The 211801-nt window shown below is 51.7% G+C and carries 164 protein-coding genes, 1 rRNA gene, 4 pseudogenes and 3 riboswitches; of the genes and pseudogenes, 129 read left to right on the plus strand and 40 right to left on the minus strand.

Annotated elements, in window-relative coordinates:
* The first annotated feature begins 130 nt into the window (after positions 1-130).
* The 11 genes from BLQ82_RS15165 to BLQ82_RS15215 all read left to right on the plus strand — a co-directional run bounded on the left by BLQ82_RS15165 (position 131) and on the right by BLQ82_RS15215 (position 15434).
* Positions 131-493 (plus strand): arsenate reductase family protein, encoded by a 363-nt coding sequence (locus BLQ82_RS15165; RefSeq protein WP_062524784.1) that lies wholly within the window; start codon positions 131-133, stop codon positions 491-493.
* Positions 494-808: 315 nt separating this feature from the next.
* A complete protein-coding gene (locus BLQ82_RS15170) occupies positions 809-6613 on the plus strand; it encodes a glycerophosphodiester phosphodiesterase family protein (protein WP_062524782.1) in 5805 nt (1934 codons plus the stop codon).
* Positions 6614-6708: 95 nt separating this feature from the next.
* A complete protein-coding gene (locus tag BLQ82_RS15175) occupies positions 6709-7287 on the plus strand; it encodes a glycerol-3-phosphate responsive antiterminator (protein ID WP_025707427.1) in 579 nt (192 codons plus the stop codon).
* Between the two features lie 212 nt (positions 7288-7499).
* Positions 7500-8300, plus strand: coding sequence for an HAD-IIA family hydrolase (locus tag BLQ82_RS15180; RefSeq protein WP_244280824.1), 801 nt, complete (start codon positions 7500-7502; stop codon positions 8298-8300).
* Positions 8301-8429: 129 nt separating this feature from the next.
* On the plus strand, positions 8430-9785 hold the full coding sequence (locus BLQ82_RS15185) for an ABC transporter substrate-binding protein (RefSeq protein WP_062524778.1): 1356 nt from the start codon (positions 8430-8432) through the stop codon (positions 9783-9785).
* A complete protein-coding gene (locus tag BLQ82_RS15190) occupies positions 9786-10664 on the plus strand; it encodes a carbohydrate ABC transporter permease (RefSeq protein WP_062524776.1) in 879 nt (292 codons plus the stop codon).
* 32 nt (positions 10665-10696) lie between these two features.
* A complete protein-coding gene (locus BLQ82_RS15195) occupies positions 10697-11512 on the plus strand; it encodes a carbohydrate ABC transporter permease (protein WP_062524774.1) in 816 nt (271 codons plus the stop codon).
* 22 nt (positions 11513-11534) lie between these two features.
* The gene (locus tag BLQ82_RS15200; RefSeq protein ID WP_062524772.1) at positions 11535-12473 is read left to right on the plus strand and encodes a sugar phosphate isomerase/epimerase family protein; all 939 of its coding nucleotides are present in this window, start codon (positions 11535-11537) and stop codon (positions 12471-12473) included.
* Positions 12474-12525: 52 nt separating this feature from the next.
* Positions 12526-13452 carry a 5'-3' exonuclease gene (locus tag BLQ82_RS15205; RefSeq protein ID WP_062524770.1) on the plus strand — a complete coding sequence of 309 codons (927 nt, stop codon included), beginning with the start codon at positions 12526-12528 and terminating at the stop codon, positions 13450-13452.
* 193 nt (positions 13453-13645) lie between these two features.
* Positions 13646-15142 carry an alpha-N-arabinofuranosidase gene (locus tag BLQ82_RS15210; protein ID WP_062524768.1) on the plus strand — a complete coding sequence of 499 codons (1497 nt, stop codon included), beginning with the start codon at positions 13646-13648 and terminating at the stop codon, positions 15140-15142.
* 16 nt (positions 15143-15158) lie between these two features.
* Positions 15159-15434, plus strand: coding sequence for a DUF6171 family protein (locus BLQ82_RS15215; protein WP_062524766.1), 276 nt, complete (start codon positions 15159-15161; stop codon positions 15432-15434).
* 425 nt (positions 15435-15859) lie between these two features.
* Here the strand turns inward: BLQ82_RS15215 and BLQ82_RS15225 are convergent, their stop codons facing one another.
* Complete coding sequence (locus BLQ82_RS15225) at positions 15860-16807, minus strand: ArsR/SmtB family transcription factor (protein WP_062524762.1); 948 nt, start codon at positions 16805-16807, stop codon at positions 15860-15862.
* Positions 16808-16946: 139 nt separating this feature from the next.
* Positions 16947-17133: riboswitch (cobalamin riboswitch) on the plus strand.
* A gap of 175 nt (positions 17134-17308) precedes the next feature.
* Here BLQ82_RS15225 and BLQ82_RS15230 point away from each other — a divergent pair.
* The 17 genes and pseudogenes from BLQ82_RS15230 to BLQ82_RS15305 all read left to right on the plus strand — a co-directional run bounded on the left by BLQ82_RS15230 (position 17309) and on the right by BLQ82_RS15305 (position 35983).
* A complete protein-coding gene (locus BLQ82_RS15230; RefSeq protein ID WP_062524760.1) occupies positions 17309-18076 on the plus strand; it encodes an energy-coupling factor ABC transporter permease in 768 nt (255 codons plus the stop codon).
* A gap of 2 nt (positions 18077-18078) precedes the next feature.
* Complete coding sequence (locus BLQ82_RS15235) at positions 18079-18375, plus strand: energy-coupling factor ABC transporter substrate-binding protein (RefSeq protein ID WP_062524877.1); 297 nt, start codon at positions 18079-18081, stop codon at positions 18373-18375.
* Positions 18359-19147 (plus strand): cobalt ECF transporter T component CbiQ, encoded by a 789-nt coding sequence (cbiQ, locus tag BLQ82_RS15240; protein WP_062524758.1) that lies wholly within the window; start codon positions 18359-18361, stop codon positions 19145-19147. The genes BLQ82_RS15235 and cbiQ overlap by 17 nt, the downstream gene beginning before the upstream one ends.
* Positions 19144-20097, plus strand: coding sequence for an energy-coupling factor ABC transporter ATP-binding protein (locus tag BLQ82_RS15245; RefSeq protein WP_244280808.1), 954 nt, complete (start codon positions 19144-19146; stop codon positions 20095-20097). Before cbiQ ends, BLQ82_RS15245 begins: the two co-directional genes overlap by 4 nt.
* Before the next feature lie 285 nt (positions 20098-20382).
* Positions 20383-21597, plus strand: a pseudogene (cobJ, locus tag BLQ82_RS31050) (precorrin-3B C(17)-methyltransferase); the annotation flags it as partial.
* 126 nt (positions 21598-21723) lie between these two features.
* A pseudogene (locus BLQ82_RS32660) lies at positions 21724-23112 on the plus strand (sirohydrochlorin chelatase); the annotation flags it as partial.
* A 5-nt stretch (positions 23113-23117) separates the two neighbouring features.
* Positions 23118-23897, plus strand: a complete 780-nt coding sequence (gene cobK, locus BLQ82_RS15255) for a precorrin-6A reductase (RefSeq protein ID WP_062524753.1) — start codon at positions 23118-23120, stop codon at positions 23895-23897.
* A gap of 9 nt (positions 23898-23906) precedes the next feature.
* Positions 23907-24581, plus strand: coding sequence for a precorrin-8X methylmutase (locus BLQ82_RS15260; protein WP_062524751.1), 675 nt, complete (start codon positions 23907-23909; stop codon positions 24579-24581).
* A gap of 52 nt (positions 24582-24633) precedes the next feature.
* Positions 24634-25917, plus strand: coding sequence for a cobalt-precorrin-5B (C(1))-methyltransferase (locus BLQ82_RS15265; RefSeq protein WP_425281064.1), 1284 nt, complete (start codon positions 24634-24636; stop codon positions 25915-25917).
* Positions 25910-27139, plus strand: coding sequence for a bifunctional cobalt-precorrin-7 (C(5))-methyltransferase/cobalt-precorrin-6B (C(15))-methyltransferase (locus tag BLQ82_RS15270; protein ID WP_062524749.1), 1230 nt, complete (start codon positions 25910-25912; stop codon positions 27137-27139). Before BLQ82_RS15265 ends, BLQ82_RS15270 begins: the two co-directional genes overlap by 8 nt.
* Before the next feature lie 278 nt (positions 27140-27417).
* The gene (gene cobI / locus BLQ82_RS15275) at positions 27418-28287 is read left to right on the plus strand and encodes a precorrin-2 C(20)-methyltransferase (protein WP_244280809.1); all 870 of its coding nucleotides are present in this window, start codon (positions 27418-27420) and stop codon (positions 28285-28287) included.
* Positions 28284-29087 (plus strand): precorrin-4 C(11)-methyltransferase, encoded by an 804-nt coding sequence (gene cobM, locus BLQ82_RS15280; RefSeq protein WP_062524747.1) that lies wholly within the window; start codon positions 28284-28286, stop codon positions 29085-29087. The genes cobI and cobM overlap by 4 nt, the downstream gene beginning before the upstream one ends.
* Complete coding sequence (locus tag BLQ82_RS15285) at positions 29080-30195, plus strand: cobalt-precorrin 5A hydrolase (protein WP_062524745.1); 1116 nt, start codon at positions 29080-29082, stop codon at positions 30193-30195. The genes cobM and BLQ82_RS15285 overlap by 8 nt, the downstream gene beginning before the upstream one ends.
* Complete coding sequence (locus BLQ82_RS15290) at positions 30188-31915, plus strand: cobyrinic acid a,c-diamide synthase CobB (protein ID WP_062524743.1); 1728 nt, start codon at positions 30188-30190, stop codon at positions 31913-31915. The genes BLQ82_RS15285 and BLQ82_RS15290 overlap by 8 nt, the downstream gene beginning before the upstream one ends.
* Before the next feature lie 536 nt (positions 31916-32451).
* Positions 32452-33333 carry an ROK family protein gene (locus BLQ82_RS15295; protein WP_062524742.1) on the plus strand — a complete coding sequence of 294 codons (882 nt, stop codon included), beginning with the start codon at positions 32452-32454 and terminating at the stop codon, positions 33331-33333.
* A 356-nt stretch (positions 33334-33689) separates the two neighbouring features.
* Complete coding sequence (locus tag BLQ82_RS15300) at positions 33690-34709, plus strand: HRDC domain-containing protein (RefSeq protein ID WP_062524740.1); 1020 nt, start codon at positions 33690-33692, stop codon at positions 34707-34709.
* Positions 34710-35038: 329 nt separating this feature from the next.
* On the plus strand, positions 35039-35983 hold the full coding sequence (locus BLQ82_RS15305) for a 1-phosphofructokinase family hexose kinase (RefSeq protein WP_062524738.1): 945 nt from the start codon (positions 35039-35041) through the stop codon (positions 35981-35983).
* Positions 35984-36053: 70 nt separating this feature from the next.
* Here BLQ82_RS15305 and corA read toward each other — a convergent pair whose 3' ends face one another.
* On the minus strand, positions 36054-36989 hold the full coding sequence (gene corA / locus BLQ82_RS15310; RefSeq protein WP_062524736.1) for a magnesium/cobalt transporter CorA: 936 nt from the start codon (positions 36987-36989) through the stop codon (positions 36054-36056).
* Between the two features lie 428 nt (positions 36990-37417).
* Positions 37418-37517: riboswitch (SAM riboswitch) on the plus strand.
* Between the two features lie 126 nt (positions 37518-37643).
* On the opposite strand from corA, the gene metA reads away from it, so the two are divergent.
* The 4 genes from metA (at position 37644) to BLQ82_RS15330 (ending at position 45803) form a co-directional block, all read left to right on the plus strand.
* Positions 37644-38573: a homoserine O-acetyltransferase MetA gene (metA, locus tag BLQ82_RS15315; RefSeq protein ID WP_062524735.1), complete on the plus strand. Its 930-nt coding sequence runs from the start codon at positions 37644-37646 to the stop codon at positions 38571-38573.
* Positions 38574-38612: 39 nt separating this feature from the next.
* A complete protein-coding gene (locus tag BLQ82_RS15320; RefSeq protein ID WP_062524733.1) occupies positions 38613-39812 on the plus strand; it encodes an aminotransferase class I/II-fold pyridoxal phosphate-dependent enzyme in 1200 nt (399 codons plus the stop codon).
* A gap of 188 nt (positions 39813-40000) precedes the next feature.
* A complete protein-coding gene (gene mqnC / locus BLQ82_RS15325) occupies positions 40001-41137 on the plus strand; it encodes a cyclic dehypoxanthinyl futalosine synthase (RefSeq protein ID WP_062524731.1) in 1137 nt (378 codons plus the stop codon).
* A 283-nt stretch (positions 41138-41420) separates the two neighbouring features.
* The gene (locus BLQ82_RS15330; protein WP_062524728.1) at positions 41421-45803 is read left to right on the plus strand and encodes a bifunctional 2',3'-cyclic-nucleotide 2'-phosphodiesterase/3'-nucleotidase; all 4383 of its coding nucleotides are present in this window, start codon (positions 41421-41423) and stop codon (positions 45801-45803) included.
* A gap of 101 nt (positions 45804-45904) precedes the next feature.
* Here the strand turns inward: BLQ82_RS15330 and BLQ82_RS15335 are convergent, their stop codons facing one another.
* Positions 45905-46087: a hypothetical protein gene (locus BLQ82_RS15335; protein ID WP_062524726.1), complete on the minus strand. Its 183-nt coding sequence runs from the start codon at positions 46085-46087 to the stop codon at positions 45905-45907.
* Between the two features lie 162 nt (positions 46088-46249).
* Between BLQ82_RS15335 and BLQ82_RS15340 the strand changes: the two genes are divergently transcribed.
* From BLQ82_RS15340 to BLQ82_RS32025, 20 genes are all read left to right on the plus strand, one after another.
* Positions 46250-47092, plus strand: a complete 843-nt coding sequence (locus BLQ82_RS15340) for an SPFH domain-containing protein (RefSeq protein WP_062524724.1) — start codon at positions 46250-46252, stop codon at positions 47090-47092.
* A 12-nt stretch (positions 47093-47104) separates the two neighbouring features.
* Positions 47105-47275, plus strand: coding sequence for a type II toxin-antitoxin system antitoxin (locus tag BLQ82_RS15345; RefSeq protein ID WP_074648276.1), 171 nt, complete (start codon positions 47105-47107; stop codon positions 47273-47275).
* A gap of 441 nt (positions 47276-47716) precedes the next feature.
* A complete protein-coding gene (gene thrS / locus BLQ82_RS15350) occupies positions 47717-49654 on the plus strand; it encodes a threonine--tRNA ligase (protein WP_062524722.1) in 1938 nt (645 codons plus the stop codon).
* Positions 49655-50019: 365 nt separating this feature from the next.
* Positions 50020-50649, plus strand: a complete 630-nt coding sequence (locus BLQ82_RS31060) for a 3D domain-containing protein (protein WP_425281132.1) — start codon at positions 50020-50022, stop codon at positions 50647-50649.
* Positions 50650-50817: 168 nt separating this feature from the next.
* Positions 50818-50955 (plus strand): hypothetical protein, encoded by a 138-nt coding sequence (locus BLQ82_RS32020; RefSeq protein ID WP_155990387.1) that lies wholly within the window; start codon positions 50818-50820, stop codon positions 50953-50955.
* A 257-nt stretch (positions 50956-51212) separates the two neighbouring features.
* Positions 51213-52289 (plus strand): cell wall-active antibiotics response protein LiaF, encoded by a 1077-nt coding sequence (liaF, locus tag BLQ82_RS15360; RefSeq protein ID WP_062524720.1) that lies wholly within the window; start codon positions 51213-51215, stop codon positions 52287-52289.
* A 2-nt stretch (positions 52290-52291) separates the two neighbouring features.
* Positions 52292-53347, plus strand: coding sequence for a HAMP domain-containing sensor histidine kinase (locus BLQ82_RS15365; protein WP_062524718.1), 1056 nt, complete (start codon positions 52292-52294; stop codon positions 53345-53347).
* Positions 53348-53461: 114 nt separating this feature from the next.
* The gene (locus BLQ82_RS15370; RefSeq protein ID WP_074648278.1) at positions 53462-54115 is read left to right on the plus strand and encodes a response regulator; all 654 of its coding nucleotides are present in this window, start codon (positions 53462-53464) and stop codon (positions 54113-54115) included.
* 260 nt (positions 54116-54375) lie between these two features.
* Positions 54376-56043 carry a S1C family serine protease gene (locus BLQ82_RS15375; protein WP_062524714.1) on the plus strand — a complete coding sequence of 556 codons (1668 nt, stop codon included), beginning with the start codon at positions 54376-54378 and terminating at the stop codon, positions 56041-56043.
* A 124-nt stretch (positions 56044-56167) separates the two neighbouring features.
* Positions 56168-56857, plus strand: a complete 690-nt coding sequence (locus BLQ82_RS15380) for a response regulator transcription factor (RefSeq protein WP_025706461.1) — start codon at positions 56168-56170, stop codon at positions 56855-56857.
* Between the two features lies 1 nt (position 56858).
* Complete coding sequence (locus BLQ82_RS15385) at positions 56859-58310, plus strand: sensor histidine kinase (protein ID WP_062524712.1); 1452 nt, start codon at positions 56859-56861, stop codon at positions 58308-58310.
* Between the two features lie 58 nt (positions 58311-58368).
* Positions 58369-59325, plus strand: a complete 957-nt coding sequence (locus BLQ82_RS15390) for a 4-hydroxy-3-methylbut-2-enyl diphosphate reductase (RefSeq protein ID WP_062524710.1) — start codon at positions 58369-58371, stop codon at positions 59323-59325.
* Positions 59326-59737: 412 nt separating this feature from the next.
* On the plus strand, positions 59738-60784 hold the full coding sequence (gene aroF / locus BLQ82_RS15395) for a 3-deoxy-7-phosphoheptulonate synthase (protein ID WP_062524708.1): 1047 nt from the start codon (positions 59738-59740) through the stop codon (positions 60782-60784).
* A 283-nt stretch (positions 60785-61067) separates the two neighbouring features.
* On the plus strand, positions 61068-62492 hold the full coding sequence (glnA, locus tag BLQ82_RS15400; RefSeq protein WP_062524706.1) for a type I glutamate--ammonia ligase: 1425 nt from the start codon (positions 61068-61070) through the stop codon (positions 62490-62492).
* 1154 nt (positions 62493-63646) lie between these two features.
* Positions 63647-66271, plus strand: coding sequence for a GH36-type glycosyl hydrolase domain-containing protein (locus BLQ82_RS15405; protein WP_244280813.1), 2625 nt, complete (start codon positions 63647-63649; stop codon positions 66269-66271).
* Between the two features lie 393 nt (positions 66272-66664).
* Entirely contained in the window at positions 66665-67549 is an 885-nt protein-coding gene (locus tag BLQ82_RS15415) for a hypothetical protein (RefSeq protein ID WP_062524702.1), read from the plus strand.
* Between the two features lie 106 nt (positions 67550-67655).
* Positions 67656-68747, plus strand: coding sequence for a 3-phosphoserine/phosphohydroxythreonine transaminase (gene serC / locus BLQ82_RS15420; protein ID WP_074648292.1), 1092 nt, complete (start codon positions 67656-67658; stop codon positions 68745-68747).
* 178 nt (positions 68748-68925) lie between these two features.
* On the plus strand, positions 68926-69390 hold the full coding sequence (gene trmL / locus BLQ82_RS15425; protein WP_062524699.1) for a tRNA (uridine(34)/cytosine(34)/5-carboxymethylaminomethyluridine(34)-2'-O)-methyltransferase TrmL: 465 nt from the start codon (positions 68926-68928) through the stop codon (positions 69388-69390).
* Between the two features lie 123 nt (positions 69391-69513).
* A complete protein-coding gene (locus tag BLQ82_RS15430; RefSeq protein WP_025706451.1) occupies positions 69514-69768 on the plus strand; it encodes an AbrB/MazE/SpoVT family DNA-binding domain-containing protein in 255 nt (84 codons plus the stop codon).
* Between the two features lie 37 nt (positions 69769-69805).
* Positions 69806-69952 (plus strand): hypothetical protein, encoded by a 147-nt coding sequence (locus tag BLQ82_RS32025; protein ID WP_157243826.1) that lies wholly within the window; start codon positions 69806-69808, stop codon positions 69950-69952.
* Positions 69953-70274: 322 nt separating this feature from the next.
* On the opposite strand, the gene BLQ82_RS15435 is transcribed toward BLQ82_RS32025, so the two are convergent.
* On the minus strand, positions 70275-71342 hold the full coding sequence (locus BLQ82_RS15435; protein ID WP_062524697.1) for a phosphodiester glycosidase family protein: 1068 nt from the start codon (positions 71340-71342) through the stop codon (positions 70275-70277).
* Positions 71339-71746, minus strand: coding sequence for a hypothetical protein (locus BLQ82_RS15440; protein ID WP_062524695.1), 408 nt, complete (start codon positions 71744-71746; stop codon positions 71339-71341). Before BLQ82_RS15440 ends, BLQ82_RS15435 begins: the two co-directional genes overlap by 4 nt.
* Positions 71747-72024: 278 nt before the next feature.
* On the opposite strand from BLQ82_RS15440, the gene BLQ82_RS15445 reads away from it, so the two are divergent.
* From BLQ82_RS15445 to BLQ82_RS15460, 4 genes are all read left to right on the plus strand, one after another.
* Positions 72025-72681, plus strand: a complete 657-nt coding sequence (locus BLQ82_RS15445) for a response regulator transcription factor (RefSeq protein WP_062524693.1) — start codon at positions 72025-72027, stop codon at positions 72679-72681.
* 66 nt (positions 72682-72747) lie between these two features.
* Positions 72748-73965, plus strand: a complete 1218-nt coding sequence (locus BLQ82_RS15450; RefSeq protein WP_062524691.1) for an aminotransferase-like domain-containing protein — start codon at positions 72748-72750, stop codon at positions 73963-73965.
* A gap of 874 nt (positions 73966-74839) precedes the next feature.
* Positions 74840-75535, plus strand: a complete 696-nt coding sequence (locus tag BLQ82_RS15455) for an ABC transporter ATP-binding protein (protein WP_062524689.1) — start codon at positions 74840-74842, stop codon at positions 75533-75535.
* 25 nt (positions 75536-75560) lie between these two features.
* Positions 75561-76334 carry a hypothetical protein gene (locus tag BLQ82_RS15460; RefSeq protein ID WP_062524687.1) on the plus strand — a complete coding sequence of 258 codons (774 nt, stop codon included), beginning with the start codon at positions 75561-75563 and terminating at the stop codon, positions 76332-76334.
* Between the two features lie 72 nt (positions 76335-76406).
* Here BLQ82_RS15460 and BLQ82_RS15465 read toward each other — a convergent pair whose 3' ends face one another.
* The gene (locus tag BLQ82_RS15465; protein WP_062524684.1) at positions 76407-77231 is read right to left on the minus strand and encodes a DUF2161 family putative PD-(D/E)XK-type phosphodiesterase; all 825 of its coding nucleotides are present in this window, start codon (positions 77229-77231) and stop codon (positions 76407-76409) included.
* Positions 77232-77406: 175 nt separating this feature from the next.
* Between BLQ82_RS15465 and BLQ82_RS15470 the strand changes: the two genes are divergently transcribed.
* Positions 77407-79302, plus strand: coding sequence for a PrkA family serine protein kinase (locus BLQ82_RS15470; RefSeq protein WP_062524681.1), 1896 nt, complete (start codon positions 77407-77409; stop codon positions 79300-79302).
* Positions 79303-79472: 170 nt separating this feature from the next.
* On the opposite strand, the gene BLQ82_RS15475 is transcribed toward BLQ82_RS15470, so the two are convergent.
* Together BLQ82_RS15475 and BLQ82_RS15480 are read right to left on the minus strand one after the other, a co-directional pair.
* Positions 79473-80183: a hypothetical protein gene (locus tag BLQ82_RS15475; protein WP_062524680.1), complete on the minus strand. Its 711-nt coding sequence runs from the start codon at positions 80181-80183 to the stop codon at positions 79473-79475.
* 97 nt (positions 80184-80280) lie between these two features.
* Positions 80281-80769, minus strand: coding sequence for a DinB family protein (locus BLQ82_RS15480; protein ID WP_062524678.1), 489 nt, complete (start codon positions 80767-80769; stop codon positions 80281-80283).
* Positions 80770-80965: 196 nt separating this feature from the next.
* Between BLQ82_RS15480 and BLQ82_RS15485 the strand changes: the two genes are divergently transcribed.
* Entirely contained in the window at positions 80966-81367 is a 402-nt protein-coding gene (locus BLQ82_RS15485; RefSeq protein ID WP_062524674.1) for a GyrI-like domain-containing protein, read from the plus strand.
* Positions 81368-81470: 103 nt separating this feature from the next.
* Here BLQ82_RS15485 and BLQ82_RS15490 read toward each other — a convergent pair whose 3' ends face one another.
* The 4 genes from BLQ82_RS15490 to BLQ82_RS15505 form a co-directional block, all read right to left on the minus strand.
* Positions 81471-83855 (minus strand): transglutaminase domain-containing protein, encoded by a 2385-nt coding sequence (locus BLQ82_RS15490; protein ID WP_244280828.1) that lies wholly within the window; start codon positions 83853-83855, stop codon positions 81471-81473.
* A gap of 248 nt (positions 83856-84103) precedes the next feature.
* Positions 84104-85498, minus strand: coding sequence for a SpoVR family protein (locus BLQ82_RS15495; protein ID WP_062524670.1), 1395 nt, complete (start codon positions 85496-85498; stop codon positions 84104-84106).
* A 467-nt stretch (positions 85499-85965) separates the two neighbouring features.
* The gene (locus BLQ82_RS15500; protein WP_062524669.1) at positions 85966-86979 is read right to left on the minus strand and encodes a bifunctional glycosyltransferase family 2/GtrA family protein; all 1014 of its coding nucleotides are present in this window, start codon (positions 86977-86979) and stop codon (positions 85966-85968) included.
* The gene (locus BLQ82_RS15505) at positions 86976-87953 is read right to left on the minus strand and encodes a phosphodiester glycosidase family protein (RefSeq protein ID WP_062524667.1); all 978 of its coding nucleotides are present in this window, start codon (positions 87951-87953) and stop codon (positions 86976-86978) included. Before BLQ82_RS15505 ends, BLQ82_RS15500 begins: the two co-directional genes overlap by 4 nt.
* 141 nt (positions 87954-88094) lie before the next feature.
* On the opposite strand from BLQ82_RS15505, the gene BLQ82_RS15510 reads away from it, so the two are divergent.
* The 5 genes from BLQ82_RS15510 (at position 88095) to BLQ82_RS15530 (ending at position 93449) form a co-directional block, all read left to right on the plus strand.
* Entirely contained in the window at positions 88095-88823 is a 729-nt protein-coding gene (locus tag BLQ82_RS15510) for a response regulator transcription factor (RefSeq protein ID WP_062524665.1), read from the plus strand.
* The gene (locus tag BLQ82_RS15515; protein WP_062524663.1) at positions 88820-89755 is read left to right on the plus strand and encodes a sensor histidine kinase; all 936 of its coding nucleotides are present in this window, start codon (positions 88820-88822) and stop codon (positions 89753-89755) included. The genes BLQ82_RS15510 and BLQ82_RS15515 overlap by 4 nt, the downstream gene beginning before the upstream one ends.
* A gap of 142 nt (positions 89756-89897) precedes the next feature.
* Positions 89898-90815 carry an ABC transporter ATP-binding protein gene (locus tag BLQ82_RS15520; protein ID WP_062524661.1) on the plus strand — a complete coding sequence of 306 codons (918 nt, stop codon included), beginning with the start codon at positions 89898-89900 and terminating at the stop codon, positions 90813-90815.
* Positions 90799-91506: an ABC transporter permease gene (locus tag BLQ82_RS15525; RefSeq protein ID WP_244280815.1), complete on the plus strand. Its 708-nt coding sequence runs from the start codon at positions 90799-90801 to the stop codon at positions 91504-91506. Before BLQ82_RS15520 ends, BLQ82_RS15525 begins: the two co-directional genes overlap by 17 nt.
* 281 nt (positions 91507-91787) lie before the next feature.
* Positions 91788-93449: an ATP-binding protein gene (locus tag BLQ82_RS15530; protein WP_062524657.1), complete on the plus strand. Its 1662-nt coding sequence runs from the start codon at positions 91788-91790 to the stop codon at positions 93447-93449.
* 713 nt (positions 93450-94162) lie between these two features.
* On the opposite strand, the gene BLQ82_RS15535 is transcribed toward BLQ82_RS15530, so the two are convergent.
* The 6 genes from BLQ82_RS15535 to BLQ82_RS15560 form a co-directional block, all read right to left on the minus strand.
* A complete protein-coding gene (locus tag BLQ82_RS15535; RefSeq protein ID WP_062524655.1) occupies positions 94163-95008 on the minus strand; it encodes a DegV family protein in 846 nt (281 codons plus the stop codon).
* A gap of 175 nt (positions 95009-95183) precedes the next feature.
* On the minus strand, positions 95184-96044 hold the full coding sequence (locus BLQ82_RS15540; protein ID WP_208810846.1) for an AraC family transcriptional regulator: 861 nt from the start codon (positions 96042-96044) through the stop codon (positions 95184-95186).
* A 148-nt stretch (positions 96045-96192) separates the two neighbouring features.
* Entirely contained in the window at positions 96193-97881 is a 1689-nt protein-coding gene (locus tag BLQ82_RS15545) for a glycoside hydrolase family 13 protein (RefSeq protein WP_062524651.1), read from the minus strand.
* 75 nt (positions 97882-97956) lie between these two features.
* Positions 97957-100275: a glycoside hydrolase family 65 protein gene (locus tag BLQ82_RS15550; RefSeq protein WP_062524649.1), complete on the minus strand. Its 2319-nt coding sequence runs from the start codon at positions 100273-100275 to the stop codon at positions 97957-97959.
* Between the two features lie 162 nt (positions 100276-100437).
* Positions 100438-101100, minus strand: coding sequence for a beta-phosphoglucomutase (gene pgmB, locus BLQ82_RS15555; RefSeq protein WP_062524647.1), 663 nt, complete (start codon positions 101098-101100; stop codon positions 100438-100440).
* 465 nt (positions 101101-101565) lie between these two features.
* Positions 101566-102603, minus strand: coding sequence for a LacI family DNA-binding transcriptional regulator (locus tag BLQ82_RS15560; protein ID WP_062524646.1), 1038 nt, complete (start codon positions 102601-102603; stop codon positions 101566-101568).
* A gap of 656 nt (positions 102604-103259) precedes the next feature.
* Between BLQ82_RS15560 and BLQ82_RS15570 the strand changes: the two genes are divergently transcribed.
* Positions 103260-110987: a pullulanase gene (locus BLQ82_RS15570; protein WP_062524641.1), complete on the plus strand. Its 7728-nt coding sequence runs from the start codon at positions 103260-103262 to the stop codon at positions 110985-110987.
* Between the two features lie 667 nt (positions 110988-111654).
* Here BLQ82_RS15570 and BLQ82_RS15575 read toward each other — a convergent pair.
* Complete coding sequence (locus BLQ82_RS15575) at positions 111655-113400, minus strand: alpha-glycosidase (protein WP_062524640.1); 1746 nt, start codon at positions 113398-113400, stop codon at positions 111655-111657.
* A gap of 814 nt (positions 113401-114214) precedes the next feature.
* Between BLQ82_RS15575 and BLQ82_RS15580 the strand changes: the two genes are divergently transcribed.
* The 8 genes from BLQ82_RS15580 (at position 114215) to BLQ82_RS15615 (ending at position 124632) form a co-directional block, all read left to right on the plus strand.
* The gene (locus BLQ82_RS15580) at positions 114215-115549 is read left to right on the plus strand and encodes a sugar ABC transporter substrate-binding protein (protein ID WP_062524638.1); all 1335 of its coding nucleotides are present in this window, start codon (positions 114215-114217) and stop codon (positions 115547-115549) included.
* 113 nt (positions 115550-115662) lie between these two features.
* Complete coding sequence (locus tag BLQ82_RS15585) at positions 115663-116976, plus strand: sugar ABC transporter permease (protein ID WP_062524636.1); 1314 nt, start codon at positions 115663-115665, stop codon at positions 116974-116976.
* Positions 116973-117821, plus strand: coding sequence for a sugar ABC transporter permease (locus BLQ82_RS15590; protein WP_062524635.1), 849 nt, complete (start codon positions 116973-116975; stop codon positions 117819-117821). The genes BLQ82_RS15585 and BLQ82_RS15590 overlap by 4 nt, the downstream gene beginning before the upstream one ends.
* A gap of 100 nt (positions 117822-117921) precedes the next feature.
* On the plus strand, positions 117922-119976 hold the full coding sequence (locus BLQ82_RS15595) for a methyl-accepting chemotaxis protein (protein WP_062524633.1): 2055 nt from the start codon (positions 117922-117924) through the stop codon (positions 119974-119976).
* Between the two features lie 134 nt (positions 119977-120110).
* A complete protein-coding gene (locus BLQ82_RS15600; protein WP_062524631.1) occupies positions 120111-120641 on the plus strand; it encodes a GNAT family N-acetyltransferase in 531 nt (176 codons plus the stop codon).
* Between the two features lie 119 nt (positions 120642-120760).
* Positions 120761-121702, plus strand: a complete 942-nt coding sequence (locus tag BLQ82_RS15605) for an AraC family transcriptional regulator (protein WP_062524867.1) — start codon at positions 120761-120763, stop codon at positions 121700-121702.
* 108 nt (positions 121703-121810) lie between these two features.
* Complete coding sequence (gene melA, locus BLQ82_RS15610) at positions 121811-123325, plus strand: alpha-glucosidase/alpha-galactosidase (protein WP_062524629.1); 1515 nt, start codon at positions 121811-121813, stop codon at positions 123323-123325.
* Positions 123326-123489: 164 nt separating this feature from the next.
* Positions 123490-124632 (plus strand): stalk domain-containing protein, encoded by a 1143-nt coding sequence (locus BLQ82_RS15615; RefSeq protein WP_062524627.1) that lies wholly within the window; start codon positions 123490-123492, stop codon positions 124630-124632.
* A 65-nt stretch (positions 124633-124697) separates the two neighbouring features.
* On the opposite strand, the gene yhbH is transcribed toward BLQ82_RS15615, so the two are convergent.
* Both yhbH and BLQ82_RS15625 read right to left on the minus strand, forming a co-directional pair.
* Complete coding sequence (yhbH, locus tag BLQ82_RS15620) at positions 124698-125858, minus strand: sporulation protein YhbH (RefSeq protein WP_062524865.1); 1161 nt, start codon at positions 125856-125858, stop codon at positions 124698-124700.
* A 123-nt stretch (positions 125859-125981) separates the two neighbouring features.
* Positions 125982-126377: a class I SAM-dependent methyltransferase gene (locus tag BLQ82_RS15625; protein WP_143013450.1), complete on the minus strand. Its 396-nt coding sequence runs from the start codon at positions 126375-126377 to the stop codon at positions 125982-125984.
* Between the two features lie 204 nt (positions 126378-126581).
* On the opposite strand from BLQ82_RS15625, the gene BLQ82_RS15630 reads away from it, so the two are divergent.
* Complete coding sequence (locus BLQ82_RS15630; protein WP_062524623.1) at positions 126582-127496, plus strand: hypothetical protein; 915 nt, start codon at positions 126582-126584, stop codon at positions 127494-127496.
* A 287-nt stretch (positions 127497-127783) separates the two neighbouring features.
* Here the strand turns inward: BLQ82_RS15630 and BLQ82_RS15635 are convergent, their stop codons facing one another.
* Complete coding sequence (locus BLQ82_RS15635) at positions 127784-128242, minus strand: hypothetical protein (RefSeq protein WP_062524620.1); 459 nt, start codon at positions 128240-128242, stop codon at positions 127784-127786.
* Between the two features lie 174 nt (positions 128243-128416).
* Between BLQ82_RS15635 and BLQ82_RS15640 the strand changes: the two genes are divergently transcribed.
* Complete coding sequence (locus BLQ82_RS15640; RefSeq protein WP_062524618.1) at positions 128417-128794, plus strand: DUF423 domain-containing protein; 378 nt, start codon at positions 128417-128419, stop codon at positions 128792-128794.
* A gap of 95 nt (positions 128795-128889) precedes the next feature.
* Here the strand turns inward: BLQ82_RS15640 and BLQ82_RS15645 are convergent, their stop codons facing one another.
* Positions 128890-129414 (minus strand): hypothetical protein, encoded by a 525-nt coding sequence (locus tag BLQ82_RS15645; RefSeq protein ID WP_062524616.1) that lies wholly within the window; start codon positions 129412-129414, stop codon positions 128890-128892.
* Positions 129415-129635: 221 nt separating this feature from the next.
* Here BLQ82_RS15645 and BLQ82_RS15650 point away from each other — a divergent pair, with 221 nt between their 5' ends.
* From BLQ82_RS15650 to BLQ82_RS15700, 11 genes are all read left to right on the plus strand, one after another.
* Positions 129636-129938: a YunC family protein gene (locus BLQ82_RS15650; RefSeq protein ID WP_062524614.1), complete on the plus strand. Its 303-nt coding sequence runs from the start codon at positions 129636-129638 to the stop codon at positions 129936-129938.
* Between the two features lie 299 nt (positions 129939-130237).
* Positions 130238-130699, plus strand: coding sequence for a Dps family protein (locus BLQ82_RS15655; RefSeq protein WP_062524612.1), 462 nt, complete (start codon positions 130238-130240; stop codon positions 130697-130699).
* Positions 130700-130979: 280 nt separating this feature from the next.
* The gene (sufC, locus tag BLQ82_RS15660) at positions 130980-131762 is read left to right on the plus strand and encodes a Fe-S cluster assembly ATPase SufC (RefSeq protein ID WP_020426762.1); all 783 of its coding nucleotides are present in this window, start codon (positions 130980-130982) and stop codon (positions 131760-131762) included.
* 27 nt (positions 131763-131789) lie between these two features.
* Entirely contained in the window at positions 131790-133091 is a 1302-nt protein-coding gene (sufD, locus tag BLQ82_RS15665) for a Fe-S cluster assembly protein SufD (protein ID WP_062524610.1), read from the plus strand.
* Complete coding sequence (locus BLQ82_RS15670; RefSeq protein ID WP_062524608.1) at positions 133088-134314, plus strand: cysteine desulfurase; 1227 nt, start codon at positions 133088-133090, stop codon at positions 134312-134314. Before sufD ends, BLQ82_RS15670 begins: the two co-directional genes overlap by 4 nt.
* Entirely contained in the window at positions 134301-134741 is a 441-nt protein-coding gene (gene sufU / locus BLQ82_RS15675) for a Fe-S cluster assembly sulfur transfer protein SufU (protein ID WP_062524607.1), read from the plus strand. Before BLQ82_RS15670 ends, sufU begins: the two co-directional genes overlap by 14 nt.
* A gap of 19 nt (positions 134742-134760) precedes the next feature.
* Positions 134761-136158, plus strand: coding sequence for a Fe-S cluster assembly protein SufB (sufB, locus tag BLQ82_RS15680; protein ID WP_020426758.1), 1398 nt, complete (start codon positions 134761-134763; stop codon positions 136156-136158).
* Between the two features lie 233 nt (positions 136159-136391).
* A complete protein-coding gene (locus BLQ82_RS15685; protein WP_062524605.1) occupies positions 136392-137084 on the plus strand; it encodes a hypothetical protein in 693 nt (230 codons plus the stop codon).
* Between the two features lie 28 nt (positions 137085-137112).
* Positions 137113-137634, plus strand: a complete 522-nt coding sequence (locus BLQ82_RS15690) for a GNAT family N-acetyltransferase (RefSeq protein ID WP_208810635.1) — start codon at positions 137113-137115, stop codon at positions 137632-137634.
* 358 nt (positions 137635-137992) lie between these two features.
* Complete coding sequence (locus BLQ82_RS15695) at positions 137993-139762, plus strand: ABC transporter ATP-binding protein (protein WP_062524603.1); 1770 nt, start codon at positions 137993-137995, stop codon at positions 139760-139762.
* Positions 139759-141618, plus strand: a complete 1860-nt coding sequence (locus BLQ82_RS15700) for an ABC transporter ATP-binding protein (RefSeq protein WP_062524601.1) — start codon at positions 139759-139761, stop codon at positions 141616-141618. Before BLQ82_RS15695 ends, BLQ82_RS15700 begins: the two co-directional genes overlap by 4 nt.
* Before the next feature lie 480 nt (positions 141619-142098).
* Here the strand turns inward: BLQ82_RS15700 and BLQ82_RS15705 are convergent, their stop codons facing one another.
* On the minus strand, positions 142099-142347 hold the full coding sequence (locus tag BLQ82_RS15705; RefSeq protein ID WP_062524599.1) for a DUF7667 family protein: 249 nt from the start codon (positions 142345-142347) through the stop codon (positions 142099-142101).
* A gap of 411 nt (positions 142348-142758) precedes the next feature.
* Here BLQ82_RS15705 and BLQ82_RS15710 point away from each other — a divergent pair, with 411 nt between their 5' ends.
* Together BLQ82_RS15710 and BLQ82_RS15715 are read left to right on the plus strand one after the other, a co-directional pair.
* The gene (locus tag BLQ82_RS15710) at positions 142759-142884 is read left to right on the plus strand and encodes a PTS glucose transporter subunit IIA (RefSeq protein WP_244280817.1); all 126 of its coding nucleotides are present in this window, start codon (positions 142759-142761) and stop codon (positions 142882-142884) included.
* Between the two features lie 101 nt (positions 142885-142985).
* Positions 142986-144443, plus strand: coding sequence for a glycoside hydrolase family 1 protein (locus tag BLQ82_RS15715; protein WP_062524597.1), 1458 nt, complete (start codon positions 142986-142988; stop codon positions 144441-144443).
* Positions 144444-145156: 713 nt separating this feature from the next.
* Here the strand turns inward: BLQ82_RS15715 and BLQ82_RS15720 are convergent.
* The gene (locus tag BLQ82_RS15720) at positions 145157-146197 is read right to left on the minus strand and encodes an HD-GYP domain-containing protein (RefSeq protein ID WP_062524590.1); all 1041 of its coding nucleotides are present in this window, start codon (positions 146195-146197) and stop codon (positions 145157-145159) included.
* An 88-nt stretch (positions 146198-146285) separates the two neighbouring features.
* Positions 146286-146999: a molybdenum cofactor biosynthesis protein gene (locus BLQ82_RS15725; protein WP_062524588.1), complete on the minus strand. Its 714-nt coding sequence runs from the start codon at positions 146997-146999 to the stop codon at positions 146286-146288.
* 154 nt (positions 147000-147153) lie between these two features.
* Here BLQ82_RS15725 and BLQ82_RS15730 point away from each other — a divergent pair, with 154 nt between their 5' ends.
* From BLQ82_RS15730 to BLQ82_RS15785, 12 genes are all read left to right on the plus strand, one after another.
* Positions 147154-148593 carry a bifunctional metallophosphatase/5'-nucleotidase gene (locus BLQ82_RS15730; RefSeq protein ID WP_074648282.1) on the plus strand — a complete coding sequence of 480 codons (1440 nt, stop codon included), beginning with the start codon at positions 147154-147156 and terminating at the stop codon, positions 148591-148593.
* Positions 148594-148644: 51 nt separating this feature from the next.
* The gene (locus tag BLQ82_RS15735; protein ID WP_062524584.1) at positions 148645-149472 is read left to right on the plus strand and encodes an undecaprenyl-diphosphate phosphatase; all 828 of its coding nucleotides are present in this window, start codon (positions 148645-148647) and stop codon (positions 149470-149472) included.
* Between the two features lie 109 nt (positions 149473-149581).
* Positions 149582-150685 carry an HD-GYP domain-containing protein gene (locus tag BLQ82_RS15740; protein WP_062524582.1) on the plus strand — a complete coding sequence of 368 codons (1104 nt, stop codon included), beginning with the start codon at positions 149582-149584 and terminating at the stop codon, positions 150683-150685.
* A 239-nt stretch (positions 150686-150924) separates the two neighbouring features.
* Positions 150925-152061, plus strand: coding sequence for a radical SAM/CxCxxxxC motif protein YfkAB (gene yfkAB, locus BLQ82_RS15745; protein WP_062524580.1), 1137 nt, complete (start codon positions 150925-150927; stop codon positions 152059-152061).
* 18 nt (positions 152062-152079) lie between these two features.
* Positions 152080-153441: a hemolysin family protein gene (locus BLQ82_RS15750; protein ID WP_062524578.1), complete on the plus strand. Its 1362-nt coding sequence runs from the start codon at positions 152080-152082 to the stop codon at positions 153439-153441.
* A 1097-nt stretch (positions 153442-154538) separates the two neighbouring features.
* Entirely contained in the window at positions 154539-155204 is a 666-nt protein-coding gene (locus BLQ82_RS15755) for a response regulator transcription factor (protein ID WP_062524576.1), read from the plus strand.
* A gap of 81 nt (positions 155205-155285) precedes the next feature.
* The gene (locus BLQ82_RS15760) at positions 155286-156200 is read left to right on the plus strand and encodes an ABC transporter ATP-binding protein (RefSeq protein ID WP_062524572.1); all 915 of its coding nucleotides are present in this window, start codon (positions 155286-155288) and stop codon (positions 156198-156200) included.
* A gap of 115 nt (positions 156201-156315) precedes the next feature.
* Complete coding sequence (locus tag BLQ82_RS15765) at positions 156316-157023, plus strand: ABC-2 transporter permease (protein ID WP_208861951.1); 708 nt, start codon at positions 156316-156318, stop codon at positions 157021-157023.
* A gap of 15 nt (positions 157024-157038) precedes the next feature.
* On the plus strand, positions 157039-157932 hold the full coding sequence (locus BLQ82_RS15770; RefSeq protein WP_062524567.1) for a sensor histidine kinase: 894 nt from the start codon (positions 157039-157041) through the stop codon (positions 157930-157932).
* A 210-nt stretch (positions 157933-158142) separates the two neighbouring features.
* Entirely contained in the window at positions 158143-158358 is a 216-nt protein-coding gene (locus BLQ82_RS15775) for a spore coat associated protein CotJA (RefSeq protein ID WP_062524565.1), read from the plus strand.
* Positions 158359-158361: 3 nt separating this feature from the next.
* Complete coding sequence (locus BLQ82_RS15780; RefSeq protein ID WP_062524563.1) at positions 158362-158628, plus strand: spore coat protein CotJB; 267 nt, start codon at positions 158362-158364, stop codon at positions 158626-158628.
* Positions 158629-158686: 58 nt separating this feature from the next.
* Positions 158687-159256: a manganese catalase family protein gene (locus BLQ82_RS15785; protein WP_062524561.1), complete on the plus strand. Its 570-nt coding sequence runs from the start codon at positions 158687-158689 to the stop codon at positions 159254-159256.
* A gap of 573 nt (positions 159257-159829) precedes the next feature.
* Here the strand turns inward: BLQ82_RS15785 and BLQ82_RS15790 are convergent.
* Together BLQ82_RS15790 and BLQ82_RS15795 are read right to left on the minus strand one after the other, a co-directional pair.
* Positions 159830-160009, minus strand: coding sequence for a hypothetical protein (locus BLQ82_RS15790; protein ID WP_062524559.1), 180 nt, complete (start codon positions 160007-160009; stop codon positions 159830-159832).
* 349 nt (positions 160010-160358) lie between these two features.
* On the minus strand, positions 160359-161144 hold the full coding sequence (locus BLQ82_RS15795; RefSeq protein ID WP_062524557.1) for a helix-turn-helix domain-containing protein: 786 nt from the start codon (positions 161142-161144) through the stop codon (positions 160359-160361).
* Positions 161145-161415: 271 nt separating this feature from the next.
* On the opposite strand from BLQ82_RS15795, the gene BLQ82_RS32030 reads away from it, so the two are divergent.
* Together BLQ82_RS32030 and BLQ82_RS15800 are read left to right on the plus strand one after the other, a co-directional pair.
* Positions 161416-161592: a hypothetical protein gene (locus BLQ82_RS32030; RefSeq protein ID WP_157243825.1), complete on the plus strand. Its 177-nt coding sequence runs from the start codon at positions 161416-161418 to the stop codon at positions 161590-161592.
* A 26-nt stretch (positions 161593-161618) separates the two neighbouring features.
* Positions 161619-162002, plus strand: a pseudogene (locus BLQ82_RS15800) (manganese catalase family protein); the annotation flags it as partial.
* Between the two features lie 309 nt (positions 162003-162311).
* Here BLQ82_RS15800 and BLQ82_RS15805 read toward each other — a convergent pair.
* From BLQ82_RS15805 to BLQ82_RS15820, 4 genes are all read right to left on the minus strand, one after another.
* A complete protein-coding gene (locus tag BLQ82_RS15805) occupies positions 162312-162743 on the minus strand; it encodes a protein-tyrosine phosphatase family protein (protein ID WP_062524555.1) in 432 nt (143 codons plus the stop codon).
* A 27-nt stretch (positions 162744-162770) separates the two neighbouring features.
* Positions 162771-163190 carry an arsenate reductase (thioredoxin) gene (gene arsC / locus BLQ82_RS15810; RefSeq protein WP_062524553.1) on the minus strand — a complete coding sequence of 140 codons (420 nt, stop codon included), beginning with the start codon at positions 163188-163190 and terminating at the stop codon, positions 162771-162773.
* 21 nt (positions 163191-163211) lie between these two features.
* Entirely contained in the window at positions 163212-164501 is a 1290-nt protein-coding gene (locus BLQ82_RS15815; RefSeq protein ID WP_062524550.1) for an arsenical efflux pump membrane protein ArsB, read from the minus strand.
* Between the two features lie 117 nt (positions 164502-164618).
* Positions 164619-164945 (minus strand): ArsR/SmtB family transcription factor, encoded by a 327-nt coding sequence (locus BLQ82_RS15820; protein ID WP_062524548.1) that lies wholly within the window; start codon positions 164943-164945, stop codon positions 164619-164621.
* A gap of 136 nt (positions 164946-165081) precedes the next feature.
* Here BLQ82_RS15820 and BLQ82_RS15825 point away from each other — a divergent pair, with 136 nt between their 5' ends.
* The 5 genes and pseudogenes from BLQ82_RS15825 (at position 165082) to BLQ82_RS15845 (ending at position 168969) form a co-directional block, all read left to right on the plus strand.
* Entirely contained in the window at positions 165082-165531 is a 450-nt protein-coding gene (locus BLQ82_RS15825) for a MarR family winged helix-turn-helix transcriptional regulator (RefSeq protein ID WP_062524546.1), read from the plus strand.
* A gap of 298 nt (positions 165532-165829) precedes the next feature.
* Positions 165830-166633: an arsenite methyltransferase gene (locus tag BLQ82_RS15830; RefSeq protein WP_062524544.1), complete on the plus strand. Its 804-nt coding sequence runs from the start codon at positions 165830-165832 to the stop codon at positions 166631-166633.
* A gap of 18 nt (positions 166634-166651) precedes the next feature.
* Entirely contained in the window at positions 166652-167149 is a 498-nt protein-coding gene (locus tag BLQ82_RS15835) for an arsinothricin resistance N-acetyltransferase ArsN1 family A (RefSeq protein WP_062524542.1), read from the plus strand.
* A gap of 125 nt (positions 167150-167274) precedes the next feature.
* A pseudogene (locus BLQ82_RS15840) lies at positions 167275-167659 on the plus strand (manganese catalase family protein); the annotation flags it as partial.
* Positions 167660-168552: 893 nt separating this feature from the next.
* A complete protein-coding gene (locus BLQ82_RS15845; RefSeq protein ID WP_062524540.1) occupies positions 168553-168969 on the plus strand; it encodes a VOC family protein in 417 nt (138 codons plus the stop codon).
* Positions 168970-169359: 390 nt separating this feature from the next.
* On the opposite strand, the gene BLQ82_RS15850 is transcribed toward BLQ82_RS15845, so the two are convergent.
* The 3 genes from BLQ82_RS15850 to BLQ82_RS15860 are packed head-to-tail and all read right to left on the minus strand — an operon-like array spanning position 169360 to position 173112.
* Positions 169360-170478, minus strand: coding sequence for a GerAB/ArcD/ProY family transporter (locus BLQ82_RS15850; protein ID WP_062524538.1), 1119 nt, complete (start codon positions 170476-170478; stop codon positions 169360-169362).
* Positions 170478-171629 (minus strand): Ger(x)C family spore germination protein, encoded by a 1152-nt coding sequence (locus BLQ82_RS15855; protein WP_062524536.1) that lies wholly within the window; start codon positions 171627-171629, stop codon positions 170478-170480. The genes BLQ82_RS15850 and BLQ82_RS15855 overlap by 1 nt, the downstream gene beginning before the upstream one ends.
* A 4-nt stretch (positions 171630-171633) precedes the next feature.
* The gene (locus BLQ82_RS15860) at positions 171634-173112 is read right to left on the minus strand and encodes a spore germination protein (RefSeq protein WP_062524534.1); all 1479 of its coding nucleotides are present in this window, start codon (positions 173110-173112) and stop codon (positions 171634-171636) included.
* A gap of 213 nt (positions 173113-173325) precedes the next feature.
* On the opposite strand from BLQ82_RS15860, the gene BLQ82_RS15865 reads away from it, so the two are divergent.
* Positions 173326-174141, plus strand: a complete 816-nt coding sequence (locus BLQ82_RS15865; protein WP_062524532.1) for a serine/threonine protein kinase — start codon at positions 173326-173328, stop codon at positions 174139-174141.
* 425 nt (positions 174142-174566) lie between these two features.
* Here BLQ82_RS15865 and BLQ82_RS15875 read toward each other — a convergent pair whose 3' ends face one another.
* Together BLQ82_RS15875 and BLQ82_RS15880 are read right to left on the minus strand one after the other, a co-directional pair.
* Entirely contained in the window at positions 174567-176303 is a 1737-nt protein-coding gene (locus BLQ82_RS15875; protein WP_244280818.1) for an SGNH/GDSL hydrolase family protein, read from the minus strand.
* Positions 176304-176426: 123 nt separating this feature from the next.
* Positions 176427-177536, minus strand: coding sequence for a GerAB/ArcD/ProY family transporter (locus BLQ82_RS15880; RefSeq protein WP_062524528.1), 1110 nt, complete (start codon positions 177534-177536; stop codon positions 176427-176429).
* Positions 177537-177718: 182 nt separating this feature from the next.
* Between BLQ82_RS15880 and BLQ82_RS15885 the strand changes: the two genes are divergently transcribed.
* From BLQ82_RS15885 to BLQ82_RS15895, 3 genes are read left to right on the plus strand one after another with little or no spacing between them, the layout of a single operon-like run.
* Positions 177719-179206, plus strand: coding sequence for a spore germination protein (locus BLQ82_RS15885; RefSeq protein WP_074648297.1), 1488 nt, complete (start codon positions 177719-177721; stop codon positions 179204-179206).
* A gap of 9 nt (positions 179207-179215) precedes the next feature.
* Positions 179216-180439 (plus strand): Ger(x)C family spore germination protein, encoded by a 1224-nt coding sequence (locus BLQ82_RS15890; RefSeq protein WP_062524526.1) that lies wholly within the window; start codon positions 179216-179218, stop codon positions 180437-180439.
* Positions 180440-180447: 8 nt separating this feature from the next.
* The gene (locus BLQ82_RS15895) at positions 180448-180672 is read left to right on the plus strand and encodes a hypothetical protein (RefSeq protein ID WP_062524525.1); all 225 of its coding nucleotides are present in this window, start codon (positions 180448-180450) and stop codon (positions 180670-180672) included.
* Positions 180673-180803: 131 nt separating this feature from the next.
* On the opposite strand, the gene BLQ82_RS15900 is transcribed toward BLQ82_RS15895, so the two are convergent.
* Positions 180804-182558, minus strand: coding sequence for a FapA family protein (locus BLQ82_RS15900; protein WP_062524523.1), 1755 nt, complete (start codon positions 182556-182558; stop codon positions 180804-180806).
* 103 nt (positions 182559-182661) lie between these two features.
* Positions 182662-182754: riboswitch (cyclic di-GMP riboswitch) on the minus strand.
* A gap of 284 nt (positions 182755-183038) precedes the next feature.
* Between BLQ82_RS15900 and BLQ82_RS15905 the strand changes: the two genes are divergently transcribed.
* The 11 genes from BLQ82_RS15905 (at position 183039) to BLQ82_RS15955 (ending at position 198613) form a co-directional block, all read left to right on the plus strand.
* Positions 183039-183620: a TetR/AcrR family transcriptional regulator gene (locus BLQ82_RS15905; protein ID WP_062524521.1), complete on the plus strand. Its 582-nt coding sequence runs from the start codon at positions 183039-183041 to the stop codon at positions 183618-183620.
* A gap of 19 nt (positions 183621-183639) precedes the next feature.
* Positions 183640-184062 (plus strand): GNAT family N-acetyltransferase, encoded by a 423-nt coding sequence (locus tag BLQ82_RS15910; protein ID WP_062524519.1) that lies wholly within the window; start codon positions 183640-183642, stop codon positions 184060-184062.
* 85 nt (positions 184063-184147) lie between these two features.
* Entirely contained in the window at positions 184148-184807 is a 660-nt protein-coding gene (locus BLQ82_RS15915) for a class I SAM-dependent methyltransferase (protein ID WP_062524517.1), read from the plus strand.
* 99 nt (positions 184808-184906) lie between these two features.
* Positions 184907-185935, plus strand: coding sequence for a CapA family protein (locus tag BLQ82_RS15920; RefSeq protein WP_062524515.1), 1029 nt, complete (start codon positions 184907-184909; stop codon positions 185933-185935).
* 227 nt (positions 185936-186162) lie between these two features.
* Positions 186163-188538: a beta-galactosidase GalA gene (gene galA, locus BLQ82_RS15925; protein WP_062524513.1), complete on the plus strand. Its 2376-nt coding sequence runs from the start codon at positions 186163-186165 to the stop codon at positions 188536-188538.
* A gap of 121 nt (positions 188539-188659) precedes the next feature.
* Positions 188660-190396, plus strand: a complete 1737-nt coding sequence (locus BLQ82_RS15930; RefSeq protein ID WP_062524509.1) for a sensor histidine kinase — start codon at positions 188660-188662, stop codon at positions 190394-190396.
* Positions 190397-190434: 38 nt separating this feature from the next.
* Positions 190435-192006, plus strand: coding sequence for a response regulator (locus tag BLQ82_RS15935; protein ID WP_074648288.1), 1572 nt, complete (start codon positions 190435-190437; stop codon positions 192004-192006).
* A 185-nt stretch (positions 192007-192191) separates the two neighbouring features.
* Complete coding sequence (locus tag BLQ82_RS15940; protein WP_062524505.1) at positions 192192-193118, plus strand: ABC transporter permease; 927 nt, start codon at positions 192192-192194, stop codon at positions 193116-193118.
* A gap of 17 nt (positions 193119-193135) precedes the next feature.
* Positions 193136-194062 carry a carbohydrate ABC transporter permease gene (locus BLQ82_RS15945; RefSeq protein ID WP_062524503.1) on the plus strand — a complete coding sequence of 309 codons (927 nt, stop codon included), beginning with the start codon at positions 193136-193138 and terminating at the stop codon, positions 194060-194062.
* Between the two features lie 66 nt (positions 194063-194128).
* Positions 194129-195709, plus strand: coding sequence for a DUF3502 domain-containing protein (locus BLQ82_RS15950; RefSeq protein ID WP_062524502.1), 1581 nt, complete (start codon positions 194129-194131; stop codon positions 195707-195709).
* Between the two features lie 534 nt (positions 195710-196243).
* The gene (locus BLQ82_RS15955; RefSeq protein WP_062524500.1) at positions 196244-198613 is read left to right on the plus strand and encodes a beta-galactosidase; all 2370 of its coding nucleotides are present in this window, start codon (positions 196244-196246) and stop codon (positions 198611-198613) included.
* Between the two features lie 241 nt (positions 198614-198854).
* Here BLQ82_RS15955 and BLQ82_RS15960 read toward each other — a convergent pair whose 3' ends face one another.
* Both BLQ82_RS15960 and BLQ82_RS15965 read right to left on the minus strand, forming a co-directional pair.
* Positions 198855-199691, minus strand: a complete 837-nt coding sequence (locus tag BLQ82_RS15960) for a carbohydrate ABC transporter permease (protein WP_062524498.1) — start codon at positions 199689-199691, stop codon at positions 198855-198857.
* Complete coding sequence (locus tag BLQ82_RS15965) at positions 199691-200581, minus strand: carbohydrate ABC transporter permease (RefSeq protein ID WP_062524495.1); 891 nt, start codon at positions 200579-200581, stop codon at positions 199691-199693. Before BLQ82_RS15965 ends, BLQ82_RS15960 begins: the two co-directional genes overlap by 1 nt.
* Before the next feature lie 168 nt (positions 200582-200749).
* Here BLQ82_RS15965 and BLQ82_RS15970 point away from each other — a divergent pair, with 168 nt between their 5' ends.
* From BLQ82_RS15970 to BLQ82_RS16010, 8 genes are all read left to right on the plus strand, one after another.
* On the plus strand, positions 200750-202633 hold the full coding sequence (locus tag BLQ82_RS15970) for a cache domain-containing sensor histidine kinase (RefSeq protein WP_062524493.1): 1884 nt from the start codon (positions 200750-200752) through the stop codon (positions 202631-202633).
* Complete coding sequence (locus BLQ82_RS15975; protein ID WP_062524491.1) at positions 202626-204272, plus strand: helix-turn-helix domain-containing protein; 1647 nt, start codon at positions 202626-202628, stop codon at positions 204270-204272. Before BLQ82_RS15970 ends, BLQ82_RS15975 begins: the two co-directional genes overlap by 8 nt.
* A 122-nt stretch (positions 204273-204394) precedes the next feature.
* Entirely contained in the window at positions 204395-205735 is a 1341-nt protein-coding gene (locus BLQ82_RS15980) for an ABC transporter substrate-binding protein (RefSeq protein ID WP_062524489.1), read from the plus strand.
* A 348-nt stretch (positions 205736-206083) separates the two neighbouring features.
* Positions 206084-208180, plus strand: coding sequence for a glycoside hydrolase family 36 protein (locus BLQ82_RS15990; RefSeq protein ID WP_062524488.1), 2097 nt, complete (start codon positions 206084-206086; stop codon positions 208178-208180).
* Between the two features lie 510 nt (positions 208181-208690).
* On the plus strand, positions 208691-208948 hold the full coding sequence (locus BLQ82_RS15995) for an AbrB/MazE/SpoVT family DNA-binding domain-containing protein (protein ID WP_039788503.1): 258 nt from the start codon (positions 208691-208693) through the stop codon (positions 208946-208948).
* Between the two features lie 192 nt (positions 208949-209140).
* A complete protein-coding gene (locus BLQ82_RS16000; protein WP_062524486.1) occupies positions 209141-209857 on the plus strand; it encodes an HAD family hydrolase in 717 nt (238 codons plus the stop codon).
* 261 nt (positions 209858-210118) lie between these two features.
* Positions 210119-211243 (plus strand): trans-sulfuration enzyme family protein, encoded by a 1125-nt coding sequence (locus tag BLQ82_RS16005; RefSeq protein WP_062524860.1) that lies wholly within the window; start codon positions 210119-210121, stop codon positions 211241-211243.
* 386 nt (positions 211244-211629) lie between these two features.
* Positions 211630-211801, plus strand: a 16S ribosomal RNA gene (locus tag BLQ82_RS16010); the annotation flags it as partial.

Raw genomic sequence — 211801 nt, forward strand, 5'->3', positions numbered from 1 at the left:
GAGGAAATGAGAGGTAAAAGTACCTTTGAATTCGCGCAAGCGCGCTGTACGCAGAAGGAGATTTTTAACCTAACTATTTACTTTAACTTACGCAGCCTATCATTCTCAATATACACCGAAGGAGCAGCCGATGAGTCATCTAAAAGTCTATCAATATCCCAAATGCAGCACATGCCGCAGTGCGGTGAAGTGGTTAAAGGAAGCAGGCCATGAGCTGGAGCTGCAGCATATCGCCGAGCAGCCGCCTACCGTCCAAGAATTGCGGGTGCTGGTGGCGAACAGCGGGCTGGAACTGAAGAAGTTTTTTAATACAAGCGGTGAGGTTTATAAGAACCTTGGGCTGAAGGACAAGCTGCCGGGCCTCAGTGAAGAAGAGCAGCTGGACCTGCTGTCCAAGAACGGCATGCTGATCAAACGTCCGGTTGTCACTGACGGGAAGAAGGTTACTGTGGGCTTTAAGGATGAGCAATTCAGCCAATCCTGGTCTGTATAGCCATCCGGGTTTCCTTGTTGCGAAGGACCGCCCAAGCTATACCGTTAATCCAGTCCGCCGAATCGTAATGTACCTCCGGGACAGCGTTCTGAATTGACAATAGTTTAACCCGGCGTTGATACTGTGATGATTCTTCCGCTTTAAAGTTAAGCATGAGAGCGCCAACTTAAAGCCGCAGGGTAGGAGACGAGGAGAAAACCCTCTATGCGTCAAAGTGAAGGCAGGCCCATTCCGGGTCTGATTGCACCTTGACGGATTGTAGGGTTTTTTGTGCTGCTCAGATTTCACTACGACATTTGGGAGGGTACAATCACCATGCAAAAAGTGCAAAAAGTCCGAAAAGCAAAAAAGCTTGTGAACCTGGTGGCCATTGCCGCTATATTGACCGGCCTATTGGATACGTCATTATTGTCCGGAACCGTTTCGGCTGCCGTGTCCTCAACAGCGGTGTCTGAGTCTTCCTTACCGGCAACAGCAGAGTTGCCAGAATCGGGCCATGCAATTTCGGAATCAGCAGCAGTGATACCTGTAGGGTCAGCAGCTGCCGAGCCTGGAAGAGCGGAAGCTGAGGTCAAACGAACATTGACCGCTCCGGTTATTGACGGCAAACCGGACGAAGGGTTCTGGAGTCTTGACGAGGCATTAAGCGTACGAACAGGGGAGATAGCAGGGGAGAACGGCCGCTTCGGGCTGCTGTGGGACAGCACTTATTTATACATCGCTGTGAATGCGCCTGACAGCACACCGATCCACGACGGTGCGGGGTATTGGTTCGATCAGGACAATCTGAATCTGTTCCTGGACCCGACGCTGCACCGCTCATCCCCTTTTGCTAAGGATGATATGCAGATCGGCATCCTTTACCAGCCGGGCAGCAGCACGCCTGAGTTTCGCTTCGGCGCGGCGCTGAACAATCATCAGGGCAAGGACGAGAAGCAGATACTGCGTTCTATCCACCAGAGCGGAGAGGGCTGGAGCGCAGAAATTGCTGTGCCTTGGGAGATGCTGGGCATGGACCCGCATCTGACGAAGCAATTGGGGCTCGAACTGAGTGTGACTGACCGGCTGGAGAAATCTGACGCCACGGCGCAGCGCACTGGGTATTGGAGCGCCTACAATTCCTCCAGCTTCTGGAATGATACCTCCGGCTATGGAGTCATTACGTTAAATGACGAACAAACGGTCAGCGGGGAGATGAATCCAATACTGTTGGAGGAGAATTTCGACGGTTACGCGGACGGAGCCTTACCCGAAGACTGGATTGCCGACGGGAGTGCAGGCAGCAGCCCGTTTGCGGTAGTCCGGGAGCCGGGGTTGGTAACGGAAGCAACATACGGCTCAAGCCAAGACATTACCAGTATTATGGAAGCAACATACGATTCGGGCCAAGATATTAGTAGGGTTACGGAAGCCGTCTACGGCAATGGCAGATTGCGGTTTGACGGCAATGCCGCCGGACGGCAGGGCCGGATTGCAGCCCCGGTACAGGCGGATCATTATACGATTGAAGCGGATGTCCGCTTCGAGAGTGTGTTGAACAGTGCCCGCTGGGCAGCGCTAATGTTCCGTGTCCCGGCCAACGGCAAACTGCCGTATTACCAGATGGCGGTGCGCCAGAACGGGAAATACGAGCTGGCCTACCGGAAGCCGGACGGCGCCTGGAATGTGATGTCGGACGGAAGCGGTACACCGCTTGCCTTGAACAAGGATTATACCATGAAGGTCCGTGTCTTCGGAGACAACGTCAAGGAATACATCAAGGCCAAGGATGAGGCGGATTATACTCTGCTGCTGGACAAACCGCTTGAAAATGGGCTGCTGGATAAAGGCAAAGTGGGCTTCCAGGTTGATCAGTCGGCGGTTTCTTTTGACAACCTGAAGGTGACACGGATTACAGCCGACCGTCTGGAGCTGGATCTGCCGCAGCAGGCGGAAGCGCTGGCAGGCCCGCTGAAGGTGACAGCTTCGGTGTATTATTCTGACGGACTGATAGAGCCGGTGCAGGCAAATGGCTTGAAGCTGTACTCTTCCGACGAGAGCATTGTGCGGATCGTCAACAATCAGCCGGTGCCGGTCAAAGAAGGGCAGGCAACGGTCACAGCCGTCTACTATCAGGCGGAGGCCAGCCGTCTGCTGACCGTTACGCCTTCCAAGACAGGGGCAAAGGTGCTGAGCCTCAGCCACGAAACCGGCTATGTGCTGGCACAGACAGGCCGGGAGCTGGCTTTTGACGCGTTGACGTTCCACGCAGAATCCAGCGACTACAGCACGGCGGAACTGAAGGGGGCTGCGCTGGAATGGAGCACAGACAGCAAGGGGGTCACTCTCGGCAAGGAAGGGATAGCTGTCGAAGCCGAAGGCATACATCAATTGACCGGGCGCAAAGATGATGCTGTTATCAGGTTAATTCTGGTGGCCAAAAAACCGGAAGCCAAGGAATACGTGCTGTTTGAGGATAACTTTGACAGCACGCCCGAGGAGACGCTGCCTGACGGCTGGACAAGGGTGCAGGGCATGACAGCCGGCAAAGCTGCCGTGAAGGGTGGAGCGCTGGAGCTGAACGCCACTGCGGCCCCGGACAACCCAATACGCTTAATGCTGCCGGATTATCTAAGCCTGTTTGGCAACTATGTGATTGAAGCTGATGTCACCCACACGGACGCACTGAATGCCTCACGCTGGAATTCGGTGATGTTCCGGGTCCAGCAGGGGGATTATCCGTATTACCAGATGGCAGTACGCAAAGATCCTTCCGCTGCCAATGGTGTGGAATTCGCCGAGCGGACACCGGCTAATCAATGGAATGTAATGGAGAGAGGCTCATATACGGAGCCGCTGGCTGAAGGTGCCCCGCTGCACTATACGATCAAAGCTTACGGAAACCAGGTTCAGGAGTGGATCGGCAATCAGCTGATTATCGAATCGCTTAAGGCGAACAGTTATGCCAAAGGCGGGATTGGCCTGCAGGCGGACAGCAGCAGGATGCGGGTTGATAATCTTCGGGTGACCTTGCTGGAAGAACCACTGCCGGCACCTGTCATCGAACCCTTCATTAAGGTGGCCGCACCGCAAACGCAAATTGCACTCGCCCCGACGATTGTCACAGAGATTAAGCAGTCAAGCGACCTGGGCAAGCTGGCCGAAGACCAGCTTCCGGCCACGGCAATCCTGCATCTGAACCCGGAGCTGATGGTGATTGAGCCGGGAACCGGGGCAGAAATTGCTGCTCTGCCTGAGGTGCTGGCGGCGGCCGCGGACCGGGTAATCCCTGCTTTTTATGTCCATGATGCGCTGACTGTGGACCGGCTGGTACAGATGCTGCGGGAGCGCGGGTTGGAGGACGTGTTCGTGGTTTCGGAGCAAGGGGAATGGATTAAGCGAGCCAGGGCGGCTTACCCGATGGCACGCGGTATACTCGACTTTACCGCTGCCGGGAATCCGGGGCCGGAGGAGCTGCTGGACATGCGCCGTGCCACAGCGGCCAGCGGGGCGAGAGTAGCGCTGCTGGCTGAGAATGCCGCGACCCGCGAGAATACGGCGTATCTGCAGAAGCTGGCGGTAATGGTCTGGAGTGAGGCGAAGGCGCCTGCGCCTTCCGGTACGACAGCCGGATTGCATCAATTGATCACAGCCGGCGTGAACGGTCTGGTAACTGATTTGCCTGCTGCGGCACATGCGGCGCTGGAGCTGTACAACCGCGATACCACGCTGATCCGCAAGGTGTATATCATTGGACACCGCGGGATGCCTTCCGTGTCGCCGGAGAATACGATCGAAAGCAATAGTATGGCACTGGATGCCGGAGCGGATTTTATCGAAAATGACATGTTCCTGACTACGGACGGACATCTGATCATTACGCACTCCCCGGTGCTGGAAACCACAACGGACGGCAGCGGACCGGTGGAGAATTATTCACTGGAGCAGCTTAAAACCTATAATGCCAACAAGACTTACCCGGAGGGCTTCCCGCTCGTGAGAATGCCGACCCTGGATGAACAGCTGGAGCTGGCGCGTTCGCGCGGCAAGCTGGTGTATGCCGAGATCAAAACGCAGACGCCGGAGGCGGTGGATGCTTTTGTCCGCACAGTGAAGGCGCATAAAGCAGAGGACATTGTAAATGTGATGTCTTTCCATCCAGCCCAGCTGGAGCGGTTGAATAAACTGATGCCGGAGATTCCCGCCGGACTGCTGACCGGTTATATCGCCAGCGAAAATAACGTGGAAGGCTCGCTGCGGGATACGCTGAAGACGGTGTCGAAGCTTAATCTGACCTTTAATACGGATTACAGCGGGCTTGGACCGAAGTTCATGGAGGCGGCGGCACACCGTGGCCTGCTGATCTCACCCTGGACGCTTAATAAACGCGAGGACGTGATCCGCTTCCTGAAGCTTGGAGCTTTTGGCATCACTACGGACTATGCTTACTGGGCGTCCGATTGGGCAGCATCACTGAGTGCGAAGACAGCCAAGATTGAACTGAATCCAGGTGAGGAGCAGAAGCTGGAAGCCATCGTTGAGACCTATAAGGGTGAGCGCAAGGAGATCATGCCTGAGCTTGTATTCCTGGATGGGCAGGAGCTGCTGCAGGCGGACGGAAGCCGGGTGAATGCCCGGAAACCGGGAACCGCCCATGTGCTGCTGCGTTACTCTGCTTCCATTGAAAACGGGGGCACGTATGATCTGTATTCGCAGCCGGTGGAAATTACGGTAAAAAGTGCCGCGGGCCCGACGTCCACCCCAACGCCGACAGCGACATCAACGCCGACAGCAACACCGTCGGCAACACCGACATCAACGCCGACAGCAACACCATCACCGACACCAGCAGCTACTTTGGTACCAGGTTCAGGAGCCGGTGGGTACAATCCTCCGGTTGCATCGTCTGGAGCGGGATATACGAGCGTGCCTGGAACAGTTGGCGTGACCCCTTCCCCGGCAGTGCCTGTGCTTGAAGCGGTGGATGGCACAGTAGAGCCTGCTGTTCTGGAACAAGCGTTCCGCAACTCCGTGCAAGTGGCAGTTAACTTCACCGGCGATGCCCTGGAGCTTCCGGCAGCTGTATTGCAGAACGCCGCGCACAGCGGGGCTCTGCTGAAGGTAACCCATACTGAAGCGAAGGCCGGATACATGCTCCCGCTGGAGCAGCTGCAGCTTGAACAGCAGGCTGCCGCGCTGGGCACAGGCTTGCAGGAGATGAAGCTTAAGGTTACCATCCGCAGGCTGGATGGAGCAGCAGCGGCGGCAGTAACCCGTGCCGTGGAGCTGGCCGGCGGCCGGCAAATGGCCGCTGCGGTAGAGTTTAATCTTGAAGCGATGTCAGACGTCCGCTCAACTCCGGTCTTATCCGGTTCCCGTTATCTCACGCGTTCGCTGGTCCTGGACTCGCCGGCTGGCAGCACGGCAACTGGAATAATGTTCTCGCCGGAGAAGGGAACTCTGTCCTTCGTGCCCGCCAGTTTCACAGGTGATGGAACGGAGGGAATGCTGCACCAGATCCAGAGCGGCAGCAGCATCCTGAGCGTCATGACGCTGGATACATCTTTCCGTGACCTGAATGGCCACTGGGCTGAGCGGCAGGCGAAGCAGCTGGCAGACAAATTGCTGCTGAACGGAACCGGCGGCGGCCGTTTTGAACCGGATCGTGCGGTAACCCGGGCGGAATTTGCTGCCATGCTGGCGCGCGCGCTGGCCCTGCCAGCTGCCCAAGGCAGCGGAAAGACGGCAGCCTGGCCGGATGTTCAGCCTGCGGACTGGTTCGCAGGCGACGTATCTGCCGCCGCTGCTGCCGGCCTGATCAGCGGCTTCGGCGACGGAACTCTCCGTCCGGATGCCAAGGTGACCCGCAGTGAGCAAGCAATGATGCTGGCCCGGGCCCTGCGCTATATCGGGCAGGACGGCGCGGCTGGCGGTGCAGCTGCGGAATCAGCGCCAGCCCTGGAGAAGTTCAAGGATGCGGCAGGCATCTCTTGGGGGCATGAGGAATGGAACTTGGTCATTCAAGCCGGATTAATGAACGGTGTATCGCAAGAGCTGCTGATGCCGGGAATGAGCGCCACCCGCGCCCAATCGGCCGTGCTGCTGCAGCGGTTCCTGAGCTTGGCGGGCTTCATCCAATGAAGTGCTGGCGGGACTGCGGTCCCGCCGTTTAATACCGCGCTGACAAACGGCTGTTACAATGGTCAATATTCACTGGCACAGAAGGGGGATAACAGGTGAAGAACGGACTGTTTGCTGGAAGCGGCAACCATAGGATTATACCGGCAGTGCGCAAGGCCGAAGACCTGCAGAAGGCTTGCGACAGCGAGTGGCCGATGATTTTTCTGCTGATCGGCGACCTGTTCACTGTGAAGCAATATGTGAGGCAGGGCCTGGAAGCCGGCAAGAAGGTTTTCCTGCATGTCGATTTCATCGGCGGGTTGGGGAGCGATCCGCTGGTGGTCAAATATATTGCCGAGAAGATTGGCCCGACCGGCATTATCTCCACCAAGAACCATATGGTCAAGCAGGCTAAGAAAAGCGGGCTTCTGGCGATCCAGCGCCTGTTCCTGATCGACACCTCCGCGCTGGAGCACGGCATCAACAACGTGCGCCAGAATGAATCGGATGCGCTTGAAGTCATGCCGGGGCTGATCCCCAGGGTCATTACCGAGCTGAGCAGCAGCACTTCCCGCCCTATCATTGCCGGTGGGCTGATCAAGGATCATCAGGAGATTCAGACAGCTCTCCAAGCGGGAGCGAGTGCAGTGTCAATGGGCAACCCGGAGCTTTGGCACAGTTTTGCACAAGCTTAACCTGGAGTTAATATCAGGATGACACGGTTTGTTTATAGTGAAGAAGTAAGCGTAAGTGAACACCATTCAATTTCATAATCAAGGGTCGGAGACGAAGAGAAAACCCTTATGCAGCTTATGTAGACGGCGGATTTATCATGCCCGCTTACTGTGCTGGATACAGGGTTTTTTGGTTTGTTTCCTTTAAGGAGGCTGCTTTCCCATTGCAGGATGTGCTTGCGTACGAGACGTATTTTTTTGATTTGGACGGCACCATTTTTATTGGCGACCTGCTGCTGCCGGGAGTGAAGCAGACCCTGCAGTATCTAAGGGAACAGGGGAAACAGGTGTTGTTCCTGAGCAATACCACTATTCGGACCCGGGAAGAATGCCGGAACCGGCTAAGGCTGATGGGGATTGAAGCCCATACGGAGGAAGTGGTGACGGCGGCTTCGGTATCTGCGGCGTATTTCCGGGAAATGCAGGAAATGAACCACAGGCCGCAGGTGCTGGTGATTGGCGAGCAGGCGCTAAAATATGAGATGGCCGGCGGAGGGACGGTACTTACCGATGAACCTATGGAAGCCACACATGTGCTGGTCGGGATGGACCGCGATTTCGATTATGAGAAGCTGCACCGGGCGATGAAGGCTGTCCGGGCGGGCGCCTATCTGATTGCCGCGAACCCCGATCCGAATTGTCCGGTAGTGGGCGACCTGCTTCCCGATACCTGGTCCATGGTCAAGGCCATTGAGGCAGCCAGCTGCGGCACTGTACAAGAGATTATCGGCAAGCCCTCCGCCTATTATGCGGAGAAGGTGCTGGAGCAGAGCGGGACCCGCCGGGAGAACTGTCTGATGGTCGGAGACCGGATGGATACGGATATCCGGTTTGGCCTGAGCCACGGCATCAATACTGCATTGGTGTTGACCGGAGTGACCGCGAGAGAGGATCTGGAGCAATATTCGACCATGCCGGATCATATCTGGACCTCAATGTCGGAGATGCTGCAGGATCATTTGCGCCTGTCCTGATTGTAGCGGCACTGCACAACAGGATTGCAAAGAAATTCCCATGTTTGCCAGAGCAAGAGGATCTGCCGTCCGCAGAGGGCTGCCGGTCGTTCTGCTACTTATGAATAGATAAATGGAGGAGATCACAGGATGCGTAAAGTCAATGTAACGGTTATGGCGGCTGCACTAGGAATGTCGGTATTGGCAGGCTGCGGCAACAACACAAACACAAACAACAATAATGCCGCTGGCAATGGCAGCGGGACCGGGGCTGGTGAAGCCGCAGCAGCACCGGCGGGTAACGGAACCAAGACGGAGCTGACTTACTATTACCCGATTGCTGTCGGAGGACCGCTGACGGCTACCATTGAAGCGATGACTGCAGATTTTATGAAGGAGAACCCCGACATTGTGGTTAAGCCGGTATACACCGGCAGCTATGCTGATACAGCGGTCAAAACCCAAGCCGGAGTCCAGTCGAAACAGCCGCCCGATGTAGCGGTATTGCAGTCCACGGAGCTGTTCAGCCTGCTGGATATGGATGCGATTATTCCGCTGGACGAGTTCATCGCACAGGAGGGCGGAGACACTTATTTGTCTGACTTCTATCCCGCTTTTATGGAGAATTCCCAGACTGAGGGCAAAACCTACAGTATTCCGTTCCAGCGCAGCACCATCGTTCTGTATTACAACAAGGATAAGTTCAAGGCCGCCGGGCTGGACCCGGAGAAGCCGCCTGCAACCTGGGCAGAGATGCAGGAATACGCGGTCAAGCTGGCCGGTGACGGCAAGTGGGGGCTGGAGATTCCGGTGACCGGCTACGCCTATTGGATGCTTCAGACCTTCGCGCTGCAGAACGGCAACAATCTGATGACTCCTGACGGCAAAAAAGTAATGTTCAACACTCCGGAGAACGTCGAGGGACTCCAGTATTGGGTCGATCTGGCGGCGAAGCACAAGGCTATGCCTGGCGGTGTAACCGATTGGAGCACGGTGCCTTCCGACTTCCTGGAAGGAAAAACCGCGATGATGTACCATACCACCGGCAACCTGACCAATGTTAAGAAAAATGCGTCTTTTGACTTCGGTGTCAGCTTCCTGCCGGCGCAGAAGCAATACGGCAGCCCTACCGGCGGCGGCAACTTCTATATTTTCAAGGATATCGACAAGAAGAAGCAGGAAGCAGCCTGGAAATTCGTCAAGTTCATGACTGAAACCGAACGTGCGGCGCAGTGGAGTATCGATACCGGCTATGTGGCGGTGAAGAAATCGGCATATGAAACTGAGCGGATGAAGGCTTATGCTGCTGAGTTCCCGGCTGCGCTGATTGCCCGTGACCAGCTGGAATATGCATCCGCTGAATTGTCGACACACAACAACGGCAGAATTGTCAAAATCCTCAGTGACTCCGTACAGGCGGCGCTCACCAATGAGCTGACACCGGCGGAGGCCCTGCAGAAAGCGCAGAATGAAGCGGACCAGGCCCTGGCTTCTTTTAATAAATAAATGAATGCAAGGCTGAGAAGAAACGGGTTCGCCTGGCTGCTGCTGCTGCCCTCACTGTTGTTTCTGCTGCTGTTCACCTTCTATCCGATTGCGCTGACGCTGCGGCTGAGCCTTTTTCAGGCGGATCTGTCCACGCCGGAGCCCGTCTTCACCGGTCTCGACAATTACCGTACGATGTTTCAAGACGAGGTCTTCCGCAAGGTTATGGGCAATAATGTGCTGTTTGCGCTGGGGACGGTTCCACTCGGAATCGCTCTGGCGCTTCTGATGGCAGTCTTCGCCAACAAGGCGCTGCATGGCAGAGGTTTTATGCGTTCAGCATTCTTTTATCCGACGTTGATCCCCATGATTGCAGTAGCTAATATTTGGCTTTTTATTTATACACCGGAATATGGATTGATGAGCCGGCTGCTGTCCTGGTTCGGTGTGAATGATATCAACTGGCTGGGCACACCGGGCCTGGTGATGTGGGCGATGATCCTGATGATTATCTGGAAGGAAGCGGGATTCTTTATGATTTTTTATCTCGCCGGTCTGCAAAATATCTCGAAAGAGCTGTATGAAGCCGCACATGTCGATGGGGTGGGCCGGTTCACCGTGTTCCGCAAAATCACTTTCCCGCTGCTGATGCCGACTACGCTGTTCGTAAGTATTGTTGCGCTCACCAACGCCTACAAGCTTGTCGACCACCTGATGATCATGACCCGGGGCGGCCCCAATAACGCCAGCAATCTGCTGCTTTATTACATTTATGAAACAGCGTTCAGCTATTGGGACCAGGGAATGGCGTCGGCGCTGACGGTGGTGATGATTGCCGTACTGCTGCTGATTGCGGCTGTGCAGTTCTTTGGCCTGGACCGGAGAATTCACTATAACTAAATCTGCATGGCTGCCGGAAGGAGGGCAATTCTATGAAAACCAAATTCACATCCAGACTCGGAAATCTACTGATGCTGGCCCTCGCGGCCTTCTGGCTGATCCCGCTGCTCTGGATGACGGTGACAGCGTTCCGTCCCCGTCAAGCAGCGCTGTCGGGCCTGTTCTCGCTGGACTTCACTCTGGGCAATTTCGCTACGGTCTGGTCTGCCGCGCCCTTTGCCACGTATTATCTCAACACCATTCTGATTGTGGTGTGCGTGTTTGCTGTGCAAATGCTGACGGCCAGCATGGCCGCTTTTGCTTTTGCCCGTGTACCCTTTGGCGGCAGCAGCATAGTGTTCCTGCTGTTTCTGGTGCAGATTATGATTCCCGCCGATGTGCTGATCTTCCCCAATTACAACGTTCTGAAGCAGTTGTCGCTGCTCGACACCAAGCTGGGCATTATGCTGCCGTTTCTGGCTTCGGCGTTCGGAATCTTTCTGCTGCGCCAGGTATTTAAGACGATTCCAACCGAGCTGGAAGAGGCGGCGCTGATCGAGGGCTGCAGCCCATGGCAGGTCCTGTGGAAAATTTATTTCCCGCTGGCCCGGCCCACCTATGTGGCCTTCGCACTCGTCTCGATCAGCTATCAGTGGAATAACTTTCTCTGGCCGCTGATTATCACCAATTCGGTGGAGAACCGGCCGCTTACGGTGGGGCTGTCGATCTTTGCCCAATCGTTCGAGATTGGGGTGCAGTGGACGGAGGTCAGCGCGGCTACACTGCTGGTGATCACCCCGCTGCTGCTGATCTTCCTGGTGTTCCAGCGCCAGTTCATTGAGAGCTTCATACATTCAGGTATTAAATAGAGCTGTTCAAGGAGGAGTTCGGATGATGTCTTTACAGAACTGCGCGGTCTCTACTTATGTCTACATCGGCCGTCCGCTGGCAGAGGCTATTGAATTACTGGCCGCAGAGGGCTGGAAGCACATCGAGATTATGTGCGAAGGCAGGCATGGGGAGCTGCTGGAATGGACGGCAGACCAGTTGGCTTCACTGGCCCGCAAAGGCAAGGACCTTGGCATCCGCTGGAGTATTCATGCGCCGATTACCGGCTGCAATCCGGCGGCAGCGGACGGGCAGCAGCGTGCGGAGGCGGAAACGCTGCTGCTGAATACGCTGCGTGTTGCAGAAGTGCTGGACTGCAGCTATGTGGTGCTGCATGCGGGCGAGCTGTCTGCTGAGGGCGCGGAGGAAACAGGGGCGGAACCCGGGGCGGCATCGCTGCCGGAAGAGGCAGCGGTAATGGCAGGCCCCGGAGCGGCTTCCGCTGGTTCACGGGAAGCGGCCAAGGCGCGGGTGGTGCGTTTCCTCCAGCGGATACTGGCGGAGACTGCCGGTTCTGCGGCGGTTATCGCGCTGGAGAATGTTCCCCCGTACCCCGGGCTGCTGGGGACGGAGGTCACTGAGCTGCTGGAGCTGGCCGCACGGGTGAATTCCTCCCGCATAGGCCTGGTGTTCGACAGCGGCCATGCCCTGATGGCAGGCAGGGAACGCTGCCTGCTGATGCTGCAGCAGGCGATGCCCCGCCTGGTCGCGCTGCACCTCAGCGACAATGCCGCAGAGCAGGATGAGCACCTGGGACTCGGCCAGGGCAAGGTGCCGCTGGAGGCGATGCTGGCCGGGCTGGCGGCAGGCGGATTCAATGGGGCCTGGGTGCTTGAGCTGCGGCATCCCGGAGATCTGCTGCCGTCCGCAGCCAAACTTCACCATTTACGGAAGCAATACCAGGCTGTCTATGGCATTGAACCTGTCCCGGGAATAAGGTAGACTTGATAGAGGAATGCATGTTCCAATATCAATAAAGCAGGTGTTACACACAATGAGTCCAGAAACAAAGGAACGGGTAATGATCGTCGACGGAATGGCTCTGCTGTTCCGGGCTTTCTATGCGACCGCCTATGGAGGATATATCCGCAAGACCAAAGCCGGACTGCCGACGAATGCAGTATACGGGTTTTTGCAGTATTTTTTCGATGCGGTCAGCACGTTTGAGCCTTCCCATGTGGTCTGCTGCTGGGATATGGGCAAGGGGACCTTCCGCACGGAGAAGTATGACGGCTACAAATCGAACCGGATCGATGCCCCGCTGGAGCTGATTCCGCAGTTTGACCTGGTCAAAGAGGTAGTCGCCGAGCTGGGGGTACCAAATATTGGACTGGCAGGTTATGAAGCGGATGACTGCATCGGCACGCTGGCTTCGTGCTACAGCGGGGAATCCGAGGTGTATATTCTGACCGGGGATCATGACATGCTGCAGCTGGTGAGCGACAGCGTTAAGGTTGTGATTATGAAAAAAGGCCGCTCCAATTACAAGGTGTACGATCCGGCGGAGCTGCTGGAGGAAAGAGGGCTTACCCCGGCCCAGGTCATTGACCTGAAGGGTTTCATGGGCGATACCAGCGACAATTACCCGGGCGTTCGCGGTATCGGGGAGAAGACCGCGCTGAAGCTTCTGACGGAATACGGCACCATAGAAGGTGTGATTGAGAATCTTCACCTGCTGCCCAAAGGGGTGCGGGCCAAAATCGAAGCCGACCTCGACATGCTCCATCTGTCCCGCGAGCTGGCCGAAATCCGCTGTGATGTGCCGGTCGTCTGTACACTTGCAGAATGCCTGTGGGAGCTGCAGCGGGAGAAAGCCGCACGCAAATTCCAGGAGCTGGAGTTCGGCAGCCTGATGCATCTTGTCGGCTCGGTGAAGGATGAACGGGGGATTGTGCAGATCGAGCTGGGGGATTTGGGTTAAGACCAGATTCTCTGTTCAGCAGGCCGTAATACTGACGACATATCTCCGGATTACAGCAGAAGCGCTTCCTGAGCCGACAACGGCAGGGAAGCGTTTTTTTGTTGTTGACGGATGCGAAGCAAGCCCTTTATAATATTAATATAATTATTAAGTAGTTAATAAATATATTAACTTAAAGAGAGGCGGCATAGAAATGGCTCAGCGTGTTGTGCTTCATACGGATATCCGCAAGGGAACGATTAACCGGAATATTTATGGTCATTTTTCCGAGCATTTAGGGCGTTGCATTTATGAAGGCATCTGGGTAGGGGAGGACTCTCCGATTCCGAACACCAAGGGCATCCGCAATGATGTTGTGGAAGCGCTTAAGGAGATCAAGGTGCCGGTGCTGCGCTGGCCGGGCGGCTGTTTTGCCGATGAATATCACTGGAAGGACGGCATCGGGGCGCGCGAAGGCCGCAAACGGATGATTAATACGCATTGGGGCGGCACGGTGGAGAACAACCATTTTGGAACGCATGAATTCATGGAGCTGTGCGCCATGCTGGGATGTGAACCATACATCAACGGCAATGTGGGCAGCGGAACGGTGCAGGAAATGTCTGAATGGGTGGAATACCTGACCTTTAACGGTGTCTCTCCGATGGCTGAGCTGCGCACGAAGAATGGCCGGGAAGAGGCCTGGGCTGTGAAGTATTTTGGCGTGGGCAATGAAAACTGGGGCTGCGGCGGCAATATGCGTCCTGAATATTACGCTGACTTGTACCGCCAATACCAGACGTATGTGCGCAACTACGGGGACAACCGGATTCACCGGATCGCCTGCGGCCCGAATGCGGATGATTATCACTGGATGGAAGTGCTGATGCGCGAAGCCACGCGGTTTATGGACTCAATCACGCTGCATTACTACACCGTTCCTGGTGCTACTTGGGAGCAGAAGGGTGCGGCTACCGGTTTTGATACTGCGGAATATTTCACCACTCTGGAAAAAGCGCTGCGCATGGAAGAGCTGGTGACCCGCCACAGCGTCATTATGGACAAATATGATCCGGAGAAAAGAGTCGGCCTGATCGTCGATGAATGGGGAACCTGGTATGATGTGGAGCCGGGCACGAACCCTGGTTTCCTGTACCAGCAGAACTCGATCCGCGATGCGCTGGTTGCCGGACTGACGCTGAATATTTTCCACAAGCACAGCGACCGTGTGCGGATGGCGAACATTGCCCAGACGATTAATGTGCTGCAGGCTGTCATTCTTACCGAAGGCGAAAAAATGCTGCTGACTCCGACTTATCATGTATTCAACATGTACAAAGTGCATCAGGATGCCGAACTGCTGGATCTGACGCTGGACAGCGGGTCTTACAGCTTTGACGGCAAGGACATTCCGGAAGTCTCGGCGTCGGCTTCAGTGACAGCAGAAGGTGTGATTCATGTCAGCTTGTGCAACCTGAATCATGCGGCTGCGGCTGTACTTCCGCTGGAGCTGCGCGGCCTTGCCGGTCAAGCGGTGGATATTGCCGGCACTACGCTTGCCGGGGCAACCATTGATGCCCATAACTCGTTCAGCGAGCCGGAAGCGGTTGTTCCGCAGCCGTTCACAGCCTTTAAGCTGGAAGGGGATACGATTACTGTCGAGCTGCCGGCAATGTCGGTAACGGTACTGAAAATTACACCGAAGGCTTGATCAAAGGAGCACGGCTATGACCACTACCTCTGCCTGCAAAGGCTGCCGGGATGATTATAAGGTCACGGAAGCGCAGATCGCCCGTATACTGGCGTCCCCGATGTTCAATGAAGGCAACACCGCGTCAGATCAGGTGTATGCGGAGCGGGTCGCACTTTGCAGTACCTGCCCGAAGCTGCAGGATGGTGTAACCTGCACCGCCTGCGGCTGCATCATTCCGGTTGTGGCCCGGCTGAAGGCGCGCGGCTGTCCGCTTCCCGGCGGCGGCCTGTGGCAGCCGGTTAACGGCTAAGCGCGGCGCGCGCGTGTCCTTGGGTCAGGCTGTACAGAATACAGCATGGCATGGGCTCTGCAATATAAATTAGGCCGGAACTCGCATTCTGTTGCACTTTCTGCAGCAGAAAACCCATAAATCGGCCGAAAAGCCCAATCTATTGCACTCTGTACATTAGAATTCTCAGGAGAAGCTGTTTTTGACTCTAAACCTGGAAAATGATTGCACAAAATACAGCAGAATGCGATTCGACGCAGAACAATCAGCATTCTATTGCACGAAGTGCAGTCATGCCAAAAATCAACTGATCCACAATGAAGATCACAGAACAGATTTCAAATTCACTCTGTACTTGTATAACCCAGAATCCCCGATCCTTCGCTGGCTTGATCCGCTGCGGAAGATCGGGGATTCTTCATTGTAACCCTCTTATGGCTCCCGATTTAAGGTATTCCGGCAGCGTCGGGACTGTTGGATATGCCGGATATTTCCGTATAGAACAGTTCAACCAGCATGTCCTGGTTATAGTTGCCGAATCCTTTGCCGAATAGGGTCAGCCCGCCGATATGCTCGGCATCCTCCTCCACGGATAGCCTGAACGTCCACTGCTTGCTGCGGATGTCCACTTGATCCAGCGTGATCCCGGACAGCTTTTGTCCATCCATATACGTCCCCTTGGGGGTAACCCGCAGCTGTTTGAGCAGCCCGTATTGGTTTGTGAGCGCGGGCCACCAGGACGGCGTATATTTGCCTCTGCTGTCTCCGTAGTCTCCGGGACTGGTCCAGAAGCCCAGCTTCGTTCCGTTCAAAGTAAAGGTGATATCCGAAGGCCAATTATTATTGATGGACGGGGCCTCGGAGGCGATTTCCATAGTAATGACAAGCTCCTCCGGCTGTTCGCTGGTTAGGAGGAAGTTGGGGATTTTGTATTCGACATAGCCTTTGCCGAACCAGAGGATGCCTGCATTCATCCGCTCCAGATCCCAGAAGTAGCGCGGGTCGTCAAAATTGCCGATGACCTTCTCTGTCGTTGCCAGCCCGCAGGTCGGTTCGATCCGGAAGTCGGAGTAGAGGCCGACCGGTATCTCTTTGCGGTGGCTTTTGCGTTCCGCTGTGGCTTGAGCTGGGAAAATGATCTCTGCGCTTTCAGCCGCCAGCGTGCAGATTTTTTGCAAGCCGCTCCGCCCGGGAGCCATATGTGTCCGGATCAGCCCGGCCGCTTCCAGCTTGCGGACATGCATCGTCATGATCGCGCTGCTGAGCTGGGCTGCCGCTGCCAGCTCCTTGACGTTCATCGGCTGAATGGCGAGCAGGCGGAGCATGCGGAGGCGCACGGCGCTTGATAAAGCTTCGTAGACTGGCAGGGATTCTTCGGTAAGATCCAGTTTCATAGGACGCCTCCGGGTTCAGGTTTGTATAGTTAACAATTATATTATTCAAATGAGGTTATTACAAGCTTCTCTCCTCTCGATGGACACCTCCACTTTTATCACAGACACCTTAAGCCATGTCCGCTATGATGTACAGGATGAATTAGCGATGAAACAAGGTGCCTTTGATTCACATCAAGGGATAACAGGGAATCGGGTGCAACTCCCGAGCGGTCCCGCCACTGTAAGGAAGAGCCGGCTTTCAACAGGTCACTCGGTTGCTCCGGGGAAGACGAAGGCCAGCGATGATCCCGAGCCAGGAGACCTACCTTGTTTGCGCACACACGACTCTACGCGGATAGGAGCGGTGTACGAATGGATGGAGAGATAAGGGTGTGCTGCTTATTATGGCGGCGGAGCAGCCTTCTCTTTGTGATCCGGATACGTACATGATACTCCCACCCCCAGGGGCGGGAGTTTTTGGTTTGACGCCGCACACAAAAATCAAGCAGGAGGTGCAAGATGAACAAACGGAGCTATTGGCGTTTTGCGTGGCTGACCGGCATATTTGCCGTTTATTTTTTGCTCAATGAGCCGGGTACGGCGGAAGCAATGCACATTATGGAGGGTTTTTTACCGGTTGGCTGGGCGGTGTTCTGGTGGGTTGCTTTTCTGCCTTTCTTTTTCCTTGGCGTCCGCAAGCTCACAAGGATGACCCGGGACAACCCGGAGCTGAAGCTGCTGCTGGGTTTATCCGGAGCATTCACCTTTGTGCTCTCTGCGCTCAAAATGCCCTCGGTAACCGGAAGCAGCTCTCATCCGACGGGGACGGGACTTGGCGCAGTGATGCTGGGTCCGCTGCCGATGAGTGTGACCGGTTCCATTGTGCTGCTGTTCCAGGCGCTGCTGCTGGCGCACGGCGGAATCACCACGCTTGGCGCGAACGCCTTCTCCATGGCAGTGGCCGGGCCTTTTGCCGGTTATGCGGTGTATAAGCTGATTATGAAGCTTGGCGAACGCGAAAAGCTGGCGGTATTCTGCGCGGCTGCGGCAGCGGATCTGATGACCTATGTGGTCACATCCTTTCAGCTTGCGGTGGCTTTTCCGTCTGCGGATGGCGGTATGCTGGCTTCCATGGTGAAATTCGGCGGTATTTTTGCCGTGACCCAGATTCCGCTGGCGGTCAGCGAGGGGCTGTTGACGGTATTGCTGTGGAACTGGCTGAAGGTCTACAGCTCACAGGAGCTGTCCCTGCTTAAACGGGGAGCCAAGGGAGGAAACACACTGTGAAGATGAAGAACAAATGGAAAAACCTGCTGATGCTGCTCGCGGTAATTCTGCTGGTAGTCCTGCCGCTGCTGTTCGTGAACGGAGAATTCGGCGGGGCCGATGATGCGGCAGAGGGTGCAATTACAGAGATTGATCCCTCATATAAGCCCTGGTTCAAGCCGCTGGCTGAGCTGCCGGGTGAAACGGAGAGCATGCTGTTTGCGCTGCAAGCGGCTATTGGCGCAGGGGTAATCGGCTATACGCTGGGTCTCCTGAAGGGAAGACAGGACCGGCAGAAGCTAAATGATCAGAAGAATTGATGCAATATCGTGCAGCAATGCCCTGAGCCGGATGTCCCCGATGTGGAAAAGCCTCTTCGCAGCCATCATGTTCGCTCTTGCTTATGTGCTGCATCCGGCCCTTCAGGTTCTCATAACGCTGTGGATGATGCTGTGGTGTCTGCAATATGCCAAAATCCCGCCGCGCGCCTACGGGCAGTTGTTCGGCACTGCGCTGTTGTTCTACGGCCTCAGCCTGCCGGCACTGCTGGTGGAACTGGGCCGTCCGGCAGCCGGGGAGGCTGTCCTGTACCTGCGGATTCCGGGCACGGCCCAGTTTCTGTACATGACCCCGGCAGGAGGCATGCGGGCTGCGCTGCTGCTGGCCCGGGTGTCGGCCTGTCTGGCCTGCTGCCTGTTCATCATGCTGACCACGCCGTTCGGCGAACTGCTGCAGGTGCTCCGCAGGCTGCGAATGCCGCAGATCGTGCTGGAGCTGATGCTGGTCATGTACCGGTTCCTGTTCCTGCTGGACGATGCCGCCCATGGCCTGCTGCTGGCCCGGCGGCTGCGCGGAGGCCATAGGGGCTTCAGATCCCGGCTGCGGGAGGCTGCAAGTATGGCGGCGTCATTGTTCGCGAACACCATGCACCGCTACTATGGGCTATCGCAGGGGCTTGCTGCCCGGGGCTTTACCGGGGAAATTCTTCTGCCGCCATATGTCAAGCGGGAAGTGCCCCGGAGGTTTGCCTTTGAGGCGTATGCGGGAATCGTCCTGCTGGCGGCGGCACAGCTGTGGATGCTGTGGACATGATGGGAATGCCAGGGATCAACGTATTAAAAAGCCTGGAAACAGAACTGCTGGAGAAGGAGAACGGCATGGATATGGATTACATTTTAGCCTTCGAGGATGTCGTATTTCATTATCCGGACACGGTGGAGCCAGCGCTCCGGGGTCTGACCGCAGCGATTCCCAGAGGCTGCAAAACAGCCCTGCTGGGACATAACGGCTCCGGCAAATCAACCTTGTTCCTGCATGCGGTGGGCCTGCTGCGTCCGCAAAGGGGGAGGGTTCTGCAAGCGGGACTGCCTGTATCTTATGCCAAAAAGGAGCTTGCCGCTCTGCGGCGCAGAGTCGGGCTGGTCTTTCAGGACCCTGAGCAGCAGCTGATCCTGGGCACGCCGCAGGACGATATCTCCTTCGGACTGCGGGGCGCGGGCATGGATGAGGCGGAAATAGCTGCGCGGTGCGCTGTGGTGCTGGAGCTGCTTAACCTTTCTGCAATCCAAGATAAACCTATTCATCAGCTCAGTCTGGGCCAGAAAAAGCGCACCGCACTTGCAGGTGTGATGGCCATGGAGCCGGAGCTCCTATTGCTCGATGAGCCAACATCCTATCTGGACCCGCTGTCGGAGGCGCAGCTTCTCGATGGCCTGGACAGCATACACCGTAAGGGGACAACTGTGGTGATGGCTACGCATGATATGAATCTGGCCTACCGCTGGGCGGACTGGATCATCATCCTCGATCAGGGCGTCTGCCGGGCCGCCGGAGCGCCGGAGGGTATTTTTGCCGGCGGGGAGCTGCTGCAGAGGCTGGGCCTGGCGCTCCCGCTGTTGGCTGAGCTGTGGCACAGCCTGCCCCCGAGTGTAACGGCAGGGCACACTGCTCCCCGGAATGCGGGGGAGTTCAAGGCGTTGCTGAATAGTCTGCTGGGCGAAGGAATGGGAGAGAGAGCCAGGGTAGCTGGTCGTCAGCAATAGTGGAATATAACCCGCTTTTAGTGTTGGACGTATAGATGGTAAGAGTATTTGCTGCAGTTAAAATGAGGTGCAAACCGGAATTTTTAAAAGTAAATGTACTCTGTACAGTCAAAAATAGCGGTTTGGGCCTCTTTAGCTGAAATAAGGTCTCTTTAAGTGTACAGAGCGCAATTAAAACGGTTTCAGTAAAAAATAGGACTCTTTAGTTGTATCAAATACAGCTAGAGCATGGGCATCAATTTAGGGTCAGTGTTGGAGTTACACACACGAACGGGGGAAACAAGAATGAACAAGAAAGGGAAGCTGCTGATTATCGGCTTTGGCCCAGGCAGGCTGGAGCATATTACGGGCCGTGCCCTGGCAGCGCTGGAAGAAAGTGAAGCTGTGATCGGCTACACCACTTATGTAGACCTGATCAAGCCGCTGCTGCGGCATCAGGAGATTGTCGGCACAGGCATGACCGAAGAGGTCAGCCGGGCCCAGGAAGCCGTGCGCCGTGCGGAAGCCGGGCAGATGATCGCCGTCATTTCCAGCGGTGACGCAGGGGTATACGGAATGGCGGGACTGGTCTATGAGGTGCTGATCGAACGGGGCTGGAACCGTGTCACGGGTGTGGAAGTCGAGGTGATCCCCGGAATATCGGCCATTCAATCCTGTTCTTCGCTGCTGGGTGCGCCCATTATGCATGATTCCTGCACGATCAGCCTGAGCGATCATCTTACGCCTTGGGAGAGCATCGCTGCACGCGTGGAGGCGGCGGCGGCCGCGGACTTCGTGATTGCCTTTTACAATCCGCGCAGTGGAAAGCGCACACGCCAGATTGAAGAGGCCCGCCAAATCCTGCTCCGCTACCGTGATCCTTCCACGCCCGTAGGCATTGTGAAAAGCGCCTACCGCGACCGCCAGCAGACCATGGTCACGACGCTCCAGGAGATGCTGGATCACGAGATCGGCATGCTGTCGACCGTGATTGTCGGCAACTCTGCAACGCTGGTTTATGACGGCCTCATGGTTACACCGCGCGGCTATGAACGCAAGTACAGCCTTGGCGCCGATACGCAGGCACTGAAGCCGCATGAGCGGCTGCGGACCTCTTCGGAGCCCTGGTCGCTGGCGGCGTCGAATCCCGCGGGGAATGTGGTGAAGGTGAAAACCTGCGGCTTCTGCGACATGAGAAAAGAGAGTGCTGCCGGTGCTGCACGGCGGTTACATCAACAGTTAAATGGACGGCTTGTGCCAAGAGAGCTGCAGATCAGTGTGGCTGGCTGCGGGATGGCCTGCAGTTCAGCGGTCCTGGAGGATATCGGTCTTGTCTATTCCAAGGGGAGCTATGAATTATATCTTGGCGGAAAAAAAACCGGACGCACCCCATACGCAGGCAGCAAGGTCCGTGAGGGGATGAACGAAGAGGAAGCTGTGGCTGCTGTAACTGAGGTTGTTGAGCAATATGGTGCGCAGGGCAGTCAAAATGAACGGTTTTATGCCTTTTTTGAGCGGATGGGCAGTGGAATTTCAGCTAATGACCCACAGGTGGAGAGGGTGCTCCACTGTGAACACACGCATGCGCATAACCATGAAAGAGCGCAAGGGATAACAACAGTATTACTTGTAGGGCACGGCAGCCGTGTGGAAGAGGGGAATGAAGAGCTGCGGAATTTCACCCGGGCGCTTGCTGCCCGCAAGCCGGAGCTTGCCGTTGAAACCTGCTTCATCGAGTTGTCGGCTCCTTCCATCTCCGAGGGGATTGACAAATGTGTGCTGGGAGGCGCCGGGACGGTCTATGTTGTACCGATTATTTTGTTCGCGGCCGGACATTCCAAGCTGGATATTCCGCTGGCTCTGGATCAGGCGAAGCTGAAATATCCGGGTGTGGAGTTTGTATATGGCCGTCCGCTCGGAGTGCAGGAGAGAGCGGTAGAAATTCTGCTGGACCGGATCGCCGGGGCTGTCCCGCAGCCGGTTCAGATCCCGGATCAGCCGGAGCTGCCCGGAGACCCTTTGGAGAAAACGCCGCTGGTGGAGCACGGTTCGTCCGCACAATTGAATACTGGCGGGCTGGAGACTGCGGCTGCGTTGTCCGTTGGAGGAACGGCTTCTGCTGATAGGAACGAGCCTTATTCCAAAGTAAGCGATGAAGACACCATCGTGCTTGTAATGGGCCGCGGGGGCAGTGATCCGGATGCGAACAGCGACTTTTACAAGCTGACCCGCCTGCTCTGGGAGAGAACTCCCTACAAAAGCGTCGAGGCCTGCTTTATTGCCATCACCAAGCCTTCGCTGCCCGCAGGACTGGAGCGCTGCCTGGCTCTCGGTGCGCGTAAAATTATCGTGCTGCCGTATTTATTGTTCACCGGGGTGCTGATGAAGCAGTTCAACGAAACGGTGAACCGTTTTGCCGCTGCGCATCCGGAGATTGAAGTGGAGGCTGGCACGTATCTGGGCTCCCATCCGCTGTTGTCAGACATGCTGCTGGAGCGGATCGAAGAGACCCTGGCAGGCCGGACGGCAGCCAACTGTGACAATTGCAAGTACCGTGAGGAAGCGTCGGCACACCATCACCACCACCATCATGATCACCACCACCACGATGATCACCACCATCACCATAATCACCACAGTCACGGTGAGGAAGGGCATGGGCACGGCTGCCATGGAGGTGAAGGGCATGGGCACTGTGGGCATCAGGGCGGGAACCATGGGCATGGGCACGGATATGGGCAGGGACATGAATCCGAGCATGAGCATGTGGACGGACACCATGCTGGTCATGGCAAAGGACATGGACACGGACACGGAGAGAAGCATGAATGTGGACATGGCGAAGAGCATGGATGTGAGCATGGACATCAGGTCGGGCACCAGGAGCGCGGCCAGCAGGCTGCATATGATGGGCATAAGTCCGGGCGCAACAGCCAACCCGCCTCTGCAGACGCAGAGGGGCGTGTCCCGCAGCAGCCTGGAGCTTCATATTCAGAGGTTGCGGTGCACCCGGCAAATGCTCCTAAGGAGCATTGACCGCAATGATATTTATGCTGTGCGGGACCAGTGACGCCCGTGAACTGGCGCTGGCCCTGTCACGGGAGCAGCTGCCGCTGCTGGCTTCCGTTGTGACGCCCAGCGCTGCGGAGCAGCTTGAAGCGGCCGGCATCACAACCCGTATCGGCCGGCTGGATCAGCAAGGGATGATCGCCTGCTTGCGTGAGCTGGACTGCAGCGCCGTTATTGATGCCAGCCATCCGTTTGCACAAGAGGCGCATAACCATGCGGTGGGGGCCGCTGCAGTGCTGGGACTGCCGTATTTGCGTTATGAGCGGCCCAGCCTCAAGTATGAGCAGCATCCACGGTTGCTGGTTGTGTCTTCCTATGAGGAGGCTGCCCGCAGGGCCAAGCAGTTGAAAGGCTCTGTCATGCTGACTACAGGGGGTAAAACCTTGGAGATTTTTGCAGAGGCGCTGCTGGGTGACCCTGCGATCCGGCTGACGGTCAGACTGCTTCCCTGTCTGGAAAATATGCAGAAATGCCAATTGCTTGGGATAGAGCAGCGCAACATTATTGCGCTGCAGGGACCTTTTTCACGCGAACTGAACGAAGCATTGTACAGGCAGTATGGCACACAGGTCATGGTTACGAAGGAAAGCGGCGCGGAAGGCTCCCTCGATGAAAAGGTGTACGCTGCGCTTGATATGGGGATATATGTTATTTTGATTGCACGGCCGCAAGCTTTCTATGGAGAGTATGGCAGAGTGTATGGGTCATTTGAAGAGATAGTGTCCGCAGTTACTGCTTTTAATAAGAAATGAGGGATAGCTATGGAGTTTGGTACGGATTTTAAGCCGCTTACAGTGCAGCCGCAGGAAATAGAAAGCCTGAGCTTTCAAATGATTACCCGGGAGCTGGGTGAGCATGAGTTTAGCGCTTTGCAGTACCCGGTCGTGCAGCGGATCATTCATGCTTCTGCCGATTTTGAGCTGGGACGGAGTCTGGTGTTTCATCCCCGGGCGATGGAGGCAGGGATTTCTGCTATTTTGGAGGGGCAGCCCATTATCGCCGATGTGCGGATGGTAGAGGCCGGTATTGCCAAAGAGCGGATTCATAAATACGGCGGTGAGGTACGGGTGCATATTTCTGATCCCGATGTGATTGAGGCGGCTAAGGCACAGGGGACAACCCGGGCCATCCTTGCCACACGCAAAGCCTGCGCCGAAGCGCCGGGCGGCATCTACGTGATCGGCAATGCCCCAACGGCCCTGCTGGAATTGATCCGTCTGATCAAAGAAGGTGCAGCGCAGCCGGGGCTCATCATCGGTATGCCGGTCGGTTTTGTGTCAGCGGCGGAGTCCAAGGATGAGCTGCGCAAGCTGGATATCCCTTACATCACCAACATCGGCCGCAAGGGCGGCAGTACCGTTGTGGTTGCGGCAGTCAACGCCCTCAGTCTGCTGGCTGCCCGTCAGGCAGGGGAATCACAGAATCAGGGCGGGTAGGACAGAAGCATAAAGATACAGCCCTTTATCAGCAGAGAGAGGAGAAATGGTCATGGAACATCGGGAATCACAGGATGTGCAGGACCATAAGCGAAGCGGAGATTTGCAGCTTGGACATAAGGGTCAAGCTGTGGGAGAGCAGCAGGGGAGCCGAGCTGCGACAGAGCTGCAAGGGAGCCAAGCTGTGCCAGAGCCGCGAGAGAACCAAGGTGTGCCAGAACCGCGGGGGAGCCAGCCTGCTGCCAGCGGCCCCGCTGCACCGCTGCGCCGTGGCTACACCACAGGCGCCTGTGCGGCCGCAGCCGCCAAAGGTGCTGCGCTCCTGCTGGTCACGGGCGAAGCCCCGCCGAGCGTGGAGATTGATCTGCCCGCCGGCTTCCGGCATACGTTTAAGCTGACCGGGGGGCAGCGCAGCAGCAGGGAGACGGCAGTCTGTGCAACAGTGAAGGATGCCGGAGATGACCCGGATGCGACGCATCAGGCCAGGATTGAGGCTGCTGTGAGCTGGCGTGATGGCCCCGGTGTAGAGATAGACGGCGGCAAGGGGGTAGGCAGAGTTACGAAGCCGGGATTGCCTGTTGCGATCGGAGAAGCGGCGATCAATCCTGTGCCGCGGCGCATGATTTTGGAGGCGGTGTCCGAGGTGCTGGAGGAGCATGGAGCGGCCCGGGGAATGCGGGTGGTCATCAGTGTGCCGGAAGGCGAAGCTATCGCGCTCAAAACGCTGAACCCGCGGCTCGGCATCCTTGGCGGCATTTCCATTCTGGGCACGCGCGGCGTGGTGACGCCGTTCTCCACGGAGGCCTACAAGGCCAGTGTGGTACAGGCAATTTCGGTCGCCGCGGCCATGGGGAATAAGCAGATTATTCTGACCACAGGCGGCAGCAGTGAAAAATATGCCATGGCGATGTTCGCGGAGCTTCCGGAGGAAGCTTCTATCCAGATGGGTGAATATGTCGGCTTCTCGCTGGAACACGCCAAGGCCTTCGGAGTCCGTAAGATCACGTTGGTCGGCATGGCGGGCAAGTTTTCGAAGGTGGCTCAGGGGGCCATGCTGATCCATTCCAAAAATGCGCCCGTGGACTTCAGCTTTTTGGCCAAAACCGCGGCTGAATCCGGGGCGGATAACGAACTGGTGGAGGAGATTGCTGCGGCCAACACGGCCTCACAGGTGGTGGATCTGATGACCGCGGCCGGGAATAGCGCATTTTTTGAACAGTTGTGCCTGCACGCCTGCAGACATTGTCTGAAACATATGAACGGAGGTTTGACCGTCGAGATGGTGCTAATCACCATGAAGGGCCGAGTGCTGGGAAGGGCGGAGATTCGTGGCTGACATTATTTATATTATAGGCATCGGTGAGGACGGAGCCGGAGGCTTGACCCCGGACAGTCTGAGCAAGGTGCAGAGGAGCGAGGTACTGCTCGGCGGGGAGAGGCAGCTGTCTTTTTTCGGCGGGTATCAAGGGGAAAAGATCGTTCTGAAGAACGGTCTGAAGGCTTTTGCCGATAAGCTGGAGGAAGTGTGGAAGGAGCGGCGTGCGGTGGTGCTGGCCTCCGGTGACCCGCTGTTCTTTGGGATTGCCGGGTATCTTGTCCGCAGATTCGGGCCGGAGCATGTCGAGGTGATTCCGCATTACAGCAGTGTCCAGCTTGCTTTTGCCCGGCTTGGGGACAGCTGGCAGGATGCGGAGCTGGTCAGTCTGCACGGACGCCCGATCCGGGGGTTGGCCCAGCGGATAGACGGCAAGCACAAAATCGCCCTGCTCACTGATGAAACCAACACCCCAGCGGTTATAGGCGCTTATTTGCGTGAATTCGGAATGACCGAATATGAAGCCTTTGTCTGTGAGCGGCTGGGCGGGGGCGAGGAGGTCTGCCGGTTCTGGGAACTGGATGAGCTGGAAAAAGGGACCTTTGCTCCCCTGAATGTGGTGATTCTGCGTTGGAAGCCGGGAAGCGGGACTGCGGCTCTGAGGCGCGGTTTTGCCTATCCCGATGAAGCTTTCCACCAGCGGCGCCCGGAAAAAGGTCTGATCACCAAGCGGGAGGTGCGCGCCCTAGTCCTGTCCGAGCTGAATTTGTTTGAAGAAGCGGTGGTCTGGGACATTGGCTCCGGTTCAGGAGCGGTGGCAGCCGAATGTGCGCGGATCGCCCGTTGTGGCAAGGTATACGCTTTGGAAAAAAACGCAGAGAATCTGCCGAATATGGAAGCTAACCGCCGGGAATTCCGCGCCGATTTTGAGATTATCCATGACAAAGCACCGCAAGGCCTGGAACGGCTGCCGGACCCGGATGCCGTATTCATTGGCGGAAGCGGAGGCGAACTGCAGCATATTATTGCGCACTGTGCGCAGCGGCTGCGGCCGGAAGGACGGATCGTGATCGGGGCAATTACAATTGAGACCCTGTATACGGGCTTAGAGGCGCTGAAACTTGCCGGGATGGCCACCGGGGTAACACAGCTTCAGGCATCAAGGGGCAAGCCGATTCTCGGCATGACCCGTTTTGAGGGGATGAACCCTGTATACGTGGTAAGCGGGTACAGACAGGATTGATTTTGATTTTTTTGCTGCCGGTGCTTTATCATCGGCCTTCCTGCTCGTTGGCAGCATTTGGCTCGTTGTACACTCTGTACTGCTTCTGGACTGCAGTTCGGCTATTTCGGCAAAACACAGGTATATCTGCGCTCAGTACAAATAGAATCACTTGCAACGTACAGGGTGGTTTTTGCAGGAGTTTTGGAGGAAGTTGATGTCACTAGCCGCTGCCAGAAAGGGTTTAGCCTAGGCGTTGCTGCATAAATAGATTTTCTAAACCTAAAGGAGGAGCGCTCATGACCACAAGGTTACAAAAAAATAAGACGAAACATCAGCTGCACTCCATGGATGAGCAGGCCGCTCATGAAGAACGAATCACCGAAGCGGCCATGCAGACTGCAGTTGAAGCGTATCATGCTGATGATGAGTATCCGCTGGTGGAGACTGAGCTTGCCCCAATCGGAACAGGCACCTTGTACGGAGTGGGTGTAGGTCCAGGTGATCCCGAACTGATTACGCTCAAAGCCTGCCGTTTGCTGAGGGAATGTCCGGTAATTGCCTACCCGGCAACCAAAAAGGGCGGCAAATCCTATGCCCACGAAATTGTGGAGATGCATATCAAGGCGGATGAAAAAGTCATGCTGGGACTTGTCTTTCCGATGACTAAAGATCCCGGGCTGCTGGTAAGCGGCTGGAACCGTACGGCTGAGCTGTGCTGGAACGAGCTGAAGCAGGGCCGGGATGTGGCTTTTGTGACGGAGGGTGATCCGAATTTGTACAGTACCTTCATTCATCTGGCCCGGTTGATGCAGGAGCTGCATCCTGGCGTGCCGGTCGTTTCAATTCCGGGAATATCGTCGGTGCTGGGCGCCGCTGCCGCACTTGGGCAGCCTCTTGCCGATGGCGATCAGCGGGTGGGGATTATTCCGGCTACAGAGGACCGCGAGGCCCTGAAGGAAGCGCTGCTGCATCATGATACGGTGGTGTTTTTGAAGGTGGCGAAGGTGCTGGATCTGCTGCTGGATGTGCTCGATGAGCTCGGGCTTGCGGGAAAAGCATCCGTCGTGACCAAGGTAACCTCTCCGAATGAAACGGTGTGGCGGGACGCCCGCGACCTGCGCGGCCAAGAGCTCGAATACCTGAGCCTGATGGTGGTGAGCAAATGACGGCGGCTGGCTTGGAACCCAAGGTATATATCGTAGGTGCAGGGCCGGGTGATCCCGAGCTGATTACGGTAAAAGGCAGCCGCATCCTGCGTTCTGCAGATGTTGTGCTCTACGCGGATTCACTGGTCAGCGGGGAGCTGATCGCCAGTGTGAGGCCGGAAGCCGAGGTGCTGCAAAGCTCGGGAATGGATCTGGAGCAGCAGGTGGAGATCATGACCGCAGCAGTGAAGGCCGGTAAAAGCGTAGCCCGTATCCATACCGGTGACCCTTCCATGTACGGGGCAATCCTGGAGCAGATGTCGCTGCTGAAGCTGTGCGGTGTCAGCTATGAGATCGTGCCGGGGGTCAGCTCTGTTTTTGCTTCGGCGGCTGCGCTGGGTGCAGAGCTGACTGTGCCGGAGCTGACGCAGACAGTAATTCTGACCCGTGCCGAAGGGCGGACGCCGGTCCCGGAGCGCGAGCAGCTGCGGCAGCTGGCGGCGCATCACTGCACCGTAGCCCTGTTCCTCAGCGCTTCGCTGGCTGAACATGCGGCAGCGGAATTTCTCGCTGCCGGGTGGAGTCCCGATACGCCTATCGCTGTGGTGAAGCGGGCAACCTGGCCGGACCAGCAGATTCTGCGGACCACCGTGGCGCGCCTGGCAGCCGACCTGCGCGAAGCGGGCATCACCATGCATGCGATGATCCTCGCAGGCTGGGCGCTGGACCCGGCGCTTACGGACCGTGACCAGCACCGCTCGAAGCTGTATGACAAGACCTTTACCCACGGCTGCCGGGAAGGAATCGAAGCCGATGGCTAAGCGGTATGCAGCCGTTGCGATTACTGTGAATGGTATCCGGCTGGCGCTGAAGCTGGGTGAACGGCTGGGGGATACCGAGGTTTTTTGCTGCGCCAAGTACTATGGAAACGTACAGCAAGCTGCGGGCCATGGGCAGGTGTTTGCGGAGCCGGTCAGAGAACTGCTGCCGAAGCTGTTCCGGCAGTACGAAGGGCTTATACTGTTTTTTTCGCTGGGGGCGGCAGTCCGGCTGATTGCTCCCCTGCTGGCGGATAAAAGAACCGACCCCGCCGTCATCGTCATTGACGAACGCGGAGAACATGTAATCAGCATGCTGTCCGGCCACTTGGGCGGGGCCAACAGGCTTACGCGGCAGGTTGCGCAGCTGCTGGACAGCCATCCGGTGATCACTACCGCCTCCGATGTGCAGGGCACCTTCGCTGTGGATCTGCTCGGCTCGGAGTTCGGCTGGCGCGCAGAGAGCTTCGCAGCCATGAAAACAGTCAGCGCCGCCCTGGTCAACGGGGAAGCCGTGGCCTTCCTGCAGGAGAGCGGCGAACGCGGCTGGCTGCCGCCCGGTGCGGTGCTGCCAGAGCATGTCCGCCTCTGCGGAAGCATGGCGGAGCTGCTGGAAGCGCCGTTCAGCGCGGCGGTCGTGGTCACGGACCGGCAGCTGCCGGTGCCGGAGACAGCGGTTCTTGGAGAGCGGACTGTAGTCTACCATCCACGCAGTCTAGTGATCGGGCTCGGCTGCAACCGCGGGACCCCGCAGGAGGAGCTTGAGGCGGTGGTGCTGGGTACGCTGGCGGAGCTGGGGCTTTCGCTTCTTAGCGTCCGCAATGTTGCCACTGCTGCGATCAAAGGCGATGAGGCCGGTCTTCTGGCCTTGTGCGCCAAATACGGCTGGGAGCTGGCACTGTTTTCGCCGGAGCAGCTGAATACGGTGGTGCTGGAGCGGCCCTCGGAGATTGTTTTTAAGGCTACGGGAGCTTATGGTGTCTGTGAGCCGGCAGCCCTGTTGTCCTCAGGTGCCCGCGATCTGGTGCTGAAGAAGAAAAAAAGCGGCAATGCGACCATTGCAGTAGCGAGAGTCAGCTTTGCAGAAACGGAGGGGAACCAGAATGAATGAGCGGAGCAGACCGGAACAGCTTCCCCAGCACCGTCCGCGTTTTGTGGTAGCCGGAACAGGCAGCGGTTCGGGCAAAACAACGGTGACACTCGGACTGCTGCGGGCTTTTGCCCGGCGCGGCCTTACAGTACAGGCCTTCAAATGCGGTCCGGATTATATTGATCCAGCCTACCACGCGGCTGTAACGGGCCGGACTGCCCGTAATCTGGATTCCTGGATGACCTCGGGCGGATATATGCTGGAGTATTTTTTGCGTTCCTCTGAGGCAGCTGACCTGTCCGTAATTGAAGGGGTTATGGGGTTGTACGACGGCAAAGAGGCGACTGCGCTTACCGGATCAACGGCGGAAATTGCCCTCCTTACAGGAAGTCCGGTGCTGCTGGTAGTGGATGTGCGCAGCATGGGACGCAGTGCGGCCGCAATCGTGCTGGGCTTTCAGCAGTTGGAGCCGGGGCTGCGCATCGCTGCGGTGATCGTGAACCGCTGCGGGAGCGCCAGCCATTACCGGACGGTTAAAGCCTCGATTGAAGCTGCTTGTGGCATACCGGTCATCGGCTGGCTGGCACGGGATGAGGGTCTGGATATCCCGGAACGGCACCTGGGGCTGCTGCCTGCCGTGGAACGCGGCGAGCTGGAGCCTTTATTTGACCGTGCCGCCGACTTGCTGGAGGCAGGGACCGATCTGGATGTGCTGCTGCAAATCGCTGCGGCAGCATCTGTCCTGCACTATCCGGCGGCGGGTGAAATCCTTCCGGTAGAGGGTTCTACGGAAGAGAATCCGTCAGAGAGTGATCCGGCGGCCAGGAAGCATCTTCAGGAAACAGGCGGGCAAGATGCACAGGAACCTCCGGGTGTACTGCCAGCCGCCGCACATTATCCTGCGGCAGCTGCTAAGATCCTTCAGGAAACAGGCGGGCAAGATGCACAGGAACCTCCGGGTGTACTGCCAGCTGCTGCCGCACATTATCCTGTGGCAGCTGCTAAGAAAGCCGGTAATATACAGTGCTATCCTCCCTTGGATAACGCTGCTCCCCAAGCTTTCGCCTCGGTAAATGACCCTGCGCCGGTCATTGCCGTTGCACAGGATGCGGCGTTCAATTTTTATTACGCCGACAATCTGGAGCTGCTGGCCCGCGCGGGGGCCCGGCTGGCTCTGTTCAGTCCGCTCAGCGGCGAGGGCATCCCGCCGGAGGCGGACGGGATTTACCTCGGCGGCGGGTTTCCAGAGGAATTCGCCGCCACAATCGCCGGGAATTCGGCCTTCTTGCTCGGCCTAAGGGCAGCGGCAGCAGCTGGTATGCCGCTGTATGCGGAATGCGGCGGCTATATGGTGCTGGCCCGCAGCCTTACCGACCGCGCCGGGGCTGTGCATGAGATGGCCGGGATTATTCCCGCCCATACGGTCATGCAGGACCGGCGCACCGCACTCGGCTACCGCGAAGTCACCGCGCGGGCCGATTGCCTGCTGCTGAAGCAGGGCGAGCGCCTGCGCGGGCACGAGTTCCACTATTCCCTGATGAGCTATTCGCCCGGGGAACCGCGGTTGTACGCTTATGACAGCAGCGGACGAAGCGGCAGCCAGCCGGAGGGTTATGCCCAGGGCAATGTCATGGCTGCCTATGCGCATATACATCTGGCTTCCCATATCCCGGCGGCAATCCGGCTGGTAGAAGCCTGCCGCAGCTACCACGGGAGTAACAAAGACATGCTGTGCACATAGGCTAATGCCCCCTGTAGAGCTGAGCCAGAATAAACCGCATGATCCCGGCATGTAAACCCGGTTCATGCGCGCAGTTGGAGGCGGATGAGCTGCAAGATCCGCTAGAGCCTGAGTGCTAAGTGGAGAAAGTAAAACTAATTCGCCGATAATTGCTTCAAAAAGAGATTTAGTGGGAATTTCTCCATTTAATTCAAACGAGTTTTCGATATCAGGAGCTATTTAGCCAGAATAAGTCTACTTTTTCCAACTACGGGTGCCCGTCCAGCGAAACGGCACCGAGTAAGTGTACTTTTTCCACTTTAGTTAGCTCAGCCCGGCCGGAGCACGCCCGCAAGGCAGATTCACTCAGCCCGGCCGGAGCACGCCCGCAAACATTCCATTTCTCGGGAGCAAGGCTGCTTTGAATCCAGTTTCTTTTTCATATGTCAACCGCTTGTCACATATCTGTCTGCAACGTATAATAAGGTCGAGAGAACGCTTTATTACACGGGGCCAAATCTTTGGCTGAACGTTTATGGTGAAGGGAGACTGCTGCAGTGAAGGTACTTGGAGCAATTGAAGCAGGGGGAACAAAGTTTGTATGCGGGATAGGAAATGAGGACGGGACGATTATTGACCGGGTCAGCTTTCCGACAACTACGCCTGAGGAAACGATGGGGCTTGTGCTGGACTATTTTACCGGCAAAAATGTGGAAGCGATCGGCATAGGCTCATTCGGACCGATTGATCCGGTAATTGGCAGCCCGACCTACGGCTACATTACAACCACACCGAAGCCTCATTGGGGGCAATACAATCTAGTGGGAACAGTTGCCGGGCATTTTTCTGTGCCTATCGGGTTCGATACGGATGTGAACGGTGCGGCGCTGGGGGAATATACGTGGGGAGCGGCCCAAGGGCTGGACAGCTGCCTGTATATCACAGTCGGGACAGGAATTGGAGCGGGTGCAGTAGTGGGAGGCAAGCTGGTCCATGGCTTGTCCCATCCTGAAATGGGGCATATTCTTGTGCGCCGCCATCCGGAAGACCAGTTTGAAGGCTTCTGCCCTTATCACAGCGATTGCCTGGAAGGGTTGGCGGCAGGTCCGGCGATTGGCAAACGCTGGGGCAAACCGGCAGGCGAGCTGCCTGCGGATCATCCGGCGTGGGCGATGGAAGCCCACTACCTGGCGCACGCGCTGATGAATTATGTGCTGATTCTGTCCCCGCAGAAGATTGTGATGGGCGGCGGCGTCATGAAGCAGAGCCAGCTTTTCCCGCTTATTCATACTAAGCTTCAGGAGCTGCTGGGCGGCTATGTGCAGCATCCTGCACTGAACGAGGGTATCGGCAGTTATATTGTTCCGCCTCAGCTGGGGGACAATGCAGGTCTGTCCGGAGCGCTTGGACTGGCTAAGCTGGCACTGGACCGGGAGTAGTCTGAAGCCAAGGATAAGGATTGGTTTGTTTTACATCGTAATGTATCTTTATATTTCTGCTGAAACGCATAATCTTCCCGTGAGGAACAGACAAGCCGTTTCTAGTTAGTATAAAAAGAGATTGACTGTTTCTCAATATATGGGTATTGTAGCATTAACAGTATAGCATTCCAGAGGAAGCACCTCTTTCACATCATTTGTGGGAGAGGTGTTTTTTTGTATGCAGATATAAGGCGGTATAAGCTTCAACTCTATATCGGCCTTACATTTGCCGGTGAAGGATCTGTCTAAGGTACCGATCATCCGGTGCATTTCGGGATTATGCATGCTGTAAGACAAGGAAGGTAGGGATTGGGATGCAGATTGTATTTATGAACCGTTTGTCGAGAATGTCAGGGGCCGACCAAGAGGTATTTGCCCAGCTCTGGATTGGGGAAGAAGAAGGCATCTGGCGCCTTGGCTGGCGCGATTTCTCCGGATCAGAGGAAACCGGGGACAGCTTGTGGTATGAAGGCGGCTCCTGGAATGAGATGCTCTGCGTCTACCGGCATGAACTGGCGGTGAAGATGGGTGATGGTTACCGGCCTCTAATCGATGGCGCCTTTCACGATGAAGACAGCCTGTCCGGCAGCCGCAATCAGGAACAGCTCAAGCTGCAGTATTTCAGCGAGCAGCATAGCAATGAATCCGTCTATGATGAGCTCTGCTCCTGGCGCCGGGGCAAAGCCTCCAGCGAGCGGAAAGCGCCTTACATTCTTGCCAGCAACCGCCTGCTGCGGATGCTCAGCGCTTTTCTTCCCCGCACCCTGGAGGAACTGCTGCAGATTCCCGGTGTAGGCGAGGGCAAGGCCTCGCAATACGGCGAAGACTGGCTGGGCATCACTTCGGCTGCAGAGAGGGAGCATGGCTTTCCGCTGGGCTGGGTGCATGAAGCCGTTGACGAGGAGCGCTTTGTGTCCTGGCAGTACAAGCAGAAGGAGCTGAAATACAAGAAGCAGCTGGAGCGGCTGCGGCTGCGCAGGGTTTTGCTGCAGGGAATCGGGGAAGGCCTTGGGTTAGAGCAGCTGAAGGCAGTGAGTGGTGTAAGCCGCCGCGAAGTGCTTGAAGCGGTAGAGGAGCTGGAGAAGGACGGTTATTCCGTCGAAAAGCTCATTGCTCTGGAACTGGCTGAGGTATCGTCCAGCGAGCAAGCCAGCGTATGGACTGCCTATGAGCTGATGGGGGATACCTTTCTCAAGCCTGTACTTTACAAGGCCTACGGGGAAGGGTTCTCGCCTGCGGAAGGGCTGGATATGTATTATGAACGGCTGCGGCTGATCCGCATCCGCTACCGGCGGGGACAAGCAGCCCAGCTGGAAGCGGCGACGAATTTATAATTACCTAGAGTTTGCGCCAGCAGGAATTTAACGGGCAGCTTGCCTGCATTTCTTAGGTCCAGCTTATAATTGTATTGTATGAGTTTGTACCTTTTCCTGCATAGGAGCTTCCATAAGCCGAATGAGCTGGATTAGTGATTCTTTTTCCCGCTAAGGATGCCCGCTCTATTCATAAATGTATTAAGCCCGCAGTCTGAGTTGGCCTTTACAGAGCCAGAATGTGCTGCTGATCCCGGTGTTATCCGCTGAAAGCCGCTTGGGGCTCACTTTAGGAGAATGCCGCAATTTGGAGTAAAATACAGGTATTCCGAATAAAAGGAGATAAACCTATGATCGTAACATTAACGGTTAACCCCAGCGTAGACGCCAGCACAGGTATAGACAAGGTTGTTCCCGACCATAAGCTGCGCTGCCGGGAGGCATCCTATAAGCCGGGGGGAGGCGGGGTCAATGTGTCCCGGGCGATCCACAGATTAGGCGGAGAATCCTTGGCTCTGTATGCATCGGGCGGACTGCACGGGCAGCTGCTGCATGAGATGCTGGAGCAGGAGGGCGTCAGCCACCAGGAGATCCCGATTTCCGGGCAGACACGGGAAAATCTGATTGTCGTGGAAGAATCGACAGGCCAGCAATTCCGGTTCGATATGCCTGGCCCGCATTTTATCGAGGGCGATTGGCAGCAGTGCCTGCAACAGCTGAAATCCCTGAGCGGGAAGCCGGACTACATTGTTGCCAGCGGCAGCCTGCCTCCCGGATGTCCGGTGGATTTCTATGGCCGTGTGATTGAAGCCGTGAAGCCTTGGCAGGCGCGGGTGATTGTCGATACCTCAGGAGAAGCGCTGCAAAAGGCGGCTGATGCAGGAGTATATCTGCTCAAACCGAATGCGCGCGAGCTTGAGGAACTGGCCGGGCACTCGATTACAGGGGATGCAGAGGTCCGGGCGGCCGCGTTGGAGCTGATCGAGCAAGGGCGGACCGAAGTGGTGGTGGTGTCCCTTGGCGGCGAGGGGGCATTGCTGATTACCAGAGAGGGCTGCGAGCATCTCAAGGCACCTGAAGTTCCCGTACTGAGTGTAGTAGGGGCTGGAGACAGTCTGGTGGGCGGGCTGGTCTACAGTCTGGAACGGGGCTGGCCGCTGCGCCGGGCCGTTCAGTTCGGAATCGCCTCCGGAGCAGCGGCGGTGATGAATCCGGAGCGGCAGCTGTGCAAGCGTGAGGATACGGAACGATTGTTTATGCAAATCGAAGCAGCAGATGCAGAGACTCAGCGATAAACCAAAAAGACGAAGGTTTCCTTGCCATGGGGCAGAGAAGCCTTCGTCCTTCGTATTCGTACATTTTTGTTCATAGCCATTCCTTCTTGCGGAAAATAAACAGCATCCCGCAGCCAAGCGTAACCATAACGGCAATGACTCCATAGTAGCCGTACCGGGTGTGGAGTTCAGGGATATTGTCAAAGTTCATTCCATAGATCCCGGTGATGACGGTCAGCGGCATGAATATTGTGGTAATCGCGGTGAACACTCTCATGATCTCATTGGCGCGGTTGGCGATACTGGACTGATACGCTTCACGTAAGTTCCCCATGAGATCGCGGTACGTTTCAAAAGTTTCAGAGATCTTGACCGCATTTTCATAAATATCGCTGAAATACTTCTGCAGCTGATCATCGATCAGGCGGAGGTCTTTTTTGTTAAGTGTGTTGATAACTTCCTTCTGCGGCCCCAGCATCTTCTTCAGCCAGAGAATTTCACTCCGCAGACCAATGATCTCGCTCAGATGCGATTTCTTGGTGTGCATCAGAATATCCTCTTCCAGCTTCTCAATCCGTGCTTCAATCCGGTCGCCGACGGAGAAATAATTGTCTACGACAAGGTCGACCAGCAGATACAGGAACCGGTCAGGCTCACTGACCTCCTGCTCCCACAGAAGGGGTTTCAGCACGCGCAGCTCATGAATTTTTTGCTTGGTGACGGTGATAATGAAATTTCTGCCCAGAAAGACGTTGAGCGCACGCAGAAAAATCTCTTCATCATCAAAACGGATGCTGTTGACTACAATAAAATAATGGCTTTCGTAAATTTCAAGCTTCGGGCGCTGATCCTCTTCGCTGAGGCAATCCTCAACGGCCAAATCATGCAGATTGTACAAGGGCTGAAGCAGCTCGAGATCCTCAACATCCGCATCAATCCAATAAAATCCCTCAGCGGGGGCAGTCAATGTTTCTTCAATGTCATCTACAGGTGTAAAAACCCCTGCGTTTACCAGCCGGATTTTCATCTGATCCACTCCTCTTAAGCCCTGGTCTTCTCCAGGGCCTGTGCTAAATTCAGGCACAGGGAACAATCAGCTTGGCCGGTGGTACGGTCAATTCATGAGGCCGAATGACGGTTCGAGGGCATGAAGAAGAAATGCTCCCGCCGCCGGCAAGCTGATGTTAATCCTGTGTGGTTGCTCTTTCTGGGCGCTTAACTGCGAACTCGGGTCGCCTTCCATTCTTCTCTCACCTCTTCTTTTCGTCAGGTAGGGCCTGTGAAACCCTTGTCTAGTATAACCCCCGGTTATGGGTCTTTCAAGCTAAATTCTTGTGGCTTTTCGGGACCCAATAGCATTGTATGGACTTGACGAAAAGTAGGTTCATGATTTAAAGTGAATTTTAAGAAAAGCATTTAACGTTATGTGACTTTTTCTCAATTGAATACAGCTAAATCTTATCAAGAGCAGGTGGAGGGACTAGCCCGATGAAACCCGGCAACCGGCGTGTGAACGCACGGTGCTAATTCTTGCGGAAGCTGTGCATGGTGAGCCGATCCGGCCGCCGGGTACAAGTTCTCTGGCAGATGAGAGAGGCGCATATGACTGCAGATATATGACCTTTCTCATCCGAGAAAGGTCATTTTTACATTGTCATCAACGAAGGAGTGGAAACTAGATATGCCGATAAAAATTCCCGACAGCCTGCCGGCCAAAGAAGTATTGTCCGGAGAAAATATTTTTGTAATGGATGAAAGCCAGGCCTTCCACCAGGACATCCGCCCGCTGCGCATCGCGATCCTGAACTTAATGCCTACGAAGGAAACGACAGAAACGCAGCTGCTGCGTCTGGTCGGGAATTCACCGCTTCAGGTGGATGTTGTGCTGCTGCACCCGAGCTCCCATACCTCGAAGAACACTTCTGCAGAGCATTTGAAGAGTTTTTACAAAACCTTTGACGAGATTAGCGACCGCCGCTTTGACGGGCTGATTATCACCGGTGCTCCGGTGGAGCAGCTGGAATTTGAAGAAGTGAATTATTGGGAAGAACTGAAAGTGATCTTCGAATGGAGCAAGCACAACGTGACCTCGACCATGCATATCTGTTGGGCGGCGCAGGCAGGGCTCTATCATCACTTCGGCGTGCGCAAGGTGAATCTGGACGAGAAATGCTTCGGCGTGTTCCCGCACACCGTGAACCAAAACAATGTAAAGCTCCTGCGCGGCTTTGACGAGGTGTTCCATGTTCCGCATTCGCGGCACACGGATGTCTCCCGTGAGGATATCCTTGCAAATCCAGAGCTGCAGATTCTTGCCGAATCCGAGGAGGCCGGAGTATATCTGGTTTCGACGCTTGACGGCAAGCAGATTTTTGTGACCGGGCATTCCGAATATGATCCATTTTCGTTAAAGTGGGAATATGACCGTGACATCGCCAAAGGGATGGACATTGCTATTCCGAAGCATTACTATCCTAAGGATGATCCGCTGCGTACACCGCCGGCCGTCTGGCGTGCCCATGCCAACTTATTATTCTCTAATTGGCTCAATTACTATGTATACCAGGAGACCCCTTACGATATAGACCAGGCCGATTATTTAGTATTCTAAATATATAGAAGAGAACACCACACTTAGGAGGCAGCAGCAATGGATGAAAAACTGAGGATTGAGAGCAGATTGGCGCAGATTGGTTCACAGGAGGACCCGGCTACGGGGGCAATTAATTATCCGATTTACAATGCGACGGCATTCCGTCATCCCAGACTTGGGCAGAGTACGGGGTTTGACTATATCCGTACCAAGAATCCTACCCGCTTGGTACTGGAAGAAGCTGTGGCAGAGCTTGAATCCGGGGATGCTGCTTTTGCCTGCAGCTCCGGGATGGCTGCGCTGACAACCATATTTGCCTTGTTTGGACAAGGTGACCATTTAGTGGTTTCGCTGGACCTGTACGGCGGGACCTACCGTCTGCTTGAACGGATTCTCTCCAAATACGGCATCAGCGCCTCTTATGTGGATACGAATGATCTGGACGGTCTGGAGGCCTCACGGCGTCCGAATACCAAGGCAGTCTTTATTGAAACGCCTACCAATCCGCTGATGATGATTACGGATATCGAAGCTGTCTGTACGTGGTCCCGCCGCCATGGACTGCTTACGATTGTGGACAATACGCTGCTGTCACCGTTTTTTCAGCGGCCGCTGGAGCTTGGGGCGGATATCATCGTCCATAGCGCGACCAAATATTTGGGAGGCCACAACGATGTGCTTGCCGGACTGATCATAACCAAAGGTACCGAGCTGTCTGCGGAAATGGCGGTTTTGCATAATTCCCTGGGTGCAGTGCTTGCGCCAAATGACAGCTACCAGCTGATGAAGGGCATGAAGACACTTGCGCTGCGCATGGAACGGCATGAGAGCAATGCGCTGGCACTTGCCCGCTATCTGCTGGAGCATCCGGCGGTCGCCGAGGTCTTCCATCCGGGACTTCCTGACCATCCAGGCTATGAAATCCAGAAACGCCAGTCCTCGGGCAACACCGGAATCTTCTCCTTCAAGGTAAAAGATGCCAGATATGTCGAGCCGCTGCTGCGCCATATCCGTCTGATTGCCTTCGCCGAAAGCCTCGGCGGGGTGGAGTCGCTGATGACCTATCCGGCGGTGCAGACCCATGCAGATATCCCGGTGGAAATCCGCGACGCTGTCGGTGTGGATGACCGTCTGCTGCGCTTCTCCGTCGGGATAGAGCATGCGGATGATTTGATTGCCGATCTCGGACAGGCGCTGGAAGCAGCCCGGACTGAGCTCGAAGAGGCATCTGCCGGCACAACACTTGCAGCAGAATAATAAGGCTTTGCAGCGGCGTCCACCCGGGCGCCGCTGTTTTTTTGACAACAAAGATATAACGGGGCCCCGGCAAAGGTTTCTCAAGGCGTCCGGATTGTGATACGATGGAGGAACGAGCTTATTCATTTGTTCAACAAATTTAATACATTTACCCTACTGCATAGGCATAAAAAAGGAGGCTGCGAACGATGAGTGCGATAGATCTGATTCTGGACAAAACGCTGAAGGGCGAACGGCTCGGGCTGGAGGATACGGTCCGGTTGTTCGAGAGCAACGAAATTGAAAAAATGGGCGCTGCCGCTGATGTGATCATGAAACGCTGGCACCCGGACCCGCTGGCTACATTCGTGATTGGCCGCAATATCAACTATACGAATGTATGTGATGTGTACTGCCGTTTCTGTGCGTTTTACCGCAGACCGGGCTCTGAGGAAGGCTATGTGCTGCCAGACGAGACGATTTTTCAGAAAATCCAGGAAACCATCGATGTGAATGGTACAGAAATCCTCATGCAAGGCGGAACCAACCCCAATCTGCCATTTAGCTATTATACGGATTTACTGCGCGGAATTAAGCAGCGTTTCCCGGAGATCACCATGCATTCCTTCTCCCCTGCGGAGATCATGAAAATGGTTGAGGTATCCGGTCTGCCGCTGGAGCAGGTGGTCCGCGAGATTCATGCTGCAGGACTGGATTCCCTTCCCGGGGGCGGTGCGGAAATTCTGGATGACCGGACCCGCCGCAAAATCAGCCGTCTTAAAGGCTCCTGGCGGGAATGGATGGATGTCATGCAGACCGCACACAAGATCGGCATGAACACCACGGCAACCATGGTTATCGGCCTTGGCGAGAGCATGGAGGAACGGGCGCTTCATCTGCTGCGGGTACGTGAGGCCCAGGATGAGTGCATCGCGAACAAATATGACTCGGAAGGGTTCCTGGCGTTTATCTCCTGGACCTTCCAGCCGGATAATACCAATCTGAAGCTGGACAGACAGACGCCGGAAGAATACCTTAAGACCGTGGCTATCAGCCGTCTGGTGCTGGACAACATCAAAAACTTCCAGTCCTCATGGGTTACGATGGGGCCGGAGGTCGGCAAGCTGTCCCTGCAGTATGGCTGCAATGATTTTGGCAGCACCATGATTGAGGAGAATGTAGTATCCTCGGCGGGCGCAACGCATAAGGTCAACATTGAGTCGATTACCCAATTGATCCGCGAAGCTGGCAAAATCCCTGCACAGCGCAACACGCGTTACGATATACTCCGGGTGTTCGACGATGCGGATGCGAAGATTGACAATGATTTTGTAATGCAGAACTAATTGTTCTATAAAATTCAAAATATTCATAACTTTATGTGTGAGATTTTTTTGCGGCGTCTATCCTTGTGAAATTCCTCTATGGAAATTTACAAAGATAGACTTTTTTTTGTATTGTGTAAATTTTTATAGGCATTTTACCCAAAATTAATGGTTGAAATGTGATATTTTACACAACTATTACGCAGATTTAATGCATTTTGCTAGATTCATATTTTTGGGTATGATACAATCTTGCGGTCAGCATAAGTAGGAATACGAAACATATGGGGAGGATATCTGACTTATGGGAGAAAGAAGTTGGAACAAGCCGATAGCTTCGATATTGGCGACCACCGTTCTGGCAGCACAAGTGCTGGGCGGAGTTTTTGCAGTTCCGGTTTTAGGAGCAGGCAAGGCAGAAGCCGCAGGTGTCGAAACGGTTGATCCGGGAACTCCGGGGACAATTAATCTGCGTTTGATGAGCACCACGGATGTTCACACGAATGTGATGGGCTGGGATTATTTTAAGAACAATCCATCGTTAACAGTGGGGCTGGACCGGACGGCGACTTTGGTGAAACAAGCCAAGGCAGAGCCGAAAGGAACATACAATCTTCTACTCGACAACGGCGATTTGATTCAAGGCACACCGCTTGGGACATACATGTCGAAGCAGGCTGATCCTGAGGGCAAGCTGAACCAGATTCATCCGATGATTGCGGCTATGAATATTATGGGCTATGATGCGGCAACGCTTGGCAATCATGAATTTAACTATGGTCTGAATTATCTCGAGAGCGTAACATCTGCAACCTATGCTACTTATAGCCATTCGAATAATTTTCCGAAGTTCCCCTATTTGAATGCAAACGTGTATGTGGATGACAAGGATAACAATCCTGGGAATGATGAGAACTATTTTACGCCATACAAGATTTTGGACAAAAAAGTTAAAGACAGCAACGGAGTAGAGCAGACCATCAAGGTCGGTCTTCTTGGCTTGGTGACACCGCAGATCATGGACTGGGACAAAGCCAACCTGGAAGGCAAGGTCATTACTAAAGACATTGCTGCGACAGCCAGCAAATTTGTTCCGCAAATGAAGGCTGAAGGTGCTGATATTATCGTCGCTATGGCGCATACCGGTTTTGACGGGTCCGCAGTGGAAGGCGACTTCTCCGAAAATGACATTAATGCGCTCAGCAAGGTTGCGGGCATTGATGCCATTACGTTTTCCCATACCCATAAGGTATTCCCTGCAGCGGATGTGAAATCACTGGACGCGTCATTCAAGGATGCCGCTGGCAACGAGCTGCCTGGCATCGACAATGCCAAAGGCCACATTAATGGCGTTCCCGCAGTACAAGCCGGTTATGGCGGCGGGTATTTGGGCCTGATCGACCTTGCCATTAGTCCGGACCCGGCTAAGAGCGGGCATTGGAAGGTGGACAAGTCCGCTTCCACTTCCTCGACACGTTCGATCTACAGAACCGAAAACAAAGTGAATATTTCCAATGTTGAACCGGACCCTGAAGTAGACGCGGCTGTTGCTGCCAATCATCAGGCTACAATTAAGTACGTCAATGAACCGCTCGGCACAACAACCGTACCTATGAACAGCTATTTTGCTCTGGTGCAGGATGATCCGACCGTTCAGATCGTAACCTATGCCCAGAAGCGTTATGTCGAGAATCTGATTAATACAGATCCCTCTCTGGCCCAGTATAAGGGTAAGGCGATTCTTAGTGTAGGAGCACCCTTCAAGGCCGGACGCAACGGCCCGGAGGAGTATACGGAAATCGAAGCAGGACCATTGACCATTCGCAGCGCAAGTGACTTGTACCTCTATGATAATACGCTGAAAGCGGTCGAGGTCAGCGGCGCTACGGTAAAAGAGTGGGTGGAGATGAGTGCGGGGGCATTCAACCGCATCGATCCGGCAGTTACTACGCCGCAGGAGCTGCTCAACTCCAAGTTCGCCGTATATAATTTTGATGTGATTGACGGAATTAAATATAAGATTGATGTGACCAAAAACGCTAAATACAACACGGACGGAACGATTAATGACGGTTCCTCCAGCCGTGTAACTTCTATTACTTATAATGATCAGCCTCTTAATATGGATCAGAAATTTATCGTGGTTACCAATAACTACCGTGCGAGCGGCGGGGGGAACTTCCCTATCAAGGACGGCAAACTGATCATTGATACGCTGGAAGAAAACCGCCAGGTTCTGATGGATTATATCAAGGAAGCGGGTACCGTGAACCAGCCTGCCGACAACAACTGGTCCATTGCGCCGATTAAAGGGGATGTCAAGGTAACCTTCACCTCTTCTCCGAAGGCTAATAAGGTATTGCTCAAGGATGACAGAATTTCGGATACCGGCACACAGAACGATAGAGGGTTTGAAATTTACAATCTCGATCTGAGCGGTGATGTCAAGGTTCATATTCTTGGAATCAATGACTTCCACGGCCAGCTGGATACAACATCCTATGTAGGCGACAATGCTGTGGGGACCGCTGCGATTCTGGCGACTTACCTGAAAACGGCACGCGCGCAATATGCGAACTCGCTGCTTGTGCACAACGGAGACTCTGTAGGTGCTTCAGCCCCGGTGTCTTCAATGGAGCGCGACAAGCCCACACTGGAATGGATGAACCTGATGAAGTTCGATGTCGGAAATTTGGGCAACCATGAGTTTGACCAGGGTGTCGCAGCGCTGAAAGCACAAATTTATGGCGGTGTAGATCCTGTTAATAAGACCATTACCCATGCACCTGTAAATTTTGACTACATTAATGCCAATGCAGTAGATAAAGATACAGGCAAACCTATTATCAAACCGTATACCGTCAAAGAAGTAGGCGGCGTTAAAATCGGATTTATCGGCGTGGTCACCAAAGCAACGCCAAGCAAGGTATCGCCGGCCGGTACAGCCGGTGTGAGATTCCTGAGCGCTGAGGAAGAGGTTGCGGCGATTGGCAAATATGCTGCAGAGCTTCAGAAGCAAGGCGTTGAAACGATTATTGTCCTTGCCCATGACCCGGCAACCACCAAAGGGGATGTGACTACAGGCGAAGCTGCGGATTTGGCCAAGGCGCTTCCGGCCGATTCTCCGGTTGATGTCATCGTGGCCGGTGACAATCATGCGCTTGCCAATGGTGTAGTGAACGGTAAGCTGATTGTTCAGGCTTATTCTTACGGCACAGCATTCGAAGACATTAAATTGGTTATTGATCCAATAACAAAAGATGTTAAGAGCAAATCTGCTACTGTAACCAGCACGATTCAAAAAAATGTGACACCAGACAAGGAAACCCAAGACTTGGTTAACTACTATCTGAAGAAGTATCCAGTGCTGACCCTACCAGTCGGCACCACAGACGGTTCGGTTACCCGTACGGATGCATACAATAATGAAACTCCTCTCGGCAACCTGATTGCCGACGCTATGCGACAGGCTGATTTTAAAGATGGCAGCAAAGACATCGCAGATTTTGCCTTCATGAATCCGGGCGGCATCCGCGCCGATCTTCCGAAAGGCAATGTATCTTTTGGCGACCTGGCGAAGGTCCAGCCATTCGGCAACACGCTGGTGAAGCTGACGCTGACCGGTGAGCAGATCAAGACCCTGCTTCAGCAGCAATGGGGAACCAAAGCTGACGGAACGGCTGACACCAAAACCCTTCAGATTTCCGGTCTGAAATATACTGCAAATATGTATCTGCCGGTGGCTGACCGGATTGCCAGCCTGACCAAGACCGACGGAACACCGATCAGCATGACACAAAGCTACACGGCAGTCGTCAATAACTTCATGGCTGCGGGCGGCGACAACTACAGTGTACTAACCCAAGCCAGTGAATCCCTGGCAGGTCCGATTGACCTTGATGTCTTCTATGAATACGTTAAGAATACGTTTAAGGGCGGCCCAATTACAGCCGCGATTGAAGGCCGGATTACGAATAATCTGACGGCTTCAACACCTGCTCCGGGTCAAGGCGGCGGAGGCGGAGGGGGTACTGCCCCAACTGCAACGCCAAAACCTACGGCAACGCCTGCACCAACTGCAACGGCAACGCCTGCACCGGCCGCAACCGCAACTCCGGCCCCTACACCAACGCCTGTAATCACTTTTGGAGATTTGGGCAAAGTGGCTTGGGCTCAGGAGGCCATCAACGCTTTGGCGGCCAAGGGGATTATTAAAGGAATAGACGGCAAAAACTTCGCACCGAACAAAACAGTAACACGCGCAGAATTTGTAACGATGCTGGTTCGTGCACTGAACCTTCCTTCAGGAGCAAGCACCAATTTCAGCGATGTGAAGCAAGGGGTATGGTATACCGATGCCATTGCTGCCGCTGTTAATGCAGGTATTGTAAAAGGCTCCGGCAACGGCAAGTTCGAGCCGGGCCGTGAAGTGACCCGTGAAGAGATGGCGCTTATGATCGCGGCTGCGCTTAAGGATCAATTGCAGCCCATCGACTCTGCATCCCTACTTGCCGGCTTTGGCGACAAGTCGAAGATCGCTTCCTATGCTCAAGAGGCTGTAGCCCAGCTTACACAGCTTGGCATTGTCAACGGGGTGGATGGCAAGAAATTTGCGCCGAAGAGCGATGCTACTCGTGCACAGGCAGCGGTCATCATTTATCGTATGCTGGAGAAGAAAGCTTCCTAAGCTTTGAATCTGGCATGAACTAGTCATTCAAAAAAGAGCTCCGCCCATCAGTTTTAGATGGCAGCGGAGCTTCTTTTTTGTCTAGGCAAGGGTAGGGGACTTTACTTGACGGCAGCTTCCCACTTGCAGCGGATCGGGGAAACAATCGCATTTTCTTTTTTCAGCTCGGTGAATGCTTTGTCAATGGCTTTGCGTTCCAGACCGGACAGCTTTTCAACCTCGCCTGCGCTGAGCGGAGTTTCTGATGCCTTAATAATATCGAATACCTGTTCCTTAACACTCATGTGTTTCCACTTCCTTCTTCATTAGTAGTATTGCAAATAGCGTTTGATAGTTTCGTAGTATAGAAGAAAACGGGCAAATATGCAGTGATATTTTTGTTTACAGTCATATCCAAAAGTGATATCATAATTATATCAAATACATATCTTATGGAGGTGCCTTTCATGAAAGAAAAAACATTGCATCCGGTCAGCGGCTTTCTGGTTATTGCGCTTATTGCCATCTGTGTGGCAGGGGGGATTTACGGTGCAGCTCATGATTATGCTGTGATTCCCGTTGTCCTGTTCGTCTTAGCTGGTGTGCTTTGTACGAGTATTACGGTAGTGCAGCCGAATAAATCGGTCGTGGTAACCTTTTTTGGTAAATATGTCGGTACCATTGCTACCAGCGGACTCTTTGCAGTCATTCCGTTCAGTGTCCGCAAGAACGTATCCCTCAGGGTGCGGAATTTTAACAGCGCCACGTTAAAGGTGAATGATGTCGAGGGGAATCCGATTGAGATTGCCGCAGTTATCGTATTTAAGGTAGTCAATTCAGCCAAAGCCTTGTTTGATGTCGACAAATATATGGCTTTTGTAGAAATTCAGAGTGAGACTGCGCTGCGGCATGTGGCCAGCCGGTATCCTTACGACAATTTTAACGAGTCCGGGATGTCCCTGCGGGCGAATTCGGATGAAATCGCCAAGGAGCTGGCAACGGAGCTGCAGGAGCGTCTTTCCTTATCCGGTGTTGAAGTCATTGAGGCGCGCCTGACACATCTCGCATATTCCACTGAAATCGCCAGCACCATGCTGCAGCGCCAACAGGCTTCCGCTATTCTGTCCGCACGTCAGATTATTGTTGAGGGGGCCGTCGGCATGGTGGATATGGCGATCCGCCAGCTGAAAGAGAGCGGTGTAGTAGAACTCGACGAAGAACGCAAAGCGGCAATGATTAACAATCTGATGGTAGCGATTGTGTCGGAGCGCGGTGCGAGTCCGGTCATTAACGCCGGCTCGTTATACTAAGGATCGTTCATCATGGCGGCCAAGAAGAGCTTTCCGCTGCGGATCGATCCCGAACTGCACGAGGCGCTGGAACGGTGGGCAGGAGAAGAATTTCGCAGCGTGAACGGACACATCGAATACTTGCTGCGTGAGGCTTTGAAACGCGCAGGCCGCTTGCCTGAACGGAAACGCCGGGATGAATAGAATTCCAGGGCAGAAGGCAGCTTCTGCCCTGAGTTATTTTTGGCGGAGGTATTGTGGCTGATAATTGAAGGGATTGACTTGACGGAACGCCGGAGACAGAATTATAATTACACATGATTCATGTTAACAGCGTTGACAAAGATAGGGATTGTTACTACAGGACCGCTTCAGAGAGAGGAAACTTCAGGCTGCAATTTCCTCCGGTATCCGGTAACCGATCTACCCCTTTGTAGCTGCGGTTATGAACTCCCGGGTGCTGTCCAACTGTGGACAATCTGCAGGGTATAGTAAGAACCGCCGGTTCATGGCCGTTATTCCCATGCTGATGAAGGATTCCTGTAGGTTTGGAATCGAATTTGGGTGGAACCACGGGTGCAATCACTCGTCCCTTTGCGGGACGGGTGTTTTTTGTATGTAATGACAAATTCAGGAGGAAGAAACATGTCGGTAAATATTAAGCTTCCGGACGGCTCGGTCCGGGAATATGCAGAGGGCAGCAGCATTGACGATGTAGCGGCTTCGATCAGCAGCGGACTCCGCAAGAATGCGGCAGCAGGCAAGCTGAACGGGATTGTTGTAGATTTGGCAACGCCGCTGGAGGAAGGTGCGCTGGTGGAGATCGTGACCCTGGATTCGCCGGAAGGCCTCGAGGTGATGCGCCACAGTACTGCCCACTTGATGGCGCAGGCGGTTCGGCGCCTATTCGGAACCAAGGAGGTTAAGCTGGGGGTAGGCCCGGTAATCGAAGATGGCTTCTACTATGATATGGATCTGGAGCACCCGCTGAATCCGGAGGATCTGCTGAAGATCGAGAAGGAAATGGAACGTATCGTATCCGAGAATCTGCCGATTATCCGCAAAGAGGTCAGCCGCAAGGAAGCGCTGGAGCGTTTCGGCGAGCTGGGCGATCCGTACAAGCTGGAGCTGATCGAGGCGCTGCCCGAGGAGAGTGTGATCACGATTTATGAGCAGGGAGAGTTCTTTGACCTCTGCCGCGGTCCGCATGTCCCTTCCACAGCGAAGATCAAAGTCTTCAAGCTGATGAATGTAGCCGGAGCTTACTGGCGCGGCGACAGCAAGAACAAGATGCTTCAACGTGTATACGGAACAGCCTGGATCAAAAAGGCTCAGCTTGATGAGCATCTGCGTCTGTTGGAGGAAGCTAAAAAGCGTGACCACCGGAAGCTCGGCAAAGAGCTGGAAATCTTCACATTCAACCAGCTGGTAGGCCAGGGTCTGCCGATCTGGCTGCCAAAAGGCGCGAAGCTGCGCAGTATTCTGGAGCGTTATATCGTGGATCTGGAAGCCAGCCTCGGATATCAGCATGTATACACCCCGGTGCTTGGCAACGTGGAGCTGTACAAAACTTCCGGGCACTGGGAGCATTACCAGGAAGATATGTTCCCGAAGATGACGATCGATACTGAGGAATTCGTCCTCCGTCCGATGAACTGCCCGCATCATATGATGATTTATAAAAGCTCGATGCACAGCTACCGCGATCTGCCGATCCGTATCGCTGAGCTTGGCACGATGCACCGGTATGAGATGTCCGGCGCATTAACCGGTCTGCACCGCGTGCGCTCCATGACGCTGAACGATTCCCATATCTTCTGCCGTCTGGACCAGATTAAGAGCGAGTTCACCCGTGTATTGGATCTAATTAAGCAGGTGTACAGCGATTTCGGCATTCACGATTACCGCTTCCGCTTGTCCTACCGTGATCCGCAGGATACCGAGAAATATTTCCAGAACGATGAAATGTGGGAAACTGCACAGCGGATGCTGCGTGAAGTGGCTGAGGAAGCCGGATTGCCGTTCTTTGAAGCGGATGGCGAAGCCGCGTTCTACGGTCCGAAGCTGGACGTGCAGATCCGGACGGCACTGGGCAAAGAAGAAACATTATCCACCGTACAGATCGACTTCCTGCTTCCTGAGCGCTTTGAGCTGGAATATGTCGGTGATGATGGCCAAAAACACCGTCCGGTCGTACTTCACCGTGGTATCCTCGGCACCATGGAGCGTTTTGTTGCTTTCCTGCTGGAGAACTTTGCCGGTTCCCTGCCGCTCTGGCTGTCTCCTCAGCAGGTGAAGATCATTCCGGTATCTTCGGCATTTGATGATTATGCCAAGGATGTTGAAGCGAAGCTGCTGGCCAGCGGAATCCGGGCCGAAGTGGACCTGCGCAACGAGAAAATGGGCTACAAGATCCGGGAAGCGCAGCTGGAGAAGCTGCCTTATATGTTCGTGGTCGGTGAGAACGAGATGAATGCGGGAAGCGTCTCGATCCGCAAGCGCGGTGAAGGCGATATCGGTGCCCAGCCGCTTCAGGAAGTTATTGCTGCTTTGGTTAAGGAAGTTGCGGAGCGTGTAATCTAAAGCTTTTGCCGCAGATCCTGTTCAATGGTATTGCTGTATAAGAACCTCTGTCATACGCCGCCTGCAGCCGTTATCTTACGGTTGCAGGTATAAAATTTTGTGAAACGGGAAACCTTCGCTAATAGGGGGAGGTTTAACTAATGAACAAAATGGGCTTATGCCAGAGGTTTTGGTGTCTTTTCGTCACTGTTGTACTTTTGCTGACTGCTGCCGGAGTCTATCCTGATTTTGGACACAAGCGGGTGGAAGCTACCGGGACGGGAGACACTGCAAATCAGCTAAGCAGTACAACAAAGTCACTTGATCCGCAATATACAAAGGAAGCTGTGCCGTTCGGCAGTGTCAGCAGACATACTCTAAATGAAGTGCATACGGTTGGCCATGCCGCGCTGTACGCTCAGGGGGAGTCCGTTTCCAGAGGGGTTTCCCGTTCAGAGGCGCTCGCCCAATCGGGCCAGCCGGAAGCCACCCGGGCTCCAAGGCATTCAGCACCACCACAAGCAGTCCAGCCATCGGCGAAGCAACCGCTGAGACCGGCATCCATTCAGGTAGCGGCACCTGCACCGGAGCAGATTATCTCTTCTTTAAAAGTAACGGCTACAGGCTATACAGCAGGTTATGAGTCTACAGGTAAAACCGCAAAGCATCCGCAGTACGGCATCACCTATTCAGGTGTCAAAGTCCGCCGGGATAAGAATGCCGTATCGACCATTGCCGCCGACCCGAAAGTAATTCCGCTTGGCAGCGTGCTGTATATCCCCGGCTATGGCTACGCCGTTGTAGCGGACACAGGTTCGGCCATTAAAGGCCGGAAAATTGATCTGTATTTTAGCACCACCAAGCAGGTCTATAAGGAGTGGGGAAAAAAGACGGTAGTGGTTCAGCTCATTAAGCGGGGGAACGGAAAATGTACCGAGAACATGCTGAAGAGTCTGGGACAGGCCATCCAAACGTATAATGCCATCCCGCAGGATCTGCTTGAGGAAGTTATTTAACGCTAACCACATACACCGGCAGTATGAATTTTATTTCACTTGGTCATGCATAAATAGGTCCTGCCTTTCTCATAATACGGACTGGGGCAAAGTAAACAGCCTCTTTCGTTAGCATCTCAGGGCGCAATCTGATCTCAGACTGCACAAGAGACAAGGGAGGTGATTTCCGTGGCCAATTCCAAGAAACCAAAGGTACAAGAAAACTACCAAACACCAAACGAAAAATACAATGCTGAATTTGCTGTTGAAAATGACGGCGCATCGAAGCAGAGTATTGCCAAACCGGTCCAAAAACCACAGCAGTAATGCTGTTGATAAGCTTTTGGAGCAGTAGCTTTCGAATTGCATCAGATATTTAACCGGCTGTCCCGATCCCGTTCAGTTCCTGAGCGGCGGGACAGCCTTTTTGCGGTGTGCATTTAACTTTATTTACCATATGCCTCGGTCCAGAGACTGAGTCAAGTTTCCTTCTCCCGGCGCTGTTCTCAGGCCGCCTGTTCCTGTAGACTAAGGCTATAAGATTGAACCAAGCGAGCTACATCAATATAAAGGGGAAATGAAGGATGAAAAGACGGTTCACCAGCCAGATCCTCGGGGGACTGATCCTGATTGGACTGGGAGCGATGTTTCTGCTTAGGCAGATGGGATACACCGATATCAACATAGGTTCTTTATTCGCCGATTATTGGCCGGTTATTCTTATTGTTATGGGTGTGCAGAATTTTCTGTCCACAAATGACCACGGCAAGGGATCATCCGTGTTTTGGGGGTTCTTTTATCTCGCGCTTGGGCTGTTTTTCCTGGGCCGCAACCTGGATTGGTTCTATGTATCGGCAGGCGATTTCTTCAAATTGCTGATTCCCGTTATGCTGATCGGCGGAGGGCTATATGTTATCTTCAAACCGCGGGATCATACACCTCCCGTTCCGCCGACACCGCCGACACCGCCGACTTTCTATCCTCCGGGACCTGAAAAAAGCTCTTTGGACGTTGAACCTCCCAAGCCTCTCGAATCCACGCTCGATGAGCAGTTCGAGCAGAAATTCGGCAAGCCTGAGGGCAAGCGGGATTGGAACGAGTATCTGCAGAAGGATGATGAGGACGAGGATGAGGACAACGGGCACATCCGTTCTTCAGCGGATTCACGCTGGCAGGAAAAGCATGAGCGGCACGAACGCAGACGGCAGGAGCGTCAGGAGCGCCACGCCCGCCGGCATGGCGAATGGCATGGCGGGTTTGACGATGGGGATGACTCGAAGGAAACGACGCACCGCTCCGCTTTTATCGGGGATGTTCATATGGGCAAGGATCATTTCCAGCTCAAAAATACGAATATTTCACAGTTCATCGGCGACACCGTGCTGGATCTGACCAATGCGCAGATTCCTTACGGGGAGACGAAGATTAATATCTCTGCTTTTGTAGGCGACATCAAGGTGTATGTGCCGGAAGATATGAATCTGGGCGTTAAGGTCAACAGCAGCTCTTTTATCGGAGACATGCAGGTCCTGGAACAGTCGCGTAGCGGGTTCATGAGCAGTGTCCAATGCAAGACGCCTTATTATAAGGAAGCCGGCAAAAAAGTCCGCATTAATGTCAGTGCCTTCATTGGCGACATTAAAATCAAAACGGTAGGTTAGGCATGGGGAAATTGTTAAGCAATACCAAATGGATGCTGCTGGTGTATTTTCTCCTTAGCGGCGGTGTAACCGCCGGACTCATGTATGCCGGGACATGCCTGGGCTACATCGAGGTTCAGGATTACCGCATGTGGTTGTATCTCTGCGCGGGGATTGTGCTGTTCACGGTAATTGTCGGGTATATGGCGGGCCAGCGGATTCAGCGGCGGATTGATCTTCTGGACCTGAATATGCTTCAGGTAGCCAAAGGCAATCTTTCCGTGAGAATGCCTGAGAGCGACGACCAGTCTTTTACCAGAGTGTACCACGAGTTCAACATGATGATGGACACGGTGGAGAATAAAATGCAGCTGCTGCAGCGTCTGGGCGAACAGGAAGTGATCGAGAAGGAAAAGGCAGCGGAGAGTGCGGTACTTGAAGAGCGCAGGCGTATGGCCCGGGATTTGCATGATACGGTGAGCCAACAGCTGTTCGCGATTCATATGTCCGCTTCTTCGCTGCCTAAAGTGCTGGAACGGAACGCAGAGCACGGCAAGACTGTTATGGATCAGCTGATCACCATGTCCCAAATGGCGCAGAAGCAGATGAGAGCCCTGATTGCCCAGCTTCGGCCGGTGGAACTGGAGGGGCGTAATCTTTTCGAAGCGCTGGAGAAATGGTTCCCGGATTATTGCCGTCAGAACGGCCTAAAAGGCGTGAAGGAGCTTGAGCTGCAGGGAGAGTTGTCCGAAGCGATTGAGCATCAGCTGTTCCTGATCATTCAGGAATCGATGGCGAATATTGTCAAGCATGCGGGCGCGCGTATGGTCAGCCTGTCGCTGCGCGAAGTGCCGAGACAAGTGGTGCTGAGCATCAGCGATGACGGCCAGGGCTTCGAGCATGTGCAGCATAAGCAAGGCTCCTACGGACTGACAACGATGCGGGAACGGGCGGAGAAGCTCGGCGGACAAGTGGAAATCATCAGCCGCAAGGGTGCGGGCACTACGATCCGTGTACATATACCAAAATTTGTGCAGGGCAGCCCGGAGCTGGACAGCACTGGTGCTGCTGAGGGCTGACCATGAGAGCCTGAAAAGCAATGCTGACCAAACTAAGCGTATGCTTTCGATGCTAGTTTTATTGCGTAGTTCATACAGGAGGTACAGCTCCATAAAACTCTGAGGAGGATAAACATGGGTATCATAAAAGTTCTGCTTGTTGATGATCATGATATGGTCCGGATGGGCCTTAAAACATATCTCATGCTGGACCCGATGTTCGAAGTTATCGGAGAGGCTGCGAACGGGCAGGAAGCGCTCAATATGCTTCGTGGCTGGGGACAGGAGGAGATGCCTGATCTGGTGCTGATGGATCTGATGATGCCGGTGATGAACGGGGCAGAGACTACCCGGGCTGTTCTGGCTGAATTTCCGGGCCTCAAAATCGTTATTCTCACCAGCTTCCTGGAGGATGATCTTGTCGTGGATGCCATTGAAGCCGGTGCGGTCAGCTATGTGCTCAAAACCGTCTCCGCCGAAGAGCTGATCTACGCGCTGCAAGGCGCATTCCGCGGGATGCCGGTGATGACCGGCGATGTATCCCAGGCCCTTACCCGGGGCATCCGCCAGCGGACCGTGCAGGGAGATTCCTCCGGCCTTACGGAACGGGAGAAGGAAGTGCTGCTGCTCATTGCCGAAGGCAAGACCAACAAGGATATCGGCGAGGAACTGCATATCAGCATCAAAACCGTAAAAACGCATGTCAGCAACCTGCTGATGAAATGCGAACTGGATGACCGTACCCAGCTGGCGATATATGCCCACCGCAAAGGCTGGGCGCAGGGCTGAATAAGCTAACAATGTACGAAATACAATTAAGGGCCTGGCGCGTTTTGTGCGCCCGGGCCTTTTTTTCGCTTCCATTTGCGAATATCATAGCGAAAACCGGATCTCTGCTACCCTGCAAGAGGGCCTCTCCCGCCATCCTTTATCTTTTTATCTCTGTTTAAATTGTTTTTAATGTGACCTTAAGGTTTAAAGTACAAAATAAGATCAAGAAAACAAATTAACCCTTGCCGGAAGCGCAAGGTGCGGGAGGAAAGATAAACATGGACGATAACAAAAACAACTATGGTCGTGAAAACAACTTTAATCGTGATAATGAACCCTCGCCGGAACGGGAATGGGATAGCAATAGCAGCAGCAATAATAATGAATCTACTGAATCCGGCTCTTCCTACTATTACTCTTACGGACCTTTCAAATCGCTTAACAAAGATGAGATGAACCCGGATGATCCGCAGCACTATAACCGCCGGGAACCGGAACGTGTAGAGGTAAATCCTCCGCAGCCGGTCAGACCGGTGCCATACAGCACTTCGCTCCGCACAACCGGATTTGACGGCAATGGCGGACGGGGCGGTAACGGCGGGAATGGAGCGGACGGCGGCAACGGCTGGCAGTATAACCACAAACCGAAGAAGCCGGTAAAAGCGGTTCTGGTCTCTTTTCTGGCCGGGATGATTGTTCTTTCAGGTTCCATGTTCATGGCCGATCGCGGCAACTGGTTTACAGGTGACCCGGTTACTACGGCATCTGTATCGAACACTGCGGCGAAGACAGCCAACGGAAATGCGGATGCTAAGCCTGCAACCACAACGACATCGCTGCTCACAGGTACAACGGATGCTTCGAAGGTAGTGGACTCCGTCGGACCGGCAGTCGTCAAAATTGAAACTTTGGTGAAAACAAGCTCTGGCCGAAACTCGGCCAATCCAAATTTTAGTGATCCGTTTTCGCAGTTTTTCTTCGGTGATCAATTTGGCGGCAGCAATTCTTCCGGGTCAGGATCAGGCTCCAATACAGAATCGGATTCAGGCGCGAATTCTTCCCAGCTTACACCTTATGGAATCGGAACAGGGTTTATCTATGATTCCTCCGGTTATATCTTGACCAACCAGCATGTTGTTGACAACGCCGATGTGATTCAGGTTACCGTCGACGGCAATACCAAGCCATATGAAGCCAAGCTGCTCGGCGTCAGCAAGGATCTGGATTTGGCGGTGCTGAAGATTGAAGGAAAAGACTTCCCGACCGTACAGCTTGGCGATTCGGACAGCATCAAGGTCGGCTCTGAAGTGGTGGCTATCGGGAACCCGCAGGGTTTTGACCACACCGTTACGGCTGGTGTACTCAGCGCCAAAAACCGCAGCATTGACATCAACGAAGAAGACGGCAGCGGCACCCGTAATTACAAAAACCTTCTGCAGACGGATGCATCCATCAATCCCGGTAACTCCGGCGGCCCGCTGCTTAATCTGAATGGCCAGGTTATCGGAATGAACGTAGCCGTAAGCACGGATTCTCAAGGTATTGGTTTTGCCATTGCGGTAAATACCATTAAAGAGGTTGTTGACAAACTTGAAGCCAACCAGGAAATTCCTAAAGAGCCTGTTCCGTTCATTGGCGCTTCACTCATGACCATTACAGATGAGGTAGCCAAACAGATGGGGACGAATATTAAAGAAGGTTCCGTCGTCGCCGAAATTATCTTCAAATCGCCAGCCTACACCGCAGATCTGCGCCCTTACGATATTATTACAGGTGCTAACGGCAAGAAGTATGCAACCAGCCAGGATTTGATTACCTACATCCAGACCCTCAAAGTGGGTGACAAAATCACGCTGAACGTCGTTCGTGACGGCAAAACGCTTGAGCTTCCTGTAACCATTGGCAATAAAAACGACTTCAACACTTCACAAACTCAGAAGCAGTAACAGACACCGGACGGTGAAATGCAGAGCGGAAGGGGAGACCCTTCCGTTTTTGCTGCAATGGCTGCTAACACTAGTAATCATGTTACAATAGAGATATATGATTTGGACAATGGGGGTTGTATAGATGCGGCCGAATATTCTAATTATTGATGACGATGAGAAAATTATTTCCATGCTGCGCCGGGGTCTTGCTTTTGAGGGCTATGACGTAAAGACAGCTACGAACGGAGCCGATGGCTTGCGCGCTGTACTGAACAGTGATCCGGATGTGGTTGTACTCGATGTGATGATGCCGCAGGTGGATGGATTCGAGGTGTGCAGGCGTCTGCGTGAAGGCGGAAGCACGGTTCCGGTACTTATGCTTACGGCCAAGGATGAAATTGAGCATCGGGTAAAAGGCCTGGACCTCGGAGCGGACGATTACCTGGTGAAGCCGTTTGCGCTGGAGGAGCTGCTTGCCCGTGTGCGTGCGCTGCTGCGCCGCAAAAGCGAGCAGGGCGGAGGAGGTTCCGACCAGGCAGTTTCCTACGAGGATATTACGCTGGATGTGGACTCGCGGGAGGTCACCCGCGGCGGCAAACGTCTGGAGCTGACCGCGAAGGAGTTCGAGCTGCTGCATTTATTTATGCAGAATCCGAAACGGGTGCTGTCCCGCGATCTGATCATGGATAAAATCTGGGGTTATGATTACAGCGGAGAATCCAATGTGCTTGAAGTATACATTGCCATGCTTCGCCAGAAAACCGAGGAGCACGGCGGCAAAAGACTGATTCAGACGATCCGGGGAGCCGGTTACATCCTAAGAGGTGACTAATATGTCGATACGATTGCGGCTGACTGCTTGGTATTCAGGGATTTTGGCCGTTATGCTGCTGGCCTTATCAGCCGCAATTTACGGATTTGTGTATTTTAATACGTATGGTGATATTAAGGATCGGCTCAAAAATCAGGCAAGCCAGATAGTACTGCAACCTGTTACGTATTTAGACGGATCTTCAAATATATTCGTGGGCGGAAATCTTGAAGGACAAAACCTGTTTGCGCAGATGTATATTTATGATATTGACAAGATTATTCCCAATAACAATATGAAGACATTCAATTTGCGGTTTAATGTTCCGGAGCAGGAGACTATTGTAAGCCAGCAGGGCTTTGTCCGGGAAAGCTATGATGGAAATCCATTTCTAATCTATCAGAGGCCGGTCGATATTCCGGGTTACGACGGTAATCCCGCTGCAGTGCTGCAAATGGCTGCCTATACAGGCGAACAGGACCGGTTAATGCTAAGGCTGAAGAACATCCTGATCGTCGGCTCCTTTGCCACTCTGATCGCGGCATTCACCTTCGGCCTGTTCCTGGCCCGCAAGGCGATGAGCCCGATCGGCAAGGTCATAGAAGCGGCCAACGGGATTCAGACGGGGACCGACCTCAGCTCGCGGATTGTATATGACGGGCCGCAAGATGAGATTGGACGGTTGATCCAGACCGTCAACAGTATGCTTGGGCGGATGGAGGGTTTTTATACAGAGCTTGAGGATTCTTATGCCACTCAGCGCCGCTTCGTGTCCGATGCTTCGCATGAGCTGCGGACGCCGCTGACAACCATCCGCGGGAATATTGATCTGCTGCAAAAGATTTGGGAAATGAATCCGGATGAGAGCCGGATGTCGGAAGCGGAGATCCGCCAGCTGTCCATGGAGTCGGTCAAGGATATCGCCGATGAATCCAAACGCATGAGCCGCCTGGTGTCTGACATGCTGTCGCTCGCCCGGGCCGATACCGGCCGGACGTTTGAGATTGAACCGGTAGCCTTGGAACCGATGATGACCGAAGTGGCCCGGCGGGCTTCTTTTCTGCCCCGGCAGGCCGACTGGTCCGTTGGTGACCTCAGTCAGCTGAACGGCAAATATATCCTCGGCAACAAAGACTATCTGCAGCAGATGATGTTTATTTTTATTGATAATGCCTTCAAATACACCCCTGCGGGCGAGGTCACGCTGGACGCTGTTTTTTATCAGAACCAGGTGGGAATCCGCATCGCCGACACGGGTATCGGGATGGATAAGGACGAGGTTCCCCATATCTTTGACCGTTTCTACCGTGCCGATGAATCGCGGGGAATTACCGAAGGAATCGGCCTCGGGCTGTCGATTGCCAAGTGGATTATTGATGAGCATGGAGGTTCGGTCGAGGTGGTTACGCGCCAGGGCGAGGGAACGACTTTTGTCATCTGGCTGCCGCTTCTCTTTGCTCCGCCGCTGGAATAGGGTATAATTAGGCAGGTCCTATTACAGCAGTCTACGACAGCAGAAAGCCGGTGAATTCATGGAAGTCATCAAAATTTCTCCCCGGGGTTATTGCTATGGCGTCGTCGATGCCATGGTGATGGCACGGCAGGCCGCGCAAAATCTTGATTTGCCCCGGCCGATTTATATACTGGGCATGATTGTGCACAACAGCCATGTTACCAACTCGTTCGAGGACGATGGAATTATTACGCTGGACGGCCACAACCGTCTTGATATTTTGGATAAAGTCGACAGCGGCACGGTGATTTTTACCGCGCATGGCGTATCGCCGGAGGTTCGCCGCCTGGCCCGGGCCAAAGGCCTGACCACGGTCGATGCCACCTGCCCGGATGTGACGAAGACACATGACCTTATCAAGGAAAAGGTAGCCGAGGGCTGCGAGATTATCTATATCGGCAAGAAAGGCCATCCGGAACCGGAAGGTGCCGTCGGCATTGCGCCTGAGCATGTTCACTTGATTGAAAAAGAAGAGGAGATCGCCGGTTTGTCGATCCCTTCTTCACGCATCGTCATCACCAACCAGACGACTATGAGCCAGTGGGACATCAAGCATATTATGAAGAAGCTGCTGGAGACCTTCCCCGGCGCAGAGGTGCATAACGAGATCTGCATGGCTACTCAAGTGCGCCAGGAAGCGGTCGCGGAGCAGGCCGGTCAATGTGATCTGGTCATCGTTGTCGGTGATCCGCGCAGCAATAACTCTAACCGTCTGGCCCAGGTGTCGGAGGAAATTGCCGGTGTGCCTGCACACCGTATCGCCGATCTGTCAGAGCTGAAGACGGAATGGCTGCAGGGGATTAACAAGGTAGGGGTAACCTCCGGTGCTTCTACGCCTACACCGATTACCAAGGAAGTCATCAGCTACCTGGAGCAGTACGATCCAGCACTTCCTGAGACCTGGGAGATCAAGCGTACCGTGAACATGTCGAAGCTGCTGCCTCCAGTGAAGAACAAGAGCGCAAGCACTAACTGATTGAATTTACCCATGCGGACTTATACCCTAATTAGAAAGCACGCCACTTCCGGTTTCTGGGAGCTGCGTGCTTTTTTGAAATCTAATTTTTATGCTACATGCAATAAATTATCCTTATATTTCTCGCTGAAACGGTACCGGCTTGTAAAGGACGGAAGAGTCGTTTTCGCTTACTATGGAGGAATCCGGAAATATACCCTTAAGTTACCTGAGGGAATTGGAGGAAATTAAAGAGGCGCCGCCATAATATGGACATAATGCATACAATACGGCCGATTGCAGATTGACTAATGCGGGTCAATGAGTTAAAATTACTTTAGTGCTTAAAAGCGTACACGCGTCGTAGCGAAATAGTGTTTTTATTGTCTTAAGAGCCGGTTTAAGAATATTTGTCCAAAAGGGGAGCTATGATATGATCGTCATTACATCCAATCAAACACCACAGGAGCAGGTTAACGAAATTATCGCTGTGATTGAAAAAGAAGGCCTGCAGGTCCACCTCTCGCGCGGTGCGGATCATACGGTGATTGGCCTGGTGGGCGGAGTCACTCCGAAGCTGGCTGAACATCTGCGGCAGATGAAAGGCGTGGAGAACGTGGTGAAGATCTCCAAGTCTTACAAACTCGCGAGCCGTGACTTCCATCCGGAGGACACAATTATTGATATCCGCGGTGTAAAAATCGGCGGGGAGAATCTGGTAATCATGGGCGGACCCTGCGCTGTGGAATCCCCTGAACAGATCGATGAGATCGCCCGCCTGGTCAAGGCTTCCGGCGGCCAGGTGCTGCGCGGCGGAGCCTTCAAGCCGCGGACGGGTCCTTACAGCTTCCAGGGCGTAGGCGTGGAAGGCCTCACGATGATGGCGGAAGCAGGCAAACGCCATGGCCTGCTGACGATTACGGAGGTAATGACACCGGAGTATGTGGACATTTGCGCGGAGCATGCGGATATTCTTCAGGTTGGCACACGCAATATGCAGAACTTTGACCTGCTGCGCAAGCTGGGCACCTGCGGGCGGCCCGTGCTGCTGAAGCGCGGCTTCAGCGCGACTTACGATGAGCTGCTGAATGCGGCGGAATACATTCTGGCCGGCGGCAACCGCGATGTCATGCTCTGCGAACGCGGAATCCGAACATTCGAAACATACACACGCAATACGCTTGACCTGTCAGCGATTCCGGTGCTCCAGAACCTGAGCCACCTTCCAGTCATTTCCGATCCAAGTCATGGCACAGGACGGCGTGAGCTGGTGGAGCCGATGGCTAAGGCTTCTGTTGCTGCGGGTGCCAACGGGCTGATTATCGAGATGCATACCGATCCGGACAACTCTATGACGGGAGATGGCGTACAGTCTCTGTTCCCTGAGCAGTTTGATAAGCTTCTGAGAGATTTGGAGAAGCTGGCACCGCTTGTAGGACGCAAATTCTCCAATTCGCTTGAGGCAGCTCCTGCGCTCTGATCATGTTGTGATATAAGGCTTTCTGACAAGTCCTCCATCCCGCTTTCGGGCGGGAAAGAGGGCTGTTTTTGCGTACTGCGAAGTGAACATAACATGTCGTTGGAGAAACTGAGCATTTTTCACGAAAGCGTCAGAATATCTTACATTGTCTCAAGAAATACCTGACATAAGCATTGACGATGTTAGGTTTGGGATTTATAATGACGACAGCAAAAAAATTAAAAACAAGAACATTTGATACTGTGAGCGGCCTAATGTTCGGAACTTGGGGAGGAATTAATTCATGTCGGTTGAAAAAGTGTTGCAGACGATCAAAGAGAACAATATCGAATGGGTGGATTTTCGTTTTGTAGATTTGGGTGGACGTGCTCACCACATCTCACTTCCAGCTTCTGCTGTTGATGAAGAAACATTTGTGAACGGTGTTGCATTTGACGGTTCTTCCATAACAGGTTTCCGCGGGATTGAAGAATCAGACATGGTAATGATGCCGGATCCTGGCACTATATACATTGATCCTTTTACAGCTCATCCGACGCTTAACATCATGTGCGACATTTTCACACCTGATGGCGAACGTTACGAGCGCGACCCGCGCGGTATTGCAGTAAAAGCAGAAGAGTTCCTGCAGGCCAGCGGTGTAGGTACAGCAGCATTTTTCGCTCCTGAGTCCGAGTTCTTTATCTTTGACGATGTGCGCTATGAGAGCGGAATGAACAGCTCCTCCTACTTCGTAGATTCCGAAGAAGCGGTATGGAACACCAACCGCAAAGACGAAGGCGGCAACCTGGCATTCAAAGTAGGCGTTAAAGGCGGCTACGTGCCGGTAGCACCAGTGGATTCCCAACAGGATATCCGCAGTGAAATGTGCCGTTTGCTTAGCGAAGCAGGCCTCGAAATCGAACGCCATCACCATGAAGTGGCAACAGCAGGCCAAGCGGAAATCAACTTCCGTTTTGACACTCTGAAGAAAACAGCCGACAATCTCCTGACTTACAAATATATTGTGCAAAACACTGCACGCCAATACGGCAAAGTGGCAACCTTCATGCCAAAACCGCTGTTCGGCGACAATGGCAGCGGCATGCACGTTCACCAATCCATCTTCAATGGCGATTCTCCTTTGTTCTACGAAAAAGGCGCTTATGCCAACCTGAGTGAAATGGCATTGCACTACATTGGCGGTATCCTGTATCATGCTCCGGCACTGATCGCACTGACCAACCCGAGCACCAACTCGTTCAAACGTCTGGTTCCTGGATACGAAGCACCGGTTAACCTGGTATTCTCCAAAGGTAACCGCTCCGCTGCAGTTCGTATCCCGGTAGCTGCTGTGACACCTAAGGGCTGTCGCATTGAGTTCCGCACACCGGATTCCACAGCCAACCCTTACCTGGCATTCTCCGCAATGCTGATGGCAGGTCTGGATGGAATCAAGAAGAAGATCAACCCTGTTGAATTGGGTTATGGTCCTCTGGACAAGAACATCTACGAATTGGCCGATGAAGACAAAGAGAAGATCCGCAGCGTTCCAGGCACACTGGAAGAAGCGCTGGATTCCTTGGAAGCTGACTACGAATTCCTTACAGAAGGCGGCGTATTCACTAAGGACTTCATCGATAACTACATCGCTCTGAAACGTTCTGAAGCTCAAGCGGTTGCCATTCGTGTTCATCCGCATGAATACTCCCTGTACTTTGATGTATAAGATTGCTTAAATCTACGAATAAATCGAGAAGCCTCCGGGAAACCGGGGGCTTCTTTTTATGCGCTGTATGCCTTTCTCCGGGCTTTGCAGCGGTACAGTGGTACCTTTATGAAGTATTGAGTCAAAGGGCGCTGTGAAGGGGCCAGCGGCCTCTGGGATTCGTCTGGCAGAGGCAAGGAGCTTCTGCTAGGGAAGGAGCATCTGCTTCGGTGCCCATACATTGATCTGTATAATATGAACTTCTTAGCAGGAGTGGAAGCGCATAGGTCAATCAGATAAGGATATGAACAGAACATTCATCCTTAGTGGGAATAAGGATCACTATCGAACTCATTATGCTTATGGAAGCATCTATGTGGGAAAAAGTACCACTAATTCACCTGAAAGCAGCCGTATGGGTTGAATATGCATAAATTAGATGTACAAAATCCAACTAAAACCTTTTGTAGCCAGGATTGCAGCAAATTAGGTTTACTTTTTCTACTTAGCTTCAGTTCCTCATGAGCTTCATTGCGTCCCCCGGGCTTTCAAGTTCTCAAGTTCAACTAATCTATATTGTATAGAAGAAATATATTTTGATAACGAAAAATTTCGTTAATATACCGAAATGATGATTGAGGTTTCAGATTTCCAATATAGAGAACGCTTACTTTTTGCGGAGTGTCTATTTTTTAAGTGGAAATTTTAAAAAAATTATTATTTTCTATGCTGAATGTGATTATTTACGAAAGTGATTTCGTTATAATTGTATCATGGGATTAGCTTGGGGTAACGTTGCAGTTTGTTATAAAACCGGCTTATTTCAAGGTATTTTGTTTTCTCTTACGGCACTTCAGAAAAATCTTTACAATGAAATGCAACGGTGTAATAATAAAAATCGAAACCGGTTTCTGTTATGTATTTCGTTTTTAACGGTCTGCGGTTTTAACTCGCATAGGTCAACCTCAATATAGTTCGCCTATGAGCAATAGAGTATTAGCAACAGAGTATGAGCAATGGAGTAATGAGCAATAAAATATAAGCAATTTGAGAGGATGAATACAGTGAATCATTCGAAAACAGGATGGGTTTTCACCGGAAGTAACGGGGATTTCTGTCTTAAGCAGCCTGACCGGAGCAGTTATTTATATTTTCCTCTGGTTAATGAGGGGGGGATGATGTCTTCTGTCAGTCCGAAGCTCCATGGTCAAGTCACTTCTGGCCATAATACGTTCCTTACACCGCCCCTGTCTGTGGAAGATTTGCATAACTCCCGGGCTTCCCGCAACTTCTGGGTGTATGTGGACGGCAAAGGGGCCTGGTCGGCAACAGGGAACTCCGCCCGGCAAAATGCCGCAATGTATGGTGAAGAGGCTGACGATTCAGAATTGGAGGCGGGTTTGTTATGGCACAGTATAACCCGTGAGAGCCGGAAACTGGGCATCAAGGCGGAAATCACCAGCTTTGTACCCGCAGGAAACGATAAGGTAGAACTTATGAAGGTTGTGCTTACCAATACCTCCGCTGAGGAATTGACTGTGACACCTACGGCGGCGGTTCCGCTCTATGCGCGTTCAGCGGACGATCTGCGGGATCACCGGCATGTTACCTCGCTGCTGAACCGGATTTATACCTCTGCGCATGGGGTTGAAGTGCAGCCGGCGCTCTCCTTTGATGAGCGTGGACACCGGGTGAATCACACCTCATATGGTGTGTTTGGGGCCGCAGAAGGCGGCGGGCAGCCAACCGGTTTCTTTCCGGTGCAGGAAGAATTCATTGGTGAAGGCGGAAGTCTGGATTGGCCGGAAGCGGTAGTCTTGAACCGGGAACCGCAAATCGGGGCAGGCGGCGGTGTACATAGGGAAGGTTATGAAGCGCTTGGCGGACTGCGGTTTGCTGCGGTATCTTTGCAGCCGGGCCACAGCATTTCATATGTCCTTGTTCTGGCGATCGGCGATGAAAGAATCGAAGTTGCTGCACTGATGGACAAATACGGCTCTGCCAGAGCTTTTGACGCAATGCTCCAGGAGAATAAAACGTTCTGGGCCGAGAAGGTGAACACGGTGGAGTTTCATACCAGTGATCCGGTGGCGGACCAATGGATGAAATGGGTTACGCTGCAGCCGGTGCTGCGCAGACTGTATGGCAATTCCTTTTTGCCGTACCATGACTACGGCCGTGGCGGCCGCGGCTGGCGGGATCTCTGGCAGGACTGCCTGGCGCTGCTGATCATGGAACCGGGAGATGTGCGCAGTCTGCTGCTGAATAACTATGCCGGGGTCCGGATCGACGGCAGCAATGCGACGATTATCGGCCAGCAGCCGGGCGAATTCATCGCCGACCGCAACAATATTCCGCGTGTGTGGATGGACCACGGGGCGTGGCCGTTCCTCACCACCATGCTGTATCTGGACCAGAGCGGAGATTTGGACTTTCTGCTGGAGCAGCAGAGCTACTTCCGGGATTCCTTCATGGCCCGCTGCCGGGAGCGGGACGCTTCCTGGGATGCATCCGCAGGCAGCACTCTTCAAACTGCGGACGGAGAGTCTTATACGGGAACCATTCTGGAGCATATTCTGCTGCAAAACCTTGTTCCGTTCTTCAACGTAGGGGAACACAACAATATTCTGCTGGAAGGCGCGGACTGGAATGACGGTCTGGATATGGCGGCACAGCGTGGTGAAAGTGTCACCTTCACCTCTTTCTATGCCAGCAATCTGCTGGACCTCTCCCGGCTGCTGCGCACACTGAAAGAGCGCAAAGGGCTTGAAACGCTGGAACTGGCGGAAGAAATGACGCTGCTGCTGGATTCATTACATGAAGCCGTGGATTATGAATCCGTATCGGCCAAGCGGGGACTGCTGGACCGTTATTATGCTGCTGCACCGAACAAGGTAAGCGGCGTCCGTTCGGAGCTTGCACTGGACAGGATAGCGGATGATCTGGCCCGTAAGGCCGGGTGGATTGTTGATCATCTGCACCGGAACGAATGGATACAGAGCAATCAGGGAGACGGCTGGTTCAACGGCTATTACAATAATGACGGGGAACGTGTGGAAGGAGAAGCCGGCGGCAACATCCGGATGACGCTGACAGGCCAGGTGTTCCCGCTCCTTGGCCATGCTGCCGCTCCTGAGCAGATTCCGCAAATTATCGCAGCGGTGGAGCGCAATCTGTATGATGAGAAAATCGGGTACCGGCTGAATTCAGATTTTGGCGGCATCCAGCAGAATTTGGGCCGCGCGTTCGGATTTGCCTTTGGCCATAAAGAGAACGGCGCTATGTTCAGCCATATGACCGTAATGTACGGGAATGCGCTGTATAAGCGCGGTTATGTAAAAGAAGGACGCAAGGTGCTGGATTCACTGTACAGCCTGAGCGTAAATTTCGAGCTCAGCCGGATGTATCCCGGCATTCCGGAGTACATTAATGAGCAGGGCAGAGGCATGTACACGTATCTGACCGGCTCTGCGAGCTGGCTGCTGCTGACTATGGTTACCGAAGTATTCGGTGTCAAAGGTAAGCTCGGTGATCTCTTGCTTCAGCCTAAGCTGATGAAGGACCAGTTTGACCAAGACGGGAAAGCAGCGGTACGGACCATTTTTGCGGAACGCGGGCTGGACGTTGTCTACACCGCTACAAGCGGCGCTGAGTACGGAGACTACCAGATCCATTCCGTTAAGCTGAACGGCGCTGAGGTGACGCTTCAGCGCGTCTCAGAGGGCGTGCTGATTCCCCGCAGCGTACTAACTGCTTTGCCGGAAGAAGAAGTCCATCTCCTGCAGGTGGTACTTGCATAACTTCTGAAATACCATGAGAGGAGCGCCAGCTTCGCCCGGTCTGCGGCGGCGGGCGCTTTTTCGCAGGTATAGAAGCACTTGAAACCATCGTCATGATATGAGATGCTTTCCGGCAGAATGAATGGTTTAATAAGTGAGAGTTGAATAAATACTGCTATATAAAGTGAACCTGAAAACTAACAAAAGGGAAAAGGGATGGAGGAGAAGTTTGGAACTGGAGGAGCGAATGCGTCCGCCTTTGTCTGCGGATTTCCACCGCGAACAGCGGTACAAATCAAGAAATCTGCAGACAACAGCGGCCGGAAGTCCAAACATTCTCCGTAGTCCCGACGAAGTCCCTAATGTAAATATCTTAAGTTCACTCTATATAGATATGGAAAGGAAGGGTGGAAGATGGCTTACAGTCTCTCAAACGGCATACTCAAGGTAGAGATAGCGGATGTCGGGGAGTACAGCGGTACCCGTTTTGATTGGACCGGATTTATTACAGGGGTGACTTTGCTGGAGGGAAGGCATGCATTCTGTGTACCGGAAAGCCTGGTACCAGGCCATGGCAGCGGGGGGATGGGACTGTGCAATGAGTTCGGCATTTCCCGGGCAATTGGCTATGAGGAAGCAGCAGCAGGGGAGTGGTTTCCGAAGCTGGGAGTCGGGCTGCTGCAGAAGGTAAGCGATGAACCTTATGACTTTTTCAGAAACTATCCGCTCATTCCGTTCAAGATCGAAGAGGAGCGCAGTGCACAGTCGGTAACCTATACGGTTCAGCCGATGGAGTGCTGCGGCTACAGCATACGGATGACTAAAAAGATTACGCTGCTCGAAGACCAAGTGAATATTTCCTACACGCTGGAGAACTTGGGCGACAAGCCGCTGCATACGGAAGAATACATTCATAACTTTGTGGGGATTAACGGTGCAAATGTTGGCCCGGACTATGAACTGGAAATTCCGGCCGGCCTAAGAGTGGAAGACCCCGAATCTTCCTATACAGCGGATCTGCTGTCGGTATCCGGAAATACCCTCACCTGGAAGGCGGAACCTGACCGGCCGTTCTACTGCAAGCTGGGTGTCAGGGATAAAATGGATGCAAGGGGCTTTTGGGAGCTGCGGCATAAGCCAAGCGGAGCCGGTGTGAGGGAGAGCGGGGATTTTGCCGCAGAGCGGATGGCGCTGTGGGGAGAAAAACATGTAATTTCTCCCGAGGTTTTTGTGAACATCAGCCTTTTACCGCGTCACAGCAAGCATTGGAGCCGCAGCTATCAGTTTTTTACCTTGTGATGGACTGCGATCTTACCTCCTATGTGAATAATTATACTTGCTGGTGTGTGTGATTACTGCTATCATATCGATATCCATATTCATAGGAGAGAAAGGGTGGGGAGCAATTTTGAGCAAGAGAGCATACAATTTTAACGCGGGTCCGGCGGCATTGCCGCTGGCAGTACTTGAACGCGCACAGGCGGAGTTTGTCGATTTCCGGGAAAGCGGAATGTCCATTATGGAGATGTCGCACCGTGGGGCAATATACGAATCCGTGCATAATGAAGCGCAGGAACGTCTGCTTTCGCTCCTCGGCAATCCTCAAGGCTACAAGGTTCTATTCATTCAGGGCGGAGCAAGCACACAGTTCGCCATGATCCCGATGAACTTTGTCTCTGAAGGCCAGGTCGGCAGCTATGTCATGACAGGAAGCTGGGCAGAGAAGGCATTTAAGGAAGCGAAGCTGGTTGGAGGCGCACATGCCGCCGCATCTTCGGAAGACAAGAAGTTCCTGGCCATTCCCGAGCTGAGCAGTATCAATGCGGCGGACAATGCGGCATATCTGCATATTACCTCGAACGAGACTATTGAAGGAACACAATATGCGGAGTACCCGGATGCCGGTTCCATTCCGCTGATCGCGGATATGTCCAGCGACATTCTTAGCCGTTCTTTTGATGTGAATCAATTCGGGCTGATCTATGCCGGGGCGCAGAAGAATCTGGGACCTTCCGGTGTAACCGTGGTGATTGTTAAGGAAGAGCTGATCGCCAAGTCGCCTTCCAATATCCCGACGATTCTGCGTTACGATACGCATTTGAAGAACAACTCTCTGTACAATACGCCGCCATCCTTCTCTGTATATATGGTTAATGAAGTGTTAAAATGGATTGAGGAGCAAGGCGGGCTGGCCGGCATTGAAGTCAAGAACCGCGATAAGGCAGCTCTGCTGTATAACCATATCGACGGCAGCGGCGGTTTCTACCGCGGAGTTGCGGAAGCAGGCAGCCGTTCCATTATGAACGTGACCTTCCGGATGCAGTCGGAAGAGCTGGAGAAGCAATTTGTCAAAGCGGCCGAGCAGGAGGGTTTTGTGGGGCTGAAGGGCCATCGCAGTGTGGGAGGTTTGCGTGCTTCCATCTACAACGCGGTTCCTTATGAGAGCATTAAGGCGCTGTCTGATTTCATGAAGCATTTCCAGCAAACTCAAGGTTAATGAATGCAAATTTCAAACCTTCCGCCTGTTGGCGGAAGGTTTTCTGCTTTGAATAAAAGCTATGGAACTCCGGCTACACTTTTCTAAAGCACGATATCGCAGTTCCGCTTGCTGACCGCCATGCCTCCTACACACATCAACGGGCTGAATAGCCTGCAGAGAGGAAGTTCACTACATTATGGCATTACACATTGTGCTGGTGGAACCGGAGATTCCGGCCAACACCGGCAATATCGCCCGCACCTGTGCAGCTACAGGCACCCATCTTCATCTGGTCCGCCCGCTGGGCTTCCGTACAGACGATGCTACGCTGAAGCGTGCCGGTCTGGATTATTGGCATGCCGTGCACATTGAGTATCATGATTCCTTTGGGGAAGTGCTGGAAAAGTATGCGGAAGGCCGGTTCTTCTATGCAACAACGAAGGCGGACAAGCGGTACACCGATTTCGCGTTTCGGGACGGGGATTTTTTTGTTTTTGGCAAAGAAACCAAGGGCTTGTCTGCAGAAATTCTTGAAGCCGGCAAAGAAACTACCATGCGCATGCCGATGAGTGAGGCGGTTCGGTCCCTGAACTTATCCAACTCTGCGGCAATTATTGTTTATGAAGCGCTCCGGCAGCTGGATTTTCCGCAACTATTCTAAAAGTAAACATAATTTTTTAATTTTTTCAGCAGGATTCGACATTAAGGTAACGAAATAGAAGAATAGTGCCGAAATAAGTAGTAGATACTAATTTTTTGTTGAACAGGAGAGTGTAATTTAGATATGAAACCTGCTGGCGTAGTTCGAAAAGTAGATCAGCTGGGTAGAATTGTTCTGCCTAAGTCCCTGCGTAAAAGATACCAAATGAATGAAGGTGATCCTGTAGAAATTCTGGTGCAGGGCGATCATATCATTCTTGAGCGTTACCGTCCGAAATGTGTATTTTGCGGATCGATGGAAGGCGTAAGCGAATATAAAGACCGTTATATTTGTGCGGATTGCCTGACTGAAATGACCCAATTGCCAAGACACGCCTAATCAGATCAGATCAGGCATTCCAAGAGAAAGTGCGCAAGTGGCAATTGTACATAGGAAAGGCAACAACCTGCGCTCTCTTGGCGGATTACCGATTCCGGACTTTTTTACGAAAAGTGGGCTGCAGCCAAGCGGCGACTGCTGTGCCATGGGGGCGGTAACCATTCACTTCAGGGAAGAAGGATGAGGAACATTGTGAGCCTTTACATCCTGCTACTGCCCCCACAACAAAGAGCGCCGCACATTTGTGTGGCGCTCTTTGTTTAAGATATAAGGGTAGGTTAGTAACTGTCTGCTGCTCCTACAGGCCCTTGGTCTGGTCTTCGTTGTACGCAGCAGTAAGGATGCCGGCCAGAAACAACAGGAACACAAGAACGATAATCCAAAAGGTAAGGGAAAACGACATGCGTGCACCTCCATGAGTGACTGTATTCGTTTCCCTGATTATACCCCGAGGTCGTTCAAAAATAAATGAAAATGTGATTTGCCGCATAGACAATACATAATGATTATTTGAAAAAGAGGAAATTGGTAGGAACCTTACGCAAATTTCCATCTGAAGGGTTATTAATGACCCGTCCGTTAAAAATCAAAGAGGAGGAGCCGCCGCCGTCCAGATTGTACGCATCAATGACGCCCATATTCCACAGTTTGTTCTGAAGCTCTTCCAGAGTTGCGCCGGAGTTGCCGTTTTCGTTATATCCGTCTGCCACCATCACCAGCAGCTGGTCGTCTTTGTACTTACCGATCACTGTACGGGGAGCACGCTTCGGGGACAGCTGCCATTTGGTTGGAATGGGCACCTTGACGCTGTTCTTCAGCAGGACCGGTACAAAGGTGGCTCCGAAAACCGGCTGCAGCTGGTCGAGCTGTGTCCGGCTGTAGAATTTACCGCCGATCAGCTGGCCGGAAGCGTTCAGTCCAACGAAGCTGAGATCCTTGTAGGTAGATTCGAAGCCGTACAGATACTCACCACCGATAACGGTTGTGGAGAGCGGGTAGCGCTTGCCGTCTCTGTCGGCGAACCCCCCTGCATTGATGCCGGCAGTTGCGCCGTAGCGGTTCGCGGCCTGCAGCGTCGTTTCCGCTCCGCCTTTGCCGTCTCCAGCCAGACTCATTTTCATGGCGGCCGGGTCCTTCAATTTTATTTTCATAGCGTAAGCTGTATAATTGCCGGGGTTTAGCCGGTAGAGTTCAATGGTTATCCGGTCGCTTCTCGCGACATCGGCTGGAATGCCCAATCTGGAGCTGATCCGGCGGTTATAGATCAGTTCCGGACGTGCGGCCTGGGTCTTCGCCATTTGGACCAGCGCATTCATGGCATTGGTCGTCTGATTGTACAGCTTGGCGCTGGCACTGATGGAATGGATGGTGTAAGAGGCCGCGGCTTGGGCTGTGGTCAGCGCATTTTGCAGCTCAGCGGTTTCCTTGACTGGTCCGGGCTCCGCAGCGAATTGTCCAACACCCAAATTCAGATCAAGCGGCGGCTGGTACCACCATAGGCAGAGCAGCAGGCCAAAAAACGGCGCAGTCAGAAGCATGAAAAAACGGTTGATTTTTTTAACCGGTGTCATCATTTCAGCAGATCCATTTCTTTTTGCAGCGCAGCCAGCTGTTTGCGGACCTCGTTCAGTTGGGTGTACAGCTTGTTGCTGTTATCTGTCTTGTTGCTGGCATTGTCTTTGGTAAAGGTAAGCAGTTCGTTAAAGGTGTCCACGGTGCTCTGCAATTCCTTGACTTGCTGGGAGAGTACGCCAATTCGCGACTCGTAATCGGTCTTCAAAACGGTAAGCTGCTGCTGGCTCTGGGTGCTAAGCTCGTTTAGCACTTGCTCCTTAAGATGGTTGGTGTAGCTGTACACGGCGTAAAAACCGAGCCCGATCATCAAAATCCAGAACAGTAAAAACCATTTTACGGAAGATCGGCTTCGCGCGGAAGCAGTGCGCGAGTGTACCGGTGTCGATTCCGCTAGCGGTTGCATTTATATCACCTCAGGCAAATTTTTTTCAAGTTCTCATTCTATCAGACTTTTACAATATTCGCAAAAGTGAAAAGACTTATATAAACGTGAAAAAATAATTGCGCTCTATTTAACTACTACGATACAATTTCTATAGATTGGAAGAACTGATGGACGTATTCAAGGGAAAAGAAGGGGAAATTAACAAGTTATCCTGAACCTTGCTTGCGTACTACAGGAAACGCTATGGCGCTTCCCTTTTTGGGTAAATACATAGATAGCAGGAGGTTTGGGCAGTAATGATGAAGGTGTGGCGGGTGATCATCGTGGGATGTCATCCCACAAGTATGCTGGGTACAAAATTAATTCTGGAGGAAAGCAAGGAGATTGAGGTGGTGGGGATGTTCTCCAACTGGAGCGAGGGCGTCTACACGGTACAGCAACAGCAGCCGGATCTGGTGCTGACAGATTATCAAATGCCGGAAGGCAATGTCGAGGGTGCGCTGGTAGAGATGAAGCAAAGCTCAAAAAGCACCCATTTCATCATTATGACCGAGGAAGAGGATAAGGAGCTGTTCCAGCCGCTTATCGAGCTTGGAGCCAGCGGTGTGCTCTCCAAGGGAGCATCCCCGCGTCAACTGCTGCAGATGATCAACGGGCTGCGCGAAGGGTTTCTCTCCATTCCGCTGGAATGGGCCCGGGACGGTTTCCGTCCGGTGGCTTCGTCGCGCGGGCTGGACGGGGTACTGCAGTTGACCCAGACCGAAATGTTCATTATGGAACGGATCGTTCAGGGAATTACATACGATAAAATCGCACATGAAATTGAAGTCAGCCGCCGTTCCATCGATAATTATCTGCGGAAGATTTATGTGAAGCTGGAGGTATCTACAAGAGCGCAAGCGATTGAAAAATTCGCGCTTTTCTCCAGACAAAACAAGCAAATGTACGCTTAGCCCTAGCATAACGACATAATGCAGCCCGTAAAGGAATATTCTTGGTACAGGGGAAGGGGGGAGCATATGAAATATGAGTTTTCTGCCCGCGCACATACATTACACTCTTCACCGCTGCTGAGCATACGTACAGAGACGCGCAGGGGGACGCTGATTTCACTGGCTGAAGAGCTGCCGGCCGAAGAATTGTTTCCATTATCTCTATTGGCTGAAACGGCTTCCACAGTAATCTCGGCAGACGCCGGGGCGCTGCAGTATGGTGATCCTGAAGGGTATGGACCACTTCGCGAATGGCTGACCGGAGACTGGCTGAAGGCCAAAGGGGTGGCGGTTGCCGCAGGCGGAGTTCTGCTGACAACGGGAAGTCAACAAGCGATTGATCTGTTGTCGAGAGTCTATATTGATCCTGGAGACCGCGTGCTGGTGGAGAATCCGACTTCACCGGGTATTCTGCAGGCATTGCGGATGCAGGGGGCTGTGATTATTCCGGTCCGGGGGGACCAGGACGGGCTGCTGCCGGAGCATCTGCGGACCCAGATCCGCCAGCACCGGCCCAAGATGCTGTTTGCTACACCGAGTTTCACGAATCCGAGTGGAATTCTCTGGAGTCTGGCCAGACGCAAGGAAGTGCTGGAGCTGTGTACCACACACAATGTGCTGATCGTCGAGGATGACTCTTATGGCGATCTGCATTTTCAAAAGTACACGGAGCATCATTCTGTGAAGTATCCGTCTCTGTATGCGCTGGAGAATGTCAGCGAGGGCGGACATGTGCTCTACATTGGCTCCTTCAGCAAAACGGTTGCACCTGCGCTGCGGACGGGCTGGGCGGCGGGCAGCCGTGAGCTGATCGGAATGATGGCTGCCGCGAAGCAGATGGCCGATTGGCAATCCAGCTCACTCAACCAGCGGCTTCTGCATCATCTGCTGGATGTGACGGCCTTTGATCTGCGTGAGCATATCGCGCTCCTCAACCGGGAGTACAACACCCGGCTGAAGCTGATGGCGGAGCTGCTGAAGCGGCCGGCCTGGAAGAGCAGCAGCTATTGTCTGCCGGCAGGCGGCATGTTCCTGTGGGTAACATTGCCGGAAGGCCTGGATGCGATGGCGCTGCTAAAGGCCTCGCTGGCCAAAGGCGTCGCTTTTTTGCCCGGCCCGCTGTGCAGTGTGAGCGGAGGAAGCGGACGCATCCGCCTCAACTTCAGCCATCCCGGCCGGGATGAGCTGCTGCTGGGCATGAACCTGATGAGCGAGGCCGTGACGGAGTTTACGGCACGGAGCTGAGCGTGGCGGTTTTTTGATAAAGCCCTTTTCAGGGCTTTTTCTCGTTGTACAGGCGAATTCAGCGAATTCACTCAATCGGGTGGAAGTCAGCCGGATTCGATAGTTTTTTTCCAACTAACGCTTGCGAAGAAGCAGGTGAGCGGTGCTAGTTGGAAAAAGGGAACTTATTTTTCCTAAAAATCAGCAATTGTGAGAATTAAGTGGAAAAAGGGAACTTACTTGGGCCATATTAGTTAGTCAAGGGGGAAATGAGCTGAATTAGGTAACCTTTTTCCACTTAACCTGCGGAGAACGGGGTACTTGGGCAAATTAGGTAACTTTTTTCCACCTGAAATTGTCAAAGGAGTATGTGGATCGCCGGGAAGGCTCCCATGATCTGGCTGCAGGTGTGCAGGAGCAAATAGGATTAATCCTTTTGCAGCGTGAACCGGACAGAGAAGACTCTATTTTACGTATAAGTGTAGTTTTTCCGAAGATTCGGACTCAGAATCCGCTGTATCGTTTCTTTTAACTTAAAATGAGGGGGAATAGGCAGAATAACGTAATCTGTGCCATTTGAACGCTGGAACTCGCATGATCCGTCTGAATAAGGGATCTCCTGTCCGCATCCTTCGCGGCTAGGATTTAACCAAGTCTGCAGAACAGAATAATGCGGGAGAAACCACTCCCTCCTAAGTAGTAAGGCGGCCATTGCAAGGACCGTCTTTTTGCTTTGTTCGTCCAGGCGAGCAGGGCTTAGCTTTATGGCAAATTAAAGAACAATGCCTTGAATTTCATCGGGGCTGCGGGGATTGAGCCGTGCCGGGCGTCTAAAAGAAGCAGAGACACTGGTGCAAAATGGAAAACAGAATACACAGCTAAGGAGATGCAAGTGATGGAGAACGTGCTGGAATGCAGCAACCTGACTAAAAGGTATGGCAAAAAGGTGGCCCTGGACAATCTGAATCTCACCCTGCCGAAGGGGAGAATTGTAGGGTTGCTGGGTCCGAATGGAGCGGGGAAAACTACCCTGATGAAGCTGATTGTATCCTTGCTGCGCGACTACAAGGGGTCCATTACCGTCTGCGGGCGACAACCCGGCCTGGATACCAAAAGGATCGTGTCTTATTTGCCTGACCGTGAATTTCTTTATCCCTGGATGACTATAGAGGAGTGTATCTCGTTCTTCCGGAACTCCTTCGAAGACTTTCAGCTGGATATGGCTTATGCCATGATCGAAGAGCTCAGCCTGAACCCTGCGGAAAAGGTGAAGAATTTGTCCAAGGGGATGCAGGAGCGTGTGAGTATTTCCCTGGTCTTTGCACGCAAAGCGAAATTGTATGTTCTGGACGAGCCGCTGGCTGCAGTAGACCCTTCGACCCGGGACAAGATCATGCGGATCATCCTGGACCATTTTGACCCGGAGAGCTCCATACTGCTCAGCACACATCTCATTCATGATGTCGAAAGCCTGTTTACGGATATAGCGATTGTTAATGAAGGCCGGGTGCAGCTGTACGGAGGGATAGGGGAGCTGCAGAAGGACTACGGGATGCCTATCGAGGAGATTTTTAAACAGCTGGTCGGATGATTTCAAAAATAAGGGAGAGAGCTTCATGGTTCAACTTAACCAATTCAAACTGGAATGCCGGAAACATTGCGCCGTCTTTGCAACCTTCACCGGAATTAGCGTGCTTACGAATCTGTACTTTTTATTCAGCCAGGATCAGGATCTGTCCTTTGTTTTTCTTCTGGTGAATATGGTGATCGGGATTCTGCTGCCCGTATACATCTATTTGGATTATTACCGCGAGTTTTTTACCGGTACTATGCCGATTAATCATCTGCTGCCCCTTAGAACCTCGGCATTGTTCGGTGTGAAGTCGGCGGTATTTATGCTGGGGCTTATCCTGGTGTGGCTTCCTTCTTTGCTTGATGTGTTTGTGAATCCGGCAGGTCTGTATCAGCAGCGGATCATGCATTCGGACAGCCCGGCTCTGGGCATCGCTTATCTGGTGCTGTCCAAGCTGTGCAGCATTCCTGCCGGTCTGGCTGTGATGGGACTGGCCCTTGCCGCTGCCAAAAGACTGCGCAAACCGGTGCTCAGCCACCTCTGCATAGCTCTGGTAATGGTCTTGGTGGTTGGCATTCAATTTGCGCTGGTGGTCCGGAACAGCTGGCACTGGAGCATCGGAACGTCCGCAGCGGAGACCTTCAAGCAATATGCGAACCTGCTTACGGTCAGCCCGGTCAGCCAGGTACAGCCCGCCGATATCAACGAGTCGATCCGCTGGTCCTCGGTGGGCATGAATCTTCTGGTAGCGCTGGTTGCAGGAACCGCCGGCCGTTATTTGTTCAATTCCCGGAAGTATGAAATCTTCGGGAAGTAAGCACAGCGGGGCTAAGATTGTAACGGGAAGGCTGTAAACAAAAAAAGTGTGAATGCTATTAAAACGCAGCGGCTACAGCTTGCCCGCGCTGATCTCTGCGATTGCGGCGTATTCGATCAGCGCCGCGGTTCCGGCGGCCGTGAGCGTGTAGCGGCCGCGCCCCACCCGGAAGAACCACCCGTAGTAGTTCTTCTGCAGGAAGGCGGCGGCGCCCGGCACGCCGCTTCTCTTGCGCAGCTCGGCGGGGGTCACGCCGGGCGGTGCCTCCGCCCGGCTGCGCTCAGCCGCCGGGTCCGCCTCCGGCGCGCCGCTCCGCGCAGCGCGCCTTGCCTGGGCGAGGCCGGCCGCGTGAGCGGCTTCGGCCTCGGCCGCCTGCAGCGCGAGGGCCACGCGCAGCGCCTTCTCGCGGTAGGCCGTCACGAGCTTGACGCGCGTGCTGCCGCCGGTGTTGTAGTCCCCGCTGCGCTCGCGGAACTCATAGAGCAGGCGCTCGCGCCGTCTTGCGCCGCCCCGGGCCTGGGGCGGCGCGTCGCCCGGCTCCGCGAGCACCTCGACGAGCGGGGCCTTGGTCTTGTAGAAGACCACGGTGACCAGCCCGAGGCCGAGGCGGCGGCACAGCCCGGTAAGCTCGCCCCAGCGCTGGTTCACCGCGCCCTTTTTGTCCCGCACGCGTTCTACCGCGAGGTAGACGTTGGGGCTGAGCCGCAGTCGTTCAACCCCCTGCAGCAGCAGGGCGAGGTTGAACGATTTTTTCATCTCCACGATCAGCGGCTGCTCCTCATCCCCCCGCAAGCCCACCAGATCGCAGGTCCGCACCTCGCCTTTGATGTCATAGCCCTGCTTCTCAAAAAAACTCTTCAACGGAGCATACAGCTCCGTTTCATGCTTAACCGCCATTGTTTTCACTCCTGCGCCCTATTTTTAAGGAATATGCATTTTCCTGGGTTTTTTAACGATGCTCTATTATAGCACAGCAAAAAAGAGGTCAACTATTCCAGGCTCACCGCATAGTTATGTAATACACTTTCTAAGCTGGTGGAGCAAGTAGGAGCGCAAGAGGAGGCAGCGAGCAATGGATATATTTGAGCGTATAGCTTCGTATCGGGCTGAGAACGACCGTTTGGCGTGGAGCGGCACCTTCAAGGAGTATATAGAACTGCTGAAAAAAGACCCCTCTCCCGCGAAAACGGCTCATTCCCGCGTATACGACATGATCAAGTCACACGGCGTAGAGGACATCAACGGGCGTAAAAGGTATAAGTTTTTTGAGCAGGAGATTTTTGGACTTGACCGTGCCGTAGAAAAGCTGGTGGAGGAATATTTCCATTCCGCCGCCCGGCGGCTGGATGTGCGTAAACGGATATTGCTGCTGATGGGACCGGTCAGCGGGGGCAAGTCGACGCTGGTTACATTGCTGAAGCGCGGGCTGGAGCAGTACTCGCGGACGGATGAAGGAGCGGTGTATGCTATAGAAGGCTGCCCGATGCATGAGGACCCGCTGCATTTGATTCCGCTGGAGCTGCGCCCGGAGATTGAGCGGGAGCTGGGGGTCCGCATCGAAGGCAATTTGTGCCCCTCCTGCCAGATGCGGCTCAAAAATGAATATCACGGCGACATCGAACAGGTAAAAGTAGTACGTGTGCTGTTGTCGGAGGAGGAGCGCGTCGGGATCGGGACCTTCAGTCCGTCCGATCCGAAGTCGCAGGATATCGCCGACCTGACAGGCAGCATCGACTTTTCAACCATTACCGAATTCGGCTCGGAATCCGATCCGCGCGCCTACCGCTTCGACGGGGAGCTGAACAAGGCCAACCGCGGGCTGATGGAATTCCAGGAAATGCTCAAGTGCGACGAGAAATTCCTCTGGAACCTGCTGTCATTGACCCAGGAAGGGAACTTCAAGGCCGGCCGGTTTGCGCTGATCTCTGCAGACGAAATGATTATTGCCCATACCAATGAAACGGAGTATAAATCCTTCATCTCCAATAAAAAGAATGAAGCACTCCAGTCCCGCATGATTGTTATGCCTGTTCCTTATAATCTGAGAGTGTCCGAAGAGGAAAAAATCTACGCCAAGCTCATCGCCCAAAGCGACATGAAGCATGTGCATATTGCCCCGCATGCGCTGCGGGCCGCAGCGATATTCTCTATCCTGACCCGGCTTAAGGAGAGCAAGAAGCAGGGCATGGATCTGATCAAAAAGCTGCGCATGTATGACGGCGAAGAGGTCGAAGGCTACAAGGAAGCGGATCTCAAGGAAATGCAGACGGAATATCTGGACGAGGGCATGTCCGGCATCGATCCGCGTTATGTCATCAACCGGATTTCCAGTGCGCTGATCAAAAACGACCTGAAGTGCATGAATGCGCTGGATGTGCTGCGGGCGATCAAGGACGGCCTGGACCAGCATCCTTCGATTACGAAGGAGGAGCGCGAGCGTTACCTGAACTTCATTTCCATAGCCCGCAAGGAATACGATATTCTGGCTAAAAGCGAAGTGCAAAAGGCGTTTGTCTACTCTTTTGAGGAATCCGCCAAAACGCTGTTCGAGAACTATCTCGACAACATCGAAGCCTTCTGCAACTGGACCAAAATCCGCGATCCGCTGACAGATGAGGAAATGGAGCCGGATGAGCGGCTGATGCGTTCGATTGAAGAGCAGATCGGCATTTCCGAGAATGCCAAAAAAGCCTTCCGCGAGGAGATTCTGATCCGGATTTCCGCCTACTCCCGCAAAGGTAAAAAGTTCGAATACAACAACCATGACCGGCTGAGGGAAGCCATTGAGAAAAAGCTGTTTACCGACCTGAAGGATATCGTCAAAATCACCACCTCCTCCAAAACGCCGGATGAAAGCCAGCTCAAGCGTATTAACGAAGTTTCCAGACGCCTGATCGACGAGCATTCCTACTGCCCGATCTGCGCCAATGAGCTGCTGAAATATGTCGGAAGCCTGTTGAACCGCTAAGGGCGGCAGAAGATATTTGCGCGGACTGCCTGTAGGCGGTCCTTTTTTCTGTATCTGCTTGTCCCTAACAGGTTTATCCGTATGTATGGCGGTGGGGAAGGGCGGGGGCTGGCCGCCCCCTCCTGCGCTAAAGAGTCCGTCCCGGATTCATCCTCGGACTGTTCTGCTCTTTAAGACTCTTTATCCTTGCCTCCGATATTAAAGCCTAACTGTCCATTATATTTGCCTACCTGTCCGGCAACTCCTAAGCCTGCTCCCTGACCGCCGCCGAGCTGCGCCTGTACCTGTGCGCCGAGGCCATTGTCCCCGCCGAGCTGAAGCCCGGTATTGAATCCGGCACCTTGACTTAGACCTAAGTGGCCTTCTGCATTGGCCTGCAGACCATAATCTCCTCCGACCTGTGCCCCCGTTTGGAATCCGGCCCCTTGACCGCCGCCGAGCTGTGTTTTTGCCTGAGCGGCCACTCCGTACTTGCCTAAGGCCTGGGCTTCGGCATTGAACCCAAGCCCCTGGCTGGTGCCCAGATGGGTATTGCCTTGCGCATGGATTCCATATGAAGGGGTGCCCATGTGGCCGCCAGCATGCATACCCGCGCCGTCAAAGCCTAAATTTCCGCCTGCATTTAAGCCAAGGCCATGTTTTCCGCCCACTTCGCCTCCGGTAGCAACATGAACCCCCTGCCCGCCGCCAACACTTGCGTTCATATAACCAGTTACAAGTTCTTTTTTTGTGCTTGGGCTGTCTGAGGGCAGGTCTGCCGGGCTGCTCTCTGAACGGACGAGATGGTAGTAATGAGAGTAAGGGAAAGGTGTGTAACGGGGAGAATAAGGATATGCGGGTGGATAAGCTTGGCTGTTAAGATATTCGTTCCCTTGGGTCATGTGGGATACCTCCATTATTCAATTAATGATAACAGCCTATTCATGGCAGAGTTGAATTGATACCCTTCTTAAGAAAAACGTATTCGCCGCTACGCTCTCACTTGCCGCTTTTAACCGTTTTTAGATATTGCTCCATTTGCCGCTTATGATGTTTGTCGTGGGGAATAAAATCTCTCAGATACCCCCGGATACTGAATTTCTTGCCGTCCCCGTCCAGACAAGGCTGGGTGAATTCTTCATCGGTCAATCCTGCGGTGGTCTCCAGGATTTTGGTCCGGTACAGTACGAATTGCCCGATGGCCGCCTGCACGGTCAGTGACTTGGCGTAATCGATGGCGCGGGCGTTGAACTCATCGAAGTTCTGATGCCTGATGGTCAGCGGCTGGCCATTCTGTATTTTGGCGAAAGCCTCCTCATAAAAGTACTTGTCCCACTGCGTAATGTGGCACAGCATTTCTTTTAAGGTCCATTTGCCGGCCGCAACCGGAGTTTCCCAATCTGCTTCTTCCAGGGTAGCGAGGGATTGGATGTAGGGGATTAAGGCTTGAAATTCAAACACCAGCTGTTCGTTCGTTTTTGCTGCCATGAAACGGCCTCCTGTTCAAATGTATGTATATCCAGATTTTTCTTCTGTATCTTAACTATACCTCATGGAACTTGACTGCAGCCTGTCAGGTTTAGGACAAGGTGCTGCGGAGCGCAGCTTAGCAAAACAGGAACAGCCCTCTTAACAGCCGGCTGCTATAATAAAATCACCGATCGGGGAAAGGCCGGGTGACTCAGTGAATTACAGCAAGGATATTATTCTCAATCCGCCCAAACACGGCGAAGTTGGTTTATGTGTTCCGGCCTTTGACAGCGGAAAGGCCGCTTATCTGCTCGGGGTAATTGTGGAGGACTTCAGCCGGGTCACCGATGAGATGATCACCGTGGATGTGCCAGAAGCGGAGTATGCCGTGTTCACCACACCGCCAGTGGATACCTCGGGAGGGAAGGCTCAGGAAGAGTTCGTGCAGACCATCAAGAGCACCTGGAAGTATATTTTTGAAGAGTGGTTTCCGGGCAGCGGATATGTCTACGATGAAGGCAAGCTCAACTTTGAGTTCTACGACGAGCGCTGTCATTCCCGGGCGGATACGGTGATGGAGATTTATGTTCCGGTGAGGGAGCGGGCGGGAAAATAGGAACTTTGGAGCTGCGGCTTACTATAGCCGTCAAGCTTAATCCTGAATCGCCAAAAGGGAAGCTCCGTGAAAGGGGCTTCCCTTTTGGCGTTCTTTTTATAGCCTACAGCTGAACCGCTACGTAGCTTCCTAATTCAACCATACCTGCATTGGCCAGCTTGCTTGGGTCATATTGCTGAATGACCTCGGCGGTTTTCTGCGTAAGCTCCGCACTGTCCGTATCGGCCAGGACACGCAGCACAACCAGGGTCTTCCCTTGCTTCAGCTGCCCGGCCAGCTTGGTCTTGTAGGCTTCAAGCGAATCGGCCTCAAGGCCATGGGTCACGTAATAATCGTGGGCATTGCTTGTGGCCTGGAACCGGGACAGCTCATTATCCAGCCAGGAGGAGTTGTCCATGACATAGTCTACATCGGCGGCAGTGGCATCGCTCGAATTGTAGAGCAGATACGGAAGTCCGGAATTGGTCTCGTTATTGGTCGGATCGACATTGACCCATTCCTCGCCGATCTTCACTTTATTCCAGGCGTGATTCACGCCGTCCATCGTTCCCGTGACCACCATTGAAGGGACTTGGGCCAGGTCAGAGAGCAGCTGGAAGGTGTGTGCATAGCTCATGCATACGCCAACCTTTTTGACCAGAATGCCGTAGGTACTGAAGGAATCGTTGAACTTGGCATCCACACCCTTGAACTCCTGCTGCTTGGCATTCTCCAGCGCGGCATCGTCGTAGGTGGTATTGTCATTCAAATAATTGTAGATCGCCATCTGCTTCTCATCTACGCTCATGCCGTCCTTGATGGTGGCTGCAATCACTTTGTCTGCCTCTGCGAGAATTTCCAGCTGTTTGGACAAGATGACCTCGGCAGGATCATCGTACTCCACATGCAGAGTCAGGGTCTGATAATCGTAGCCATAGCTGCGGAATCCGAGAATGAGCGGGTTCTGGTAGACTACTTTTTCTATCACATCCACCAGCGTACGCGCATTTTGCGCCTCGGGGAAGGCCTGCAGCGGAATTTCGGTCTTCCCGCTCATCAGATTCAAGGTGAGATACTCTTCCAGCGCAGAGTCCGCATGGATTAAGTCTTCTGATATCGTTGGCGCAGGCACCGTCTGTTTGTTCCCTTCGTCTACCTTGTTCCGGGTATTTTCTTTTTGCCGGTCAATGACATTATCGCCGGATTCGCTTTCGCTTCCATTCCCGTTATTGTCAATGATGGTCGGCACATCGGGTGCAGGAACATAATCCGTGTTATTCTGCGGCTCCACATACCCTTGATTGGTCCCTTTGCTCTGAGCGGCAGCCAGACTCGCAATATCCGCATCCGTCAGCTTCTCAACCTGGACATACCCCTTTAGCGCTGTACCTTGAATGGAGAACCGGACATCGGTTGGACCGGACTGCTGAATGGTGATGGAACCGGTGTCGTAAATAACAGTTCCCGGGGCTTTGGAGCCGTCAATAAACTGGACAGGGACTGTCTTGGGCAGTTCCCCCGCGTTCTTGAACAATTTCAGATTGATATTATCCTCGGAAGCCACGGTGCGCGGCAGTTGCTTGGACAGCGCAACGGTATCCACCGGGGCACTGAACTTGGACTCTTTGTCTCCCTGAACGGCGGTTACGTAATATTCACCTTGAACATTGTTGTTCTGGATGCTGGTGATTGTCTCATCCACAATCCCAAGCGCACCGCGCCCGTCCTTCATAAAATCGTTATAAGAAGTGCCGGGAACCGTCGCGATAAGCAGCGGACGCTGATCTGCATATCCTTGCTCCGCGCCACTCAGTGCCTCATTGGTGTTCTCCATCGTGATATGCGAAGCACTGTAAATATTGTAGCTCTCTGCGCCCGGCACCTCACTCCAGGCCAGTGTCAGTCTGCCGTCCGGGCTGATGTCGGGTTGCAGATTCGGCACGGGCAGGTCCGATTTCACCGTAAACGGAATGATAATCGGCTGCTTCAGCGGAGTAGGTGCAGCCGCATCCAAGTCATAGTTGAGCCGTATGTAGTACACGGGGGCGTTCCCCCAGGAGCTGCCGCCGGCTTCGCGCAGGGAATCGGAAGACAGTACGCCGAAGCCAAGCGGCTTGATGGAGTATACGCTTTTGCCATCTACAAGCTGTGAGTCTTCAAGGGTCCCCACCTTGCTCTCCGGCAGTGCCTTGATATCGGTATGTACGGACAGCGTCTTGCCAATCGCCTCTGGGCCGAGATCCGTATTGAACCTGAATATAAATTCCATATCCTGCTCGACGTTGTACATGGGCATAATGCCCGGGTTATTGTCAGTATCGTACTTCTGCTTCAGATCATACACCGTCTGCGAAGCGTCCGGCGGAGGGTTCCCTGAAGGTTTCTTCGTCTCTGCAGCCGCACTGGCTTGGGGAGCGTGCGACGGCTCCTGCCCGGCATCTTTGCTGCCTCCCATGCAGCCTGTTAATACTACACACATGATGAACATAATCATTGCCAATTGTTTCACTTTCAATAATGTCCTCTCCCGTCAGGTTTGTCTAAGATGAGTCTAAATTATGAATCAATCCATAATTACCCATTATAAATATCAGAAGATATATAACCCAATCTGACGCTTTTAAAACAAAATTGGGATAATTTATATTTATAACTGCTGGAGTAAATTTAATTTAAATACCCCCTGCCTGGTAGCAGGGGGTAAGGAGGGCAGGATGAGGTTACCTGGAAATTGTCCGGCGGGCACTGGAAAGAAGACTACATAAACCGCCGCTGCACCTTCTTCCCGTCATAGGTAAAAAGGGCTTTTTTGTCTTCCACCACGGTTTGCAGATGGACAGTGCGGCCCCAGAGAGCGTAGATGTGCGGCAGAGTGCGCTCCAGATATTTCAGATCCAGCTCGATGCTCTCATAGCGGTGGACGATCAGCAGCTCGCCGTTGCGCTCGTAGTCTGCATCCTCAATAACCAGGTATGGCGAACCGCCGTTAACCCGGGCCAGCACCAGCTGGTCGCGTACATTTTCCCAGGCCTTGTCGGTGATCTTCCACTCCGGGCCTTTCTTCTCGAAGACGTAGAGATCCAGGTCATTGACCAGTTGCTTCGACAGATAGCTGCGGATAAAAGAGATGTCCGAGTCCAGCTCCCTGACCTCAAACATTTTGTCACGGTCCCAGCGGCGCTCGATGTCCTCGAAGATCTTCAGCCCCAGGTAGTAAGGGTTGAGGCTCTGCCGGGAGGGCTGAACGACCGAGGAATTAAGCTTGGCGTATTCTACCGTCTCCTCAGGCGTCAGGTCCAGCTCACGCATGATCCGCTGATGCCAATACGAAGCCCAGCCTTCGTTCATGATCTTCGTCTCCATCTGCGGCCAGAAATAGAGCATTTCGTCACGCAGCATGGTCATGATGTCGCGCTGCCAATCTTCCAGCGCCGTTGAATATTGCTGGATGAACCAGACCATATCCTTCTCCGGCTCAGGCGGGAACCTGCGCTTCCCGGCCGTTTCCGGTTCGGGGCCGGCGGTTTTGCTGTTCTCCAGATCCCACAGCTCATCATAAGGATTGGCCGGACCGGCGCCGCCGGGCGGAGCGTCCTTGCGCTCCTTCATTTTGGCTTCGAGCAGGTGGGCCTTGCCCAGCTTGCGGGGCTGGATCAGGCTGGGGTCGATATGCTCCTGAACCGCCAGCACGGAATCAATGAAGCTCTCCACGGTATCTACACCGTAAGTCACTGAATAGTCGGCGATCCGGTCCGCGGTGGCCGACATGCTCTCGACCATGTCGCGGTTGGACATGGAGAAACGCATATTGTTTTTGAAGAAATCGCAGTGGGCGAGGACATGCGCAACAATCAGCTTGTTCTGGACCAGCGAGTTGCCGTCCAGCAGGAAGGCGTAGCAGGGGTTGGAGTTAATGACAAGCTCATAGATTTTGCTGAGTCCAAAATCATATTGCGACTTCATCTTATGGAACGTCTTGCCGAAGCTCCAGTGCCCGAACCGGGTAGGCATCCCGTAAGCACCAAACGTATAAATGATGTCAGCGGGGCATATCTCATAACGCATCGGGTAAAAATCCAGCCCAAACCCGGAAGCAATCTCCGTAATTTCGGCAATCGCCCGTTCCAGCGCTTGAATCTCATCTCCGGGCATGAATCCATCTCTCCCTCCAGCTTGGGCTTATGCTGCAACCTATTCTGACAAGGCCGCCACGATGCTGCGGACTTCCGGAACTGTTCTTCTAATGTATATGGGAGGAGGGAGGGGAGTATGATGGGGGGAGTGAGAATGTAAACAGGCAGGCGTAAATCTGATGTTCCAGATATACGTCCGCCTAGCGGTAACTGTATTTTGTACAATTAAATGGACGGAATATCAGCACAATTCTAAGATAACTGTCCTTCGTGCACTTATATTTTGCCCATTTGAGCAAAACAACTCAAGTCGCCTTTTATAACTGTACAAAATACATTTAAAGCTAAAAACAGGCGTTTAGACCGCATTTTAGCTGCACAGAATACAGTTAGCTATCCTGAGGTCTCAGACAGAAGCTTCCAGCGCCAAGAACTAGCGCCCGCTATCTTCATTGATTTTGCAAACCAGCTATCGTCAGCTCCACCTCAATACACAAACCTCCGCTGCGCCCAGTAGCTGAACAGGAAAATCGAGACCTCGGTCAGCAGCTTGGCGGCGGCGAGCGGGATGATCAGCTTTTCGTTGTAGAAATAGAGCAGCCCGTAATTGAACAGCAGCACGAGGAGCACCAGCGCAAAGTACTTGGGCAGCGACTGTTGCAGCTTGGACGTCTTGCCGCCGGTGAATACATATCTGCGGTTCATGGAATAGTTGAAGATGGAGCTGCATAATCTTGCGGCGGTAACCGACAGGAACAGGTTATGGCTGAGACGCTGGAACAGGAACAACAGTGTGAAGTCGAGTAGAGCCGATACCAGCGATGAAGTACTGAACATTAGAATCGGCAGATAGATCCGGAAGGAATCCGCCAAAGGCCGGAAATGGGACGATTGATTGTCATCCAGATAGACGGTATCAATAAACTCTTCGGTAATCGTATAGCCCTCCCGGCGGGCGGTGAGCAGCATATTCATTTCATATTCGAACCGTTCGCCGGGAATCCGGCACAGCCAGTCCAGCAGCTGGGGGGAGAAGCCGCGCAGTCCGGTCTGGGTGTCATAAATTTTGGTGCCTGTAGTCAGGGAAAAGACAACGCGTGTCACAGAGTTGCCGAAGCGGCTGCGCAGGGGAATGGTCCCGCTGAACCGGCGGCTGCCCAGCACGATTCCGGGAGCGGCCTGGTTCTGAAGCACCTCTGCAATCCGCTTAATGTCATGGGGCAGATGCTGGCCGTCACTGTCCGCACAGACCACACAGCCTGTCAGTCCAGCCTCCTGAATATACCGGAACCCTGTTTTCAGGGCGAGCCCTTTTCCAAAATTGATCGGATGGGTCAGGACCGTGCAGCCGAATGCTTCAGCAATGTTGAAGATTCCCCGGTACGCGGGGCCGCTGCCGTCATCTACAAGAACAATTGGTCCAAGCCGGTAATCGCAGAGCTGTTCAATTAAATCCAGCAGCCGTTCATCTGGCTCATAAGCCGGGATCAATATAGTCATGATGCTGCCCCCTCTTTGATATACAGAATGTCGCTGACGCCTCGTTCCTGGTTCTTGCCCTGCGGGTTATTTACAACCCGTCCCATGAAGTACATGGTGGATGAACCGCCGCCGTCCAGATTGTAGGCTTCGGTGGCTCCGAGATCCGACATGACATTCGCCAGCTCGGTTAGGGTCATCCCCCGGCTATACCCTTCACTGCGCCCGTCCACTACGACGAATACATAATGGTTCGGTGCAATCATGCCAATGGCGGTCCGGGGATTCGCATTCTGGATAGAGCGGTTGCCGAAATTGGTATCGATTTTGACATTGCTGAAATCACTGGCGGTCTTTCCGTCCTGAATCAGAATCGGCCCGAAGGACAGCGTGTTGGCGGCTCCCTGCGCCAGCAGGTCGGACGAAGAAACTTTCTCCTCGTTGTAGGTCTGCATTGTCCCGTCCCCAAATAGCGCCATCGCATCCCGCACCGGGTCATCCCGGTAGACGGTGCCATTTCGGATAATCACCCCGTCGTTGCGGAAGCCATAATAATCGCCGTTGATGGCAAAAATCGCATTGTTGCTGGAGGCGATCTCCGAGGTATCCTCCGTGATATTCGTTCCGAAGCTGTTGTCGGCAAAAGCAGAGCGCAGGCTGCTTGCATCCTTAAGGACCACATCTGCGACAAAATAGGTGATCTGGTCCGAACCCGACCCGGTCTGCACCTGATCGATCTGGATCTGGATATCATCGCTGGAATAATTCCAGTCGTCTGAAGTTGCTTTAACCTCGGCTGCGGTTGTGTTTGCCGCTGCTGCTGTACTGTTGCCATTTGCGGCTGTGTCATCCGCTACGACGACTTCGACATGTTTAATCAGGTAACGGTCTGCGAGACTATATATCACTGTACCGAGACCCAGAAGGACCACAATCATCACGACCAGCAGTTTGCGTTTGAAGCTCCAGGCTTGTCTTGTCCGCATGTTTTTCATGGAAGGATCACCTCATCAAGTAAGTTGTTAAGGTCATCTTAGCTGGGCGACCTTTAGTGAAACTGAAATAGAATGGACCGGATGATTTGGATTGATGGTATACTTTAACCAGCGCATTTTGAATTACAGGGAGGTTCGGACATGCCACAGCGTGTGCTATTAATTGAGGATGACGAGGCGATCAGTGAAATGGTGCGCTCGTATTTGGTAAAAGAGGGGTATGAGGTGGAGACGGCATTCGACGGGGATGCGGCGGAGAAGCTTTTTCACCGCGGCGGGGCTTATGATCTGGTTCTGCTGGATCTGATGCTCCCCAAACGGAGCGGCAGCGATGTGCTTCAGACGATTCGCCGGGACAGCCTGGTGCCTGTGCTGATTATGTCCGCGAAGGACAGTGATGTGGACAAGGCGCTGGGCCTCGGCTTCGGCGCGGATGATTATATTACGAAGCCGTTCTCGATGATCGAGCTGGCCGCGCGGGTGAAGGCGGCAATCCGCCGGGCCGGGTATGCTGCTGTGGGAGGTCCCGGCCAGGAAGCGGCTCCGGTGCAGGAGAAGGCTAATATAATTTCACTGCGCGGACTCTCGGTGGATCTCGATAATTTCTCGGTGCTAAAGAACGGCGAAGAGGTCAAGCTGACCGCCAAGGAGTTCCAGATTCTGGGGCTGTTCGTAAGCAGTCCCGGACGGGTGTATACCAAATCGCAGATTTACAACAGTGTCTGGGAAGATGATTATTACGGGGATGAGAATGTCATTAATGTACATATGCGCAGATTGCGTGAAAAAATTGAAGATGACCCGTCGAAGCCGGAGTACATCAAAACACTATGGGGCATTGGCTACAAGCTGGGGGATGTGCTGGAATGATTGCTTTTTGGAGTGTGGCGGTGCTGCTGCTTCTGCTCGTGATCCTATGGCAATACCTGCGTTTGCGGGAGCATTCCCGCCAGCTCGACTATATTCATACCAAGCTCACAGACATTATGGACCGGGGTTCGCATGAAAGACTGCTTTTGTTCAACAGCGATCCTCATCTGCAAAAACTCCTTACCGATCTGAATCGGCTGCTGGACGTCAACCACAGGGGAGCGGTAGAGCTTGCCAAGCTGGAGAAATCCATGCGCAGCATGCTGGCGAACATCTCTCATGACCTGAAAACCCCGCTGACAGTAGTACTCGGTTATATTGAAACGGTTCTTCAGGATCCGGCGATGTCCAAGGAGGAGCAGGAGAAGATCCTGCGGATGATTCATGTCAAGGCAGGAGAAGTGATCCGGCTGATGAACAGTTTTTTTGATCTGGCCAAGCTGGAGAGCGGGGACAAGGACATTCCCCTGTCACGGGTGGAGCTGGGGGAGGTCTGCCGGAGAAACATCCTCTCCTTCTACGAAATTCTCAATGCCAAGGGCAGTGAAGTGGACATTGAGCTCCCGGATGAGGCGCTGTATATCATGGGCAACGAAGAGGCACTGGACCGGGTGCTGTCGAATCTGCTCTCCAATGCAATCAAGTACGGGGATGCCGGCGGGGTGCTTGGGCTTAGGCTGTACAGCGACGGGGATCAAGTGTGCATAGAGGTGTGGGACCGGGGCAAGGGCATCACCGAAGGCGACCAGGACAAGGTTTTTGAGCGGCTCTATACGCTGGAGGATTCACGCAACCGCGATTACCAGGGGAGCGGGCTCGGGCTGACCATCACCAAACGGTTAACAGAACAGATGAACGGCACCATTACCTTACGCAGCAAACCTCATGTCAAAACAGCATTTACACTTTCTTTTCGCAGGCAGACGTTCTGATGCTTCTATTGGTCCGGCGGCTTCCCAGGGCTTATGTCTGCAGCTTAAGAATTTCGTAAGATTCAGGTAATAAAAAAGAAAATTCCGCTGTGTACAATAAGAACCAGGAAGATAAACGAAGAAGCCAAAGGGGATAACGGAAATGACCACCATATTGCGGACTTGGGATTTAACCAAGGAGTATCAAGGCAAAGAGGCTGTTAGCGGCGTGAATATGAGCATCAAGCAAGGTGAAATTTACGGTTTCCTGGGACCGAATGGAGCGGGCAAAACCACGGTGATGAAAATGATCACCAATCTGGTGAAGCCGACAGCGGGGAATATTGAATTTTTTGGAGAGAGCATGACGGACCATTCCTATGAAATGCTGAAGCGCATGGGCTGCATTATTGAATATCCGGTGTTCTACGACAAACTGACGGCGAGAGAAAACCTCCAGCTGCACGGGGAGTATATGGGGTACTACGATGCGAAGGCCATGGAAGAAGCGCTGGAGCTGGTCAAGCTGAGGGGTGTGGACAAAAAGCCGGTCAAGCAGTTCTCCCTGGGGATGAAGCAGCGGCTGGGCATTGCCCGGGCGGTAATGACCAAACCGGAGCTGCTCATTCTGGATGAGCCGATCAACGGACTGGACCCCATCGGTATCAAGGAACTGCGTGAAGTATTCCGCATGCTGAGCCGGGAATATGGTATGACGCTGCTGATCTCCAGCCACATTCTGGGGGAGATTGAACAGGTTGCCGACACCATCGGCGTCATCCGTGACGGAATTTTGGTGGAGGAAGTGGCGATGGATATGATCCGCAGCCAGAACACGCAATACATTGAACTGATTACCGGAGCGAGCAGCAAAGCGGTGTATGTGCTGGAGCACAAGCTGGGCCTCACCAACTTCAAGGTGCTGGACCCCCGGACGATCCGCATTTACGATGCCGTACAGCAGCTTGAACTGAATAAAGCACTGATAGAAGCGGGCGTGGAGCTGGACAGCCTGAGTAAAAAGAATCTTTCGCTGGAAGATCATTTTGTGGAACTAATGGGGGGTGAAGGCATTGCTTAAGCTGATACAACTGGAAATCCGTAAGAACAAACTAACAGGTATGCTCAAAGGTGTGGCCATTGCCGTCTTAATGATTTTTGGCTTTATGCTGCTGCTTACTTACGTTGACGCTGAAGGCGGCAACGGTGGCGGGGAATTCAATACTTATACAGAGATGTTAGAAGGCTTGTATATTTTGGTCAAAGTGACCTTTGTGGTGTTTGCTTCGGTTGTGCTGAGCAAGCTGGTGATTGACGAGTATAAGAACAATACCATTACATTGCTCTTCATGTACCCGATCTCCCGTAAAAAACTCCTGGGTGCCAAAATTATCATCGTGTTCCTCTTTACACTGCTTAGCGTTTTTATATCAGATATTCTGATTAGCGCCCTCCTGATTGGAATTAACTCTTTCACTCATGTGATTCCGGGACAGCTGGAGCTCACTGCGATTCCTGGAGAGGTGGCCCGCATAGGGGCAGATGCGATCTATGCGGCAGGAATTGGACTCATTCCTTTATACATCGGAATGCGTAAAAAATCCGTACCCGCTACCATAGTTACTTCGGTGCTGTTTGTCGGCGTGAGTTCCTCCGATTTTGGCGGCTTCCGGATGAGCAATCTGGTAGGGGTCTCCATCTTCTTCAGCCTGCTTGGCGTAGCCATCGCTTACCTGTCGATCCGGAATATCGAACAGAAGGATATTGCCTGAATGTAATTCGAATTACCCACAGGAACGTTTTCATTACCAGGGTTCCTCTACAGTGAGGTTAAGGATGTGTCATAGGTCCTTGCTGATCTGACGGAGGGCTTTTTTCCTAAAAAACCGCTTGGTGCCAATGTTATAGATGGCGACCAATTGCGGTTTTTTTGCTATAATAGTATAAAATTCAGCAAATTCCGAGCGGGGTACAGATTGAAACTACATAATTGTTTATCCGCAGCTTCTGAATAGAAGAGGATACAGGATTAAAGCAGCAGAGGAGGTGGGCTATGCCTATAAAATGGTCTTTCATTCTGGACCGGGTGCTTTCCGAAGAAGGCGCCTACAAAGCGTTATATGATCATCATCCCGACCTGATAATTGTGCTGGACAGGCAGGGGGACTATGTGGAGAGCAACCGCGCTTTTGAAGCAGCCGCTGGAGCAGATGCGCTGCTCCATAAGCCATTGTCCGGTTGCCGGCCACAGCCTCCCGGAGAGGAACATTTTGCCGCAGCGCTTGGAGGCATCGGCTCCAGGGTTGAGCTGCAGGTGGAAGAGGGAAGCGGAAGCCGCTCTGCGGCCATTACGTATGTGCCAATAAAAGCTGAAGAAGGAATCGCAGGCGTATTTGCTATTATCCATTATGAACAGAAACGCGGTCTTCCCCTTGAGGTTGAAGAGTGGCTCGGCAGTCTCATCACCCGGGAGGAACCTCCCGTGGAATGGACGGATGATTGGACACCGGGATATGAAGAAATGCTTGCCGCAATGGGGGCAGCAGCGGAACAGCAGCAGGCAGAGCTGGTGCTGGAGATGTCTGAGGATAAGCATCTGGGCCTGATACTGAACTCTGTTGCCGCGGGGATTTTTGGACTGGATACACAGGGAAGAACATTTTTTATCAATCGTGAAGGGGCAGATATGCTGGGATATGCTCCCGCTGAACTGATTGGCCGGAGTTTTGCCGGGCAGGTTCATCATATCCATGGCGACGGGTCAAGGTACCAGAAGATTGAATGTCCGATCTCGCAGACCCTCCAGGATGGCCGTACACGCAGCAAAGGGGATGAAATCTTCTGGAGGAAGGACGGCACCAGCTTTTTTGTCAGCTACCGGATTGCCCCGCTTATGCATAAAGGCATGATATGCGGAGTGGTGGGTTCCTTCAGCGATATTACGAATGAACGGGAGATTCTGCGGGCCAAAGAAACGGCAGAGCAGGCCGCTCAAGCTAAAGCGGATTTTCTGGCCATGATGAGCCATGAGATCCGCACACCAATGAACGGGATGATCGGGATGGCGGATTTGCTGCTGGAAACGGAGCTTGAGGAAGAACAGCGCACCTATGCCGAGATTCTGCGCAGCAGCAGCTACAGCCTGCTCAAAATTCTGAATGACATCCTCGATTTCAGCAAAATGGAAGCCGGCAAAATGCCGCTGCTGTCGGAGAAATTTGATCTGCGCGAGATGATGGAGAGCATCATAGATCTGTTTACCCCCAAAGCGGAAGAGAAAAAGCTGGCGCTGCGGTGGTGGGCGGATACCAGTGTGCCGTCCATGGTCACTACCGACCCCAGCCGCTTGCGGCAGATTATTGTGAATCTCGTCGGCAATGCGCTGAAATTCACCGAACGGGGCAGCGTCACGCTGTCCGTGAAGAATATTCAGCTGCCGGCTTCGCCGGAGTATCTGCTGGAATTTTCGGTGCGGGATACAGGAGTAGGGATTGCCGACAGCAAGCTGAATTTGCTGTTCCAATCCTTTTCCCAGCTGCATCCCTTCATCAACCGCAAATACGGAGGCACAGGACTTGGACTGGCCATCTGCAAGCAGCTGGTGGAGCTGATGGGCGGGACGATTTTTGTAGAGAGCGAAGAAGGCCGGGGCTCCACCTTCCGCTTCATGCTTCCTTTCGTCAAGGAGGAGATTGAGGCGGATATTGCTCCTTAAGCCTGCTCCTGGTGCAGCCGGACAGCCGGACAGCGGGAGACTTGAGGCATCGGTCTTTATCGTAGGGAGCTGCTGCAGATTGGAAGTGGGGCTGCAGCCAGCCAGGCAAGGGGGCCTGGGACCGCTTTCGTAGATTGCCGTAAGCTAGGGGTGGCCAAGGCCCTCACGGCCGCAAACCCCATAATCCACAACAGCAAGCCTCCAATGACGGAGACTTGCTGTTTTTTGTGTGGCAAGACCGTTTATGCGCATATCTCTCACCGTTGGTCAGAACTCGCAGTCGCTAAGTGGAAAAAGTAAACCTATTTCAGTCAAATTCACGATAAACGTTGAGTTAAGTGGAAAAAGTAAACCTAATTAAATCGGAAAAGATGTATATGGACCATTGTTGGATTTTTTCTCCAATGTAAGTGGATACATTCCACTCAAATTCCGAAAAAAAACAAAATGTAGAATATTAGGTGGAGAAATTTCACTTGGAGGCGGATGATGTAATCAAATTGAACTCCTGATGCCTGAATTCCATCATTCCAATCCTATTTACTGGAGATGCCTTTGGGCGCTTGCGGATATGAGGAGGCGGCCGCAATAAAAAACGAATCCCTATCCGCATAAATTGCAGACAATGGACTCGTCATAGGCAGAGTATCAGTTATTTCATTTGTGGCGGTAGCTGGAACAGAACAGGACAGCTGCCAGCCCTCAACAGGTTTTTAATGCATATACATGAGACCGACGGTACCTGGACCACAGTGGCTTCCAATCACACAGCCTGCGTGGATAACGGCGATTTCGCCGGAACCCGTCTGCTCACGCAGTGCTGTCTCCAAATACTTGGCATCCTCTTCCGCGAGGGTGTGGGCAACAATGATAAGCTCCTTGTCGATATTACCGGCATGCTCCAGGGCGTGATGCAGCATCTGCTCGACAGCCTTTTCCTTTTTGCCACGAATCTTGCTGACCGGCACGATGGCACCGTCAATCAAGCGCAGCACAGGCCGGATCTTCAGCAGGCTGCCGATAAAATTCTGCATGCCGGAGCAGCGTCCGCCCATGTACAGGTAGTCCAGCGTATCCACAACAAACTCCGTTTCCACCCGGCTGCGGCACTCTTTTACCATAGCGGTAATCTCCAGAGCACTTTGGCCTCTGGCGGCTGCACGGGCAGCCTTCATGACCAGAAGGGCAATCCCCCCGCACAGCGTCTCTGAATCTATGACCTGCACCCGGCCTTCCGGGAACTCTACTGCTGCGAGCAGGGCATTCTGATATGTAGAGGATAAAGCAGAGGATAGACTGATATAGACGATATCTCCTCCGCTGCGGATCACCGGCTCAAAGGCAGCCATGAAATCTGCGGGCGAGGGGGCAGCCGTTTTTGGCAGGGCACCTTGAGCGGCTACCCGGCGGTATACTTCCTCAGGTGTAATATCCACCCCGTCCTTGTAAGTAGCGTCTTCAAATACGACATACAGCGGAATGATGCCGATATCATACGTTTCCTTCCAGCCTTGCGGCAAATCGGAAGTGCTGTCTGAAAAGATTTTTACAATAGACATGAATTTCTCCTTCACCGGTTCTCGGATGACAATCTTCCATAATATGATCCATATAATCTGTAATTATACCAAGCCTGCACGGATTCTCAAAATGAAATAATAGATTTGCTGCCGAAGCAGTGAAAAAAAGACCAGCCGCTTCTGACGGCTGATCTTGAAAACAAATGCAGGAGGGTTACTTCTTCAGCACCGGAATCCACACTTCACAGACATAATCCTCTGCACCCGTATCACCTGGCGGATACAGTTCAAACTCCGGTCCGCCCGAATGCTCATAGCCGGTCCCCGGGAACCATTCCTGAAAAATCCGCTGCCACACCTTCTGAATCGCATCGGGCATCGGGCCGGCTGAAGTAAATACGGCCCAGCTTGCAGCCGGAACCACTGCGGTCTCGTAGCCCTGCGGGTCGGTTTCAGGGGTGCCTTCCACTCCGATCCAGTAGGACAGCAGCTCCTTCTCCATGTCCATGCTCATACAGATGCCGAGCCAGTCTTTACCCGTGCCAACTTCAATCAGCTTATCCGAAGTGCCGTCCGCGTTGCATTCATTCCAGAACTCGGGGATTCTGCGGAGATTTTCTCCGTCCCGGGTAGTCACCTCCATTGATTTGCCGATAACGGTAAAAGCAGGTTTCTCTACGATTTTGTATTCCATTTCCAGATCTCCCTTCAATGATAGATGGAAGGTGAGGCGGGGGAACGCTTTGAGCTGTACCCCAGGCTCCCGTGCGGCGGAGGGGGTTAGCCCATGCGCCTTGCGGAACGCTTTGGCGAACGCCTCGGGGGACTCGTATCCGTATTTCAGCGCCACATCGAGCACCCTGATCTTTGACATTGCCAGCTCCTGGGCTGCCAGGGTCAATCTCCGTTTGCGGATATAGTCTGCCACTGTCACTCCGGTCAGCATGGCGAACATCCGCTGGAAGTGAAACGGAGAGACATGGGCCACCTTGGCAACGTCCTCAATGCGCAGCGGCTCTGTCATCCGGCTCTCTATGTAATCCAGTGCATCTTTCATACGGATCAGCCATTCCAATTGTGCCATCTCCCTTTGAACCCATCCTATCATACCTGCTCCCGGGTGGTCCTGTTATTCTCTGCTCGTTGCAGACAGATCAGGTCAGACTCCATCCGCCCATCCAGCAGCATATTCCTTATAGTATAGCCCAGGAGTGGAGAAGGAGTCAGCCCCCCAGCCGGCAGACCCTGGCTTCATAAGGACGCAGGGTTTCCCGGTCCATGGCCGGCTGCTCCTCAGGATAGTTGCTGATGATCGTTTCAGTCACGGCGTTCAGCTCCTCCAGGAGATCCACGGTCTGCGGGGTGTCGCAGAAATTCAGCAAGATCAGCCACCGTTCCCCTTCCAGCGTCCGGGTATAGGCATAAATGAATTCATGCTCCGGCAGCAGCAGCTCATAATCGCCATAGACCATAACAGGATGTTTTTTGCGCAGGCTGATCAGCTTCTGATAATAATAAAATACCGAATCCGGATCAGCCAGCGCCTGTTCCACATTGATCTCTTCATAGCGCGGATTAAGCTTGAGCCACGGAGTTCCTTCGGTAAATCCGGCATTGGGGGAGGAGTCCCACTGCATTGGCGTGCGGGCATTGTCCCGGCCTTTGGCATGGATCGCCTTCAGGGTGGCTTCATGATCGCCGCCGCCGTCCGTTACCTTTTCCTTGTACATATTATGGATTTCAATATCCTTGTAATCTTCAAGCTGCGGGAACTGCACGTTCGTCATGCCGATTTCCTCACCTTGATAAATGTAGGGCGTGCCTTTAAGCGTATGCAGCAGGGTAGCGAGCATTTTGGCCGAAATCACGCGGTATTCCCGGTCATTGCCGAATCTGGAGACCATCCGGGGCTGGTCATGGTTGTTCAGGTACAGGCTGTTCCAGCCGCGGTCCGCCAGACCTACCTGCCATTTATGCAGGATATCGCGCAGCTTGGTCAAGTTCCAGGGGGTGACATTCCATTTGCCTCCGGGGCCTGAGTCTATATCCATATGCTCAAATTGAAAGACCATCTGCAGCTCATTCCGGTCTTCAGCGGTATACAGGATGGCGTCTTCTACCGTAGCACCCGGCGTCTCGCCAACGGTCATTACATTATATTTGGAGAGAACCTCCCGGTTCATTTCCTGCAAATATTCGTGGACACGCGGGCCGTTCATATAATATTCTCCGCCGCCGGCCAGCTCGCCGGGAGCCAGACCCTCATGATGGGCGGAGGGCAGGCCTTCCACCTTGGAGATCATATTGATGACGTCCATCCGCAGCCCGTCTACCCCTTTGTCCAGCCAAAAAGCCATCATCTTGTACAGCGCCTCACGCAGCTGCGGATTCTCCCAGTTGAGATCCGGCTGCTTGCGCGAGAAGAGATGCAGATAATATTCGCCTGTCTTTTCATCAAGCTCCCAGGCCGGGCCGCTGAAGATGGAGCTCCAATTGTTCGGCAGCTGGCCATTGGGACCGCCAGGCCGCCAAATATAATAATCCCGGTACGGATTATCCTTGGAGGAACGGGACTCTACGAACCAGGCGTGCTCATCCGAGGAATGGTTGATGACAAGGTCCATCATCAGCTTAATGCCTCGGGCATGCAGCCCGTCCAGCAGCTCCTCCCAGTCGCCAAGGGTGCCGAATTCATCCATAATATCTTCGTAATCACTGATATCATAACCATTGTCGTCATTAGGAGATTTGTAGACCGGCGACAGCCAGACGACATCGACCCCCAGCTTGTGCAGATAATCGAGGCGGGAGATAATCCCCCGCAAGTCACCGATCCCGTCTCCGTTGCTGTCCTGGAAGCTGCGTGGATAGATCTGATAGACAACGGCTTCTTTCCAAAAGGTTCTGTTCATGCGAATTAGCTCCTTTGAATGGTATTGGAAGATAAAACAGCCCCGAAGGAACTTAAGCCTCCGGGGCAGCAGCAATTATACTGTAACGGATGAGCCTTCTGCAGTCACGCTGCTCAGCCCGTTCACCGTATAGTCCTTGCCATAAATCGTGATGGACGCCGGAATATCCGTTTCATTGACCACTGTAACCTGCACATCGGTTACGCTCACCTTCAGGCGGGAGCCGCGGAACATGATTTTGAACGAATAAGCTGTCCAGTGGCCCGGATTGGATGGATTCAGGATCAGCCGGCCAGCCTGTACCCGCAATCCGCCAAAGCCATGCACGATCGACATCCAGGTTCCGGCCATGCTGGTGGTATGGCAGCCGTCTTCCGTATCGTTGTTGTAATTGTCGAGATCCAGTCTTGATGTGCGCAGGTACATTTCATACGCCTTTTCCTTGTATCCCAGCTCACAGGCGAGAATCGCATGGATGCAAGGGGAGAGGGAGGACTCATGGACGGTAATCGGCTCATAAAAGTCGAAATTCCGTTTTTTGGTCTCCAGATCATAACGGTCGCCGAGGAAATAGAGTCCCTGCAGCACATCGGCCTGCTTGATGAAGCAGGAGCGCAGAATGCGGTCCCAGGACCATTTTTGATTCAGCGGAAGGTTCTCCGGCAGCACATCCTTGACCTGGATGATCTCCTTGTCGAGGAAGCCGTCCTGCTGCAGGAAGATGCCGAGTTCCTCATCGGCTGCATAGTACATTTTGGCGATAATGTCGTTCCATTTTGCCGTTTCATCCTCTGCCAGCTCCAGCTTGTCGACAAGCTCCGCATAACGGGCGGATTCATTCTCCTGCAGGTACGCCAGGGCTTCCAGTGTGTACTCCATCGTCCAGGAGGCCATCCGGTTCGTATACCAGTTGTTGTTGACGTTGTTCTCGTATTCGTTCGGGCCGGTGACGCCGAGCATTACATATTTGTCCTTGTGCGGCACGTAGTGCACGCGTTCCTCCCAGAAGCGGGAAATTTCCACCAGCACCTCCAGGCCGTATTGGCCAAGATAGGCTTGATCTCCGGTGTAGTTCACATAGTTATAGATAGCATAAGCAATAGCGCCGTTACGGTGGATCTCTTCAAATGTAATCTCCCACTCGTTGTGGCACTCCTCGCCGTTCATCGTTACCATTGGATACAGCGCGCCTTTTTTGAAGCCGAGCTTGCGGGCGTTTTCCTTCGCCTTCTCCAGGTGTTTGTAACGGTAGATCAGCAGGTTGCGGGCAATCGAAGAATCGGCAGTACTTAAGTAGAATGGCACACAATAAGCTTCTGTATCCCAATAGGTGCTGCCGCCGTATTTTTCCCCAGTGAAGCCCTTTGGTCCAATGTTCAGCCGGTCGTCTTCGCCGGTATAAGTCTGATTCAGCTGGAAAATATTGAACCGGATCGCCTGCTGCGCGGATACATCGCCTTCAATGATAATGTCGCTTTCCTTCCACTTATCTTTCCAGGCCTCAGCCTGTTCGGTCAAAAGCGCCGCAAAACCGGCTTCCCGGGCGCTGTGCAGTGCGGTTTCTGCTGCTTCGACCAACTGGCCCAGCCCGTGATTCCGGGATGTCACATTGGCGGCATACTTATAAATAACCACCTGATCGCCGGATTTTACCGGGAAGCTTACTTTGCTGGCTACATATTTCTCTTCCTCGATGGTAACGGCTTCGCGGGTCAGCTTATCACCATTCAGGAGGATGTCAAAGAGATAGGCAGAGGTAACGTGAAAATCAAGTTTTTTGGTCTTCAGTGTCAGATGTCCGCCATCCGGACCGCCTTTTTTCTCCACTTCATTCCAGAATTTCTCGTCGTAGTTGGCGTCCTTGTTCTTGATGTCGCCGTCCAGATAAGGGGTAATGGTTAGCTCACCGGCAAAATTAACGGGGCTGATCGAGTAGCGGATGGCGCCAATCTCACGGCGGGCCATGCTGACAATACGGAGGCTGTCGACCCGGACTTCCTTGCCGTCAGCCGTTACTGCGGTGAAGCTGCGGGACAATGTGCCTTCCTTCATGTTAAGCTCCCGGCGGAATTCGCTGACGGTGCAGGCCGCCAGATCCAGCGGAGTGCCGTCAATATCAATGTTGATACCGATCCAGTTCGTGCTGTTCAGCACCTTGGCAAAATACTCCGGATAGCCGTTTTTCCACCAGCCCACCCGTGTTTTGTCGGGGTAGTAGACCCCAGCCATATAGCTGCCCTGCAGGCTCTGTCCGCTGTACTGCTCTTCAAAATTGGCGCGTCCGCCCATGTACCCGTTGCCGATGCTAAAGACACTTTCGGAAATTTCCTGGGTCTGCGGATCAAAGGATTCTTCAATGATGGACCATTCGTCGATTTTTAAATATTGCTTCATAAGTACCGCTCCTTTTAATAGGGGATGAGGATATATAATGAACTAAATCGCGTGGATTAGAATTGTGGTGACAGTGTCACCATAACTCTAAAACGTCAATTAATTCATTTTATAAAGAGTAGGGCAGAAGTGACTGACATTACCTATAACTGTTAATGTTCGTCAAACGCCTGCAAATGATTCCCTGAGAGCTGCAACGCTGATGTGCGCCAGCGAAGGGACCACAAGGTTGGCGGCTCCCAGTGTTTCCGGTGAGCCAATTCCTACACTGCGCATGCCGGCACGGATGGCGGCGGTGATTCCGGCTTCGGCATCTTCGAAGACGACGCATTGCCCGGGTTCAGCGTAGGTTGCTTTGGCACCGAGGAGGAAGACCTCGGGATCGGGTTTGGCGGCGCTGGTATGCGTACCGTCGATGATGGCATCAAAATAAGGAGTAAGGCCAGTGTTGTTCAGAATCAGCATCGCGTTTTTGCTGGCCGAGCCAAGGGCAGTCTTGATTCCCTGGGCACGGCAATCTTTCAGAAAATCCAGCGCACCCGGCAAAATCTCCGAGCTGTCCATCTTGGCGATGTATTCGACGTACCGGTTGTTCTTCTGTTCGGCCAGCTCGGCTTTGCGGGTTTCGTCCAAGGTAAGGCCGCCGATTTCCAGCAGAATGTTCAACGAGGCTGTCCGGCTGACGCCCTTAAGCCGTTCATTGTCTTTCTCGGTGAAGACGAAGCCCAGCTGCTCGGCCAGCTCTCTCCAGGCGATGTAATGATATTTGGCGGTGTCGACGAGCACGCCGTCCAGATCGAACAAACAGGCTTTGATTTCTGACATATTGAACCTCCTAAAAGTAGTGTAAGCTCCGGCTCCCTGCTACTGCATCGTACAATGCCTTTGCAAAAGGGAGAGCGGGTCATACGCATTGTCATGATAAGTGAGTAAAAATTTAGCCAATTACGCCAAACTTGTGAAAATCCTGCATAGTATGCAACAATCCGGTTGTTAAGGTCGCCGAATGGGCAAAAATCCTGCACAACGTACAACAAACTGGGGGCTTAACCCGTCAAACTGGCAAAAATCCTGCACAACGTACAACAATATGCCTGCTGTTAGTGTTACCTTCATATGTAGCGCAAACGTTTGTACAAGTTTCGAAAAAATAAATGAAGCATCGGTTGCTTCATTTATTTTGTTGAAATATAAGAATTTAGATGTTTCACGCCACAATTTATCCTTATATTTCCCGCTGAAACGGTACCGTCCTTTGTAAGGACGGCGTATCCGTTTCAGCTTGCCAAATCACTTTTTTACGGGTGAGTGCATGGATGACTCTCTGACGATCAAGCGGTGGGGAATCACGAACCGGTTCGTGTATCCGTCATGGTTATCCGGCTTCTGGATGCTCTGGATCAGCACCTGGGAAGCTGTGTAGCCAAGATGATAAATCCCGATATCGATACTGCTGATCGGTGGACTGGACAATTCCGACAATGGAATATTGTTAAAGCTGACGATCGCCAGATCCTCAGGAACTTTGTAGTTCAGCTCATTAAGCCCTCTCAGTACACCGAAAGAAACCATATCATCGACTGCGACGAGTGCTGTGGGACGGTTCGGGAGATTCATGAAAAAAGACATCGCCCTATAGCCGCTGTCCTGCAGAAACTCGCCTTCGACAATCCATTCTGCCCGCATTTCCAGTCCGCTGTTTGCCATCGCTTTGCGGTAGCCTTCCAGCCGGTCGCGTGAAACGATGAGATTGGGCGGCCCGCTCACGAAGCCAATGCGTTCATGTCCCATGGAGATCAAGTGGTTGGTAGCATCGAAGGAAGCCATGATATTATCATTATCCACCGATAAAATATCCTCATAGCGGTCACTTCGCCCTACCAGAACAAAGGGATAGCCACCCGATTCCAGAAAATCAATCACGGCATCATCTTTGCGTGAATACAGCAGAATAACGCCGTCAACACGGCGCCCCTTGAGCAGCCGGGATACAGATTCCAGCTCTTCCTTCTCGTTCGCGCCCGAGCTGATCAGCACATCATAGCCGGAACGGCTGGACTGTGTAACGATCCCGCGGATTAATTCCATAAAAAATAAATTGGAGAACAGCTCTTCAGCCGGCTTCGGTAGTATGATGCAAATGCTGTTCGTGGTCTTCGAAACCAGGCTTTTGGCCATCATATTCGGAGTGTAGCCCATATCCTCCATAATCTCTTTGACTTTACGGGAAGTTTCTAGGCTAATTCTGGGATGACCTGACAACACCCGGGATACAGTGGAGGGAGATACTCCCGCTTTCTTAGCCACGTCCTTGATGGTAACTGTCATAGAAACCTCCTCATGGAACCGTTTGCTTTACTCTGTAATATTAATCGAAGTGCTGTTAATTGTAAATAGTGAAACTCCTTTTCAGGAATATTTGCAGCAGTCCTGCTGGAGAGAGGGAATTAGCAGTCCCCTGAACTTCTCCCTGGTACAGACGATTATACTAGGGGAAGGGATACTGACGTTTCAGGCTGGGGCAAGGAAGCAGGGGATGTTTGTTAAGGAAGTGCAAACGAAACAATCCGCTTTAGCTTACGCAAGATAAGGCTTATTTTAATGTTGCTGAATTCTGAATCTGTGCAAAAGTGTGCGATTTTAGGGTGTGATTTTGTGCAAATGAAGCCATGTATGTAATCTGGATAGGTGAAGCAGACGCTGCGCACTATTCGAAATGGAGGTTGACAACATTCCAGATACTGGATTAGTATGGTGAACAGAATAGAAAAAGCGCTTACATTTGCTGTTTTTAGCCTGCCATTTTGTATCAATGTTTGAATTGATGAAATGAAGTGTGACATTCCGTTATTTGCAAACGTTTGCGCATGAACAAGCGATTCAGAGGGCAGCACTGATATATTCTGACGGGAGGAGGGGAACCAAAGGGAGCAGGCTTGAGTGGCTTGAGGACAAAATTTCAATTATGGGGGGTATCCGTAATAATGAAATGGGCATTATGGGGCAAGAAGGCATTCTCGGTTACTATGATTGTGGTGCTTGTATGTTCCTATTTTTCTTTTTATCCAGGCAGTGTGGTGAATGCGGCAGCGTCCAAGGTTGTGCTTGTGGGCAGCCTTCAATCGGAATTATCCACGGAAGCTGAGCCTGCGGGGGACTGGGACCCTGCTGCCAGCGTGACGGAGATGACCTATGTGGACAATGGACTGTACAGGTTCACGGGCATCTTGCCCGCCGGTGACTATGAGTACAAGATCGCACTGAATGGCAGCTGGGAGGAAACCTACGGATACGGCAATTATACCAATTCCGCAGGAGTCAATAAGGACGGCAATATTCAGATATCGCTTGCTGCCGAGACCAGCGTCACCTTTTATTATAATGACCTCACAAAAAAAATTGCAGATTCCACGTACTACACACCGATTGAGGCTGATAAGCTGCCTAGGCTGACCGGCACTCTGCAAACGGAGCTTGGCGATGCTCAGGATTCTTCTCTAGCTGATGCGAAAACCACGTTGTCCGATCCGGATTTGGATGGAGTCTATGAACGGTCGGCTGAACTTCCCGCAGGAGAATATGCATATAGAGTCTATGTTCCCGGAGCTACACCGGATGCGGATATGCTGTATCCTGGCGGGGATCAGAAGCTTAATCTTCCTGCCGCTTCAAAAGTCACCTTTACGTACAACGCGCAGGATCATGGGGTGAATGCCTCTTTTACCGTGCCGGCTGCTCCAGGAGCAGCCGCTCCTGTACCGGAGGGGCAGCTGCGGATTCATTATAGCCGGACAGCCGGGGATTATGCCGGTCAAGGACTATGGATGTGGGATGATGTGGCTGCGCCATCCGCGAGCTGGCCGGCAGGTGCAACCCCTTTTCCTGAAGGGCAGACCGATGCTTATGGAGCTTATGTCGATGTGCCGCTGAAGGCGGGAGCGAAAAAAGTCTCGTTCCTCGTCGTCAACCGCAGTACGGAGGCCAAAGACGGAGGCAACAAGGTGTTCACGATCAATACGCCGCAGACGAATGAGGTGTGGGTTAAGGAAGGGTCGGATACCGTGACGCCGTATGAACCGGTTGTACTGCCAGCCGATACGGTCCGGGTTCATTATGCGAGAGCAGACAGCAATTGGAGCCAGTACGGATTATGGCTGTGGGATGAGGTAGCCACTGAACCGGTAACCTGGCCGGGTGATGCTGTTCCTTTTCTTGCGGAGCATACGGATGCTTATGGTGCCTATGTGGATGTTCCGCTTAAGGCGAATGCCCAAAAAATAGGCTTCCTGGTGGTCAACCGTTCCAGCGGCGATAAAGAGGGAGGCGACAAGGCCTTTAAGCTGCTGGACCGCTACAATCAGCTGTGGATTAAGCAGGGGGATGATCATGTATATGTATCCCCGTTTGGCGAGCAGCCCGTGAGCCTGGTGTCGGCGGAAATCCTCTCGACCACCAAAATTCTGCTCACCTTCACGTTAACCGACGGTCTGGATGCTGCCGGATTAAAGTCCGCCATAACAGTAACGGACAAAGAGGGTGCTCCGGTTCCTGTCACTGCCGCAGCTGTAAAAAGCACGACATCGGTTGAGGTGGACACAGCCGCCTTTGCGCTGGAGAAGGCTCCGCTGAGCGTAGCTTATGCCGGCAAAAATGTATCCGCTTCCGCAGGCTGGCGGATGATTGATGAAATGTACAATTACACCGGAGACGATCTGGGCGCCACCTATCACCCGGGTGACCAATCGGCTACCTTGAAGCTGTGGGCACCTATGGCCAGCGGTGTCGTTGCGAATGTGTACAGCAAGACAGATGCCGCGCAGCAGGTGGGACAAGTAAGCCTGACCCTAGGCGATAAAGGCGTCTGGTCGGCAGAGCTGAAGCCGTCGGATCTCAGTAAGGCTGCAGCAGCAGAGGATGTGCGTGGCTACTACTATCAGTATGAGGTGACCAATAACGGCGTAACCAAGCCGGTGCTTGATCCGTATGCCAAGTCGATGGCTGTGTTCACCGTGGACAGCACGGGGGCGGCAGGACCTGACGGGGATACGGTTGGCAAAGCGGCTATCGTTGACCTGAGCGGCACGAACCCGCCGGACTACCGGGCTGGGGATATCCCCGGCTACGAGAAACGCGAGGATGCTGTTATTTATGAAGTCCATGTACGGGATTTCACCTCTGACGTATCGATAGAAAGCGAACTGGGCGGCGAGCGCTGGGGTTCGTATGCGGCTTTTGCGAAAAAGCTGGATTATATTAAATCCCTGGGCATCACTCACATTCAACTGATGCCGGTCATGGCCTGGTACAATGGGGACGAAACGCAGATGGCCAACAGGGAGTCCGGCTATTCAACCCAAAACAATGAATACAACTGGGGATATGATCCCCATAGCTATTTCTCGCCGGATGGCGCTTATTCGCAGCAGCCTGCTGATCCCGAAGAGCGGATCAGGGAGCTGAAGGGCCTGATTGATGCGGTCCATGAGGCGGGTATGGGTGTAATTTTGGATGTCGTCTATACCCATATGGCGAAGAAGGATTTTCTGGATGATATCGTACCGAACTACTACGCATTCCAGGATGCAAACGGCAACTTTGTCGGCGGCTTCGGCAACAATCTGGCGACCAGCCACAAGATGGCCGAGAAGCTGATGGTGGATTCGGTCAAATACTGGTTCAGCGAATATAAAATTGACGGTATGCGCTGGGACATGATGGGCGATGCCACCTACGATGCCGTTCAGGCGGCTTATGATGCCGCTGAAGCCATCAATCCGAAGGCGCTGTTCATCGGGGAAGGCTGGAAAACCTTCGCTGGGGATGCCTCCGATCCGGCACTGGCCGGCAAAGGCGCAGATCAGGCATGGATGGACAAAACGGACAGCGTTGGCGTATTTTCCGATGAATTCCGCAATGAGCTGAAGTCCGGCTATGGCTCGGAAGGCGAGCCCCGGTTCATAACGGGCGGAGCGCGCTCTATCGCCACGATTTTTAACAATATCACAGCCCGGCCTTCGAACATTCCCGCAGATGATCCGGGAGATGTTGTGCCATACATCGAAGCTCATGACAATCTGACGCTGCATGATGTCATTGCGCAGACGATCAAGAAGGCCCCGTCGGTTCCTGCCAATGAGCTGGAAATTCAGAAGCGGATCCGATTGGGCAATCTGCTGGAGATGACCTCCCAAGGTACAGCCTTCATCCAGGCAGGCCAGGAGTATGGACGCACAAAGCAGTGGAAAGCTGCCGGAGTTCCTGAGCAGAAATATACGGAAATGAAGGATGCAAACGGACAGTCTTTTGGCTATTTCATCCATGATTCCTATGATTCGTCGGATGCGGTCAATAGGTTTGACTGGGCCAAAGCGACAGACGAAATGAATTATCCGGTTCAGAATACAACAAGGGCATACACCTCCGGGCTCATTCAGCTGAGAAAATCCACCGATGCTTTCCGGCTTGGCGATAAAAGTCTGGTGGACACGAATATCAACCTGATTACTGCACCGGAGATCAAAGCAACCGACCTGGTGATCGGCTACAAGAATAAAGCGACCGATGGAACCGGAATCTACTATGTGTTCATGAACGGTGACAATGCCGCCAGAACTTTGACCCTTTCCGAGGACTTAACCGGAGGCCAGGTGCTTGTGGACAATGATCAAGCCGGGGTGACGGCGATTCCTGTAGAAAGCCTGAGCGGCTTCACACTAACGTCAAATTCAATTACCATTGACCCTCTTACTGCTGTGGTCATCCGCAAGGATGCTGCTGCCGCTGTTTTGGCTTCTTTGGGAACGGATAGCGCGGGATATGCGCTGCAAACCGGCAGTACGCATCAGACAGCTGTAACAGCCAAATACGATGACGGCAGCGCAAGAACGGTTACGAATGCAGCATCCTATATCTCCAGTAACCTGGCGGTTGCCACGGTAACAAGCAAAGGACTGGTCAAGGCCGTTAAGCCGGGAACAGCCACAATTACAATCACTTATGGCGGACTCTCTGCCAAGGTGAACGTGGAAGTGACCAAAGAGCCGGTAGACACCAAACGGTATGTGCAAATTACCTATGTCCGAGACGACAAGGATTATGCTGACTGGAATCTCTGGGTGTGGAATACGGGCGTGAAGAACGATCAGATCGATTTCACCACCTTTAAGGATGGCAAGGCCAGTGTGCTGATTGAGGTGGCACCGAATGCGACGAGTGTCGGTTTTGTCCTCCGCAAGGGCACGGACTGGAATACCGGCAAGCAGGATTATCCGGATGACCGGGTCATTCCGCTGACGGCGGGCGAAGCTTTTACCAAAGTGATTGTGACCAGCATGGTAAAAGAGCTTGATATCAAGCCTGCGATTGGCGGTCCGGTGATGAGAGACGGAACGATCACGTTCCGGTACAGGGATGATGCGCTGTTCCGCACAGGTCATCAGGAAGCCATCAGCGGGGTTAAGGTTAAGGTGAACGGCAAAGAGTATCCGATGGCTTATGAGGCAGCGGAGGAATGGTTCAGCTATAAGCTGAAGGATGTGCAGGAAGGAACGTACAAATATAGTTTTCTTGTAACCAAAGATGGAGTGACCGAAGAGCTGACTGACCCGAAAAACACCGTAAACGGTGAATCCGTTGTAGTCTATCATATCCCGGAAGTTACGATTACTGCGGCAGTTCAGCCGGAGGCCATCACCTCCAATGAGAATGCAGTGGTTACGGTAAAAGCCGCTTCCGGGGAAAAAGTATCCTACGTGGATGGTTATATGGATCTGTCCGCCCTTGGCGGGCCGGAAGCAGTGAAGCTGGATACAGAGCTCATGCAGCAGACGGTTGCAGTGAAGAACAGCGTGCCGACAGGAATAAAAAGCATTCCAATTACCCTGCTGGATCAATATGGGAATACGCACAAAGGCACTGCCCGGGTTGAAGTGAAGGCGAGAATGTATACGGGCGGCCCGCTTGATTTTGATTGGGATGAAGCGCGGATCTACTTCGCTCTTACGGACCGGTTCAAGGATGGGGATGCTGCGAACAATGCGGACGTTGATACAACCCACCTGGAAGCCTATCACGGCGGGGATTTCCGCGGGATGATCGACAGTCTCGATTATCTTCAGAAGCTGGGGATCAATACCCTGTGGATTAGCCCGGTTGTGGACAATATCGATTTCAACAAAGGTGCCGATTTCGGCGGTACGCAGTATGGCTACCATGGCTATTGGGCTAAGGATTTCACTCAGCTGGATGAGCATCTGGGCGACATGGCAACCTTCAAAGAGCTGATTGAGAAAGCCCATGACAAAGGCATCAAGATCATGGTGGATGTCGTGCTGAATCATGCCGGATACGGCCTGAAGGCAGAAGATAACTATCCGGGTGTTACGGCTGAGGATAAGGCGCGTTTTGACGGTATGCTCCGCACGGATGGCATATCCGCTGATACGGACCCGATCAAGGGTGAGCTGGCAGGCCTGCCCGATTTCAAAACCGAAGATCCGGCGGTCCGCCAGACCCTTATCGACTGGCAAACCGGCTGGCTGGACAATGCACGGACGGAGCGCGGCGACACGATTGACTATTTCCGTGTGGACACCGTAAAGCATGTGGACAGCACAACCTGGAAAGCGTTCAAAAATGCGCTGACCGCCATCGATCCAGCCTTCAAGCTGACCGGGGAATATTTTGGCGGCACGCTGGACAATGACGGAGGCAACCTGCACTCCGGCCAGATGGATGGCCTGCTGGATTTTGGCTTCAAGAACGCCGCGAAGGATTTTACAGAAGGTAAAATCTCGGTTGTGGATACGTATCTGCAAAACCGGGAAGCCCAGATGGACAACACCGGGATGATGGCTCAGTTCCTGAGCAGCCATGACGAGAACGGCTTCCTGTCTAATTATGTAGATGGAGACAAGGGCAAGCTGAAGATTGCTGCCGCCTTGCAGATTACGGCAAAGGGACAGCCGGTCATTTACTACGGGGAAGAACTGGGACGTTCCGGTGCCAATTCCGGGGACATCTCCAAAGGAGAATTCAGCAAGAACCGCGGGGATATGCCATGGGATCAGCTGAATGCAGAACAGGGGCTTCACGATCATTATCAGAAGCTGCTGAATATCCGCGCCAAGTACTCACAAATCTATTCCAAAGGTATCCGTACCAAGCTGGCAGGCTCCGATGAGCTGGGGTATCTGGTTTTTGGCAAGCAGTATGACGGAACGAACATTGTGACGGCCATCAATACAAAGGCTGAGGCGGTATCGGTAAGCCTTCCGGTCCCTTTTGCCGCACAGGTTGCGGTTGTGGATGAATACAGCGGCAAAACCTATACGGTATCAGGGGATCAGAAAGTGACTGTTGAACTACCGGGCAGAGGTGACGGCGGAACGGTTATACTGGCCGCTGTGCCGAAGGTGACGCCTACGCCGACGCCGACAGCGACACCAACACCGGCGCCAACAGCAACGACAACACCAACACCGGAGCCTGGAGGGGTGTCCGGTTGGAATCCGGTAGTTGTGGCAACAACTACCCCTGCTGCGGATACGCAGCTTGTTAACGGGGACAGCCTGAAGAACGGCAAGGATGGCAAAGTCACAGTGGAGCTCGCTTCAGGCAAACAAGCGGCGCTTCTTCCGCTTCAGGCTGCGGCCATACTGGGGACAAATGATCTGGTGCTCAAGATGAGCGGTCTTTCCATAACGCTGCCTGTCCAGGTTCTCCGCACCATTCAAGGAACCTTGACTGGAGCGGATGCAGAAGGTGCGCAGATTCTATTGGGCGCGGCACCGCTTGCAAGCAATGCGGCAAGCGCTCTGCTTGCGGGCCTTAGCAAGGATAATATGTCGGCAGCTGCGGCATCGGACCTCTATGAGCTCAGACTTGAAGTGATCCGCAAGGACGGTAAGAAGATCCCCGTGACCTCGTTCGCAGAACCGGTCAAGCTGGCCTTCCAGCTTAAGGTGAATCCCGACAAGGAATTGCTTGGTGTCTACCATTTGGGGGACAACGGTTCACTACAGTATGTTGGGGGATCGCTGCAAGGGGATGTCATTACAGCCGGGGTAACACATTTCAGCAAATATGCAGCGCTTGTGATCAATAAAGTCTACTCAGATGTTCCGGCTGCCTTTTGGGCAGAAGCAGCGATTAAGTCACTTAGCGCGAAGCAGGTGATTACAGGTGTTACGGCATCCGAGTTCAAGCCCGGGAACCCCGTCACCCGTGCGGAATTCACCGCACTCCTTATGCGTGCGCTTAGCCTTCAGGCTCAAGGTGAGACTGCATTCGCGGGTGTGAAGGCAGGAGAGCAGAGCGGATTTACGGATGTGAAGACGGGAGAGCAGAATGGATTCACGGATGTGAAGGCGGATGCCTGGTATGCTTCCTATGTGTCGGCTGCAGTCCGTCAGGGAATTGTAACTGGACGCAGCAGGGACTTGTTCGCACCGGATGCTGCGATCAGCCGTGAGGAGATGGCTGTTATGATGATCCGGGCGCTGGAGATGAAGCAAGGCAAGAAGCTTGAACCGGTCAACGGCGGAGTGCGGTTTGCCGATGCTTCCAGCATCAGCCCGTGGGCTGCCCCATATGTGAGCGCAGCAGCAGAGCAGGGACTCCTTCAAGGCAGAGCAGGCAACAAGTTCGTACCTGAAGCTTGGATGACCCGGGCCGAAGCTGCCCAGGTGATCTATAGATTGCTTGGGAAGTAGCCCGTTCAGGGAACAGGAGCTGAGTAAATCAACAAAGTAAATCAAACCAGCAAAGTGATTCACCAGAATATAGAGCAAAGTAAAACAATAGGAGTAAAGCAGCAAAGTGGATCAACATTGTAAGGTAGCAAAGTATAGCAACAGAAGTAAAGTAGCAAAGTAAATGAATAACACCCAAAGGGCACTCTTCACCAGGAAGAGTGCCCTTTGGGTGTTGGAAGATATGTCCTGCATCTTTCATTGAGCGCAGCATAACGTTAAGTGGAAAAAGTAAAACTAATTGGCTGAAAACCCCGCCGCAACAAGGTTTAGTGGGATTTTGTCCACTTAAATCAAGGCATTTTACCTCATTTAGCTGGTTATGGCCGAAATAGTGATACTTTTTCCCACTAAGCCAGCTCCAGGAGCCGGGCGAGCCGGATTAGTGATACTTTTTCCCACTAAGCCAGCTCCAGAAGGTGGACGAGCCGGATTAGTGATACTTTTTCCCGCTAAGCCAGCTCCAGGAGTCGGACGAGCTGGCTTAGTGGTACTTAACCACACTCCAAATGCCGGGCGAGCCGGAATCGTTATCCTTTTTCCACTTCGGATGATCGTTCGGCTTCGACAGGGCCAGCAGCCGATACTCCTGCTGGCTGCTTACACCGGTAATAGCTGCCGTGTTCTGTTACAGCAGCGCTTTAAGCACGGCATAGCCGTAGGCGGGCAGCTTGATCGACAGTTTGCCGCGCTCTGCACGCACGGTGTCGCCGGTGAACAGGTTCTCCCAGTTGCGGTCCTCTACATCGAGGGAGAAGGTTTGCGCTGTTTCCTCTGTGTTGACGAGCACCAGGATGATATTATCGCCCAGACGGCGTTCGTAGGCGAGCTTGCTTCCCTGCGGTCCGGCTTCCAGGAAAGTAAAAGTACCAGTGCGGAGCGCCGGATGGCTGGTGCGGATTTCAATCAGCTTGCGGTAAAAGCTGAACAGGTCCAGATCCTGATTTTCCGGGTTCCATTCCATGCATTTGCGGCAGCCCGGATCCCCTTCGCCGTCCATGCCGATTTCGTCACCGTAATAAATGCAAGGCGTGCCCATGAAGGTGAACTGGAACAAAGAGGCAAGCTTTTGCTTATTTTTGTCCCCTTCGGCCAGAGTCAAAAGACGCGGCGTATCATGGCTGTCCAGCAGATTGAAGGCTACTTCGCTGGCTTGCAGCGGGTAGCGGGAAAGCTGTTTGCCAATGGCGTTGGCGAAGCCCTCGGCATCCAGTGTGCCATAGACAAAAAAGTCGAGCACGGCATCGGTGAAGGGGTAATTCATGACCGCATCGAATTTGTCGCCTTCCAGCCAAGGCGAGGATTCATGCCAGATTTCGCCCAGGATATAGGCATCCGGATTCGCCCGTTTGACAACCTTACGGAAATCACGCCAGAACTCAAGATCTACCTCGTTGGCAACATCGAGCCGCCAGCCGTCAATGCCTACCTCGGTGATCCAGTATTCCGCGACCTTCAGCAAATATTCTTTTACAGCGGGATTCTCGGTGTTCAGCTTCGGCATCAGGGGCTCGAATGCAAAAGCATCATAAGTCGGAATATTATCGACTACCTGCAGCGGAAACTCACGGACATGGAACCAGTCTTTGAAGGGGGAAGCTTCACCCTTTTCGAGTACATCCACAAATGGGGCAAAGGTCCGGCCCGAATGGTTGAACACCGCATCCAGCAGCACGCGGATTCCGCGTTCGTGGCAGGCGGCGACCAGTTTTTTCAGCGTCTCTACATCTCCGAAATGAGGATCGACCGACATATAGTCTTCCGTATCATATTTGTGGTTGGTGGTGGCGGTGAAGATCGGGGTGAAGTAGATGCCGGTTATGCCGAGCTCGCTTAAATGATCCAGATGGTCAATGACCCCTTGCAGGTCGCCGCCGAAAAAGTTCTCCGGTGTAGGCGTTTCGCCCCAAGGCTGCACATCGGCCGGATTCCGGCTGGGATCGCCATTTGCAAACCGCTCAGGGAAAATTTGATAAAAGACAGCGTCCTTCACCCAGGCAGGCGGAGTAAAAACGTCACCACGGTTTATGTACGGGAATTCAAACAGCCGGTTGGGATTCGCCGGGCGCTCAGTCACAAACTCACTTTCTGTCATCCAGATGCGCTCATGCCCTTTTTGCAGCAGAAATCCGTATTTCAGCCGCCGGTACGGGGGCACCGAAGAACACTCCCAATAATCGAACATTGCATCTGATGTGAAAAGTGTCATCGGGATCAGCTCCTTGGTAGCATCCCAGGCATATTTGTCGCCGGCCCAGGCGAAGACCTCGGTTAAATCCCCTTTTTTGGCGCGCAGGCGCAAATGGATCGTCTCGTGATCATAAGCATAGGACCAGTTTAACCGCGGGCGGTGGTAGACAGCTTCCAGTAACATTCAATAATTCCTCCTAAAAGTTTTGTTTCCTTGACCAGCATTGTGCAATATGGACTATGGCAGCAAACGCCTAAGGTAGGTAAGCATAAGCAGCCTGAACAGCACCCGGACAAACGGCTTTCGACAGCGTCGGCGGCAGAGGCGGGGGTATCCTTTGTGCCTTATTGCCCGATTTATGTTAGTTGCACTGATGGGCGCATTATCTGTCCACAAAACAAAAAAAGGTACAACTGACGGTGGTAGCTTGTCCGAGGTTGTACCTTTTTTGAAGTTACATTGCCTTCTAGTTGTTTGCAGGAATGTCTGTCCGGCAGATGAGGCTGCTTATAATGTTTTGGATTATAGCATGGAATAATTATGGGTTCAACACTTTAGTTCAAACCATTGCACAAAATTTTAGAAGAAGGAAAACCGGTTTTCCTTCAGGATAAATAAGCAATAAAACACAATGAAATCCATTAAAATACAATAAAAGGATAATAAGAAAACGTTTCTCAGAGTTGCAGAAATTATTTGTTGTAAATCAGTAAGAATAGGAGCTTCCTTTTGAAAAAGGAAGGAAAACCGGTTTCCCCTCAGCGAAATGGGCAAATATGCTTAAATATACTATGTGCAAACGTTTTTACAATTAACATTACTGTTGTATTATGAAATAGAGGAATGAAGCGCTTTCTGGAACTTGCCGAAGCGTATTATAGACGGGGAACAAATAAATCCATACATATTTTTTGAAACCCCTGAAATCGTTTGCGCAAGATCTGGGACAACATCATAAGTGCAAAGCAAGATACACAAATTAGGAGGGGTTAAGTCAATGGAATTGAAAAAGCTTATGGTTCTCACCGCAGCATTCTCTATGGCAGTGTCCATTACAGCGTGCAGCTCTAACAACAACGGCAATAATGGGGAAAATGCTGCGGCAACCACCGCGCCAGCAGATAATGCAACAGCAACTAATGCTGCGAACAGCGGCGACGCTGCGGCAGTAGGCGACATTAAACCGGAAGAGGGCGCATCGCTGCTCGTATGGGAGAGTAAAGAAGAGAGACCTTTTGCCGAGGAAATGGCCAAGGAATTTACAGCTAAATATAACGTTCCGGTGAAAATTGAAGAGGTGGCACCACCGGATCAGGTAGGCAAGCTTACGCAGGATGGCCCATCCGGCCTGGCTGCAGATGTTGTGCTGATCCCGCATGACAATCTGGGCAAAGCTGCAAGCGCGAGCCTGCTGCTTCCAAACGATATCTTTACCGAGCAGACCAAAGCTGAGAACACGGAAGCTTCCATCGTAGGTTCCTCCTACGGCGGCGAATTGTACGGATACCCAAGAGCGGCAGAAACCTATGCCCTCTACTACAACAAATCACTGGTCAAGGAAGCGCCTAAAACCTTCGATGACGTAATTGCCTTCGGCAAAACGTTCACAGACAAAGCCAAAAACAAATACGGAATTATGTGGGAAGTCGGCAACATGTACTTTGGTTATCCCTTCATTGCCTCTACGGGCGGCTATTTGTTCGGCAAAGACGGAACAGACAAAGACGATATCGGCCTGAACAATGAGGGTGCGGTTGAAGGGTTGAAAACTTTCGTCAAATTGAAGGAAATACTGCCAGTCAAGAGCGGTGATATCAGTGCCGACATTAAGCGCAGCTTGTTCAGCTCGGGCGATGTAGCCATGGATATGACAGGTCCTTGGGAGCTTGCAGCCTACAAGCAAGCGCTTGGCGATAAGCTGGGGGTCACTCCAGTACCTACGATCGACGGTAAAAAAGCAATTACGTTCTCCGGTATCAAGATTTTCGCTGTCAACGCCTACACGCAATATCCGAATGCAGCGAAACTGTATGCTCACTTTGCTTCAACCAAGGAAGCGCAGCTTAAGCTCAATAAAATCATTGGCTCGATTCCAACCAATAACGAAGCACTGAAGGATCCACAAATTACGGGCGATCCATATATCTCCGCTTTTGCTGAGCAGGCCACGAACTCTCAGCCAATGCCGTCCATTCCTGAAATGGGCAACGTATGGAGCCCTGTGAATGCAGCACTTCCGGAAATCTGGGATAACAATGCAGATCCTAAGGCGGCTATGGACAAAGCAGTACAGCAAATCAAAGACCTCAATAACGGTGCAACTGCGAAGTAACAGCAGTTTTTCAACAGCAAAACAATAGCACACAGTGGAATTCACTCGCCCGCCGCTCCGGGTAGCGGCGGGCGGTTTCCTGAATTCCGCGCGGAGAGGAGAACGGAAGGGAAATGCAGCGACACCGTACGAGAGCCGCAATACTGTCGACCATTTTTATGGGATTGGGACAAATATATAACCGCCAATTCATTAAAGGGCTTATTTTTATAGCTGTAGAGGCTGGAGCTCTGGTCTATTTCATTGCTAATTTGGGAAGGGCCTTCTGGGGTATTACGACACTGGGGGATTCACCGAGCCATCTGGAAAAGGTAAAAGGGATCACCAAAATGGTGCCCGGGGACCATTCCATTGTAATTTTGATTCAAAGCTTGATCACCTTGATGTTTTTTGTGTTATTCCTGATTGCCTGGTATATGAATATTAGGGATGCCCATAAAACCGGAGAAGAACGCGAAACGGGTCGTCCTTCGAATACATTCAAACAGTCTGTACGCTACGTTTTGGATTATAAATTTGCCCAGAGCTTTTTGCTGCTTCCGGGAATCGGTATTTTGTTCTTCACCATCATGCCGATTATCTTTATGATCATGCTGGCCTTTACGAACTTTGCTGCACCGGACCACATCCCGCCGGCGAGGCTGGTGGACTGGGTGGGTTTTGAAACCTTCCGCAATCTGCTGGTCCTTAAATCTTGGAGCCATACCTTTTATGGGGTACTTACCTGGACGATCATCTGGGCGGTTTTATCAACTGTAACTACTTATTTCGGCGGGATGCTCGTTGCCCTGCTGATCAACCAAAAAGGTATCCGCTTCAAGGGTCTGTGGAGACTGATTCTGATTGTGCCGTATGCCATTCCACAGATGATTTCACTGCTGCTGATGCGCAACCTGTTCAACGGGCAGTTTGGGCCGATCAACCAGTATCTCGGCTACTTCGGGCTGGGGGGTCTGCCTTGGCTGACCGATCCGTTCTGGGCCAAGTTCACTGTTATTATTGTCAACATGTGGGTAGGTATTCCGGTATCCATGCTGCTGATTATGGGTGTGCTGACTACAATTCCGCGTGATATGTACGAAGCCGCTGAAGTGGACGGGGCTACCAATTATCAAAAGTTCCGCATTGTTACACTTCCAATGATCTTGTTCTCTACTGCACCTACGCTGATTATGCAATTTGCCGGCAATATCAACAACTTTAATGCAATCTACCTTCTGACTCAGGGAAACCCGGTCAACGGGAATTACCAGTATGCCGGATCAACGGACTTGCTGGTAACATGGCTGTACAAGCTGACGCTGGATCAGAACAAAAATAATATGGCTTCCGCGATAGGTATTATACTCTTCATCATTGTAGCCGGGTTCTCCCTGTACAATTACCGCCGGACCAAGTCATTCAAAGAGGAGGACATGATTCAATGATCATCGGACGCAAGCTTGCGAACTTTTTTCGCCTCAGCTTTAGTTACATTATTCTGATTGCGCTCGCGGTTGCTGCGATCTATCCGGCGCTCTGGATACTGTTGTCATCCTTCCGGCCAGGTAAGTCATTGTACAGCAAGACGCTGATTCCTGAACATTTTACTCTGGACCACTATAAGGAACTGTTCACTTCACCGGTGTATATGTTCGGGACCTGGTATGCGAATACACTTAAGATCGCCGTATTCTCTATGCTGATCGGTGTGGTACTAACCCTGCTGACCAGTTACGCGCTATCCAGATTCCGCTTCAAAGCCCGCAAGACTTCCATGTCGGTACTGCTCATTCTCGGGATGTTCCCGGGCTTCATGAGTATGATTGCGATCTACCTGCTGCTCAATCAGTTCAATCTGCTGGATAAGCATCTGGCGCTGATTATCGTCTATGCGGCAGGAGCGCCGCTTGGCGGCACATTGATCGCCAAAGGCTTCCTGGATACCATCCCGCGTTCACTGGATGAAGCGGCACGGATTGACGGAGCCAGCAACTTCGGGATCTTTGCCCGGATTATTCTTCCGCTCTCCCGGCCGATGATTACCTATATGGCGCTCACGCAATTTGTCGGCCCATGGGTGGATTTCATCTTTGCCAAGCTGATTTTAAGGACCAAGGATAACTGGACGGTCGCCGTCGGGATGTGGGATATGGTCAATACCATGCAGAATTCCAATTTTACCTTGTTCGCAGCGGGGGCGGTGCTGATTTCCGTGCCGATTATGATTCTGTTCGCCTTCCTGCAGCGGCTGCTTGTGGACGGTTTGACTGCGGGCGCCAGCAAAGGATAGTTGTTTGGCCTGCTTTATGAATTGCCGAAACACACGGTACAGCCTTTATGTTGTTTATTAAGGGCTGTACCTTTATTTTGTCATGAGGAGAGAGTGTGTAATGAAACAGCCGCGTAACTCGCGATTTAGATCGGTAGGCATGAAGCTGTTCGTCATTTTGTTCTGTACCATTGTGCTGCTGTCCTCTGTCCTGGGCCTGACCTCCTATTATGCCGCCAAAGGCATTATCACGGATCAGGTGGCTGCAGCTTCCTCCCAGTCTATAGTGCAGGCAGGAGACAAGCTGGACTTTTTATTTGCCGAGTACGAAGCGCTCTCCCGGCAGTTTGCTGTGGATTCCATTCTAAAAGCAGATATGGAAACGGTGAGCCGCCCAGGAGCCGGGACCGTCGCCAAAGTGGATGCTGAGGACCGCATCCGCCGCAAGCTGGACTCGGTGAAGGGCTCCGACGAACGCCTGCTGGGCATCCGGCTGGTTTCGAAAAGCCTGGTGGATGCTGACTCTTACAAGTCGACGGGCATCAGCTCCGTCCGCAGCGCTGACGGCATCCAAGCAAGAGTGAAGCAGCTTGATGAAGCCAAGGGCAATCCGGTCTGGTTCCCGGTACGCGCCAAAGGCTTCTTTGATGTTTATGACCAATCCTCGCTGACGATGGGCCGTTTACTGCGGAATATACAGCATCCCGAAGCGGAGTACTACATGCTGATCGAGATCAAGGGCCAAGCGCTTACGGATATCCTCTCCAATCTGCAAATTGGGCTTACGGGGGAAATCCGGATTCTGGACCCGTCGGGAAACATTGTATATGGAGCAGATAACAAGCTGCTCGGCGAACCCTCATACATCCATCCGGCAGCAAAGCCGGCTGAGGGAGAACGGCAGTCGTTTACCGCCAGCAATGAGCAGGGCACCTCTCAGCTTGTAGTCTATCAGCCGCTGGATACGGCCAAGTGGACGCTGATGGGTTATGCCCCGGTCAGTGATTTCACGAAGTCAGCTGACCGTCTGCTCTACATAACGCTGTCGGTTGTCCTCGCAGCGGCACTGATTGCAGTAGTCATTGGCTACGTTCTGGTACGTCTGATCGGCCGTCCGCTGGGCAAGCTCGCCGGGCTGATGGAGGAAGGGGAGCAGGGCAATCTTCAGGTGCGCACCCATTTCAAAGGCCAGGATGAGATTGGGCGGCTGGGACACAGCTTCAACAAGATGATGGAGCAGATTTCGCTGCTGGCAGGACAGAGCAGCCGTTCGGCGGCCCAGGTGCTGGCTACCTCGGAGCAGCTGGTGAATGCGTCCGGTGTGACCTCTACCCATGCAAGAGAGGTGGCTGCAGCTACGGGAGAAATAGCTAATGGTGCGGCCAGTCTGGCCCTGGAAGCAGAGAACAGCAACCGCAACGTGGAGAGGATGAACTTCCAGATCACGAAAGTGCAGGAGACCAACAGGGCCATGGACGCTTCGGCGGAGAAGGTGATCACGGTCAGCGACCAGGGAGCAGAGCTGATGAAGACACTGGTGGCCCAGAGTGAATCAACCGTGCAGATGATGGAGCTGATTCAGGAGAACTCCATGAGGCTGCGTGAGAGCACACATTTGATCCGCAGCATCCTGGCCCCGATGGTTGCCGTTAACAAGCAGACGAATATCCTGGCGCTTAATGCTTCCATAGAAGCTGTTAGAGCCGGGGCGGCCGGAAGAGGGTTTGTTGTGATCGCCAATGAGATCAGAGGGCTGGCTGACGAGTCCAACCAATCGATTGCTATGGTATCGAAGATTACTGAAGAGATCAGCAGCCGGATTGAAAATACAGTCCAGGTGGTGGGCGATACGGCTCCGCTCTTCCGAGAGCAGATTTCCTCCGTGCGGGAATCTTCCAGTATATTTGAAGGGGTCCGTGAGGAGATGGAGCAGTTCATCGGCTATTTGAATGAATCGTCGGCGTCCATCACGGAGCTGATGGAGTACCAGCAGCAGCTGGGCGAATCCATGGCCAGTGTCCATGCGGTTGTGCAGCAGACCAGTGCTTCCACCGAAGAAGTTGCTTCCATGTCCTCGCAGCAGTTCACGGTCAGCGAGGAACTGGTTGCGCTGTCCGGCAAGCTGGAAAAGCTTGCAGAGGAATTGAAGCAGTCGCTGGTTTCCTTTCACGGATAGGCCGGATAAGCCACAGTAGATAAATCCTATAAGTTTTTATATAATGAAGCTTACTTCACAAATGAAGGGACTGAATGATGCGCAGATATCAATATTTTAAACCTGACTATTAAAATTTAATGGAGGTAAAAGTATTGATTACGGAATTGCACACAGAACGTTTGCATTTGAGAAAAATGAAGGTATCGGATTCATCGAGCTTGTTTAAAATTTGGTCTGATCCGGCAGTTACAAAGTTTATGAATGTTAGTTGTTTTACTAATGAAAATCAAGCAAAAGCAATGATTAATCTCCTTGATAACCTTTATCAGGAGGGCAAAGCTATACGGTTCTCCATAATTAATATTGAATCCAATGAAATCATTGGGTCTTGTGGTTATAATTCCTTGGATTTTGAAGATGCTAAAGCAGAAATTGGTTACGACCTTGCCAAATCATTTTGGGGAAAAGGATATGCTTCAGAAGCTATCCGTTCTTTGTTAGATTACGCGTTCTCATCTTTAAATTTGAATCGGATCGAAGCAAAGGTTGAACCCGAAAATGTGAATTCAATTAAACTTTTACAAAAGCTGGACTTTACGTTTGAAGGAAGCCTTAGACAATGTGAAAGAGTAGACGGAAGGTTAAAGGATCTTAATATCTATTCAAGATTAATATCGGATTGATTTACCCGGATATAATAAATCTCTGGTTCAGCCTCTGCGGCCGGCAATCGGCAGCGCAGAGGTTTTTGTCTATAGAATAGGACCAGGGCACTCGGGAAGGAGGGCTAAGCTTGCCGGAACTGAACGGAAGCCTGTTTCAGCAGGCTTTGCTGGACGGAGAGTATGGGCCGCATTTTTTTGCCTACTATTATAAACAGTGGAATCCATATACGATGGCGTACCACCAGCATAATTCAACGGAGATTATGTATCTGATCTCGGGGAGCTGCGTGGTTGAAGTGCGGCAGGGTGCGAATGACGAGGAACGCTTCCGCCTGAAGCGGGGAGAACTGATCATGCTTGATGCCAATGTACCGCACCGGCTGATCGTGGAAGAAGGAACATCCTGCCGGATGCTGAATGTGGAATTTGGCTTCACGGCAGCTGCGGGAGCAGTTCCTTCCATCGCCAGGCTGGCGGAAGCGGAGGCTGACTTGGCCGGGCTGCTGCAGGAGCCTTTCACAAGCTTGGTGCTGCCGGACCCTGAAGAGGTATTTCATGTGCTGAAATCGCTGGTGCTGGAGTTGGACCAGCATGGCGCAGAAGGGGAAGGACAGGGGAAGGAGCGGGGAAGCATCATGATCGGGCTGCTGTTCTCCGAGCTGCTGCTGCGCCTCGCCAGACTGCGCCGGGAACAGCTGGAGGCCAGCCAGCAGCCGGCACAGCTCTATGTGCGGCGTGCAGTTGAATTTCTCCATCAGAACTATGACCGCAGTATTCAGGTCAAAGAGGTTGCCGCCGAGGTGAGCCTGCATCCCGGCTATTTGCACCGGATCTTCCGGGCGCATACGGGCCGGACGCTCACGGACTACCTGAATATGCTGCGGATGGAGAAGGCGAGAATGCTGCTTGGTCAGAGCGAGATTCCCGTTGCGGAAATTGCTGACTATGTGGGGATCAGCAGCAGGCAGTATTTTCACCTCCTGTTCAGGAAGTATACGGGCTGTACACCTGTGGAGTACCGGAATTCGCTGGAACGCTTTTCGTGGAGCGATGCCCAGCCGGACATTCGGGACAGGTGAGGATTGTTGACAGTTAACCGGTAAAGTGGTCATGATATTGATAACGCTTCCCGCAGTCTCCTTGCTACAATGAACAGGTAGAATTCATTCATTGGGAGGAAGATGGCGATGTCTTTTAAAGTAGCATTTATTGGGGCGGGCAGCATTGGCTTTACCCGCGGTTTACTGCGTGACCTGCTGACTGTACCGGAATTTAAGGAGATTGAAGTCTCTTTTATGGATATTAATCCGCATAATCTGCAGATGGTCACCGAGCTGTGCCAGCGGGATATCCGGGAGAATGGACTCAAGATCGTGATCTCGGCAACGACGGACCGCAAAGAAGCGTTAAAGGATGCCAAGTACGTATTTTGCACAATTCGTATGGGCGGATTGGAGGCTTTTGCGACCGATGTGGATATTCCGCTGAAATATGGTGTGGACCAGTGCGTGGGCGACACCTTATGCGCAGGCGGCATTATGTACGGGCAGCGCGGGATTGCCGAGATGCTGGAGATTTGCCGTGACATTAGAGAGGCGGCTGCACCGGATGTGCTGCTGCTCAATTATTCGAACCCAATGGCTATGCTGACCTGGGCCTGCAACAAATACGGCGGTGTGCGGACGATCGGGCTCTGCCACGGAGTGCAGCATGGACATCACCAGATTGCCGAGGTCTACGGGCTGGAGAAATCCGAGGTGGATATCATTTGTGCCGGGATCAACCACCAGACCTGGTATATCTCCGCGAAGCATAAGGGCAGGGATCTGACCGGAGGGCTGCTTGAAGCTTTTGAAAAGCACCCGGAATTCAGCCGGACCGAAAAAGTGCGGATTGATATGCTGCGCCGCTTTGGCTACTACAGCACCGAGTCCAATGGCCACTTGAGTGAATATGTGCCGTGGTACCGCAAACGCAGCGGTGAAATTATGGACTGGATTGATCTGGGCAGCTGGATTAATGGAGAAACCGGAGGCTACTTGCGGGTCTGCACGGAGGGGCGCAACTGGTTCGAGACTGATTTTCCCAACTGGATGAAGGACCCGGCGCTGGAATACACGGCTGAGCACCGGGGTGAAGAGCATGGCTCCTATATAATTGAAGGGCTGGAGACTGGCAGAGTATACAGAGGCCACTTTAATACCGTCAATAACGGGATTATTGCCAATCTGCCGGACGATGCCATTATTGAGGCGCCGGGTTATGTCGATCATAACGGCATCTCTATGCCGCTGGTCGGCGAACTGCCGCTGGGTCCCGCTGCGGTGTGCAATGTCAGCATTTCCGTGCAGCGTCTGGCTGTGGAAGCGGCAGTGCATGGCGATGACAAGCTGCTGCGCCAGGCCTTCATGATGGACCCGCTGGTCGGAGCGGTCTGCAATCCGAAGGAGATCTGGCAGATGGTCGATGAGATGCTGGTGGCGGGAGAAGCGTGGCTGCCGCAATACAGCGCGGCGATTGCCGAAGCGAAGGTGCGTCTGGCTTCAGGCGACCTCGTACCGACACTGGCCGGCAATGCCGGGGCAGCCCGGCTGAAGGTGAAGTCCGTGGACGAGATGATGCAGGACCGGGAAGCGGCCAACAAGAATGCCGGTGAGTCTGACAAAGGCAAGGATAGAGAGAAGGTAAACTCAGTAGATTGAACTTATTAATGGAATAATCAGAACCTTTCCAAGAAATGGGGAGGTTCTTTTGCTTGTTCACGAAAATAAATGCTTATCATAATTAGCTCTAAAGGAAATGTATGGAACTTGTCGAATAATGTAACGAGGAAAAATATTATCACTGGGGTAAAGGAAAGGTGAGTATGAAATTTAATGTGAAAAGTATTACAATGCTTATGTTAGTCTGCCTGATCACACTTATGGCTTGGAATCCGGCAGAGGCATCAGCGAAGGCTGCTGCCGTGCAGACGATCCGGGTATACGTGCATGATAAGGAAATCCACCCAAAGACAGCTCCGGTAGTTCAGGGAGGCAGGTTGTATGTCGAGTTCCGGAGCGCCGTGCAGGCCCTGGGCTTCAGCTTTAAATATGACGCTGTCAAAAAGGTCATCACCGCAGGCTCGGAAGATGCTTCGTTCAGAATTGATCTGAAGGCTAAAAAAGCATATGTAAATGAAATTTCTTTCAGCGAGACAGGGACTCCGGTGTTCATCGGCTCCGGTGCGGACATTATGGTCCTTGGTTCAATATTTAAACGAACCGAGTATATCAATGCAGACTATGACCAGAAACAAAAAATTGTGCGGATTTATGAAGATCTGCAGGGCAAACCCAAAAATTCGGATTTAAAAACAATCCGGGCCCTGCTTGAAGTCCATTATCAAACTTCCGGCGGTCTGGCATCAATCCAGAAGCTAAACGTGGAAGCCTGGGGTTCGTATACAGCAATGTCGGCGGATGTTCTGATCCGAAAAAGCGGCGGCGAGCTGCTGGACCGGATCGAGCACGCCAGTATATATATGGTACATAACGCAGATAAAAGCTGGACTATAAACAATATCGATACGGATACAGAATATCTGAATTATCCATCGCTTGCCCAAAAGGAAGCTAATGTGCCAGATGCCGATAAAACGGCAATCAATTCCGTGCTTGCTGCCGATTTTAAAGCCAGAAATGAAGAAAACATTGATGCCCTGCTGGCGCTGCAAAACCCTGCGGGGCAGATGTTCACCGACGATCCCGGTCTGAAATCGATGCGGGAGTACCTGAAAGCGGTAAACGCCAAAAATGAAATGAAATATAATGGAGAATCAACAACTATAGTCGCCTATGAACCTGCTAGAGCCACGGTCTATACCGTATTTACTATGGTTGACACTGCCGCCTCGCCCCTGTTTAAGCTCAGATTCTTCGTTCTGGATTCTGTGGTAAAAGCTGCGGACGGCAAATGGTACAGGGATATCGATAACGATATCATACTGGATACCGAAGTTGTGAAGTAAGCGGGCTGAATATTTGCTGTATGCCAAGAACCCCTGTCCCGGCTTTACGGGACAGGGGTTCCTTGTTATTTTACAGCCTCTCTTTTGCCAAAAAACGTCTTCAGCGCTTGATAGACTTCCTTTTTGTCCTTGATGACGTAGTGCATGAACTGCTCCTGCTTCAGATGGCGGTAGGCGGACATCAGCGTGCTGCTGCGGTTGTATTGATTAACCTCCCCATAGCCGAACATGTTGCTGCGCTTCAGCAGTTCGCCGATCAGCTTGACGCAGCGCTCATTGTCAGAAGTAAGATTGTCGCCGTCGGAGAAGTGGAAGGGGTAGATGTTGTATTTGGAGGGCGGATAACGGCTGTCGATAATCTCCAGCGCCTTCTGGTAGGCCGAGGAGCAGATCGTTCCTCCGCTTTCGCCACGGGTGAAGAAATCATGCTCGCTGACCTCTTTGGCCTCCGTATGATGCGCCAGAAACACAATCTCCACCTTCTCGTACTGGCGGCGCAGGAAGCGGGTCATCCAGAAGAAGAAGCTGCGGGCGCAGTATTTTTCAAAGGTGCCCATCGAGCCGGAGGTGTCCATCATCGCAATAATCACCGCATTGGAATGCGGAACTGTAATATCGTCCCAGGTTTTGTAGCGCAGGTCGTCGGGGCTGATGCTGTGAATGCCGGGGTTGCCACGGCTGGCGTTTCGCCGCAGATTCTCAAGCAGGGTACGTTTCTTGTCGATGTTGGACATCATGCCTTTTTTGCGGATATCGTTGAAGACGATAGATTTGACCTCAATCTCTTCCTGGGTTTTGGGGGCCAGATGAGGCAGCTCCATATCCTCGAACAGAATGTCCTCCAGATCCTCCAGGTCAACCTCCGCTTCTACGGTATCCTGGCCGGGCTGATCGCCCGCCTTGTCGCCTTTGCCCGGATGGGCGGACTGGGAATCGCGGCCGAGCACATCGCCGACCTGGCTTTCGCCGTCGCCCTGGCCGACATGCTTTTGCTTGCGGAAGTTGTAGATAATCCGGTATTCATCCAGACTGCGGATGGGCACCTTAACGATCTGCTTGCCGTCAGACATAATAATATTCTCTTCGGTCACAAGGTCGGGCAAATTATCCTTAATGGCTTCCCGGACCTTCTGCTGATGACGTTCCTGATCCTGATGGCCTTTACGGTGAAGGGACCAGTCTTCTTTGGATACGACGAACGCGTAATGGCCGGATGATTGCGGCAGGATGACCACCTCCCATGGAATATAAATCGGTACGGGCACAAGCGGTTCAATGAAGGGCAGGTTGTAACTAAAGTATATTCATGGGGATGGGGGATATGTGAACCATCTTATTCACTGATTTCATCAATAATAAGTTTGTAGCTGTTGGAGCGGGCTTCGCCGGAGTACCGGCGTCCGTCGATGGTATACAGATACAGCGCGGTTGAAATAACGGGGAGTGTATTCGTCGAATTTCTGCTTGAACAGCGGATTGGACAGGTGAGGGAAGCTGTGGGCGTAAGGCGCCAGAATACAGATAACGGCTTTATGGACGCTAATCCTATAAATTTCCGCCATAACGGCAAATAAATTGTTCACATACGGCAATACGCGGCTGGCCATGACAAATTCGGCAGTGTTGTCCGGCAGTGGAATTCCTTCATTTATATCGCAGATGATATCTACTCCGGGCCAAGCGGTGCGGTCGATTCCAAGATAACCGGATTCTTTGCCGGAACCGCAGCCGATATCGATTTTCAAGGAAATCACTCCTTCAGGGGATGACTCTAAAATAAGCCTCTTCACCATTGTATTAATTTCACTGCCTCCTGTCTCCGGCGTATGCCTATCCAAGCCGTAAACGGCCGGCAAGTTTATGCAACCCTGGAGAAGGGGTAAACGTTTATAAGAGTAAGCCAAGCCAGTTGGCAACTTTACCGCTTCAACAAAGAGGAGGCAGTTAACATGAAATCGCAACGTAAATTACCTGTTCTGGCAGCCATTGCTGTATTGATGCTGGCTATAACTGCTTGCGGCGGCAATACACCAGCCGAGGCTCCGGGAGAGCCGTCACCTACGGCTTCACCCTCTCCTGCGGAGAGCACGGCTTCGCCGTCACCAAGCCCTGCAGCCCAACCTAGTTCCTCCCCTGCGGAAGAAACAGAGGTGATTCAGGGTACAGGTATCTATGTCGGGCAGATCGATAATCATTCCGTAGAGATCAAGACAGAAGAAGGGGCGACGTCATTTGAGCTGGGCGCAGGTTTGGAAGAGGCTCCAGAGGCACTAAGTATGGATGACCCGGTAGTTTTTGAATATGTCGAACGGAGTGTGGAGGGAGATTCCTCTGTTGTGCAGCGGGTGCTTTCAAAGCTGGAGAAGTCCGCGGACAGCGCCAGTGCAGCCCCTTCCCAGTCAGCGCTCCCCAAGACGAAATCATTCAGTCTGACACTGGAAGGCATGAAGGAAGTCAAGACGGCTGCACTCGCTGCCGGCGACGGCTATTCGCTGTATGTATTTGATATCTTCACTTTTGATGCGAAGACCGGCAGACTGGCCATGAAAGCAGATCCGGGGTATTACGCTGAAATTACCAAGCTGCCCTCGGACTTCAATCTCGATTCTCTCAAACTGGAGGGTGAAAAGGAACTGTCTTCTACGGGGAACGTAACCGCACTCGAGCCAAAAGAGCGTGACCGGCGGATGTCCGGTATCCGGCTCTATCTTACAGCTATGGGGAACGGGTTGACCCGCGAGTATGTGGTGAAGGAGATTGCAGGGCAGGGGTATGTGATCAAGCTGAACATTCCCCAGCGCGAAGCCTCGGAAGGCTTCGGGCCGCATGTCTACGCTTCGCTGGACAGTCTGGTCAGCCAGTAGCCGATGGGCAAACTGAGAGAGCAGCATAGCAGGAGCTGCTATAATTGAACTTAAAAACCGATGAATAAGCATGAATTAAGTGTACAAAATCCCACTAAAACCTTTTGTAGCCAGGATTTCAGCTAAATAGTTTTACTTTTTCACTTAGCTTCAGTTCCTGATGAGCCTCATCACGTTCCCCAAACTTTCTTCAGTTCAGCTCATATACTAACAGAATAGAGGCACAACAAGGGACCGATTCCGGAGAGCTTCCGGACCGGTCCCTTGTGCCAGGTGCGGGCTAAGCCTTAAACGGAGCCGGCATTCACGAGTACGGTGGAGATGATCAGCATGAACAGCAGCAGGAAAACCGCATTAATGATCGTGCCGATGATCCCAAACACTTTGCGGCGCTTGCGGAGAGTAAGTCCGATAATGCCGAGTACTCCTCCGATGACATTGAATGCCGCCAGGATAAGCACAGATATTCCGAGATAGAAAATAGATTCTGCACTATCTGCAATAAATGAGTCGCTTCCGTTTATAAGGGAGGCGGACCGGACACCTACAACTACAAAGGCGATGATATAGCCTATAAGGGATACTAGGCCGATAACGAAAGAAGCAATTCCGGGTCCGGAATGTTTGAAATCCCGTTTGTTCTCTTCATACATTGCATGCTGCTCCGGCGGAAATCCCGTCTCCGGGACCGTACTCTGCGGCCGGAGTGGGGATGGATCTGTTTTTGGCGTAGAATAATCGTCCATGGGTGCGCTCCTTATGTCCTAAATGGGTTAATGCCTGACAGTATCCACTTTTCCATAAGATGGCGGCAAAAGCAAGCCTTGTTTGTAAAATGTACCCAAGCAGCTGCTGCTGGAAATAAACGGCCGGGTTACGGTAAGATAGGGGGGAGTCCAATCTTAAGGAGCTGTGTATCCATGCAACGAAGATTTATGGCCTGGGGAGCCTTGCTTGCCATGCTGTCTGTCGGCATAGGTGCGTTCGGAGCGCATCTGCTCAAACCGGTAATCAGCGAGGATTACCTTAAGGTGTACGAGACAGGTGTGCATTACCACATGATTCATGCACTGGGTCTGATCCTTATCGGTCTGGCTGCAGGTCAATGGGGGGAGCGTTCACGCCTGCGCTGGGCAGGGAGGCTGCTGATTCTGGGAATTATTTTGTTCTCCGGCAGCCTGTATATCCTGAGCATTACCGGCATCAAGGTGCTTGGAGCGATTACTCCCCTGGGAGGCGTATGTTTTCTTGCCGGGTGGCTGTGCCTGGCCCTAGAGGCTTTGTCCCGGAAAAATTGAATGGCGTACAACCGCAAAGCCTATACAAACCAACAAGCACCTGCCCGGATTCTCCGGGCAGGTGCTTGTTGGTGCGGGACCACAGCAGAAACTTATTACGAAAATTCGTCGATCTCATTGAGCTTGAACGTGTATACTTGCTTTTCATCCACATGGTATACGCTGAGTGAATTGGCCGCTTCATCAAAATTCAGAATACGGCAGGGCATTGACACCTGCTTGCCGTGACGGTTGGCACGGAGCCGGACCAGTTGGTTGTTCTGAATGTATAATCTGATTTTTCCATATGCATCTGCAGGGGTTTCTCCGGACGCGTCAGCAGGAATACTGTTGGATACGGGCCTGTCGGCTTGCTTGTCCATCGGCTTCACCGGCAATTTAACAGGGACCTGAACGGCTGCTGCAGATTCATGCTTCAGAGCAAGCTTCGCAGACCGCAGCAGATGGTCAATCGTTCTTCCAAGCTCGAGACCCGAATTGATGTTGAAATCTGTGATTTTGTCGTTGCTGTTCAATATTTCAAGTAAATATTGCAGTGCAAGCGGGTTAGTACGGGCGTTAATCAGGATGTCGACATTGAATAGATAGTTGCCGTCCGTATGTTGTAGTTTCTTGTCCATAAATCCCCCAGCTTTGTCAGTAGACACAATTAGAAATACAATTTTTAAAGTATATAAACTATACCACTAATTAAACAATAAGCATATACCTCCTTCTCGAAAAAACAAGGACTATTGACCCCTGCGTTTTGCAGTGGAAATAGGTCTAACGCCCACACGCTGTCCAGAAAAACAGCATACACATACATCGTGATGAGGATGAATAGAAGGAGGTAGTGCAAGTGGTCACAATGGAGCCTGTTGCCGTAGGCGGGCATATATTGGTTGGTGTTGAAGTGAAGCTTCCGAAGACAACGCTGCTGTCCATCAGCACGGGCAAAGGATATATCATGTGCGGTGCGCTCGATGTGGGTCTTCTTAACAAGCAGCTCAGCGACCGGGGGATCATCGCAGCCCGGGCAGTCGGAGTGAGAACATTGCCGCAGCTTCTGGCTGCTCCGCTGGAGTCTGTGACTATAGAGGCTGAGAAGCTGGGGATTGTACCCGGAATGACCGGTGCCGATGCCCTGCTCCTCATGCTGTAAGGCTGCTGCCTGGGATATAGGCGAGTGTATGGATTAAGCGAGGCCTGCGGGCCTCTTTTTGCTGTGCCTCATGAGCCGGGCGAAGGACAGTTTTATCCGGTACGGGGCATAAGTGAAGCGGGCTTGGCTCATCCTATAAGTAGCTTTCGATTTATGGGGCATCAGGGATTCCAGCCGAGGGCGACGGTCATATTTCTTGTTTCGTCTTCTGTACGGAAGGGTAAATTCAGTATAGACACTGCACTGCCGGACCATGGACAAGCAGCCGGCTAAATTATGGATAAGGAAGGGATTATACAATGGCTAAAGCATCGAACAAAGTCAACACTACTTCACTCGAACAAGTACTCAACCGTGAGGTTGCCAACCTGAACGTGCTGTACGTCAAAATTCATAATTATCACTGGTACGTGAAGGGCGAGCAATTCTTCTCTCTGCATGTAAAATTCGAAGAGCTTTATGATGATGTTACCCTCAAAATGGACGAGGTGGCTGAACGCCTGCTCAGCATCAAGGGCAGTCCGGCAGCAACGATGAAAGAATATCTGGAACTCGCAACCATTCAGGAAGCGACCGGCAAGGAAGATACCCGTGGCATGGTTCAGACGCTGATTGAAGACTTCGCTACCGTGGCTGAAGAGCTGACAGAAGGCATTGAACTGGCCGAGCAGGCGAGCGATCAGCCAACAGCCGATCTGTTCATCAAAATCCGCAGCGACTTGGAAAAAAATCAATGGATGCTGCGTTCTTTCCTGGGTTGATCCATCCTGTCTCATACACACAGTTCTAAATAGAGTAGAGCCTCCGGCATGGGGGCTTTATTTTTTGCTTTTTGTCGATTCGTGAAACCGGATTTGAAAATACATGTTTGTAAAAAAAATCGGTTTGTAATAAAATTAGTGAGAATCATTGATAATCACTGCGTTACACTTTATAATTATTTTAATGTGATATACAATCTAATTTTTGCTGGCATCAGGGATTACCTGTAACAATACAGCTTTCTGATTTCGCAAATCGAACAGTGGGGGGAACATTATTATGGCAGCAGATTTTGTCATTGAAGGACTGAAAGCGACGATTGAAGGAAAAGAAATTCTGAAGGGCATCAACCTTCAAATGAAGGGCGGCGAAATTCACGCCATCATGGGACCGAACGGGACCGGTAAAAGCACCCTGGCTTCGGCTCTGATGGGCCATCCCAAGTACGAGGTTACCGAGGGTACAGCCGTTCTTGAAGGCGAGGACCTGCTGGAAATGGCTGTTGACGAACGCGCGCGCGCCGGTCTTTTTCTGGCGATGCAGTATCCAAGTGAAATCAGCGGCGTAACGAACTCCGACTTCCTGCGCAGCGCCATTAATTCCCGCCGTGAAGAAGGAAACGAAATTTCCTTGATCCGCTTTATCCGCCAAATGGAAGCTAAGATGAAGGAACTGGATATGAACCCTGAGTTTCTCCACCGTTATCTGAACGAAGGCTTCTCCGGCGGTGAAAAGAAACGCAACGAAATACTTCAAATGATGATGCTGGACCCGAAGATCGTCATTCTTGACGAAATTGACTCCGGCCTTGATATTGATGCACTAAAAATTGTTGCTGAAGGCGTCAACTCGATGCGCAGCCCGGAACGCGGCTTCCTGGTTATTACCCACTATCAGCGCCTCTTGAATTACATTAAGCCGGATTTTGTACATGTCATGATGCAGGGACGGATTGTAAAATCCGGCGGTCCTGAGCTGGCAGAGCGTCTGGAAGCCGAAGGCTATGAATGGGTCAAGGAAGAACTCGGCATTGAAGATGAAACCGTAGGACAGGAAGCTTAAGAGACGCCAGGAAGGAGGAAACCACTTATGACGACACAAACCATTCTTCCGGTGGATGCACAGCTGCTCAGCGATTGGTCGCAGAGCAGCGGCGAGCCGGTCTGGCTGAAGGACAGCCGATTGAACGCACTTACGCTGGCCGCTGGCCTGGCACTGCCGAAACTGGAGAAGACCCGGATTGACCGCTGGAATGTGAACACCTATGGAACCTACAAAGCAGGCCAGGCCATCACTGCACTTAGTGAAGCTCCTGCTTCCATTGCCGCACTGATCAAGGATCAGGAGGAAGGCAGCCTGATTATTCAGCGCAACTCCAGTGCTATCTATGTACGCCTTGCACCGGAGCTTGCAGCACAAGGCGTAATTTTCACCGATTTGCAGACTGCGGTCAAAGAGCACGGCGATCTGGTGCAGCGCTATCTGCACAAGGCCGTACTGCCTGATGAGCACTCTTTAGCTGCGCTGCATGCGGCCCTTTGGAACGGCGGGGTATTCCTCTATGTGCCGAAGAACGTTGTAATTGAGACTCCGCTCCAGGCGGTTCTGCTTACCGACGATGCCGAAGCGGCTTTTGTTCCGCATATTCTGATTGTTGCTGAAGCCAACAGCTCAGTGACCTATGTCGACAACTATGTGTCGGACAAAACTGAAGCCGGACTGCACAATGGTGCGGTTGAGGTGTTCGTGGGTGCAGGAGCAAAGGTCCGTTATGCGACTGTACATCAGTTAGGTGAGGACACGACTGACGTGACTTACCGCCGCGCCGTTGTGGAGAATGACGGAACGATTGAATGGATTGTCGGCGAGATGAACTACGGGGATACGGCCAGCGACACCAAGTCGGTGCTGAAGGGCAACGGTGCAAGCTCCGATGCCAAAGTCATCGCCGTCGGATCAGGCTCGCAGAAGCTAAACTATACGACCCAGGCGCAGCACTTTGGCAAAAATACGCCGAGTGACATGATCACCCGTGCGGTGATGCGGGATGCGGCAACCTCCATTATTAACGGAATCACGAAGATCGAGAAGGGCGCAACCCGGGCCGACGGCCAGCAGACGGAAAAAGTTCTGATGCTGAGTCCTCAGGCGCGCGGAGACGCCAATCCGATCCTGCTTATAGACGAAGATGATGTAACAGCTGGCCATGCCGCTTCCGTAGGACAGGTCAATTACGAGCAGGTGTACTACCTGATGTCCCGCGGAATTTCGCGGCATGATGCAGAAACACTGATCATTTACGGCTTCCTTGCACCTGTAGTGTCGCAAATTCCACTGGAGGGACTGCGCAATCAGCTCCAATCTCTTGTGGAAAGGAAGTTAGGCCAATGATCAGCAGCGCCATCCGGGAGCAATTTCCCATACTGAACCAGACAATCAACGGGCATCCACTGGTATACCTGGACAGCGCGGCAACCTCACAGAAACCGCGCCAGGTCATCGAAGCCGTGAAGTCCTATTATGAATGGGATAACTCCAACGTGCACCGCGGTGTCCATACTTTGGGCAGCCGCGCTACAGACGCTTATGAGGGAGCCCGCGAGAAGCTGGCTAAGTTCATTAACGCCCGCAGCACGAAGGAGATTATCTTTACCCGCGGCACAACGACAGCTCTGAATATTGTAGCTTCATCTTACGGCCCTGCCAACGTTGGTGAAGGCGACGAGATCGTCATCACCCAGATGGAGCATCACAGCAACTTCATTCCATGGCAGCAGCTGGCGAAGAAGACAGGAGCAACCCTGAAGTTCATTCCTCTGCAGAAGGACGGGTCCATCACGCTTGAGGATGCCGAGCAGACGATTACGGATAAGACCAAGATCGTCGCCATAGCGTATGTCTCCAATGTTATGGGCATTTCCCATCCGGTAAAAGAGCTGGCAGCCATTGCTCACCGCCACGGCGCAGTAATTGTTGTCGATGGAGCCCAGAGCACGCCTCATATGAAGGTGGATGTTCAGGATCTGGACTGTGATTTCTACGCACTGTCCGGCCACAAGATGCTTGCGCCTACCGGCATTGGTGCCCTGTACGGCAAGAAGGCCTTGCTGGAAGCCATGGAGCCGGTGGAGTTCGGCGGTGAAATGATCGACGATGTCGGCCTTTATGATTCCACCTGGAAGGAACTGCCCTGGAAGTTTGAAGGCGGCACCCCGATCATTGCCGGTGCGGTCGGACTCGGGGCCGCAATTGACTTCCTGCAGGAAATCGGGCTGGATGAAATCCACCGTCATGAGATGGAGCTGGCCGCTTACGCGGAGCAGCGCCTCTCGGAAGTGGATGGCCTGACGATTTATGGTCCGAGAAACCGTAAAGTCGGTGTGGTGACCTTCAATCTCGGAGATGTTCATCCGCATGATGTGGCTACGGTGCTGGATGCCGAAGGCGTGGCTGTCCGTGCCGGGCATCACTGCTGCCAACCGCTGATGCGCTGGCTGGAGGTCAGTTCGACGGCCCGGGCCAGCTTCTACCTGTATAACTCAGAACAGGATGTAGATGCGCTGGTCCAAGCCTTAATTAAGGCAAAGGAGTATTTCGCCTATGAACTTGGATGACTTGTATAGACGTGTAATTATGGATCATTATAAAAATCCCCGGAACCGTGGTTCTTTTGCAGATGACGCCCTGAAGATCGAACTGAACAACCCTACCTGCGGCGACCGCATTACGCTTCAGCTCAAGGTGGAGGATGGCGTCGTGAAGGACGCCCGTTACAGCGGCGAAGGCTGTTCGATCAGCATGTCGTCGGCTTCGATGATGACGGAAGCGGTCAAAGGCCAGACCGTAGCGCATGCGCTTGAGCTGGCTGACCGGTTCTCCTCCCTGATGAAGGGGGAGGCAGTGGATTTTGATGATTACGAAGATATCGAAGCCCTTTCCGGTGTTAATAAATTTCCGGCGCGGATCAAATGTGCGACTCTGGCATGGAACGCGCTGCGCAAAGGCATAGACGTGGAAGAAGAGCATCACCAAGAACATTAAAAACAAGGAGGCTGACACCATGGCTAAGAAAGCGCCTGATATGGAAGAGTACCAATATGGGTTCCGTGACGAGCATAAGTCGATATTCCAGTCTGGTAAAGGACTTACGGCCGAAATTGTTAAGGAAATCTCCGCCATCAAAAATGAGCCGGAATGGATGCTGGATTTCCGTCTGAAAGCGCTGGAGCAGTTCTACAAAATGCCAATGCCTAAATGGGGCGGCAATCTCGACGAATTGGATTTTGACGATATCCAGTATTATGTAAGACCTTCCGAGAAACAAGGGAAGACTTGGGAGGAAGTGCCCTCCGAGATCAAAGAAACCTTCGATAAGCTGGGGATTCCCGAAGCGGAACAGAAGTTCCTGGCCGGTGTCTCGGCGCAGTACGAATCCGAGGTTGTCTACCACAGTATGCAGAAGAACCTTGAAGATCAAGGCGTAATCTTCACCGATACCGACACGGCGCTGCGGGAGCACCCGGAGCTGTTCAAGAAGTTCTTCGGCACCATTATCCCGCCTGCGGATAACAAATTTGCAGCATTGAACAGCGCGGTATGGTCGGGCGGAAGCTTCATTTATGTTCCGAAGGGCGTAAAATGTGAAGTGCCTCTGCAGGCTTACTTCCGCATTAACTCCGAGAACATGGGCCAATTCGAGCGTACCCTGATTCTTGCCGATGAAGACAGCTTCGTGCATTATGTAGAGGGCTGTACTGCTCCAATCTACAGCACGAACTCTCTGCACAGTGCAGTGGTTGAGATCCTATGCATGAAGAACGCCCGCGTTCGTTACACAACCATTCAGAACTGGGCACCGAACATCTATAACCTGGTGACCAAACGTGCCGTGGCCGAAGAGAACGCTACGATGGAATGGGTTGACGGCAACATCGGTTCCAAGCTGACTATGAAATATCCTGCCGTGGTACTCAAAGGCCGCGGAGCCAAAGGTTCTGTATTGTCCATCGCGGTTGCAGGCAAAGACCAGCACCAGGATGCAGGGGCCAAAATGATTCACTTGGCGCCGGACACCACTTCGACGATCGTGTCCAAGTCGATCAGCAAACACGGCGGTAAAGTAACATACCGTGGTCTTGCTTCCTTCGGCCGCAAGGCGGAAGGCGCCAAGTCGAACATCAAGTGCGATACGCTCATTTTGGATAACCAGTCCACTTCGGACACCATTCCTTACAATGAGATCATGAACGACAACATCGTGCTGGAGCATGAAGCGACCGTCTCCAAGGTATCCGAGGAGCAGCTGTTCTACCTGATGAGCCGTGGTCTTACCGAAGCCGAAGCTACCCAGATGATCGTTATGGGCTTCATTGAACCCTTCACCAAAGAACTGCCGATGGAATATGCGGTTGAGATGAACCGCCTTATCAAGTTCGAGATGGAGGGAAGCATCGGGTAACCTTCGGGAAACCTTGATACACCATATTATTCGGGGGATTGTTCCGAGGGATTTGATTGATCGTGCCGGGTTTGTGCCGATTCAGATTTTCTTTTAATGCAGGAGGCGAACTTATGAAGTTCGTCTTCTTCTTTTTTTGAGTTCGCGTATACATAAAATACCCGTCAGCCTTAAGTGGTGCGGGAATGTTGGAGATTTGGGTAATAACTATTATTCAAATGAGGAGGTATATCATGAAAAAAACATTGTATACTACAGCTGCCAGCATTCTTCTGTCCGCCTCAATTCTCGGTGCATGCAGTAACAATGAAACAGCAAACGAGGCAGAACCAACAGCGTCAAGTGCAGCAACTATGCCTGTTGTCGAAGCTACAGCCACTCCTGAACCTTCTGCTGCTCCCGCAGCCACGGAGGCGCAGGAGTCCGCCAGTCCGAGTCCGGACGCTACTGCTCCACAGGCATCCGAACGTCCGAAGACCCAGAAATTCGGTGAACAGGAGGGAGGGGTCTCGGGGCAAGAAGGTACACTAGAACAAGGGGATGGATATTCCCTGTATGTCTTTAAGGATTTTACATTAGATGCACAGTCTGGCCGCTTATCCCTCACTCAGGACCCTGCCTATTATGCCGAAATTGAACAATTGCCATCCGGTTACGATCTCACTGCCCTGAAGAAACAGGGACAAACTGAACTATCCGCATTTGGTAAGGTTAGCGACCATAGCGGGGAACTGTTCGAACATCCTCTGGGTTTTGCAGAATTATATCTGCAGGCTACCGGTGATAAGGGAATAGAAGATTATATGGTGTGGAAGAATAAGGCGGGGGAAGCCTTTCTTTTCCGGATACACAATTCTAAGGATAAACTGTCGAATAAATTTGCTCCATGGGTAATGGTTTCACTGTCAACGCTTGAAAGGGATTAAGAGTTGCTGAGGTAAGGAGAGTACCTAAATGAACGGGAATAACATGATTGTCATAGAGACCCCACGGCTGAACATCAGGAAATACACGGAAGAGGACACCGCTGCTTTATTCGCCATTTTGTCAGATCCCATAACGATGGCCTTCTGGCCGGCCCCTTTCAGCTCCAGGCAAACTGAGGAATGGATCGAACGGAATATCCAATCGTATATCACACAAGGCTTTGGAAGATGGGCAGTTGAATTAAAAGATACGGGCCGGCTTATCGGTGATGCAGGAATCATGAAGTCGGAATTGAACGGCAGCGTGGAAAACGATTTGGGGTATATTATTCATTCGAATTACTGGAGACAAGGATACGCCTATGAAGCAGCCAAGAGCATCTTAAGCTATGCCCTTCAGGAACTTGGGTTGGCTCGGATCTGTATCAATATGCCGGCAGATCATGCCGCCTCTGAAGGGGTGGCCATTAAGCTTGGCTTGAACAAGGAAACAGAATATAGAAACAGGCGCAACCGTGATATACTGACTTGCTTATACAGCACCTTTTAAAGTAAATCAAATCCACGAGAAGCTGTCCCTTAACAGATTGGTCTGTTGGGGGCAGCTTTTTTGCTGCTTCACGACAATCAAAAAAGAATAAGTATGCAGAATATACAAAAAAAGGTTGGCTGTTGACGATACGAAAATAGACTGAATTTTGGTTAATCTTAATCCAATAGTATTTAAGAGGAAATGGGAGCATTTAAAGCTGAAGCCAGCCTTTTCCTGCGGAAGAAGCCTGCATTTATCGGGAATAACCGTGAAAACGGTGATTTCTCCACTTTGCTGCATTAAAACAGGGGTGATAAACTGCATAAAGTCACTAAAATGGAAGCGCTAAAAATCTAACGCTTTAAGGAGGAGAGATATGGATGTTCTCAGGCAACTGCGGGGCTTTTACCGGGAGAAGCTGCATTATCTGATTCTGTCGATTTTTTGTTTGGCCGCCGCAACTGCAGTGGGGCTTATTACCCCCAATTTGTTAAGACGTTTGATTGATGAGGTTATTGTTCCCCTGAAGTTTACTGAGGTGCCCGTACTTGCTATCAGCGTATTGGCGGTAGTGTTCGTCAAAGCCTGCCTGCAGTTCGCCCATGGATTTTTTGGAGGACGGCTGGGCAACTTTCTGGCCTACCGGCTGCGCAATGCCTGCTATGAGAAGCTGCAATTCCTGTCTTTCCGCTATTATGATACTGCAAAGACAGGCGACCTGATGTCCCGGTTGACCGGGGACCTTGAGGCGATCCGGCTGTTCATCGGTTTCGGATTTGCCCAACTGCTGAATGTGTTTTTTATGGTATTGTTCGGCTCTATTATGATGTTCACGATCAATTGGCAGCTAACGCTGATCACGCTGATCACTATGCCGTTTCTGGCTGCGGTCGCATTCAGATTCGAATCCAAGATTCATCCGGCCTTTCAGGAGATGCGGCTTGCGCTAAGCTCTCTGACAACGGCTGTCCAGGAGAATGTCACCGGTGTGCGGACCGTCAAATCGTTTGCCAGAGAGGCTTACGAGGTAGAGAAGTTCTCGCACCGTAATGAACGCTATAAGGATAATCAGATTTTTGCCGCAGAGCTGTGGAGCAAGTTTTTCCCGGTGATGGAGCTGTTGGCTTCGGTCAGTGTGGCGATCTTGCTCGGGGTTGGCGGAACACTCGTGATCAAGGGGCATATGTCGCTTGGTGAGCTTGTAGCCTTTTTCAGCTTAATCTGGTATATTATCGGCCCTGTATGGGGCCTTGGCTTCCATATCAACAACTATACGCAATCCAAAGCTTCCGGAGAACGCGTGCTTGAAGTGCTTAACCAGCACATCGATGTGAAGGATAAAGAGAATGCCCGTGAGCTGGCGGCTGCTGAAGTGCAGGGTGAGGTTGTTTTTGATCATGTGACGTTTGCCTACGGCAACAAAATGCCTGCGGTCAAGGATATTCATTTCAGCGCCAAACCGGGGGCGGTCATTGGGTTCCTCGGCGGGACCGGCTCCGGGAAATCGACCATTATTCAGTTGATGATGCGGGCATACGATGTGAACAAAGGCAGTATCCGGCTGGATGGGGTGGACATCCGCGAATATAATGTCCGCAGCCTGCGGTCGCAGATTGCCACGGTGTTCCAGGAAACGTTCCTGTTCTCCTCTTCCATCCGCAATAATATTTCGTACGGCTTGAAGAATGTGAATATGGAGGAGATTATCCGCGCCGCCAAGCTTGCCAAAGCCCATGATTTCATTATGGAAATGCCGGAAGGATATGATACTGTGGTTGGCGAGCGGGGGATGGGGCTCTCAGGCGGCCAGAAGCAGCGTATTGCCATTGCCAGAGCGCTCCTGAAGAATCCGCGGATTCTGATTCTCGATGATGCGACCAGTGCCGTCGATATGGAGACAGAGCATGAGATCCAGGCCGGGTTCCAGGAGGTTATGCGCGGGCGGACCACCCTGATTATTGCCCACCGGATATCCTCGCTGCGGCATGCTGATCAGATTATTGTCATGAATGAGGGGAATATGGTTCAGCAGGGCACCCACCAGGAGCTGATCGGGGTTCCGGGTCCTTACCAGGATGTCTACCGGATTCAATACGCCGATTATCTCGCCAGGGACAATGGAAGAGGGGCAGGTGATCCGGCATGAAGCTTGAAGCAAACCAAGGGAATTCCGCAAAAATAAAGCAAAATACTGCCCGGGAGCAGACCCTGGAGGAACGGTTCGTATACAAAGACGATGATGTCATCGACAAGGCATTTGACTGGAAGCAGTTCACCCGGCTGTTCAGTTATATGAAGCCTTACGCACGGCAGATGCTGCCGCTTGTGTTGGTCATGATGATCCTCGGCACCGTTACGAAGCTGACCGTCCCTTACCTGACGAGTATGGCCATCGACAAGGCGATTGCTCCCAAGTCGGGGAATCCCAGTCTGACACTGCTGTACACTTTAACTGCCGCTGTGATTGTGCTCTATCTGATCCAATGGATCGCCGGGGTCTACCGGATCAAATATACGAATGTAATCGGACAGCGGGTGATCTATGATTTGCGCTCGGACCTGTTCCGGCATATTCAGAAGCTTTCTTTCAATTTCTTCGATAAACGTCCGGCGGGTTCAGTGCTGGTGCGGGTTACCAATGATATCAACTCCCTGCAGGACCTGTTCACGAACGGGGTCGTCAACTTGATGATCGATTGTGTGCAGCTGCTCGGAATCATGGTGATTCTGCTGCTGATCAACTGGAAGCTGGGACTTGCAGTGATGATCACCGTACCTATTATGTTTTTTGTCTCCACCAAGCTGCGCCAGAAGATCCGGATAGCCTGGCAGGATGTGCGGATGAAGAACTCGCGGATTAACTCCCATCTGAATGAGTCGATTCAGGGGATTCGGGTCACTCAGGCGTATACCCAGGAAAAGGAAAATATGAACTATTTCGACGCCATGAATATGGATAGCCGGAAATCCTGGAACAGAGCTTCGGCAATGAACCAGGCGTTTGGCCCGATTATTGAAATTACAGGCGGCTTCGGCACGATGATCCTGTTCTGGTTCGGGGCTTATCTGATCCAGACGGGTGACCTTACGGTAGGGTTCCTGGTGGCGTTCAGCACCTATGTCAGCAACTTCTGGGACCCGATCAACCGGCTCGGGCAGATGTATAACCAGCTGCTGGTGGCGATGGCTTCTTCGGAGCGGATCTTTGAATATCTGGATGAACAGCCTGCTGTTCAAGATAATCCGGGGGCAACACCGCTGCCGAAGATTAAGGGCGACATTAAATTCAACAAAGTAGTGTTCGAATATGAAAAAGGCCGGGCGGCACTAAAAGGCATCGATCTCGATGTTAAAGCAGGCCAGTCCATCGCTCTTGTCGGACATACCGGCTCCGGCAAAAGCACCATCATTAACCTGATCGGCCGGTTCTATGATATCAAAAGCGGCAGCATCACCATCGACGGCAAGGATACACGGGAAGTGACGCTGCAAAGTCTGCGCGAGCAGATCGGGATCGTGCTGCAGGATACCTTTATTTTCTCAGGGACAATCCGGGACAATATCCGCTTTGGGCGGCTGGATGCGACGGATCAGGAGGTCGAGGAGGCAGCCAAGGCCGTGGATGCGCATGATTTCATCAGCAAGCTGCCCGGAGGCTACGAGACCGAGGTCGAGGAACGCGGCAGTGCGCTCTCTATGGGACAACGCCAATTGCTGTCCTTTGCCCGGGCGCTGCTGGCCAATCCGCGGATTCTGATCCTGGATGAAGCGACAGCAAGCATTGACACCGAAACGGAGATCAAGATCCAGGAGGCGCTGAAGATTCTGCTCCAGGGCCGGACCTCCTTCATTGTCGCCCACCGGCTGTCAACCATCCGCCATGCGGATAAGATTGTTGTACTTGATCACGGCGAGATCAAGGAAGAAGGAACCCATGCCGAGCTTACGGCGCATGATGGCATCTATAACGGCTTGATCGAAGCGCAATTCCGCTTCCTGTAGCCTAGAACAGCAGCAGCCCTTTCCGGCACGTTCAAGTGTGGGAGGGGCTGCTTTGTTTTAATGATGGAGAACACGATGCCCCATAGAAGGCTCTTCTCTGAAACTTCACCGTCGGAAGTGCCGCTTAAAGAGAGCGGCAGGGGTGTCTATTGCACTTTGTACAGCAGATTACCCCATAATCCATCAAAAAAATAGAATCTATTGTATTTAATACAGCAGAATCCCGCGGAAAAGAAGCTTTGGATGCGAAATTCAGAAATCTGTTGCACCAAATACAGCAGAATGCGATTTATCACAAAAGGAAGAGCTTTCTATTGCATAAAGTGCAATCACTCCAAAAATCTCTTCAGAGTAATCTGACATCTGGCATCATCTGGCATCGGACATCGGGCTACTGGGTAATAACACTACAGTTTCTCCTTAGCGGCTAACTCTTCTATAGGTCTACCTACTATAGCACAGCCGCTGCTGAGTCTGCGGTTACTTGCGCCGCCTGCCCGCTCTGCCGGTCACGCGGACTTCGTACATTTGCGCGCTGATCTCCTGCTGCCACTGGGCATCATCTGTATCTGCGGCCAGCCTTGCCTCATTGCTCAGCCGCGCCATTTCCCAGCAGTACATGGCGTTCGCCTGCAGACAATGCCGCTGCTCGGTTTCTTCATCGCTTGTCAGTAGACGCTGACAGCTTAAGGTGTACAGTTCCGCAAGCCGCTGATGAATGCCTAGCATATTTTCCCTCCTGAAATTTTTATGAGCATAAGCAGCTTGAACAGCATCGTACAAAACTGGCTTTGAAAGCGTCCGCTTAGTTTGTTAGGATATCTTTAGTGGTACGGCATCGTACAAACTCACATCGTATGCACCCGGATACCCTCTGCTGTTATCAGCCTCGCCACAGAAATAATGATCCAAACCCGGGCGCCATACCTGATATGAAATTTTTATAAAACAAATAGAATACGCAGTTAAAAGCTTGATGTGGATCATCCACACTGGCCCCTGTGTTCGGGGTCACCGGACCAACGATTTACGGAGTTACCCTGAAGCAGCGGCAGAGGAGACAAGAGCCGAGCCGTCTGTGATACAGGGGTTACTCAAATCGATAAAGAACAAATCGCAAATCCGCTGGCGGGAGTGCTGGTGCCGCTGGAAAGTCTGCCGGACGAAGCTTTTGCCTCAGGGGCCATGGGAAAAGGGATTGTGATTGAGCCCTCGTCCGGGATGCTGACCTCGCCTGTAAACGGAACAGTTATCTGGATGTCCTGAAGAATACAGGTACAGAAGTAAGTAATGGCGAGCTTTTGCTAACACTAATCCACTAGAGGCTTAAGAGACAATAAGAAGATTGGAAGAGAGGGAGCGTAATCATGACTGATACGAAAAAAGGTTTTCCAGAGAATTTTCTATGGGGCGGGGCAACTGCCGCAAATCAGCTGGAAGGCGCATTCGATGCAGACGGCAAGGGCTTGTCCAGTGCGGATATGGTCGCTTATGTGCCCAAGGCGGAGCGCAGCAATGACCATGCGATTGAGATTACGTCCGAGCGGATTGGGCAGATTTTGTCCGGGGAATTTAAGGCACGGTTCCCAAAACGGGAAGGGGTGGATTTCTATCACCGGTACAAAGAGGACATTGCTCTTTTTGCCGAGATGGGGTTCAAGGTCTTCCGTCTGTCGATCAACTGGGCGCGGATCTTTCCGAATGGCGATGATGCCGAGCCGAATGAAGCGGGCTTGCAGTTCTATGACAATGTATTTGACGAGCTGCATAAATACGGCATTGAGCCGCTGGTAACGCTGGCCCATTACGAGACACCGCTGGGTCTGACGCAGAAATACAACGGCTGGGCCTCACGTGAAGTCATTTCATGTTTTACCCGTTATGCAGAAACCGTGTTCCGGCGTTACCAGGGTAAGGTGAAGTACTGGATTACCTTTAATGAGATCAACATGATGACCCTGAGCCCGTTCACCGGAGGCGGCGTTGTCATTGACCGGGCGGAGAACAAGCTGCAGACGATCTATCAGGCGCTTCATCACCAGTTCGTGGCGAGCGCTCTGGCTACTAAGCTGCTGCATGAGATCATCCCGGGATCGCAAATGGGCTGCATGCTGGCCCGGATGGAGAGCTATGCGAATACCTGCAACCCTGAGGATGTAAGGCTTAACCAGCATGAGAACCAGATGAATCTGTATTTTACGGATGTGCATGCCCGGGGAGAATACCCTAAATACATGGACCGCTACTTCGCCGAAAATAATGTCGTTCTTCACAAAGAACCGGGCGACGATGAGATCCTGAAGCTCCATACTGTGGATTATGTGGCATTCAGCTACTATATGACGCTGACCGTATCGGCCAGTCCGGAAGGGGAGCGGGCACAGGGCAACCTGTTCGGCGGTGTGAAGAATCCGTACTTGAAGGCTTCGGAATGGGGCTGGCAGATTGACCCGGTCGGACTAAGAATTATGCTGAACACCATGTACGACCGTTACCAGAAACCTTTGTTTATTGTGGAAAATGGCCTCGGCGCGTATGACAAAGTAGAAGCTGACGGTTCCATCCATGACAGCTACCGCATCGACTATCTCCGCCAGCACATCGCCCAGATGAAAGAAGCGATCCTGGACGGCGTAGAGCTGATCGGCTATACAAGCTGGGGACCCATTGACCTGGTGAGCATGTCCACCTCGGAGATGTCCAAGCGTTACGGCTTCATCTATGTGGATCTGGATGATGACGGCAACGGAACCTTGAACCGTTCGAAGAAGGACTCCTTCCACTGGTACAAAAAAGTCATCGCCAGCAACGGTGCGGAGCTGTAGGAGGAGCCTGGAAGCGGCTGTGGCTGAGCTGTAGCTGTGACGGATAGCGGTTTAGTGCGCAATGTGCAGAAACCAGCTGAAGATAAAAACAGGAGATTTCCAAACCGTCCGGTGAGGGAGTCTCCTGTTTTTCTTGTTTTGTAGAAGATTAGGATTGCCTTCTGTTGTGGAAGGTGCGAGTGTTTTGGACCTGCGTGTCTGCTGTGCAGGAGGGACCCCGGACTCAGAGGTCAAAAGGGTAGCGCGTGGGGAACTGCAGGAAGTGAAGTGGAATTAGTTCACTTAATATAGATGAAAACGTACTCTGCGGAGGGTTTAGTGGGAAAAAGTAGACTTAATTGAAGCGAATTCACCTAAAACGACCTAAAACGGTGGAAGTCGGTCGAATTAGTTATCCTTTTTCCCACTAAGGCTTGCTGGGAAGCGAAATGGAGTAATCAAAGTTCACTTTTTCCACTTGAGCTTACAGCCAGGCCGGATAATTGAACACATACTTTGCAAATCCAGCTCACAATTGGATTCGTCCACACACGCGCATGCGTTAACCCAAGCCCCCCCGTGGAGGAACTCCCGGGGGCCAACTGCCACAGTAAAGCTTTGAAGCTCCCGCCCTTTGCGAGGCAAAGCAGGGAGCTTCAAGGCGGGCTTAACGCGCCGAAGATTCCTTCCGTCCACCTTAGCCGCAGTGTTCCGCCAAGCTTCCGGGTGTCGTTTTACTCCATATAAATCTCAACCACTGCAATCTTGCGTTCGCGGGCCAAATCCAGAAATTTGCCTTCAATCTGTACGAGCGGCCGGAAGACGTCCAGCGGATTGTTCATGATTATCACGCCCACGTCACCAGTACTGAGCAGCACGCGTTTTCCAATGAAATTGGGCATCAGATGCTGGATGAAGGCCTGTACCGGCTTGCCGTTCAGCTTGCCGAAGCTAAGTGAGTTAATCTCACGCAATACAGAGATCAGCTCCTGCTTGGATTGGTAGATCCGCTTAGAGGTCATGGCGCTATATATGTCGGCCACGGCAGCAATCTGGGAATAGGGGTGTATATCATCCTTGGTCAGGTTATGCGGGTACCCGGAACCGTCTTCACGTTCATGATGCTGAAGTGCCACCAGGGCGGTGTAGGGGTCATCCATGGAATTGCGGATAATTTCATAGCCATAAATCGTATGTAATTTCACTTCGTCAAATTCGGCGGCAGTGAGTTTGCCCGGCTTGTTCAGAAGATCAGGGGAAATCCGGCATTTGCCGATATCAATCAAATAGCCGGCCCGGCCGATTTCGTAACACTCCTTCTTGGAATATCCAAGCCAGGTTGCTATATAATAAGAAAGCATGCCCACTTGCAGGGAATGGTTGTATGTATAATTATCCTCCCGGTCAAGCAGAAGCAGTAATGAAACCACATCCTTGTGTTTGTCCAGGGAATCCAGCGAGGGCTGAAGAATGTCATCCACAACGGCCTGGTTGAAGCTGCCCTTCGTCAACGCTTCCATATATACCGATTCAAAACCGTCAATCATGGTATCGAAATTTCTGGAAGCGGACTGAATGACGGAAGATCTGCCTGAAGGCGCAGGTTCCTCCTGGAGGACTTCGATATCAACATAATCTACTCCGTGCTGCATCAGCTTAGCGATCTCTTCGATTTGAAGCTGTGACCCTTTGGGTAATACATGAAGCCCTCTTGAGTTAAAGGTATCCATCTTCAGGTAATCACCCGGTTTCAGATCCGTTACGTGTACTCTCAATGACTATGCCACCTTACATTAGCGATTTTTTCCAGCATAGCAACAAAGCAGGAATTATTCAATGGTTTGTAATGTGAACGGGCAAAGCTCACAGGCTGCCGTAATCCTTAGCTTTGGGATCAGCCCCCAGCCACTGTTCTCCAGAGTCGCTGATGTCTTTTTTCCATACAGGTACGGATGCCTTCAGTTTCTCGATGGCATACCGGCTGGCTTCATAGCAGCTGTCGCGGTGGGCCGCAGAGACTGCGATGATTACACTTGCTTCCTTGAGGGCTACGAGTCCGGTACGGTGGGCAATAGCGCAGCGGGCATTCCACCGTTCTTCGACCTCCTTGCCGATTTCCTCCAGCTTGGCGAGGGCCATAGGGGTATAAGCTTCATAATGCAGCGCGGTTGTGCGCTGGGCGCCGGTCATTTCCCGGGTCGTGCCAACGAACAGCAGGGAAGCGCCATGATTTGCATCCAGCACTTTATCCAGCAAGGCCTCCCCGTTCAAGGGCTGATCCGTGATGCTGAACCTTCCGTCTGGGGTTGCCTGCTCCTCTGAAGCCGGCTCTCCCCCGGAGACGGGAGGAATCAGCGCAACCTCGGAAGCTTCGGATATGACGGAGTCATCCGGTGCATACTCATGGTCAATGGCAACTAAGGATACCTTAATCTGCGGAGCGGCTTCCGGATAGGACGCAGAGAGCAGCTCCTTCAATCTTCCCGCAGTAAGGGGAGACTCATGGAAGTGAAAGGCCAGAGAGGAGGAGCCCATAACCTCTGCCAGGCCGGCGAACAGACGAATTGTCACGTGCATGCTTGATTCACCTCGGAATGTATAGGATATGTAGCTTTCAATAATGATTCCAATATACCATATTGAGCTTGAAAATGTTATGCTAGGCACTATAAGATCACATGCCTGCCGCTTAAAATAAAACGGCTTTACAGGTGGGAGGGAAGACAAGCATATGGAGCGGGCATTGCAAAGATTGACCCTAATTCATACGAATGATATACATAGCCACTTTGAAATGATGAGCCCCATTGCTGCAGAAATCGCTAACCTGAAGGCAGCGGCCGGTGATGAGCCCGTACTGCTGCTGGATATTGGTGATCATATGGACCGGGCGGCGGTTGAGACTGAAGGCACCATGGGACAGGCAAATATCGATATGATCAACCTGACGGGCTATGATGCGGTTACGATCGGCAATAATGAAGGGCTGACGTTCTCCCGGGAGATTCTTTCTGCCCTGTATGCGGGGCTTCAATGTCCGGTGGTATGCTGCAACATCCTGGAGAGTGCGACCGGAGAGGCGCCCGGATGGATGAAGCGCCATGTCATTCTGAAGAAGGAAGGCATCAGGATAGGCATTACCGGGGCTACTGCAGCCTTCGCTTCGTTCTACAGGCTGCTGGGCTGGGAAGCGCTGGACCCGGAAGAAGCGCTGCGTGAACAATGTGAGCTGCTGGCTCCGCAGGTGGATCTCCTGATTATCCTTTCCCATCTGGGGCTTCCGGCGGATCAGCGGCTGGCGGAGCAGCTTCAGGGGGTTCATGCCATTCTGGGCGGGCACACGCACCATATGCTGGAGACTCCGCAGATGATCAACGGAACAGCTGTCTGCGGGGCCGGCAAATTCGGCCGTTATATCGGACGGCTTATTTTTGAGCGGGCTCACACCGGTACAGCCTTCGAACTGGTGAGCGGCCGCTGCTTCCCGGTTGATCCTTCGCTTACCGAGGATGTGCTCGCGCCTGCGGCAGCGCTGCATTTGCAGAATGGACGCGAGGTTCTTGACGAAACTGTAGCCATCACAGACCGGGAGCTTTCCCTGGATACAGAGGGGGAATCTCCTTTTGGCAATCTGCTGGCTCAGGCTGTCCGCCGCTTCACAGCAACCCCAATATCCCTGGTCAACAGCGGACAATTGCTTGGACCTCTGCCGCAAGGCAACATTACGGCAGGAATGCTGCACGCGCTGTGCCCTTCTCCGGTTAATGCCTGTATTATCCAGCTAAAAGGGAAGGACATCCGCAAGGCGCTTGAGCAGAGCAGGACTGAAGCGTTCTACAATAAGGCGATTTTTGGCTACGGCTTCCGGGGGAAGCTGCTGGGCAGCCTGGCTGTCGATGGATTAAAAATCCTGTACGATCCAGGGGTCTTGCCTTATGATAACGGTATCGCCGTTTTTGTCGGCGGGGAGCCGCTGGATGACGAGGCCGTCTATTCTGTCGGAACACTGGATATGTTCACTTTCCGCATAGGGTATGAGAGTCTTGCGGATGGAGCCGAACCGCTGTATCTGCTGCCTCATTTCCTGCGGGATCTGCTGCGGATGGAGCTGCAAAGGCCGGGAAGCCTGGATGAATGTGCAGTTCTCCGCTGGGTGGACGGGTCTGACTAACCGCGATGATTTCTTTTTCACTTTCATTTTTTCAATAATCAGGAGGATTATATGGACACGATTACAGCAATAATTCTGGCAATTGTAGAAGGAATAACTGAATTTATCCCGGTATCATCCACGGGGCACATGATTTTAACCACTAAGCTGCTGGGCTTTGACGAGCAGTCGCCGATTATGAAAACTTATGAGATTGTCATTCAGCTTGGAGCCATTCTGGCCATTGCCCTGGTGTACCGCCAGCGGATTCTGAACCTGCTGGGTATCGGACGCAGCCGTTCAGGCAGAGGCGGAGTGATGCCGGCCTCCAGATTGAATCTGATTCATGTCCTTCTCGGGATTGTACCGGCGCTTGCGGTAGCTTTTTTTGCCCGTGATTTCATTAAAGGACTCTTTGGTGCTTCCACAGTGCTCTGGGCGCTTGTCGCCGGCGGGGTGCTGATGATCGTTGCAGAATGGGTGAACAGACGGAAGATCCGGATTACCGCGCATGAGCTGGATGACTTATCGTACGGACAGGCGCTGGCGATTGGCCTCTACCAGATTATTTCCGTGCTGTGGCCGGGATTTTCCCGGTCCGGTTCAACGATCTCAGGCGGTATGCTGAGCGGGGTCAGCTACAAGGCTTCGGCGGACTTCTCGTTCCTGATTGCCATACCGATTATGTGTGCGGCATCCGGTTATGAGCTGCTTGATTCCTATCAGTATTTTACCAAAGATACGATTATGGATTTCGCGATCGGATTTGTCATTTCATTTATTGTCGCCTACCTGGTGGTGGTTGCGTTCATGAAGCTGATCCAGAAGATCCGGCCGACCCATTTCGCGATTTACCGTTTTATTCTGGCTGCGGTGTTCTGGTTGTTTATTATGCGTTAATCTATAGGCTCTTGACTAATCGCTCAAGGTAACGGTATATACAGAGAGTGTCAACTGGGGATTTTGGAACAATATAGCAATTTACCGTTAAAGGCAGGAGTGAACCAAGGTGCGTCTAGTATCCGTGAATCGGCTTCAGGCGGGAATGAAGCTGGGTAAAAAAATATATAATGACGAAGGACTGGTTCTGCTCGCGGATGGAGTAGAGCTAACGGATGCGCTGATCAAGCGGCTGGCCAAGATCGACATCGGCTATATCTACATAGAAGATTCTGTCACGGAGGATGTTGAGATTACAGGCATGCTGCAGGACGAGACGCGCACTCAGGCGCTCAAGGTGGTCCGGAGCCAGTTTCAGCAGATGTCAGGCGCTTCCGGCATTACGAAGGGGTTTTATCATCTGGACAAAAAATTCTCCAAGGTGATGGATTCCATTCTGGATGATCTGGCCACACAGGAAGATCCCATGATCATGCTGCTTGATATGCATACGGCCGACAACTACCTGTATGTTCACTCCCTGAATGTCTGCCTGTATACGCTGGTGCTCGGAATTGCCCATGGCTATAGCAGAGAAGAGCTGCGGGTCATTGGCATGGGCGCGCTGCTGCATGATATAGGCAAAACGCAAATCCCTGTCAAAATCATTCAAAAGCCCGGTATGCTCAGTGACGAGGAGTTCCGTCATATGCAGGCCCATACCGAAATCGGCTACCGGATTCTCAAGGATGAACCGAATATCCCGCTGCTCGCGGCACACTGTGCGCTGCAGCATCACGAGCGCATCGATGGTTCGGGTTATCCGCGCGGGCTGAAAGGGCCGCAAATTCATGAATATGCCAAATGGCTGGGGGTTGCGGATTCCTATGATGCCATGACCTCGAACCGGATCTATAAGAAGGCGATGCTGCCGCATCAGGCAGTTGAAGCGTTGTATGTAGGTTCAGGAACGCTCTATGAGCAGAAGCAATTGGAGCTGTTCCGGGACCGTGTGGCGATCTATCCGCTGGGTCTGACCGTCAAGCTTAGCACCGGTGAGAGCGGAGTGGTGGTCAAAATTGACCCGACCATACCGCACAGGCCGGTTGTCCGTGTCCTGCACGACCCTGATGGTGAGCCCGTGATCCCCTTTGAGCTTGATCTCGGCAGCAAGCTTTCTGTAGTGATTGTGGATGTGACCGATGAAGACGGGGCTGTGGTAAAAACCAAGTGACTTCCGGTTTGAAAGCGAGGCTGGGCAACGGGCAAACGCATAACTGCGCGCCCCATTGCTGTCCCGCTTTTTTTTATTTTCACCTCCTCTATTGGAAGTATTTTCAGCAGAAGGAGGGGCAGACAGCCCCCAAAGTGCAGTTTTTTGCCCAATCGTGGTATGATATAGGTTAAGTCAGCGTTCTTTTTCATTTATTTTGGGTTAATAATAGGAATACGTATCGAAGGAGCACCACGAAAATGAGTATATTAGAGCCATCTTCAACACCAATAAGAGAGCTGTCGCCAAGCTATGATCCATGGGACCCGATCACTTCATTGCGCAAGCATGGGCGTCATGTGCTGACCAGTGTCGAGATGACGGTGACCAATCTGTGCAACATGCGGTGTGAGCATTGTGCGGTTGGCGACAGCCTGACCACTAAAGAAGGAGACATGCTCCCGCTTAAAAATATGCTGGACCGCCTGGAAGAGGTTGAACATCTGCAGACGATCAGCATTACGGGCGGTGAGCCGATGTTCCGGGCCGGTACAGTCGAAAAAACAATTGTGCCACTGCTCAAATATGCCCGTGAGCGGGGCATCCGGTCGCAGATCAATTCCAACCTGACTATGCCGTATTCCCGGTATGAGCAGCTGCTGCCCTATTTGGATGTCATGCATATCTCGTTCAACTACATAAATGGAGATGACTTTCATGAGGTAGGGTTTGCGAACAGCGGCCACCCGGTCTCCAAGGAAGCAGCTTACCGGCTCTATGACACGATGCTGGAAAATTCCCGCCGCTTAAGCAGTGACGGGATGCTGATTTCGGCAGAATCGATGATCAATTACCGGACGCATAAAAAGCTGCCGGCAATCCATAAGCTAATCGGGGACATGGGGGCAAGAAGGCATGAAGTGCATCCGATGTATGCTTCCAGCTTTGCTTCCAAGCTCCCGGTACTGTCCCTGAAGGAAATGGGAGCAGCGGTCCATGACCTGCTGGACCACCGTGATCCAGACATGTGGATGCTGTTCGGTACGCTCCCTTTCTTTGCCTGCAGCTTTCTGGAAGAAGACCAGAAGCTTCTCCGCAGATTGCGGGAGGAAAAAAATGTTACCCTGCGCAACGATCCGGACGGCAGAAACCGTGTGAATGTCAATATGTTCACAGGAGACGTGTTTGTGACGGATTTTGCCGATATCTCCGCCTTTGGCAACATTGGCAGCGGCAAGCTGGATGATATCTTTACCGAGTGGCAGCTGAAGCATCCGCTCAATCAGAAGGTGAATTGCCACTGTGATGAAGCCGGCTGCTGTGGTCCCAATCTTCTCGTAGCCGATATGTATTATCCGAAGGTTGATTTCAAAACTAGAAAAGCGATCACTCTGTAGAAATGGGGCGTTGTTATAGTGCATACGGAATTTGAAGTAGGGAGATTGCTGCTCAATCTTTTGCTGGTTCTGGTGCTCGTAATGTTGAACGGCATATTTGTTGCAGCGGAGTTCTCGCTCGTGAAGGTGAGGCAGTCGCGTCTGACGCAGCTCGTCAGCGAAGGGAACAAGATGGCCGGATATGCGCTGAAGGTCAATAAGAAGCTGGATGCCTATCTGTCGGCTACCCAGTTCGGGATTACGCTTGCCTCGCTGGGGCTGGGCTGGGTCGGGGAACCGGCCATTTCCGAGCTGCTGGTGGAGCCGCTGATGGTCCAGATTGGGGTTACCGACCATACGCTGATCTCCACGGTATCTGTAGTTGTAGGTTTCTCGATCATTACCTTTTTACATATTGTGCTGGGTGAGCTTGCGCCGAAATCCCTGGCCATCCAAAAAACAGAAGGCTCCGCGCTGCTGTTGTCCGCGCCGCTGATGTTCTTTTATAATGTGTTTCTGCCCTTTATCTGGGTGCTGAATGCATCGGCCAATGCGCTACTGAGGCTGGTGGGAGTGGAGCCGGCCAGTGAAGCCGAAGCCGCCCACTCGGAAGAGGAAATCCGCATTCTCATGAACCAAAGTGCCAAGAGCGGTGTCATTGACAAGGATGAGATGAAGCTGATGGACAACATCTTTGAATTCTCTGATCTGCTGGCCCGCGAGGTCATGCTTCCGCGTACAGATATGGATGTGTTATACAGCAATCTTTCTCTGGAAGAAAATATGCGGATTATTACGGAGACCAAACACTCCCGTTATCCGGTGGCTTTTGAGGACAAGGACCGGATTATCGGTTTCATTCATATCACCGATCTGCTGTTTGCCCCGCTGGAGCAGCAGAATGATCTGGCATCGCTGGTCCGGCCTATCCTTAATGTGCCGGAATCCATAGAGATCAGCCATGCGCTGCGGCTGATGCAGAAGAACAAGGCCCAGCTCACACTCGTTGTGGATGAATATGGCGGCACGGCAGGGCTGCTCACAGCCGAGGAGATCCTTGAAGAAATCGTAGGGGACCTGCATGACGAATTCGAGGATGAACGTCCAAGCGTGGAACGCAACGGCGATTACATCTCCGTCGAAGGCCGCATGCTGATTGAAGATGTGAATGACCTTACCGGCGTAGTGATTGAAGACGACGAAGTCGACTCCATCGGCGGCTGGCTCTTCAAGGAGCTGGAGGGCAATCCGTCCAAAGGCAAGCGGGTAGTCGTCGGTGATGTTACCTTCGAGGTGGAGGAAGCCACACGTCTGCGGATCACCAGAATCAACATCCACCGTGAAACGCCTCACGCATCCGAAGAGGATGAAGCCGGTGAAGATGAGGACGGCCTGAAGTAGGCGAACAGCCCGGCCGCTTTAATGCATCTGTGAATATACGTGTTCTGATGGTCCGGATTTCTGCTTTTCGATTTGTTTCCGGTATGGTATGCCCCAAGCTGTCCAAGTCACATGACTTTGGACAGCTTTTTTTGTCGTGCAGGTAATTAGCCAATATACCAGCTCAGTCCGGTTAGCCTGCGGAAGGGAAGGATCCTCCCACTTAACGGCGTTCCTGTCCACAATCTTATTCCAACGAGCGCCTGCTCACCGGCTTCTTGAAAAAATTGTAGAGCGCCTAGCAACATAAAGTGGATTGTATTGGGCAGAGTGTCCCAAGGGCCGGTTTAGCGGTTCTTGGGGCTCTTTTGGCTGTTCAGTCCTGGAAGTGGCAGGTTCACGACGGCGGTTAAGCGGGCGGCGACCAGCGGAGATACTCAAGGGATTGAAAGTGTTGCCGCCGAAAATTACATACAATGGAGCGTGTCTGAACCTATCCAGAAGGCGGTATACTAGAAGCGTGGGAACGAAACATACCATATGACACAGAGCCGCAGGGAGGCGCACAAAACGCAAGAGGCGGCACTAACATAGATTACTGGCTTTATCATTAAGGAGGGGTCACCGTGTCCAAATTGGAGGGCAACGAGCGGTGGAAAACAAAAATGATCATGACCGAACATGTCGAGCAGTTCGAGGGGCAGCGTATTCTTTGAGTGTTACCCCCTGGGTTACTATGAATCGTTCCATCATATTCAAAAGTTGCTGCATGATTTAAACCTTTCGTCGTCTTCTCAATACATAACACGACGAAAATGATATAATTGTAAATATAGAACCCGACAGCGGGGAGCGGAACCTCCTTCTCGATCACACGTTCTCTCGAAGATACAAAGCCCGAATTGTAATCCTCCTTCAAACTGAGGATAAATTCGGGCTTTATACTATCCTCGAAAAGCCAATTCTATATTTTTTGATCAGAAGGAGGACCAAAAATGAAAGTATTGATTGCCATCTTGACCCTCCTGATATTCAGCATGTCGATACGTTGAAAAGATTGTCATATAATCAACAGTATGAAACATTGTATTATACCCAGTAAAAGGTGGCTAGTACCTATGAAAACAATTGCTATTATTGAAGATGATGAACATATCGGAAATATAATGGCAGAAACCTTGTCCCGTCAAGGATATGAGGTTATCCGGGCATACTCAGGCACAGAGGCAATCTTATTGCTTCAACATTGGACACCGGATTTGGTACTGCTTGATTTGATGCTTCCTGGACTAGCCGGCGAGGAGTTGCTCCCCAAAATGAAAGGGATTCCCGTGATTGTAGTCAGTGCCAAAGGTGGGACTGATGATAGAGTGAATCTTCTGTTAGGCGGCGCCTCCGACTATATGACCAAGCCCTTTGAGATAAAAGAACTGCTGGCTCGCATTACCGTTCAACTTCGTAGTCGAAGTGACCATTCTTCCGTCCTCACCTTTGGCGATTTGGTGTTAAGCATGACTTCTCATGAATTAAGCGTACAAAGCCGTCCAGTGCATTTGACAAAAACAGAATTCGCAATCATCAAAATCCTGATGCAAAACCCCACCCAAGCGATTGCAAAATCAGTTCTGCTTGAGCGAATCAGTCTGGATACACCTGACTGTATGGAAAGCTCTCTGAAGGTTCATATCAGCAATATACGCCGTAAACTCCGCGAAGTCAGCGGAAAGGAGTACATTGAGGCCGTATGGGGAATCGGCTTCAAGCTGTGTGAACACCAATCTTAACCTTTTCTTTACGATTCTCTTTACCGCCTTCTTAACATTTTCCCGGTACACTCCATACATCAATTGTAAGGAGGAAATGGAATGGATTATTGTTTGACAACCAATGGCTTGAAAAAGTCATATGGGAATTTCACGGCTTTGAATGGGCTGACGATGAAAGTACCCAAAGGCTCAATTTATGGTTTTGTTGGGAGAAACGGGACCGGCAAGACAACGCTCATTCGTTTGATTTGTGGTTTACAGCAGCCGACGGCAGGCGAATATACGCTGTACGGCAGAAAATACACCGCTAAGGATATTGTAAAATCCCGTCGTCGAATGGGTGCTGTGGTGGAAACGCCGTCGATATATCTCGATTTGACTGCGGAGGAAAATCTCAGAGATCAATATCGTGTATTAGGACTTCCATCGTTCCAAAATATTCCGGAATTGTTGCAGCTCGTGGGTCTGGGAGACGCAGGAAAAAAGAAAGCAAAAAATTTCTCGCTGGGTATGCGCCAGCGTTTAGCCATTGCTGTTGCTCTCGCGGGGGATCCGGATTTTCTTGTTTTGGATGAACCCATCAACGGGCTGGATCCGCAGGGCATCATTGAGATGCGCGAGCTGTTGTTGAAACTTAACAAAGAACGGCAAATCACCATTTTAATCTCCAGTCATATTTTGGATGAGCTATCCAGATTGGCAACCCATTACGGTTTTGTCGATCATGGGCAGATGGTTAAGGAAATCAGTGCAGCGGAATTGCAGGCAGCATGTCGGAAATGCACCCAGCTTAAGGTATCTGATACCGGGGTGCTCGCCCGTGTGCTCGACCAGCGGGGAATGGAATATTCAATCCGTACGCAAAACGAAGCCGAAATGTATGGAATACTAAACGTCACCGACCTTGTTATGGAGCTTGCAAAAAATAATTGTGAAGTCTTTTCTATGAGTGAGCGGGATGAAAGCCTGGAAAGCTACTTTATCGGTTTAACCGGAGGTGGCGAAGTTGAATAGGCTGTTATCTTCGCATTTCACACGCATGTGGAAAAGCAAAACGCTTATGTCTTGCACGGTGGGTATGATGCTGTTTGCCGGTGCAATGCTGTTGGTTATATACAGAGGAACAAGGATGCGTGAAACTAGCCTGCAGCTTAATGAACTGCCGATTTTTCTTTTTACCATTGTGATTGGCGGATTTCTGGCTGCGTTTGTGAGTCTGTTTTTAGGCACAGAATACAGTGACGGCACGATCCGTAACAAGCTGATTGTAGGGCATCGGAAGAGCGGGCTTTACCTGTCCAATTTGCTTATCAGTTTTGTTGCGGGACTGATTTTTGCGATTGTCTATATTGTCATCGTTATGGTGGGCTCCAGCTTGGTACTTGCTTCCTTTGAGGTGGATTGGAATATGATCTTGCTGTCGCTAACAAGCAGTGTGCTGTTAATTATGGCATATGCCTCTTTCTACACCATGATGAGCATGCTGTTTCAGAATAAAGCCGCAGTGGCGGTAACAACCTTAATTACTTTTTTTGTTTTGCTTATCATGGCCACCCAACTGCAAAGCCGGCTAAGTGCAGAGGAATTTTATTTGGTTGATACCCTTACGGATACAGGTAAGTATGTACAGAAGTCAGTGGCTAACCATAACTATCCGCGTGGCACAGAAAGAGCGGTATATCAGTTTTTATATGATTTCCTGCCGACAGGTCAAGCCAATCAAATTGCTATGAATAATGTAGCGGATTTTGTCAAGTTGTGGATTTACTCTTTGGTAATTACTGTGATGACTACAGTGATTGGACTGTTGGGTTTCGGGAAGAAGGACATTAAATAACGAGGAAGATGTGAAATGAAAATCGGATGTTGGCTGTTATTCGGCGTGTTCTTGTTAATCGTTATATTTCTTGTGGGAAAGGTGTACCTTATACGAAAATCCGCACAGGAAATAAAGGACTCACTTAAGGAAATAGTCACATTCGATACCAATATCTTGATTAGCACTTCAAGCCGTGACAGACAGATTCGGCAGTTGGCGGACAGCTTGAACACCCAACTAGGGTTGCTGCGCCGAGAGCGTCACCGTTACCAGCAAGGCGATACAGAGTTGAAGGAAGCAATCACAAATATATCTCATGATTTGCGCACTCCCTTGACTGCGATTTACGGTTACCTCGATTTGTTGAAAGAGGAAAATAAACCGGAATCCGTACAGCGGTATCTTGATCAAATTCAGAACCGGGCGGAGGTCTTAAAGCAACTGACCGAAGAGCTTTTTCTTTATTCGATGATCACGTCGATCCAGGAAATAAATTATCAGCAGTTGACGTTGAACAGGTCGCTGGAGGAAAGTTTGATCTCCTACTACGGTGCTTTTAAGGGGCGGCAAATCGAGCCGGAAATCAAGCTTCCGGATTCGCCGATTTACCGGTCACTTGATCCCACTGCCCTCAGCCGGATTTTTGGGAACATCTTAAGCAATGTCATCAAATACAGTGACGGCGATTTGACGGTAAGTCTGCATGGGGATGGGAAAATCACTTTTACCAATTCCGCCAAGGGATTATCGCTGATTACGGCGGGCAGGCTGTTTGACCGGTTTTATACTGTGGAAAGCGGCAGAAACTCCACAGGATTAGGGCTATCCATCGCAAAAAATTTGACAGAACGTATGGAGGGGCATATAAAGGCTTATTATCAAGACGGAAAACTAACTATTGAATTGTATTTCCCCGAAAGAAGATAATCCATTGTCCTGGAATTTGTGACGTTGATGTCCTCAGATTTTAGTCGTTTGAAACGTTAGAGCGTAGTCCCAAGGTCGTATAGGCTTTTGGGGCTCTTTTTGTTTTTTTTGTAATCAAGTCTTATTACTTGTGTGGTTGTCATAAGCTTGTTAAGAAGGCAATTTCCAGCATTGAAACATTGGGAACAGGAAAAAAGGAGGATCTCTATTATGGAATCACAAGAGAGGGTGTACTACCCTTTTCGGGGACCGTTTGATCCATGCCCACCAGTGCCGTGCAAGACTTTTGTTGTGCCGCCGAATCAATTCATTAATTTTCAGCCGCCGAATTTGCCGCAGTTTTCGCTGCCCGAGGCTTTGAGAGCAGGTACGCTGTGGCCTGCGCTTTTCAGCCCTTATGAATCCAAGAGCAAAGGAGGCAAGTAGTCCATGGAAGCAAATCCTTGCGAGCCCCGTTACTATGAGATGCTGGAACAGCTCCAGGTTCTGGATTTTGCGCTGGTGGAGCTGAATTTGTATCTGGATACTCATCTCGAGGACTTTAATGCTATAGAGCAGTTCAACCAGCTGACCCAGGAACGTACCCGGCTGGCCAACCAGTTCCAGGAGCTGTATGGCCCGCTGCAGAACTTCGGCCGCGCCTATTCGAAATGTCCATGGGAATGGAACCAGACTCCCTGGCCTTGGCAGGTCTAGCGGGCAAGTTTGCGAATGAAGTTTTGTACTCAAAACCTTTAGGAGGGATCATTCCCGAATGTGGATATATGAGAAAAAACTGCAGTATCCGGTGCGTGTCAGCAAATGCGACGTACGGATGGCGCGTTATCTAACGGAGCAGTACGGAGGAGCAGACGGGGAACTGGCAGCTGCGCTGCGGTATATGAATCAGCGGTATGCCATTCCGGATAAAGTTATAGGCGTGTTGACGGATATTTCAACCGAGGAATTTGCCCACCTGGAAATGATCGCCACGATGATCTACAAGCTGACAAAGGATGCGTCTGTGCAGGAGCTCGAAGCCGCCGGGCTTGGCCCGAACTATGCGCAGCGCGACCATGCGCTGTTCTACCAGAATTCGGAGGGCGTGCCATGGACAGCTGCGTACATCCAGGCCAAGGGAGATCCGCTTGCAGATCTCTACGAGGACATCGCTGCCGAAGAAAAGGCCCGGGCTACATACCAGTGGCTGATCGACATGACCGATGATGTGGATCTGCAGGACAGCCTCAAGTTCCTGCGAGAGCGGGAGATTGTGCATGCGTTAAGATTTAAGGAGTCGGTGCAGATTCTTATTGAAAATAAAGATCAGAAAAAAGTGTTTTGACAAGATGTACAGACAGAGGTAAATAGTAAATTTAGCTTGTTAAGGGGCCGCAGGTGTTGTACATCTGCGGCTCTTTTTTTTCCACGAGTTACATACAATCTGGTTCTGGACTTTGTACTAAAAAGAGCGCCTCTGTAACCAACATTTCCTCTTTGCATCTGGTTGTCGGTGTAGATATTACCCGGCAGACACATGTCGCTCGTGCAGTGAGCTACCGGGGATTGCTTTGGGATCACCACTTGAGTTCGGTAACCATGACGAGGGCTTTTGCCTGTTATGGAAATCGCTAAGAGAGACATGGAGACGTGCAGAATATGGAGTAAGCTGGGTGATATACCCTCACCTTTATTTCTGCATGCCCTTACATTGTTCCAAGCCACCGCCTCCTCTGTTTCCTTCTTATCTCACGATTAGCAAATGGTGAAATCCTACGAATTCATGGGCCTGAGTGAGAAAACTAAATCATATTGAGGGTGCGTAATGCGTTTCGTTACTCTAATCATCTCTTTCGGTGACATTTACGATGAAATCGTAATTGCTTTATGCATGTATGAGGAAGCCACTCGAAAAAGGCTATGCGCTCTGGCTTGGTTTCTTGCGTATGCTTGTAAGTTCAAAAGCCTCTTTAGAAATCCCCAGTTCTTGAGCCTTCTTCTTTTTAATCACCATGGCTTGTTGTAAGCTAGTGGCTTGAAATTCAATTGTAATGCCCTGGGGATCCTCAAATGCATAGTAACTTTTTTTATTGGACATAAACTAGCGCCTCCTCATCATATTCTCGAATGATTTTGCCTGGCCATGTTTGTCTAAAATAATTCTCCTTTCTCAAATAAGTTCGGTAGATATGGCAAATCACCCCAATAGTATGCGTCTCAGCATAGAGAACTATGCGAGAAGGCCCGCCTTATAAATCAACAACGAACTCCAGTCATATCCTGCAGTTGCAGAGAAAAACATGAATCAAGACTTTACAATGGCCATTGGAAGATTGGACCAACGTTTTCCGTTAGTTTAATCTTCCAATTGGATCCCATTAGCATAACGAACGAACTTAGCTTATTTACTTTTTCAAGAATCAATAAATATTATTAACAATAGACATTTATTCGGTAATCTTTTTCCTGATTTTTCTCCAGAAGCCGTTATTTCTCCAATTTATATGCTTCTCATTGTAAATTAGCAGACTATAGGAGGACCAAAGCATAGATGTTCGAATAATTGCATACGCGCCAATGGCGATCAAAACGACGCAAACCGGGTAATACGGGACTAATGCTCCTTCGGAGATCCCCTTTCTCTCTAGCAAAAAAGCCATTCCACCAACCGCCACCATCCCAACACCAACTATGATTACGCTTACATACCTACTCTTCAACCGATTCAAACGTTCCATCAATAGCTTCACATAACCCTGATCCAGCATAAGAGCTTCTTTCTCCAGTACGTGGTACCGTTCCTCGTCTTTAAGTATGGCGGATGCAAGAGTAATGACGCCTCCTGCCGCCAACAAAATAATAAGAAAGGAATAAACGACCGGCTCCTGTCGAAACATCACATACGGTAAACAAGCCATAATTAACAGGAACACACCTGACGCAATACGATTAGTTGACTTCTGCTGATGACTCAAATACCCTTCCGCCATCTCTTGGCTGACATAATACCCACGCTCTTCAACACCGGTCTTTACCTTGCTCTCCTTCAGCAAATAATCGATGGACACCTCGAACAGGTTGCCGATCATTAGCAACTTTTCGGTTTCGGGGAACCCTTGTCCGTTTTCCCACTTGCTGACTGCCTGTCTGGTCGTGCATAGTTTTTCGGCTAGCACTTCCTGGGAATAACCTTTTTCTTTTCTAAGTTGCAACAATTTTTCGCTAAAAGACATTGGCTTGCTCTCCTTTGCTGTTTGTTACCTTTATTTTAGAAAAACAATGGAGTCAATGCTATATGATTGAGGTTGCGTTTGCGCCACATACAGTTGCAAATGCGTAACAGTCAGAAAATCGGGTTCTTAGGCTTTCATCGTAACCTGCCCGTTAGAATTCCTGTAAAATGAATAATTTGGACTTTGTACAAAAAAGAGCACCTCTGTAACATGGGAGTTGGATACGGATCTGCAGCCCTTTTAATCTCACCATCTAGGAGGTCGCTCTACTATGAAGTTTAAAGCTCAAGACAAGCACAATCAACGTATTGAAAACATGTCCTCTTTGCATCTGGTTGTCGGTGTAGATATTGCCCAACAGATGCATGTCACTCGTGCAGAAAGCTTGTTTTTCAGTCCAATACTATTTTTCATAGGACATCAGATTCCTCGTGAATCTAATCAGTAAAACATAAATGATAACCTCAATGTGCAGAAGAATTTGCTCACTTGAAAATGATTGCCACAATGATATATAAATTAACAAAAAATGCATCAATTAGTGAACTTGAAGCCGCCGGGCTTGGCCCGAACTATGCGCAGCGCGACCATGCGCTGTTCTACCAGAATTCAGCGGGTGTGCCATGGACAGCAGCATATATCCAGGCCAAGGGAGATCCGCTGGCCGATCTCTACGAGGACATCGCTGCCGAAGAAAAGGCCCGGGCTACATACCAGTGGCTGATTGACATGACGGATGATGTGGATCTGCAGGACAGCCTCAAGTTCCTGCGGGAGCGGGAGATTGTGCATGCGCTGCGGTTCAAGGAGTCGGTGCAGATTATTATTGATGAGCGGGAGCAGAAGCGGGTGTTTTGACTATGATGTATACACAAATTAAATAGATAGTTTGATAAGAAGAGCCACAGGAGCAGCATCTGCGGCTCTTCTTACATTTCCCGCGACTATTGGCAGTCTAACACATACTTCAATTGGATTCATGCAACGCGGGCCGTACTTTTCCCCAGGCTTGCTTTACTTCCAACTGCAGTGGACACACTCGCCCTTGACTAAACACTTGCCAGTTCCTGTTCGGGACCTTCACTCTGGAGATGACGCCCAGCTGGGCGTACTAAACAAAAAGACTATCTCCAATAGGAAATAGCTTTTTTGTTAGTACGTTCCAGTTTATTTGGATGGATAAAATCCCTTCAGCACATCACGCATATCCTGCTTGATGTTGATATCTGGACGCTTTTCTTTAGCCAGGGCTTCAGCCTCATCAACAGTTGCAGCAAGGCCTAATTCAAGCAGTACACCCGTCGCAACCGTTCCTGTTCGATTCCGTCCTCCAGCGCAATGGAAATAAACCGTCTTTCCGTTATTCACTGCTGCTGTAACCGCATGGATCGCTGCTTGAACCGAACCTTCCTGTCCGCTCTCATCTTCCACAATCGGAAAGTGATGACGGGTCACCTTGGTAGGAAAGCCTTCAGCCTTGGTACCAGTATCTCTTAAGTCAAACACATCGGAAATTTTCTGCTCTTGAAGGGCTTCAAGTAGTGCATTCTCACCGCCAATGTACACTTTACCTTCGATCAGCTCATGATAATTTGCCATTATAGTTCTCCTTATTGTTATTCTTCATTATTTCCCTGTTTCAGCAAATTGTTTGATGCGCTCGCCCACTTGATCACGAACCCTCTGGAAGACCGCCCACTTCTCCTCATCTGTACCTTGTGCTTTCGCCGGGTCATCGAATCCCCAATGTTCACGTTTTACTTGAGGCGGGGTGATGGGGCATTTATCTGCTGCATCACCACACAATGTAATGACGAGATCGGAGCTATTCAGCAGCTGCGGATCAATAATATCTGACGTTTGACCTGAGATATCTATACCTACTTCGCTCATCGCCTGGACGGCTTTAGGATTCAAACCATGAGCCTCAATGCCGGCACTGTATACGTTCCATTCATTGCTCAAATATTTCTTGGCCCAGCCTTCAGCCATCTGGCTCCGGCAGGAGTTTCCTGTGCACAAAAAATAAATAGTTTTCTTATCCATGAGTCGTAATCTCCTTTAAGTTTAAAATAGGGTCAATGCTACATAGAGGCCAAGCAGCGTGATAAACAATGCAGGGATCGTAAGAATAATGCCTGTCTTGAAATACGTTCCCCAAGATATTTTCACGCCTTTGGTGGACAACACATGCAGCCATAGCAAGGTGGCCAGTGAACCAATGGGTGTGATTTTCGGTCCCAGATCAGAGCCGATGACATTCGCATAAATCAGGGCTTCCTTAACCAGTCCAGAGGTGTGTGTAGCATCAATGGCTAGTGCATCAATCATAACGGTAGGCATGTTATTCATTACAGACGAGATGACTGCGGCGATAAAGCCCATTCCCATCGTTGCCGCAAGCAGTCCCTGATCCGCAAAGGTCTGAATGAGTTTAGCCAACACATCCGTAAGGCCCGCATTCCGCAGCCCGTAAACGACGACATACATACCGATGGAAAAGAATACAATTGCCCAAGGGGCCCCTTTGACCACTTCCATAGTCGGTACTGCAGGACTTCTTCTTGCCATGAGTAGGAAAAAGATCGCGATGATCCCTGCCACCACAGAAACCGGAATGTTCAGGAATTCACTGACGAAGTATCCCACCAGCAAAACCGCAAGCACCACCCACGACAACTTAAACATCTGCTTGTCTTTAATAGCCTCTTCAGGTTTTTTCAGCTGTGAGTTGTCAAAGTTCCGCGGAATGCTTTTCCGGAAGAAGAGATAGAGTACAAAAATACTTGCACCCAATGAAAATAAGGTAGGTATCAACATCCGCCCGGCGTATTCCATAAAAGTGAGTCCAAAAAAGTCAGCCGATACGATGTTTACTAAGTTGCTGACAACCAGTGGTAAAGAAGTAGTATCTGCTATGAAGCCACTGGCAATGATGAAAGGAAATACTTTTTTTTCGTCAAAATGGAGTGCGCGAACCATCGCCAGCACAATCGGAGTTAAAATAAGTGCCGCACCATCATTGGCGAAGAACGCGGCTACTATTGCTCCCAGAATGGTGACATAAATGAACATTCGCGTCCCGTTTCCACCGGCAACTCTAGCCATATGGAGGGCAGCCCATTCAAAGAAGCCGATTTTATCGAGAATCAAGGAGATTAAGATAATTGCCACAAATGCTAATGTAGCATTCCAGACAATCAGAGTAACGTTAAGAACATCGTTAAAGTTGACTACTCCTACAAGCAAGGAAAGTACCGCTCCGCCGCAGGCAGACCATCCAATGGACAAATTTTTAGGCTGCCAAATGACAAAAATCAATGTGACTATAAATATAAGACTTGCCAGAGCTACCAAGTTACTTCCCCCAGTTGATGTCTAAATTCCACGCATCTCAACACCCCTCCAAAGAGTTAAGTTCAATCTCGGACATTATTATATAATTATACACTTATATATTCAACAACAAAGATGTTATTCGCAGCAGACAACATTAGACGGCTTATTCAAATTAGATAAAACTGAACTAGCATCTGGTGTAAGATTAAGAATGGCCTTAACATGGGGCTTATCTTCAATATTTAAAGAATAGTAAACCCACTGTCCCTTTTTCTGTTCCTTTACCAATCCACTGCTTTTTAGTTTGCGTAGATGCTGACTAACGGCTGGCTGTGAGATGTCAAAAAGATCCACGAATTCACATACACACCACTCTCGCTCTTTTAAAAGTGTTAAAATCGTGAGACGTGTTTTATCTCCAAGGAGTTTTAAATCTTCTGCAAGATCATTTAGTAAATCCATTTAAAAATCTCCTCTCCCCGTATATATAAGACGATACTTATATTCTAAGACCTTTATGATCCATTATCAACTAAGCAAAATTAGTATTTGCAATTTGCAATTAATTACGCTATAACTTTATCAAGAGGTGAAAACAATGGAAACTCCACGAGAACTATTCCAAATCATGACCCGGCGTTTAGGATTGCTCAATAAAGACTGTTGCAGCGTAGGGGGATGTAATCTTTCCGCGACCCAAAGCCACCTGCTGTATGAGATAGATCGGAGCCATAATCCTTCCATGCAACAGGTCGCTGAAACACTTGGCACTGATATTACTACCTTCAGCAGACAAGTTCAGTCTTTGGTGAAAATGAACTTGGTTAACAAGACACCTGATCCCACGGATCGAAGAATCTATAACCTGTCACTTACTCCAGAAGGAAAAATGGTGGCTACAACCATTGATCATCAAATGAATGCATACCTGAATGAAGCTTTCTCACACATGAGTGAGTTTGAAGTAGAAACCTTACTACGATCCATTAAGCTTTTCAACGAAGCTATGGGGAAATCCAGTAATTGCTGTGCCCCTGTAAAAGGGTGATTTCACTTCGTTAATACTTGCAATCTGCAAGTTTATTGATGCATATTTAATGACTAGGAGGGTTTAAAGATGCTCAGAGATCTATACGTAACCGAAATTCTACACAAACACCGGCAGGAGGAATTACATCAAGTTACACTCCACGCCTGGAAATACCTTAAGAAAAAAGACAAATTGGAGTGGTCCTTTTCCCCTTTGTTTTTTCGTCCGAAACAATCTGCTTGCTGCGAACCATGCTGCTAGTTGAGCAAAGCCGAAAGAAAAATCCAATCATAATCTCTATAAGGAGTGTTTAATCTTGAGCAAACTTACAAATGACCAGATCCGCCAGAATGTACGTGGGCACTATCGAAAGATTGCTGTAAAAAAGGTCGAAGCTGCCTCTTCTTGTTGCGCCCCTGCTGACAGCTGCTGTGATTCACCTGCTGGCTTTGATGCCATATCCGCTAAGCTGGGTTATTCCAGCGAGGATTTGGCAGCTGCTCCTGAAGGCGCAAATTTAGGCCTTGGATGCGGTAATCCCCAGGCTATTGCTGAACTGCAGGCGGGTGAACATGTTCTGGACCTCGGGAGCGGTGGCGGATTCGATTGCTTCCTCGCCTCCCGGCAGGTAGGGGAGCAAGGCCATGTTATCGGAGTAGATATGACACCTGAAATGATCAGCCGTGCAAGGGATAACGCGGTTAAAGGAAAGTTTAACAACACGGAATTCCGGTTGGGTGAAATTGAACATCTTCCCTTAGCCGACAATTCGGTACATGTCATTATCTCCAACTGCGTGATTAACCTCTCACCAGACAAAAAGCAAGTATTCCGTGAGGCCTATCGTGTCCTTCAGCCCGGTGGACGTCTGGCCGTATCTGATATCATAACAACAGCTGAGCTTCCCCCTGAGATCAAAAATGACCTGGACGAATTATATTCCGGTTGTATCTCCGGAGCTTCTTCCATTGCAGATGTAGAATTGATGCTTCAAGAAAGCGGCTTTAAGGAAATCAGTATTGAGCCAAAAGACGAATCCAGGACATTCATCAAAGACTGGGTTCCCGGTGCGAATGTTGACCAATACATCGTTTCTGCTGTAATTAAAGCTAAAAAGTAAGCTATAGGGGGATTTCATATGATTACTACGTTAACTGTTCGTCAGGCCACTCCAGTGGATATCGAAAGTATCCTTCGCATCTACAATCAGGGGATCGAGGAACGGATCGCTACACTTGAAACAGAGTCGAAAGACTCCTCCTATATGAAAGCATGGTTTAAAGATCACCATGGCCGCTTTAGCGTTTTGGTGGCTGAAAAAGAAGGTGAAGTGATTGGCTGGGCCTCCCTGAATCCGTACTCCCACCGCTGTGCTTATAATGGGGTCGCTGATCTCTCGGTTTATATTGATCGCGGCTTTCGTGGGCAGGGTGTAGGGAGCTCTCTCTTGGAGTCTTTACACAAGGTCGCAAAGGAAAACCGCTTTTATAAAATCGTTCTCTTTACTTTTCCATTTAACCAGAGCGGCCAGGGATTATATCAGAAAATGGGTTATCGACAGGTTGGTGTTTTTGAGAAACAGGGGATTATGGATGGAGAGTTTATTGATGTAATGATTATGGAGAAACTTCTTTAAATCAAAATCTAAAAATGTGTTGTTTGTGATTAAAACAAAATGCTCTCGCTAAAAAAAACATCTCTGGCGGGCTTAGTTCCCCGTGAATCTAACCTGTAAAACATAACTGATAACCTCAATGTGCAGAAGAATTTGCTCACTTGGAAATGATTGACACAATGATATATAAATTAACAAAAAAATGCATCAATTAGTGAACTTGAAGCCGCCGGGCTTGGCCCGAACTATGCGCAGCGCGACCATGCGCTGTTCAACCAGAATTCAGCGGGTGTGCCATGGACAGCAGCATATATCCAGGCCAAAGGCGATCCGCTGGCGGACCCCTACGAGGACATTGCGGCCGAAGAAAAGGCCCGGGCTACATACCAGTGGCTGATCGACATGACCGATGATGTGGACCTGCAGGACAGCCTCAAGTTCCTGCGGGAGCGGGAGATTGTGCATGCGCTGCGGTTCAAGGAGTCGGTGCAGATTATTATTGACGAGCGGGAGCAGAAGCGGGTGTTCTGACAATGATGTATACACAAATTAAATAGATAGTTTGATAAGAAGAGCCGCAGGAGCAGCATCTGCGGCTCTTCTTACATTTCCCGCGACCCGCGAGTTACATACAATCTGGCTCTGGGTAGTTCAACAGGGCTTTTTTTGACCGTCTAACAATCCGTACAGGGGGCATTACCAGCGTAGCTGTCACCAGGAGGGGGAAAGGGGATGCACCAATTGAACGCGACCCGGTTGGGACTGTACTGGCGGATGCGCTCCTCCACGATCTCCATGTCCGGATACTCGTCGCGGTGCTCGCTAAGATAGGCTATCTCTTCTTTTGGCAGTCCGATTTGATCTGTCGTTGTTGGAATGGCAGATGCGTCCTGCCTCTGATGTCCATAGCCTCGATAACTTTCTCAGTCTTCAACGGCTTGGAATTCGCTTCGCCTTTTCGTTAAACAGCTGCACGAGTTTTGCAGCCAGCGCCTTGCCGCTTCTTGCTTAAAGCCTGTTTTGAAAGTAAACTATAGGGACTGAATTGAAATCGAATATGCGATCTGCTGCCCCACCGAATCTTAAATATTGCGCGGGTGGGCGGGATGGATACGCCCTTCGTGATCATGCTTGTCTGGCGTTCCTAGAGACTTGGACCCTCGACGAACTGTAGATAAGCAAAACGTACGATTAGTGAAGAGAACAGGAGAAATGTAAGCTTGAAGAAGACATTTACTAGATACCAACCCTTTAATTGTCATATATTCAAACGAATTCCTTTGTATCCGAACTCAATACCAAGTTATTTTTCAAAATTTACGCTTCCGAATCCATGAGACCGATGAGTCCCTGGATCGGCTGTCGTCTATATAAACGAAGGCATAAATGAACACAAACTAATTTGACGAAGAGGTGATTTGAAAATGGCATTAACGTCCACATTCACGAGCTTCAACCTGCCTGTAAAAAACGTAGAACAATCGAAAGCGTTCTTCACCGGACTCGGATTCGAGCTCAACCCGCAATTCCCCGAGAATGAGAATTCGGTAGCCATCGTGATCGGCGACAACCTGCAGGTCATGCTGATCAATCAAGCATTCTTTAATACGCTCACGGAGAAGGAATCCGTCGATACGAGCAAGTATGCGCAGATGACGATCGCATTGGCTTTCGAGAGCCGGGAAAAGGTCGATGAAATCGTGAATACCGCGGTCTCCTTAGGCGGGAAATTGCACGCTGAACCTGAAGATCATGGGTTCATGTATCATTGGGGCTTCGTGGACTTGGACGGCCATCTGTGGGCTATTAACTACATGAACATGGATGCGGCACAAGGTTGAGGCTAACGAAGAGCACGCTCGTACTAGGGTTCAAAAAGAAAGACGCCGGGCATCTTCCCCGGCGTCTTCTTCGATGATTAGTTTTGTTCGGTATAGGCTTTGAAATTGTCCATGATCGCTTGCCAGCCTGCTTGCTGGAACTCGACGGGATTGGAGCTTTCCGCGTGATCCGTCGCCATCACAAACTAAAAGTATCTTCGATAAAGTTCTCTCCGAGAGTGCCACGCAGTTGTGCGTAGACTTGAGTGGTCGATGCTTTTTCATGACCCAGCATTCCTTGTATGAAATCTGGGAGCAGAAGCGGGTGTTTTGAGCGAATGGGGTTTGACGCAAAGGAGTAAAGCTGCCTTTTGGGGCTGCTTACTCCTTTTTGAATTAAAAAAAGGAAGCTTACGGTTTCCCATCTGGGTTCCCCCTTATGCGGAAGACCATAGAAATGAGAAGAAGCACCAAAGGTACTCCTGCACATATGATCATTCCAAAATACCCCGATACTTTATCCATGTTACCCATTACAACAAAATTTTGGGGATACATGCTTAAGGCAAATATGAAAATCAACGGGAGATAATAAATGTATCCGTTCCATTTTTGGGTGAGCTGGCTGATCCCGGCTACAAGATAAAAATAATAATTTGCGGCGGTCATGAAAATTTTGATCGTCCACAAAATGATAAAAAATATTTCAAACCGTTCCAGGAACGCTCCGGGGAACTCAATTTGCTGTGCAAAAGAAACGACTGGCCATTGCAACCGGGAAACTTCTTCAACCGACATACATCCAATGACCATTGTTACCATCAAGACATACAAAGCCATTGCAATCGAGTAGCCAATTCCCCCCGCCTTCCATGCTTTTTGTGGATTGACCATAAAATTAGTTAAAATGAGCATGGATTCAAAACCTAATGCCGAAAAAGGTACAACTTGAAGAGATTTGAAGATCGGCCGCCATCCTTGATGAAAAACAGGGCGTAAATTATCAAGGTCAAAATGATTGATATTGAGAATGATCAGCAATAAATAAACAATAAAGGTTAAGGGAAAGAAAAGCTCGACCAACCGGACCATCGCCTGAAGACCGCCTGAGGTCAAATAACCAACAAGCAGAAGAAACGGCAAGAGAATCATGCTTACCGGGGTTCTCTCCAATGCAAGGGCTTTGATGAATTCTGCCATCATTCTGGATACAACAGAGCAGATCATCACGCAATATACCATGAACGCAATATTGATAAGAAGGCTGATAAATTTACCTGCGATCACAGAATTGAGCTCATAGAACGTCTTCCCTGGAAATCGCTGACACAATTTCACGTTGATAAAAACGGCGCCTAGACCAAACAGACTTGCCAGCAAAAGCCCCTGCCACACGTCAGGCGTTTGCGTCTGTTCCGCGATGGTTCGTGGTAAACTGACAATTGCCACAGCGTACACGGTCGAAGTTACTGTTAATAAAGCTTGTATAGTGGAGATTTTTTCCTGTTTCGAGGAAGGTAAGTTGGGCATTACGCTCCCGCTCCTTTTGTATAAGCACCTGTCCGTTCAATCTGTACTTTAACCTGAACATCGACCGGTATTTTACTGAATGTATCCTGCCAATGGTCTTTTACCTGATCCCAGTAGGCGGGATAGTTCACTTTTACCTTTCTACCGAAACCGGCTACATCTGCTCTCATTTCTTTTTGGAGCTTGTGTAACGATTGGAGCACTATCTGTCTGATTTCGCCTTCCACCGTTTCTTTAGCGGTTCGGATGAACGGTTCCTTCAGGAGCTCCGCAGAAACAACGGAGGTTTCGTTTAATTTGATATCTGTTTTGATACGAACCGTGAATGAGAGATCTTCTCCATTAACATGGGGGATAAGCTTACTATGAGCATCCTCAACTTCAAAGACCATGTGTTGTTTCGTCTTTGGGTCCTCAACTTTAATAATGGAACCCTTCGAACTTCCCAGCATCCAGTTGATCCCGATAACATCCTTTTCATTAACCCAGCTAACAAATTTCTTCGTTGTGCCGCTGACCAATGCTGCGCCTGCCAATTGGTTGCTTTCATTGGTTACCAGACGCTGAATGATGAAGTCAGTTCCTTGCGAAATATGAATAGAAACTTCCCCTAACCGAGTTTTACGGGGTATTTTGGAGTTGAGGACACTGTTTGCGGCCAGTTCTTCAAGGTCAAAGGCAGGCATGTCTTTATGTTTGCCGAGCTTAGTGAGTGCTTCTTTTGCGTTGCCCTTCACGATCATAACAAGGGATTTCCGGCTCGGCTTATAGGAACGGGTAAATGTATCTAATAATTCATCAATTCTTGTTTTTTTTAGTGCTTGGTCACTAATCAGAACTAGGCGAATAAAATTATATAAGGGAGCATGGGACACTAGTTTTGCCTGATCCCTGGAGGCAGCTTGAATGGAATCGTTATCCAAGGTTGTTACATTGGTATACGTATTTTTTTTGGATTTCTGCGCTATTAAATGCTGATAGGTAAGTTCCAGCATATCCTGGTTCGTATCAATGGCAACGCCTTGAATGATACTCAGCTTATCGATCTCCTTGCTGTCCCAGCAACCGGTGAGAAAGGCACAAGCGACACATGCGGCAATACATTTTCGTACCGATACGATCCGGCGGGACCGAAAGGTGAAAGCGATCATAGGCTCACCTCCTTTTCCTGTTAGCGGATGTTTCGTCCTGTGTCTTAAGCATTAAAGGACGCTTTTTGAGATATTTAAAAGGAACCCTAACCAAAGTATCTTGTTGATCTCTTAAGCGGATTGGGGCTAGGGGTGACATGTAAGGAACCCCAAAGCTTTTGATCTGGACCATGTGCGCACCTAAAAAAATAAAGGCTAAAATCACACCATAGAGACCATAAATCGCTGCAATGATCATAATAGGGAATCGAAGGAGCCGAATTCCAATACTGCCGCTGTACTGCGGGCTTGCAAAGGATGCAATGGCAGTAAGACCCACGATAATGATCAGAAAAGCACTTACGACCGCCGCCTCGACGGCTGCTTGTCCAATAACAAGGCCGCCTACAATACCTATAACCTGTCCTATGCCTTTGGGCAGCCGCAGACTTGCCTCGCGCAATATTTCCAATGATACCTCCATAATTAAAGCCTCCACAAAAACGGGAAAAGGAATTCCCTCTCTTGAGGAAACGATAGATATCACCAGCTCGGGCGGGATCAGTCCAGGATGGAAGGAAATGAGTGCGACGTACAGCGAAGGGAGGAATGTCGCAATGAAAAGGGCCGTTAAACGAAGCAAACGAAAAAATGTTCCTAAAGGAAACCGCTCGTAATAATCCTCCGGGGATTGGGCCAGCATCCAGAAGGTCATGGGAGCTATCAGAGCAAAAGGTGTGCCATCCAGGAGAATGACGACTCTTCCGGACATTAAAGCAGTGATTGCTTTATCCGAGCGTTCAGAGGCTTGAATCTGAGGAAATGGAGACCATGAACTTTCCTCAATCCATTGCTCAATAATCCCGGTGTCGGAAGCATCATCCACATCAATCGATTCGACTCTTCGTTTAACTTCCTGAACCAGCTTCGGATTTGCGATATCCGATATGTACAAGACCGCTAATTTTCGGGAAGTTCTTCTTCCTATCCTTATTTTATCAATTTTGAAACTGAGATCTTTGATGTGCCGTCTTATCATGGCCAGGTTGCTTTCCAGATCCTCGATAAAGCCTTCTCTCGGCCCTCTCACCAGAGTCTCGGTGCTTGGTTCTTCAACACTACGCAATGGAAACTTGCCCGTAGAAACAACAAAAAATTCATCGTTTCCTTCGATCAGGAGACAAGTATTTCCTGATAACACTTCAATCACGCATGTTTCAATATCTTTTGCTTCTTTTGTACTGATCGTAAAAGCAGTCTGCTGTATCAATTCCTCCTTCAGTTTTTCCGGATTAATTTGGGGATGTCTTTCACGGATTCCGGTTGCAATGAGTGGCTTAACGATATGTTCGTTTAGCATACCTGTATCTGCAATTCCGGAGAGATAGACCATAGCTACATCAATTCCCGGCTGTCCCGCATGCATTTTTTTGAAGACGATATCAGGGAGATGGCCCAGGGTCTTTTTTAGATAATCTAAGTTCGCCTCAAATGAGCTTTCCATGATGACCTCCTTCGAAATCTTCAATATGTATACATGTAATATGTACAAGATAAGGATAAATATCCGTGTCTTTGTGGCGCCCTCATGCAAATCATGCCAGATTCCGGCATAGTACCCAGAATACTTCCTTAAGCTGCTGATCACCGCCGTTTATGCGATAATAACACTACCAGCATCCTTTACGCTTATAGAGAACGGAGGAAGGAAAGAGTAATGGCATTTGAGTGGTGGCAGGGATTTGTCCGGGCCTGGCGGGATTACCCGCTTCCGGAAGGGGCAAGGATTGGTGGACGTTATAAGATAGAATCTCTGTTGGGGCAAGGGAGCTACGGGCTGACTTACCGGTGCCGGGACACTAGGGATGGGGCTCTTCTGGCCGTCAAACAGTCGAGGCCGAGCAAGAAAGCGGTGGGCAGGGAAATGCTTCGCAAGGAAAGTAATATTTTGCGCTCCATGGATCATCCCAACATTCCTGCATGCCGTGATTTTTTGGAATACAAAGGCTCGAGCTGGCTGGTAACCGATTATATTGAAGGAAACACGCTGGAAGAATTGATCTTTGACGGGGGTATCGTCTACGGGGAGCGGGAGTGTCTGGACACGACCTTGAAACTGATGGAACTGGTGGCCCATGTCCATGCTCGTGGATATGTTCACCTGGATCTGCGCATTCCTAATGTGATCCTTACACGGGAAGGAATGTACTTAATTGATTTCGGGCTGGCAAGGCGGATCGGCGAGGAAGAAACCTTGCTTGGTGATCGGAAGCCGAAGACAGGGGAGATACCGGGACGGATGCCGCCGGTTATCGCCTCGGATTTATATGACGTCGGACAATTAATGCTGTTCATGCTGTATTCCGGTTACCGGCCTGAGCCGGGAGAGCAGGAACGGAACTGGCGTGAGGAACTGGATTTGTCACCGGGGATGCTGCAGCTCCTTTCCCGGCTTCTTGGAGAGCGGGAACCCTATTCGGATACCGCATTGTTTGTCCGCGAGGCGGAGGTTTTGCAAGAGAGCCTGCGGTGAGACCGGCACAAAAAAAGCGCCTTCAGCCAAAAGCTGAAAAGGCGCCTTGTAATTCGTGCAGGGATGGTCAAGCAAGAATCAGCTTGAGCTGCCGTAGCGATTCTTATAATATTTATGTCCGTTTCCTCCGCGGTGTGAGTCCGATGACGAGTAGCTCTTGTATCCGCGGCTGCTGCTTGAATGTCTGCCGTATACAGGCCTCCCTTTATGACTGCTTGAAGATCTGTGCCGCCCTCCATGCTGAGAGTGCTCCATGGAGTGCATCACTTTGCCGAGAAGTTTTTTTAGCATCATGTTTCCTCCTTTAGGGGTTGTAAAAGCCGCTTAACACGGCCTTATTCTTTAATTACCCTATATTACGGTATTCATACCTGAGGGTTTCGTGATTATATCAGCAGGCCAGCCTATTTTTGCAAATGTTAGGTCTAACCGTTATAGCCGAAGCCGAGAATTGTAAAGCATTTGTCCTGATCTTCCCGTGCCATTCTGATTTCGATTACATGCTCCTGGGTATGCTCATGCTGGTAGAGAATCACCGGATTGCAGTGTGTCCAGTTGTTCTCATGCGGATCAGCGGTGAGTCTCAGTCGGCCGTCCACATAGATCTCCGCTTTCCCGAACTCGGGGCTGCCCGAATCCTTGTACACGAGGATAAGGTTTTTGCTGGTTATCGTCAGCTTGAAGCTGTCCTGTCCAGAAGCTGCCGTATGCATCCAGTTATATGGGAATTCCGGAGTTCCGAAGGGGTTGAGGTCCATTTCTACCATCTGGAGTTCTGTATCTGTTTCCGTAAAACCCCCTGCTTCGATAACAGCGCTGGCATGAGTCTTGCGGTCCAACAAACGGGTGTTGGCAAAATCCTTCCCCAGAACCGGCGGTTTATCCAGTATGATATCTTCTCTGTCCACAAGCGATTTATAGGTTTCGGAAAACAGGAAGGCAAGACAGTCCGCCATTACCCGGTGGCCTTCATTAGTAGGATGATAGATATCGTAGAAAAATTGCCGTTTCGAGATAACGTTCCCCTCGGCTTTGCTCAGGCGGAACTGCCCGGTTACTGCGTCCTTTACGCTCACCATGGGAAGATTATAGTGCAGGCCCACAGGAGAGAGCCGTTCCTGCAGGTTCCAGTCATTCACAAACACGCTGAACAGCAGAATCACAGCAGGCCGGTTCCCGGCAGCAAGAATCTTCAGGATCAGGCTTTCGTAGCAGTTGCCCTTCGTTTCATCGCCCTCGTCATTTACCGCAAATTCCACCACCACGATGTCAGGTGTTACCGCGCCGTCCCTGAGAATGTCCCTGTCATAGCGGATCACTCCAAGTTCAGAGGGCGTACCCCCTACACCTGCTTTTACATAGTGAATATTCTCTCCGCCGATCTGGCCGAACAGTTCCTTGAATCTTACATACGATTGATAGGCATAACATCCGGTATGTATCGGCTTCGCTCCCGCACCCTGAGTAATGGAGCCGCCAATGTAAGCTATCGTTACGTCCTCGCCTTTTACTGCTTTTTCCATGGCGGCTTTCAATCTTTTGTTGTTACCCGAGTGGACCAGGGACTTTCCGATCATGTCCCGGTATTCATTCGAACCAAATGCAACCGGAGGCTCAGCTGAAAGTTCAGGTACCGTGTAGCCTTCATGCAGATAGAAAATAATACTTGCCGTTGCCAGCTCGCCTGCGCGGCTGAATTCAAAGGCAAATTTACCCGGAGCCGCGTCATCCGCTGACCATGCGATATCCTCCAGCCTAAGTATAAGTTCCGTTCCGTCGACTGGGCATGGAATAAGCAGCCGGGTGCCCGACTCATACTTGCTGGTTTTGCCCCAGTTCTGCAGCAGAAAAGAGACCTCCGCCTGTTCTCTGTCCGTCTTCACGGAGATTCCGATACTGTGGACCAATTGGCGGAATCCGGTCCAGCTTGAGAGAAGGGCCAGCATCTGCTCGTCCGTAACCCCGCCTGTAAATCTGGCCTTATCGGTCAGATAGCTGCCCTCCAGATAAATTTCCTGTGAAGGTCTGCCTTCAGGCCGGGCTGTCGCTTCAATAGCTGTTTCGAACAGCACAAAAAAACCGCTTCTTTGCTCCACCGGGTCCTTGGGTGCTTTTGGACCTTCCGTCCTGCCGCCGGCTAGGGTCCGCTTATGATCTTCCAATTTCATCATCCTCGCTTTCTGAGTGTTGTGAATGCGCTCTCAGAAACCATTATAGACAAGGATGCACAAACCGCTCAACGGGCAAAGCAAATCTATCACTAATTATTACAAAAACTCTCTAGTTTACCCCTGTTCCCTGTTTTGGGCAGAGCGTTTTCTGAAAAAATGAACAACGAGCAGGAGTGAAGGGAAGACCAAGGCATAGGTGAAGTCCCAGTCCACCCAGAAAGGGGGGATTTCCTTAACATAAAAAATAATATCTTTGGCCAGGATACTCGTCATGCCGTAAATCAGAAAGGCCACCGGAAAGATCAGCTGCCTGTAGGTTTTCAGCTTCAGCAACTGGGCTGTCCCTAAGACAAAGGCGTAGAAGTATAGTGCTGTTTTGAAATAAGTGCTGATAATCCAGGTGGTGGCCAGCAGGGCTTCAATCCGCTGCAGAAAATTGCCGATGTTGATTCTTTGGGCAAGAATATAGGCCGGATAGAATTCATGCTCGGAAAAATAGGGCCCGAGTACCGTCAGAGAAAGAAACACAATCAGGTTAAGGCCAAGAGCCCCGATGAAAAGGGAGATGAATATATCGCGGCTTGTTTTGCTGTGTTTTTGGGCAAAGGGATAGACCATGAAGAACACGCACATTTCTCCGTACGGATAAAATACGCCGTACATAATAGTATGTAGCATGTCCGGAAGCGGCGTATTCCAAATAGGATGGATCCGCTCCATTTGAACATTGGGAAACAGCAGGATGAGGGAGATCAGAAAAAGGGCGAAAAAAGGAAAGAAAATCTGTGCCGAGCGGCCCAGATTCTCCAGACCCAACCGTAAGCCGTACACTAACAGAACAATGGCCATGAAGCGGATCACCCCGCCGGGTGTCCCCTCGTAAATTTGTGTGCACATGAAGTCTTCAATTTCCCTGACATAAGTGGACGCTGCCATTAGAAAAAAGAATAAATAACTCACCGCTACTGCTCCGCCCGCCCATTTTCCTAAAATCTGTGTTGAAAGCTCGATAATGGTTTTATTTGGATTGATATTTGCAGCGGATACCATTAATTTAACGGTTGCCAGCCCCAGCGGAATACTAATAAGGCCGGCAATCCACGCATCCTCATGGGCTCCGGCTGCCAATAATGAAGGATATACAAGCGCCATATCCCCAATAAGCGTAAAGAGCCCCAATATGATCATTTGAGCCGAACTGATCCGGTCCTTTTCAAGACTCATGAGATTCCTCCGTATCGGCTGCAAGCAGTCCTTCAGCCATTTTTTATCCTTCCTTAGCATGCAAAGATCTTCCACAATTATGCACTTTAGATGGAAATAATGATGGACAGGGATAATTATCAATTTCCGAATCATACTATGTACACTTATTCGTGGAAAGTGGAGGATGCGCTTTGAAAGATATGAAACTTGGCACATTGTCATCCTGTATTAAGGATAATCAGATGCAGCTGGTTGAGCTTCTCGGGAAAAGCACCGATCTGATCATCAAAGAACTGCAGCCGGATCAGGCTACACAAATTGCTGTGATTTATATTGATGGTCTTATCGACACACAGGTACTGCATCATTCGATTTTATTCTCACTTCAGGAACGCTGTACCCCGGACCAGTTGAGGGATCTGGATGCCGGGCAGAAGCTTGAGCTTCTGCATAAACGCATACTGATGGCAGGAGATATGTCTGTCACCCATGACCTGGGGCCATTCGTTAATCAGCTGTTGTCCGGCAATGTGATGGTAATGGTGGATGGAACACCGGCTGCTCTGCGGATTGGACTGCCCGGATGGGAGGACCGCAATGTCAGCGAGCCCAGCTCACAAACGGTTGTACGGGGCCCGATGGAGGGATTTACAGAAAATTTACGGACGAACACGGCGCTGCTCCGGAGAAAAATCAAAGACAGCCAGCTATGGCTGGAGACCTTCCAGATCGGCAGGGTGACCCAGACCAGTGTATCCATTATGTATCTCACCCACATTGCAAGCCCTGAGTTAGTGCAGGAGGTAAAACGCCGGCTGGGCAAAATTGATACAGACAGTATTCTGGAGAGCGGATATATCGAGGAGTTTATTCAGGATACGGCCGGGACGCCTTTCCCGACCATTTATAACAGCGACCGGCCGGATTCGATCGCGGCAGGAATCCTCGAGGGAAAAGTGGCGATTCTTGTTGACGGTACGCCATTTGTCCTGCTGGTGCCTTCTTTTTTTGTTGCTTTTTTTCAATCTCCGGAAGATTACTATCAGCGGGCGGACATCGGTACCTTGCTGCGTTTTATTCGATTTTTATCCTTTTTCATTACTATGCTTGCCCCCTCCTTTTATGTGGCAGTGACTACTTATCATCAGGAGATGATCCCTACCACGCTTGTTATCAGCCTTGCCGCACAGAGAGAGAGTGTTCCCTTTCCGGCGTTCGTGGAGGCGCTGCTGATGGAATTGACGTATGAGATTTTGCGGGAAGCGGGGGTAAGAATTCCGAAGAACGTGGGGCAGGCCATCTCGATTGTCGGTACGCTCGTGATCGGCCAGGCGGCAGTTTCGGCGGGGTTTATCTCTTCGGCGATGGTTATTATTGTATCCATTACAGCCATTTCCAGCTTTGTCATCCCTGAAACGGGAATGGCCATTGCCGCAAGAATGATTCGTTTTGGCTTAATCGCTCTGGCTGGTTTTATCGGATTGTATGGCATTTTGTTCGGTATCTTTATCATCGTGCTGCATTTGGCAAGCCTGCGTTCTTTCGGGATGCCCTACATGAGCCCAATTGGTCCATACAAAGCCAATGATCTGAAGGATTCCCTCCTCCGCTTCCCCTGGCCGCGCTTAAAGTCCAGACCGGCAAACAGTAAAATTCAAAACCCAAACCGTCAAGACACAACCAAGTGAGGACTGTGTATGAGCTCTAAAAAAAGTAGAACTCTTTCCATGCTGCTGATAGCCCTTCTTGCCCCCCTGCTGCTCAGCGGCTGCTGGGAAAGAAGGGAGTTGAATGAAATGGCTTTTGTGCTGGCGATGGGGCTGGATAAGGCTGAATCCGGCTACAGGGTCACCATGCAGGTAGTTATTCCTTCCGCGATTTCCTCACAGACGGTTGGAGGAAGTGGAGGCGGCGGGGTGCCAGTGGTTGTATCCAGCTTCACCGTACCGACAATTTTTGAAGCAGACCGGAAGTACAGTCTTCTCAGTTCGAGATCAGGCTACAAAGGGCATATCCGCGTACTGGTAATCGGAGAGGAACTCGCCCGGGCAGGCATTGCTGAAACACTTGATGTGCTGAACAGGAGCCGGGAACCGCGAAATGATTACTATGTAATGGTCGCGAAAAACACTACCGCAGAAGAGATCCTGAAGGTTCTTACCCCGCTGGATAAATTGCCGGCGAATAAATTGTTTAGTGCCATGGACAAGGCCTATAAGGAATCCGCCAGGATAGTCGCCGTTCCTCTGAACGCGTTCATTGAAAATCTGATCTATGATGGGATAAATCCGGTATTGGCCGGCGTTGAGGTGACTGGCAATGCTAAAGAGGGAGACAAGAAGAGCAATCTCGATGAGAGTGTCCCCAAAGCCACATTGCGTTACCACAGTGTAGCTGTATTCAAGAGGGACAAAATGATCGGGTGGTTAAACGATAATGAGACGATCGGCTACAATTTTATCACCGATAAAGTTGTCAAAGCCTCAGGCCCCATACCAGGAAACGATGGCCGGCCGATTGTGATTGAAGCTCTGCATACATCCACCAAACGCAAAGTAAAGGTAATCGGCGGCGAGCCGCATATTTACATTCATGTGCAGGCAGAGTGCAACATTGAAGAGGTGCAGAGCGGAGATAATCTGGAGTCGGAGAAGGTGATCACAGGGCTGGAGAAGAAAACGGAAGAGCGGATTATCTCGCGGATGAAATCTGCTGTTGAGCAGATTAATGAGGATTACAATGTGGATATCATGGGCTTTGGCCAGATGATCTACCGTGCTAAACCGCAGGTCTGGGCCAGACTGCAGCAGCGGAAGGGAGACGATTACCTGAAGTCGCTGCCCATTCATTATAGTGCCAGCGTCACGATTACCCGGATCGGCGTTACAGATAAATCTTTTATTGGTGATATCAAGGAGTGATCCTAAAGATGCTGCTGTTTTTTCTTGTGATTTCGGCAGGTTGTATTATCATCGACCTGCCTTTGCTGAAGCAGAAAAGCAGGACCCGCGACCGCCTGGTCTGGCTCCTGTTCTGGGCCATGGGCATTGCCGCGGTCTACTGTTCGCTCAACAAAATCAAAGTCCCCAGCCCGCTGTACCTGGTAATGATAATCTATAGGCCGGTTAACAGTTTGTTTGAGTCTTGGTTTTAATCGGCTGCCTGGGGCGGGACTCGCATTGAGGTGCTGGATATGTCTTACTCGCCCCGTTATCCGAAATGCTGGCTCTATTGCTGTTCGAGAGATCCGTCGTCGTTCCTCACTCTAACCTAGTCTCCATCTGCTTACTCAGCGCCTACGCTGAGATTCTGCGGGGTGAAGATCATGTCCTCGGCAGGCTCGGTAATCTCCTGGGAATAGCGGCCGACGGTTACTCTCCCTGCGTGGATTTTGCGGACACTGATCTTCTGGCCGGCTTTGAGTGACGAACGGGCGCCTGTATCGCCGCTTACTATTTGTGCAGTGAGAGTCCCGCCTGCCTCCAGCTGTGATTCCCGGCAGACTGCATCCGGCATCATGAAAGTGATGTCTGCCAGGGAGAGCAGGTCGCTTTGCAGTGTCCCGTCCTTGTGAATGCAAATGCCGCCACTTGATTTGATGATGGTGTTATGGCAATGCGGGATGTCAACACAGACATTGGCTTCCTCCATGCGGGCTACCCCGGTGTACAAATTCTTCAGCAATTTCAATAATGACACCAGCATGGCATCATTAAAGGTATCGATGAACAGAGTGGGCCGTAAGAAAACGTCCAGAATCCGCTGCAGCTGCTTGTTGTCCGGGTGAGATGTTTGCTTGATGCTGGCCGCTACGGATTCCAGATCACGAATCAGGACGGGGATCTTCTTATATTTAGTCTCCATGAGCAGCAGAATGACTTGCCCGAACTTTACGGTCTGCTGCCGGGATTGTATTTCCCGGGTCAGCAGTCTGGAGGCTTTCCGCAGCAGGCTGACTTCTTCGATCAGCTTCTCGGAGAGGTGGTAGAGACGGTTATAGGTTACGCCGAAGGCGCCCGAATACAACTGGCTGTCGCCCACATTGCCCAGTATATAAATACTGCCTGTTGCTGTAATGGTAGAATTATGGACATTGCCGCATACATATACATTTCCTAAAGCCTCGATAATCGAGTTGTCCTCCACGTCCTGGTGTACAATTACATCGCCTGAGAATACGATATTGCCTGTTTGGCGGTTCACGCAGCCCGGAACAGTAAATACGGTTGTGATATCGAAAGTTGTGACATTTGTACCGGTCACACGCGGCCGGCCGTCTTTAAGGGCTGTAATTTCATGGCTTGGCAGCAGCAGAGCGCCCTCTTTGGCCACAACTTTGATATCCCGGGGAGGTGCGGCGGGTAGAATGCTGCCGTATACATCGTACCCGGGTACGCCGTCGCGGGGCAGGTGCTTGCGGGCAATGATATCGCCTCTCTGGGCAACGGGAATCCGGAGTTGATTGGGGGTATCCGCAGCCCCTTCTAAGGAATTGAAAGGGTTTCCGGCATGCTCGGCAAAAAACAAATCAAGCTTCGCATCTTCGCCTGCAGCAGGCGGCCTGCCTTCCGCAACACAAACCGGCAGATAGGTCGGTTGATTCAATTCCGCATAGATTGCGGGGATATTCAGGTTTTGCGACATCGATTTTTTCTCGAAATCGGCAATAATCTGTTCAATGCCGAGGGTGGACAGCAGAGTGGAAGAGTCCATTTCAGCCCTTACCGCGAGATGGCTCGATGCCGGGGTGTTCACCAGGTTCCATTTATACTGTTCCACATGGTTCAGAGTAAGGAAGGCTTGGAGTTTATCCTCGGAGACGGTGATCTGATAAGGGGGCGGTTCTTGTATGGACCAGGTAACCCGGTCGGAGGATACAACGGGTACGAGACCGGCTACCGGCTGTTTATTGACCTCCAGCACAACAGGCGGGACCGCCGAGAGGATTGCCGGCTCGCCGCCGGGCAGCGGGGAGGTAATGTAGAACTGGTTGTTCTGAACAATAATAATGCCGTTTTTCTCGGTAATGCGCTGTGGCATTGCGTTTGGCTCCTTTTTAGATAATCAATGGGCATTTGGACATAAGAGTATCCCGGCAGGCAGATACGGTATCCTAACGGATACCCGCACAATACAGCGTCTTCTTGGCAGCCTGGCAGCCATGGATGCGGATGTTCACATCGTTAGGCCCATTGCTTTGCGTCCTATCTTTTCAGATAGTTTGCCGTTATGAAATGGATCAATGATTAGCCGATTTCAGGTACATAACCCGACGGAAATCGACAAAGGAATCATAATTAAAAATTCAAATATATAAACTTTTGCAACCTTTATTTTAGTACTAAAGTCACTAATTTACAATATTTAATTATATATTTATATGGAATAAATGGATACGGTCAACGGATTGTGTTCAGTCTGTACCAGAAAAACATAATGGATGGTTAGCCGGCTGGTTTGACAAATGCGGGAGTGCATGTGATAATTCTCCCTGACGATCGTCAGGGAGGCGGTATAAAAATGACAGCAGTCGCTATTTTGCAAGCCGCATTGTCGCAATTTGCCGAAAAAGGCTTTGAGGGGGCTTCATTGGCGGGGATTGCCCAGTCGGTAGGGATTAAAAAACAGTCTATCGCGACTTATTTTCCCAAAAAAGAGGATCTGTTTATAGCAGCATTTCAGGAAATGGCCCGGCATTACATTGAATTTCTGGACCGGTTGTACAAGGAGATCCTTGGCACACCTGTAGAGGTTAGACTGCGTGAAATTGTATACCGGACCTATTTTTATAGAGTGGAGTACCCGGTGCTGACCGCCTTTTATAAAAGGAGTGTTCAATTCCCGGCGCCTTTTTTTCAGGAGATGCTGGAGCAGCAGATTTCAATGATGGAGCAGCGTTCAGCGGCATTTTACCGGGCTATTTTTGAGGAAGGCATGGACTCCGGGGAAATTCGGCGGCAGCACACGGAAAGCCTTCTCTCGGCTTATTATTGTTTACAGGATGGAATTGCCATGCAGATGTTTTTTTATAGTCAGGAAGAATTCGGGCGGCGCCTGAAGGATATCTGGGAGATATTCTGGGCAGGCATTAAGCAGACATAATGAAGGAGAGGGATCGTACATGCGGGTAGAGCGGGTTACCACTCAAGAACAACTGCAGGAGGCTTTCAGAATCAGGCGGGAAGTGTTTGTGGAGGAGCAGGGCGTGGCGCTGGCAGATGAATTTGATGATTATGAAAAGGACGCAGAGCATATATTGCTCTATCAGGAAGAGCTTCCAGTGGGAACAGCCAGACTACGGAGTGTGGACGGGTGGGCTAAGCTTGAACGGATTTGCCTGAGCGCTCCTTACCGCAAAAGCGGATTGGGGTCCGTTCTGATTGATACCCTGGAAAAAATGGCGGTTGAACGGGGACACCGGCAAGCCAAGCTGCATGGCCAGAAGCAGGCCGAGGGCTTTTATCAGCGGCTGGGGTATGTAACGAGCTCACCGGTCTTCATGGAGGATGGCATTCCGCACGTGCTTATGGTTAAACAGCTGTAGATGATCACGGTGTAAGGTTTGGCATGAAACAGCGATTCCTGAATATACTCTCACTACCGAATTTCCTCTAAAAGGAGTCCTGGACATGCCAACACATCCGTATGTTTCCCGTTTTTTTGTGAATACCGATGCCCGCCGCGACAAGCTGATTTATGATTTGCCGGAATCCTGGTGGAGCCGGCCTTATGAATACGAATGGTGCACAAATTTTGTTTCACCCCATGATGTGGTGCTGGATGCCGCCTGCGGGATTTCCCATCCGCTCAAGTTCTACCTTGCCGGCTATAGCGCGGAGGTTCATGCCTGCGATATCGATGCGCGGATTCTATCCCGGGATGCCATTATTCAGAATATTGCCAGCGACATCAGTGAGGAAGCAGCACGGCTGGTGGAAGCCAGACGGACGACCCGCCTGCATCTGGCGCAGGCCAATCTGACCGCATTGCCTTATGAGGATGAAAGCTTTGATAGTATATTCTGTATCTCGGTCCTGGAGCATTTGTCCCTGGAGGATTCAGTGCGGGCCGTAAGGGAATTTCACCGCACACTGAATGGGGAGGGACTGCTTGTCCTGACTTTTGATTACCCCACGGTTAATCTGCTGCGGATGAATGAAGTGCTGCTGCAGGCCGGGTTTGAGTATTGGGGCGAGACGGATTTTAAGCTTCCCGCGGATGCTGTACGGACGGAGCAGTGGGGTGGACTGAGCTGTTTCCGGGCCGTACTTAAAAAGGCGAGAATCTAGCAGAAATCAGAACCCTGGCAGAATACCAACCCTTAATTTGGATTTTTCCCTCTATTATAGTAGAATAATTGGCAGATTAAGAGAGAGGGGTCCAAGATTTTGCGCAGATTTGCAGTCATAACTTTAGTATTGTTTTTGCTGATTCCCGGTCAGGCAGCTTTCAGTCAAGGGGCTTCTAAGCCCGAGAAGATTAATCTTGCTTTTGCCGGAGATATTTTGCTGGACGGATTTGTTGGTGATCAGATCGCCAACTATGGGGTCAATTTTCCTTTTGCCAGGGTAGGACCTGTCCTGAAGAAAGCAGATATAGCTTTTGCCAACCTGGAGACACCCGTATCGGTTAGAGGGAAGGCGGCAGAGAAGAGCTTTGCTTTCCGTTCCAAACCGGCGGCACTGGCGGGGCTGAGTGATGCCGGGATCGATGGAGTGACCTTAGCCAATAATCATATTCTTGATTTTGGACAGGATGCCATGCTGGATACGCTGGTTCATCTGGATAAATACAAGATCGGCCATACCGGAGCGGGGAAGAACAGCAATGAAGCCTTCAAACCCTACATTCAGACGGTAAAAGGCAAAAAAATCGCCATACTTGGGGTAAGCCGGGTGCTCTCCAGCCCGTCCTGGTATGCAGGAAAAAACAGTCCGGGTGCAGCTTCGGCCTATACGCCTGAGCCTATGCTGGGGGCCATCAAGAAATCGGCCAAAGAAAATGATTTTACCATCGTGTACATCCACTGGAACAATGAGTTTAAGGATTACCCTGAGCCATACGCCCGCAGTCTGGCGAAGCAGATGATCGACAGCGGTGCGGATATCATTATCGGTGCCCACAGCCACTGTCTGATGGGGATAGAATATTACAAGCATAAGCCGATCTATTATTCACTGGGCAATTTTGTGTTCAACCGGTCCACACGCGGCGGCGACAAGACCATTCATTCTATGCTGGTGAACTTTGAGATCAGCAATACTAGTGTAAAGAGCCGGATTACGCCGGTCAAAATTATCGGCGGTCAGCCGAATTTTATGGGCGGGGCCTACAATAAAGATACCATTAAGCGGATGAACCAGCTCTCGTTCAATGCCGTGATCGCAGCGGACGGAGCCGTTAGCGAGAAGCTGTGAGCTGCCCCTTTTGAACTGAAGCCCTTAACGGATCACTGTCGGAACACCATTGAACTGAATAGAACGTCCAAAGCCTGAGCGGTTAGCTGACTATCGCTTGGGCTTTTTTTTGCTGTAGCGGATCTCTCATATTCAGATTGTGCTATTCCATATTAGCATTGTGCTAACTACACTCTAATAATCTCATCTACAATGTGAATATAGTCTGGTAAGGAGGCGGTTGCAGGATGAGCACGGCAGCAGGAAGAAGCAGAAGCAGGTTCGATGAGAATTGGAGTTTTTATAAAGGCGATATCCGTATTCCTCACGCCGTTAAGGCCGGAATGACAGGCGGGATTACCGACTGCGGTTCCCTGCAGGAGGGGGAATGGCTGGATATCGCGTTTAACGATAAAGGCATGGGCCATCAGCAGCTGGAATGGAAGCCTGTAAGCCTGCCGCATGACTGGTGTGTGGAGCAGCAGTATGTGCAGGATGCCTCACTCGGTTCAAGAGATGGCAGCCACGGCTATTTGCCGGGCGGAACCGGGTTTTACCGTAAAACCTTTGAGCTGCCCCCGGATGCGGCAGACCGTAAGTGGACGGTCACCTTCGATGGGGCTTCGGGCCTGAGCACGGTTTGGGTCAACGGGCATCTTATCGGAGAACACCGGGGAGGGTACATCGGCTTCTCCTATGACCTGACCGATGTGCTCCGGTATGGCGGAGAGGGCCGGAATGTCATTCTGGTTAAGGTAGAGGCTGTGGAGAACGAAGGCTGGTGGTATGAAGGCTGCGGCATCTACCGCCATGTCTGGCTGGAGCAGACGGACCGTCTGCATGTGGCTGAATATGGAACGTATATCACCACACCCGAAGCAGGGAAGGAGCAGGCTCTGGTGCATATCAGCACCCGTATTTGCAATGAATACACTGAGAGCCGGGCGGTCTCGCTGCACACGGAAGTATACAACGCTTCCGGGGAGCAGGTCTGCGCTGAGGCGGTACAGGCCTTTGCGGACTGGTACGGAGAGACGGAGCTGGAGCAGAGGTTCAGGCTGGAGCACCCGGCCTTATGGTCCCCGGAGACTCCCCATCTCTATAGAGCCGTATCCATCCTGAAGGTGGATGGTATAGAGGTGGACCGGTATGAGACTCCTTTTGGCATCCGCAGCATCCGCTTTGACCCGGAGGAGGGGTTTTTCCTGAACGGAGAACCGCTGCTGATCAAAGGCACCTGCAACCATCAGGATTTTGCGGGAGTGGGAGTGGCGCTTCCTGACAGTCTGATTGCATATAAGCTGAAGCTGCTGAAGGAGATGGGCTCCAATGCCTACCGCAGTGCGCATCATCCACCCACCCCGGAACTGCTGGATCTTTGCGACCGGATCGGACTGCTCGTAATGGATGAGAACCGCAAGCTGGACAGCAGCCGCAGCGGATTGTCCCGGCTGAAACGGATGCTCCTCCGGGATAGAAACCATCCCAGCGTCATCATCTGGAATCTGGAAAATGAGGAGGTGCTGGAAGGAACCGTGACCGGCAGACGTCTGCTGAAGACGCTGGCGGATACCGTGAAAAGGATGGATCCAACGCGTCCGACCTCAGCGGCCATGAACCACGGCTGGTATGAGAATGGATATAATGAAGTTGTGGATATTACCGGGTACAATTACGGACACCGGGACCATCTGGATATCCGGGACCATGAACAGCATCCCGGACGCCTGATGATTGGAAGTGAATGCGCGAGCTACACAGCGACCCGGGGCATCTACGAGAACGACACGGTTCGCGGCTACTGCTCGGAATACGGCACGAATATTCCTTCATGGGGCTGCACCCCGCAGCAGGCGTGGAGTGATGTTGTGAACAACCGGTTTCTTACAGGCGTATTTATGTGGACCGGGTTCGATTACCAGGGCGAGCCGACCCCCTATCTGTGGCCCTGTGTGAATTCGCATTTCGGGCTGATGGACACTTGCGGCTTTCCTAAGGACAGCTATTACTATATGCAGGCTGTTTGGAAGGATGAGCCGATAGTGCATCTATTGCCCCACTGGAATTGGCCAGGCTCGGAAGGCAAACCGGTTGAAGTACGTGTGTTCGCCAATACCGAGACAGCGGAGCTGATGCTGAACGGCAGCAGTCTGGGTGAGCAGCAGGTGGACCGGACCGGATATTTGTCATGGGTGGTTCATTATGAGCCGGGAGAATTGAAGGTCACCGGCCGGAACGGCGGTAAGGAGGCAGCTGTCAAAAAAGCGGTTACCGCAGGTCAGCCGTATCAGATCCGCCTGTACCCGGACCGGCTGGCCGGTCAAGCGGACGGTATGGATACTATCCCGGTCCGTGTGGCTGTTCTGGACGAGCTGGGGCATGTGGTTCCAACAGCAGATCATGAAATCCGGTTCGAAGTGGAAGGTGCCGGTATTCTTCTCGGTGTAGGCAACGGGAATCCCAGCAGCCATGAGCCGGACAAATCGCCGGTGCGCCGGGCATTCAATGGCTGGTGCCTGGCCTTGATCCAGGCTGCTCCCGAAGCGGGAACGGCCACACTAAGGGCAGTGTGCACGGGACTCGCACCGGCAGAGGTGCTGCTGGATTTCTCCGCAGCTACTTGAATAGCGCGGTAGCCGGCGCAAGAAGGCATCCCGGAACTTTTGCCGCCGCCTATTTATTTCTTCACAGGGGAACGTTATTATAGACATACCTAAAACCATTCAGAAGGATGTTCAACAAGTGATGCCCAAGCTGAAGAAATATATGCCTTTCACCTACAAGATGATGATTCCCTATCTGCTGCTTGTGCTCCTGACCGATGTGACCATCGGCTATATCTCCTATTCCATGCTGACTGATTCCCGGACGGAGATGGCCGAGTCGAACATCCGGACGGGGATGGAACAGGCCAGGAATAATATACGCTATCAGATGGATGAGATTCAGCGGATGTCGGATAATCTGTTCGGGAGCCAGCCCTTTCAGCGCGCGCTTGAGCTGAAGGGGACACCGTTTGAAATTTATCTGGCCATGCTGGATGAGATCGTACCCCAGATTACCGCTCCGCTTCAGTTGTTCGGGAACAAGATCCGTTTCATGCTGTATACGCCTAACAGTGACCTTAACATTGTATCCGGTGATAATCTGGACGAGCCGATCTACGACAGCGATTATTACATTCTGCCGCTTAAGGATATCGCTGGCAGCGGGTGGTATCAGTCCCTTAAGGATTCGAAACGGGACAACCTCTGGCTGCAGATTGATACAGACCAGAAGCTGGATAACCTTTCGCATATCCGCAGGCTGGTCAACTTCAGCGATTACAAAACGGTGATCGGCTACGTGCGTATTACCGTATCCCTTGAGGACCTGTTCGGGGGCTTTGACACCTTCCCTCTCGAAGAGGGAATTACGCTCCGGCTTGCCGAAGAGACTACCGGCGATATTCTGTTCCAGCGCGGGACAGCGAACTATGACGATGCAGGCGGGGATTATCTCAGTCTGCATGAGAAGATTCCCGGCAGCAGCTTTGTCATTGAATCGCTGGTACCCGATACCTATCTGACCAAGGATGCGGGCAGGCTGGGCCGTGTGATTTTTGCGTTATGCGCATTGAGCTTTCTGGTGATGACGGTGATCGGATATGTGGTGGCACGGTTGTCGGGACGCAAGATGAGCCGGATCGTGGGGCTGGTGCGTGCCTTCCAGGAAGGGAACTTCCAGAAGCGCATCCGGTTCTCCGGCAATGATGAGTTCGTGCAGATAGCGGATTCGTTCAATGTGATGGCAACCAATATCCAGGAGCTGATCAACAGCGTGTATGTGCAGGGAATCCAGAAAAAACAGGCGGAGCTGGAGGCGCTGCAGGCACAGATTAATCCGCATTTCCTCTATAATACACTATCAACGATAAGCAGCCTGGCCAATCTCGGGGAGATTGAGAAGGTTACCGGCATGGTGCAGGGACTCTCGCGTTTCTACCGGCTGACTCTGAATCAGGGCAATGTCTACATTGAACTGGAGAAGGAGCTGGAGCAGGTCGCAACGTATCTTGAAATCCAGCGGGTGAAATATGCCGATGCGTTCACGGTATATGTGGATGTGGAAGAGGAAGTTCTACACTTGCAGGTCATCAAGCTGGTGCTTCAGCCTTTTGTGGAAAATGTGTTCAAGCATGCCTGGTTTGGCGAGACGATTGCCATCCGTCTGACCGGCAGGCGGGTTGGCAACAATATTGAGCTGAAGGTCATCGACAACGGAATCGGCATGCGGGCTGAGGACATTAAGCGAATGATGCAAGGACCGAGCCAGGCCGGCGGCTATGGAGTGAAGAACGTGAACGAGCGGATCAAGCTCAGATACGGGGATGACTACGGGGTGACCATTGCGAGCTTTTTTGGGGCAGGCACAACCGTTAAGCTCCTGCTCCCCGCCGGGATTAAAGTCAACGAAGACATGGATGAAGGGTTTGCCCCGTAATCCGCAGCCCGCACGGACACAGGAGGAACATTACGATTATGAGCATCAATGTATTGCTGGTAGACGATGAAGCGGTGGATCTGGAGTGGCTGCGCCGGAGAGTGCTGTCCAGCGGACTTAATATTACTGTAGTAGGCACGGCGGGCAGCGGCTTTGGTGCGTTGAAAATTATGGAGGAAGCACAGGTTGATATTATATTGTCCGACATCCGGATGCCGATCATGACCGGAACCGAATTTGCCCGCAGAGCGAAGGCCTTAAGCCCGAAGACCAAAATTGTGTTCATCAGCGGCCATGAAGACTTCAGTTACGCCAAGGAAGCCATCGAGATCAATGCCTCCGGCTATTTACTGAAGCCCGTTCAGGATAAGGATTTATACGAAATGCTGGGCACACTTTGCGCCACAATGGAACAGGAAAGAGAACAGGACCGCTCCTTCAGCGAAGCCCTGTCCCTGGTGAACAAAGAGCTGCTGCTGCGCTGGTTCGATGAGGCCTCGCCGGATTCAGCGGAGCCGCATCTGAAAAGCATTCTGACTCCCTTGCTGCAAAAAGGCGCAGCGGCGGCAATCGTGGAGATCGATGATCTGGAGTGGAAAATGCGCGATTTCTCTGAGGAGGACGCCCGCAATATCACCCGGCGGATTGCCGGTGTGATTAAAGCCTTTGTCGAGGAGGGCAAGCTGGGTACCTGGATTGCAGTCCATCATACCCGGTTTGTGATCCTGTCATCCTTCCCGCAGGACAGCTTTCTGAGTCTGCTGGAGGAGCTGATCCGCAAGGTGGCTGAATCTTCACCCTGTACCGTAACTGTAGGCGTCGGACGGTGTGCAGCGGACGAGGCCGGACTGCACGAGTCCTACCGGCAGGCACAGGCTGCGCTAAGTGCCAAGTGGCTGCTCGGCAAGAACCGCCTGATCCGGGATACTACACAGCCGTCAACACGGGGAACACCCGGGACGCAGATTGAATTAACGGTGGAGCGGCTGCTTGAGGCTATCATCCAGTATGATCTTGTATCGATCGATGACCATCTGCTGGAGCTGTTCACGAAGGTTCTCCCGTCCGCCGGAAGAAAAGAGGTCTATGAGCTGATCATCCGCATTACCTCGAAGCTTCATGCGGATCTTCAGCAGCAGAACGAGAATCTGTATGAGCTGCTCCAATGGGAATCCCATCAGCCGGATATCCTGTTCCAGTTCGAGACGATCCATGACATCCTCTCCTGGCTGCGGCGCAGATTCTTTGAGCTTTCGGAGCTGCTGTATGTGAAGCGGCAGCGGCAGAAGCGCAAGCTGATCGATGAGATCATGCGTTATGTGGAGGAGCATCTGGAGCAGAAGATTACGTTAAAAGAGGTGGCCGCCCACTTCGACTTCACACCGAACTATCTGGGTTATCTGTTCAAGGAAGAATCCGGGCTGCCTTTCAGTGAATACGTGAATGAGCGCAAGACCTGCCGGGTATCCGAGCTGCTGAGGGACCCGACCCTCAAAATCTATGAGATTGCCGAGCGCATGGGCTACAAGAACATTATCTATTTCAACCGGCAGTTCAAGCAGACTACAGGCATGACCCCGGGGGAATACCGTAAAAAACACAAAATCTAGCCACGCCAAACGTTGTCCAGCCGGGGTTACAGGCTGCTGGCAACGTTTTTTACATTTGGGGAAGCATATGTTTTAACCGATCGTTGAAAAAGTATTACTTTTAGTTGATGGGCTGAATCCTCACCAAGTAAGCGCTTCTCTATAATAAAGATATAGAGAAAGGTGATATGGAAAGGGGATTCGAGATGAAACAGAAACAACACGGATTCTGGGATGACGTCAAGAAGTACAAATCGTTGCTTTTCATGCTGACTCCGGCAGTATTGTTTTTCCTGTTATTCGCTTACGTGCCCATGGCGGGTATTGTACTGGCGTTTAAGCAATTTAACTACACAGGCGGTGTCTTCGGCAGCCCGTGGAACGGACTGGATAACTTTAAGTTCTTCTTTGATTCCGGTGACGCCTGGCGCGTAACCCGAAACACGGCGCTGTACAATATTGCATTTATCGTTGTAAACAACCTGCTTCAAATCTTTGCAGCGATCCTGCTGTTCGAGGTAGCGGGCAAATGGTTCCGGAAGCTGACACAAACGATGCTGTTCCTGCCTTACTTCATTTCCTGGGTTGTGGTTGGAGCGATCGCCTATAACTTGTTCAACTTCGACGTGGGTACGGTTAACGTATTGCTGAAGGGTCTCGGCATGCAGCCGATTGACATTTACAATACAGCCGCTTACTGGCCGTTCATACTCGTAATTGTGTCTGCCTGGAAGACACTGGGCTACGGAACGATCATGTATCTGGCCGCTATTACCAGCATCGATACCGAAATGTACGAAGCCGCCGAAATTGACGGTGCGAATATTTTCCAGCGTATTATGAAGATTACGATTCCGAACCTGTTCCCGACGGTAATCATTCTGGTTCTGCTGGCCATCGGCAACATCTTCCGGGGTGACTTCGGGATGTTCTACAACATGGTAGGCAACAACGGCCTGCTGTTCTCGTCCACTGACGTTATCGATACCTTCGTATTCCGGTCGCTTACAACCTCAAATGAGATTGGAATGTCCGCTGCGGCAGGCTTCTATCAATCACTGCTCGGTTTTGTAACGATCATGCTGGCCAACTACGCGGTACGCAAATACGATAAAGACCGTGCTCTATTCTAGGAAAAGGAGGGAATGCCATGAGTACAACTACTGCAAAAATTCAACCTGCAAAGGTGCGCAAGCGTGTCAACACAGACCGTCTGGTGCTGTCGATCGTCGGATACGTGACCCTTACCGTGCTTGCCATATTCTGTATCTTCCCGTTCATTCTGGTGGTATCCTCCTCTCTGAGTGAGGAGAGCACTATTATCGAGAAAGGCTTCCAGCTGATCCCGGCTAACTTTTCCACGGAAGCCTACAGCCTGCTGTTCAAGTACCCGGCTGAAATGCTCAGAGCTTATGGTGTGACGATCTCTGTTACATTGATCGGTACCGTGGCCGGATTGTTTCTGACATCCATGACGGCCTATGTACTGTCGCGGAGTGATTTTAAATGGCGCGGGCGCTTCTCGTTTTTCTTCTTCTTCACTACGCTGTTCAGCGGTGGTCTGGTACCTTGGTATCTGATGATCGTCAACTACCTGCACCTCAAAGACACGCTGCTTGTGCTGATTCTGCCGATGCTGATGAACGTGTTCTATATCATCGTCATGAAATCGTTCATGAGCAGCATCCCGGATGCCATTACGGAATCTGCCAAAATTGACGGAGCAGGTGATTTCCGGATTTTCATGCAGCTGATTGTGCCTTTGTCCAAGCCTGCGCTGGCTACCATTGGATTGTTCATTGCTCTGGCTTACTGGAATGACTGGTATAATGCGCTGCTCTTCATTTCCAAGTCCGAATTAATGCCGCTTCAATATTATCTATACAAAATGCTTGGCAATATGGATGGTATGCGCAAGGCGATGATGGCCTCAGGAGCTGTAGTGAATTCCGATCTGCCTACTGAAAGCTTGAAAATGGCCATGACCATTGTGGCTACAGGACCTATCCTGCTTGCTTATCCATTCATTCAGAAGTATTTTGTGCAAGGACTCACTGTTGGAGCTGTCAAAGGATAATCCCGGGTCACCCCGGTTATCAATATATAACCCAACCAACTATTCGATTAGGGGGAAACAACGGTCATGACAAACAAGAAAAAGAAACTTACAGTTACGCTGGCCACGATGATGGCACTGGGTACAATCCTTAGTGCATGCGGAGGCGGCAACAACAACAATACAGCTGCGGAAGCAACAAACGCCGGAACAACCGCTACAGAAGGGGCAGCCGCGAATTCCGGCGCTCCTGACACCTCCAAAGAGGTCAAGCTCAAAATGCTGCTGGTCGGCGGCCAGCCTGGCGATTACGACAAGGTATTCGGAGAGCTCAACACCAAATTGAAGGAAAAAATCAATGCTACGGTGGAAACAGAATTCCTTGACTGGTCGGACTGGACCCAGAAGTATCCGCTGAAGTTTGCCGCCAATGAGGATTTTGACCTCGTGTATACAGCTAACTGGGCTTTTTATAACGATCAGGCACTCAAGGGCGGATTCCTGGAGCTGACAGATGATATGCTGTCCAAGTACATGCCGCAAACCTGGAAAGCCATGCCTAAAGTGAACTGGGAGCAAGCGAAAGTGGACGGCAAGCTCTACATGGTTCCAAACAACAACGTTGAGGTTACCGACAAGGTAGTTCTGTACCGTGAAGACCTGCGCAAGAAATACAATCTTCCGGAAATCAACAGTCCTGAAACCTATGCCAACTACTTGAAAACGGTTGCTAAAGAAGAAAAAGGCATAACCGCTTTCGGAGCTAAGCCTGCTGATGGCTGGAAGTTTCATGAGTTAGACCAAACTCTGCTGGAGCAGAACAACAACTTCAACCTGGTGGATGCGAACCTGCTGCCGCTGGCTTACAAGCTGGATGATGCTTCCGGCAAAATATTCAACATTTATGACACTCCTGAGTTCACATCGCTGCTAAAATATTATAAAGATCTGGCCGACAATGGCGCCTGGTCCAAAAACGTAGTCAGCAACAAAAACGATGTATGGCAGGATATCAAAGCCGGGAAGGTGTCCTCTTATGCCCATAACCTGGGTACTGTGGCGGCTAACCTTGCCGAAATGCGCCGCGACAAACCGGATGTGGAGCTGGGGATTGCCGACCTCACACCGGATAAGAAAAAAATCGCCGCTATCTCAACACAGAACGGCATGTCCATCCATGCTACTTCTAAGAACGCAGAACGTTCCCTGATGCTGATCGATCTGCTGCAAAATGACAAGGAAATTCACGACTTGACGATGTACGGCATTGCCGGAACCAACTACATCCCTGAAGGTGATGACAAGTACAAGGCTGGTCCTGCGGCTGCGAATTACACCGGGTTCTCGAACTGGGGCTGGAATTCCCCGCTGAACCGTCAAGATGCGGCGTATCCGAAGGAAGCTGATGATATGTTCAACGGGTGGCAGTCCAGTATCTATCACTTCCCGCTGGAAACCTTTGTCTTCGATTCCACTCCGGTGAAGAACGAAGTGGCCAATATCGGCAATGTGATGCTGCGCTACGCAATCCCGCTGGAATACGGGTTGATCGACGATGTTGAGAAAGGCCAGGCCGACCTGATCAAGCAGCTGAAATCCGCAGGCATTGATAAGGTCCAGACTGAAATGCAAGCCCAAATCGATGCTTTCCTGGCAGCACAAAAATAATAGCCGAATAAGAGTGAGGTTTATGTAACGGCTTCCGGGGCTGCTCCAAAGCATGGGCTTTGGGGCAGCTTCTTTACTGTAGAGGGAATTTTATGATTTCCCTTTCTTGTTGATAAGGTATGTGTAAAGCAGGGGATAAGTAGACGCGAATTTCAGCAAATTCACCCAAAAGGTGAAAATTAGCCGGATTCGAGAGCCTTTAACCAACTAGCGCGTGCGAAGACGCAGGCGAGCAATTCTAAGTGGAAAAAGGGTACTTATTTTACCTGAAAATGAATAATTGAGTATTTTAAGTGGAAAAAGGGAGCTTAATTGGATCATATTACTTCGGTAAGAGCGAAATGAGCTGAATCAGTTAACCTTTTTCCACTTAACCTGCGGAGAACAGAGTACTGGGGCAAATTAGTTAACCTTTTTCCACTTAGAATCGCCGAAGGATGGATAAAGGGTTCTCCAGGCATAGCAAAACTAAAAATCTATTCAGTCAAGGATGGCATAGCTGTTTTGTTCCTGTAAATCAAGGAGGAATTGAATATGACATACATCATTCAGGCGGGCATTGCCCCAAAAGATATCTATCCGGCGTCCCTGAAGCTGGGCGGAACCAATCCGCAGGGAGACCGGATCAGCTTCACCAATTACTACATGGAGCTGAACGGCAAGCCGTATTTTGCGGTCTGCGGGGAATTCCACTATTCCCGTTACCCGGAAGACAGCTGGGAAACCGAAATCCGCAAGATGAAGATATCCGGGATCAATATTGTAGCCACCTATATCTTCTGGAATCATCATGAGGAAATCGAAGGGGAATTCGAATGGCAGGGCAACCGCAACCTACGGAGATTCGTAGAGCTGTGTGCACAGAATGGAATGTATGTCATCCTGCGTGTGGGTCCGTTCTGCCATGGAGAGGTGCGCAACGGCGGGCTGCCGGACTGGCTGTTCGGGCGTTCCTTCGATGTGCGCTCCAATGACGAAGGCTACCTGCGGTATGTCCGCCGTCTGTTCCAGGAGATTGGAGCGCAGGCAGCGGGCCAGATGTTCAAGGACGGAGGGCCTGTGATCGGCATTCAGCTGGAGAATGAATTCAATGCCGCTGCGGCCCTGTGGGAGCTGACTGCGAAGCAAGGAGACGAGTACCTCAGCGGCGGAATCGGGGGCGGGGCAGGTTCCGAGCATATGCGTCTGCTTAAGCAGTATGCTGTAGAAGCGGGAATGGTTGCGCCGGTTTACACCAGTACGGGCTGGGGGGCTGCGCCATTGCTGGAGGATGAGGTGCTTCCGCTGTACGGCGGGTACGCCTATACGCCTTGGAGCATTAGCGAGCAGAATCCAGACCAGAAGCCGACCCCGGAGTATGTATTCGTGAATTATCACAATGAAACGGCCGAAACCGGCGAATTCAATCCTCCATATGCCAAAACCAAATATCCGTTTGCCTGCTGTGAGATGGGCGGAGGCATGCAGACCTGGTATCTGTCACGGTTCCAGGTGGAACCGGAGAGTGTGATGGCGATGAGCCTGATGAAGATTGCAGGCGGGTGCAATTTTGTCGGCTATTATATGTTCCATGGCGGTACGAATCCGGTGGGGAAAACAGGCTACCTGAATGAAAGCACTACGCCCAGAATTACCTACGATTTTCAGGCTCCTCTCGGTGAATTTGGCCAGGTCCGTGATTCGGCCCATCTGCTGCGGCCGCTGCATTATTTTTTCCACCGGTTCGGGGAGCGGCTGGCGCCGATGGCCACAGTCCTGCCTCAAGGTGCAGAGGCCATCACTCCTGAAGATGCGCATACGCTGCGGTATGCAGTCCGCACGGACGGCAGCGCGGGGTTCCTGTTCGTCAACAACTACCAGGACCACGTGGAGATGGATTTGCATGAGGATGTCCGGTTTGCCGTCCGGCTGGCTGGGGAGACGATTGAATTCCCAAGAAAAAGCTCGCTTACCGTCCGCAAAAACGCCTCATTTATCTTTCCGTTCAATTTTGCGCTGGATGGTCTGAACCTGCGTTATGCTACGGCCCAGCCGGTGACATTGGTGGAGTCTGCGGAGGCGGCCACCTACTTCTTCTCCATGCCGGAGGGGGTGGACGGAGAATTTCGGATTGATGCCCATACGGGCATCACCAGCGTATCCGCTGACGCCGGAACCGTGGAGATGGATGCCGGGAACCATTACACGGTTCTTATCCCCCATGACCGCCCGGGAATGATCCGTATTACACAGGAGGGAGCGCGGGAAATCCGCATCTATGCGATGAATGCCCAAGAAGCTGCCATGCTGTGGGAGATGGAGGAAGGGGGGCTGCCGCGGATCATATTCTCGGAAATTCCGCCTGTACAGACCGGGGAAGGCATCGAATTATTCAGCAGCGGCAAGAGCAGCTTCTCATTCCGGGAATACAGCGGAGGTCCGGCTGCGCCTGGCAAGTGGATCACGGCGAACACCGCCTGCTCCCTTGCACAGCACACAGAGGAGTGGTTCCACAGCTATGACCTGGAGCTTCCGGCCAAGGAAGTTGGGCTGGAATTCAGGAAGATTCATGACCACAAGATCGCCCTTGGGCTCGCTTCTGATGTTCTGGAAGGCGTGGAAGAGGTGCTGCTGAGCATCGATTACACAGGAAATGTGGGTTATGCCTTTGCTGGAGGAAAACTCTTCCATGATCATTTCTATAACGGTGCGCCATGGGAGATCGGCTTGTCCCGCTTCCAGGATGTTCTGAAGGGCGGGGAGATCATCCTCGAAACCACACCGCTGCGCCGGGGTATAACGACTGTGGCCGCAGATGCCGCGATGGCGGTCGAAAAGCAGTTTACCGGGGAAGCGACGGCTGTGTTCAACAGCGTTAATGCGGTTCCGGTGTACCGGGTGGCTCTGACCCGACAGGCTGACTGAGGTGGAAGCTAAACATCAGGTAATGAGTGGCAGGGAACGCGCAGTTGGCCGGGGACGCAAACCGAACACTAGGCGGCTTGTAAGCTTGTATTCAGGTGTACTTATGTTCATCGCCAGATGCCTGGCTGTATAGACTACAACTCAAACTTCAAAAAGCACCGCCCAGGCAGTGAGATCTGCTTAGGCGGTGCTTTTTTTCAAATGCAGCTTTTCTATAACCGTCCGTGTTTGAAGAGCTATATCAGCCCTTCACCGCTCCAGCCACTACGCCTTTAACGATGTACTTCTGCAGGAAGATGAATACGATAATGGAAGGCAGTACGGCCATTACCATTGCTGTCATCGCATACTGCCAGTCGGAGGTGTACTGTCCGACGAAAGTATAGGCTGCGAGTGTCAGCGTTTTGGTATCCGGCGATCCGTTGACCATTAGGAGCGGGAGCAGGAAGTCGTTCCAGATCCACATGACATCGATGATGACAATGGTCGTCGTTACCGATTTCAGCAGCGGGAAGATGACACTGAAGAACAGCCGGAAGCTTGACGCCCCGTCGATTGTTGCGCTCTCGTCGATCTCTGTCGGGATACCTTTTACAAATCCATGATAGATGAACACAGCCAGCGGTGCGCCGAATCCCCAGTACAGCAGCCCCAGTCCCCAGGTGCTCCCGGAGAGGTTCAGGTTCTTGGCTGTTTGCAGCACGGTCAGCATGATGGATTGGAACGGAATCAGCATCGGCATGATGCACAGGAAGTAGATGATTCCGCTCAGTCTGGATTTGGTCCGTGCCAGCTTATAGGCGGCAATGGACGAGATGAACACGATTCCCAGAAGTCCTAGGCCGGTGATAATAAAGTTGTTCAGGAACAACCTCGGATAGTTGATGAATTTCCAGACATACGAGTAGTTGCTGAGCGCCAAATGCTTGGGCAGGGCGATAACATCCGTCATGACTTCGCTGAAGCTTTTTAACGAGTTGATGATCGTCAGGAACAGCGGATACAGGAACAGAAGAGAGAGGATAACCAGAACCACTTCGAGAATGATCCGGCCTGCTTTGTTGTTGTTTGTTTTCATTATGCCTCTACCTCTCTCCGTTTGAAGACTGTCAGCTGGATGATCGTTACGACCAGTACAGCCACGAACAGGATAAGCGCTTTCGCGGTTCCGTATCCGTATAGGTTATTCTGGAAGGTATCCCGGTAGATATCGTAAGCGATACTGTAGGTAGTTCCTCCGGGACCGCCGCCGGTCAGCGATAGAATTACGTCGAATACCTTGATCGAGTTGGTCAGCGCCATAAAGACCGAGATCGTAATGGAGGGTGCAAGCAGCGGCAGCGTAATGCTGAAGAATCTTCTCATGGCTCCGGCACCGTCCACCGTGGCTGCTTCCTTAAGATCGTCAGGTACAGACTGCAGGCCCGCGATATAGATAACCAGGTAGAAACCGATCGACTGCCAAATGGAAACCCCTAGAATCGAGATGAATGCCAGCCCCGGCGTTCCCAGCCAGCTGAGCCCGAAGAACGACCAGCCTGTGCTTTCCCCCAGAGAGTTGAAACCCTGCATGAAGATGAATTTCCAGATGAAGCCGACAATCACAAGGCTGAGAATATAAGGGATGAAGAAGGCCGCTCTCAGCCAGGAGGTGGACTTCAGCTTCATATCGAGCAGGACGGCCAGCAGAATGGCCAGCACGTTGACGATTACAATGTAGAGCAGCGCGTATTTGATCGTGAACCATGCCGAATTGGCAAAGTTGCTGTCTCCCGTAAAAATCTGCTGGAAATTATCCAGGCCAACGAATTTGGGATGTTTAGAGATTCCGTTCCACTTCGTCATGGAATACCGGATGGTCATGACAAAAGGAATGTAGAACGCAACGGCGATACAGATTAGAACAGGGAGTGTGAACAGCCCGAAATCTAATTTCTCGCGCCATCTTCTGCCGAGTGTTTTTAACATGGATGCACCTCTTTTGGATTTATAGGGTGGAGTCTGGTACTGGCTTGCCACACATAACCATTCCGGTTAGTCTATATTGTGTATTATAGAGCAGACCCCTATACTCAAAAATGGATTTAAGAGTACAGTTAGGGGTAAAAAGGTGAACTGAACATTTCCGTGTAAACTTTGCCAGAAGGAGGCGGCATCATCAAAAGAACCCTATACAAGCTGTTTGAGCCTGTGCTGGAGCGGATTTCACGCCGTCTGGCCAACAAGCTGATTCTGCTGTTCACGATCATTATTATTCTGGTCGTTACGTCACTGACGTTCATTTCCTATGGGATGCTGCGCAAGGAATCGGTGAACAGCAGTATATCCAGCACCCGCAGCAACCTGCTTCTGGTCGGGCGCAATCTGGAGAGTTATCTGGACGGGATCGGCCAGCTGTCGCTGCCGCAAATCTCTTATGATGAGTTCAATTACGCGATCCTGCATGAATCCGAGGATTATGGTTCCAAAATGTATGTGGAGGATTATTTGAAGAATCTTTATTTTTCCCGCAGTGATCTGGAAGCGATTTATCTGTATGTCATCAAGGAGCACAAATACTATTATGTCACCAAGGAGAACTATAATATTACAGTCCGTGTGGTAGAGCATCCGCCGATTGAGAATCTTCCGTGGTATAAGCGGGCGCTGGCCAGTCCCTTCAACCGCTCGTACCAGTCCTTGTTGAAGGAGAGGACCCCTGAGGAGAGCCAAGGCGATTACCCTATCAATTCCGACAAAAGCTTCATGGGCTATCACCGGCTGCTGCGTTCGATTGTGACCCGGGAGCCGCAGGCCGTCCTGTCTCTGTATTTCAACAACAGTGTGACCAATGAGATTATGAAGGATATTCCCTTTAGTGAAGGGGAGCATCTAATGTATATCAGTCCGGACAATGAGCCGTTTGCGGTCGATGACCGTGAATTTTATCTGCAGAGTGAACAAGCGGGGCTGCTGCAGCAGCTGACCCCGGCCCAAGGCGGCCGCCTGACCTGGTCGGACAATGAGCAGAAGTATCTGGTCATGTATGACATCAGTCAAAAAGAGGGCTGGAAGCTCGTTAAGCCGATTCCCTACAAGCAGATCTATGAAGCGGCGACGACGACGCGTAAATTGAGCTATTCGATCGGGCTGCTGTTCCTGATAGTGTCCGTAATTCTCGTCAGCTTCATCTCCAACAGAATCACTAATCCGCTGAAGAATCTGTCGCTGCAGATGAAGCGCTTCAGCACCGGCAGCTTTGATGCCGAAGCCGCAGTAGAGGGTAATGACGAGATCGCCTACCTGTCCAGGCACTTCAACAAGATGGTAGAGAAGACGAACGAACTGATTAACGAACGGTACAAGATGAAGATTGTCGAGAAAAACGCTGTGCTAAAAGCACTGGAGGCGGAGATCAATCCGCACTTCCTCTATAATGCGCTGCAGGCCATCTCCACCAAGGCACTCAAAAACGACAATGATGATATTGTCGAGATGGTGGACAACCTGGCGCTCACTCTGCGGTACTGCATCAGCGGCAGGGATGTGGTGCAGGCCCGGGAGGAGCTGAAGCATATTGAACGTTATCTGGCGCTGCAAAAAGCCCGCTTCGGCAGCCGCATGCAGGTCGAATACGACTGGAATGAGAGTCTGCTGGAGCTGAGGATTCCTAAGCTGTCGATTCAGACGCTGGTAGAAAACTGTATTAAACACGCGCTGGAGAAGGTGTCCAATACAGTTACCATCCGGATTGAAGCCCATATTACACCTGCCCACAGTGTGATCTCTGTGCTGGATGACGGGCCGGGGATCACGGAGAAACGGCTCCAGCAGGTGCTAAGTTCGCTTCAGATCCAGTGGGAGGACCGCGGGGGCGAAGGGACCGAAGAAGGAGACAACGAGAGTATTGGCTTGAAGAATCTGAACACACGCCTGAAGCTCTTATACGGTGAAGAGGCGGCGCTTGTGATTGCCAGCGATGAGCATGGCACGCGAATGGATATGCGGTTACCGCGGGGAGGGCTGGGACAACATGTATAAAGTACTGATTATTGATGATGAGGAGCCGCTGCGCGAGGCCATTCATATCCTCGGGGACTGGAAGGGCCTGGGAGTGGATCAGGTGCTGGAGGCGATAGACGGCAGGATGGGGCTTGAGATGCTCCGGAAGCACAAGATTGATCTGGCGCTGGTGGATATGAAGATGCCCGAGCTGAACGGAAGCCAGCTGCTGCAGATTGCAGAACGTGAATTTCCCGATCTGCTGCTGATCGTGATCAGCGGCTACAATGATTTCGAATATACCCGGCAGGCCATCCGCTCCAAGGTGGTGGATTATTTGCTGAAGCCGGTGAACCGGAGTGATCTCAACAGTGCGCTGCGCAAGGCAGTCGATGTACTGGAGGCCAAACGCAAGCGGGAAAGCGAGTTCATCAACCGGAACATCACCCTGAACATGTCCCTTCCGAAGCTGAAGGAGAAGATGTACCTGTCGATTATTGAACGCAGCTTCAAAAACCAGTCCAATGAAGCATTTCTTCCGCTGATTGGTGCAGACAAGCCGGGGAACCATTTCGCGGTAGGCGTTCTGCGGATGCTTAATTTGGAGCAGGTGCGCCGGGACCGGTTTCATGAGGACCGGGACTTGCTGCATTTTGCCGTCACCAATGTGATCAACGAGAACAGCGGCGGCCATTTCGAAGCGTTCAGCTTTGCCAGCCCGAGAAGCGAGCGGGAATTTATCGCTATTTTTACCTTGAAGGGCAGCTATGGGGATGATGCGGCTTTTCTCTCGCTTCATCATATGAAGAAGACGGTCTCAACCCTGAAGGAGCTGTTCGGCATTCTTTGCGCGGGCGGTCTTGGACAGCCGTACAGCGATGTTACGGAGATTGCCCAGTCCTACGAACTGGCCAAGGCCGCGCTGGACGGGACCGATCTGCTGAGCCTGAAAGGCAGCACGGTTTCGAATAGCGGATATACGAAATCCGCAGTTAAGGACAGCCCGTCCCTGACAGGACGGATGCCGCTGATCCGCAGCAGCCTGGAGAGCGGCAACGCAGGCCATGCCAAGAGTATTCTCAGTGATTTTACCCGCAAATGGAAATCCTCGGAGCATTTCAGCCTGGGCGAAGCAGACCGGACCGTTCAGGAGTTCATTATTTTGCTGGGAGACATCGCTTTAGAGCTGGATGCCGTCCCCGAACGGCTGCGCAGCGGAAAGAGCAAAGGGCTGCGGGGGCTGGGCATCAGCGGTGATTTTGCCTCCTTTGGAGAGTTTGAGGCGGTACTCAGCAGCATTCTGGATGTCTATGCGGGGGAAATCAGCAGATCGCTTGCCGGAGACCGGAGCAGTGTACTGGAAAATATTAAAGCATACATTGATAACCATTATTTCGAGAATATTAAAATATCGATGTTCACGGATAAATATTTCCTGAGCAGAGAATACTTGATGAAGCTGTTCAAGGGCCAGTACGGGTACGGCATTCATGAGTACGTGCAAAAGGTTAGAATGGACAAGGCCAAGGAGCTGCTGTCGGACCCCGCCCTCAAAATCCAGGATATTTCCGAGAGGCTGGGATATAAGGACAAGAACTATTTCAGCAAGGCGTTCCGCAATTACTATGACTGTTCGCCTTCTGAATTTCGGCTGCAGCTGACAGAGGGAGAAAAGTGAAACGGTTACATCAGCCCACTTTTTTACCCTCAGAAGTTCACTTATGTACATTCTTATCCTTTTTCTTTTTATTTAGAATAACACCAAGACCACAAGAAACGTAAGGAAAAGGGGGCAACATCATGAAGGTAAAAAGAATAATGGCTCTATCCGCGAGCCTGCTGCTTGCAGGGGGGCTGCTGGCCGGCTGCGGCGGAAATAACGGCAATAATACCGCTAACAACGCAGGTGAGACAAATGAGGGGGCCAATACAGCTACTCCGGCTACCGACTCAACCAAACCTGTCACGATTAATATGTTCACCGCGTCTCCCGAGTACACCGATGCTTTCAATGCGTATATCGCCGAATACAAAAAAGTTAAGCCTAACGTGACCATCAACCTGGAAATTATGCAGGCCGACTACAATACAGTACTCAAATCCAAAATTGCCGCAGGCAGCACCCCTGACGTTTTTCAGACTACCGCCGGCGGAGATATTGATACCTTTGCTGAATACAGTGCCGACCTGACCAATGAGCCGCTGGCTGCCGCAATGACTGATGCGGTCCGCTCGAATATGACTTCCTCCGACGGCAAGGTGCTTGGACTTCCGGTCAAAGGCAACCTGTTCGTGCTGATGTACAACAAAAAGCTGCTTGCCGATGCAGGCATTACCGAAGTCCCCAAAACCACTGCCGAGATGGACGATGCCATCACCAAGCTGGAAGCCAAGGGAATTACACCGTTCGCCAATGCCTATAAAGAGTGGTGGGTCTGGAAGCACATCTTCCAGCACTTCGTGGATGCAGCCGCTACGGACGCCGGAATTGATGCCAAGACACTTGTAGGCAACTTTATCGCCGGAGATACCACCATCAAGGATCATCCGGCACTGTACAACAACTTCTTCAACTTCATTGACACAACGGTAAAACACGGAACAGACAAGCCGCTGGAACGCGACAGCAATGCTGAAGTCAGCGACTTTGCCCTGGGCAAAGCGGCATTTATGACCGGTAAAGGCGCATGGGATGAGGAAGCGATCAAAAAAATTACCCCTGACTTCGATCTCGGCATCGCCGGTTATCCGGTCAGTGACAAGCCGGAGCAATCGCAGATTATCACCGGTGCCGATCAGGCGCTGCGCATTAACAAGGATTCCGCTGTAGCCGCACAGACCATTGAATTCTTCAACTGGCTGTATACTTCCGAATACGGCAAGAACTGGTTCTCCACGGTAGCCAAAGTCATTCCGCCAATCAAGGATGCTCCAATGCCTGACCTGCAAATGCCTAAGGAAATGGAAGAAATCCTCAAAACCGAGAAATCCGGCGACCTGTCGGTCAACTATTCTCTGGATACCTTCCACCAGAAATTCGGCGAGCTGATGCAGGCCTACATCGGCGGCAGCAAAACCAAGGATCAGGCGATCGACGAAATCCAAAAAGCCTGGATTCAATTCGGATCAGCTGAACAATAAAACCTGAATAGCTTCCATTCCGGGACGGTCTCGAAGGTAAGATTATTTTACCGGAGGGGCCGTCTTTTGTATGTAACCTTGGTTTTAAAGAAGGGGGCAGGTGAGTAGTCACAACTCCAGGGAATGTTTGGACTTCCAGTCGCTGTTGTCTCCAGATTTCTAGAATTGGACCGTTGTTCACGGTTGAAATCCGGAGACAAAGGCGAACGCTGCCGCTCTTCCAGTTCCAAAATTCCCCTCCGTTGTTCCTCACAATTGCACCTCTTATTAAAATTATTAAGTTACGAATACAAAAGACGCCTTATAATCAGGAGAGACACCAACATTTGTCAGGAGGCCAAATAAATAATGGACAGCAAGCGCATCGAAATTGCCGAAAATGGACTTTATCTTACCATTGAAATTACAGGGGAGCAGGACGTCCGGCTGCTGCATTTTGGCGCAGCGCCTTTGCAGGACGGAATCATTGCGGAGAAGAATAAACCGGGGTTCCGGCTGCTGGAGCTGCAGCTCACGGGAGAGGACCGGGATGAATATCACGGACGCACGCACCGCGCCTCCTATCCGGGGCTGCGGATGGTGTACGGCGGACACAGCGACAGCGTAAATGCATTTGGCCGCAAGCTGGAGATCAGTTTAGTTGACCCGGTCACCGGTATAACAGCAGAGCAGCATTTTCAGTTCTATACAGGTGTGCAGACGGTCCGCTGCTGGACGGTGCTAAAGAATACAGGCACTGGCGAAGCCGCTGTGGAGTATGTCTCAACCTTTGCGCTAACCGGAGTGGACAAAGAGGGCAGCGGCGGCCGCAACGGCAAAATCGAGGTCACCCTTGCTCACAGCGGCTGGCAAAGCGAGCTGCAATGGAGGACCTACCGGCTGCCGGAGCTGGGCATGTCCCATCTGGCCGACCGCGGCTCCAAGCGCATCGCCGCCAGCAACACCGGCTCCTGGTCGGCAGCAGAGCTGCTGCCGATGGCAGTGCTGCACAACAAGGAGAGCGGGACAAGCTTATTCTGGCAGATCGAGCACAATGGCTCCTGGCACTGGGAGCTGACCGATCAGTATGACCAGCTTACTCTGCTGGTTAGCGGGCCGACAGAGCATGACAACCACTGGTGGCTGAAGCTTGCCCCGGGAGAGGAATTCACCTCGGTGCCGGTAGCCGTTGGCGCAGTGCAGGGCGGCTTTCAGGGCGCGGCAGAGCAGCTCACTGCCTACCGGCGGCTGATCCGCCGTCCGAATGAAGACAACGAGCTGCTGCGGATTATTTTCAACGACTATATGAACTGTCTGTGGGGAAGCCCCACCACCGGGAAGCTGCTGCCCCTGATCGATGCCGCCGCCGATGTCGGCTGCGAATACTTCTGCATCGATGCCGGCTGGTATGCGCCTGGAGAGTGGTGGGATGGGGTAGGACAATGGGAGCCTTCCGCCGAGCGGTTCCCCGAGGGGATTAAATATGTGCTGGACTATATCCGCAGCAAAGGGATGATTCCGGGACTCTGGCTGGAGCTGGAGGTCATGGGGATCAACAGTCCGAAGCTAACGGAAACCGACGACAGCTGGTTCTTTATGCGCCATGGCAAGCGGGTCAAGGACCGCAGCCGTTATCAGCTGGATTACCGGAATCCCCAGGTGATTGCGCATGCGGACGGAGTGATTTCAAGATTGGTGGAGCAGTATGGTGTAGGCTATATCAAAATGGACTACAACATCAACGCGGGCATCGGGACGGAAACAGATGCAGACAGCTTCGGCGACGGGCTGCTGCAGCATAACCGGGCGTATCTGGCCTGGCTGGACAGTATCTTTGCCCGTTACCCCGATCTCGTAATCGAGAACTGCTCCAGCGGCGGCATGCGCATGGACTATGCCATGCTCAGCCGGCACAGCATCCAGTCCACCAGCGACCGGGAGGATTACGTGCAGTATGCCGCGATTGCCGCCGGTTCACCGGCAGCTCTTACGCCAGAGCAATCGGCAGTGTGGTCCTACCCGCTGCGCGAGGGCGATGATGAAGAGGTTATCTTCAACATGGTCAATGCACTGCTGCTCCGTGTGCACCAGAGCGGCCATCTCGCCGAGCTTGAGCCCCGGCGCAGGGAACTGGTGAAGGAAGCGCTGGATTATTACAAATCGATCCGTGTGCATATCCCGCAGGCGACCGCCTTCTGGCCCTTGGGCCTGCCGGACAGTGAAGGCGAGTGGGTGAGCTTTGGCCTGCGCCATGGCGATACCCGGTACCTGGCGGTCTGGCGGATTGCCGGAGAAGCAGCAGCAGTCAAGCTGCCGATTCCTGAGCTGCAAGGCCAGGCAGCAGAAGTGAGCTGCGCATATCCTCAGCAGCATCATTCGGAATGGAGCTGGAACCCGTCCGAGGGTGTGCTGACCGTCTCGATCCCGCAGGGCAAGACGGCCCGGCTATTTGAGCTTCACGCTTGATGCACGGCTTGTGATCGCAGGGTAGTAATACCCGCCGGCCTCCTCCAATAGAAGCTCCCGGGCCATTTATCCTTTGACCTGAACAAGCGTGGATTTTCGGTCATTTGAGGATTGAGTCCGGATAGGCGAGAAAATCAGCGTTTTCTTCAGTAACGACCGCATAATAATCACCCTTTCTGAAGCGGAGACAAGTTCATCTGCTGAGAGAGGGTGTTTTTGCTGCGGAAATATTCAGCTTTGTAACACCTATATTAATTTTGTAAAAATAAAAACTGTTAATTGGGGTGGATTTTGGATAAAATAATGATTGGCTTAATATTTTGTCGAATTTACTCTGAACTTTGTCGAATATTTTGTCGATAAATATCAAAAGATGTAGAAATAAAATTGACAGGAAAGAACTAGCACTTTACAATGCAGATATAGGTTAATCATTTCTACTAATTAGAAGCATTGATAGCTTTTAACACCACAAGATTATTAAGGGTTTATTTTAAGGGAGGATGCATAGTGATGAAAGCAACAGGAATAGTAAGAAAAGTGGATGAACTGGGACGTATCGTGATTCCGATTGAACTGCGCAGAACGATGGGAATTGACATAAAAGACCCTCTCGAAATTTTTGTCGACGGTGAAAAGATCATTCTCAGAAAATATGAGCCTACCTGCATCTTCTCCGGCAGTGCAGAAAACCTCATTAACTTCAAAGGCAAAATGGTTAGCAAAGATGTGCTGGATGAATTGATTGCCAGCTTCGACCGCGTATAATCAGCAACCGGCATCCAGCGCTTTATAACAGCGGGGACTGGAGGACAGACACCTTAACGGTGCTGTTCTCTGGTCCTTTTTGCATTGCCTGGTCTCCCGGCAGCACTAGAAGCTTGTGAACATGGACAATACCTCCTGAAATCCTATATTATAGGGCGTGAGACAAAAGCATGTGCCCGAAGAAGGCAGCATATGCAGAACACTACAGAAGGGCTGGATCATCACATGAGCACGAAATTGAAGAAGCCGGAAGCGATTATTTTTGATATGGACGGAACGTTGTTTCAGACAGAAAGCCTGCTGTTGCCCGCTTATCATAAAATGTTTGACATTTTGCGGGCGGAGGGCCTGTACGCAGGACCCACTCCACCGGAGGAACGGATTCTAAGCAGTCTCGGTATGCTGCTGTCCCAAATCTGGAAGAATGTCATGCCGGATGCCGATGAGGCTGTACACCGCCGTGCAGATGAGCTGTTGCTGCAGCTGGAAGTCGAGGGGCTGGAGGCAGGCGGCACACTGCTGTACCCTAAGGTTACCGAGACACTTGCGGCGCTTCATGAACGTGGAGTCAAGCTGTTCGTAGCAAGCAACGGACTGGAAGACTACATTCACAGCATTGTAGTGGTACATGAGCTGAAGGAGCTGTTCGATGGCCTGTACAGCGCAGGCGGACAGGGCACTGCCACCAAAACCGAACTGCTGCGCATCCTGCTGGATGAGCACGGCATCAAGGAGGCTTGGATGGTCGGTGACCGTTCATCCGATGTGGAGGCCGGCAAAGGCAACGGGCAGACGGTAATCGGCTGCGCTTATGCAGGCTTCGGACGCCAGGATGAGCTGAAGGGGTCCGATGTTATCATTTCCTCCTTCGAAGAGCTGATTGGTCTCTACGACAACAGCACGGTGTAATTGAGTATACAATCGAAACGTTCTCCGTAATTACTGCCAGGCTATAGTCCAGGTTGAATTGTCCATATATTCAAAACAGGTCGACACGGGTGCCACTACCGCCGCATAATCCGGCGTTAAGGGCACCCTTGCTGGCGTTAAGGGTATGGAACTAGGGATAATTCAGGAGCGGATAGTGAAAACTGAGGTTATGGTATTTAACTATCTGGAAAAGTGGTGACAAGCTTGAGTTCCTCTAATGATCAGCTTATCTGTCTCCGAATGAAGGAAGAATCAGGATATATTGTGAGCGCTGCTGCCCCTCCCATCTATGAAACTGCGCCTTTCTTCTTCAATAGTTACGATCATTATACCGAGGCAGCCAATGATGAAAAGACCCATTATGTCTATTCGCGGGGAAAAAATCCCACCGTTCAGATCGTAGAAGAAATGCTCGCCGGGCTGGAAAGGGGGGGAGCCTGTAAATGTTTTGCCTCTGGAATGGCCGCTGTCAGTGCCGCCTTAATGTCCAGCTTGGCTGCAGGGGACCATATTATTCTGGTCGGGCATATTTATGAAACCACCGTAAGTCTGATCAAATACTTGACTAAGTTCAATATAAGTTACACCATCGTGCATTCCACGTCCGTATCATCCGTTGCCGGTGCTTTGAAACCACAGACACGGGTTATCTTTATGGAATCCCCTACCTCATTTACATTCGACATTGTGAATATTCCGGAAATAACAGAGCTTGCAAAGTCCAAAGGGATTCGTACCATAATAGATAATTCATGGGCCACTCCGCTCTTTCTGAAGCCTTTGGAATATGGGGTCGATATCGTTGTTCATTCTGCCTCCAAGTACTTGGGTGGACATAATGATTTGGTTGCCGGGGCAGTGATTTCTTCCCAACACATTATGGATCGTATATACGAAGAAGAATATGAATTAATTGGCGGGTCGCTGGGGCCCTTCGAAGCCTGGCTGCTGATAAGGGGTCTTCGGACGCTACCTCTCCGCATGGACGCCCACCAAAAAAACGGTCTGGCAGTAGCCCGGTTTCTATCCGAGCATCCGGCGGTTTCCAAAGTCAATCATCCCGGACTTCCTTCGCATCCACAACATGAATTGGCGAGCACACAGTTCAAAGGCTATTCCGGCCTGTTCAGCTTCGAACTGAAGGATTCGGGGTACGAGGAAATCCGCCAAATGGTCAACAAATTGCAATTGATCCGGATCGGCGTATCCTGGGGAAGCGCAGAAAGTCAAATTATCTCTCCAAACTATGGCTACAATCAGCAGGATCTGAAAAAGCAGCACATGCCTGAGTCACTGATCCGTTTGGCTGTAGGCCATGAGCCTGCCGAGTTGCTGATTCAAGATTTGAATAACGCATTGAGTTAACCCTAGCCGTTACAGGATCTGAAGCATTTATAATAAAATGGAATATTTTAATACTTGCTCCTTCTGTTGTTACAGTGTAAAGTAATAAATCTAGCAAGCAGAACTTAAGAGTTCAAACTGAGTTCAAAGCTAGCTGGAAAATATTACGACTTGTTTGATAGAGTAGAACATGATATATTATTACTCCGGCCAAGTTAATGGCTGGCGAGCTTGATCTTTGAAAACTGAACAACGAGTGAGTAGGATTTCACGCAAGTGAGGTCCAAAATTAGAGAATATTTTATTCTCGTCAGATGTTTCAAAATGAGCAATCGCTCTTTTCAATATCTTTTTCGGATGGTTATTTCCTCGAAGTGATTCGGGTGAAGTAACCGCCCGGAAAAACCTAATTGGAGAGTTTGATCCTGGCTCAGGACGAACGCTGGCGGCGTGCCTAATACATGCAAGTCGAGCGGAGTCTTGTTGGAAGCTTGCTTCCAACCTGGCTTAGCGGCGGACGGGTGAGTAACACGTAGGCAACCTACCCTCTAGACTGGGATAACTACCGGAAACGGTAGC

The organism is Paenibacillus jilunlii (assembly GCF_900102965.1).
Taxonomy (GTDB): Bacteria; Bacillota; Bacilli; order Paenibacillales; family Paenibacillaceae; genus Paenibacillus_AQ; species Paenibacillus_AQ jilunlii.

Excerpts from the sequence above, each read along its gene's own strand:
- BLQ82_RS15165 (WP_062524784.1), top strand. The coding sequence starts at position 131 with ATGAGTCATCTAAAAGTCTATCAATATCCCAAATGCAGCACATGCCGC.
- BLQ82_RS15170 (WP_062524782.1), top strand. The coding sequence starts at position 809 with ATGCAAAAAGTGCAAAAAGTCCGAAAAGCAAAAAAGCTTGTGAACCTG.
- BLQ82_RS15185 (WP_062524778.1), top strand. The coding sequence starts at position 8,430 with ATGCGTAAAGTCAATGTAACGGTTATGGCGGCTGCACTAGGAATGTCG.
- BLQ82_RS15190 (WP_062524776.1), top strand. The coding sequence starts at position 9,786 with ATGAATGCAAGGCTGAGAAGAAACGGGTTCGCCTGGCTGCTGCTGCTG.
- BLQ82_RS15195 (WP_062524774.1), top strand. The coding sequence starts at position 10,697 with ATGAAAACCAAATTCACATCCAGACTCGGAAATCTACTGATGCTGGCC.
- BLQ82_RS15200 (WP_062524772.1), top strand. The coding sequence starts at position 11,535 with ATGATGTCTTTACAGAACTGCGCGGTCTCTACTTATGTCTACATCGGC.
- BLQ82_RS15205 (WP_062524770.1), top strand. The coding sequence starts at position 12,526 with ATGAGTCCAGAAACAAAGGAACGGGTAATGATCGTCGACGGAATGGCT.
- BLQ82_RS15210 (WP_062524768.1), top strand. The coding sequence starts at position 13,646 with ATGGCTCAGCGTGTTGTGCTTCATACGGATATCCGCAAGGGAACGATT.
- BLQ82_RS15215 (WP_062524766.1), top strand. The coding sequence starts at position 15,159 with ATGACCACTACCTCTGCCTGCAAAGGCTGCCGGGATGATTATAAGGTC.
- BLQ82_RS15225 (WP_062524762.1), bottom strand. The coding sequence starts at position 16,807 with ATGAAACTGGATCTTACCGAAGAATCCCTGCCAGTCTACGAAGCTTTA.
- BLQ82_RS15230 (WP_062524760.1), top strand. The coding sequence starts at position 17,309 with ATGAACAAACGGAGCTATTGGCGTTTTGCGTGGCTGACCGGCATATTT.
- BLQ82_RS15235 (WP_062524877.1), top strand. The coding sequence starts at position 18,079 with ATGAAGAACAAATGGAAAAACCTGCTGATGCTGCTCGCGGTAATTCTG.
- cbiQ (WP_062524758.1), top strand. The coding sequence starts at position 18,359 with ATGATCAGAAGAATTGATGCAATATCGTGCAGCAATGCCCTGAGCCGG.
- BLQ82_RS15245 (WP_244280808.1), top strand. The coding sequence starts at position 19,144 with ATGATGGGAATGCCAGGGATCAACGTATTAAAAAGCCTGGAAACAGAA.
- cobK (WP_062524753.1), top strand. The coding sequence starts at position 23,118 with ATGATATTTATGCTGTGCGGGACCAGTGACGCCCGTGAACTGGCGCTG.
- BLQ82_RS15260 (WP_062524751.1), top strand. The coding sequence starts at position 23,907 with ATGGAGTTTGGTACGGATTTTAAGCCGCTTACAGTGCAGCCGCAGGAA.
- BLQ82_RS15265 (WP_425281064.1), top strand. The coding sequence starts at position 24,634 with ATGGAACATCGGGAATCACAGGATGTGCAGGACCATAAGCGAAGCGGA.
- cobI (WP_244280809.1), top strand. The coding sequence starts at position 27,418 with ATGACCACAAGGTTACAAAAAAATAAGACGAAACATCAGCTGCACTCC.
- cobM (WP_062524747.1), top strand. The coding sequence starts at position 28,284 with ATGACGGCGGCTGGCTTGGAACCCAAGGTATATATCGTAGGTGCAGGG.
- BLQ82_RS15285 (WP_062524745.1), top strand. The coding sequence starts at position 29,080 with ATGGCTAAGCGGTATGCAGCCGTTGCGATTACTGTGAATGGTATCCGG.
- BLQ82_RS15290 (WP_062524743.1), top strand. The coding sequence starts at position 30,188 with ATGAATGAGCGGAGCAGACCGGAACAGCTTCCCCAGCACCGTCCGCGT.
- BLQ82_RS15300 (WP_062524740.1), top strand. The coding sequence starts at position 33,690 with ATGCAGATTGTATTTATGAACCGTTTGTCGAGAATGTCAGGGGCCGAC.
- BLQ82_RS15305 (WP_062524738.1), top strand. The coding sequence starts at position 35,039 with ATGATCGTAACATTAACGGTTAACCCCAGCGTAGACGCCAGCACAGGT.
- corA (WP_062524736.1), bottom strand. The coding sequence starts at position 36,989 with ATGAAAATCCGGCTGGTAAACGCAGGGGTTTTTACACCTGTAGATGAC.
- metA (WP_062524735.1), top strand. The coding sequence starts at position 37,644 with ATGCCGATAAAAATTCCCGACAGCCTGCCGGCCAAAGAAGTATTGTCC.
- BLQ82_RS15320 (WP_062524733.1), top strand. The coding sequence starts at position 38,613 with ATGGATGAAAAACTGAGGATTGAGAGCAGATTGGCGCAGATTGGTTCA.
- mqnC (WP_062524731.1), top strand. The coding sequence starts at position 40,001 with ATGAGTGCGATAGATCTGATTCTGGACAAAACGCTGAAGGGCGAACGG.
- BLQ82_RS15330 (WP_062524728.1), top strand. The coding sequence starts at position 41,421 with ATGGGAGAAAGAAGTTGGAACAAGCCGATAGCTTCGATATTGGCGACC.
- BLQ82_RS15335 (WP_062524726.1), bottom strand. The coding sequence starts at position 46,087 with ATGAGTGTTAAGGAACAGGTATTCGATATTATTAAGGCATCAGAAACT.
- BLQ82_RS15340 (WP_062524724.1), top strand. The coding sequence starts at position 46,250 with ATGAAAGAAAAAACATTGCATCCGGTCAGCGGCTTTCTGGTTATTGCG.
- BLQ82_RS15345 (WP_074648276.1), top strand. The coding sequence starts at position 47,105 with ATGGCGGCCAAGAAGAGCTTTCCGCTGCGGATCGATCCCGAACTGCAC.
- thrS (WP_062524722.1), top strand. The coding sequence starts at position 47,717 with ATGTCGGTAAATATTAAGCTTCCGGACGGCTCGGTCCGGGAATATGCA.
- liaF (WP_062524720.1), top strand. The coding sequence starts at position 51,213 with ATGAAAAGACGGTTCACCAGCCAGATCCTCGGGGGACTGATCCTGATT.
- BLQ82_RS15365 (WP_062524718.1), top strand. The coding sequence starts at position 52,292 with ATGGGGAAATTGTTAAGCAATACCAAATGGATGCTGCTGGTGTATTTT.
- BLQ82_RS15370 (WP_074648278.1), top strand. The coding sequence starts at position 53,462 with ATGGGTATCATAAAAGTTCTGCTTGTTGATGATCATGATATGGTCCGG.
- BLQ82_RS15375 (WP_062524714.1), top strand. The coding sequence starts at position 54,376 with ATGGACGATAACAAAAACAACTATGGTCGTGAAAACAACTTTAATCGT.
- BLQ82_RS15380 (WP_025706461.1), top strand. The coding sequence starts at position 56,168 with ATGCGGCCGAATATTCTAATTATTGATGACGATGAGAAAATTATTTCC.
- BLQ82_RS15385 (WP_062524712.1), top strand. The coding sequence starts at position 56,859 with ATGTCGATACGATTGCGGCTGACTGCTTGGTATTCAGGGATTTTGGCC.
- BLQ82_RS15390 (WP_062524710.1), top strand. The coding sequence starts at position 58,369 with ATGGAAGTCATCAAAATTTCTCCCCGGGGTTATTGCTATGGCGTCGTC.
- aroF (WP_062524708.1), top strand. The coding sequence starts at position 59,738 with ATGATCGTCATTACATCCAATCAAACACCACAGGAGCAGGTTAACGAA.
- glnA (WP_062524706.1), top strand. The coding sequence starts at position 61,068 with ATGTCGGTTGAAAAAGTGTTGCAGACGATCAAAGAGAACAATATCGAA.
- BLQ82_RS15405 (WP_244280813.1), top strand. The coding sequence starts at position 63,647 with ATGATGTCTTCTGTCAGTCCGAAGCTCCATGGTCAAGTCACTTCTGGC.
- BLQ82_RS15415 (WP_062524702.1), top strand. The coding sequence starts at position 66,665 with ATGGCTTACAGTCTCTCAAACGGCATACTCAAGGTAGAGATAGCGGAT.
- trmL (WP_062524699.1), top strand. The coding sequence starts at position 68,926 with ATGGCATTACACATTGTGCTGGTGGAACCGGAGATTCCGGCCAACACC.
- BLQ82_RS15430 (WP_025706451.1), top strand. The coding sequence starts at position 69,514 with ATGAAACCTGCTGGCGTAGTTCGAAAAGTAGATCAGCTGGGTAGAATT.
- BLQ82_RS15435 (WP_062524697.1), bottom strand. The coding sequence starts at position 71,342 with ATGATGACACCGGTTAAAAAAATCAACCGTTTTTTCATGCTTCTGACT.
- BLQ82_RS15440 (WP_062524695.1), bottom strand. The coding sequence starts at position 71,746 with ATGCAACCGCTAGCGGAATCGACACCGGTACACTCGCGCACTGCTTCC.
- BLQ82_RS15445 (WP_062524693.1), top strand. The coding sequence starts at position 72,025 with ATGATGAAGGTGTGGCGGGTGATCATCGTGGGATGTCATCCCACAAGT.
- BLQ82_RS15450 (WP_062524691.1), top strand. The coding sequence starts at position 72,748 with ATGAAATATGAGTTTTCTGCCCGCGCACATACATTACACTCTTCACCG.
- BLQ82_RS15455 (WP_062524689.1), top strand. The coding sequence starts at position 74,840 with ATGGAGAACGTGCTGGAATGCAGCAACCTGACTAAAAGGTATGGCAAA.
- BLQ82_RS15460 (WP_062524687.1), top strand. The coding sequence starts at position 75,561 with ATGGTTCAACTTAACCAATTCAAACTGGAATGCCGGAAACATTGCGCC.
- BLQ82_RS15465 (WP_062524684.1), bottom strand. The coding sequence starts at position 77,231 with ATGGCGGTTAAGCATGAAACGGAGCTGTATGCTCCGTTGAAGAGTTTT.
- BLQ82_RS15470 (WP_062524681.1), top strand. The coding sequence starts at position 77,407 with ATGGATATATTTGAGCGTATAGCTTCGTATCGGGCTGAGAACGACCGT.
- BLQ82_RS15475 (WP_062524680.1), bottom strand. The coding sequence starts at position 80,183 with ATGACCCAAGGGAACGAATATCTTAACAGCCAAGCTTATCCACCCGCA.
- BLQ82_RS15480 (WP_062524678.1), bottom strand. The coding sequence starts at position 80,769 with ATGGCAGCAAAAACGAACGAACAGCTGGTGTTTGAATTTCAAGCCTTA.
- BLQ82_RS15495 (WP_062524670.1), bottom strand. The coding sequence starts at position 85,498 with ATGCCCGGAGATGAGATTCAAGCGCTGGAACGGGCGATTGCCGAAATT.
- BLQ82_RS15500 (WP_062524669.1), bottom strand. The coding sequence starts at position 86,979 with ATGACTATATTGATCCCGGCTTATGAGCCAGATGAACGGCTGCTGGAT.
- BLQ82_RS15505 (WP_062524667.1), bottom strand. The coding sequence starts at position 87,953 with ATGAAAAACATGCGGACAAGACAAGCCTGGAGCTTCAAACGCAAACTG.
- BLQ82_RS15510 (WP_062524665.1), top strand. The coding sequence starts at position 88,095 with ATGCCACAGCGTGTGCTATTAATTGAGGATGACGAGGCGATCAGTGAA.
- BLQ82_RS15515 (WP_062524663.1), top strand. The coding sequence starts at position 88,820 with ATGATTGCTTTTTGGAGTGTGGCGGTGCTGCTGCTTCTGCTCGTGATC.
- BLQ82_RS15520 (WP_062524661.1), top strand. The coding sequence starts at position 89,898 with ATGACCACCATATTGCGGACTTGGGATTTAACCAAGGAGTATCAAGGC.
- BLQ82_RS15530 (WP_062524657.1), top strand. The coding sequence starts at position 91,788 with ATGCCTATAAAATGGTCTTTCATTCTGGACCGGGTGCTTTCCGAAGAA.
- BLQ82_RS15535 (WP_062524655.1), bottom strand. The coding sequence starts at position 95,008 with ATGTCTATTGTAAAAATCTTTTCAGACAGCACTTCCGATTTGCCGCAA.
- BLQ82_RS15545 (WP_062524651.1), bottom strand. The coding sequence starts at position 97,881 with ATGAACAGAACCTTTTGGAAAGAAGCCGTTGTCTATCAGATCTATCCA.
- BLQ82_RS15550 (WP_062524649.1), bottom strand. The coding sequence starts at position 100,275 with ATGAAGCAATATTTAAAAATCGACGAATGGTCCATCATTGAAGAATCC.
- pgmB (WP_062524647.1), bottom strand. The coding sequence starts at position 101,100 with ATGTCAGAAATCAAAGCCTGTTTGTTCGATCTGGACGGCGTGCTCGTC.
- BLQ82_RS15560 (WP_062524646.1), bottom strand. The coding sequence starts at position 102,603 with ATGACAGTTACCATCAAGGACGTGGCTAAGAAAGCGGGAGTATCTCCC.
- BLQ82_RS15570 (WP_062524641.1), top strand. The coding sequence starts at position 103,260 with ATGAAATGGGCATTATGGGGCAAGAAGGCATTCTCGGTTACTATGATT.
- BLQ82_RS15575 (WP_062524640.1), bottom strand. The coding sequence starts at position 113,400 with ATGTTACTGGAAGCTGTCTACCACCGCCCGCGGTTAAACTGGTCCTAT.
- BLQ82_RS15580 (WP_062524638.1), top strand. The coding sequence starts at position 114,215 with ATGGAATTGAAAAAGCTTATGGTTCTCACCGCAGCATTCTCTATGGCA.
- BLQ82_RS15585 (WP_062524636.1), top strand. The coding sequence starts at position 115,663 with ATGCAGCGACACCGTACGAGAGCCGCAATACTGTCGACCATTTTTATG.
- BLQ82_RS15590 (WP_062524635.1), top strand. The coding sequence starts at position 116,973 with ATGATCATCGGACGCAAGCTTGCGAACTTTTTTCGCCTCAGCTTTAGT.
- BLQ82_RS15595 (WP_062524633.1), top strand. The coding sequence starts at position 117,922 with ATGAAACAGCCGCGTAACTCGCGATTTAGATCGGTAGGCATGAAGCTG.
- melA (WP_062524629.1), top strand. The coding sequence starts at position 121,811 with ATGTCTTTTAAAGTAGCATTTATTGGGGCGGGCAGCATTGGCTTTACC.
- BLQ82_RS15615 (WP_062524627.1), top strand. The coding sequence starts at position 123,490 with ATGAAATTTAATGTGAAAAGTATTACAATGCTTATGTTAGTCTGCCTG.
- BLQ82_RS15630 (WP_062524623.1), top strand. The coding sequence starts at position 126,582 with ATGAAATCGCAACGTAAATTACCTGTTCTGGCAGCCATTGCTGTATTG.
- BLQ82_RS15635 (WP_062524620.1), bottom strand. The coding sequence starts at position 128,242 with ATGGACGATTATTCTACGCCAAAAACAGATCCATCCCCACTCCGGCCG.
- BLQ82_RS15640 (WP_062524618.1), top strand. The coding sequence starts at position 128,417 with ATGCAACGAAGATTTATGGCCTGGGGAGCCTTGCTTGCCATGCTGTCT.
- BLQ82_RS15645 (WP_062524616.1), bottom strand. The coding sequence starts at position 129,414 with ATGGACAAGAAACTACAACATACGGACGGCAACTATCTATTCAATGTC.
- BLQ82_RS15655 (WP_062524612.1), top strand. The coding sequence starts at position 130,238 with ATGGCTAAAGCATCGAACAAAGTCAACACTACTTCACTCGAACAAGTA.
- sufC (WP_020426762.1), top strand. The coding sequence starts at position 130,980 with ATGGCAGCAGATTTTGTCATTGAAGGACTGAAAGCGACGATTGAAGGA.
- sufD (WP_062524610.1), top strand. The coding sequence starts at position 131,790 with ATGACGACACAAACCATTCTTCCGGTGGATGCACAGCTGCTCAGCGAT.
- BLQ82_RS15670 (WP_062524608.1), top strand. The coding sequence starts at position 133,088 with ATGATCAGCAGCGCCATCCGGGAGCAATTTCCCATACTGAACCAGACA.
- sufU (WP_062524607.1), top strand. The coding sequence starts at position 134,301 with ATGAACTTGGATGACTTGTATAGACGTGTAATTATGGATCATTATAAA.
- sufB (WP_020426758.1), top strand. The coding sequence starts at position 134,761 with ATGGCTAAGAAAGCGCCTGATATGGAAGAGTACCAATATGGGTTCCGT.
- BLQ82_RS15685 (WP_062524605.1), top strand. The coding sequence starts at position 136,392 with ATGAAAAAAACATTGTATACTACAGCTGCCAGCATTCTTCTGTCCGCC.
- BLQ82_RS15690 (WP_208810635.1), top strand. The coding sequence starts at position 137,113 with ATGAACGGGAATAACATGATTGTCATAGAGACCCCACGGCTGAACATC.
- BLQ82_RS15695 (WP_062524603.1), top strand. The coding sequence starts at position 137,993 with ATGGATGTTCTCAGGCAACTGCGGGGCTTTTACCGGGAGAAGCTGCAT.
- BLQ82_RS15700 (WP_062524601.1), top strand. The coding sequence starts at position 139,759 with ATGAAGCTTGAAGCAAACCAAGGGAATTCCGCAAAAATAAAGCAAAAT.
- BLQ82_RS15705 (WP_062524599.1), bottom strand. The coding sequence starts at position 142,347 with ATGCTAGGCATTCATCAGCGGCTTGCGGAACTGTACACCTTAAGCTGT.
- BLQ82_RS15715 (WP_062524597.1), top strand. The coding sequence starts at position 142,986 with ATGACTGATACGAAAAAAGGTTTTCCAGAGAATTTTCTATGGGGCGGG.
- BLQ82_RS15725 (WP_062524588.1), bottom strand. The coding sequence starts at position 146,999 with ATGCACGTGACAATTCGTCTGTTCGCCGGCCTGGCAGAGGTTATGGGC.
- BLQ82_RS15730 (WP_074648282.1), top strand. The coding sequence starts at position 147,154 with ATGGAGCGGGCATTGCAAAGATTGACCCTAATTCATACGAATGATATA.
- BLQ82_RS15735 (WP_062524584.1), top strand. The coding sequence starts at position 148,645 with ATGGACACGATTACAGCAATAATTCTGGCAATTGTAGAAGGAATAACT.
- yfkAB (WP_062524580.1), top strand. The coding sequence starts at position 150,925 with ATGAGTATATTAGAGCCATCTTCAACACCAATAAGAGAGCTGTCGCCA.
- BLQ82_RS15755 (WP_062524576.1), top strand. The coding sequence starts at position 154,539 with ATGAAAACAATTGCTATTATTGAAGATGATGAACATATCGGAAATATA.
- BLQ82_RS15760 (WP_062524572.1), top strand. The coding sequence starts at position 155,286 with ATGGATTATTGTTTGACAACCAATGGCTTGAAAAAGTCATATGGGAAT.
- BLQ82_RS15765 (WP_208861951.1), top strand. The coding sequence starts at position 156,316 with ATGCGTGAAACTAGCCTGCAGCTTAATGAACTGCCGATTTTTCTTTTT.
- BLQ82_RS15770 (WP_062524567.1), top strand. The coding sequence starts at position 157,039 with ATGAAAATCGGATGTTGGCTGTTATTCGGCGTGTTCTTGTTAATCGTT.
- BLQ82_RS15775 (WP_062524565.1), top strand. The coding sequence starts at position 158,143 with ATGGAATCACAAGAGAGGGTGTACTACCCTTTTCGGGGACCGTTTGAT.
- BLQ82_RS15780 (WP_062524563.1), top strand. The coding sequence starts at position 158,362 with ATGGAAGCAAATCCTTGCGAGCCCCGTTACTATGAGATGCTGGAACAG.
- BLQ82_RS15785 (WP_062524561.1), top strand. The coding sequence starts at position 158,687 with ATGTGGATATATGAGAAAAAACTGCAGTATCCGGTGCGTGTCAGCAAA.
- BLQ82_RS15790 (WP_062524559.1), bottom strand. The coding sequence starts at position 160,009 with ATGTCCAATAAAAAAAGTTACTATGCATTTGAGGATCCCCAGGGCATT.
- BLQ82_RS15795 (WP_062524557.1), bottom strand. The coding sequence starts at position 161,144 with ATGTCTTTTAGCGAAAAATTGTTGCAACTTAGAAAAGAAAAAGGTTAT.
- BLQ82_RS32030 (WP_157243825.1), top strand. The coding sequence starts at position 161,416 with ATGAAGTTTAAAGCTCAAGACAAGCACAATCAACGTATTGAAAACATG.
- BLQ82_RS15805 (WP_062524555.1), bottom strand. The coding sequence starts at position 162,743 with ATGGCAAATTATCATGAGCTGATCGAAGGTAAAGTGTACATTGGCGGT.
- arsC (WP_062524553.1), bottom strand. The coding sequence starts at position 163,190 with ATGGATAAGAAAACTATTTATTTTTTGTGCACAGGAAACTCCTGCCGG.
- BLQ82_RS15820 (WP_062524548.1), bottom strand. The coding sequence starts at position 164,945 with ATGGATTTACTAAATGATCTTGCAGAAGATTTAAAACTCCTTGGAGAT.
- BLQ82_RS15825 (WP_062524546.1), top strand. The coding sequence starts at position 165,082 with ATGGAAACTCCACGAGAACTATTCCAAATCATGACCCGGCGTTTAGGA.
- BLQ82_RS15835 (WP_062524542.1), top strand. The coding sequence starts at position 166,652 with ATGATTACTACGTTAACTGTTCGTCAGGCCACTCCAGTGGATATCGAA.
- BLQ82_RS15845 (WP_062524540.1), top strand. The coding sequence starts at position 168,553 with ATGGCATTAACGTCCACATTCACGAGCTTCAACCTGCCTGTAAAAAAC.
- BLQ82_RS15850 (WP_062524538.1), bottom strand. The coding sequence starts at position 170,478 with ATGCCCAACTTACCTTCCTCGAAACAGGAAAAAATCTCCACTATACAA.
- BLQ82_RS15855 (WP_062524536.1), bottom strand. The coding sequence starts at position 171,629 with ATGATCGCTTTCACCTTTCGGTCCCGCCGGATCGTATCGGTACGAAAA.
- BLQ82_RS15860 (WP_062524534.1), bottom strand. The coding sequence starts at position 173,112 with ATGGAAAGCTCATTTGAGGCGAACTTAGATTATCTAAAAAAGACCCTG.
- BLQ82_RS15865 (WP_062524532.1), top strand. The coding sequence starts at position 173,326 with ATGGCATTTGAGTGGTGGCAGGGATTTGTCCGGGCCTGGCGGGATTAC.
- BLQ82_RS15880 (WP_062524528.1), bottom strand. The coding sequence starts at position 177,536 with ATGAGTCTTGAAAAGGACCGGATCAGTTCGGCTCAAATGATCATATTG.
- BLQ82_RS15885 (WP_074648297.1), top strand. The coding sequence starts at position 177,719 with ATGAAACTTGGCACATTGTCATCCTGTATTAAGGATAATCAGATGCAG.
- BLQ82_RS15890 (WP_062524526.1), top strand. The coding sequence starts at position 179,216 with ATGAGCTCTAAAAAAAGTAGAACTCTTTCCATGCTGCTGATAGCCCTT.
- BLQ82_RS15895 (WP_062524525.1), top strand. The coding sequence starts at position 180,448 with ATGCTGCTGTTTTTTCTTGTGATTTCGGCAGGTTGTATTATCATCGAC.
- BLQ82_RS15900 (WP_062524523.1), bottom strand. The coding sequence starts at position 182,558 with ATGCCACAGCGCATTACCGAGAAAAACGGCATTATTATTGTTCAGAAC.
- BLQ82_RS15905 (WP_062524521.1), top strand. The coding sequence starts at position 183,039 with ATGACAGCAGTCGCTATTTTGCAAGCCGCATTGTCGCAATTTGCCGAA.
- BLQ82_RS15910 (WP_062524519.1), top strand. The coding sequence starts at position 183,640 with ATGCGGGTAGAGCGGGTTACCACTCAAGAACAACTGCAGGAGGCTTTC.
- BLQ82_RS15915 (WP_062524517.1), top strand. The coding sequence starts at position 184,148 with ATGCCAACACATCCGTATGTTTCCCGTTTTTTTGTGAATACCGATGCC.
- galA (WP_062524513.1), top strand. The coding sequence starts at position 186,163 with ATGAGCACGGCAGCAGGAAGAAGCAGAAGCAGGTTCGATGAGAATTGG.
- BLQ82_RS15930 (WP_062524509.1), top strand. The coding sequence starts at position 188,660 with ATGCCCAAGCTGAAGAAATATATGCCTTTCACCTACAAGATGATGATT.
- BLQ82_RS15935 (WP_074648288.1), top strand. The coding sequence starts at position 190,435 with ATGAGCATCAATGTATTGCTGGTAGACGATGAAGCGGTGGATCTGGAG.
- BLQ82_RS15940 (WP_062524505.1), top strand. The coding sequence starts at position 192,192 with ATGAAACAGAAACAACACGGATTCTGGGATGACGTCAAGAAGTACAAA.
- BLQ82_RS15945 (WP_062524503.1), top strand. The coding sequence starts at position 193,136 with ATGAGTACAACTACTGCAAAAATTCAACCTGCAAAGGTGCGCAAGCGT.
- BLQ82_RS15950 (WP_062524502.1), top strand. The coding sequence starts at position 194,129 with ATGACAAACAAGAAAAAGAAACTTACAGTTACGCTGGCCACGATGATG.
- BLQ82_RS15955 (WP_062524500.1), top strand. The coding sequence starts at position 196,244 with ATGACATACATCATTCAGGCGGGCATTGCCCCAAAAGATATCTATCCG.
- BLQ82_RS15960 (WP_062524498.1), bottom strand. The coding sequence starts at position 199,691 with ATGAAAACAAACAACAACAAAGCAGGCCGGATCATTCTCGAAGTGGTT.
- BLQ82_RS15965 (WP_062524495.1), bottom strand. The coding sequence starts at position 200,581 with ATGTTAAAAACACTCGGCAGAAGATGGCGCGAGAAATTAGATTTCGGG.
- BLQ82_RS15975 (WP_062524491.1), top strand. The coding sequence starts at position 202,626 with ATGTATAAAGTACTGATTATTGATGATGAGGAGCCGCTGCGCGAGGCC.
- BLQ82_RS15980 (WP_062524489.1), top strand. The coding sequence starts at position 204,395 with ATGAAGGTAAAAAGAATAATGGCTCTATCCGCGAGCCTGCTGCTTGCA.
- BLQ82_RS15990 (WP_062524488.1), top strand. The coding sequence starts at position 206,084 with ATGGACAGCAAGCGCATCGAAATTGCCGAAAATGGACTTTATCTTACC.
- BLQ82_RS16000 (WP_062524486.1), top strand. The coding sequence starts at position 209,141 with ATGCAGAACACTACAGAAGGGCTGGATCATCACATGAGCACGAAATTG.
- BLQ82_RS16005 (WP_062524860.1), top strand. The coding sequence starts at position 210,119 with ATGAAGGAAGAATCAGGATATATTGTGAGCGCTGCTGCCCCTCCCATC.